This window comes from Ruegeria sp. HKCCD6604, from assembly GCF_013110635.1.
GTDB lineage: Bacteria > Pseudomonadota > Alphaproteobacteria > Rhodobacterales > Rhodobacteraceae > Ruegeria.
Window position 1 is genome coordinate 1,083,315 of the sequence record NZ_WVQW01000001.1, and the last position, 224,525, is coordinate 1,307,839.

Genomic DNA, 224,525 nt, shown 5'->3' on the forward strand with positions numbered 1-224,525 from the left:
AGTGAACGGCTGGCGGTCAGCGGTCGCATGAGGCGTCCTCCACCATCCAGGCGCAGAGCTGGCCGAATGTCATTCCAAGATGAGCGGCCTGTTCCGGGGCCAGAGAGGTTGGCGTCATGCCGGGCTGGGTATTGGTTTCCAGCAGGAACAACCCATCGGCACCCTTGCTGTCATCCCAGCGGTAATCCGTGCGGGACACACCCTTGCACCCCAGCACGTTATGCGCTCGCACGGCGTAGTCCATGCAGCGGTCGAAAATGTCCTGCGGGATGTCGGCGGGCAGGACATGCCACGAGCCGCCGGGCTTGTACTTGGCGTCATAGTCGTACCAGCCGCCATCTGTCATGATTTCAGTCACGGTCAGGGCGCGGTCGCCCATCACGGTCACGGTCAACTCGCGGCCTGCCACGTATTTCTCGACCATCACCAGATCGGGCATCGCCTCGTCCAGCTGCGGCGGGCCGTTGGCATTTTCGTGGACGATGTAAATCCCAACGCTGGAGCCTTCATTGTTCGGCTTGGCCACATAGGGCGGCTCCATCACGTGAACTTCGACCACCTCGACCTTGGGCACGATCACGCTCGGTACGACGGGCAGCCCTTCGGTTTGGTAAATCTCTTTGCTGCGCTGCTTGTCCATTGCCAGCGCCGAGGCCAGAACACCGGAATGGGTGTAAGGGATACGCATCCATTCCAGCAGGCCCTGCACACACCCATCTTCGCCCCAGCGGCCATGCAGGGCGTTGAAAACCACATCCGGTTTGATGTCCACAAGGCGCGCGCAGAGGTCGGGACCTGCGTCCAGTTCGACCACTTCAAAGCCTTCTCCCACAAGGGCGGCCGCGCATTCGCGCCCAGAGCTGAGAGACACCTCGCGTTCCGCCGAGGGTCCACCCATCAATACCGCCACTTTGGGGTTTGTCCTGCTCGACATACCCAATGTGCGCCTCAATGTCCCCGGACCTTATGCGGTGGTCCGTACTGCGTTTATGCCTTTGATCCGTCGCCTGAATTTGCCTGTTATGGTCTGACGGTTGGGGCTTTATTCTGTCAGCGGATCACCGACCCGCATGATTTCCCACTCTAGCGTGATGCCGCTTGTTTCGTAAACCTTTTTTCGCACCTCTTCGCCAAGACCTTCAAGGTCGGCAGCGGTGGCCGCGCCGGTATTGATCAGGAAATTCGAGTGCTTCGGGCTCATCTGCGCACCGCCAAGCGTCGCGCCGCGCATTCCGGCGTCGTCGATCACCTTCCACGCCTTGAGGTCATGCACGTCATCCGCCTGCCCGGTCGAAGAAAACCCGGCTGGATTGCGAAAGGTCGACCCCGCACTGCGATCTTTGGTCGGCTGGGTTTCGTCGCGCTTTTTCAACTGCGCCGCCATACGGGCATGGAGATCTTGGGGATTGCCTGCAGGGGCCTCGAACACAGCCGAAATCAGCACTGCGCCTTCCGGCAGGTCGGTCTGGCGATAGCGAAAGTTCAAGTCTTCGGGCGTCAGGTCCACAAGCGCGCCTTGCCGGGTGACAATCGTGGCCTTGCGCAGAACATCCGCCGTATAGCTGCCGTAACAGCCCGCGTTCATCCGCACCGCGCCGCCGATCGAGCCCGGAATGGTGCGCAGAAAGGTCAGGTCGACACCGGCATCTGCCGCCTTGCGCGCAACATGCGCATCCAGCGCCGCAGCCCCTGCCGTAACCGTGTTGCCGTCAACCGAGATCGCGTTGAACCCGCGCCCCAGCCGGATCACCACGGCCCGCAGCCCCCCATCCCGAACGATCAGGTTCGAACCAACACCCATCGGAAAGATCGGGGTTTGTGCGGGCAGTTCCCGCAGGAAGGCTTGCAGGTCTTCGATATCGGCAGGCTGGAACAGGTAATCGGCCGGGCCGCCGACGCGAAGCCATGTGAGCTCAGAGAGAGGCCGCGCCCGAGACAGGCGACCTTTCGGAACGGGAAACGTTGTCATGCGTCTGCACGCACCGCCAGGCTGCGTCCGCCCACACCGCCCATGATTGCAGCGAACAGAAAGGGAAGAACGCCGGCGGTCAGCCAGACCAGCGGGCCGAACGCCTGTTCTTCTTCGCCGGTGCCAATACCGGCCAGCACCACGATCAACGCCAGCCCGACGGCCGAGGCCAGACCGATCAGCCACAACAAGCCGCGCAGGCCCAGCCAACGGCCCGCCGTGAAACCGGCGGCGGCACCTAGCAGGAAAGAAAGAATTGGCAGATAGGCAAATGTGGCGACGGACGCCATGGCGGACCTCCTGAAACTGGCCGGTTATTCGTCAGCCGCCTTCATGCCCTGCATTTTCATCTTTGTCCAACGGGTCAGATAAATCACGGGCCAGCGCAGCACGGACATACCCATGGCCAGCACCAGCAAGCCGATCCACGGGCCGTTTTGATAGGTGACATACCCCAGAATCGGAATGCCCACGGCGATCAGGATATAGGCGCGTGTCCAGTGGTTGTCTTTGCTCGGGATCATTGCCAGCAGATTCGCGGAAACACCCCACAGACCGGCAAGGGCGATGGACCAGTTCATTCCATGACCTCCCCGCGCGCCCATTTTCGCCAGTAATACCGGATGGGGTTGCGGAACATCGAAACGAATCCGCCGAAGGCGAAAACCGACCAGAACCAACCGTGATCATAACCCAGCCAGACGATCAGAACCGGAGCGCAGATCAGCAGGGTCACGCCCGGTGGAAACTGCATTCGCATCGGCAAGAACGCCACGATCGTGGCGCAGATCACCCAAAGGGCGGCAAGGATCATCGAATAGTCCATCTGTCCCCTCCGAGGACATGCGGCGGCGGCGGGCAACTTTTTTCACTTTCAGGTTGTGCACCAAACAGAAGGGAAGTCAAACAGCTTGTTTTCGTTGCAATCTCTCGGGCAGACCATTGGCCCAGGCGCTGATCGTACCGGCCCCGAGACAGACGACGATATCGCCCGGGCGGGCCTGCTCGCGCACAAGCCGCTCAAGATCGTTTTCGTCAAACAGCGCGCGGGCGTGGCGGTGGCCGTGACGGATCAGGCCCTGCACCAGATCGTCGCGCGATGCGCCTTCGATCGGGTCCTCTCCGGCAGCGAAGATATCGGCGATGGCCACGACGTCGGCGTCATTGAAGCAGGTGCAGAAATCGTCAAACAGGTTGGACAGGCGCGAGTAGCGGTGCGGCTGGTGCACGGCGATCACGCGGCCTTCGGTCGCCTGTCGCGCGGCCTTCAGGACTGCGGTGATTTCAACGGGGTGGTGGCCATAGTCGTCGATGATGGTGACACCGTCGACTTCTCCGACCTTGGTAAACCTGCGATTGACGCCACCGAAATTGGCCAGCGCCTCACGGATTTCCGCGGCTTTCATGCCCAAATGGCGGGCAACAGCAACGGCGCTGAGCGCATTGGAGACATTGTGGTCGCCCGGCATCGGCAGCGTGCAACCTTCGATCACCGTGTCTTCGTATTGCAGGTGAATGTCGAAATGCGCGACGCCGCCTTTGTAGGTCAGGTTCTCGGCCCGCACGTCAGCCTGCGCGTTGAAGCCATAGGTGCGCACGCGGCGGTCGGTGATACGGCCCACGAGGGCCTGCACTTCGGCATGGTCGGTGCAGCAGACGGCCAGCCCGTAGAAGGGCAGGTTCGAGACGAATTCGTGGAACCCATCCCGCAGGGTGTCGAAATCGCCCCAATGCTCCATATGCTCGGGGTCGATATTGGTGACGATGGCGATCGTTGCAGGCAGTCGGTTGAACGAACCGTCGGACTCGTCCGCCTCGACAACCATCCATTCGCCCTGCCCCATCCGCGCGTTCGAGCCATAGGCGTGGATAATGCCGCCATTGATCACGGTCGGGTCGAAATCGCCGGCGACCATCAGCTCGGCCATCATCGTGGTCGTGGTGGTTTTGCCGTGGGTTCCGGCAATCGCGATGTTTGACCGCAGGCGCATCAGTTCGGCCAGCATATCCGCCCGGCGAACCACCGGCAGGCCCTGCGCACGCGCCTCATCCAGTTCCGGGTTGCCCGGTTTGATCGCGGTCGAAACCACCACAACCGCCGCCCCTTCGAGGTTTTCGGCCTTTTGCCCCACGAAAATCTCGGCCCCCAGCGATGCCAGCCGGTCGGTGATCTTCGACGCTTTCAGGTCCGACCCCTGCACCCGGTATCCAAGGTTCAACAGCACCTCGGCAATGCCCGACATCCCGATCCCGCCGATCCCGACGAAATGGATCGGCCCCACGTCCTGCGGCAGTTTGGTTGCTGGATTCATGTGGTCTCCTTCTGCGCCAGCTGCTCGACCAGGACGACCAAACGCTCGGTTGCGTCGGGTGCCCCGACCGACAAGGCGGCATGGGCCATCTTCTGTGCGGCTTCGGGGTTGGTCAGAACCGTCGTCATTTGCTCTGTCAGCGCGGCAACGTCAAGCGCATTTTCGGGGATCATGATTGCCCCGCCTGCTTGCACAAGCCCGCGTGCGTTGGCGGTCTGGTGGTCCCCTGCCGCGGCAGCAAAGGGGATCAGGATCGACGGCCGGCCGATGACCGAAATATCGGCAACACTTGACGCACCCGAGCGTGAGATGACCAGTTGCGCATCCGACATGCGACGCGGCACATCGTCGAAAAAGGGCTGAACGTCCGCGCGGATGCCGTGTTCGTTGTAGAAGGCTGTGACGCGCTCGCCGTCCTCGTCCCGGGCCTGATGTGCCACGCGGATGTGAGCGCGGATTTCTTCGGGCAGTGCGGCGATGGCACCGGGCACCACATCGCTGAGGATGCGCGCGCCTTGCGACCCGCCCATGACAAGGACCGACATCGGATAATCACCCGGCGGAATGTAACCGGCCGCAGCGCGGTCCAGAACGGCGGACCGGACCGGGTTGCCGGTGTGGATGCCATGTGCGCCCTCGGGCAGGTCCGTGGGCCACACACCGCAGGCCACCTGCGCGACGCGGGTGGCGAACAACTGGTTCACACGCCCCAGCACCCCGTTCTGTTCGTGGATCATGCGGGGGATTTTGAGCATGGTCGCAGCGCTCAGCGCCGGGATCGAGGGATACCCGCCGAAACCCACAACGACGTCGGGCTTGTCCCGCATCATCTGGAACACCATGGCAGCCACGCCACCGGCTATCTTGGGGCCGGCCATGGCCTTGGCCGCCAGACCGCCACGCGCGAATGTAGCCGATGATGCCTCGACAATCTCGGTCGAGTGCGGGAAACCACCGGTATAGCGGGCGCCGCGCGGGTCGGTAGACAGGCGCACGCGCCAGCCCTTGTTCAGCATCGCCTCGGCCAGCGCCTGAGCCGGGAACATGTGCCCCCCGGTCCCGCCAGCAGCAATCAACAGGTATGGAGTCCCCATTATCCTCGTCCGCGCAGAATTTCGCCAAGCTCGCCCTGTGGGCGGGTTCGGGTGAAGGCCAGCAGCATTCCGATCGCAATACCCCCTGCAATCAGGGATGAGCCGCCATAGCTGACAAAAGGCAGCGTCATGCCCTTCGCGGGCAACAGACGAACCGCAACACCCATGTTGATCATCGCCTGCACGCCGAACATGCAGGCCAGACCGGTGCCCGCCAGACGGATGAACATGTCGCGTTCCCGCATCAGGCGCAGCAACGAACGTACCACGACCAACGAATAAAGCGCGATGATGATCAGCACCAGGATCAGGCCGTATTCCTCGGCCGCGACCGCGATGATGAAATCGGTATGCGCGTCCGGCAGCGACCACTTGACCTGCCCCTCACCCACGCCGACGCCGAACAGCCCCCCTTCGCGGATGGCGTTGGTGGCATAGCCCAACTGGGTGGTCGGATCGACCTCTTGATTCAGAAAGCCATCGATACGGCGGGCAAAGTGTTCAGAATTGGAATAGGCGAACATACCGCCCAGAACAACAAACCCGGCCATTCCGACCAGCAGCAGCATCGGCGCCCCGGCGACAAAATACATCACCCCCCAGCCGAACAGGATCAGGCAGGCCTGGCCGAAATCAGGTTGCATCACCAGCATGCCGACAATCGCCATGCACAGGGCAAATGACCAGATCCGCCCGGGCGGGCCGTTGATCTCTTGTGAGGCCGCCAGCAGCCATGCAGCAACGACGATGAAGCCGGGCTTCAGAAACTCGGACGGCTGAAGCGAGGCGAACCCCAGCGAATACCAGCGCACCGCGCCCTTGCCGAAATCGGTCCCGAACACGGGCAGGAAAACCAGTGCCACGAAGGCCCCCAGGAAACCCAGCACCGCCAAACGGCGCACCAGCGTCGGCGACATCATCGAGGTCAGCAGCATCGCAATCAGCGCCAATCCGCCGAAGATGGCCTGACGTTCGACATAATGGAACGGATCGAACCCGTTTCGCCCGGCCAGCGGCGGCGAAGACGCCAGCCCCAGCAACAGACCGATGGCAAACAGGATCAGAACGCAGGACATCGTCCAGCGATCGATTGTGCGCCACCATTTCGGTAGAATCGGTTCTCCGCGCTGGTCCTGGACCGCGCCATACACCATCTCAGTCATGAGATACCGCCACTCTCTGCCTCGTCAACGCCCCGTTTTCGGGGTCTGGTTGAGACTCTACAGGGATTTTTGTGTTTGGGCTAGTAGGATGAAGCCACAAGGCATAAATCGACCTTCCAGGCCCAAAGCACCCCCGGCTGCACGTGGCGGCCTGTGGTTATTGCAGCTTTGGACACGCCGCTCAGCGGAGTGGCGCGCGTTGATCCACAAGGCGGGTTGCTATGCGTTATTCCTTGATCGCATATCGGTCGGGTTCCTCAAACACGTCAATGACACGAGACCCCGCCTTGATGGTCCCTCCGTGCGCGACTCCACTTGGGATCGAGTAGCTGTCGCCGGGGCGGTAGATGCGGGTCTGGCCACCGATCGTGAGTTCAATTTCACCCTCAACCACCGTCCCCCATTGGGCACCATGCGAATGCAGGGGAAGCTCCATGTCTTTGAGAAAAGTGAAGAAAGCGACCAGCCCTGCATCTGATCGAATGACGGCCGTCTGCACCACATCTTCAGGAAAAGGCACATCCAGTTTTGGAAATGACGAAATAAATTCGGGGAATTGCATTCAGAGTTCCTTTTGCCAGTTTGTCTTGTCAAAACATCTTTGCGGTATGGCCACAGAATGTCAGTGCGCTGAAACTCTGGCAATCGCCCTGTCAGCCGACCTGAGATTTGCGAGAACGCGGCGAGCGCGCGCCGCGCGACTTCGGCATGGGCTCTTGCCATCTTGTTTAATCCACGCCATCCCCCGCGCATGACCTACGACACGATCATCCTTGGGGCCGGGGCTGCCGGCATGATGTGTGCGGCCCATTGCGGGGGGCGCGTGCTGGTGATTGACCACGCCAAGGCACCCGGCGAGAAAATCCGCATCTCGGGCGGGGGGCGCTGCAATTTCACCAACATCCATGCCGGGCCGGGCAACTTCCTGTCGCGAAACCCGCATTTCTGCAAATCCGCCCTTGCACGGTACACGCAATGGGATTTCATCGATCTGGTCGGACGTCACAACATCGCCTGGCATGAAAAAACCCTGGGCCAGTTGTTCTGCGATGGCTCTTCGAAACAGATCATCCGGATGATGCTGGATGAAATGAGCGGTGCAGGAGCAGAGCTGTGGATACAAACCTCGTTGCGCGATCTGCGCAAGACCGAAAGCGGCTTTGCACTGGAGGTGGAGTGTGACGGGCAAAGGCAGCATCTGACCTGCACCAATCTGGTGCTGGCAACGGGCGGGAAATCGATTCCCAAGATGGGCGCAACCGGGCTGGCCTATGACATCGCGCGCCAATTTGGGTTGCGGATGACCGAGACGCGGGCGGCGCTGGTGCCGTTCACCTTTTCGGATGGGCGGTTCAGGGACCTGTCCGGCGTTTCACTGCCCGTGCGACTGTCGAATGATCGCGCCAGCTTCGACGAGGCGCTGCTGTTCACCCATCGCGGTCTCAGCGGGCCGTCGGTGTTGCAGCTGTCGTCATACTGGCGCGAAGGTGAGGCAATCCGGGTGAACCTGATCCCCGACCTTCCCCTGCTGGATCTGTTGCGCGCACAGCGGCAAAGCGCGGGTCGCAAGGCGCTGACCACTGAACTGGCGCGGCATCTGCCGGCCCGGCTGGTCGATTATCTGTGCCGGGTCATTCCGATGTCCGGGAAGCTGGCGGATCAGTCGGACGCGAAACTGGCCGAGCTGACCTCGGCCCTGTCTGCGTGGCAACTGGTGCCGTCGGGGACCGAAGGGTATCGCACCGCCGAAGTCACCTTGGGCGGGATCGACACGGATGACTTGTCCTCGAAAACGATGGAGGCCAAGGATGTCCCCGGCCTCTATGCAATTGGTGAAGCGGTGGATGTCACCGGCTGGTTGGGCGGCTACAACTTCCAGTGGGCATGGTCGTCAGGCCATGCCGCAGGTGTTGCAATTGCCGCCGGGCGTTAGCCTACGACGTTGTAGCCGCGCCCGCGCATGCAGTTGCGCACGATCACTTCTTTGTTCTGGTTTTTATTGATGACGTCTGCGCCAGCGCCAACCAAGGCACCTGCCACGGCCGCGCGACCAAGATTGTCGCTGCTGTCCTGAACGATCCCGGTAACGGCCGCGGCACCCGCTGCGCCAATTGCTGCATTCCCGGCGGTAGAGCCATCAACGCTGCTCTGCGATGCCGCCAGTTGTTGGCATTGCTGTAGGTCCACGTTGTAGTTCGGACCGACCGGGCCGTCCACGATGGGCTGATAGTTGGCGCCCGTGTTGGTACAGGCCCCCGCAACAAGAATGGCAGGCAGGATCAGAGAAAGTCTACGAAATGGCATAGTCATAACCTCGTGTTGAATCTGGAGGCAGGCAAAACCAATAGTGATGCCGCGTCAAGCTGATAGCATCCAAGCTTGGCCCAGCCGGCGGTGTATTGCAAATGGCTATTCTGCCAGCCTGCGCCTGACTTGCGTTGCAAAGTCATCGCCGCGCTGTTCGAAATTGTCATATTGGTCGAAACTGGCAGCAGCCGGGGCCAGCAGCACAGTGTCGCCTGCCTCCGCATCTTCCATGGCCTGCGCCACGGCGGCCTCCATCGTCGTACAGACCTGCGTATCAGCCTCGAGCTGCATCGCAAAACTCGCGGCTTCGCGTCCGATGACATATGCCTTGATGACCTCGCCCGTCGCCGTGTTCAGGGCTGATATGCCGCCCTCTTTCTCAAGACCGCCGCAAATCCATCGGATCTTTTTGAACGCCATAAGCGCTTTCAGGGCGCTGTCGACATTGGTCGCCTTGGAGTCGTTGACATAGGTAACCCCATCGGCCTCGGCGATGATCTGGCTGCGATGCGGCAGGCCCGGATAGGAATGCAGCGCATCTTCGATCACGCGCGGCGCAAGGCCCAGCGACCGGCAGGCCGCGTAGGCCGCGCAGGCATTCTGGTGGTTGTGTGCACCGGGCAAACCTTTGATCGCGCGCAGGTCGATAGACCCCGCCTGCCGCCCCTTGCGGTATTCCGACAGGAACCCTTTGCGCGCAAAGACCTGCCAGCCCGGCCCGGTCAGCTTCCGCGCCACCGAGATACGGATCACCCGGTCATCCGATGGCCCTTCGGCCAGTTGTCCGGCCAAAAACGCACCTTCGGTTTCGTCGACGCCAATGATCGCACGGTCAGGACCGCCTTCGGCAAAGAGGCGCCGCTTGGCCGCGAAATATCCCCCCATGCCGCCGTGGCGGTCCAGATGATCGGGCGACAGATTGGTGAACACCGCCACATCGGGGGTCAGAGCGCGGGCCAGCTCAGTCTGATAGCTGGAAAGCTCCAGCACCACGACCGAACCATCACCGCCCGGATCGATATCCAGAACACCGCGCCCGATATTGCCCGCCAACTGCGCCTCGCGACCGGCCTCGGTCAGGATATGATGGATCAAAGCGGCAGTCGTCGATTTGCCGTTCGAGCCTGTCACCGCAATCACGCGCGGAGGCGTGTCGTAGTTGTTCCATTCCGGTCCGGCAAAGGAGCGGAAGAACAGGCCGATGTCATTGTCCACCGGCACGCCTGCATCCAAGGCTGCCGCCACCACGGGGTTCGGTTCAGGATAGAGATGCGGAATGCCCGGTGAAACGATCAGCGAGGCAATGCCGTCAAATGCCCCATGCTTGCGCAGGTCGGCGCAGGTGAAGCCTTCTTCTTCGGCGGTTTCACGGGCTGCCGGATTGTCATCCCAGCACACCGTTTCCGCCCCGCCCGTACGCAGCGCACGTGCAGTGGCCAGACCGGACCGGCCCAGCCCCAGAACGGCCACTTTCTGTCCTGAAAAGCCTTTGACCGGGATCATCGCAGCACAACCGGTAAAACGACCGCCCCACACCAAAGTGCCACCCCAGCTAAAATCAGCATGCCGACGATAACCCCCAATCGTAGTGGGTCATTAACACCAGCTCTGCTATCGATTATTGAGACGGCATTCCTAATTATTGCTTTCTTCTCTTCGTCATTCGAAGTCAGAACCTGCCTGACTACAAAGAGTCGAGAAACGGCTACAACCTGTTTCAAAAAAAGGAAAAGCACGATTAATACCGTAACAACCAAAATGTATTTGGAGTAAAAACTAGGGCTGTTTGCTGCTTCATAAAGACGCCGAGCCAAATCGGCCAAAAGAGCGCAGAAAGCAAATGTCTCGACCGCCAACCATCCAAGAGAGATGGGTTTAACTTGGTTTTCCAAGGACGTGGCTTCTACAACCCAGTTTGATAACCGTTGCCCAAACACTACCAATTTCTTCATCGTTACCTTACTTTGAGCGTCGCCAGACCGATCATCGCCAGGATCAGCGAGATGATCCAGAAGCGGATCACGATGGTCGGCTCGGCCCAGCCTTTTTTCTCATAGTGGTGATGGATCGGGGCCATCAGGAAGATCCGTTTGCCGGTGCGCTTGAAGTAGAGGACCTGAATGATCACGCTCAGCGCCTCGACCACGAACAGGCCGCCGACCACGGCCAGAACCAGCTCGTGCTTGGTGGCCACGGCGATGGCACCCAGCGCGCCGCCCAGGGCCAGCGATCCGGTGTCACCCATGAACACTGCCGCCGGAGGAGCGTTGTACCAGAGAAACCCGAGGCCGGCCCCGAACAACGCGGAGGTGAAGATGAAGATCTCACCGGTGCCTGGCACGTAATGCACATCGAGATATTCGGTAAAGTCGACCCGACCCACCGCATAGGCGATCACGCCCAGGGTCGAGGCTGCGATCATCGCTGGCATGATGGCCAGCCCGTCCAGACCGTCGGTCAGGTTCACCGCATTGGCGGCCCCCACGATCACGACAATCGCAAAGGGGATATAGAAGATGCCCAGATTGACCAGCGTGTCCTTGAAGACGGGTACAGCCAGTTGGTTCTGCAAGGCTTCGGGATGGTGCAACGTCGCCCAAAGCGATGCCAGCACGGCGATGATCACGCCCAACGCCAGGCGCATCCGGCCCGAGACCCCTTGCGTATTCTGTTTTGAAACCTTGGCATAGTCGTCCGCAAATCCGATGGCCGCATAAGACAAGGTCACAAAAAGAACCATCCAGACATACGGGTTGTCCAGCCGCGCCCAGACAAGGGTTGACGTGACCAAAGCTCCGACAATCAGCAACCCGCCCATCGTCGGCGTGCCTGCCTTGGAAAAATGCCCTTCGGGGCCGTCGTCACGGATCGGCTGGCCTTTGCCCTGTTTCTTGCGCAGCACGTTGATCAGGGGTTTTCCGAAGATGAATCCAAAGATCAGCGCGGTCATGAAGGCGCCGCCTGCGCGGAAGGTGATATACCGGAAGAGGTTCCAGAAATCCCCTCCGTCCGACAGAGCGGTCAACCAGTACAGCATGACAATACCTTTCTCACACGAGGCGCGCGGGCAAGTTCACCCATCAAGCGCGCCCCCTTGCCCCATTTTGCGCAGACCGTCAACAATCGCGGCCAACGCCATGCTGAGTGAGCCCTTGGCGAGCACCGTGTCTCCATCCCGGATCAAGGCAGGCAGATGTTCCGCCATTTGCGCACTGGTTGCGAACCAGAGCCCACGTTTCTTCTCGGGCAGCGCGTGGTGCATCGCCTGCATCAACGGCCCGATGCAATGAACCTGATCCACCCGCGCCATCGCCTCGATATCCGCCATGGCGGCATGCATGGCCTCTTCCTGGGCGCCCAGTTCCTTCATGTCACCCAGAAACGCAATGCGGCGGGTGCCTTTGGAGGCGGCCAAGACATCCAGCGCAGCCTCCATCGAGGTCGGGTTGGCGTTGTAGCTGTCATCCAAAAGCTCGATCTGCCCACCCCCTGACAATGGCAAGCTTTCGCGTACCCCACGCCCCTTGACGGGTGACCACGCTGGCAGGCCCGCGATGGCCTGATCCAGATCGACCCCCAATTCGACGCAGGCCGCCAAAGCGCCAAGCGCGTTCATCGCGAAATGCGTGCCGGCGGAGTTCACCTCGAATTGAATCACCTGATCACCGACCAGTGCCCTGGCCTTCACTGCGTTGGACTCGGGTTGAACATCGGTCAACCGGTAATCCGCCGCGCTGCGCCCAAAATCAACAATCCCCGCCCCATGCGCCTGCGCTGTCTGGTGCAGGATGTCCGCGTGGTCGATATCTGCATTGACGATCGCAGCCCCGCCAGGTTCAAGCCCCTCAAAGATCGCCGCTTTTTCCCGGGCAATACCAGCCACCGACTCGAAAGCCTCCAGATGCACCGCCGCCACGGTCGTCACCAGCGCCACATGCGGGCGGGCCTGTTCGGCGAGCGGGGCAATTTCACAGGGATGATTCATGCCGATCTCGATCACCGCAAATTCCGTATCGCGAGGCATCCGCGCAAGGGTCAGGGGCACGCCCCAATGGTTGTTGTAACTGGCGACGCTGGCGTGTGTTTTCCCTTGGGTTTCCAGAATTGTCGCCAGCATTTCCTTGGTCGATGTTTTACCCACACTGCCTGTCACGCCGACCACGCGCGCATCCGTTCGGGCCCGTGCTGCTTTCCCCAGGGCCTCTAGCCCCGCCTGCACGTCTTTGACGATCAGCAGAGGAGCCGCGTCCGGTACATCGTCCGGAACACGGGAAACCAGTGCGGCGCCCGCTCCTTTTTCCAGCGCCTGTGCGACGAAATCATGCCCGTCCCGCGCCGCTTTCAGCGCCACGAACAGATCGCCGGGCCGAAGGGTGCGGGTGTCGATGGATACGCCATTTGCGGTCCAGTCGGTCGTCGCCTGACCGCCCGTCGCCGCGGCCGCTTCGGATGCAGTCCAGAGCGTCATGCGACCCTCCCGTCCAGCGCTGCAACGGAAATGCTGGCCTGTTCCACATCGTCGAAGGGCAGAACCTGATCCCCCACGATCTGACCGGTTTCATGCCCCTTTCCGGCGATCAGCAGCGCATCACCGGGTTGCAGCGCATCGATGCCGCGCAGGATGGCCTCGGCGCGGTCGCCGACTTCGGTCACGCTGGCGTCACCTGCTGCCTCTGACGCGCCTGCCATTACGGCCGCGCGGATGACTGCGGGATCTTCGCTGCGCGGGTTGTCATCGGTGACAAAGACCACGTCTGCATGGTTGGCTGCCGCCCTACCCATCAAGGGGCGTTTGCTGGCGTCGCGATCCCCGCCCGCACCGATAACGGCAATCAGACGGCCCATCACATGCGGGCGCAGCGCCTTGAGTGCCGTGGCAACAGCATCAGGCGTGTGGGCATAATCCACAAACACCGCCGCTCCATTGTCACGCGTGGCTGCCAGTTGCATCCGCCCGCGAACCGTCGTCAGATGGGGCAGAGTTTCGAACACGCTTTCAGGGCTGTCCCCGGCAGCAATCACCAGCCCACAGGCCAGCAGGATGTTTTCGGCCTGGAACCCGCCGATCAGGTTCAGGCGGGTCTGGAACGTTCGGCCCTGCCACGCAAAGCGCAGGTCTTGCCCCGTGGCGTCGAACCGTTGGTTGATCAGACACAGGTCGGCATCGCCCAGCCCCACCGACAGCACCGACTGGCCGCGCATCTCGGCGATCCGCCGGACCTGGGCTCCTTTCGGATCGCTCAGGTTGACGACGGCCGTTCCATCCTGCGGCAAAACCCGGTCGAACAGACCGGCCTTTGCGTTGAAATAGGCCTCGAAGGTTTCGTGGTAATCCAGATGGTCCTGCGTGAAGTTCGAGAAACCGGCGGCAGTCAGGTGAACGCCATCAAGGCGGCGCTGTTCAAGGCCGTGGGACGAAGCCTCCATAGCGGCATGGGTCACGCCGTTCTCGGCCGCCTCGGCCAGACAGCGGTGCAAGGTGATCGGCTCGGGCGTGGTATGGGCCAGTGGCGCTGTCCACGCACCTTCAACCCCGGTGGTGCCGAGGTTGACGGCGGCGTGACCAAGCGCGGACCAGATCTGCCGGACGAAGGTGGAAACAGATGTTTTGCCGTTCGTTCCCGTGACGGCCACGATGGTTTGCGGCTGCGCGCCGAACCACAGCGCCGCGGCACCGGCCAGCGCCTGACGCGGGTCTTCCACCACGGCCAGCGCTGCGTCCGAAGCTGCCAGTTCGGCCTCGGCGATCTCTGCCCCTTCGGCATCGGTCAGGATTGCAGCGGCCCCCATGCGCAGGGCAAACTGAATGAACTCTGCCCCATGAACGCGGGACCCGGGCAGCGCGGCAAACAGGAAGCCCTCTTTCACCTCGCGGCTGTCAACGGCCAGACCAGTGATATCCGGGTTTGCGCCCTCTCTTGCGGTCAGGGCCAGCTGGCTGAGTTTCTTCGTCCTTGTGCCCATGACCCACCTCTTGCCGGACAGCCTAGTTTGAGGTCAGCGTTATAGCAGCGCCCGCCTCAGGCTCAAGCCGGGGACGCAACCCCAACAACGGTGCGACGCGTCCGATCAGTTCGGCGGCAACAGGCACGGCGGTCCAACCGGCCGTGCGGCGTTTTTCACCGTAGGCCACGATCGAAGGTTCGTCCAACGTCACGATCAGAACGTATTGCGGATCGTAGGCCGGGAAGATCGTCGCGAAGGTGGCAATGACCTTGTCATCATAGTACCCGCCGCGCGGTTTGGGCTTGTCGGCCGTACCGGTCTTGCCCGCCACGTCATAGCCCTTGACCTCGGCGAAACTGGCGGTGCCGTCCGTTACCACTTTGCGCAGCATCTTTTGCGCCTGCCGTGCAGTGTTCTGCGACATGACACGAGGCCCGTATTGCGGGCCGTTCTGGCGCAGAATGGTCGGGCTGACGTAATGCCCGCCATTGGCAATCGCTGCGTATCCCGCGGCCAGATGCATCGGGCTGGTCGACAGGCCATGGCCATAAGAAATTGTCACGGTGCTGAGCTCGCCCCATTTCTTCGGTTTCAGCGGCACACCGCCCTTGGCCTCGACAATCTCGAATGGGGTCGGATCGAACATGCCAAGCGCGTCCAGAAACTCCTGCTGCCGTTTGGCCCCGATTTGCAAGGCCAGACGCCCCGTGCCTCGGTTCGAGCTGTGGACGATCACATCCGCCACGCTGATCTTGCCGTAATTCTTGCCGTTGAATTCGCCGATGGGAAAGCGGCCGATCTTCATCGGCCCGGACGTATCGATGATGGTGTTCGAATTCACCAACCCAAGTTCAACGGCCTGGGCAGCGGTGAAAATCTTGAAAACAGATCCCAGTTCATACACGCCTTGCACATAACGGTTGAACAGCGGGCTGTCCGAGGGGTCAAAGCCCGAGGTCGGCGGGCGCGGACGGTCATTCGGATCAAAAGAAGGCAGCGAAGCAGCGGAAATAACCTCGCCCGTATGCGCGTTCATCAGAACGGCCGAAGCCCCCTTGGCGTTCATGATCTTCATACCGCCGTAAAGAACCTGTTCAACTGCGGCTTGAATCGTCAGGTCCAGCGACAGTTGCAGCGGCTTGTTACCGTTGGCCGGATCGCGCAGATAATCGTCGAACTGCTTTTCCACACCAGCCACGCCGATCACTTCGGCGGCGCTGACGCCTTCACGACCAAAACCGGACCCGCCCAGGATATGAGCGGCCAGCCGCCCGTTGGGGTAAAGCCGCATTTCACGCGGACCGAACAGGATGCCGGGATCACCGATGTCGTGCACGGCCTGCTTCTGCTCGGGCGAAATGCGTTTCTTGATCCACAAAAATTTGCGGTTGCCGGTGAAGTCCTTGATCAGCCGCTCTTTTTCCAGATCAGGAAAAATCGCAACCAACTGCTCTGCAGCGGCAACGGGATCGATCATCAAAGGGGGCTGCGCGTAAACGGAATAGGTGTCCAGATTGGTGGCCAGTATGCGCCCTTCGCGATCGACGATGTTGGCGCGCTGCATGGCAATCGCTGCTCCCGGCGCGCTGGCCAGAGGCTCTTGTGCTTCCGAGGTCGCCAACATGCCCATGCGGAAGCCGACAATGGAAAAAGCGCAGAAGAAGAACAGGCCCAGTACCAGCAGACGCCCTTCGGCGCGGGCGCGGGCGCGATCTTTCATATCCTCGTGACGCTTGCGGATGTTCTCGCGCTCGATTGCCTTGGGGTTTTCGCCCCTGGCGCGGGCATCAAGGATTCGGGCCAGAGGGCGCAGAGGGGTGCGGGTCATGGAATTTGCACCTCGCCCAAAGCCTGAATGTCAGTGATGGCCTGCAATTCAATCGGATCAACGACGGGCAGGTCCGGGTCTTCGGCATAGGCGATCTGATCCGCGCGTCCGAACTGCTCGGCCCGCAACGGCAGCAGACCAAGGCGTTCAAAGTTCAGGTCGGCCAGTTCGCGCAGCCTGTCCGGGCGGTTCAGATAGGCCCATTCCGCGTTCAGAACGGCCAATCGCACCTGTGCCATTCCGATCTCGCGCTGCAAAGACTGGGTTTCCTTTACCACTTGCTGGGTCCGGTAGTTTTCCTGATAGGCCCACAACGCCAACCCGAACACGGACAGAGCAGTCAACACATACAAAACACTCTTCATCTTGCCCTTCCCCCCAGTTGCGGCATCCCGATGGCCCGCGCTTCAATTTCCCCTTCCGGAGCATCGGTTCGGATCGCCACGCGCAGTTTGGCCGAGCGCGCGCGCGGGTTTTCCTGCAATTCCTGTTCGTCAGGCCCCACCGCCTTGCGGGTCTTCAGTGTGAATTGCGGCTGTTCCTGTTCAATCTCGGGCGCATAGCGGTTCGCGCGCCCCGTCTTGCCCGCGCGGGACTGGAAAAACCGTTTCACCATTCGGTCTTCAATGGAGTGGAAAGTGACAACGGCCAGTTGCCCGCCGGGCTTCAAAGCACGTTCAGCGGCCATCAGCCCCTGAAACAGCTCTTCATATTCTGCATTCACGGCGATCCGCAGCCCTTGAAAGCTGCGCGTGGCCGGGTGGGATTGACCCGGTTTAGGACGCGGCAGGCAGGATTCGATGATCTCGGCCAGACGCAGGGTCGTGGTGATCGGCTCTTCCGCGCGCGCTTTGACGATCGCCCTGGCAATCCGGCGGCTGGCGCGCTCTTCACCATAGTGAAACAGAATGTCGGCCAGTTGCGCCTCGGTCGCGGTATTGACCAGATCGGCGGCGCTTTCGCCATCCTGGCTCATGCGCATGTCCAAAGGGCCATCCTTCATGAAGGAAAATCCACGGTCGGCCTGGTCCAGTTGCATCGAGGAAACGCCAAGGTCTAGAACAACGCCGTCCAGGTTCTGCGCATATTCATCCATACGAGAAAACACGCCGGGCTGCATCACCAGCCGGTTGCCGTAGGTACCCGCCCAGTCTGCCGCCATCTCAAAAGCCAGCGGGTCGCGATCCACGCCAATCACCTTGTCAGCGCCTGCCTCCAGCAATCCGCGGGTATACCCGCCTGCGCCGAAGGTGCCGTCCAGCCAGACGCCCGTGACCGGCGCCACCGCCGCCAAGAGCGGGCGCAGCAAGACAGGGATGTGAGGCGCGTCCGGTTTTGGGTGATCCGCGGCCGCCATGCCGTCACCCGCCCTCGACTTCATCGAGGAATTGCAAAGGATCAACATCGTCGCCAAGGCCGTCCAGCCATTCCTCGGTCGCCGCCAATTCTTCGGATTCGTAGGTCTCGGGCTTCCAGATCTGAAAAGTATCCCCGGCGGCGATAAAAAACGCCTCGCCCTCAAGGCCAATCTTCTTGCGCAGCTTTGCCGGCAGGACCAGCCGCCCGGTTTCGTCGACATTGGTCGGGAAGGACTGCCCGTGGAACAGGCGCTGCAACATCTTGCGCTTCATCGAACCGCGAGGCAGCGCGTCGATCTTGGCATCGACCTCGTCGATGGCCTGCATGGTATAGCATTCCAGGTATTTGCGGCGATGATCCCCGTAGACGATCACAAGCTCTGGATTGTCGCCGGGTTGCCAGTTGGGATCGGAGGATTCAAGCACGCGGCGAAACGAGGCCGGGATCGACACCCTGCCTTTCGCATCCACTTTATGGTGGCTTTCACCTCTAAACCTGCGCGCCAAGACGACTGTCCCTTTCGCTTGCGCCCCACTTGAAATTCGCGTTCCCCCCGGATGAAAAACGGCGGGTTGATCTGCTGCCACTGATCAACCCGCCGCATTGACCCGCTTTGCGGGATGTCCAGCTGCACGCGCCACCTGGGGGGATGTCTGCTCGCCCGCGCGCCGGATCTCTTGATTGATGAAAGCGAGATGCCTGTATGAAACCTGATTTTTTTTGGTCGGGGTCGTTTGGTGCCCCTGCTGCCTCGTCCTCATCGGATGTATTAGGGATGCCATGGGAATTCATGGAAATCAACAGGAATTTTGCGAACCGTGTTCCATGAATCACGCTTCAGGAACAATACTACCATGAAACTTGAACGCAATAACACCAACTATAGGCCAGAGCAACACAACACCCCCTAGATATAGATGACTTGAGGCTGAAATTTTTTTCCCACGATTTCCCAAAAAATGTAAAGAATTGCCGTTTTGATTGGAAAAACCCAGCATCCTTGGGCAGCGATCTCGCAGAATCATTCGCTTTTCGCGCGCAATTCCGACGGGACTTCGCCCCCGACAACCACATCGGCCCATGAAATCCCGTGGCGTTCAGGCAGTACGCCCTACGACCTGCGATACCGGTAAACTGGGCAACAGGGAATAGTTGAACCGCCGCGCTTTGCCTGGCGCTTCGGTCACACGCACGTCTAAAATCGTTTTATTGCGCACAAATTTCAGCCAACACCGCTCAATTAGAGGGCAAGCCGTGGGAAGGCCATGTTTCCGCTGTCACCCGTGACCCAAGGGAAGGCCCAATGTTTCAAGGCGCATTTCGAGTTGAAGGAAAAAACTGAACCAATCTATGCGCTTGCTGCATAGCAGCATTGACGACGCGACCTATTGTGCAATCGCAGCATTTGCCTATTTTCAACCTCAAGCAAGGGCCGAGCGTAATCGGCAAAGTAGATAAATACGGATGATGAGCATGGCAGTCGCAAGCACACATACAGCCTCGAAGAGCGCACCGGCGTTCGGAATCGCAACTTTGATCGAAAACGCAAAGGCGCGTTTTGCCCGCTATCGTATGTATCGCCAGACCGTCAATGAGCTGGCAGGACTGTCGGACCGTGAACTGGCCGATCTGGGCCTGCATCGGTCCATGATCCGTCGAGTGGCCATGCAGGCCGCCAATGATCACATTGCGCAATAAGCGCGCCACGAATACCGAGATCAGGCCCTTCCTCCTCCCTTAGGGTCTGTTATCAGCGGCAACGTCTCTCCTCCTCCCTGACGTTGCCGCACCAAATACCGGCCTCAACCCGCCGGATCCTGATACATCGAGGCTCTCCTCCTCCCTGCCTTGATGTTGAAAGCGCGCGGCGACGCCTTCCTCCTCCCTGACGTCGCCGCGTCTTCTCCATACCGGGCTCAAACCCGGGTTCGAATACATCGGGGCTCTCCTCCTCCCTGCTCTGATGTTGACAAGACGGCGGTTCCCCTTCCTCCTCCCTGGGAACCGCCGTTTTTTTGTTTTTCTGACATAGGTGTAAGATGGCCCTCTGATTTCTGATCCGGAGGAAACAATGGCCGCCTATTTCATCGCGCAGATCGACATCCACGACCCGGATGGGTATCAGGATTATCTGGCAGGTTTCATGCCGATCTTCGACCGTCACAAAGGCCGCCTGCTCACGGTCTCATCGAAACCGGTAGAACGGATCGAAGGCGATTGGCCGGAAGGTGGCATCGTGCTGATGGAGTTTCCGGACCTTGCCGCGGCGAAAGCCTGGAAAGACGACCCTGATTACATCGAGCTGGCGAAGATCCGGCAAGCCACCGCCTCGACCAATCTGGTTCTGGTCGAAGGGATATGACGCCTCAGAACGGGACGTCATCCTTGTTGGTCAGAAAACGTGAGACCACTTTCTTTGTGCCTGCCTTGTCGAACTCGACTTCGACCTTGTCGCCCTCGATCCCGACAACCGCGCCATAGCCGAATTTCTGGTGGAACACCCGTTCCCCCAGCGTGAAACTGGCCACTGCGGTCGCGTCGATCACCGTGTTGCGGGATTCGCGCGGCTGCGACATGCCGTATTGCCCCTGCCGCGCCTGCATCCGCCTCCAGCCCGGCGAGTTGTAGACATTCGCTTCGGCCGCACGGGTTTCAATGCCCGCAGCGGGCTGGCCGCCACCATAGAGACCCGGAGGCGTAAGGACCTCAACGTGATCTTCCGGCAATTCGTCGATGAACCGGGACGGCATGGAGTTCTGCCACTGCCCGAACACCCGCCGGTTGGCGGCAAAAGAAATGGTACACACTTCTTCGGCACGGGTGATGCCGACATAGGCCAGGCGCCGTTCTTCCTCGAGCCCCTTGAGCCCGGATTCGTCCATTGACCGCTGCGAGGGGAACAGCCCGTCTTCCCAGCCCGGCAGGAAGACGGCGGGAAACTCCAGCCCCTTGGCCGCGTGCAGGGTCATGATCGAAACCTTGGCGCCGTCGCTGTCCTGTTCGTTGTCCATGACCAGACTGACATGTTCCAGAAACCCTTGCAGGTTCTCGAAATTGTCCAGCTGGTTCACCAGTTCCTTGAGGTTTTCAAGGCGCCCCGGCGCTTCGGGTGTCTTGTCGTTCTGCCAGTGGGCGGTATAGCCGGATTCGTCGAGAATGATCTGCGCAAGTTCGATATGCGTATGCTCGGGTGCGCCGAACCGCATGAGCGAACCGTCATCGATCACCGAATCGTCGTCCACCTCGATCCGTGGCCCACGCGTCATCGCATTCCAACGCGCCAGACCGTCGATCAGTTCGCGCAGCGCCTTGCCTCCCTTGCCCTTGATCAGCACGTTGTCGACCGCAATCCGAGCCCCTTCGACCAGTGACACCCCATTTTCGCGCGCGGTCATCTGGATGGTTTGCTGCGCCTTGTCACCCAGGCCGCGTTTCGGCGTGTTTACGATTCTCTCAAACGCAAGATCATCCTCGGGGCTGACCACCAGCCGGAAATAGGCCATGGCATCGCGAATCTCCATCCGCTCATAAAAGCGCGGGCCGCCGATCACCTTGTAGGGCAGACCGATGGTCAGAAACCTGTCTTCGAAGGCGCGCATCTGGTGGCTGGCGCGCACGAGGATAGCGATCTCATCAAGGTTCATCGGGCGAATACCGCGCGTACCGCCCTGCATCGCGTCGATTTCCTCGCCGATCCAGCGGGCCTCTTCCTCGCCATCCCAATGGCCGATCAGATTGACCTTGTGGCCTTCCTCGGCTTCGGTCCACAGCTCTTTGCCCAGGCGGTTTTCATTGCCGCGAATGACGTTCGACGCAGCCGCCAGAATATGCGGGGTCGAGCGGTAGTTCTGTTCCAGCCGCACCACATACGCGCCGGGAAAGTCCTTTTCGAACCGCAGGATGTTGCCCACCTCGGCCCCGCGCCAGCCATAGATCGACTGATCGTCATCGCCGACGCAGCAGATGTTCTTGTGCCCGCCCGCCAGCAGCCGCAGCCACAGATATTGGGCGATGTTGGTGTCCTGATACTCGTCCACCAGGATATAGCGGAACCAGCGCTGGTATTGCTCCAGCACATCCTGATGGCCCTGGAAGATCGTAACCATGTGCAGAAGCAGATCGCCGAAATCCACCGCATTCAATTCGCGCAGGCGGGTCTGATATTGGGCATACAACTCAATGCCCTTGCTGTCATAAGCCCCGGCATCGGCGGCTGGCACCTTGTCGGGCGTCAGCGCACGGTTCTTCCAATCGTCGATGATTCCCAGCAACATCCGCGCAGGCCAGCGTTTGTCGTCGATATTTGCGGCCTGCACCAACTGCTTGAGCAGGCGCAACTGGTCGTCGGTATCCAGAATGGTGAAGTTCGATTTCAAATCGACCAGTTCCGCATGGCGGCGCAGCAGTTTGACGCAGATCGAATGAAAGGTACCCAGCCATGGCATCCCCTCAGCAGGCTGCCCCAACAGGCGGCCCACCCGTTCCTTCATCTCGCGCGCGGCCTTGTTGGTGAAGGTTACCGACAGAATCTCATTCGGACGTGCGCGCGCAGTGTTGAGAAGATGCGCGATCCGGGTGGTCAGAGCCTTGGTCTTGCCCGTCCCGGCACCTGCCAGCATCAGAACCGGTCCGTCCAGACGCTCGACCGCGTCCCGTTGCGCCGGGTTCAGCTCATCCAGATAGGGCGAAGGGCGCACGGCCATGGCCCGCGCCGACAGCGATGCGCCCTCGAAGGCGTCCATTTCGTCAAAACTGCTCATAGCCCCAAACTACGCCGGATAAGCGCGAAGGGAAAGGGTTTGTTCACGGCTTGTTCACAGACTTTTCGCACTTCTTTTTACATTCAATTCTCAACAAACACGCCACCGCCCCGCACCCCCGTTAACTCTCTGTCAAATCCTGACTGGGATGTTTGGCACAGTGTAGTGGGAGCGGACAAATGAAACAGGCGGAACTGACGGGTCAGTCCTCGAGGCTTAAGATGATGGGCGTGGCCCTGATGCTGCTCGCGCTGACGGCAGCAGCGGGCTGGGGAATCTACGCCGCCCCGGCGCCAGTGGTTGATCGCATGCTGGAAGCAGACCTGCGAAAGAACGCGATGCGGATGAGCCGCCAGGTCGAAAGCCATCTGAACGATCTTGAACAGGCATTCCGTTTTCACGCATTGACCGATCATGACCGGGAGTTTCTGGAGCTACTGCCCGAAACCACAGACATTTACCGCTTCAAGCTGTTTGATGCTTCGGGGCAGGTGTTCTGGTCGACCCGAGCCAGCGACGTCGGGTTCGTGAATACGAAACCCTATTTCCAGTCGATCGTCGCCGCCGGAGGGCTTTTTTACAAACACGAAGAGAAGCCGGTTACCGAAGTTGATTCCTTTGTTGTCGACAATTCCCGGGATACGGAACTGAGCAGCCGCCATGTGGCCGAGGTTTATACGCCGATCATCAAGGATGCGACGTTCATGGGCGCGATCGAGTTCTATTCCGACATAACCGACCTGCGGAACCTTTTCATCACGCGCGTTCGCCTGTCTCTGGCGCTGCTGAGCGGGGTCGCCCTGCTGGCGCTGACGACTGTCATCCTGATTGTCCATCGCACCAACCGTCGTCAGGTTCGCGACCTTCGCAAACGGGCCCAGAAAGAGAGGGAGCTGATGGACGAGCAGCTGCGCCTGGCCCGAGAGGTCCGCCTGCTGGGTGAATTGAACGAATGGCTGCAATCAAGCCGGTCGCTGGATGAACTGTTCGACATGGTGTCTCGCTTCATGACCCACATCCTGCCAGAGGCCGAAGGCAGCGTGTATGTCTATTCAAACTCACGCGATGTGCTGGATGGCTGCGCCAGCTGGAACGGTGGAACTCATAAATCCCACATTCACCCCGAAGGTTGCTGGGGCTTGCGGCGCGGCCGGACTTACGAGTTCGGCGCATCCGAGATTGATTTTGTATGCGAACACGCCGAACCGCATGACGGGCGGCCCTATTTCTGCTTTCCCATTCTGGCCCATGGCGAAACCGTTGGTCTTTTGCATCTGCGGGCACTGGAGGGGCGTGAAGACTGCTTCAACAAGAGCCGCAAGCTGGCCCAATTGTGCGCCGAACAGATCAGTATGGCGATCGCTAACGTCCGCATGCGGGATCAGCTTCACGACCAATCGGTACGAGACCCCCTGACCGGGCTGTTCAATCGCCGCCATATGACCGAGACGCTGCGCAAGTCCATCAGCCGCAGTCATCAGACGGGCGCCGCGCTAAGCCTGATCGCCGTGGACGTGGATCACTTCAAGAAGTTCAACGATACTCATGGGCATGATGCGGGCGACATGGTATTGCGCGCCGTCGGCGCCGCCCTGGAACAAGGGTGCGACCGGGACGAAGTCGCCTGCCGCATAGGGGGTGAAGAGTTCATGCTGATCCTGCCTGACAACAGCCCCGAAGATGCCGTGACCCGCGCCGAGCAACTGCGCCAGGCGGTTGAAGCCGTAACCGTACGATATGGCGAGAAGGCCTTGCCGCGCATTACGATATCGGTCGGGGCCGCACACTACCCGGCCCACGGCACCATGCCGCAGGATCTGATGCGCGCGGCTGACGATGCGCTTTATGTCGCCAAGGACAAGGGGCGCAACCAGGTGCATGTTGCAAGCGGCACCAGGAACCAGACCAAAAATGCGCCGCCTGAACACCGGCAACCACCTAAGGATGCAGCTTAAAACAACTTGCCGAATCGCATGGCAGGTCGGATCAATCTGCATGGACTTGCACAGCACTTATCCCGGCATACCGGATCTGAAACACCGTGCGCGCTGTCGTCTGCCGCATTTCGTGTGGGAGTATATCGACAGTGGAACCGGGATTGAAACGACACTGCGCCGGAACCGTCAGGCGCTGGATGAGGTGCGCCTCTGCCCCTCGATCCTGCATGGCGAGCTGGACTTTGATACGTCAAAGTCGTTTCTCGACGCTTCGTATCCGCTGCCGTTCGGAATCGCGCCGATCGGAATGTCCGGGCTGGTCTGGCCCCGCGCCGAGCAACTGCTTGCCAGCGCGGCCGCAGAGGCGGGTATTCCCTATACCCTGTCGACCGTAGCCAGCCAAAGCCCCGAAGACATGGCACCGCATCTTGGGGACAATGCCTGGTTCCAGCTTTACCCGCCCCGGGATCCGGATATTCGAAAAGACCTGCTGAACCGGGTCCGCAAAGCCGGGTTCAAAACCCTGGTACTCACCGCGGATGTTCCCTTCGCATCGCGCAGGGAAAGGCAGACACGATCGGGCCTGCGGCAACCGCCAAAGCTGACCCCGCGCATTCTGGCGCAGATCACCCAAAGACCCGCCTGGGCGATGGGCATGCTGCGCAACGGTGTGCCGCATATGCGAACGCTGGACAAATATATCGAAAACCCCGGGAATCTGCCGCCCACGGCTCATATCGGTTATCTGCTTCGAACCTCGCCGGATCTGGACTATGTCAAATGGCTGCGCGACCATTGGGACGGTCCGCTTGTCCTGAAGGGTGTCCTGCGACCTGAGGATACGAGCAGGCTGGAACAGGTCGGTGTCGATGCCTTGTGGGTGTCGAATCATGGCGGTCGGCAATTTGACGCGGCCCCGGCCAGCATCGAGGTTCTGCCCTCTGTCCGGGATGCAACCCGCCTGCCCCTGATCTTCGACAGTGGTGTCGAAGGCGGTCTGGATATTTTGCGGGCCATGTCGCTGGGCGCAGACTTCGTCATGCTCGGGCGGGCTTTTTTGTATGGTCTTGCGGCACTTGGCGCGCGGGGGCCTGCACATGTCATCGAGATTCTCAGGCAGGACCTGCATGCAAATATGGGCCAGATGGGCCTGGCAAGCCTGTGTCAGATTGAGAGTTAACGTTAAACATTTGATGCTGCGGCGCAGCAAAAGTATAAGGGCGCTGCGATCATAGGGCGTTTGCGAGCGATAACATGCCGGTTCTACCCAGAAGAACGGATATACCTGCGCGTATTCTCCGCCCAATAAGACGCCCATACACAAAAGACCGGGACCTATCATGACAGACTTCAACAAGATCCTGATCGCCAACCGCGGCGAGATTGCCATCCGCGTCATGCGCGCAGCAAACGAGATGGGAAAACGAACCGTCGCCGTCTACGCTGAAGAAGACAAACTGGGCCTGCACCGGTTCAAGGCGGACGAGGCGTATCAGATCGGTGAAGGCATGGGGCCGGTTGCCGCGTATCTTTCGATCGACGAGATCATCCGTGTTGCCAAGCAAAGTGGTGCCGACGCGATTCATCCGGGCTATGGCCTGTTGTCCGAGAACCCGGATTTCGTCGATGCCTGCGTCAAAAACGGCATCACCTTCATCGGCCCCAAGGCGGAAACCATGCGCGCGCTTGGCGACAAGGCAAGCGCGCGACGCGTAGCCATTGAAGCAGGTGTTCCGGTCATTCCTGCCACCGAAGTTCTGGGCGATGACATGGACGCGATCCGCAAGGAGGCCGCCGAAATCGGCTATCCGCTGATGCTCAAGGCATCTTGGGGCGGCGGCGGGCGCGGCATGCGCCCGATCCAGTCGGAAGAAGAGCTGGAAGAGAAAGTGCTGGAAGGCCGTCGCGAGGCCGAAGCCGCATTCGGCAATGGCGAGGGTTATCTGGAAAAGATGATCATTCGTGCGCGCCATGTCGAGGTGCAGATCCTGGGCGACAAGCATGGTGAAATCTATCACCTGTATGAACGCGACTGCTCGGTCCAGCGCCGGAACCAGAAAGTCGTGGAACGCGCCCCTGCCCCGTATCTGAGCGACGAACAGCGCGCCGAGATCTGCGAGCTTGGCCGCAGGATCTGTGCGCATGTCAATTACGAATGTGCCGGCACGGTCGAGTTCCTGATGGATATGGACACCGGCAAGTTCTATTTCATCGAAGTCAATCCGCGCGTACAGGTCGAACACACCGTGACCGAAGAAGTCACCGGTATCGACATCGTGCAGGCGCAGATCCTGATTGCCGAGGGCAAGACGCTGGCCGAGGCGACCGGCATGGCCAGCCAAAAGGATATCCAGCTCAACGGTCACGCGTTGCAGACACGGATCACCACCGAGGACCCACAGAACAACTTCATCCCCGACTATGGCCGGATCACCGCCTATCGCTCGGCCACCGGTATGGGCATCCGTCTGGATGGCGGCACGGCCTATGCGGGCGGGGTGATTACGCGCTATTACGACTCGCTGCTGACCAAGGTTACGGCCTGGGCCCCCACGCCCGAAAAGGCGATATCCCGGATGGACCGCGCCCTGCGCGAGTTCCGCATCCGCGGGGTTTCGACGAATATCGACTTCGTCATCAACCTGCTGAAGCATCCGACCTTCCTGTCGAATGAATACACCACCAAGTTCATCGACACGACGCCCGAACTGTTCACCTTCAAGAAGCGGCGCGACCGCGGCACCAAGGTTCTGACCTATATCGCGGACATCACCGTGAACGGGCATCCCGAAACCAAGGACCGCCCGCGACCGCGCGCCGACCTGAAAGAGGCCAAGCCTCCGGCGCTGAAGGCCGAACCGCAGATGGGCACCCGCAACCTGCTGGAGCAGAAGGGCCCGCAGGCGGTGGCCGACTGGATGAAGGCACAGCGCCAACTGCTGATCACCGACACCACCATGCGCGACGGGCACCAGTCTCTGCTGGCGACCCGGATGCGCTCGATCGACATGATCAAGGTGGCTCCCTCCTATGCGGCGAACTTGCCGCAGCTGTTCTCGGTCGAATGCTGGGGCGGCGCGACTTTCGACGTGGCGTATCGGTTCTTGCAGGAATGCCCGTGGCAGCGCCTGCGGGACCTGCGCGAGGCGATGCCGAACCTGATGACCCAGATGCTGCTGCGCGGCGCAAACGGCGTGGGCTATACGAACTATCCTGACAACGTGGTGCAGGAGTTCGTGCGTCAGGCGGCGACAGGAATTGACGTGTTCCGTGTCTTCGACTCGCTGAACTGGGTCGAAAACATGCGTGTAGCAATGGATGCGGTCGTCGATAGCGGCAAGATTTGCGAAGGTACCGTCTGTTACACTGGCGATATTCTTGACCCGGATCGCGCCAAGTATGACCTGAAATATTATGTCGGCATGGCGAAAGAGCTGCGCGACGCCGGCGCGCATATTCTGGGCCTTAAGGACATGGCGGGCCTGCTGAAACCGGCCGCGGCCAAGATCCTGATCCGTGCGCTGAAAGAAGAGGTCGGGCTGCCGATACACTTCCACACCCATGACACCGCCGGTATTGCCAGCGCCACCATTCTGGCCGCGTCCGAGGCGGGCGTGGACGCAGTTGACTGCGCGATGGACAGCTTCTCGGGCAATACCAGCCAGGCGACGCTGGGCACCGTGGTCGAGGCGCTGCGCCATACCGACCGCGACACCGGGCTGGACATCAAGGCCATTCGTGAAATCAGCGATTACTTCGAGGCTGTGCGTGGCCAGTATGCGGCCTTCGAATCCAGTCTTCAGGCCCCTGCGTCCGAGGTCTATCTGCACGAGATGCCGGGCGGTCAGTTCACCAACCTCAAGGCGCAGGCACGCAGCCTGGGTCTGGAAGAACGCTGGCACGAAGTGGCCCAGATGTATGCTGACGTGAACCAGATGTTCGGTGACATCGTGAAGGTCACGCCGTCTTCCAAGGTCGTTGGAGACATGGCGCTGATGATGGTCAGCCAGAACATGACACGTGAACAGGTCGAGGACCCGAATACCGACGTGGCCTTCCCCGATTCGGTCGTGGACATGATGCGCGGCAATCTGGGTCAGCCTCCGGGCGGTTTCCCCGAGACCATCATCAAGAAGGTGCTGAAAGACGAGGTTCCCAACACGCAGCGACCCGGCAAGGACGTGCCCCCGGTCGATCTTGAAGCCACCCGCGCCGAGCTGTCCAAGCAGCTGGAAGGCAAAGAGGTCGATGACGAGGATCTGAACGGATACCTGATGTATCCCAAGGTGTTCCTGGACTACATGGGTCGCCACCGGATCTACGGCCCGGTTCGTACCCTGCCAACGCGCACCTTCTTCTACGGCATGGAGCCGGGCGAAGAGATCACCGCGGAAATCGACCCCGGCAAGACGCTGGAAATCCGGTGTCAGGCCATCGGCGAAACGGATGAAAAGGGCGAGGTCAAAGTGTTCTTTGAACTCAACGGCCAACCGCGCGTGATCCGGGTTCCGAACCGGCTGGTCACCTCGACCACGCAGGCGCGGCCCAAGGCCGAGGTCGGCAACCCGGATCATGTCGGTGCGCCGATGCCCGGTGTTGTTGCCACCGTCGCCGTAACAGCGGGCCAGCAGGTCAAGGAAGGCGACATGTTGCTGACCATCGAGGCGATGAAGATGGAAACCGGCATCCACGCCGAGCGCGATGCGACCGTCAAGGCCGTTCATGTGCAGCCCGGTGGCCAGATTGACGCAAAGGACCTTCTGGTCGAGCTGGAATAACCTGCCGAACCGATTACAGTTCAAAGGGCCGCGCGGGAAACCGCGCGGCCCTTTTTCTATGCTGGAACGGAGACCCACCATGCTTGCTATCACCCCGATCTATGCGGCCCTGATCGCTATTCTTTACGTGGCACTCAGCGTCAAAGTGATCCTTCAGCGCCGCAGCGACAAAATCTCGGTCGGGGATGGGGGCAGCAAATTGATGATCAAGGCGATACGGACACATTCCAATTGCGCCGAATACGCCCCTATCGCCCTTTTGCTGATCGCCATGGTGGAATTACAGGGCGCCGGAGGGTTGCTTGTGCATATACTGGGTTTGATGTTGCTGGCCGGGCGTCTGCTGCACGCTTACGGATTCGGGCGCACGCCCCAGATCGTCATCCTGCGGCAGGCTGGCATGAGCCTGACGTTCCTAGCCATTCTGGTTGCGGCCATCGCCAACCTGATTCTGGCGCTGTAGCTCGGTTGGCGGGTGTTATCCCGTCAGATCCGTAATCATCACATGGGGCGCTTTCGACAAAACGGGCGTGATCTGACCGTGTTCGTGATCGTCCGATTTCGGCATCGCGGTGACCAGCAAGATCATTGCGGCCAGCGCCATTATCTTCATGTCTGCAACAGAAATCATGAAAGCCCCTCTGCCTGTGTCCTTTTTTGATCCGTGTTTGAGATTGAACGGGCCAGATGCCGGGTTCCGTCGAAATATTTTTCCTCTATTTTGTGTTTTTCCGCTTGCAGCCCCGCGTGGGAATTTATAAATCCCTCCTCACTCAACGGCGCGGGCGTAGCTCAGGGGTAGAGCATAACCTTGCCAAGGTTAGGGTCGGGCGTTCGAATCGCCTCGCCCGCTCCATTGAGAGGTCTTCGGACCACATATGTATCTGATGCGGGCGTAGCTCAGGGGTAGAGCATAACCTTGCCAAGGTTAGGGTCGGGCGTTCGAATCGCCTCGCCCGCTCCAGATACCAAACTCTCCATACATGCTGGCTCTTCACAAGACATTGCGTCATTCTGGTTGCATTGCCCAACGCAGGATTCACCCATGTCTGATTACGTCATCCGCCCTCTTACCGTTGACGAGGTCCAAAAGGCCGTTGATTGGGCCGGGCGCGAAGGGTGGAACCCGGGGCATCACGATGCTCGTTGCTTCCACGGCACGGATACTCGCGGGTTTCTCGGGGGATTCCTGGATGGCGAAATGATCGCTTCCATCTCGGTCGTTCAGTATGATGACGCATTTGCGTTCCTTGGCTTCTACATCGTCCTGCCCGAGTTTCGCGGATCGGGCCACGGGCTGAAAATCTGGCGGCATGCCTTGGAAAACTGCAATGCGGGCAACATCGGTCTGGATGGGGTCGTCGACCAGCAACACAACTACCGCAGTTCGGGATTTTCTTTCGCCTATAACAACTATCGTTTCACGGCGACTGTAGAGAAGTTGCAGCAGGCTCTGACCCCATCAACCGGCGTTGAGCCCCTGACGGCGGCGTCCGAGGCTTTGTTCGCCTACGACCGGCACCTTTTTCCGGCCCGCCGCGACGCGTTCTTGCAGGGCTGGATCAGCGCGCCTGGCCATATGTCCCGCGTGTATTCCGAGGATGGTCAGATCAAGGGGTATGCAACGTTGCGCCCCTGCCGGACAGGGTACAAGATCGGGCCGCTTTTTGCAGATCGCGAGAGCATCGCCGAAGCCCTGCTGGCCAGTTTGCTGGAAACCGTGCCAGCCCACCATTCACAGGATGCCGTTTTCATCGACATGCCTTTGCCCAACACGGCCGCGTTTGCGCTGGCCGCAAAGCTCGGGTTGGAAAAGGTGTTTGAAACGGCCCGGATGTATTCCGGCCGCGCGCCGGATATCGATCTGAGCCGTGTCTTTGGCGTCACCTCATTCGAACTGGGCTAAAACGCCTTGAACGTCATTGTGGTCAGCGAGCGTTCGATATTGGGAATCACCAGCAGGTGTTCGTTGATGAAATGGCCCACATCCTCGGTCTCGGGGATATAGAGCTTGAGCAGCAGATCATATTCACCGCTGGTGGAATACAGTTCAGAGTGGATTTCGCGCAGGGCGATTTCCTCGGCGACCTTGTAGGTGGTGCCGGGCTTGCAGCGGATCTGGATGAAAACGCAGGTGGACATGGTTTGACCCTATCGGTTCGTGTTGTTGGCAAGCTGACACGGGGCCAAGCCGGGTGCAATCCCCTGCAACAGTTTGCAGCGATCGCAACGCATGGTCTGGAAAACCCCGACCTACCCCGTCTATAAGCGCGCCTGTAGCAAAAGGAATTCGCCCATGCGCAGCGCAAAGATCAGCCGCCAGACTGCCGAAACGAAAATCTCGGTAGAGATCAATCTGGATGGCGCCGGTACATATGACAACCAGACCGGAGTTGGCTTCTTTGATCACATGCTGGATCAACTGGCGCGCCATTCCCTGATCGACATGACGATCCGCGCCAAGGGCGATTACCACATTGATGATCACCACACGGTCGAAGATACCGGCATCGCGCTGGGGCAGGCTTTGACGCAGGCTCTGGGCGACAAGAAAGGGATCCGGCGGTACGGAGAATGCCACCTGCCGATGGACGACGCCCAGATACGCTGTGCGCTGGACCTGTCGGGCCGCCCCTATTTGATCTGGAACGTGGACCTGCCGACGCAGAAAATCGGTGCGTTCGACACAGAACTTGTGCGCGAGTTCTTTCAGGCGCTCAGCACCCATGGCGGCATCACGCTGCATATCGACCAGTTGCACGGTTTCAACAGCCACCACATCGCCGAGGCCGCCTTCAAGGCCGTCGCGCGCGCGCTGCGCGACGCCGTTGAAACCGATCCGCGCAAGGCAGACGCGATTCCGTCGACCAAAGGCGCGTTGTAAATGCTGACCGCCATTATCGACTACGAAAGCGGCAACCTGCACTCGGCGGAAAAAGCGTTTCAGCGCATGGCGCAAGAGGTCGGCGCCGGTGAGGTTGTCGTCACCTCGGACGCGGATGTTGTGGCACGCGCGGATCGCTTGGTTCTGCCCGGCGACGGTGCGTTTCCGGCATGCGCTGCCGAATTGCGTGGGCACAAGGGCATCTATGACGCGATGGTCGAGGCGGTCGAGCAGAAAGGCCGCCCGTTTCTGGGCATTTGTGTGGGCATGCAATTGATGGCAACCAAAGGCCATGAATACAGCGAAACGGATGGTCTGGGCTGGATTGCCGGCGATGTCGTCAGGATCGAGCCGTCAGACACATCGCTGAAAGTGCCGCATATGGGCTGGAACGATCTTGTTCTGGACAGCGATCACCCGGTGTTCGACGGGGTGAAATCCGGCGATCACACCTATTTCGTCCACTCGTACCACTTCCGGGTGTCCGACCCGGCACAGCGATTGGCTTATGTGGACTACGGGCAGGAGGTCACGGCCGTCATTGGCCGTGACACGATGGTTGGAATGCAGTTTCACCCCGAGAAAAGCCAGGACGTCGGCCTGCGCATGCTGGGAAACTTCCTAACCTGGAAACCCTGAGGCTTACTGAACACGCGTCCAGGTTTGACCGCGACAGATAAGACCGCCCGCCACGCATCCCTTGACGGTCAGTTTGTTCTGGCCGTCCAGTGACATCTTCGAATTGTAGGTTTTGTCCCGGTCCGGTGCCCAGATCTTGCCGCTGTCATAGCTTCCGCCGCCATCGGGCACCATGTCCCAAATGATCTGTTTGCCCAGGTTTTCATATTCCAACTGCTCGTTGCCATCCGCATCAAAGGCGCTGTCGATGGTTCCGCAGATCGCACTGCCGCATCCGGAAATCGTCACGTGCAGATAGCCGCCGGTATCACCGGGTGCAGTCTTCCACAGACCGTCGACGGGATCCGCAGCCATCGCGCTGGTCGCAAGAAACATCAAACCCGCTGCAAACGTAAATTTCTTCATGATGGTCTCCCTGTTTTGATGGCAGTCTGACCCGGCAGCCAGCTGCGGGCAAGAATGACCCAGCGTCGCGTTGCATCCCCTGCCCCGCCTGTGCGATATCCCGCGCGTGCAACACAGATATAGGGCCGCCCGACATGATCCTCTACCCCGCCATCGACCTCAAAGACGGCAATGCCGTGCGCCTGCTGCGTGGTGAAATGGACAAGGCCACCGTGTTCAACGAAGACCCCGCCGCGCAGGCCCGCGCCTTTGTCGAGGCCGGGTGCGAGTGGCTGCATCTGGTCGATCTGAACGGCGCTTTTGCAGGTGAGCCGGTCAACGCCGCCCCGGTCGAGGCGATTCTGAAAGCCTGCGACGTGCCCGCGCAATTGGGTGGCGGCATCCGCGACATGGCCACCATCGAGACCTGGATCGACAAAGGTCTGGCCCGCGTGATTCTGGGCACGGTCGCGGTCGAGAACCCCGATCTGGTGCGCGAAGCGGCCAAAGCCTTTCCTGGCAAGGTCGCCGTGGGCATCGACGCGCGCAACGGTCTGGTTGCCACCAAGGGTTGGGCCGAAGAAACCGACGTTCAGGTAACCGATCTGGCCCGCAGCTTCGAAGACGCGGGCGTCGCCGCGATCATATACACCGACATCAACCGGGACGGCGCGATGCAGGGCCCCAATGTCGAGGCCACCGCAGAGCTTGCCAAATCGGTCGATATTCCGGTCATCGCGTCTGGCGGCGTGTCCTCGATCGCCGATCTGATCGCGCTGCGCGATTGTGGCGCAGCTTTGAACGGTGCCATTTCCGGCCGCGCGCTTTATGATGGAGCGATTGATCTGAAAGAGGCTCTGACCACGCTCAGAGGATAGCTTTATGTTTCATTCGCCGGTAAAGCGTTCCGAACTGTCCGCGCACAGCCTGCTGAACGAACGGTTCAAAACCGGCGACTTTCTGGACTGCTTCAGTGTTGAATCCAATCTTCCGCCGCGCCGGGCCGCGGAAATCATTACCGCGTTCCCCGGATGGGCGATGGCACTGGTTCGGCTGCGCGGCCTGCTGGTGACACCCTTTGGCCTCAGCACGACAGGCCCGGATGCTGGCGACAAGCTGGGGATCTTCCCGGTCGAACATGATGGCAGGACCGAGGTGATCGCAGGATTCAACGATCGCCACCTGGATTTCCGGGTTTCCGTCCTGTCGGAAAACGGCCGCATCTCGCTGGCCACGTGGGTCCGACGCCATAACCTTGGCGGGCGCCTGTACCTGGCTGCGATCCTGCCATTTCACATCCTGATCGCGCGAAACGCGCTTGCGCGTGTGAAAAGCGCAAGCACATGACCCAAAAGGTCTTAACCCGCGGCCGCAGCGGTCAACTTGGCGAGCGCACCGCGCATCTTCTCGATGACTGGTGACTTTTCGACGTCATCCAGCTCGTCCATCGTTTCCTTGGGGTCTTCATAGGCCAACCAGACCTGACCGTTCCCATCCTCATACGCCTGCACCTTGAGCGGCAGGAACAACCCTGCACGCGGATCGATCTGCATGGCCGGCGTGCCCAGCGCAGGATTGCCGAAAATTAGCACTTGATTGGCCGGGATGGGCGTACCGACCTTTTCCGCCCCGGCCGCGTGGTCGATACGGGCGAAGACAGTGGCCCCTGCGTTGCCAACCGCCGCTTCCAGCGCATCCAGCGCCTCGGCTACGGATTTGTTCGTTTGAACTTTGATGATGTCGTCAGCCATGGCGGCCAAAGCCCCTCCGAGCGAAAAAATTGAAGCAAGTATCAAGCTACGCATGTCGGTATTCCTTCTGCAATATTCACTCCAATTCTCACAGGTTTTGGAAATCTGACAATCACAAGTCTGGCATCAGCAAAGCTTTGCCAGAATTGAAGGCGCCCATTTTACCCTTGCTTTCGAGAACAATCCGACCAGAAGCCAAACATTTTACTGTGTTGAGCCATAATTCGGGCGGAATCCCCGCTTAACTCCTTCGTCAAACACAACAACCCGGGTGGCAAACGTGAGTATTTCCAACCTAGACGTTCCCAAGACGTCCAGATTCGGATCAGCAACCATTGCGATCTTCTGCGCGGCGATTTTCACGAGCGCCAGTCTGCTGTTCTTTGTCCAGCCGCTTTTTGCCAAACTGGTTCTTCCCAAGATCGGCGGTGCCCCGGCGGTCTGGACGACCGCAATGCTGTTTTTCCAAGTGGTGCTGATACTCGGGTATGTTTACGCGCACCTGTTGAACAAGTTTCTACCCTTGCGCTGGCAGATCATCACCCATTTCGCCTTTTGGGTGGCGGCGCTGACTTTCCTGCCGCTGTCCACCAGCGAAAGCTGGAGCTATGACGCCTCGACCTCGACCGCGCTGCAAACGCTTGGCCTGTTCGCCGTAGGTGTGGGTGTACCCTTTGCGGTATTGTCGGCAAATGCGCCCCTGTTGCAGGCCTGGTACGCCAGGTCGGGCGGGCCTTCGGCGGATGATCCGTATTTCCTTTACAGCGCCAGCAATGTCGGATCCTTGCTGGCATTGTTGGCCTTCCCCCTGGTTGCGGATCCATTTTTTGGCGCGGCCGAGATCAGCCGTGCCTGGCTGGTCGGCTTCGTGCTGTTCGGCGCGCTTTTGCTTGGCAGTGGCATGATCGCCTTGCGGGGATCACGGCACACGAAGCCGTCGGCCCAAACGGCGCTCAAGGCCAGTTTCCCGACCCTGCGGCAGATCGCTGTCTGGGTGTTCGTCGCCTTCATCCCCTCGTCCTTGATGCTGTCCTTCACAACGCGGGTCAGCACGGATCTGGGTGCTCTCCCGTTGATCTGGGTTGTTCCGCTGGCGGTCTATATCCTGTCCTTCATCGTCGCCTTTGCCAAATGGAAACACCTGACGCTTGACGCCTTGAACCTGCCCATGCTGGCGGCGCTGGCGGCGGGTGTCGTACTAGTGTCCAAGGTGGTCAGCGAGCATGACGCGCCGGTGGTTATTCTGCTCTATGTCCCGGTGCTTTTCATCATCGCCCTTTTTGCGCACCGCCTGCTGTACGAAATGCGCCCATCCGCCGAGCAATTGACCGTGTTCTACATCGCCCTTTCCGTGGGCGGAGCAATTGGCGGGCTGTTCAACTCGATCCTTGCGCCGATTGCCTTCACACGTGAGTTGGAGGCGCCAATCACCATGATCCTGGCCGGAGGATTGTTTCTTGTCCGCGCGCCGGGATTTGCCCCTCGCCATGTCATCATGGGCATCGCGGCAAGTGTTTTCATCCTCGTCATCGCAGGTGCGACACGCGGCGTCGCGGCGCTGAGCGCGGACATCCCGCGTGCAGGTGCCCTGTTCGCGCTGATATTCGCGGTGCTGTACCTGTTCCGGGCACAGGCCATGCGCATCCCTGTGGTTCTCACCGTCGTTCTGCTGCCCGCATTTGCGGTCAAGAACAATCCGGTGTTCGAAGATCGCAGCTTTTTCGGCGTGCATTCGGTGTATTCAAGCGAGGGCTACCGCGTCTACAAGAACGGCACCACGGTGCATGGCTGGCAACGCGAATCCGAATATGGCACTCGACCCACTCCGCTGTCCTATTATCACCCCGAAGGACCGATGGCGCAGGTCATCACGTCGGACTTCGGCAAGCAATCCGACAGCATCGGAATTGTCGGTCTGGGAACAGGTGCACTGGCCTGCTATCGGCAGCCTGCGCAAAACTGGGACTTCTTCGAGATCGACGCGACCGTTGACCAGATCGCACGCGACCCTTCGCTGTTCACCTATCTGTCGGAATGCACACCCGATTCCAAGACCCATCTGGGTGATGCCCGGATCGTTCTGAAGCAAAAGCCTTTTGTCTTCGATATCCTGGTTTTGGATGCGTACAGCTCGGACGCGATTCCGCTTCACCTGATCACACGCGAGGCGGTAGAGATGTATACCAGCCGCCTGACCGATGATGGGGTTTTGGTGTTCCACATCACAAACCGGTTCTACGATCTGGTCCTGCCTTTGGCCCGAATTGCCGACAGCCTGAACCTGACCGCTGCGCATCAGCGGCTGGCCGTGGGTGAAGAGCAGGTTGAAACCGGAGCCGCCACCAGCAGCGTTGTGATCCTGAGCCCCGACAAATCCCGAATTGATAGTTTTGCTCAGAATGGAAACTGGCAAATCGTCGAAACCGACGGAGCGCTGCCATGGACCGATGACAAGGCAAACCTGCTTTCGGCACTGAAACTGCTGAAGAACCGGGATCACTAAGCCCCCCGCTCCGCCCATGGCCCGTGCTACCAGGGCCATGGGCGGCAAAACGTCTGTGGCATCGGCGGCGCTTTGTCGGTAAAGGTCCGGCAACGAAGGACGATCAGATGCTGAAGACCCGGATCATTCCCTGCCTTGATGTTGCCGATGGCCGCGTGGTCAAAGGCGTGAATTTCGTCGGTCTGCGCGATGCGGGCGATCCCGTGGAATCGGCCAAGGCGTATGACGCCGCAGGCGCGGACGAAATCTGTTTTCTGGATATCCACGCAACCCACGAAAACCGCGGCACCATGTTCGACGTGGTACAGCGCACGGCCGAGCAGTGCTTTGTACCTCTGACCGTCGGCGGCGGGGTTCGCACCAAGGATGATGTCCGCGCCCTGTTGCTGGCGGGGGCAGACAAGGTCAGCTTCAACTCGGCAGCCGTTGCCAATCCCGACGTGATCGCGGAATCGGCAGATCAATTCGGCAGCCAGTGCATCGTCTGTGCCATCGACGCCAAGACGGTCAGCCCCGGAAAGTGGGAGATTTTCACGCATGGCGGCCGCAAGCCAACAGGCATTGATGCGGTCGCGTTCGCAAAAACCGTTGTCGCCAAAGGCGCCGGAGAAATCCTGCTGACCTCGATGGACCGCGACGGCACCAAGGCTGGTTTCAACCTGCCACTGACCCGTGCGATTTCCGATGCAGTGGACGTGCCCGTAATCGCAAGCGGCGGTGTCGGCAATCTGGATCATCTGGTCGAAGGCGTCACCCAAGGTGGCGCAAGTGCGGTGCTTGCAGCCTCGATCTTCCATTTCGGAGAATACACGATCCGCGAAGCCAAGGAACACATGGCCGCCGCAGGCATTCCGATGAGGCTGACATGAGCATTCTGCACGACCTTGCTGCCACGATTGAGGCGCGTAAAGGGGCTGACCCCGATTCAAGCTGGACAGCCAAGCTGCTTGCAAAGGGTCCCGAGAAATGCGCCGAGAAATTTGGTGAAGAAGCCATCGAAGCCATCATCGAAGCCACGAAGGGCGATCAGGCCAAGCTGACCGCCGAAGCCGCAGACGTGCTGTATCACCTGCTGGTCATGCTGGCCGCCCGAGACGTGGCGCTGGAGGATGTTCTGGCCGAACTTGCGCGCCGACAGGGCATCAGCGGCATAGCTGAAAAGGCCGCCCGCCCCAAAGGGTAACGGCCGGGTTCCGCGCCGCCGCAACGCCCGCTATACTCGGGCGTCAGAATGGCAGGCCGAGGGCGCGACATGATCCGAATTTTGATGCTTGTGGCAACGCTTGCCATCGTTGCGGCATGTGCGGCGCCTCCCCCCTCGACCGGGGATGAGGTACAACGCCTGACAGCCGAGATTCAGCGTCTTGGCCCGGATATCGATCCGGAAGAAGCCCGCCGGGCGGCGCAAGTCGCCTATTCCTATACCGCGCAGCTGGTGGAAGAATACCAGATCACCGACCCACCGCTGATCCACAATGCGAAGGTCAACAAGGGATTGCGCCCGCGTGGTCTGTGCTGGCATTGGGCCGAGGATATCGAGCGTCGTCTGAAACAGGAAAACTTCCAGACGCTGGAATTGCACCGCGCCATCGCCAACGCCGACAATCCGCTGAGGATCGACCACAGCACGGCGATTATCAGTCGCAAGGGTGAATCGCTGTATGAGGGCGTCGTGCTGGACCCGTGGCGCTATGGCGGGGTGTTGTTCTGGTCACCTCTGGTCAAGGATACCCGATATGACTGGGTCCCTCGGGACGTGGTGCTGGAAAAACGACGACAGGAACAGGTTGCCCGCCTGAAACCCTATCAGCCAGCAGCGCCCTAAAGCTTGGACGAGATGATCCCGGTGGAAAACCCACCCATGCGCAGCTCGCCAAACAGGCGCTGATACTCGATCTTCGGACAGCGGTTCATCACGACGTCCACACCGCGGGCCTTGGCCTTGGCTGCCGCTTCAGGGTGTTCAACCCCGATTTGCATCCAGATCGTTCCGAGGGACGGGAACGCCTCCAACGCTTCGTCCACAATGGGCGGCACGGATTCGGACCGTCGGAAGATGTCTACCATGTCCACGGGTTCGGATATCTCCGAAAGGCTGCCGCGTACCCTTTGGCCAAACAGGTCTTTCCCGGCATGGCCCGGATTGACCGGGATCACGTTGAACCCTTTCAACGACAGGTAGCGGGCGACGTAATAGCTGGGCCGCACCGGGTTCATGGACACCCCGACAACGGCAACGGACTTGGTGCGTTGCAGAATGGTTCTCAGGTGCTGATCGGAATAGTCTGGCATGCCCTATCCTTAGCAGGGTTCCAAAAAGAAAAAAGCGCCCAAGAAGCCTTGGGCGCCAGTTGTTGGAACGAGGGACAGTGAAATGACCCGCGGCAGTTCCATTCCGCGGTCATTGTGACATTTAGGCATATATTTGGTAAAAAAAAGAGGGGCAGCGCATTTTTGTGATGACTCTTCACAATTAGCTGATTCCCGCTCATTCCTGATAGAGGATTACCGGCCAGTTTTCTTCAGCCAACTCAATGTATTCTGTCTGATCCTGCTGCCAGATTTCCTCGATCTCGATCGAGTGCGTCAGGTACAGACGACCATCCACGACCTTCCAGGCCTTGGGGTCCGAGCTCTTCAGAACTCCCATCGCCATCGCATATGAACAATACCCGCCGAACTGCGGCGCGAAAGCACGGGGATTGCTTTCGAACAGCTCGCGGTTTTCCTGCGAGGTGAAATGCCACCTCGCCCCTTTCCATACTACGGAATTCTCGGGCATGCCCATGATCGGCGTAGAACCGTCGAAAAAGGACACGGCATCATACCCGGCCAACGCCACCCCTTCGGTGGTGTAGTAAACGGGCCTTTCCTGCGCATACGTGGCAGGCGCCAGAAAAAAAGCGCACAGCGCGCCAAGTGTGGAACGTCGGGTCAGCATTGCCATGTCAGAATCTGAAATCACTGGGGTATCAAGATGCAATTTTTTGCTGCATGCGGAACCCCTGTTGACGTGGATGTGAACGATCTTCACCCAAAAACGGTCAATCGAAAATGTCTTCGATCACATCCCAGGCTTCATCGAACACGCGCGAGAACATGCTCTTTTTCTTCTTTTTTCGCTTGGTCTTCCGTGGAGGGGCATGAGAAACCGCAGATCGCACTGTTTTGGCAGGCGCAGCCTTCCGCTTGGGCAGCATCTTCAGATCATGCAAAGGTGCGCCACAACTGGAACAGCTCAGCTCGTGCCGTTCTTTGCCCCTCAGGACCAGCGCAGCCCGGGTCCCGCAGTAGCAGCAGGTCGCAATTTTGGATGGACCGGAAATAACGCTCTCCTTTTTGTCAGGGCCGGGATGCATATAAGGCGATTGCCGCGGCATTTGAGACGTTCAGCGATCCGAATCCCCCGGCTGCGTCAATTTTCACCAATTGATCCACGGTTTCCTTCGTCTTTTGGCGCAATCCCGGGCCTTCCGCCCCCAGAACAAGTGCGACGGGGCGGTCCCGACCGTCGCTCAGCGCGCTTTCGATCGTTACCTCTGCTTCACCGTCCAGCCCAAGGACCAGAAATCCCATATTCTGTAGTTCTACAATTGTGTCGGCAAGGTTGCGCATCCGCAGATAGGGTTGACGCTCCAGCGCGCCGCTGGCGGTTTTTGCCAGGGCCCCAGTCTCGGGCGCGGAATGGTGGCGGGTGCCTATGACGGCACAGGCACCCAGAACTTCGGCCGAGCGCAGAATCGCCCCGACATTGTGCGGGTCCGTAACGCGGTCCAGAAGGATGACGCGTGGATTTTCACGACCGATGCAATTTTCGGCCAAACCGCCCCAATCCAGCGGCTTTACCTCCAGCGCAGCCCCCTGGTGCACCGAGCCTGCATCAATGGGTGCCGTAAACTTGCGCGGATCAGCCATCTCGGGCTCGATCCCAGAGAATTCAATCGCTTCCGCCAGCTTGTCCCGCGCATTGCGCGTTACGATCAGGCGCAGTTTCTGCCGATTTGGGTTCATCAAGGCGTCGCGAACCGCATGCAGACCGAACAGCCAAACGGTTTCAGCAGTCGCGGCCTTGCGTGCCTGTTCCTTTTCAACGACCCATTTGGGTTTCTTCATTTTTCAGGCCTCCGGGCCGGGAATTCGGTTTCCTGCGCCAAAGCGAAATTTTCCTGTTGACGCTCCTTTGGTGCGCTAGTAATCACGCCTCCACGTCAGGTGCAACGCCTGACAGTGGGCGACAGGCCGCAAGGTGTGGCAGGGGACTGTAACTCCCTCGCGGAGACGCACGCCTGGTTCGATTCCAGGGTCGCCCACCATCTTTCCCGTAGAATTCAAAGATGGCCAGAACGCATTGCCCGCGCGTGCTCACGTGCATGCTTTTGCGCAATAACGGCCGCAAAGACTCGTAAAAGTTGCGAAACCGGGCATCGCTCGCTAGTCTCTTCACTTAATTGAGAGGGATTTGTTATGAAACTGATTTTTGCGGCTCTTGCCGTTTGCATAGCTGGTGCGGCCAATGCGCTGACTATTACATTTGACAATAACTTTCCGAATGATCCGATCACAGCATCCGGCACTAGGCAAGGAATAAGCCAAGGTTTCACGTTCAATTATGCAGACGTCTACACCTTCGGAAACTATATTAATTTCCACGATGATAGTGGCGTACTGTCCACCACAATAAAGCCCGTGATCGGTGGCAAATTTACAGTTCAGACCGTTGATCTGCAAGGCTGGTCCCGAGCTTTCACAACTGGTTCCGGTCCAGCCCCCGCTTTCGGCACCGCTGCATACAATCAATGGTTAACCGCAGGGCCAGCGACCTTTCCGACGTTGACCTTTTCCGGGTTGCTGAATGGGTCAGTTGTGGCCAGCCAGACATTCGGTCCGATGGCTTTGACCACACTGACCTTTTCAAGCGCTTTCACGGCAATTGACGCGTTGATGGTGACATACAACAGCCCGTCTCCACTAAGGCATCAATTTTTCACCACCCCAAACACAGCATGGTGTATCGACTACTGCGGGGAAATGTGGGTAGACAATCTAGTCGTCGCACCGGTCCCCCTGCCCGCAAGCGGGCTGCTTTTGATCGGTGCCGTTCTGGGCCTGTTCGGGTACCGCAGGCTTAAGACAACCTAGTTGCACCCAACACTAAAAAAGCGGCGCTGATTTGTTTTTCAGCGCCGCTTTTTGTCTCTTAACCAAGAGTTTGGAAGTTTCTATTCCGCCGCCGGGCGCAGTTCCGAGACCTTGTTGAACCACGCCTCGATTGCATCCAGATCCGCCGGCAGGGCTTCCGCTGCACCATCCGCGAAGGTCTGGAATTTCTCTTCGTTCAAACCGTTCACGCCGACCAGAACCGGGATATCCATCGCCAGCGCTTCGCCGATCACGGGGCGGAATCCACGCCCATCGGATTCATGCTTGCCGAATTTGTTGATGATCAGCATTTGGGGCGCGCCCTCCAGCGAGGCAGTCACATATCCCACCGCCTGTTCCAGCGCTGCCGGGTCCAGACGGCAGCCACGCGACTGGGTGCCCAGCGACTGTGAAATGCGGATGGTTTCACCGTCGGGCAGCACGCGCAAGTCCATATCGCATTTGCTGCTGTCGGCACATTCCGTGTTTGTTTGCACGACACCGGCCAGTTTTGCTCCGGACGCCAGCAGGCGGTCCGCAACGGCGCTCAGCAGGCGGTCCGTCGCGCCGCGATCGGTGGTGGTGACATAGGCCAGATGCATCTTGGACCTCTTGTAATTCGTTTGTGACGTTTCAAATAGCACGCAAGGCACCGCCCGGCCACTCCCTCGTTCACGGAAGCGGGGACAGGCCAATCACAGGGGCGTGCAGGTGAAGCAGAACCGCATAGGCGGCAAGTGCGGCCAGCCACACCCCGGGACGCGGCCAGGGACGCGGTGCGCGCAGTGAGAACCGCGCCGTATTGCGGGACAAGCGGACCCATTCAATGCCCATTTCCCGCGACCTGCGCCGGTCGATAAGGGCCATGCCCATGGCTGCGAAACCGGCAAACAGGCCGAACAGAATCACATGTGACAGGCTGCCATTGGCAAGAAGATGTGCCACCGCCCACAGTATCAGCGCGGCAAGGATCGGGTGTCGGGTGGTGCGCAGGATACCGGGCCGTTCTGGGTCAAAGGGCCGATTGCCAAGCCCTCCGAACGAAAACGGGTTCTGAATGATCAGCCCCGCGACAGCCAGCCAGCAGACCACCGGCATGATCAGAACCGGCGCCCAGCGCAAAACCGCAAATGGCGGGATGACCTCGACATAAGGAGCGTTGGCAGCGGCGATGATCAACCACGCCAGGACGGCCAGCGACAGAACCGAATAGGCCGTGAAATACCCCCGGCGTCCGAGTGTATCGATCAGCCATCCGCGTATGGTGGGCCGCACCGGAATCGCGTGGCTGAGAAGGAATGTGACGAGCGCTGCAAGGAATAGGACCCAACCGGTCATGGTGATCTCCGCGTTATTGGGATCGGTCTAGATCAGGACGGCACGGGTATCTTTGTCCAAAATCAAGTGCGGCGCAGGGGCGATGCATCGCCCCTGCCCTGTTTACAACCCAAGCGCCGCGCGGCGTTCTTCGGCAAAGCCCTGCACGATGCGGTCGGCAATCAGCGCCAGAATCGCCATCGCGGCCCCGGCGGAAATGCCAAGCCCCACATCCGCCTGACCCAGCGCCAGATAGATCGACTGTCCCAGACCCGTGGTGCCGATCAATGCGGCGATCACCAGCATCGCAAAGGCATAGAGGATGGTCTGGTTCAACCCCAGCAGGATCGTGGGCGCGGCATAGGGCGCACGCACGTCGCGCATGATCTGCCACTCGGTCGCACCGCTTGAGATCGCGGCCTCCATCATCTCGTCCGGCGTGTTGACCAGCCCGTGCCGCGTGTAGCGGATCATGGGCACGATCGCATAGGCACAGATTGCCAGAAAGGCCGAGAACTCGCCGATCTGGAACACCATGAGGACCGGGATCAGGAACACGAACAGAGGGATTGTCTGCAACATGTCGCAGATCGGATGGACCACTTTCCACACCGGCTCCCAAATCGCGCTGGCAAGGCCGATCAGGCCGCCGACCACGGCACAGGAAAACACCGCCGCACCGCTCAGGTAAAGCGACAAGAGCGCTCTCTCCCACAGGCCCGAAACGAGGATGGTGCAAAGCAGCCCCACGCACAGCGCCGCCAGACGCCAGCCCCCCGCGACCCAGCCCAGAGCAGCGGCGCCGGTCAGAACGAAAGGCCATGGCAGGTTGGCAATGCCGGTTTCCAGCATCCCAATCAGGATCATGACGATCAGACCACCCGTCAGCCGCCCACGCCATGCCATCAACAGCGCGATCCCGGCACCTGCGGCAAACAGGCCAAAGCTCATGCCCGCCGTCCACTGGAAGCCCCAGGTGAAGGGCAGCACCGCCTGATCCAGACCGATCCGCAAAGGCAGCAGCACATAGAACAGTGAGTTGTTCTTGAGCGCATCCAACCACGGGCCATTGGCCTGAGTGAACGCGGTCAGGCCGCTGTCCACGGCCTCGGCCATCGGATCCAGCAGGGTCAGTTCGGATGGGTTCGGCAACCACGCCCAGAAGGCAGCGGTGAAGACCACGGCGAAACCCAACATCGCCCAGACAACCCGGCTGTCATAACGTTTGCGCTCGGTCGCCAAAGTGCCGCTCATACGATCTATGACGACGGCAAAGACCACGATGACCAGACCCGCCATCAGAGACTCCCCGAACTGCGCCTTGCGCATGGTCAGCAGAACCTCCCAGCCGATATCGTTGAACCCACCGATGACAGCGGCAATGATGACCATCGACAAGGCCGCCATCAGACACTGGTTCACACCGACCATGATCTGCGTCGTAGCGGCGGGAATTTCGACCTGAAACAATTGCTGAAACCGCGTGCCACCGGACATGATCGCGGCCTCTTTGATCTCGGGCTCGACCCGTTCCAGCCCCAGCATCACGTTGCGCGCCATGGGCGGCGCGGCATAGATGGCCGAGGCGATCAGACCGACGACGGGGCCAAAGCCAAAAAGCAGCAACAGCGGTGTCAGATATGCGAAGGTCGGCACGGTCTGCATGACGTCCAGAACCGCCTGGACGAAGGATTTCACCCGCGGCACCTCGTTGGCGAGGATGCCTATGCCACCACCCAAAATCAACGCCACCGGAACGGATACTGCGACCAAGGCCAGAGTGTTCATGCTCTCAGCCCAGTAACCCGACGCCAGGACAAAGCTGAGGCCCAGAAAGCCCAGCGCCGCCATGGGCAAACCGCCCAAGTACCAGCCCAGCGCGGTCACGATCCCGATCAGAATGGGCCATGGCGTATTGCCAAGAACGAAATTCGCCCAGTTCATCGGATAGGTCATCATATCCGAGAACAACCGCATCGCCGGTTTGATCAGGTTCAGAAACCAATCCAGAAACGCGCCCACCCATTGGGTTGCAGGCAGTTCCCACGCGGCGGGCCATTTGACCAGCCATGGGGCGATGCCCTCGAGTGCAAGGCAAACCGCACCGACGACAACCGTAATCAGGGCGGCCTTGGCGCCCGCCGTCAGCCGCGCGCCGTGCTGCGTCGGAACCTCAGTTACGGCGGTCATGTTTCGTCCACCTGAAGCGCGGCGGCCAGATCGGACGGGTGCACCGTGCCAACGACATTGCCATCGGCATCCCGCACCGGCACGGGTTCATATAGTTCCATGCAATGGGCCAGGGCTGCGTCCAGTGTCATCGACGTAGTCAGGCCGGGATCATCCGGGCCACACTCTGCCTCGTTTCGCATGACCGAGGCGACTTTGGCATGCTGCCCCTTGGCGACATCCTTCGAGAATTCGCGCACATAGTCATCGACGGGTCGCAGGACGATATCCGTGGGCGTGCCGATCTGCACGATCTTGCCATCCCGCATGATGGCGATGCGGTCTGCCAGCTTCAGCGCTTCCTGAATATCGTGCGTGATGAAGACGATGGATTTCTTCAACGTCGCTTGAATGCGCAGGAATTCATCCTGCAACTGGCGACGGATCAGTGGATCAAGCGCCGAGAACGGTTCGTCCAGAAACCAGATGTCAGGGTTTACGGCAAGACTGCGGGCGATACCCACCCGCTGCCGCTGCCCGCCGGAAAGCTGTCGCGGGAAGCTGTCTTCGCGCCCTTCCAGACCAACCAGCGAAATCACTTCCTGCGCGCGGTCCAGCCGTTCCTTTTTGCCAACGCCCTGAACGCGCAGAGGATATGCGACGTTTTCAGCTACGGTCATGTGGGGGAACAGGCCGAAATGCTGGAACACCATGCCCAGTTTTTTTCGGCGCAGCTCGGTCAGGGCCTTTTTCGAGGCGCCTATGACATTCTCACCATCCACCCGAATTTCACCACCGGTGCCGGGCAGCAGTTGCGAGATACAGCGGATCAGCGTGGATTTACCCGAGCCCGACAGGCCCATGATGACGAACAATTCGCCTTCCCTGACCTCGAAATTGGCATCTTGAACCGCCGGAATGAACCCGTTTTCCCGCAGGTCTGCGGCGGCCTTGTCAGCGTCATTCCCTGACCGAGACAGCGCGTCGGTCAGGGCTTTGTCAGCGCCCGGGCCAAAGACCTGCCAGAGATTCCGGCAGGCAATGGCTGGCATGGTCGTGTCAGTCACCTAAGTGGCTCACTTGGTCGCCGCGTCGACAACAGGACGCCATTTGTCTTCGTTCTCGGCCATCCATGCAGCGACAACTTCTTCGACCTGGCCGCCGTCGACATCAATCGCGCCCATCATCGGCTGCTGGTCTTCGACCGCCAGTTGATAGTTGGACAGGATTTCATAGGCGGCGGGCCACTTTTCTTCCAGGCCGCTCCAGCCGGCTTTGAAGATGCGAGATGGTGAAAAGTCGCAATCGTTTACCGCGTTCGGGTTCGGACCCCACGCCGGATCGTTAAAGCATGCCTCTTCACCTGCGGGCAGTTCAACGAACTGCACGTCATAGGCAGACATCGCCCAGTGCGGCTGCCAGAATGTGATCAGCAGCGGCGATTTACGCTCGGTCGATGCGCGAAGTTCAGCGATCAAGGCGCCTTCGGAACCGGCGGGGACAGCCTTGAACGGCAGCTCAAGGCCGGCCATGCGATCCGCACCAGGTGTGCCCCAGTCGGCCGGATAGTCGACCAGACGGCCACCGGGCAGAGTTTCCGCCGTGGCGAACACCTGCGCGCAGTCTTTCAGCGCTTCCCACGCAGGCAAGCCAGGGCACAGATCAGCGACATGCGCCGGGTATGCGATACCTTCCTTGGCATCCAGGCCAAGATCGCCGATTTCGACAACAGTGCCTTCCTCGATCTTCTTGGCATATTCATCCGAAACATTGGACGACCAGATTTCAAGCGTCGCGTCGATGTCTCCATCGGCCAGCGCCTGGAACTGGTTCATCATGCCGGCGGTCACATATTCTACGTTATAACCAGCGGCCTTGAGCATTTCACCCGCCACATGCGTGGTTACGTGCTGACCGGTCCATTCGTTGATCGCCAGTTTGATCGGCTCGTCCACGGCCCCCATATCCGCCGCATGCGTCGCACCGGCAACGGTTAGGGCCATAAGGCTTACACTCAGTTTTTTCATGGATTTTCTCCCTGTCTTATTTGTTTTGCCCACCCCGGCAGGGGTTTCCCGCCGGTATCTTTGTCTGATGACAATACCATGCCGCAACATGCACAAATTTGGTCGGAAAAGGAAAGTGATCAGTTTGTAACAGCGCGGCTTTCTTGCCGCTGATGCGTAGATTTTCCCCCGCAGGCGCCGCAAGGGCCCCTGCCCGACCCGTCAATATCCCCCGCCCCGGGGCACGGAATGTTGACTGACGAGTCAATCACAAACCGTTTTGAGCCCGTTTGTCGAGGATTTCTTTGACAGTTCAGTGTTTTTTCTTGTTCGGGCTGAATTTCGATTCCTGTCGGGTGGCTTTCGAACACCGAAAATTCCCATTGCAAAAGGAAGGTAAAACAAAACACTGTTGATATGACAGCTTTGAGGTTGGGTTCATGCGTTCATTTGACGAGATCTTTGATATTGCCGCCTCTCGCCACGGTGGGGTCGAAGCCTTTGAAGCACAGCTGACCAAGCCCAAAAGCCACGAAGAACTGGCGGCGATGCCCGACGACCGGTGGCTATCGATCATCACGAAATGCGTCTTTCAGGCCGGTTTCAACTGGAAGGTCATCGAAAACAAATGGGATGGATTCGAGGCCGCCTTTGACGGTTTCGATGTGGGCCGGTGTGCGTTCATGGATGATGAAAAGTTCGATTCCCTGCTGCAAGACACACGCATTGTCCGCAATGGAACCAAGATCGCAGCAGTGCGGGACAACGCGGCGTTCCTTTTGGAACTGCGCGACGAAGGCGGCGCGGGCCAGGTTCTGGGGGGCTGGCCCTCTGATGACTATGTCAGCCTTCTTGCCATGCTGGCCAAACGCGGGTCTCGTCTTGGCGGGGCTTCGGCGCAATATGCGATGCGTTTTGCGGGCCGCGACAGTTTCATTCTGTCGCGGGACGTCACCGCCCGTCTGATCGCCGAAGGTGTGATCGACAAACCCGCCACGTCGAAAAAAGCCATGGCGGCGGTGCAACGGGCCTTCAATTCCTGGATGGATCAATCCGGGCGGTCTTTGACGGAAATCAGCCGGGTTCTGGCCATGAGCCTGTGAAAACGGTTTGCGGATCGCAAGCAGAGGACTAGGATTCACCTCATGGTTCTGCGCGTATTCCTATGTGCTCTTTTATTGCTGTCCTCTTGCGGCCGTCCATTGACAAAGCAAGAGCGCAACTTTGCGGATGCCATTCAGGGCGAAACCCTGAATCTTGACAGCGTGCGATTGGTCCAAGGTGCGCCGGTTGCCAATGTGACGTATTTCCGCGAAGAGCGGCCACGTCTGGCCTGTCGCGAGCGCATCCTTCCTCCGGTAGAGCCCGGGCCCGTGACCGGCAGGCCCGCGGCCGTGGCCCTGTTCAACAAGGTCTATTTTGCGCGCGACTGGTATCTGGAAGACTACATGTCCGATTTTCCGGATCAGATGAACCTGGTGGCTGCGATGCTGCTGGCCCATGAACTGACGCATGTCTGGCAGTGGCAGAATCGCCGGACCACCGGTTACCACCCGTTGCGAGCAGCGGCGGAACATGGTGGGCGCAGCGACCCGTATCTTTTTGACCTCGAAACCTCGCCGGACTTCCTGTCCTACGGGTTTGAACAGCAGGGCGCCATCGTCGAGGAATACGTTTGCTGCCGTGCGCTGGACCCTCAGGCCACCCGAACCAAACGGCTGCACAGGATGCTGAGCGCGCATTTTGATCTGTCCCCGCTTCCGCAAAAAGGGCGAGAGCGCGCAATCTTGCTTCCTTGGAGCGAGGCCGAGATCGACGGGATTTGCAGCGGAACCTAATTCTGCTGCAAGGTCTCCAGATAGGCCACCAGATCCACGATGGGCTGGCTCGTCAGAATTGGCTGACCATGCGGCGTTTTCATGGATGTGTCCTGCCCGTCAAAATAAGGACCATAAACCGGCATTGGGCTACCATGGCTGACCAGCGGATCCCGACCATCAATGCGGGAGACAACGCGGGCAGTCGGGAACACGCCCTCTTCGTTGGACAAAGCGGTCAGATCGCTCGGTTGAACCACCAGCACGGCTGCCATCGGACCCTGACCCATCGCATCGATTCCGTGGCAGGTCGCGCAATGGTGCATATAGAGTTCCTCTCCGGTCTTCGCGTCCTGAGCCCAGGCGGCCTGCGAGGCAGCAGCCGAAACCCCAAGAACCATTACACTGATTGTTGCCTTGAACATCGTATCCTCCTGCCTGGATTGGCATTTGCAGGGTTGCCCGATGACCTTCTTGGCGCAATGATCCAGATCAACGAAAAAGGTACAGAGGTTTCGGGCAATGACACAATACGCCGCCATCATGCTGGCCGCCGGATTTGGAATTCCGATCCTGGCCGCGCTCAACGCGGCGCTGGGAAAAGTCATCGGGTCGCCAACTGCGGCAGCCGTTGTGCTGTTTGCGATCGCCTTCATCGCCTCGGCCTTGGTCATGGCGCTGTTTCCCGGATTTGCGGCCTTGTCCAAGATTGCCAATGCGCCGAAACACCTGTTGCTTGCAGGTGTCCTGATTGCGTTCTATGTCCTGTCGATCACCCATGTCGCACCACATTTCGGAGTGGGCAATGCCGTGTTCTTTGTGCTGCTCGGGCAATTGATCAGCGCTGCGGCCATCGACCATTTCGGCCTGTTCGGCGCACAGGTCGAACCGCTTACACTCATGCGGATGGGCGGGATCGCCGTCATGGCCATTGGCGTTGCGATCACTCAACTGGCCTGAGCACCCCGCCCTCAAGCCGAACCATCCGGTCCATGCGCGCCGCAAGGTCAAGATTGTGCGTTGCTATCAACGCCGACAACCCTTCGTCCCGCACCAGCTTCATCAGTGTATCAAAGACCTGATCCGAGGTTTCGGGGTCCAGATTACCCGTCGGCTCATCCGCCAACAAAACACGGGGCGCATTCGCCAAGGCCCGGCAAAACGCCACCCGCTGTTGTTCCCCACCTGAGAGTGCGGCGGGGCGATGGCTGGCGCGTGCGGCCACACCGACACGGTCCAACAGATCCAGCGCTCGGGCCTGTGCGGCCTTGTCCGGCACACCATTGGCCAGTTGCGGCAGGGTGATGTTTTCCAATGCCGTGAATTCCGGCAGCAAGTGGTGGAATTGATACACGAACCCGACATCCTGCCGACGCAGTGCGGTTCTGGTCCGGTCGCCCTTGCCCGATACGTTCTGCCCGCCAATTTCGACGGTTCCTTCGTCGGGCATGTCCAGCAGACCGGCGATATGCAGAAGCGTTGATTTACCTGCCCCAGAGGGCGCGACCATCGCTACGGCCTCACCCGCGCGCAGATCCAGATCAACTCCGCGCAAGACCTGCACCTCGCCCGGTTTGCCTTTCAGATAGGTCTTGGTCAGACCTTTCAGACGCAATGTGACATCATTCATAGCGCAACGCCTCGACCGGGTTCAGCCGCGCCGCTCGACGGGCAGGGAAATAGGTGACGACAAAGGACAGGCCAAGCGACAGGCCGATCGCCTTGAGCACATCGCTCAGGTGCAGCTCGGCGGGCAAGGCATAGATGCCCCGGATCGACGGATCCCAGACGCCACCGCCCATCACGTAATTCACGAAGGAAAAGATCGGATCGATATAGATCGCAAAAAGGCATCCCAGGATGACCCCCATTGCCGTACCGATCAGTCCGGTAAAAGCGCCGCAGATGAAAAACACACGCAGAACCGACCCTTCGCTCAGGCCAATGGTGCGCAGGATGCCGATATCGCGCCCCTTGTTCTTGACCAGCATGATCAGGCCCGAAACAATATTCATCGCGGCGATCAGAACGAGGATCGAAAGGATGATGAACATCACGTTGTCTTCAACTTCCAATGCCCGCAGGAACCCACCGGATGCATCCTGCCAGGTCCAGATCTGGCTGCGCTCGCCCGAGGCCTCGAGAATCGAAATCAGGATCGGGCCCAGGTCTTCGGGGTTGTCCACCATCACTTCGATTTCATCGGCCACACCTTCGCGATTGAAAAAGCCCTGCGCCTGCGAAAACGGCATGTAGACGCGGGTGCGGTCGATGTCATAGCGCCCGGCCGAGAACACATAGACAACGCGATAGGCATTCACGCGGGGCGACGTACCAAAGGCGGTTTTGACGCCGTTGGGCGACGTCAACTTGACGACATCCCCGACCGTTGCCCCGATGCTGCGCGCCACGCCTGAACCAATTGCAATGACATCCTCACCCGTCTGGAATTCAGACAAGTCCCCCACAGCCTGCTCTGCCTGGGCAATTCCGGGCAGATCACGCAGATCGTCGGGTCGGATTCCAAACACTTCAACCCCGCTGCTGCGGTCGCGGTTGGTGATCAGCACCTGCCCCTTCACCAAAGGAGCCGCGCGTTGAACTCCGGGCACTTGTGCTATCCGGGCCGCGCGCTCTTCGTAGTCGGCGATTGTGCGATCCACCCGCCCCTGCGCGTCAATCTCGCCTGACGAATAGACCGTTACATGCGCGTTTGCGCCCAGGATGGTGCCGACGAATTCGGAACGGAAGCCGGACCGGACCGCCAGTGTCGCGATCAGGGCAAACACTGCCAATGTGATCCCGATCAGAGAAATCCAGGTCATCACACTGACGCCGCCCTCGGCCCTGCGGGCCCGCAGATAACGCCATGCGATTTTCCATTCAAAAGGGGCAAAGGGCGGGGGTGTGTTGGCCATGCCTGCTCCGGGGTGTTCATGTTCGCGGGGACAGTTTCGGCATTTCACCCGATGGTCAAGCCGGTTGTCGCTTTGAACCCGTTCCTCAGCCTGAACGAGCCGAATCAATCCGGTTGCCCAGCACGGCGACTGGGCCAAACGGATGACTTGGAAGTCTGCTGCTACACCATGAGTTGTGAAGCGCATCACAGACAAACCGGTATTGTTTCATGTATGAAGTTAATCATCGCGCTTTGTGAGCTCCTGAATCGAAAAAGCAACAATGGGCGCGAAATTTTATTACTCTTTTTGATTATTTTCAGAAACTTTGTCACCCTGTATGTGGGGGAACACATTTAAGGAGCGGGGGTCGCTCAATGAATTTTCAAATTTCAACCAACGGTGCGGGGGTTATTCCGTCTCGCCAAGCATCAAAAGATCTGGATTGTGAAACAGCGGCGCTGCTGCGTGCGGCCATTCGGCCGATCTTTGCCAGCGCGGCAAGCTGGGGCAACTTGACGGATATCCTGAAAGACAAAGGGTACCGTCTGGTTTTCCGGCAAGGGCGTCTGTGTATCACGGATCGCACTACGGACGCGCGGGTTTGCGGATTGCGGTTTCTAGGTCTTGAGTTTCGCGACCTGGTCAACCGGCTGGGCCGTCCGATCGTGGTCGCACGCGGCGATGGCGCCAACGGAGATATCCTTGCGACGCGCCCGACGGCAGACCAAGACTGACGTCTCAACCGATCGAATTGGTCAGATCACATTTGGTGGCCAAGGCAATCGCATGGCCACCTTCGCGAAATGGATCTGTGTTGCGTGACAGCAAGACCCGTCACCGGTGACGGTGCTCAGGCAATCTGCTGGTAGATTTCAGCAACTTTGGTAACGGCCGCCTCGGGGCTCAGTTCCTCGCTTTCGCCGGTCCGGCGGCAAGTCAGTTCAACGACACCATTCTTCAGGCCACGCGGCCCGACCGTAATCCGCCAGGGCAGACCAATCAGATCCATGGTCGCAAACTTGCCCCCTGCCCGTTCATTACGGTCATCATAAAGCGGCTCCAGCCCCAAGGCTGTCAGAGCATTGTAGATTTTGTCACAGGCCGCATCCGCTTCTTCATCGCCCTGTTTCAGGTTCACGATGCCGCAATGGAACGGGGTCACGCCCTCGGGCCAGATAATGCCTTTGTCGTCATGGCTGGCCTCGATGATTGCGCCGACCAGACGGCTGACGCCGATCCCGTGGCTGCCCATATGCACCGGAACCGGTTTTCCATCCGGGCCCTGCACGGTGGCGCCCAGCGGCTCGGAATATTTCGTGCCAAAATAGAAGATCTGCCCAACTTCGATACCACGCGCCACGCGGCGGCGTTCTTCGGGGATCTGATTGAACAGCGCCTCGTCATGCGTTTCATCCGTGCGTGCGTATTTCGAGGTGAACTCTTCCAAGATCGCCTTACACTGTTCACGGCTGTCATAGTCAATCTCACGATCACCAAAGGTAAGATCGGTGACGGCGCTGTCATAGAAGACCTCGGATTCACCAGTGTCAGCCAGCACGAGGAACTCATGGGTGTCATCGCCGCCGATGGGCCCCGAATCCGCGCGCATCGGGATCGCCTGAAGGCCCATACGCTCGTAGGTACGCAGATAGCTGACAAGATGGCGATTATAGGCGTGCAGCGCATCTTCCTTGGTGAGGTCGAAGTTGTAGCCGTCCTTCATATAGAACTCGCGGCCCCGCATCACGCCGAAACGCGGGCGGATTTCGTCGCGGAATTTCCACTGGATCTGATAGAGGGTCAGCGGAAGGTCTTTGTAGCTGTTCACGTGGCCGCGGAAAATATCGGTCACCAGTTCTTCGGCCGTGGGCGTGAACAACATGTCCCGGTCATGCCGGTCCTTCATGCGCAGCATTTCCTGCCCGTAATCGTCATAGCGGCCGGATTCGCGCCACAAATCCGCCGATTGGATGATGGGCATCTGGATCGCGATGTGACCGGCCCGGGCCTGTTCTTCATGGACAATGTTTTCCAGCTTGCGCAGCACTTTGAAACCCAGCGGCAGCCAGGAATATATCCCGGCAGAAGCCTGCTTGATCATCCCGGCACGCAGCATCAGCCGGTGGCTAACGATCTGGGCCTCGGACGGGTTTTCCTTGAGAACGGGCAGAAAGTAACGGCTGAGGCGCATGAACGATCCTATTTGTCTAGCGAAAGCCCGAATGCTCTACGCGATCCACAAAGGCTAGGCAAGGCGGCGCATCATTCAGGCTTGCGCAGCAAATAGGTGTAATAGTTGCACGAACCAAAGAACGTGCCTTCCCGCGCGGCTGCTTTCTGACCTTCGGCCCATTTCAAGGCGGTCTCGACGTCGATTGCACCTGCCTGAATGCAGGGGCCGACATAGGCGTCGATCATATTTCCGAAAAACGAGGTCTGGCCAGCCTCGGCCAGCAATTCCGGGATGAAACCGGCAACTTCCAGCCCCGCCTGCCGGGCCAGGAACGGAAGATGCCGCAGAACGAACGGATTGCCGACAACCGTCTGCAAGATTGCGTCCACCGCCATCGCGTTGGCGTCAGGGTCGCCAGCACCGATCGTCAACGACGCATAGTCGCCATCGAAAATGGCGATCGTGCCGCCGGGCCGCGTCAGCCGCGCGGCTTCCTCTAGCATCGCCGTCGGGTCCGCCACATGGCTGATCACCGTATGTGCGATGACGATATCAAAACGGCCTTCGCCGGCGCCGGTGTTCCGGGAATCCGCAACCTCGTAGCGGATGCGGCCCGCCAACCCCGCATCGTCCGTCTTTTCCATTGCGACCTTGATCAGCTCTGCCGCCAGATCCGACCCGACAATCTCGCACTCCGGGCCGACCCGGTCGGCCAGCGCCCGCGTCACGACGCCCGTGCCACAGCCCAGATCGACGATGCGGTGGCACGAGGCCCAGTCGAGCCGGTCGAAATAGCGTTCGCGCATTTTCACGAAATCCGGCATTTCGCCGCGAAACTCCAGACGGTCCGCAACGACGCGAACCGTGTCTTCCCCCTGTTGATCCAGGCTCTGATAGATGTCGGGCATTGCTCCGTCCCCCAAGGCAGGGCGTCAGTATAGCACGTTTCGGCCCGGCACGTCGGCTCTCTGCGCTGGCGGACTGTGAACGCGACGCCCGGCAATGGCGCGTTTGCGACCCAAGGTCAGTCGGGTTTTTGATTGACCCGCCAATTGGGAGTTTCAATTGTGGCGGGAACACAAACACCAGGAGGCGCTGTTGCAGACAATTCAGGAACCCGCCCGGCAGATACCTGTCATCCACCAGACCGATATTCTGGTCGTGGGCTCTGGCCCGGCCGGGTTGGCAGCAGCGCTGGCAGCGGCCCGCGCAGGCGCAGACGTGTCGCTAGTTGACCGGTTCGGCTGTATGGGCGGCAACATCACTGCCGTCGGCGTCGAAGGATTCGCCTGGTACCGGCACGAGCAAACCGTCGAGGCCGGCGGCATCGGGACGGAGTTCGAAACCCGCGCCAAAGAGATGGGCGCGGCGGTGCCCGAAAGCCAGTCGCTCAGCTATGAACTGGACAGCGAAGGGTTCAAGCTGGTGGCGGACAAGCTGGTCGAAGAGGCGGGTGTTCATCCGATGCTGCACCGGCAATTCGTCGCCCCCATCATGGAAGGGGACCGGATCACTGGCATCATCACCGAGTCCAAGGCCGGGCGCGAGGCGATACTGGCCAAGTTCGTAATCGACGCCACCGGCGACGCCGATGTGGCCCATCGCGCGGGGGCCCCGACGCAAAAAACACCACGGGAGGACATGATGGCGGCCTCTGTTATGTTCCATCTGGCCGGAGTGGACAAGCGCGCCTTTATGGAAGGCGTCAAAGCCGATCCGCAGACCTACAAGGACTGGGGCGGCGGCGGTGAGTGGAACATCGAAACCAGCGGCAAAGAGGACGACATGTTTTCGCCCTTCGTGCACAAGCCCTTCCAGCAGGCCATCGATCAGGGGCTGATCCCGCCGCATCTGAATACCATTGCCGGCACCTGGGGCGCAATGCATGACACGGGCGAGCTGACCTACATGAACCTCATCCATCTGGCCGAGATTGATGGGACCGACCCCGACAGCCTGACACGTGGCGAGATCGAAGGCCGCCGTCAGACCATGCTGGCCATCGAGGCGCTGCGCCGGTTCATGCCGGGATGCGAGAACGCGCGGCTTCGGAATTTCGGGATGACCATCGGTATCCGCGACACCCGCAAGATCGATGCGGTCTACAACATGACCGAAAACGACGCCCGCCATCAGGGCCGGTTCGAGGACACGATCGGCATCTATCCCGAATTCATCGACGGCTATGGCATTCTGATCCTGCCGACCACGGGGCGGTACATGCAGGTCCCCTACCGCTCGATGCTGCCCAGGGGCGTCAAGGGCCTGCTGGTCGCTGGGCGGTCGCATGGTGCGGACCGGGTGGCCCATGCCGCCACGCGCAACATGGCCTGCTGCGCCGTCATGGGCCAGGGTGCGGGCATTGCGGCGGCCATGGCACTGAAAAGCAATCAGGGCCTGGACCAATTGAACCTGGCACCTGTTCACACGGAACTAGAGCGTCAGGGGGTCAGGATTCACTGATGGACAGGATTCCGACAATAGACATCTCGCCGCTGTCCGATCCCGGCAGCGCAGCCTTTGCCGCAACGGTACAAGGCATAATTGAGGCCTGCACAGGAATCGGGTTTCTGTCCATCACCGGGACAGGTGTGTCCCAGCAGACGGTGGATCAGGTCCGTCAGACCACACGAGAGATCTTTGCCATCAATGAAGCCCGCAAATGGGATCAGGCCATCACGCGCGAGAATTATCGCGGTTATATCCCGATGGGTTTTTTCACACCGAATGACGGATCCGGCAAAGCCGACAAATACGAGGGTTACAAGCTGCACCACGAGGTTGCCGCCACCGACCCCGTGCGCAGTGAATGTGCCCTGTACGGCCCAAATCTGTGGCCCGCCGAAGTTCCCCGCGCCAAAGAGGTCATCCTGGATTATTGGCGTCAATTGGATCAGGTCACTGATGTGTTGTTGGGCGCATTGGAATCCGGCCTGAACTTGACCTCTGGCATTTTGCGCGACGCGTTCCGCAACCCGATGACCAATATGACATTGCTGCACTATCCCCCGCAGGCCGCGGAAGAAGCGGGCTATGGCATCCATCCGCACAAGGATACGGACGCACTGACCATCATCGCGCCCGATCCGGTGGGCGGGCTCGAGGTGCAGACCCGCAGCGGCAAGTGGATTTCACCGGACTGCCCACTCGGTGGTTTCGTGGTGAATATCGGCGACATGCTGGAACTTTGGTCAGGCGGGCGATTGAAATCCACGCCACATCGGGTGGTCAACCGGTCGGGCAAGGAACGGTATTCTTTCCCTTATTTCGCCGTACCCCGCCATGACGTCATTGTTGAACCGTTGTTGCCCGCCCTGCCCGGTTTCGACCGCCCGGCGGTTCATTGTGGGCACTGGTCGGCAGAAATCTGGCGCACCAACTGGCCCGATGAAGCCGCAGAAGAAGACACCCCTGAACTGGGGACGTTGCACGATTGAAACGGGCAAAGCCCGTGCCCATGAAGCGCTTGCATCATGGGCTTTGATGCGCCAAGAACGCCTGCAAAGGCCTGAACAAGGGGATCACGATGGCTTTGCCGGTAAAGGATCAGCTGAGATACTGGGGCGTCGCCGCTGCGGTTTTTGTTTTGATCCTCTGGGCTTTGGGGGATGTCCTGCTGCCCTTCGTCATAGGCGGAGCAATTGCGTATTTCCTTGATCCCGTTGCGGATCGGCTGGAGCGGTTGGGCCTGTCGCGCATCGCAGCCACAGCCATCATCACCGTCATCGGGATTTTGGGGTTTATATTGGCGATCCTGATGGTCGTGCCCGCCCTGATTACTCAATTGCTGGATCTGATCGACGTTCTGCCTGACCTTTTCAAGCAATTGCGCGGGTTCATTGAAAAACAATTCCCGTCGCTGCTGGACCGGGAATCAAACACTCATCAGATGCTGGTGTCCTTCGGCGACATGCTGAAATCCAAGACCGGGGATGTTCTGCAAACGGTTCTTGCCTCACTCGGGTCCGCGATAAACATTGTTGTCCTTCTGGTAATCGTGCCCGTCGTGGCTGTTTACCTGCTGCTGGACTGGGATCGCATGGTCGCTCGCATCGGAGAGCTCCTGCCGCGTGACCACGCCCCCACCATCAGGCGGCTGGCCGGTGAGATTGACGCCGTGCTGGCCTCTTTCGTGCGCGGGATGGGAACGGTCTGCCTGATCCTAGGTACCTACTATGCCGTCGCGCTGATGCTTGCCGGTCTGCAATTCGGCCTGATCGTGGGATTCATCGCGGGGCTGGTCACGTTCATCCCCTATCTGGGCGCCCTGATCGGAGGCTCATTGGCCATCGGGCTGGCGCTGTTTCAGTTTTGGGGAGATTGGGCACATGTCGGACTGATCGCGGGGATCTTTGCCATCGGGCAGGTCACCGAGGGGAATTTCCTGACACCCAAACTAGTAGGCAGCTCTGTCGGGCTGCACCCGGTCTGGCTGCTGCTGGCACTGTCGGTCTTTGGGGCCTTGTTCGGCTTTGTCGGCATGCTGATCGCCGTGCCCGTGGCCGCAGCATTGGGCGTGCTGGCCCGATTTGCCACATCGCTGTACCTGGACAGCCGACTTTATACCGGTCTTGAACGTCAGGATCAGGAAACCGAGTAAATGGCCCGACAACTCAGCTTTGATCTGCCCGCCAAAACTGCGCTCGGGCGAGAGGACTTTTTTGTGTCGCCTGCCAATGCCTTGGCCGTGGCGATGATCTCGGCCACATCCTGGCCGGGAAACAAGCTTGTTCTGACCGGCCCGGCCGGTGCGGGCAAAACCCATCTGGCGCATGTCTGGGCCGCGGAAACCGGCGGGCGCATCATTCAGGCTGCGGATTTGCGGTATGACGACGTGCCGGATCTGGCACTCAGGCCGATTGCCGTAGAAGACGTGCCCATGATCGCCGACGATCCCGACCAGCAGAAAACGCTGTTTCACCTGCATAATCTGGTTCTGGCCGAGGGGAACGCCCTGCTGATGACTGGTCGGCTGGCCCCGAAATTCTGGGAATTGCCACTGGCCGACCTGCAAAGCCGGGTCGAAGGCGCTCATCACGTGGCGCTGGATCCGCCCGACGATGCGTTGCTGGGTGCGGTTCTGGCCAAACTGTTCGTAGATCGGCAGCTGAACCCCGGCCCCGAGGTAATCGCCTATCTGGTCAAACACATGGATCGTCGATTTGAAACTGCGGCCGACGTAGTGGAGCAACTGGATCAATTGGCCCTTATGGAAAAGCGCGACATCACCCGTTCCCTGGCCGTGCGGGTTCTGAACATGAGCCCGGACGAGATCGAGACGGGTGATTGACCCGCACCCGCCAATTTCGCATCCTCACACAGCATTATCTGGAAGACACATGGATCAGACCGCTGCAACCGACATCCCTGACTGGGGACCTTTCGGAAAGCCACTGTTCGACGAGCCTGGAACCCGGGCATTGTCGCGTGTCGGAGTTGTCGATGTCGGATCCAACTCGGTCCGGATGGTCATCTTTGACGGTGCGGCCCGATCGCCGGCCTATTTCTACAATGAAAAGGTCATGTGCGAATTGGGCGCGGGCCTGTCCGAGACCGGGCGACTGAACCCGCGTGGGCGCGAACGGGCACTGGCGGCGCTGCGGCGGTTTCAGAATCTGGCGGTTGATCTGGAATTGCCGGGCCTGCATGTCGTGGCCACGGCAGCTGTGCGCGAGGCCAAGGACGGGCCGGATTTCTGCGATCAGGTCAAGGCAGAGACCGGGCTGCACGTGGAAGTCATCGACGGGGAAGAAGAAGCCCGTTTATCAGCTCAGGGAGTGCTGCTGGGATGGCCCGGAGCCTATGGCCTGATCTGCGACATCGGCGGGTCGTCGATGGAACTGGCCGAGATCGGAGACGGTCAGGTCGGCCGCCGCCTGACTTCGGCCCTCGGGCCGCTGAAACTGCGCGATATCAAGGGCGGACGGCGCGCACGCAAGGCCCATATCAAAAGCACGATGGAACAGCTGCGCGATCAAATGGGTCCGCAGCGGGATCGTCTGTTTCTGGTTGGCGGCAGCTGGCGGGCCTTTGCCCGGCTGGACATGCTGCGGCGGGGCTATCCGCTGAACGTGCTGCATGAATACCGGATGACGACAAAACAGGTTCGTGAAACGATCAAGTTCATTGAAAAGAACGATCATGAAAAGCTGCGCAGCCAGGCCGGTGTATCCAGCTCGCGGATGTCGCTCATCCCCTACGCGATGGATGTTCTGGCCCGGCTGATCCGAACGTTCAAACCGAAGGACATCGCCATATCCAGCTATGGGATCCGTGAGGGATTGCTGTATGAACAGATGTCGCAGGAGTTGCGCGACCGGGACCCGTTGATCGAAGCCAGCCTTTTTTCCGAATCCAAGGATGCCCGCCTGCCCGGATTTGGCAGAAACCTCTATGATTTCGTGATGCCGCTGTTCAAATCAGCGCCCCCCAGCAGCGTTCGACTGATCAAGGCTGCATGCCTACTGCACGATGTCAGCTGGCGTGCTCATCCCGATTACCGGGCCGAAGTCTGTTTCGACAACGTCACCCGCGCCAATCTGGGTGGCTTGAAGCATTCAGAACGTGTCTTTATCGGGCTTGCCTTGCAGCACCGGTATCGCAACAAACGCGAGGGAAACCGCTTTGCGCCCCTGTATGATCTGCTGGACGAAAAAGGCCAGAAAGACGCCGAGATTCTGGGCAAGGCCATGCGCTTTGGCGCGATGCTGTGGATGCACAATGACGCCAATATGGGGCGTCTGAAATTCTATCCCAAAAAGCGGGAGTTGGAGCTGTACCTGCCCGAAGCAGCAGCCCCCCTGTTCAGCGAAGTTGCCGAAGCGCGCCTTAATTCACTGGCGAACGCCCTGAAATCCGATACGCGCGTGATCATCAAGGGCTGACCCTCGATCCGATCAGATATCAGTTGCCCCTTCGGGCAATTCTTCACCTTCATTTTCAGGCTCTGCCGGATCCTCGGCCTGTTTCCTGCGGATGATGATATCGCCATTGGGCAAGATCTCGGGCGCTTCATAAGCGCTCCAATCCTTGATCTCGGCCCCCAGCTCGGCCAGTGCGGGGCCCATTTCCCGCAAGAACGACTGCATTGCCGGGCCAAACTCATCCGCAAGGCCCAGCAGATCATCCAGTGCCGGTTCCATTTCCTTGCGCAGACCTTCGAAAAACAGCTCGGCCCCCTGCTCCATCAGGGATTTGCTGTTGTCTTCCTGCGAAAGGGCGGGCGCGGCGATGCCGGCAGTGATCATGCTGATCAGCAAAACGTGTTTCATACCTAGAATATAGCGCCCCAGCCGCAGGCGTGAAAGGTCACAGGTCGATGTCCAGTGTGACCGGGAAATGATCCGACGCCGTCAGCAGCGCCTGTCGCAGGTCCGGTGCGGACCAACAGGCCGCGTCGCGAAACGGATGCCAAATGCGCCAGGCCGAGCGGTATGCACGCAGATCCTGGGTTATCATTATGTAATCCAGAAGAGCCTCGAGAAACCTGCCTTCTTCCGGGCGGGCAAAGCGCGCCGTGGAGGGTATCGATCCGGGGCGAAAACCATGAGCCGTCACCGCGTGCGGGTCGAACAAACCTGCCTCCAGCAAAATCTCGACCGAAGAGCGGCCGAACAGATGCTCGAACTCATCCAGCCCGGGGCCGTCGTTCAGGTCTCCCAGCAGAATGACGGGTTCCTGGCTGGCAACGTGCATCTCGACCCGCCTGGCCAGCCAGACCGCCTGCGCCAGTTGCTTGCGGCGGTTGGCAATCGAGATCCGGATCGCCTCATCCCGCGACCCGGCCCCATGCGGAGCCTTGGATTTCAAATGAGCTCCGATCAGCCGGACGTCGTGTCCCGACTGCGTCGTCACCGCCAATTCCATCGGTGGTTTGGAAAACCGCACGACATCCTCGGTCGCATCAATATCCAGATCGATTCTGAACGCACCATCGAACCGGGGGGCCAAGGGTTCGTCGATGTCACCCTTGGGATCATGGCGCACGGTGAGAATGGTCCTGTCGTAGAGCAGCGCCAGCTCTTGATGGGTGTCGTTGGCAAATCCCATCACCGCGTCAGAGATGCGCAGATCGAACGCCTCGGCAAAGGTTTGCAGGGCCCGCACCGTGTTCTGGCGTTTGCCGGTGTTCGGAGCCTCGACAATCAATACCGCATCCGCGTCAATCGCGATCAGCACTTTTGCAATCGCCTCGACCTGCTGCGCCTTGGTGACATCATGCCGACCGGACCAGGTGTCATCGACGATCAGATTGTCGTTTTGATCAAAAAGATTAGCAAACCATTCGATATTGTAGGTCGCCAGCCGCATCCTGTCAGGCCCGCGCGCCGTTGATCTCATCCCAGGCGCGGTTGATGTCGATCATCTTTTTCTCGGCCAGTCTGATCGCCTCTTCCGGGACACCGCGCGCCATCATGGCGTCCGGATGCGTTTCGCGGACCAGCCTTCGCCAGACTTTGCGGATATCGGGCAAGGGCATGTCCTGCGGCACACCCAGAACCGTGTAAGGATCTTTTGGCGCATCCGGCACAAATCGCGCCCGCAATGCTTTGAATTGAGCGTCGGACTGCCCGAAGATCTTGCTCACTTCCTCCAAGAACGCGTTCTCATTGGGATGGTAGAACCCATCGGCCATGGCGATGTGAAACAGCCCCTCCATCAGGTCGCAAAGCGTGGTGCTGTCTTCGGCGAACATCCGGGCGATCTTGCGGGCATAATCCTGATACCCCGCCACATCCGTGCGCGCCATGTTGAAGACCCGCGCGGCATCTTCTTCGTCTTCGCGCGCGATCTGGAACACATCGCGGAAGGCAGTGACTTCATCTCGTGTCACCTGACCGTCTGCCTTGGCCATTTTGGCGCCCAGGGCAATCACCGCAATCGTGAACGCTACCGATCGTTCCGGCGGTGTTCGCAGCTTTTCAAAAACTGCGGCCAGGCTTTCGCCTTGGGCCAGCGCGCTGAGCGCATCGGATATGCGGGTCCAGATCGACATGGGCGTACACTAGCGTCACAATTCGGGACTGTCAGGTGCGACAGATCATTCAGGTGAAAGAATTTTCTGCATCAGCACAAGATCCAGCCATTGACCCCATTTGAACCCTACTTCGGGCATGCGACCAACCTGTGAAAAGCCCAGCGCCGCGTGAAACGCCACGGCGCCCGGATTGGCCGAGGAAATGCCTGCAACCAAAACATGCACACCGTCGGTTCGTGCGGCCGCCTCAAGCGCTTGCATCAAAGCACGCCCAACGCCTTTTCCGCGCGCATCCGGTGACAGCTGGATCGAGTGTTCGCGCGTCTGCGCGTATCCGGGGCCCGCACGAAACGGGGCATAGGTGGCAAAACCAACAACTTGCCCATCATGTTCGGCGACCAGGAAGCCGGTGCCCCGCGCCGTAATATCCTCGGTGATTTGCGTCGTGCTGCGCTCATCGGTCGTGAAGGTGATCAAGGACTCGCGGATGATCGCATTGGTGATCCTGGCGATTGCGGGCGCATCCGCCGCCATGGCCGGGCGAATGATCATTCCAGCACCCGGACCCCATGAGGTGTCTCGAACTCCGCCCTGAGCGCAGCCGGGCCGGTGTCGAACACCACCAGATCCAATGCACCAAGATGTCTGGCCAGCGTCAACGCATCCGGGTGGTACACAACCAAACGCTGCAGCCGACGGCCGCTGTTTTGCAGCATGTCGGCCGGGTGAAGGTCGCCCTGCCATTCGATGAGTGCGGGAAACAAATTGTCGAACGGCAAGCGCCCGGTTGGTGGAACCGCCATGCGCCACCGCAGCGCGCCCCGGGTCAGGTCGATCGGTTGCCCGACACCATCGGGAAACACCGCAAGCGAAGCTTCGATATCCTCGACCCGGCAAATCCAGTTGGTCAGACGCGGGCTGCCCTCGAAACGGTCCAGATCGAACCACCGCGTTCTGCCAGGTCTTTGCGCCTGCGGGTCGATCGCAATCGCCTCCAGATAGAGCCCGCCCCTGAGGCCCAGCAACTTGTTGTATGTCCCGAACGTCTCGTGCTTGCCGCCGGGTTGCAGCGCAACGCCAAGCGCTTGTTCGATATGGGCAGATGCGTCTTCCAACGTTTCACCCGCGACGGCCAGATGATCCAGTAACATGTGCCACCTCCTGCAAGTTTACGGCCAGACCCTTGCGGATCTGGCCGTATGTTTCCGCCAAAGAGGCGCGATCACAAGATAATTCGACGAAAACCCGACCTTCGTCAGCCGCGCGCTTCGCTGATCAGGCGCAGGATGTCCTGAGCGGCCTCGGGAATGTTGGTGCCCGGGCCAAAGATGGCCTTGACCCCATGATCAAAAAGGAACTGGTAATCCTGCTGCGGGATCACCCCGCCGCAGATCACAATGATGTCCTCGGCCCCGGCTTTTTTCAGCTCTTCCACCAGTTGCGGAGCCAATGTCTTGTGCCCTGCCGCCTGCGAGGAAATACCGACCACATGCACGTCATTGTCCACCGCGTCCTGCGCGGCCTCGGCCGGGGTCTGGAACAAGGGGCCAACGTCTACGTCAAACCCGATATCGGCGAACGCGGTGGCAATCACCTTGGCCCCACGGTCATGACCGTCCTGCCCCATCTTGACCACCAGCAGACGGGGGCGACGGCCTTCGGCCTCGGCGAATTCCTCGATGGATTTCTGGATCGCGGCAAAGCCTTCGTCGCCCTCATAGGCCGCGCCATAAACGCCGGCGAGGGTTTTCACTTCGGCGCGGTGGCGGCCGAATTCCTTTTCCATTGCCATGCTGATCTCTCCTACGGATGCGCGGGCGCGGGCGGCCTCGACCGCAGCAGCCAGCAGGTTTCCGCCCTCTTGGGCAGCCTTGGTCAAAGCGTCCAGCGCCTGTTGGCAAGCAGCCTCGTCACGGGTTGCACGGATACGTTCCAATCGCGCGACCTGAGCTTCGCGCACGGCCACATTGTCGACGTCCAGAATATCGATCGGATCTTCCTGTTCCTTGCGATATTTGTTGACCCCGACGATCACCTCTTCGCCGCGGTCGATCATGGCCTGGCGGCGCGCGGCGCTTTCCTCGATGCGCAGCTTGGGCATGCCGCTGGCCACGGCCTTGGTCATGCCGCCCATTTCCTCGACCTCTTCCATCAGGGCCCAGGCTTTTTCGATCAGCTCATTGGTCAGGCTTTCGATGTAATAAGACCCCGCCAGCGGGTCGACCACATCGGTCACGCCGGTCTCTTCCTGCAACACCAGCTGCGTGTTCCGGGCGATACGCGCCGAAAAGTCGGTGGGCAGCGCGATCGCTTCGTCCAGCGCATTTGTGTGCAACGATTGGGTCCCGCCCAGAACCGCGCTCATCGCCTCATAGGCGGTGCGGATCACGTTGTTGTAAGGGTCCTGTTCCTGCAACGAAACACCTGACGTCTGGCAGTGGGTGCGCAGCATTTTTGACCGTTCGGATTTCGCGCCGAACTCGGTCATGACCCGGTGCCACAGCGTGCGCGCGGCGCGCAGTTTGGCGATCTCCATGAAAAAGTTCATGCCGATGGCAAAGAAGAACGACAGCCGGCCTGCGAACTTGTCCACGTCCATCCCGGCCTGTGTCGCTGCACGGACATATTCGCGCCCGTCGGCCAGGGTATAGGCCAGTTCCTGCACCAGGTTCGCGCCGGCCTCTTGCATGTGATAGCCCGAGATCGAGATCGAGTTGAACTTGGGCATCTCGTTCGAGGTATACTCGATGATGTCCGAGATGATCCGCATCGAGGGCTCGGGCGGGTAGATATAGGTATTTCGCACCATGAATTCCTTCAGAATGTCGTTCTGAATGGTGCCGGACAGAACCGATTTGTCGTGCCCCTGTTCCTCTCCTGCCACGATGAAGTTCGCCAGAATCGGGATCACCGCGCCGTTCATGGTCATCGAGACCGAGACCTGATCCAACGGAATGCCGTCGAACAGGATTTTCATGTCCTCGACACTGTCGATGGCCACACCGGCCTTGCCCACGTCACCGACGACACGCGGGTGGTCGCTGTCATAGCCGCGGTGGGTGGCCAGATCGAAAGCGACCGAAACGCCCTGCTGGCCCGCCGCCAGGTTGCGGCGATAGAAGGCGTTGGATTCTTCGGCGGTCGAAAAGCCCGCATATTGACGGATCGTCCACGGACGGCCCGCATACATCGTGGCCTTCACACCGCGTGTAAACGGACCAAAGCCCGGCAGCGAACCCATATGCGGCAAACCGGCGGTGTCTTCCTGCGTATAGAGCGGTTTGACCGCAATGCCTTCCAGCGTCTCTTTGGTCAGGTCGTCCAGCGGACGTCCGCGCAGCTCTTTCTCGGCCAGCGCTTTCCAATCCTTGGTGTCGGTCATTTCGGTTTCCTCTTGTCAATTCGGATGGCGGCAGTCGAAAGCTTCCGCATTGAGGTCTTGCGCTTGGCCGTTTCATTCAGCCGCAAGCGCGACATTTTGAGTGTTTGGTACAAATCGTCGGTCGCAATCGGTGTCACAGAGGCTATATTCGAAGGGACAGGAGGCCACATGACACGCACGCTTGCCTTTGTTTTCTTGGCACTAATCCCGATGTCTGTCTGGGCGGCGGATGGCACGGCGACGACGGATGACAGTTTTGTCCGCCCGGTGGGTGACAGCGAACTCAGCGAGTTTCTTTGGGTCAACCGACCCATCGTAGTCTTTGCCGACACGCCGGCGGACCCGCGGTTCCAGCAACAGATCGACATGCTGCTCGAAGGCGAAGCCGCAATGCGTGAGCGTGACGTGGTGGTTCTGACCGATACCGACCCATCGGCGCGGTCTCCGATCCGGTCACAGCTGCGCCCGCGCGGGTTCCAGATGGTATTCGTCGACAAGGACGGCGTGGTCAAACTGCGCAAACCTTCTCCGTGGAGCGTGCGCGAGATTGGTCGGTCCATCGACAAGACCCCCCTGCGCGAACGCGAAATCCGCGATCGGCGCGAAGGCGGCTGACCGCTTTCGCCACCCCGAAAGACCCCGGCACAGAATGCCGGAGGCTTTGACGGGTATGGCAAAAGCGCGGTCATGATCACTCGAACTCGATGATCACTTCGTCCACGGCGAGACTGTCGCCGGGGCCTGCATTGATCTTGGCAACGATGCCCTTCTTCTCGGCGCGCAGGATGTTTTCCATCTTCATCGCCTCGATGGTGCACAGCGCCTGACCTTCCTGCACCTCTTGCCCAACTTCGACGTCGATCTTCACAACCAGGCCGGGCATCGGGCACAGCAGCATTTTCGAGGTGTCGGGCGGCAGTTTTTCAGGCATCAGCCGCGCCAGTTCCGCCTGACGCGGGGTACGTATCTGCACCTTGAGATCCGCGCCGCGGTTACGAATGCGGAACCCGCCCGAGATCTTGCCCACCTTCATGACCAGCGGCGCGTCATCAACCGTCATGACGGCAAGCTGATCGCCCGGGGTCCAATCACCCGTCACCCGCATTTCCTGACCGTCGTCAAACCTGATCGTGGCCCCATCCTGATCCGCGTTGACCTTGACAGGCCACTGGATTTCGCGCCCGAAGGAGACAACCCAATCGGTGCCGACCTTGCGTTCGTGATTGTCCATCCGACCCGACACGCGGGTCCGGCGAATTTCTGCGACGCGATGCATGGCCGCGCAGGACGCCGCAATCCGGCGCAGGTCTGCCTCGGCCAGTTCGACGCCCTCGAACCCGTCGGGGTATTCCTCGGCGATGAAGGCCGTGGTCATATCGCCGCTGATGAATTTCGGATGATCCATCACGGCGGACAGGAACGGCAGGTTGTGGCCAATGCCTTCAACCTCGAAACTGTCCAGCGCCACGCGCATCGCCTCGATCGCCTGATCACGGGTCGGAGCCCAGGTACACAATTTGGCAATCATCGGGTCGTAATACATGCTGATCTCACCGCCCTCATAGACGCCGGTGTCATTTCGAACAGCAACATCGCCTTCGGGCGCATCCCCCTGCCATTTGCCGTTGGCCAGCATCGGTCCGGCTGCCGTCTCCTGAGGCGGGCGATACCGGGTCAGACGGCCAATCGAGGGCAGGAAGCCGCGATACGGATCCTCGGCGTACAGGCGGTTTTCGATCGCCCATCCGGTCAGTGTCACGTCGTCCTGCGTGATCGACAGCTTTTCACCCGCTGCCACGCGGATCATCTGTTCGACCAGATCAACACCGGTGATCAGTTCGGTAACAGGGTGTTCCACCTGCAAACGCGTGTTCATTTCCAGGAAATAGAAGTTCTTTTCACCGTCGACGATGAACTCTACCGTTCCCGCGCTGGAATAGCCCACGGCCTTGGCCAGGGCCACGGCCTGTTCCCCCATGGCTTTGCGTGTTGCTTCGTCCAGAAACGGCGACGGCGCCTCTTCCACAACTTTCTGGTTCCGGCGCTGGATCGAGCATTCGCGCTCGCCCAGGTAGATGCCGTTTCCGTGACTGTCGCAAAGAACCTGAATTTCGATGTGACGCGGTTGGGTCACGAATTTCTCGATGAAGATCCGATCATCCCCGAACGAACTTGCGGCTTCGTTCTTTGACGATTGGAAGCCTTCGCGCGCCTCGTCGTCATTCCACGCGATCCGCATGCCCTTGCCGCCGCCGCCGGCGCTGGCCTTGATCATGACAGGATAGCCGATCTCGTTCGAGATTTTGACCGCCTCATCGGCGTCTTCGATCAGCCCCATATATCCGGGAACCGTCGACACATTCGCGTCCTGCGCGATTTTCTTCGAGGTGATCTTGTCGCCCATCGCCTCGATCGCGCCTTTCGGGGGGCCGACGAAAACCACGCCTTCGGCTTCCAGCGCCTCGGCAAACTTGGCGTTTTCGGACAGGAAACCATAACCGGGATGGACCGCCTGCGCGCCACTCTGGCGAATGGCGTCCATCACCCTGTCGATCACGATATAAGACTGGTTTGCAGGTGGCGGGCCGATATGGATGGCTTCGTCCGCCATCGACACATGCAGCGCGTTCTTGTCCGCGTCCGAGAAAATGGCGACGGTGCCGATACCCATCTTGCGGGCGGTCTTGATAACCCGGCAGGCGATCTCGCCCCGGTTGGCGATCAGGATCTTATTGAACATGGAACGTCCTTTGGCTTGGTGTTCTGGAAACGCAAAACGCCGCCGCAGGGAACAATCCCCACGACGGCGTGATGCGCGATGACGGGCGGGACGACATGCGCCCCGCAAAATATGCGTTAGTTACAGGTGTTCTGTGTCTTGCAGTACAGCACGTTGCCCGCCGCACCGACGGCTGCGCCAAACAACGGGTCCGCGTTGAGGACGGCCGCCCCCACTGCCCCGGCACCGCCGCCGAGGATTGCCTGTTCGCCCGTGGTGTCTCCGCAGGCGGCCAGACCCGCACAGGTCGTCGCAACAAGGATGAAGCGTGAGAATCGCATAGTATCTGCCCTTTTTGGTTTCTTGATCCTTTTCGGGTCAGATGCGCGAAACACGCCCTGTTATTCAATATCAACGGGTGCGCCGGCGATTTTTGTGCGGGATTTTGCCTCTTTCTGTCCGCTACAGGCAAAAAGAAAAACGCGGACAGGACTATGTGGGGAACACAAGCCTGCCCGCGCAAGGAAGGGGTACGGAATAGTAGGTGCATGTGCGGCGCAGGCAAAGTAGAGCCGCACGGCTCATCCAGTTTGCACAGCACAATATTGGCAGCAAACACAGTATTGTTTCCAATCGAGATTTCGGCTGGAATCTGCCCACACCCGGAAATGCCGCGCAACTTCGCGCCGATACCGGTTCGATACTGCTCGGGCGTTTGAGGCCGCTTTGCCGTCACAGTTTCGTGACAGATCAAGCCGCTTTCCGCGCGTTTCGCGGTTGCAGCATCACGACTCTCGGTCAGCGTTGGACATACAGAACCGCCTTGCGCCAATGCGTTATCCAGGCGGCTCAAGACGTCGTGTTTCAGCGCAGTGAAGAACACACATTTGCTTGAAAAATCAACATCTTCACTTCCCATTCTCGTGATTTCCCAAGGTTTGAACCTCGTGAAACGGTCCGTGTGCACACTCGCACTCAAAGGAACACCCACATGACGAAGACTAGAAAAAAGGCACTCCTGCTTGCTGCCTCTGCGCTCAGTGTGACCAGCACGCTTGCCTTTGCCCAGGATGCCAAAACTCAAGCCGAACTTGACGCCTTGCGCGCCCGGGTCGAGGCGCTGGAGTCCGCCAGTGCCAGCCCTGCCAACGGTGACTTCCGCATCGGCAACACCGTTCTGGACGTTTACTGATATGTAAAGGCCGACTTCTTCTACGATTTCGAGTTCGATCAGGGCGACACGGCGTTCGTGAATGTCATCGGGGAACCGTCGGCCGCGACCGATGGCACATTTGGTGCTACCGTCCGCCAATCGCGGATCGGTCTGCGCACCACCACCCCAAGCGGTATCGGCGATATCGGCGGACAACTGGAACTGGATCTGTTCGGTTCCGGCGGAACAGCCGAATTGCGTGTACGCCACGCCAATATCACCATCGGTGACAACTGGCTGATCGGACAGACCTGGACCAACTTCATGCCGCTGGACACCTACCCGACCTCGGTGGAATTCAACGGCCCCGTTGGTATCCCTTTCGCACGGGTTCCGCAGGTTCGCTATACCAACTCTTTCGGAACGAACACGTCCTTCGCCGTTTCGATCGAAGAGAATGTCGGCGGTTCGAATTCGGACGATCCGGTTTTGACCGCATCCGCCGAATACAATGACGGGACTTATGTCGCACGTTTGTCCGGCCTTTATGGCAAGGCGGAATCCCGCAATGTCGAAGTTGATCAGACCGGGTTCACGATATCCGGCTCGGTTCGCCCATGGCAGGGCGGCCTGTTCCAGGTCAACTATGTGAACGGCGAGGCACTCGGCCCGTACCTGATCGGCCTTGGTGATCCCATCGTGAACGGCCAGGCCAATGACGTGGATGGATACACCATCGAATTCCGGCAGGATCTGAGCCCGAAATGGAATGTTGGCATTGCATACGGCAAAGAAGACTATGACCTGCCGACCTCGACCGGAACCCTGTCGTTTACCGAACTGGAAACGATCCACGTCAACGCTTTTTACAAGGCAACCGAGGATCTGACACTTAGCGCCGAGTACATCTATGGCGAACGGAACGACGCGCCGACCGGCAGAACCTTTGACGGAAACCGCGTTCAGCTGGCCGCTCAGTTGAACTTCTGATGCCGCACACGGATCCTGCCCGGTTTCGGGCAGGGTCATCCCGGAACCGGTCTTGAAGGGCTGATATGCGGCGGCTTGGATCACGATTAGCCTGTCCCGTCGATTACGTCGGGAAAGGACGCACGGGCGGCGTCCACATCGATTACCAGCATTGCGTCATAGCTGGCCGGATCAAAAGGATCTTCCGCCGGGATGACTTCGCGCCCGAAAAGCCAGCTGAGACGTCCGGCATCCAGATTGCCCCGCTCGAACGGCTGATCGCCGAAATGCGCCCAAAGGGCCTCCATGAAGGCGACATCGGCGCGTTTGTCCGCTGGTTTGCGATCCCGGAACCGTTCCCGCCGTGTAAGCGGTGTGACGCCTTTGGGATTGGCGCGGCGAATAGTGAACTGAAAATCGGTGCCTGAAAGACGCCCCGGAAACCCGCGATGTTTCAGCATGGCGACACTCCACAGCTTTGTTTTGCAGACAAAAATAGTTCGAACCCGAACTTGGATGGGATCATGTTGCGCACCTCCAAAGCCGCACCGTTGGTCTGAGAAGCTTTGACGTCATGACAGCGTAAGTTCATGGTCAAAGCCCTTCCCAGATACACCGGGACTGCTCAAGCCGGTAGGCTTCAAAATACTGGGTCGCGTCCGGAGCGGTGTCGCCAAATTCCACCGGGCGATCAGACAGGGAAATGACAACTCTGGATGGCTGCAATTCGTGCAGAGCCACATAAGGAACGGCTAGAACCTGGCACAGATGCTCCATATCCTTGGACGCCACGTCATAGCCGATCCGTCCCACTGACGCGCCGATCTTCGGGGCGACAAATCGAAAGCGCACCCAAAGCTCACCGGGGTTGTTGTCCAGCAGGACATCGCTCAGATGCACCGGCTGACCGGACGGCACCGGCAATGAACTGTCTGTCTGGGCAAAAACAGGAACGCCGAGCGCACACAACACCAGACATATGGCACGATCCCGGACCCACCGAAGGCAGGCTCCTCCTTCCGGGATCGCGCGCGCAGTGCTTTTGGCCTGCGCGGTTCTATGTCTGACGGGTCGGATCATTCAACTATTTGTCGCTTTTTGTCAATTCCGCCGCAATTTTGAGCATTTTCGCTAAAAATCGGACTGCCAGTGCCAACAACCGGGGCGGACAACGCCGCCCCGAATGGGTCAAAGCGGAATATTGTCGTGCTTTTTCCAAGGGTTCTTCAGCTGTTTGCCGCGCAAACTGGCAAAGGCTCTGGACACGCGCCGGCGGGTCGAATGCGGCATGATCACCTCGTCGACGAAACCGCGTTCGGCGGCGACAAAGGGGTTCGCAAACCGATCTTCGTAATCGGCGACATGCTGTGCGGTCTTTTCCGCATCATGCAGATCTGCCCGATGAATAATCTCGGTTGCACCCTTGGCACCCATCACCGCGATTTCGGCTGTCGGCCAGGCATAGTTGAAATCGCCGCGCAGATGTTTGGACGCCATAACCACATAGGCACCGCCATACGCCTTGCGCGTGATCACCGTGACCTTAGGCACGGTCGCCTCGCCATATGCATAAAGCAGCTTTGCGCCGTGCTTGATCACGCCGCTATATTCCTGCTGTGTGCCCGGCAGAAAGCCCGGAACATCGACAAGCGTCAGGATCGGAATTTCGAAACAGTCGCAGAACCGCACGAACCGCGCCGCCTTGCGTGAACTGTCGATATCCAAACATCCCGCCAAAACCATCGGTTGGTTCGCCACGACACCAACGGTCTGACCTTCCAGCCGAATAAAGCCGGTGATGATGTTCTTGGCGAAATCTTCCTGAATTTCGTAGAAATCGCCTTCATCGGCTATTTTGGTGATGAGTTCCTTCATGTCGTAGGGCGTGTTCGGATTGTCCGGAACCAGAGTGTCCAGCGAATCCTCGATCCGGTGAGGGTCATCAAAGAACGGACGCACCGGAGGTTTCTCGCGGTTGTTGAGCGGCAGGAAGTCCACCAGACGGCGCACTTCTGCCAATGCTTCCACATCGTTTTCGAACGCCGCATCGGCGACCGAGGATTTCTTGGTGTGGGTCGAGGCGCCACCCAGTTCTTCGGCCGTTACAACCTCGTTGGTGACCGTTTTGACCACGTCGGGGCCCGTCACGAACATGTAAGACGTGTCCTTGACCATAAAAATGAAGTCCGTCATCGCGGGGCTGTAAACCGCTCCGCCGGCGCATGGGCCCATGATTACGCTGATCTGCGGAACCACGCCCGAGGCCGTGATGTTGCGCTGAAACACTTCGGCATACCCGGCCAGCGAAGCCACGCCTTCCTGGATTCGCGCACCGCCCGAGTCGTTGATACCGACAATCGGTGCTCCGTTTTGCACCGCCATATCCATGATCTTGCAGATTTTCTGGGCATGCGTCTCGGACAGCGACCCACCAAAAACCGTAAAGTCCTGGCTGAACACATAGATCATGCGGCCGTTGATGGTGCCCCAGCCGGTGACAACGCCATCACCCGCAGGTTTTTGTTTTTCCATTCCGAATTCGGTGCATCGATGACTGACGAACATGTCGAATTCTTCAAAGCTGCCCTCATCCAGCAGCAACTCGATCCGCTCTCGCGCCGTCAGCTTTCCGCGCGCATGCTGGGCATCAATCCGCCTCTGCCCGCCGCCCAGTCGTGCGTCGTTGCGGCGGTTTTCCAACTCGGAAAGGATGTCTTTCATGACGATTATCCCCTGTAAAATTTGCCGGGACCCTACCCTTTTGCGCCTCTCATCCAAAGCTCTTTTCGGCAAATTTGCAAATATTCAGCAACAACAATCTGGATAACTGTAAACTTGCAAAGTCTCACATTGGGACCACTGGATGGCTGGCAATCCAAAATTCCATGATTATACATGTGAACTATGCAGTTCAGCTCTCGCGCGGTTCGCCGCACACCACCCACATTGGCGACACTTGTATTGCTTGCGGGCTTGTCTGCGCTGAGCATGAACCTGTTTCTGCCGAGCCTGCCGAACATGGCCGCGTATTTTGGCGCCGATTACAAGGTCATGCAGCTATCGATCGCGCTGTATCTTCTGGTCAACGCCGTTCTGCAAATCCTGATCGGGCCGCTCGCGGACAAGGCAGGTCGCAGGCCAGTTCTGCTGTGGGGGATCGGTTTGTTCCTGCTGGCCACGCTTGGATGCATCTATGCCCCCAACGTTGAAGTCTTTCTGGCGTTCAGAATGTGCCAGGCGGTCGTGGTTGTCGGCATGGTTCTCAGCCGGGCTGCGGTCAGGGATATGTACGATCAGGATCAGGCGGCATCGATGATCGGTTACGTGACAATGGGTATGGCCGTGGTCCCGATGATCGGCCCGGCGATCGGCGGCCTGCTGGAGGAAAGCTTTGGCTGGAAAGCGAATTTCTGGCTGCCTTTCGGCCTGGGCGCCTTGACGCTTGCCTTGACCTTCGCGGATTTTGGCGAAACGTCAGCCAAAAGCGGCAAGACCCTTGTTCAGCAGTTCAAGGAATACCCTGAACTTCTGACCTCGCCACGGTTCTGGGGCTATTCACTGTCCTGCGCGTTGTCTTCGGGCACGTTCTTTGCCTATCTCGGTGGTGCGCCCTTTATTGGAACCGAGCTGTTCGGACTAAGCGCGGCACAGGTCGGCATTTATTTCGGTGCCCCCGCAGTGGGCTATTTTGTTGGCAACTTTCTGAGCGGTCGCTTTTCCGTACAGATTGGCATCAACCGGATGGTGCTGCGGGGCAGCCTGCTGAACGCCTTGGGCGTTGCGCTTTCGGCATCCTTGTTCCTCACAGGTCTGGGCACCGCACTCAGCTTTTTCAGCTTGATGACCTTTGTGGGCGTCGGAAACGGCATGGCCATTCCCAATGCCACCTCCGGCGCATTGTCCGTTCGTCCGCATCTGGCCGCAACCGCCTCAGGGCTGAGCGGCGCAATCATGCTGGGCGGCGGCGCGGGCCTGAGCGCGTTGGCAGGCACCCTGCTGACCCGGGAAACCGGCGCCATGCCCTTGCTCTGGCTGATGCTAACCTCTGCAGTTCTGGCGATTTTCGCAATTGGATCCGTCATTCGGCGAGAGCGTCAATTGGGGCTGTAACGACTTGCCCCGAAAACTTTGCAAAGTTAATCTTCCAAAACAGAAAACTTGCAAAGGCACCTCATGGCCACCCAAAAGCTCTATGCCGGCGCGAAGCTGCGTGAAATGCGCACGCGACTGGCCCTGACACAACGCGAATTCGCGGCGAAACTGGGTGTTTCACTCCCATATCTGAACCAGATGGAGAACAACAACCGGCCGATCTCGACTACGGTTGTGTTGGCTCTGGCACAAGAATTCGGCATGGATGTCACCGAGCTCAGCACCGGCGACAGTGAGCGACTGGTATCGGATATGCGCGAAGCTTTGGCCGACCCGGTTTTTGCGGATATTCTGCCGCCACTTGCCGATTTACGCCTGACGGCATCAAACGCCCCGGCATTGGCCCGCGCATTTATCGAGTTGCACAAAACCTACCGGCAAACGCATGAACGCCTCGCCTCACTGGACGAAGCCTTGGGGCGAGAAGACGCCCGAATGCAGGCCAGCCCCTGGGAAGAGGTGCGGGACTTCTTCCATTATTGCGACAACTACATCGACGCCGTGGACCGGGCGGCAGAGCTGTTCGCCAATCGCGCTGAAAACCCGGGCAGTATCCGGCAGGCGGCTTTGAACAGCCTGACTGAGCGTGGCATTCAAGTGATGTTCTCTGACATCGCCCCTTTGCGCACCTATGACGCCGAAAGCAAAATCCTGCGCCTTTCCTCCCGCTCGACCCCGCAAACGCAAGTGTTTCAACTGCTGTTGCAGGTCGCATTGATCAGTCAGGACAAACTGCTGGAAGCGACACTGGATTTTGCCAAGTTCCAAAGCGAAGAGGCGCGGTCCATCGCCAAGATCGGCCTTGCCAATTATTTCGCCGGCGCTTCCTTGATGCCCTATTCCGCATTCCTGACCGCCGCTCAGGAAGATCGCCACGATCTGGAGCTGCTCAGCAACCGGTTCGGCGCATCGATCGAGCAGGTTGCGCATAGACTGTCAACGCTGCAACGCCCGGGTGCAAAAGGTATCCCGTTCTTTTTTGTCCGCGTGGATCAGGCCGGAACGATCACGAAACGGCACTCGGCCACGCGTCTGCAATTTGCACGGTTCGGTGGCGCCTGCCCCCTTTGGAACGTACATCGGGCCTTTGAAACGCCGGGACACTTCCTTCGGCAACTGGCAGAAACGCCGGATGGTGTGCGTTACATCTCGCTGGCTCGGGATGTGTCGAAATCAGGTGGTTCATTCGGCGCACCGGTCAGGCGGTACGCAATTGCGCTGGGGTGCGAGGTGCGCCACGCCCCGGCGCTTGTCTATGCCGATAACCTCGACATAAACAACGCCAGCGCTTACGAGCCCATCGGCATTTCCTGCCGCATCTGCGAGCGGCAAAACTGCCATCAGCGTTCAGTCCCGCCGCTGGAACGCCGTCTCAGCATCGACACCCATACGCGCGGCACCCTGCCCTACGAAGTCACCTGATTTCGTATGGCCAGAAATTAACCGGGGGAGCCCGACCCGGGCCGGGACAGCGAGTGCCCCGGCACTGGTGTTCAGGCCTTGGACAAAATCGCCCAGATTTCGTCTTTCAGCGCTGCCCGTTTCTTGCGCAAATCAACTTCGGCCAGGTCTTCCATGGGTTCGACGTTGGTTTCGGCCCGATGCACAACGCGATTGACCTCGTGATACTCATCAGCCAGACGGGCAAAATGCGCGTCCGTTTGCTTGAGCTGGCTCATCAGCTCAACCTTGTCCGGAAACTCTTCGGCCAGTTCATGCGGGGTGTGGGACATGTCTGTTCGCTCCTTCATATGTCGTTGCATATCAGTGGTAGAAGCGTGACGCGCCGCCCACTTTGACGCGGATCAATTTCATACAGGAAAAATTCAGAATTCAGCGTCGCGCAGCACGCCAACCCGCTGCACGTGCTTCGGCAGCAGAGCAGAACCATCGCTCGCCCTTGGCTGCACTGATCCGGGTTTTGGCATAGTACCTCTGCCCCGGTTCTTGAAAGATCTTTTCGCCCTTTGACGAAACATTTCCTTTGATTAGGCATGTTTCAGAGGATTTCGGTTTCTTGCGTGCCCTGTGGACCCAAGGCGCCTGTATCTGTGTCTTGTGCAATCCCCTGTTTTCAATCCTCGCGACCTGTTCGGCACCTGCATACGTGTCCGAATATTTGCGGTACGCAAAGGCCAAGCCCTGCTCTACAATCCGGGCGGCGACGTCTTCGCGCTCCACGCTGCACCGAGCAACGATGCGACCGTAGCGATCCCGATCCAACGGGACACAAGTGGTCATCCGTCCCTGAAACTGCTTCTGAACCTTATGAGTGGCCCACGCCCCGCATGGCCAGCTTGATCCGTCGGAATCCTGACAGGTCTGATCCAGTTCGGGCGCATCGATACCGTGCAGCCGCACCCGTACACCACCGACATTCCAGGTGTCCGCATCGATTACGTGGACCCGACCTGCAAGTTGCTCTGCGGCATGGGTCAGACCTGGAAGCAGAAGAACAAAGGCTAAACAAATCCTTAACATGCCCCCGATATGCGCGGTATTTCACGCGCATTCAACCGGGGGCCGTTTGGAAAGGTTAACGTTGAGCGGTTGCCCAGTTTGGGTGAATCCACGGACGATCATTGGCCTTCGGCAACGGACCTTTGCCCAAAAGCGAATCCGACACTTTTTCACCCACCATGATAGACGGCGCATTCAGGTTGCCGTTGGTGATCTGCGGAAAGATTGAACTGTCCGCAACGCGCAACCCGTCCACGCCGATGACACGGCCTTGGGGGTCGACTACCGCATTCTTGTCATCCGCGCGCCCCATCCGGCACGTACCGCAGGGGTGGTAGGCGCTTTCCGCATGCTCCGCGATAAAGGCGTTCAGATCTTCATCCGTTTGGACAGCGGAACCGGGTTGAATTTCCTTGCCCGCAAAGGGCTTGAAGGCGGCTTGCCCAAAGATTTCGCGGGTCAGCCGGATACAGGTGCGGAAATCCTCCCAATCCTTTTCATGGCTCATGTAGTTGAACTTGATCACCGGCGCGTCTGCGGCTTGGGCAGAGCGCAATGTGACCGCCCCGCGTGACGGCGACCGCATCGGGCCGACATGCGCCTGGAACCCGTGCCCCTCGGCAGCGGCCTGCCCATCATAGCGCACCGCTATCGGCAGGAAGTGGTATTGAATGTCGGGGTATTCCACGCCCGGTTTCGACCGGATGAACGCCGCGCTTTCGAACTGGTTCGATGCGCCCAATCCCGTTTTGGTAAACAGCCATTGCGCCCCGATCAGGCCCTTGCTGAACAGGTTCCAGTGCTTGTAGAGCGTGATCGGTTGCAGCGACGCCTGTTGGATGTAAAGTTCAAGATGGTCCTGTAGGTTGGCACCAACCCCCGGGCGATCCGCCACGACGTCGATCCCATGCTCGGCCAGATGCGCCGCCGGGCCGATACCGGACAACATCAGCAGTTTGGGTGAATTGATCGACGATGCAGCAAGAACGACTTCGCGCCGGGCCTTGATGACCTCTTTCCTGCCGCCACGGATCAGTTCGACCCCTGTGGCGCGGCCGTTTTCCATGACAACCCGAGACGCAAGACCGCGCACGATATCGCAATTGTCGCGCTTGAGCGCGGGTTTCAGATAGGCATTCGCCGCAGACCAGCGCCGCCCTTTCCAGACGGTCTGTTCCATCGGGCCAAAGCCTTCCTGCTTTTCACCGTTGTAGTCACCCGTGACTTCGTAACCGGCCTGCTGACCGGCGTCCACAAAGGCCTGAAACAACGGGTTCTCGCGCGGGCCGCGCGACACGTGCAACGGACCGTCAGTGCCGCGCCATGCCGGATCTCCCCCATGGCCGCCGTCGTGCCAGGTTTCCATCCGTTTGTAATAAGGCAAAACATCCGCGTAAGACCAACCGTCAGCCCCCATCTCGGCCCAGGTATCGAAATCGCGCGCGTGGCCGCGAACATAGACCATGCCATTGATCGAGGACGACCCGCCGATCACCTTGCCGCGCGGACAGGCCAGGCGACGGTTGTTCAGGTGCGGCTCGGGCTCGGACTGATAGCCCCAGTCATAGCGCGACATGTTCATCGGATAGCTCAGCGCCGCCGGCATCTGAATGAACGGCCCCATGTCGGTGCCGCCGTGTTCGATCACCAGAACCGAGGCCCCGGCCTCGCTCAGACGATATGCCATTGCGCAGCCTGCGGACCCTGCGCCGACGATGACAAAATCTGCTTCCATTTCCACAACTCCTGCCCCGCCGAGAAGGTTGGATGCCTACGGCGGGAGTATTTTCGAAAAGATGAAGAGGTTATTCGCCGCGCGGGAACCGGGCGCTTTCCTCGACGATGTTCAGATCCATGTGATTGCGCATGTAGCGTTCCGACGCTTTTTGCAGCGGCTGATAATCCCACGGGTAGTATCCGCCCTGCCGCAGCGCTTCGTACACAACCCAACGCCGAGCCTGGCTGGCACGGACTTCGGCATCGAAACGATCCAGATCCCAACGGGCCTCGGATTTGGCACGCAGTGTTTGCAACGTGCCTGCGTGTTCGGGGCTGTCTGCCAGATTGTTCAGTTCGTGCGGGTCGGCCTCAAGATCAAACAACTGATCAGGGTCCAGCGCACAGCGGTTGTATTTCCACTTGCCATATCGCAGCGAGACCAGCGGCGCGTAGGATGCCTCGGCCGCGTATTCCATGGCTACCGGTGTGGTTCGTTCTTCGCCCAGTGCCAGCGGCACGAGGTTTTCGCCATCGGTCCAGGGGGCGATCTCGGCCATGTCTACGACGGCCAACGCCCCCAGGGTCGGCGTTACGTCTATTGTCGATACCGGAGCATCTATCCGACCGGCGGGCAGATCAGGCGAGGCGATCATAAGCGGCACACGCGCCGAGCCTTCGTAGAAATTCATCTTGAACCACAACCCGCGTTCGCCCAGCATGTCGCCGTGATCCGAAACGAACAGGATGATCGCCTCTTGCCGGGTGGTTTCCAGCACTTCGAGGATTTCGCCGATCTTGTCGTCCAGATAGGAGATATTGGCGAAATAGGCGCGACGCGACTTGCGGATATCTTCTTGGGTAATGTCGAAACTGCGCCAGTCATTGGCATCGAAGATGCGCTTGGCGTGGGGGTCCTGATTGTCATAACCCAGATCGGCGACCTCGGGCAGCAGATGTGCGCAATCTTCGTAAAGGTCCCAGTATTTGCGGCGGGCAACATACGGGTCATGAGGGTGCGTGAAGCTGACGGTCACGCACCACGGGCGGTCATCCTTGCCGCGTGCCAGATCATAAAGCTTGGCCTTGGCGTTATAGGCGACCTCGTCGTCATATTCCATCTGGTTGGAAATCTCGGCAACGCCCGCGCCAGTGACGGACCCCATGTTGTGATACCACCAGTCGATGCGTTCACCCGGCTTGCGGTAATCCGGGGTCCAGCCGAAATCGGCCGGGTATATGTCGGTGGTCAGGCGGTCTTCGAACCCGTGCAGCTGATCGGGACCGACGAAATGCATCTTGCCCGACAGGCAGGTATAATAGCCCGCGCGGCGCAGGTGATGCGCGTATGTGGGGATATCGCTGCGAAACTCGGCCGCGTTGTCATAGACGCCGGTGCGCGACGGCAACTGACCGGACATGAAGCTAGCCCGCCCGGGCGCGCACAAGGGCGACGCCGTGTAAGCGTTGGCAAATCGGGTTGACCGTTCCGCCAGTTTCTTCAGGTTCGGAGCGTGAAGCCAATCAGCGGGACCGTCTGGAAAGAGAGTCCCGTTGAGCTGATCCACCATCAGGATCAGAATGTTCGGTTTTGTCATTTTTCAGCCTCGAGCAGAGTGTTGAGCACACGCATCGCGTGGTTCACGGCCAGTTGCGGTTCTTCAGGGGCGCTGAGTGCGGCGCGGATGTACAGACCGTCAATCAGGGCAACCATGTTCTCGGCCGCCTCTTGCGGGTCAGCCAACTTGTGCCGCAGGGCGTGGGTCAAATTGGATTTGATGCGGGCCTGATAGATCTGCCACAGGCGCAGGGCGTCATCATTGGTCTGAGCCAGCACGTAGAAGGTCATCCAGGCCGCGATCACATCGGGTGTGAAACAAGAAGGCGCAAAACACGCCCTGACGATCGCCTGCGCCCTTTCGTCCGCCGCAGCCGCTTTCAACTCGCCCCTTGCTTCTTCGCCGAAGTCCGACAGGATCCGGCGCATGGCGGCCAGAAAGATCTGATCCTTGCCGCCGAAATAGTGGTGCGCCAGCGCGCTGGACATGCCGGCACGTTTGGCAATCTGACTGACTGTTACATCAAGGGATTTCTTCAAGCCCAGCTCAGCGATTGTTGCGCGTACAATCGCATCCCGGCGGATTGGCTCCATTCCGACTTTTGGCATCGTTCTCCCCTTGAGCAGGCGTCACGGGACCACGCTAGGGGGTTTTTATTGACTCGTCAATTAATGAAAAATCAGGGAGCGGTGTCGTTACAGCTTCGGCGCAATACTCGGAGGCGTCAAGTCCCGGCGGTTCAACACGAATTCGCGCCATGAGATAAAGCTCACGGCGGCAAGGATCAGCGTGCCGCCCGCGACAACCCAAACGTCAACGCTTTCATGGAAAACCGCGGCGCCCAGGATCGTGGCCCATATCAACTGAAGAAACGTCACCGGCTGCGTGACGGCCACCGGCGCCGCCTGAAGCGCCAGGGTCATGAAATAGTGCCCGGCGGTCGCAAAACTGGCCACCAGAAAAAGAACCCCGATATCCCGCAGGCTTGGCTGCGTCCAAACGGCGATCGCAAAGGGTATCAAGGCAATGGTCACCCAGATCGACAGATGTGCCACAACGACGGCGGGCGGTACGTCACGCACCAGAATTTTGGCCAATAAATACGACCCCCCGAGGGTCAGGGCCGTTCCCAGCATGGCCAGATGGCCTGATGACACTTCGCGAAACCCGGGCCGCAGGATGATCAGGACGCCAATCAGAGCGACCAGAATCGCAGCAATCCGGCGAAAGGCCAGCTTTTCGCCCAAAAACAGGGCCGCCCCCAGTGTGACGTAAACCGGTGTCATGTAATTCATGGCTGTAACTTCGGCCAGTGGGATCTGTGTCATCGCAAAGAACCAGAGCATGACCGCAACCGCATGCACGATGCCTCGCAGACCGAAAAGCGTCAGCAGGCGGGGGGTCAGATGCGTCGCCATGATCGACCGCATGGCCGGCAACAGAAACACCAACCCCAGCACATATCGCAGAAAGGCGGCCTGGATGGAATTCATCGATGTGCCCAGCGACTTCACCAGCGCGGTCATCACAACAAAGGACAAGCCGGCGGCGAACATCCAGAACATGCCGGCAAGCGGGCGGGACGATACGGTGGATGAAGTCATGTTCAAGGTTGAACACCGAAACCCGGCCGGGAACAACCCTTCACATGGTAACAAGTTTCAGCGCGATACCCAACATAACCACGCCAATCCCTGCGTCCAGCACCTGCCACGCCCTGGGGCGCGCAAAAACAGGCGACAGGATGCTTGCCCCATAGCCAAGCGAAAAGAAGAATACAAAGCTGGATGTCATCGCGCCGAGGGCGAAACCAAGCCGGTCGTCATATTGGGCCGAGATCGAACCGATCAGCACGACCGTATCCAGATATACATGCGGGTTCAGCCAGGTGAACGCAAAAACCGTCAGCAGCGCGGCCTTGAGGCTGGTTCGCTTGCCATTGCAGATTTCCATCACCGAACCACCCAGCCAGGACGACCGGAGACTGCGCAGGCCATACCAGGTCAGGAATGCCGCCCCACCGTATCGCATCACGGTTTCGAACCAAGGTGCGGCCTGTGCCAGAGTGCCAAAACCTGCCACGCCTGCTCCGATCAGGATGGCATCAGACACCGCGCAGGTCAGGCACAGAAAAAACACATGCTCGCGGCGCAAGCCCTGCCTCAGAATAAAGGCGTTCTGCGCCCCGATGGCGAGGATCAGGCTGAAACCCAGTGCGAAACCGGCGATCACGGATGTAGGCATGGTACCTCCTGCGTTGCCATTGCGTTGACTAATGGCCGCGATACGATCTATCAAATTAAAGATGTTGCCCTCAGTTAAGTTTTGCTAATGCTGCTGGACCCTCACCAATTGGCCGCTTTGTCAGCCATTCTGCGCCATGGCAGCTTTGATGCGGCGGCGGCGGAACTGGCTGTAACCCCTTCGGCGATATCCCAGCGGATAAAAGCGCTGGAGGATCGCGTGGGCGCCTCGCTCATCCATCGGGGAACCCCTTGCACCGGAACGCCAGCAGGGCAGCGCATCGCACGTTACGCCGAAGATGTCGGTCTGCTGGAGGCGCAGTTGGCTCGGGAATTGGCTCTGGTACAAGAACCCGGGTCCGCACGGGTTCGCGTTGCGGTACCCGCCGACATTCTGGCCACCTGGTTCATTGACGCGATGGCGCAGGTGCCCGACATGCTGTTCGATCTTGTGATCGACGATCAGGATCATTCTGCAGACTGGCTGAGGCGCGGCGAGGTCAGCGCCGCCGTCACCGTCGGCGGACAAACAGTGAGCGGTTGCGACGCGATTGAGTTGGGCGTGTTGAGATATCTGCCCACCGCCAGCCCGAAATTTGTCAACACCTGGTTCAAGAACGGCGTGACCGAGGAAACCCTCAGCAAAGCGCCTTGCCTTGTCTTCAACAGGAAGGACGGTCTGCAAAAAGCGTGGATCGCAAATCACACCGGCAAACATCTGTCACCGCCTTTCCACTTCCTGCCATCTTCGCAAGGGTTCGTTGATGCCGCAGTCGCCGGAATTGGCTGGGGCATGAACCCCGCAGCCCTTGTGCAAGACGCCATAGCACGTGGGCTGCTGAGCCCGATCGTGCCCGATGCGCCACTGGACATCGCGCTCAGCTGGCAGGTCGGGCGGGTTCTTGCCCCGGCGCTCAAACCCCTTACACAAGCGGTCCAGCATGCTGCGCAACGGGTTTTGCTACCGTCACAAGGCAAATAGTCAGACTCATTCGATTGGAGGAACCAATGTTCTCGCGCGACGCCCTCAGTTATGACCCCATTCCCCTGCCCGACCGATGCGAGATCAGTGATGCGAACATGCAGGACGCAGCTGTGGCTTTCTTTGAAAAGATGCGGCGGCGTCATACCGTTCGGGATTTCTCTACGCGCCCGGTGGCTCGTGATGTGATCGAAACCTGCCTGCGCACCGCGGGAACGGCACCGTCAGGTGCAAACCACCAACCCTGGCATTTTGCTGCCGTCTCGGACCCCAAGCTGAAACTACGCATCCGCGAGGAAGCCGAAGAAGAAGAGCGTCGCTTTTACGCGGGAGGGGCTGGCGATGAATGGATCAAGGCTCTGGAACCCATCGGGACAAACGCGGTCAAGGAACACCTGACCGTCGCCCCGTGGTTGATCGTGGTCTTTGCCCAACGCTGGGGGCAATTCGAAGACGGGACGCGGTACAAGAATTACTACGTGCCGGAAAGCGTGAACATTGCCACCGGCTTTCTGCTGGCGGCGTTGCATCACGCCGGTCTCAGCACGTTGACACATACCCCGAATCCGATGCGGTTTCTGACCGATGCGCTGGGTCGGCCCGCTTCAGAGAAACCAACAATGATCATCGCAGTTGGACACCCCTCGGAAACCGCGACCGTGCCCTCCGTTGCAAAGCTGAAAAAGCCCCTGGACGAGATTTCTTCCTTTTTCTGAGCGGAGACGCATCAGCCCTGTGTGCCAGAGGCGTCCTTTCGGTCCGGCGACATTGTCAGGTAGCATGTCACGCAGGCCACCAAGCTGGCCGCGACTATGAACCCGACGGCCAATGCAACCTCGTGCATATGGGCGACTGCGGCCAGGGCCGCCGAAAGCAGCACCGCCAGCAAACGGGTAAAAGACTTGATCGCGGCTGATCCCTGAACGCGCTGTTCCTTGGGCGCGACGTCCAGGAAATAAAGCTTGCGCGCGCTGCTGATCCCGGTCACCGCAACGGTGACCACAAACAGCGCGATCGCGTGCAGATGCACATCGTGATCGATACCCAAGTAGTGAAATGCCAGAAGAACACCGCCGGTTGCGGCCACCATCAGTGTCCCGACCACCATGACGGCACGATGAGACTTCATGTTCACAACCTGCCACAAAGGCCCGGACACAAGATAGCCCGAAGCAGATGAAACAATCATCGCGGTCAGTCCCTTGGCCGAGCTGTGATGCGCCTCGGCTGCGATCAGCGCAAAGAATGGGACAGAGAGCGAAACAGCCACCAACAACATTCGCATGACCATGTAACGACGAAACCACGAGTATTCGAACATGCCCAGAATACCCCGGGCATTGGCCTTGAACGACAGCTTTGCTCTGGGTCCGGTCTTGTTTGCCGGCTCCGCCGAGCGGGCATTCTCTGTCATGGCAAGCATCAAAAGCCCTGACAGCATGAAAAACGCAACCGATACACCGATCATGGTTGAGTGGCGCGAAAAAGGTGGGTTTTCCTTGGTGATCTGGTGCACCAACATGGCAAGACCGATGGCACACAAGCCTCCGCCCCCAAGTTGCAGGTAATGCAGGACCATGCGCGAACGCGAGTGGACATGATCGCCCAGCAGATCGGTGAACATCAGGTTCTGCACCTCGTCCACAAGACCGATCACGAAAAAGACCGCCACGAAAACCACTGCGATCAACGGAACGACCCCGGTCGCGGCGGCCACCATTGCCAGGACCAGACAGGATCCGATGATCGCTTCGGTCAGAGCGATTGCGCGTTTCTTTTGCGATTTCGCCGCGACGGATTGCGCCAGAAAGAAATCGGAAATCATGCTGCCAATCATTCGCACCGAAACCAGCGCGCCCGCCACGAACATCGGCAATTCGAATGACACGGCCAGAAACGGCAAAACCACCGATGGGCTGCCCAGAGTCCACGCAACCTGAGACACGATACTCTGCCCAGCAAGAACCGGCACGTTTCGCTTGGCCTTTTCAGCAGTCGCATCCATCGTGGATCTTTCGGTGGCGTTGTCTCGAAAATTCCGGGTTTTTCCAGCCTATGCGTTTCGAAGGGTTCAGCCAACAACTCTTCGAAACGCATAGGCTGGAAAAACCCGGCGGTTGAGCCGGGTTTCGCCGTCAAGATCCGCAACGGCTCAGAGCTGTGCCATCACCTCATCCGAGGCTTCGAAATTGGTCGTGACACGCTGTACGTCGTCATCGTCTTCCAGCGCATCCACCAGCTTCATCAGCTTTTGCATGTCTTCCAGACCCAGCTCGGTCGTGGTGGTCGGCTTCCAGACCAATTTGGTGGATTCCGATTCACCCAGCGCAGCTTCCAACGCGTTCGAAACGTCGTTCAGATCCGTATCCGCACACCAGATGATGTGGCCATCCTCTGAGCTTTCGACATCTTCCGCGCCGGCCTCGATGGCGGCTTCGAAAATGGTGTCTGCGTCACCCGCCGTTGCCGGGTAAATCACTTCGCCCTTGCGTTCAAACATAAACCCGACCGAGCCCGTCTCGCCCAGATTTCCGCCGTTCTTGGAAAAGGTCGAACGCACGGTCGACGCGGTGCGGTTGCGGTTGTCCGTCATGGTTTCAACAATCACGGCCACGCCGTTGGGGCCATAGCCCTCATAGCGGATTTCTTCGTAATCGTCGCCTTCACCGGCAGTAGACTTTTTGATCGCGCGGTCAATCACATCCTTGGGAACCGAGTTCGACTTGGCCTCTTTCACGGCCAGACGCAAGCGCGGGTTCTTGTCGGGATCGGGGTCACCCATCTTGGCGGCAACGGTGATCTCTTTCGACAGTTTGGAAAACAGTTTGGACCGCGCGGCGTCCTGACGCCCCTTGCGGTGCTGGATGTTGGCCCATTTTGAGTGGCCTGCCATAATGCGTCCTCGTCATCGTGATTGCGTGTTCGGCGCTCATATAGACGTTTGCAGGGGGCAGGATCAAGAGAGCGGCTTGCGACGGCTTCACTGGCTAGTATGGTGACGACATGACGACAGACCAGATCATTCTTTTTGCGCTTTTCATCACCGTCTTCGGAATGCTGCTGTGGGGCCGGTTTCGATACGACCTCGTGGCCTTTGCCGCGCTGATGATTGGCGTTGTGCTGGGCGTCGTGCCCGTGGATGGTGCCTTTGCCGGGTTCGGCCATCCCGCGACCATCATCGTGGCGCTGGTTTTGGTGGTTTCTGCCGGTTTAGTCCGATCAGGCGCAGTGTTCCTGATCACCCGCACGCTGGTTGATGCCTCGCGGGGCTTAGGTGCGCATATCGCCCTGATGGGTGGGATCGGCGCGGTTCTGTCGGCCTTTATGAACAACGTGGCGGCGCTGGCGCTGCTGATGCCCGTGGACATCCAGACCGCACGCAAGGCCGGACGATCGGTGGGCCTGTCGCTGATGCCGCTGAGCTTTGCCACCATTCTGGGGGGGATGGCGACGCTGATCGGGACCCCACCGAACATCATCATAGCGTCGATCCGGGCCGAAACACTGGGCGAGCCGTTTCACATGTTCGATTTTGCCCCGGTCGGTGGGCTGGCCGCAATCACCGGTCTTGCCTTTGTCGCAGTGGTGGGCTGGCGCCTGATCCCCAATCGCGGACCGCAGGCCGAGACATCGGAAACCTTGGCCGAATACATCGCCGAGCTGACCGTCCCCCCGGAATCCGCCCATATCGGCAAACGGGTCAGCGAGCTTTATGAGGTGGCCGAGAAATCGGACGTGGCCATCATCGGTTTGATCCGGGATGGCAAACGGCGCTATGGCCGGTCGGCGCACGCCGTCTTGCAGGAAGGTGACGCGCTGGTTCTGGAAGCCCGACCCGAGGCGCTGGACGAGTTTCGCGCAGCGCTCAATCTCGACTTTTCGGACACGCGCCGGCAGGAATTGCTGACGGCCGAGGGTGACGGGCTGGAAGTGATCGAAGTCGTCGTGCCGGAAAGCGCGCGCATCACAGGTCGCACGGCACAAGGGCTTGGGCTGGCCTGGCGGCAAAGCACCGTTTTGATGGGCATCTCACGCCAGGGGCGCAGGATCACCGAACAGGTCCGCAAGACCGAGGTGGAACCGGGCGATATCCTGCTGCTGCTCTGCCCTCGCGACCGCGCTGCGGATGTTACGGAATGGCTGGGTTGCCTGCCCCTTGCCGGACGCGGGCTGAACGTTACTGCAAACGACAAGGCATGGCTGGCCATCGGTCTGTTTGCCGCAGCTGTTTTGGCCGCAAGTGTTGGGTTGATCTATCTGCCCATTGCTTTGGGGCTGGTCGTGATTGCCTATGTGCTGACCAAGATCATGCCGATCACCGACATTTACAGTCACATCGAATGGCCGGTGGTCGTACTGCTGGGCTCGATGATCCCGCTGGGCAGTGCCTTGGAGACCTCGGGCGGCACCGAACTGATCGCAAACGCCCTGATCCAGCTGACCGATGGCCTGCCCGCTTGGGCCATTCTGACCGTATTGATGGTTGTCACGATGACTTTGTCGGACGTGTTGAACAACACCGCCACCGCCATTGTCGCCGCGCCGGTCGGGATACAAATGGCGCGCACGCTAGAGGTGTCACCCGACCCGTTCCTGATGACCGTGGCCGTTGCGGCCTCGGCTGCGTTCCTGACCCCTATCGGGCACAAGAACAACACGCTGGTTCTGGGGCCCGGAGGCTATCGATTCGGAGATTACTGGCGCATGGGATTGCCGCTGGAAGTGCTGATCATAGCCGTTTCTGTTCCCGCCATTCTTTTGTTCTGGCCGCTGTGACGGGTAAAGGCTGCGCATGAAACCGTTTTTGATCCTGCAACTGCGCCCCGAAACAGATGCGTCCGATGCCGAATATGCCTCGATCCTGAACCGGAGCGGGTTGTCTCCTGAACAGACGCATCGCATCCGTTTGGATTGCGACGACCTGCCAGAAGGGTTGGATGTCACGGACTATGCCGGTGTCATCGTAGGCGGCGGACCGGGATGCGTCAGTGACGACCCGGCGACCAAATCCCCGCTGGATGCCCGGATCGAGGCTGCGATCATGGGGTTGATGCCGCAGATCATCGCACAAGATCACCCGTTCATGGGCTGCTGCTATGGCCTTGGCATTCTGGCGGCGCATCTGGGTGGCGACGTCAGCAAGGCCCGATATGGCGAACCCGTCGGACCATCCACGTGCCACCTGACCCCGGAAGGCCAGCAGGACCCGTTGACCGCAGGGTTGGAACCCACCTTCGACGCATTCGTTGGTCACAAGGAAGCGGTTCAGGCGCTGCCCGAGGGTTGCGTTCACCTTGTCACGTCAGACCCCTGCCCGTTCCAGATGATCCGCTGGGGGCAGAACGTATATGCCACGCAGTTCCACCCCGAGGCCGATGCCAGGGATTTTGAACAGCGCATCAATATCTACAGGAACCACGGCTATTTCCCGCCTGAAGACGCGCAAAAACTGATCGACCGCTGCCATTCGGCCGATGTCACACAACCCGGCGAGATCCTGCGCCGGTTCGTCCGGCGATACGAGTGACCCAACGGCGCGGTTGCCTGCGCCTTGCCCCCTCGCTTAGGCTGATCTGACGCAACTTTGGGAGGAGTTGTCCTTGGATTTGCTTTTGAATGTCGGCTTGCCGGTGTCGCTTGCCATTATCATGTTGTCTCTTGGCATCGGGCTGGAGGTGGCAGACTTCCGTCGTGTCCTGAGCCGGCGACGCGCCTTTGTCATCGGGGCGGCAAGCCAGATTGTTCTCTTGCCAGTCGCGGCCTTCGTGACGGTCACAATCTTTGCATTGCCTCCCGAGATCGCGGTTGGTTTCATGCTGCTCAGTTTTTGCCCGGGCGGCGTAACCAGCAACATCCTCTCCAAGCTCGCCAAAGCCGATGTCGCGCTTTCGGTCAGCCTGACCGCAGTGATCAGCCTTTTGTCGATTGTGACCGTGCCAATACTGGCCGCGTGGTCGATCGCGCATTTCATGGGCGACGAAGCCCCCGAGGTTTCGATCACCGGGCTGGCTGTTGCATTGTTTCTGATAACAACGCTTCCCGTGGGCATCGGGGTCGGAGTTCGCAACTTTGCAACAGGGTTTGCAAACCGCGTAGAGCCGGGATTGTCGACGCTCGCGACCGTTTTGTTCGTTCTGATCGTTGCCGCGGCACTGGCCGGGAACTGGCAATTGTTCGTCGACAATCTTGGCATCATGGGCGCAGGCTTGATTTCTTTGAATATCGCCCTGCTGTTCATCGGGCTGGGGCTGGCGCGGATATCAAACCTGTCCTGGAATGAGTGCAAGACGATCTCGATCGAAACCGGAATTCAAAACTCCACGCTGGGCATTACACTGGCGGCGCTGATCACGAATACCGAAAGCGGGTTCAGCCCGCTGGCCCTGCCCTCGGCAGTTTATGGCATTACGATGTATGCCGTGGTTCTGCCGTTTCTTGTCTGGTTCCGCAGGCGCTGAAAGGACCGTTATGACAAACAACACTGCTGATGCGATCGTAATCGGTGCTGGTCTGGCCGGATTGGCCGCCGCAGCCGAACTGGGCGACCGAGGCAAAAAGGTAATAATACTCGATCAGGAACCAGAAGGTTTTCTGGGCGGTCAGGCCTTCTGGAGCCTGGGTGGCCTGTTCATGGTCGACACGCCTGAACAACGCCGCATGGGTATCCGCGACAGCCACGATCTGGCGTTGCGCGACTGGATGGGAAGCGCACAGTTTGACCGCAAAGAAGACACCTGGCCCCGCAAATGGGCCGAGGCCTATGTCGAGTTCGCCGCCGGTGAAATGCGCCCCTGGCTTCATGACATGGGCCTGCGCTGGTTTCCGGTCGTGGGCTGGGCTGAGCGTGGCGGGTCTTATGCAAACGGGCATGGCAATTCCGTCCCGCGCTTTCACATCACCTGGGGCACCGGACCCGGCGTGCTGGAGCACTTCATCCGCCGGGTCCGCGCCCATGTCAGCGCCGGTCTGATCCAGCTGAAGTTCCGCCATCAGGTCAGCCATATCATCATGCAGAACGGCGAGGCCAAGGGCGTCTCGGGCGAGGTTCTGGCCGATGACGCGGCCCCGCGCGGCGGCAAGACCAACCGTGACGAGGTGGGCGAGTTCGAGGTCTATGCACCATCCGTCATCGTCACCTCGGGCGGGATAGGTGGCAATTTCGAGATGGTGCGCCAGAACTGGCCCCGCGACCGCCTGGGCGAACCGCCCAAGGACATGGTGGCGGGTGTGCCCTTCCATGTGGATGGTCGGATGATCGCCATCAGCGAAAAGGCCGGTGGCCATGTCATCAACGGCGACCGTATGTGGCATTACACCGAAGGTGTGTGCAACTGGGATCCGATCTGGCCCGCCCATGGCATTCGCATTCTGCCCGGCCCCAGTTCAATGTGGTTCGACGCCAAGGGAAACCGTCTGGAACCGCCCTGCCTGCCGGGATTCGATACGCTGGGAACGTTGAAGGAAATCCTGAAAACTGGATACGAATACAGCTGGTTTGTTTTGACCCAAAAGGTCATCAAGAAGGAATTCGCTCTGTCCGGGTCCGAACAGAACCCCGATTTCACCTCGGGCAGCTGGAAAGAGGTGATCCGTCAGCGCATTCTGTCCGGTTCCAAGGCAACTGCACCGGTCGAGGCGTTCAAGGAACACGGCGAGGATTTCGTCGTGGCCAACACGCTGACCGAACTGGTGAGCGGCATGAACCATCTGGGCGGGGGTCTGATCGACGAGGCGCATCTGCGCGCCCAGATCGAAGCACGGGATTCACAGGTGGACAATCCGTTCTCAAAAGATGCGCAGATGATGGCGATCCTGGCGGCGCGCAACTATCGCGGCGACAAGCTGATCCGCACCGCCAAACCGCACAAGTTCCTGGACCCAAAGAACGGCCCGCTGATCGCAGTCAAGCTGCACGTGCTGACCCGCAAGACACTGGGCGGTTTGCAGACCAATCTGGACAGTCAGATGATCGGCGCCGACGGTCAGGTTGTGCCGGGCCTGTTCGCAGCCGGCGAAGTCGCCGGATTCGGTGGCGGTGGTTATCACGGTTACAACGCGCTTGAGGGAACCTTCCTGGGCGGCTGCATCTTTTCGGGTCGCAACGCCGGGCGATCGAGGGCCATCGCGTGACAGCCCTGCCCTATTACTTGCGCATCATTTTGATCACCGGCTCACCCTGAGCATCCAGCAAGGCCAGCGCGTTGCCTTGCATCGCGAAGGTCGTGACACTTTGCATCGCCTTGAGAAACTGCCGCTCGACCTCATCCAGCGGGGGTGGGCAAGCCATGAGCGTTGCAGCCATATTGTCCGGGAACGCAATCCGATTGTCAGAAATCTCGGCCTGGCCACTGAACCGGTTGCAACCGCCGCTGCCTGAAAATGCCCCGCCCTGCCCAAAAGCAAGTTCAGGACGTTTCTCTGTCTCGACAGCCGCACCATTGAGGCCCGAAGCGACCCATTCGGTGTTTTCCAGCATCGCGGCACCTTGGTGTTGCACCTGTATCATCAGCAGGTCAGCAGAATTCTCGGCCCCATGTGTCAGTACCGGATAAACGGTATCCGTGGTGAACAACAGCTTTTGCCCCTGCATGACCGAAGCACGCACGGCGTATCTGCGCCCGTCCTGAATCAATGCGTCATCATAGGTCAGTTCGAACTGCGCCGGCACACCGGTCAAGGCATATCTCTGCGCGGCAAGCGTTTCGGCCGGCGCATCCGCCAATGAGATATCCTGAAGCTCGACGAACAAGGTCGTGTCAGGCGGAAGCGCAATACGCTCTCGGTAGGTTGCAGTTCCTTCGACGGTTCCGGCAAGCGATGCGCCGCTCAAAACGGTGGCGAAAGCAACCGCAGGAAACATGGTGCGGCCGAATGTCAGCATGGCAGTACCCCTTAAAGTAATATTTCTACAAAAGATTGCTGTTCATCCGACATTTACAAGTACGCCGCGGATAAAGCGGCAAATCTGTGCCGATGTCATAACGGCCAGATCAACGGGATCAGCAGAGACGCCAACAATCCGACCGTCAGGTTCAGCGGCACACCGACCTTCATGAAGTCAGTGAACCTGTAGCCCCCGGGGCCATAGACCATCATGTTCGTCTGGTATCCGATCGGAGTAGCAAAAGATGCCGAAGCCGCCACCATGACCGCGACGACCAGTGGGCGCGGATCTATTCCGACCGCCTGAGCCAGACCGATGGCGATCGGGGTGACCACAACCGCCACGGCGTTGTTGGAAACCAGTTCGGTCAGCACCGAGGTCAGCAGGTAAATCGCCCAGATAATGAGGAATGGCGGCAAGACACTGAGCCCCGGCGCAACGGCCTCGACGATCAGAGAAACCGCGCCCGAGCTGTCAAGCGCGGCCCCTATGCCCAGCATCGCGAAGATCAATGCCAACAGGCGACCTTCCACAAAAGAAAATGCCTCATCCGCATCGATACAGCGGGTCAGCAGAACCACGGCGCAGGCCACAATCGACAACAACAGGATGGGCGCAATGCCCAGCGCGGCAAGGGCAACAATCCCTACAAGAGCCCCAATCGCAATCGGTGCATGGCTTCGACGGAAGGCACGAGCCGACGGCTGGGTGACGTCCACCATGTCCATTTCCGCCGCCAGCCGCTGGATATCCGCCGGGGCACCTTCCAAAAGCAGCGTATCCCCAACCCTAACCACCAAGTCATCCAGTTGACGGCCGATATTCTGGTTGCGACGGTGCACCGCCAGCACGTAAACGCCATAACGACGCCGAAGCCGCATCATCCCAAGGGTCCGCCCCACCAGACGGCATCCGGGCGTGATCAGCACCTCAACCGTCTTGGTTTCAACGGCAGACACCTGGTCCACGCGCTTGAGTTCCTTGTTGCTTTGCAAGCTCAACAACTCGGTCATCTCGGTTCGCAACACGACACGGTCGCCGACCCGCAGTTCGACGCCCTTGAGGTTTCGCCGCAGGGATTCATCCCCTCGGAGAACATCGATCAAGCGTACACCCGGCCGCTTGAACAGTTGAACTCCTGTCACTTCGCGCCCGATCAGGTTGCTGTCCGGCGGAATGACGGCCTCGGTAAAGAACTTCATCTTGGACCGATCACTGAGCAGCGACGCCATGCTGTCCCGCTCGGGCAACAGTTTGGGCGCGATGAACCGCAAATAGATCATGCCGTAGATCACCAGCGCGATCCCCAGCGGCGTGACTTCGAAAATCGTAAAGGGTTTCATCCCCTGCGCGCGGGCCACACCATCGACCAGCAGGTTGGTGGACGTGCCGATCAATGTAAGCGTGCCGCCCAGAATGGCTGCATAACTCAGCGGAATCAGCAATTTGGACGCGGGAACATTCAGGGTGCGGGCGATTTGCACAAAGACCGGTATCATCACCACGACCACTGGCGTATTCGAAACCACCGCCGAGGCCAGCACGACAAACCCCATGAGCAATGCGATGGCGATACGCGGATTCACCTGAGCCTGCTTTTGCGCGGTCGAGGTGAACGAGTCCAAGGCTCCGGTCCGCACCAAAGCACCCATGATGATGAACATCGCGGCAATCGTCCAGGGTGCCGGGTTGGACAGAACTGCAAGCGCGTTTTGATAGGGCAGAATGCCGGTTACAAGCATCAGTGAGACACCGCCAATGGCCACGACCTCGGTCGGATAAACCTCGCGCAGGAACATGATGAACATGCCCGCAACGATGACCAGCGCCAGAACCGCGCTTCCTGTGTCTGTCAGTGAAAGGAAATTCATTCGTGGTATTCTGTCCGAACCCGGGCCCAAGCGCCTGATGACATGCAGTTTCACGCATTGCGCCCGACAGAGCAAGCCTGACGATGATTACTCGGGCCCGGCTTGTTCCAGACGCCCTCCGACGCGCACCATACGCACGGTTTTGGCCTGTCCGTCACGATCATCGGTTTCCACGAACACGCCGCTTAGTGTGGCCTCGCCGTTTGCAGGAGTAAAGCGCGCCTTGGGCATACCGGTGATGAACCGTCGCATGGGCTCCTGCTTGTCCATGCCGATGACCGAATCGTAATCTCCGCACATGCCGGCATCGGTCAAATACGCGGTGCCGCCCGGCAGAATCTGGGAATCAGCCGTCGGGACATGAGTATGCGTTCCCACCACAAGGCTTGCACGTTTGTCGCAGTAGTGCCCCATCGCCATCTTCTCGGACGTGGCCTCGCAATGCATGTCCACGATGATCGCCTGCGCCTGCCCGCCTCTGGGATGGGATTTCAGGATCGGTTCGATAGCCGAGAATGGATCGTCGAACGGGCGTTTCATAAAGACCTGACCCAGCACCTGAACCACCAGAACCTTGCGCCCCCCCGGCGCCGTGAACAGCCGATGACCCCGCCCCGGCGCGCCTTTGGCGAAGTTCACGGGTCGTATGATGCGCTGTTCCTTCTCGATGAATTGCAGCATGTCTTTCTGGTCGAACGCATGATCGCCTAGCGTCAGGCAATCCGCTCCGGCGTCGAGCAACAGCCTGGCGTGATCTCCGGTCAGCCCCATGCCGTTCGACGCGTTTTCGCCATTGACCACGACAAAATCCAGCCGCCATTCGTCGCGCAGGCGCGGCAAATGCTGCTGAACGGCCGCGCGGCCCGCGCGCCCCATGACATCACCAAGAAACAGAATCCTCATGATCCGGGTCGTAGGGGCTGTACTGGGCAATAACAAGGCGGAAGCGTGAAATTAACGGCAGACTTGGGGGTTGAAATCAAATTCTGCCGTGGCAATGTTTCGATACGTCTTTTGAATACAGAAGGAATTCTTCGTGAAGTCGTCAATTGTTCTGACCGGCTGCCTTTTGGCGGCAACCGCTGCCGCGGCCGAAGGCACCAAGACATCCATGCCGAACCCCGCCGCGACCTTCTGCATTGAAAACGACGGGACCTACCAGCTTCGTAAAAACGAAGACGGCAGTGTCTATGGCATCTGCATCCTGACAGACGGCACCGAGGTGGATGCCTGGGATTACTTGCGCAGCCACTTCGAGCAATAGCAGCTAGAAGGTCAACACGCGGCTTTCCGTGACAACCATATCAAGCGGTTGGTCAGTCGGCTCGAGCGGCAGATCCGCAGTCTCTTGCGCGTCAAAAGCAAAGCCGATGGCAAGCGTCGGGCGTTTGGCGCGCAAGCCTTCCAGCGTTCGGTCATAAAACCCGCCACCATAACCCAGGCGGCCACCATTTGCATCGAAGGCGACCAGCGGCACGATCAGGATTTCGGGATCGAAATAGTCATCCACCTGGGGCACTTTTGCACCGAACGGGCCATCCTTGAGCAGACCGTCCGGCGTCCAGCGAGAGAATTTCAGCGGCTGACCGGCTGCCTGAATGACAGGCACCCCCACCGGGCCATAAGCCGATGCCTCGGCCATCGCAGGCACCGGGTCGATCTCGGTCCGGATCGGCATGTAACCTGACAGGGGAACGCCGCGATGACCTGCCAGAACCTCGGACAAGCGCCCGGCTGCGCCCGGCAAGCGGGCATCAAACGCGGTCTTGCGGCGGGCAAACGCCGCTTTGCGCGCTGCGGCTTTGATTTCGGTCAGATCGGTCACAGGAGCACCACGCTGGCAAGCCCAAGAAAGATGAAGAAACCCATGACGTCCGTCGTGGTTGTCACAAAGGTTCCCGACGCCAGCGCCGGGTCGATGCCCAAGCGGTCCAGCACGACTGGTACTACCGTACCTGCAAAGCCTGCGATGATCATGTTCACGACCAAGGCCGACCCAATCACGACACCCAGCAGCGGGGAATCGAACCACAGCATCCCCACGGTCCCCAGCACGATTGCAAAGCAGAGCCCATTCAGCATCCCCACCAGCAGTTCCCGGCGAATAACGCGCAGCACGTTTGCATTGGTCAGGTCGCGCGTCGCCAACGCGCGCACCGTAACGGTGAGCGACTGTGTTCCAGCATTGCCGCCCATCGACGCGACGATCGGCATCAGGATGGCCAGCGCGACCAGTTGATCAATCGCCGCCTCGAATTGCGAAATCACCAAAGAGGCACAGATCGCCGTGCACAGGTTCACCGCCAGCCAGGGTAACCTTCGCCGGCTGGTTGCCGCCACGCTGTCGGACAACGAGCTTTCGTCGCCGACACCGGCAAGACGCAGGATGTCTTCTTCATGCTCTTCATCCAGAACGACCATCGCGTCATCAATGGTGATGACACCGACCAAACGGCCATCCGCATCCACCACCGGGGCCGAGATCAGGTGATACTGGTTGAAGGCATAAGCCACGTCTTCCTCATCCTGATCGACAGGGATGATGTGAAACTCCTCCTCTGCCAGATCAAGCAGCGGCACGTCACGCCGCGCCGCCATCAGCTTGCCCAACGTCACCTGAGCAACCGGTTTCAGGCGCGGATCGACCAGAACGACGTGATAGAACTGCTCGGGCAAATCGTCATTGGCGCGCATGAAGTCGATGGCTTGCCCAACGCTCCAATGTTCGGGCGCCATGACGACTTCCCGCTGCATGAGACGACCGGCCGAGTTCTCGGGGTAGGACAGTGCCTGCTCGGCTGCGATCCTTTCGGAATCCTCCAATGCGTCCAGAATGGTTTCCTGCTGCGGTTCCTCAAGGTCTTCCAACAGGTCAACGACATCGTCGCTTTCCATCTCGCGCACGGCTTCGGCCAAAACATCCGGGTTCAGAACCGAGATCACCTCTTCACGAACCGATTCATCCAGTTCAGACAGGATGTCGCCGTCGAACTCTTTGTCGTACAGGCGGATCAGGCGCGCCCGGTCAAACGGATTGATCTGTTCAAGAAGGTCTGCAATGTCGGCCGAGTGCAGCGGCTCCATCAACTCAACCAGCTTGTCGCGGTCGTCTATATCCACCGCGTACAGGATCGCCGCAACTGCCTTGGGGTCCAACGCATAGGCGTCTTCATCCCGGGGCTGATCGTGTCCGGCTTCGTCTCTGCCTGTCGTCATGCTCTGCCCCTTTTTGCGATTGGCCCCTAAATAGAAGAAGCAGCTACCGGAAAACAATGACAATGCGCCGATTTACCCACTTCTTTCGTCCGCCTATGCTGGTGTGCGGTTCCAAACAGTTGGAGAACAGGGAAAATGGCGCAAAAGACGCTTTTGAAAGGGCGTGTTCTGAGTTTCACAGGATCACCGTTCGACGGAGAGCCGACCGAGGCAACCCGGCTGGACGAAGCGGTCGTGATCGAACACGGGCGAATTGCAGAGGTCGGCACCGCCGATGCGCTGAAAAAAGCCCATCCTGACGCAGTCACGAAGGATCACGGAACGCGCCTGATCATGGCTGGGTTCGTCGATCCGCATGTGCATTATCCACAGACGGCGATGATCGCCAGCTGGGGCAAACGGCTGATCGACTGGCTGAACACCTACACCTTCCCGGAAGAGATGAAGTTCGGCGATTTCGACTATGCGACCGAGATCGCCAACCGGTATCTGGACCTGACGACCGCCCACGGCACCACGACCATGTGCAGTTTTTGCACGATTCACCCTGAAAGCGTGGATGCCTTTTTCACCTCGGCGCAACAGCGTGGGCAGCGTGTCGTCGCCGGCAAGACCTGCATGGACCGGAACGCGCCCGAAGGGCTGCGCGACACTGCGCAGACGGCTTACGACCAATCCGCCGCCCTACTGGAAAAATGGCATCGCGTCGACCGCTTGTCCTATGCGATCACGCCGCGCTTTTCACCAACCTCGACCCCGGAACAGCTCGAGGCCATGGGCGCGCTTTGGGCCGAGCATCCCCATTGTCTCATGCAAACCCACCTGAGCGAGCAAACGGATGAAATCGAATGGGTCCGATCCCTGTTCCCTGAAGCAAGGGATTATCTGGATACCTACGAGAAATTCGGCCTGTTGGGCCAGAACGGCCTGTATGGCCATGTCATCCATCTGGAAGACCGGGAACGGGATCGGCTGCGCGAAGTCGATGCCTCTTTGATCCATTGCCCCACGTCGAACACCTTCATCGGATCGGGATTGTTTGACATGAACGGGCTGATCCATGATGGCCACCGGATCGGTCTGGCCACGGATACCGGCGGCGGGTCCAGCTTTTCGATGCTGCGCACCATGGCCGCCGCCTATGAGATCGGCCAATTGCGCGGCCGTCCCCTGCATCCGGCGCAATTGCTGTGGTTGGGCACGGTCGGATCGGCCCGAAGCCTGCGCATGGACGACTGCATCGGAAACATCGCTCAGGGAATGGAGGCGGATCTGGTGGTAATCGACCTCGCCTCGACCCCCGCCATCGCCCAGCGCGAGGCTCATGCAGAAGATGTTTGGGAAGCGATCTTCCCAACCATCATGATGGGCGATGATCGCGCCGTGGCAGAGGTCTGGATCGGCGGACAGCAGGCGGCTTAGGCCTGCAACGCCCGGGCAAGCGTGTTCTGGCGTTCGATCACGCGGGGCAGGTCGATGGTCGTTATGTGCCCGTCACGTACGATCTGGCGGCCTTCGACGAACAGGTGTTTCACCGACATCGGCCCCGCCAGAAGCAGAGCCGCCGGATCCCAACTGCCCGCGCTTTCGATGCCGCGGGTATCCCACACCGCAATATCGGCACGTTTTCCGGGCATCAGCCGTCCACAATCGGGACGTCCCAACACATCCGCGCCGCCGCGCGTCGCGATCTCGAGCGCTTCGCGGGCCGACATGGCATCTGCACCATTGGCGACCCGTTGCAGCAACATGGCCTGGCGCGCCTCAAGCATGAGGTTGCCATTGTCATTGCTGGCCGATCCATCCGCGCCGAGGCCGACCTTGACACCCACATCGCGCATCGCCCGCACCGGCGCGATACCCGATCCGAGGCGGCAATTTGAACAGGGGCAATGGGCCACGCCTGTTTCCGAGCGCGAGAACAGATCAATCTCGGCCCCGTCCAGCTTGACGCAATGGGCGTGCCAGACATCCGGGCCGGTCCAACCCAATTCCTCGGCATATTGCCCTGGGCGGCAGCCGAATTGCGCCTGCGAATAGGCAATATCCTCATCATTCTCGGCCAGATGGGTATGCAGCATCACGCCCTTGTCCCGCGCCAGCAACGCCGCATCGCGCATCAGGTCCCGGCTGACGGAAAACGGTGAACACGGGGCAAGGCCAACGCGGCACATCGACCCCTCCGACTGGTCGTGAAACGCATCCACGACACGTACCATGTCGTCCAGAATGGCGGCCTCCTTTTCCACCAGATGGTCCGGCGGCAGACCGCCATCGCTCTCGCCGATGCTCATCGCGCCGCGTGTCGGATGAAACCGCATCCCCAGCTCGGACGCGGCCGCGATCGTATCCTCAAGCCGCGCGCCGTTGGGATAGAGGTAAAGGTGATCGGAACTGAGCGTGCACCCCGACAGCGCCAGTTCGGCCAAACCGATCTGGGCCGAGGTGAACATTTCCTCCGGCCCGAAACGCGACCAGATCGGATAGAGCGTTTGCAGCCAACCAAACAGCAACGCATCCTGCCCGCCCGGCACCGCCCGTGTCAGGGTTTGATAAAGATGGTGGTGGGTATTCACCAGGCCGGGCGTCACCAGACAGCCCGAAACATCATGCTCCTCACCCTCTGATTCCAGTCCCTGCCCGATCTGGGCAATCTGCCCGTCGCGGACCAAAATATCGGCCTTGGACAATTCCTGCCGGGACTCGTCCATCGTCAGGATCAGATCAGCATTCTTGAGTAGGATTTCCGTCATTTCGCGCTCATGCATCTGCCCGTCTCATGCAAGAAGTGCGTCGGCCGGTGGAAAACGGGCGCAAGAACCGGCCATCCCCGGTGTAGTTGCCTTTGATGCGCCGGGCAACAGAATTCAGAATTGGCGGAGTATCTCAAGCGCCGCGGCGTGAAGGTCAGCGTTTGCCGCAGCCAGGGCCCGGCCGCCTTGATGTGCGGGGCCGCCCTGCCAATCGGTCACGATACCGCCGGCCGCCTGAATAACGGCAATCGGCGCTTGAATATCATAGGAATTCAAGCCCGCCTCGATCACCAAATCCGCCTGCCCGGCAGCCAGAAGCGCATAGGCATAGCAATCCATTCCATAGCGCGTCAGCTGAACCTGCTCGGACACCGCCTGAAACCCTGCGCGGTCCTTCGGGGTTCCAACTTCGGGGAACGTGGTAAACAAGGTCGCCTGATCCAGCGCCCTGGTATCGCGCGTTCGCATTCTTCTGGTGCCCTGCGGACCGGTCATGTGAGCACCGGAAGACGATCCGACAAAGCGCTCTCCGATATACGGCTGATCGATTACACCCATAAAAGGCCCGTCCTGATCACTCAGCGCAATCAGAACACCCCAGGTTGGCGTACCGCTGATAAACCCACGGGTCCCATCGATGGGATCCAGTACCCAGGTGCGGCCACTGGTGCCCGTATGCGCGCCGAACTCCTCGCCCAGCACACCGTCATCCGGGCGCCGCCGCGCCAGAACGTCCCGCATCGCCTGTTCAGCGGCCCGATCCGCCACTGTGACCGGGTCGAACCCATCGGCCAGCTTGTTCGTGGTTTCCAGATTTGTTTGACGAAAAAAGGGGAGTATGGCCTCACGCGCAGCTTCGGCCATTTCTTCGGCAATTTCGATATCGCTCTGTGTCGTCGGTTGCATGACCCTGAGGTGCGAGCAATCCGCGACAAAGTCAAGTCAGTCAGGCAACGTCGCTGAGAACCCGCGCCAGCTCGAACAGGCGGCGACGCTGGTTTTCCGGAATCGCATAGTAAGAGCGCACCAGATCCAAAGCCTCTTTGTCACCCATCAGGTCGGCAGGGACGGATTTCTTGTCCGCATCGCCTTTCTGGGCTTCTTCCAGACCTTCGAAGAAAAAGCTGACCGGAACATCCAGCGCCTCGGCGATGTCCCACAAGCGGGATGCGCTGATTCGGTTGGCACCAGTCTCATATTTCTGGATTTGCTGAAACTTGATACCAACTTGCTGCGCCAACTGCTGCTGGGTCATCCCAATCAGCCAGCGGCGATGCCGAACGCGCTTGCCCACATGGACATCGACGTGATGAGTCATTGGTATTCTCCTATACTACACAAACATCTGCACGGGATTTTGCGACGTCCGATATCGCAGTTTTAGAGAGCTCCCCTTAACCGCTCCCTAATACGGACTGTACCGCCCCCCGTTTACAGCACTGATTGTTTATAATGCCGGTTTTGAGATTTTTTTCAAGCTGGTTGAGTCGAATGCCCCTGACAGGGATTTGTGGTTGTATTACCCAAAGCCTTTACAGAACCGTATTCCTGCAACTGAATCCTCCTTCAAAATCGGGGGCCTTTTGCGCCCGCGCAGCAAACGGATTGACTTTTCTGACGGCACACGCGCCTATGTCGGAAACTCTTGAGGAACAATATGCGGGCCTATTGCATTCCATCCGACGGGGCGTCTGCCCAGCTTTGTGACGTGAAAATACCCGAGCCGGGCGAAGGCCAGGTGCGGGTCGCGATAAAAGCTTGCGGCCTGAACTTCGCCGATCTGCTGATGCAGACGGGGGCATATCAGGACACGCCACCTGCCCCATTCACCCTGGGCATGGAGATCGCCGGTATCGTGGATACAGTCGGGCCCGGCGTTTCAACGCTCAGCCCAGGCGACCGGATCGCAGTCTATTCCGGTCAGGGTGGGTTGGCCGAGTACGGTGTATTCGACGCGGATCGTGCGATCGTGCTGCCGGACGACACCGGATTCGAAGACGCCGCCGCCATCCAGATCGCTTATGCCACCAGCCACATGGCCCTTGATCACAGGGCACGCCTGCAACCGGGTGAAACCCTTCTGGTCACCGGCGCAGCGGGAGGTGTCGGCCTGACTGCCGTCGAAATCGGCAAACTCATGGGCGCCACGGTCATCGCGCAGGCGCGCGGCGAGAACAAGCTTGCCGTTGCCCGTGCCGCTGGTGCCGATCATCTGATCGATGCTTCCGAAGACCTGCGCGAGCGGGTCAAATCGCTGGGTGGCGCGGATGTCGTCTATGACGTCATCGGCGGGGATGTGTTCAAGGCCGCGTTCAGGGCCACCAATCCCGAAGGGCGTTTGCTGCCCATCGGATTCGCCGGGGGCGACATCCCGCAGATTCCGGCCAATCATCTGCTGGTCAAAAACCTAACCGTGATCGGGGTGTATATCGGCGGCTATCTGAAGTTCCGCCCCGAAGCTGTGCGCAACAGTTTTGACACCCTATTCAAGTGGCATTCAGAGGGCAGGATAAAACCGCACATCAGTCACGTCCTGCCCCTTGAAGATGTCGCGCATGCAATGCAGTTGCTGAAAGAGCGAAAATCCACGGGCAAGATCGTGATCACGCCTTGATCGCGATCATCCAACCACGGCCCGCAACTGGGTACCGCCCAGCAATCTGAAGTTCTGACGCACCAACTGTGCCAGAGCTTCGACAACCGCATCCCGGCCCTGCTCGCCACCGTAGAGGTTGATCATATGCGCAGGTAAATCCGGCAGAGCCCCACCCGAGTCGATCTGTTCAAGATGTGCGGCCTCGGTTCCGTCCAGCATTGCGTGAACCGCAAGATCGGCACTGACCGTGGCTTCTATGGTACGGTCGTTTTCGGTTTCCACGGACAGCTCCCACGGTATTCCGGCCGCATCCAGCGCCGATATAACCTGCGGTCTGAACAAGCAGCGCCGCCCCAGCGCCAGAGGCAACGGACGCTTGCGCCATGCGGACCCGCCCGGCGCGCCGATCCAGCGCAACGGCAGCTCTGCGATGGTCTCTGCACCAGTGGCCGAAGACGGTTCGGTCGTCAGGATCACATCACATTCGCCCCGCTTGTACATGTCTTTCAATTGCAGTGAATAGGACGACACCAACTGCACCCTGACGCGGGGAAAATCGGCGTTGAACCGTTGCAGGACCCGGGGAATCGCGGGGTAGACGATGTCATGGGGAACGCCCAGAACCACTTCGCCCTCAAAGGCCTGATCGGTGAGTTTTGAGATTACCTCGTCATTCAGGGCAATCATGCGGCGCGCGTAGGCCAGCAGCTGTTCACCGGATGCGGTCAGAGCAATTGTCCTGCCGCTTCGGTCCAGCAACTCCAGGCCCAGCAGTTCCTCCAGCCGCTTGAGCTGCATGGACACCGCAGACTGCGTCAGGTGCAGAAATCCGGCGGCGCGGGTCACACCGCCCTGATCCGCAACCGCCACAAAAGACCGCAGGGTTGTAATGTCCAGATTTCGCATCTTCACGATTCCTTATGCGTTCCATCAAAAATATTCGTTTTTAAAATGTGTCACACTCACCCATATCAATCAAGGAAATTGATAACAACCAGCAAAACCATCGAGAATACAGAAAGGACAAGTTATGACGCAACTCGCAATCCATAATCCTTGCAAACCGGCCAAACGTTCCATGGTGTCCCTGATCTCTCAAGCGTTCGAACTGTCCAGACAGCGGCGAAATCTGGCACAACTGGATGCTGCCGTGCTGGACGATATCGGAGTCACCCGCGAGGAAGCATCCGCAGAAGCAAAACGCTTTTTCTGGGATGCACCTCAATTCTGGAAAAGGTGACTATGACTCTCATATTTTTATGGCGATGGGCGACCTTGAGTCGCCTGTTGGCATTTTTGTTGCGTCTTTTATTCGGTTTTCGCCCGGAATCTCTTGAAACACAGCCCCTTGTTGCCGATATTTAGATGGAAAACCGCCCCGCTCTGCCGGGGCGCTCTAACTTGACGACTAGGGAGACCCTTTGATGGCACAATTCGACACGATCCGGACGGCATCCGGCGCGCGCGCCGCCGAGATTGATCAGGGCCTGCGCGCCCACATGAACAAAGTCTACGGCACCATGTCCGTCGGCATGCTGATCACGGCACTGGCGGCATGGGCTATTGCTGGTCTGGCAGTAACCAGCGATCCAAGCAACGCGGTTGCTCAGATCGGCGCTGACCGCTATCTGACGAGCTTGGGCGGCGCGCTGTTCCTGTCGCCGCTGAAATGGGTGGTAATGTTCGCTCCGCTGGCCTTCATCTTGTTTGGATGGGGTGCCCTGATGCGCCGTAGCTCAGCCGCGACAGTTCAGCTTGGCTTCTTCGTCTTTGCCGCCGTGATGGGCATCTCGATGAGCTCGATCTTTTTGGTCTTCACGCCCTACTCGATTACCCAGACCTTCCTGGTGACGTCGATCGCCTTTGCTGGCCTCAGCCTTTATGGCTACACCACAAAGCGGAACCTCAGCGGAATGGGCACGTTCCTGATGATGGGTGTGATCGGTCTGCTGGTTGCGATGATCATCAACCTGTTCCTGCAATCCGGCGTAATGATGCTGGCCATCTCGGCCATCGGCATCCTGATCTTTGCCGGTCTGACCGCGTTCTATACCCAGGACATCAAGAACACATACGTCGCCCACGCTGCACATGGCGATCAGGAATGGCTGGACAAAGCCGCCTTCGACGGCGCGCTGAGCCTGTATATCTCGTTCCTGAACATGTTCCAGTTCCTGCTGATGTTCATGGGTCAGCAAGAATAAGCCTTGCCGACAACCGAATTGGTTCAGGGCCGGTCATCGACCGGCCCTTTTCTTTTGCGCGACGGGTTTCTTTTGCCCGGAAATGAAAACCCCGCCGTCGAGGCGGGGCTTTGAGATACTGGAACGTAATCGGGATCAGCTACAGTTCAGCGGTATGGCAAAGCCGGAACTCTTCTCGGATGTTCCTTTACGGAATACACCGCCAGCTGGCAGACAGCCGGTAAAACGCTCTGTTTCTTCCGCAAAGCCTACACCGATCGAATTGTCGACCTTCACACTGTTCGAGCTCGTGCGCAGCACACCAAACAAGGTGCCGTTGACACTGACAGTGCTGAGGAACAGGTTTGTGTCGCTTCCTTGCAGTTGAACAGCCGTGTTTGGCGTCTGCCCGCCATTGTCTATTGCAACCGAAGCCACCTTGGACGGCTCAACCTCATCACTCAAAAGCGTGACTGTCCGCAGTTCCGCCAGCTCTGCCGGAACGTTGGTCGCGTCTGGCAGAAAGGCGACGGCACCGGGTACGTCCGAAATCGTGCGCGGTTCGCCATCGATTCCAGTAAACCCGACACCTTCGCGGTTAAACGGGTCTTCACAGGCCGCTAGGGTCAGAACGGCAATTGTGGATAACAAGATTTTTTTCATGGCGGTCAACATTTTGTGGCGGTTTGCTGAAGCGTACTTGCAGGTTCCCACAAAAAGCAAGCCGCAGGGGATGCGATTGTCCCAAACGCTGATGCGCCACTGCAACGGACTGCCGCAGCTTGCCATCCGCTGAAATCAGGAAACCGGAACTGAAAAAGGGCTCTGTGCAACAGAGCCCTTTTCCGGAATTTCCATATGGAATGGCAGATTACTTGATCTTGCCTTCCTTGTACTCGACATGCTTGCGAACGACCGGGTCGTATTTACGAATGGTCATTTTCTCAGTCATGGTGCGCGCGTTCTTCTTGGTCACATAGAAGTGGCCCGTGCCCGCGGTCGAGTTCAGACGGATCTTGATTGTCGTCGGCTTCGCCATGGTTATCTCCTGCGTCCGAAAAGGCAGGGGCCTTTCGGTTGAATTCCTATGAGCGTGCGCTTTTACGCGCTGCACCGCCTATGTCAAGGCCAATCGGATGATACAGGCACAGGAATCTGGTGCAGGTTCAACTAGGCAGGGTTGGCGCGCCCATATACGTGTGAATCTGGTCTCTTTCCGCGTCGGAAAGACCCAGAGCGGTGGACAATTGCCGCAGGTAAGATGCCTCGCGCACGTTGTCCAGACGGATCGCAGCCAGGGAAGTTGCATAGATCTGCGTCTTGAGCGGCGCACCAGAATCAGCCGCCAATCCCACGACGTCAATCGGTGCGTTCAGCTGCTCTTGCACGAATTCGCGCTCTTCCTCGCTGACATCATCGCCCAATTCACCCAGGATGATTTCCTTTTCCTGTTCGTCCAGTTCACCATCTGCCTTGGCAGCCTGAATCATTGCGCGCAGCATGAGTTTTGCCTGCTCTTCCATCGCTGCACCCGCGGGCGTGCCGCCGAACACGGTTTCCATCATGTCACCTGTGTGTTGATTGGCAGTTTTGGCGGCCCCTTGCATGGCGTTCAACAACCCACCCAAACCAGCGGCTCCGGCTGTGCTGCCGCCAACCCCCATCTTGCTCATCATGTCCTGCAAGCCTGACGCGCCACCGGGCAGGCCAAATTGTTCTGCCATTTTGCCCAGCTGATCCACGCCAAAACCACCGCCGGCACCCTGCATCATGTCTTGCAGTCCAGCCATGCCGCCCATCTTCTGATATTTTTCCATGCCCTTGGCCGCAGCAAAACCAATGGCCACGGACGCCAGCGTTTTCATAAAGCTCATAATCAACCTCCCATATCTTCAAATTGGTTCCGAAAGTCTAACAGCCGAACGCAATCCCGAATACCGTGCTCAACCTGAACGCGACCGACCCATAGCCCGGCACATGATAAAGCCCAAAGAAGGCATGTAATTTGCTGTCTTGTTTGTACATATCACGGATTCGTGATAGGTTCGCCCATCCAAGAAGCCGAATTCAGGCTCGAAGGCCGAGGCAGCGTGAATGGGGTCAACCCGCAACGAGCAGAGCTGTTTTATGCGACTTTTCTTGGGGGGCTATCATGACAGAATGGGCTATTCAGGCCGAAGAACTGGCCAATTGCAATTGCAACTTCGGTTGCCCGTGTCAGTTCAGCGTACTGCCGTCACACGGCAATTGCGAGGCGGTTGTCGTCTTTGACATTCAAAGCGGTCACTACGGTGACACTGATCTTGGCGGTCTTCGGGCGGCAGGGGTCTATCATTGGCCGGGACCAATTCATGAAGGTAACGGTCAGATGCAGCTGATCATTGATGAAAGCGCAACAGCTGAACAGCGTGCCGCGTTGCAAGCGATCATGACCGGTCAGGATACGGATGAAATGGCCACGTTCTGGTATGTCTTCAGCGCCATGGCGCCTTTGAAACATGAAACGCTGTTTGTTCCGATTGAACTGGACTGGAACCGTGACGAGCGCAGCGGATACGCCAAGGTTGCCGGAGTTTTCGATGTTGAGGTCAATCCGATCCCTCATATCGTATCGGGCGCACCTCACCGCGCGTCGATACAGTTGCCGAACGGCTTTGAATACCGCCATGCCGAAGCGGCATCAGGCAGTGCGACAACGACGGGTGGTCAGATCCGGCTGACCTTTGACGCAACCCATGCTCATCTGGCGCATCTGAACATCTCGGGCCATGGCGTCTTGGGCGCATAAGCAGAGAACACCCATGACCAAGCAGAACGCATCGCCCCGGGGCGGGACGGTTGAGTGGTTGCTGAGACAGGACAGCGCGATTGTTCTGGGAAGCGTTCTTCTGATCATCCTCGGTGCAACCTGGTACACGATAGCTGGCGTCGGGATGAACATGTCCGCGGTCGAGATGACCCGGATGGCCGGCCCTGTCGGAGATCCCATGCAAATGGGCCCGGCAGCAGCGTGGAGCGCAAGCTATGCCTTGCTGATTTTTCTGATGTGGTGGGTCATGATGATCGCCATGATGACCCCAAGCGCTGCGCCTGCCGTTCTTCTGTTCATCGCGGTCAAGCGGACAGGGCCTGAAAAGCACCGGACGGTTGCGTTCAGCCTGTGGTTTTTATCCGGCTATCTGGTGGCCTGGGGGGCGTTCAGCCTGATTGCAACCGCATTGCAATGGGGGTTGGAACAAATCGGGTTGTCCGACGGGCCGATGATGACGATCAGTTCGGGTGTCTTCGCAGGCAGCGTTCTGCTGGCGGCTGGCGCCTATCAGTTTTCAGCTTTGAAAAACGCATGCCTGCGCCACTGTCAGAGCCCCGCACGTTTCCTGGCCGATCACAACCGACCCGGAACATTCGGTGCTTTCCGCACCGGTATCCTGCACGGCACGTATTGTCTGGGATGCTGCTGGGCACTGATGCTGCTGCTTTTCGTCGGAGGGATCATGAACCTCTACTGGATTGTCGGAATTGCCGCCTATGTCGCGCTGGAAAAACTTTTGCCCGGGGCCCGGTGGCTTGTGCCGGTAACAGGTTTTGCGCTGATCGGCGCTGGCCTCTGGTTCATCACGGCACCGTTGTTTTCCGGCACCTGATTTTGAACGGCCCCGGGGTCGGCTGACTTGAAGACCCAAAAACGATTTGACGCAACAGGAGGTATCAATGCCCATTTTCATTACTTACGCATCTTACTCGCAAGCCGGTGTCAAAGGCATGTTGCAAAAGCCCGAGAACCGCACCGGTCCGGTGAAGGCTCTGCTGGAAAAAGTAGGCGGCAGGCTGCTGTCCTTCTACATGACAACCGGCAGCAACGACGTGGTTGTGATCAGCGAAGCCCCAGATGGGACAGACGCCGTGGCCGTTGGCATGGCTGTCGCCGCGTCGGGTGCAGTGACGAACATCGAAACCGTTCGCGCCTGGACCGCAGACGAGTTCACGTCGATAACCGAGAAAGCGGCGGCGCTGACCGGTTCCTACACGCCGCCCGGAGGATAGGCGAATACGCGCGGAGGGCCTGTAAGCCGGATCTTGTTCCGGGGTTGCCCCCTTCGATGACCATTCCTCTAGGCCGTGCATTGCTGCGCGGCTCAAGCTGCCAACCCGGTCCCTCTCGGCCAAGACGTGCCTAGCGGCGGTATCGGCTTGCGCCGACCGGCCCGCGCCGGGACCCTATTTGGCATTGCTCCCGGTGGGGCTTGCCGTGCCGCCCCTGTTGCCAGGGGCGCGGTGGGCTCTTACCCCACCGTTTCACCCTTACCCTGAACCAAAGTTCCGGGCGGTCTGATTTCTGTGGCGCTTTCCGTCGGGTTACCCCGCCCGGGCGTTACCCGGCACCGTTGTCTTGTGGAGTCCGGACTTTCCTCTCGGGCCTTGCGACCCCAGCGGCCATCCGGCCCTCCGCGCTTGGGCTGGTTAGGCTTTGCGCCCAGCGGCGTCAAGGGATGATGGTTCAAAGAAGGGGCCAGCCCCTTCTTGGCCTGCGGCCAATTCAACCCCGGGATTTTTTCGGCCAGATGAAGTGCGGATCAGGAGTGCCGGATCAACGGGGCGAGATCGGCTTGCTGCAATGGCCCCCTGCCCCATGGGCGGTATCGAAGGCGGACGGCACGTAACAGCGTTTCATCGTCTACATCAGCGCTGAAACCGGCGGCTTGAGCCAGATTTCGGAACTGGTCCTTTGATGCAGCTTGCGGGCCAAGGGCATATCCGCGTGGCGCAGCCAGCAAGTTGCGCTCCAGCCGCAACCAGTCAAATCGCGGACCGGGGTCAAATTTGCGCCCGGGCGCCATGTCCGAATGGCCGATAACGCCATTTGGTAAAATGGCCCAACGGTGCATTATCTGATGCAACAACTGTTCGAGCCTGTGCAATTGGGGTTCCGAGAACGGATGCTTGCCGGTGTTGTCCAACTCGATGCCAATGGAACGGGAGTTGATGTCGGTCTGACCGTGCCATTCTCCGGCACCCGCGTGCCAGGCCCGATCTTCTTCGCGCACCATTTGCCAAAGCGTGCCATCATTGCCGATCAGGTAATGGGCCGAGACCTCGGCCTTTGGGTCGCACAGACGATCCAAAGCCGCCTGCGCGCTGTCCATCGCCGTGTAGTGGATCACGATCAAAGACGGCGTCAGACCATCCCGGCGTTCGCCGAAATTTGGCGACGGATGCCAGATCGGGCTCAGGGCGTCAATTGCTGACGGCACTGCGGAACGGGCTTGGGTCCCAGCCACATGCATAGCCGTCCCCATCCGGGTCCAGACCTTTGCGATCACGCTGGGGGCCGCCATTGGACAGAAACTCGATCTGAGCCTGATCAGGGGATGGGAATTGCGCGCAGTTCCTCTGAGCCTTGGCCTGAAGGTTGAAACCGGACCGGCTGTAAAGTTGCACACCTACCGGATTGGACGTGCTCAGCGCGTATTGCACAATGTTTGTCTGGCCGCTCGCCGTGCGCTCGGGCACTGCCGTCGGGGCCACGAGTTCATACGTCTGGCGGTTCTGCTCGATCCGGGCGGCGTCGGATTCGATGCTGCGGCGTTCGGACACTGCAGAAAAATCCTGTTCATCCGAAATCGCGCCAGTGTTCGCCACGGGAACCGCCGTAGCCGCGGCTGGGTTTTGGCCAGATGTGATGGCCAATGCCGCCGCGGCTTGGTTGGCGATATCCGCGTTTTCACCCGTGGCAACAGTCGCCGCACCGGGAGCGCCCAGCGGTTGTTGTGACACATCGACCGGAGCCAGCAGAGGGTTGCCGGCCACGCCCTGACCTGCCAATTGAGCCTCGCGCTGCGCCTGGTATTCAGGCGTGTTGAAACCCGTGCTGGTCAACGGCGCGACATCCGTGCACGCAGCTGCCAGTGCAAGAGCGGGGACCAAAAGCAAAACGCGCATTGTTTGGCTCCGTGTCTAGTGCTTCAGTTGCCCGAGGCTTACCACCATTTCCCGGGCTTGGCCACAAAACCGGCCGCGTTTTCCAGCGCATAGGCGGTATTGAGCAGGTCGCCTTCTTCCCAGGGACGCCCGATCAGCTGCAATCCCAGCGGAAGACCTTGTGTGTCCAGCCCTGCGGGGACCGAGATACCGGGCAGTCCGGCCAGGTTCACGGTCACGGTGAAGACATCGTTCAAATACATCTGAACAGGATCTGCTTCGGTCATTTCGCCCAGACCGAAGGCCGCCGATGGGGTTGCCGGGGTCAGGATGGCGTCGACACCGGCCGCGAACACGTCTTCGAAGTCTTTCTTGATCAGTGTGCGCACCTTGCGGGCACGATTGTAATAGGCGTCGTAGAAACCAGCCGACAGAACATAGGTGCCGACCATGACCCGGCGCTGCACTTCGTGGCCAAAGCCCTCGGCGCGGGTCTTTTCGTACATCTCGGTGATGCCATCCCCCTGCGCCAACTGTGCACGATGCCCATAGCGGACACCGTCATAGCGGGCGAGGTTCGAGGACGCCTCGGCCGGGGCGATCACATAGTAGGCAGGCAGCGCATACTTGGTGTGGGGCAGCGAGATATCGACGATCTCGGCCCCCGCATCCTTCAGCATCGCGGCACCATCGGCCCAGAGCTTTTCGATCTCGGCGGGCATGCCGTCCATGCGGTATTCATTGGGGATACCGATCTTCTTGCCCTTGATGTCGCCAGTCAGCATCGCTTCGAAATTCGGAACGGCCAGATCCGCACTGGTCGAATCCTTGGCGTCATGGCCGCACATGGTTTCCAGCATGATCGCGGCGTCGCGAACATTCTTGGTCATCGGACCGGCCTGATCCAGCGAGGACGCAAACGCCACAATGCCCCAGCGCGAGCAACGACCATAGGTCGGCTTGATGCCGGTGATCCCGACAAAAGCCGCGGGCTGCCGGATGGAACCGCCGGTATCGGTACCCGTTGCTGCAAGGCACAGATCGGCAGCAACGGCGGCCGCAGATCCGCCCGACGAACCGCCCGGCGTCAGCTGCGCATCATCGTTGCCACGACGCCACGGGCTGACCGCGTTGCCATAGACCGATGTTTCGTTGGACGAGCCCATGGCGAATTCGTCCATGTTCAGCTTGCCCAGCATCACCGCGCCTGCGTCGGCCAGTTGCTGTGACACGGTGGATTCGTATTCCGGCTTGAAGCCTTCAAGAATGCCCGACGCGGCTTGCGACGGCACGCCCTTGGTGCAGAACAGGTCCTTGATGCCGATCGGCAGGCCACACATTGACGGAGCGTCCCCACCCTTGATCCGTTCATCCGCGGCCTTGGCGCGCTCCATCGCGATCTCGGGCGTCTTGTGGACGAATGCGTTCAGCGCATCTGCTTCATCAATGGCTTTCAAGCAGGCTTCTGTCAGCTCAACAGAGGTGACGTCGCCGGCTCGCAACGCGTCGCGGGCCTCGGCCAGGCCCAATTTGTTCAGATCGCTCATGTCTTACTCCACCACTTTGGGGACTGCGAAGAACCCTTCGCGGGCGTCGGGGGCGTTGGCCAGAATCTTGTCCTGCTGATTGCCATCGGTGACTTCGTCCTGACGACGCTTGAGGCGCATGGGTGTGACCGAAACCATCGGCTCGACACCTTCCACGTCCACTTCGTTCAGTTGTTCGATGAACCCAAGGATGGTGTTGAACTCGGATGCCAGCGCCGGCAGCGCGTCATCCTCGACCTTGATCCGGGCCAGTTTGGCCACTTTGGCGGCGGTGCTTTGGTCAATCGACATCGGCTTCCCTCATCTACGTTAGGGGGCGTTTACCCGTCTGTAGCGGCAGTCGCAAGACCGGGCTGCCTTGGGCAGGTCCCAGTTTGGAATTCCCCCCTCTTCTGAGGCCATTCAAAACTGAATGACTGGTATACAAAAAAGTAAACCGAATAGTTCATTGTCGGTCTTGAAAACTAAACTGTACTGTTCATTTTATTTATGCGACGTAACGCAAACCGGAGAAAAAACATGAAACCCCTGATAACAGCCGCAGTCTTGTCCGCCACGATTTTGGCCGCACCGGCCATGGCTTTGGGTATCGACACAAGCAACCTGACACGCACGTTGACCTTCCCGTCCCCTATCACGGAACCGGTCACGCAGGATCAGGTTAAACCTGCCAAATAACGCGCAGGTCCTGGCCGGGTCAGATATCCCCTCTCTGACCCGGCTGTTTTTCATTTTCGAGGATGCACATCCCAGAGCAAGCCGCTAGCATGACGTCGAATACAGAGTAGAACTGCGCCGAGGTTTCGTAGTTCAGGCAAGCCAGTGGAGCAGATGATGGGCGCGCAAAAACAAGCGGTTCTGGACGCAATCGACGCAGCCAATGCAAATGACCCCAACCAAGATGAGGGCCGCCCCGCGGCGCTGTTGTATGGCGAACGCATGAGTGCCGAGCTGGGCCGCCTGTTTCCGGACGCTTCCGACGCCCTTCAAATCGCCGCGCGCGGGCAGCATGTGGAACGTTGGAAACTTGCCCGCAGTGAATATCCCGAAGGCCGGGTTGGATACCTGTCATGGCGCAAGGCGCAGGGCGAACACCATGCCGACGTGGTCATGGGGTTGATGACCCGCGAAGGTTACGATTCACAACAGGTCGAGGCCGCAGGGCGCATGTTGCGCAAACAGGGCATCAAGCGGGACGCGGAAGTGCAGGCGTTGGAAGACGTGATCTGCTTTGTGTTTCTGAAATGGTATTTCCAGCCCTTTGCCGCAAAACACTCGGCCGAGAAAATCCAGAGCATCGTTGAAAAAACAGCCCGCAAGATGTCGCCCGAAGGCCGCGCTCGGGTGTTGAACGAATTTGATCTGCCCGACCATCTGGCCGCAGCCTTTCAGAACTAGGAGCGGACCAGGGCGGTTTCGTTGACCTACTCGTCACGAGGCTCGGAGGACACAAGCGATCCTCCCGCGCGTCAAGGCGCCGGGCCTTTACCGAAACGGCCCCTGACAAGAGCTGCGCGATACACCTCGATCATCCATCCCAGCATTATGGCATTCAGGATATGCCACATGAAATGCGTCCCCATTGGCCATTGCCCGCAAATAGGCAAATCCAGCGCCCGGAACGTGATCGACAGAATCAGGATCAGGGCCCCGATTGTCATCCCTTTGGCCAGGATCATGTCTTGGCCCCGCAGCAGGAACGCATAGATCAGGATCAACAAAGGGACCGGCGCGTAAACCGCCGACCCGCCAAGCCCCGGCACAAGCTGGAACAGGGGCGCAACGAGCGCCGCATAGGGAAGAAACAGAATCGTACCGCAGATCGCCATTCCGGACGACATGCGACAGATGTCGCGGTTCACCGCAAATATATAGACCAATATGAACAGCAGGATCGGCGCCACATCCGCCAAAGCAGCCCAAACCCGGGCATGGGTGTGAAACAGATAGCTTCCGACCCCGATCATGGCCAAAATCACGACCAGACCCTTGGCCAGCGGCATGTCCTGATCGCGCACGCGCCGCCACATGATCCATGCGGCAATCAGAAAAGCAGCGTTCGTGATCGCGTTGATCGGCTCGGCCCAATAATCCGGCGACACGCGTTCACAATAGCCATCGATTTCTCGAATCCAGTCCATGGAAATTTACATAGCCGATGCTAGGCTGGAGCCAAGACAAGACTTGAGAGGAATTCCGGAATGAACATTATCTGGCTGGGCCATGGCAGTTTTCGCATTGAAATTCAGGGGCAGGTTCTGTTGATCGACCCGTGGCTGACCGGCAACCCGGTCTTGCCCGAAGATCGGCATGATGCCGTGCTGGAAGGGGCGACCCACATTCTTTTGACCCACACGCATTTTGACCACGTGGTCGATGTACTTCCCCTGGCAAAGCACCTGAAAATCCCCGTTGTCGGACAATATGACCTGATGGGATACTGGAGCGAAGCGGAAGGCATTGAGACCATCGGTTTCAACAAAGGCGGCACCGTCGATCTGAACGGCGTCATGGTGACGATGGTACCGGCCTCTCACAGCTCGACTTTTTCAACACCGGACGGTCTGCGCACCGGCGGCAGTGAAGTCGGATTCATGATCGCGGCCGAGGGGCGTATGCTCTACGTCTCGGGCGATACCGACATCATGGCCGACATGGAATGGATGGGGGATTACTACAAGCCCGATATCGGCATCCTTTCGGCCGGCGGGCATTTCACCATGGATATGAAAGCCGCCGCCTATGCCGCGAAACGGTACTTCGACTTCAAGACGGTCATCCCATGTCACTACAAGACGTTCCCCATTCTGGAACAATCCGCACAGGCATTGATCGACGGGTTGCCCGGGGTCGACGTGATCGAACCTGAGGTTATGAAAGCCATCACCGTCTGACGACAGAGCAGCGCGTCAGCACGGCTTGTCCTGGCGGCGCGCTTCGAAGAAGGCCTTCAAAAGCGCGGCAGCCTCTTCGCCTGCAATCCCGTCATAGACTTCGGGCACGTGATGCGCTTGTGCATGCGAAAACACGCGCGCGCCATGCGCCACGCCCCCGGATTTGGAGTCTGCCGCACCGTAATAGATCCGCCGGATGCGCGCGGCCGCCAAGGCCGCGGCGCACATCGCGCAAGGCTCCAACGTGACGTAGAGATCATGATCCGGCAGCCGTTCAGAGCCCGCCTGCGCACAGGCTGCACGCAAGGCCATGATTTCCGCATGGGCCGTGGGGTCATTCAACTCGCGCGTCCGGTTTCCGGCCGCGGCCACGACCGTTCCGTCCGGACCAACGACAACAGCCCCCACGGGCACCTCCCCCCTGTCGGCTGCTGCTCGCGCCTCGGACAGGGCCTGTTGCATATGCGATTTGAATACCATGCCCCCTGACTGCCGCAGAAACCCGCCTTTCGCAAGCGCCCGGGATGCGGTATGGCCCTGACATGAACAAGACCCCACCCCCCGGCGATCGGATCGCCAAAGTCCTGGCCCGCGCTGGCGTAGCGTCCCGGCGCGAGGCTGAACGCATGATAGAAGCGGGCCGAGTGGCAGTGAATGGCAAGACCATCGACAGCCCCGCCCTGAACGTGACCGCGAAAGACAAGATCGCAGTCGACGGCAGGCCGGTCTCGGAACCGGAACCGTCGCGTCTGTGGCTGTATCACAAACCCGCCGGGTTGGTGACGACGACCCGCGACGAAAAAGGACGAGAGACAATATTCGACAAGCTGCCCGACGACATGCCACGGGTAATGAGCGTCGGTCGGTTGGATCTGAATTCCGAAGGATTGCTGCTGTTGACCAACGATGGCGGCATCAAGCGCAAGCTGGAACTGCCCTCGACCGGCTGGTTGCGGAAGTACCGCGTGCGGGTGAACGGTCGCCCGAAGGACGAAGATTTCGAACCGCTGCGCAAGGGGCTGGTGATCGAGGGAGAACGGTTCCAGCCAATGACCGTCTCATTGGATCGCCAGCAGGGCGCAAATGCCTGGCTGACGATCGGTTTGCGCGAAGGCAAGAACCGCGAAATCCGCCGCGCGATGGAAGATATCGGTTTTACCGTGAATCGTCTGTTGCGGGTGTCCTACGGCCCCTTCCAGCTTGGGACGTTGAAACAGGGCGAGGTCGAAGAAGTCCGTCGCAGGGTGATGCGGGACCAGCTGGGTCTGGACGCCGAAGACAAGCCCGGCAACCCGCCCAAACGCCCGTCACGGCCCAAAAGAAAACGGCCTCTGGTCGGCAAGAATCCCCGTAAGTGATGTGGGTTCGGCAACCTTCCCCCTAGCGCTAAGCCCGCGCATACCCTAAATTTTCAGTGAAAGCTGCTATTTGGGGGGCGTGATGTCCGGAAGCGGAGTGCAAAAACTGGCCTACGCTGTGCTGTTGGTGCTGTTGTTTGGCGTCTGCACTGGTTTGCTCGGAGGTCTGTAAGCCATGGCAAAGCGGTTTGGCGGCAAATACAGCCCACAGGGAGATGAATCGGAAAACACCCCACTGCCCAAGGGTCAGTTTGACGGCGCACGGGTCGAGCCCGCTGGCGCACGTGCGAATATTCTGTTTCTACCCGCCATTCCTTTGGTGTTTCTGTCCTTGAACGACGGCGCGATTGGTATGACGCTGGGGCTGGTCGCCGCTGGTTTTCTGACGGCGGCCGCATTCTTGCTGCGAGAAGGTCTGAGAGCTGAGGCCGCGTACAATGCCCGCAAAACCGCCCGACGCCCTGCTTTTCCGCGGAAGATATTTGCCAGTGTTCTCACCGGTCTTGGTGCTGGCCTTGCGTCTTACAGGTCCGAGTTTCTGGACGCTGAAGCGGCAGCGCAGGTCAGCCTGTTAGCCCCCGTGCTGTTTGGTGTCGCAGCGACCGCTCTGCATTCTGTCTCATTCGGGCTTGATCCGATGAAGAACAAGGGCATGGAGGGGGTCGACACCTTTCAGCAAGACCGAGTGGCGCGCGTGGTCGATGATGCCGAGAAACACTTGTCGGAAATGACGGATGCCATAAAACGCGCGGGCGATCGACGTGTCGAAGCCCGAGTCGAGCGATTTCAGGACACCGCACGTGACCTGTTCCGCACGGTCGAGGAAGACCCCCGCGATCTGGCCGGTGCCAGAAAATATCTGACTGTGTATCTACAGGGCGCGCGTGATGCGACTGTCAAATTTGCTGATGTCTATGCGCGCACCCGCGACGCGCAGGCACTGGCCGACTATTCCGCCCTTCTGGACGATCTGGAACAGAATTTTGCCGCGCGTACGCGGAAAATGCTATTGGATGACCGCAGTGATCTGACGGTCGAAATCGACGTGTTGCGTGAAAGATTGCAGCGTGAAGGCGTCCGGCTGGACTGACCGGCCATATTTGAGCGAGGAACATACCCATGTCCGATGAGATCAAGAACAAGGCAGTTCAGGCCGAGACTCTGGTACAGGAAGTCACCGCAGTTGCCCTACCCGAACCGCAAGCCGAAGTCGTGTCGTTGGAGGAAGCCGACGAACCCGTCAGCGCCGAAATTCGCAAGCGGATGAATGAAATCGACATGGACAACACCAATTCGATTGTCGCGTTTGGCTCGTCCGCTCAGGCCGAGCTGCAGGAAATCAGCCAGGCCATGCTTGCGGATGTGCGCAACAAGGATGTCGGCCCGGCCGGAGACAGCCTGCGCAATATCGTGACCACAATCCGCGGTTTCTCGGTCAGTGAACTTGACGTGCGGCGCGAGCGCAGCTGGTGGGAGAAACTGTTGGGCAGGGCTGCACCGTTTGCAAAATTCACAGCGCAATACGAAGAGGTTCAGGGCCAGATCGATCGCATTACCGACGATCTTCTGGGGCATGAGCATACGCTGCTCAAGGATATCAAATCTCTGGATCTGCTTTATGAGAAGACCTTGAGCTTTTATGACGAACTGGCGCTGTACATCGCTGCGGGCGAAGAGAAGCTGACTGAGCTGGACAGCCACGACATCCCTGAAAAGGAAGCCGAAGTTCAGACCGCTCCGGAAGACCAGCAAGTGATGAAGGCACAGGAACTGCGTGACATGCGCGCGGCGCGTGACGACCTAGAACGCCGGGTTCATGACCTGAAACTGACACGACAGGTCACGATGCAGTCGCTGCCGTCGATCCGTTTGGTTCAAGAAAACGACAAATCGCTGGTCACCAAGATCAACTCGACGCTGGTGAACACGGTACCGCTGTGGGAAACGCAGCTGGCCCAGGCCGTTACGATACAACGCAGCGCCGAAGCCGCCGCCGCAGTGCGGGATGCCAACGACCTGACGAACGAGCTTTTGACTTCGAATGCGGCCAACCTACGCGAATCGAACAAGATGATCCGCCAAGAGATGGAGCGCGGCGTGTTCGACATCGAAGCGGTCAAGCAGGCCAATGCCGACCTGATTGGCACCATCAACGAAAGCCTTGCCATTGCGGACGAAGGCAAGGCCAAACGCGCCGCAGCCGAAGCTGAGTTGCAGAAGATGGAAAAGGAACTGCGCGACACTTTGGCGGCCGCCAAGGCGCGCCGCGACGGAACCGGCGACACTGCCGGTACGGCGGTTCCCGGCTAAGGGCGGGATCGGCGTGCGGGCCTTCGGTTACTTGAAAGGGACCTTAGGGGTGGTATCGCTTTTGGCTCTGGCCAATTGCGACGAGACGCTGACGTCATCTGTTGTTCCGCAACCTCGCCCGACACCCGCACCCGTGGCAGCCAATGCCTATGTGCCACCGTCGGCCGCAAGTCAGGATCTGGCGCGTTTTTATCAGCGGGTTGAACGGGACTTGCTGGTGCGGGGGCTTTTGCGCACCGATGGGGGTGGCCCGGACACCCCCTATGATGCCGACGATCTGGCGCGAAATTTCGAAGCGATTGCGTTCTACAGCGAGTATCCGACGCAGAGCGTCTCGGTTGGCTCGCGTCAGACGGACGGGCAACTCAGCCGATGGTCCGGCTCTGTCCGGATACAGACCGAGTTCGGGCCCTCCGTGCTTCCCTCTGCACGGCAGAAAGATGCAGATCAGGTGCGGTCCTTTGCAACCCGACTGGCCAGATTGACCGATCATCCGGTTTCCGTTGTCTCCCGCAACGCCAATTTCCATGTCTTTTTTGCAGGCAAGGATGACAGCGCCTATGTCGTATCCCGCCTCAAACAGCTGATCCCGAATATCAGTCAGGACTCGCTGAATCTGGTGGCCAATCCACGTGCAAATTTCGACTGTCTGGTGTTTGCATCGGCAACGACCTCATCACCGCACAGATACGTACGTGCCGTTTCCCTCATTCGGGCGGAATTGACGGATTTGGGTCGCCAAAGCTGCATTCACGAAGAAATTGCTCAGGGTCTTGGTTTGTCCAATGACAGCCCGGCAGCGCGACCTTCGATTTTCAACGATGATGACGAATTTGCCTTACTGACCAGTCACGACGAAAAACTGCTGACGATGTTGTACGACCCACGCTTGCAGCCCGGCGTAGGCGTTGATGAAGCGCGACCCATTGTACGAATTATCGCACATGAATTGATGGGGCAGTCGCTCTGACCCCAAGGACAGGAGAACCCAAATGGGAATATTCGATTTTCTGACCGGAGAATTCATTGATGTCATTCATTGGGTGGACGACACCCGTGACACGATGGTCTGGCGGTTCGAGCGTGAAGGCCACGAGATCAAGTATGGCGCCAAGCTGACCGTGCGCGAGGGCCAGGCGGCCGTATTCGTGCACGAAGGCCAGCTGGCCGACGTTTTCACGCCGGGCCTCTATATGCTTGAAACCAACAACATGCCGATCATGACGACGCTGCAACATTGGGATCACGGGTTCCAGTCGCCGTTCAAGTCCGAGATCTATTTCGTCAACACGACCCGGTTCAACGATCTGAAATGGGGCACCAAGAACCCGATCATGCTGCGCGATCCCGAATTCGGCCCCACCCGGATCCGCGCCTATGGCACCTACACGATCCGGGTGAAGGACCCGGCCAAATTTCTGGTCGAGATCGTGGGCACCGACGGTGAATTCACGATGGACGAGATCAGCTTTCAAATCCGCAACATCATCGTGCAGGAATTCAGCCGGGTGATCGCGGGCTCGGGCATCCCGGTTCTGGACATGGCTGCAAACACCGCCGATCTGGGCAAGCTGATCGCGGCCGAGGTCTCGCCCGTGCTCGACGGTTATGGGCTGGAAATGCCGGAATTCTACATCGAAAACATCTCACTGCCGCCGGCGGTCGAGGCGGCGCTGGACAAGCGCACCTCGATGGGGCTGGCGGGGGATTTGGGCAAGTTCACCCAGTATTCCGCGGCCGAGGCGATGACGGCGGCAGCCAGCAACCCAAGCGGTGGCGGCGGCATGGGCGCTGGCCTTGGCATGGGAATGGGCATGGCGATGGCGAACCAGATGTCGAACATGGCAGCGGGTCAGTCGTCAGGCCCGTGGGGCGCGCCCGCTGCCCCGCAACCATCCACGCATGTGGCCCCGCCGCCTCCGCCGCCGGTGGAGCATGTGTGGCATATCGCGGTGGACGGACAGACCAGCGGCCCGTTCTCGAAGGCCAAGATGGGTCGCATGGCCAGTGAGGGCGAGATCACGCGCGACACCTACGTGTGGACGCCCGGTCAGGACGGCTGGAAGAAGGCGGGTGAGGTGCAGGAACTGGCGCAGCTGTTCACGATCCTGCCGCCGCCCCCGCCCGGCGCATGAGGGCACCGCATGGCCGGCCTTGGAAAGCGTTCGAAAAAGGGCAGGCGCAGAACGCGGCCCGAACCGCATTTCGTCTGCCCCTGCTGCGACTATGTCACCCTTTCGGAACGTGGAAAGTACCTGATCTGCCCGATATGTTTCTGGGAGGATGAGAACATCCGATATGACACGAACCTGCGCGAGCCTTCGGCGGCCAATCACGGCCTGACATTGGCTGAGGGGCGTAAAAACTTCAAGACGATCGGGGCCTGCGAGGCCGCGATGCTGCCGCATGTCCTGCCCGAGGAAGACCGCGCGGACTATCTCTACTTCCCTCTCAAAGACTGAGCGTATCATGACGGATACCCCTGCCCCATTGCCTGATTTCGCGGAACATCGTTTCCCGTGTGACCAGTGCGGCGCGGATTATCGATTCGACCCGCAATCCGGCACCCTGACCTGTGACCATTGCGGCCATTCCGAACCGATCGGTGCAGGCCCCTGGGGCAGCGCCAGCCTGCGCGAGCTGGATTTCGACGCTGCCATCGCCGACCGCCTGCCCGACAGCGAAATCGAAGAGACGCGGGTTCTGTCCTGCCCAAACTGTGCAGCGCAGGTTGAATTCGATCCCAATACCCACGCAGCGGAATGCCCGTTCTGCGCCACCCCGGTCGTGACGGACACCGGGATAAACCGGCATATCAAACCGAAGGGCGTTCTGCCCTTTGCGCTGGACGAGCGCGCCGCCCACAAAGCCATGAGCGACTGGCTGGGGCGGCTGTGGTTCGCGCCGAACGGGTTGAAGGATTATGCCCGCAAGGGTCGCAGGATGCAGGGCATCTATGTGCCCTACTGGACCTTCGACGCCGATACGAAGTCGGCCTATCGCGGAGAGCGCGGCATAGTCTACTATGAAACCCGCACCGTCATGCGGGATGGCAAACGGGTACAACAACAGGTGCCCAAGGTCCGCTGGACGCCCAAGTCCGGCCGGGTGGCGCGGTTTTTTGACGACGTGTTGGTGTTGGCCTCAAAGTCCCTGCCCAAGGCTTACACGGATGCTCTGGAGCCTTGGGATCTCCCGGCTCTGGAACCTTACCAGCCAGAGTACCTCGCCGGTTTTCGGGCCGAGGCCTATACGGTCGAGCTGAAAGATGGATATGCCGAAGCACGCGCATATATGGCCCGCGTGATCGAGCGGGACGTGCGTTTTGATATTGGGGGCGACAGGCAACGCATCCATGCAGTGGACACCGATGTGCGCGATGTCACGTTCAAACATATCCTGCTGCCGATCTGGTTGGCGGCGTACAAGTATCGCGGTCAGACGTATCGTTTCGTGGTGAACGGCCGGACCGGCCGGGTTCAGGGAGAACGCCCCTGGTCGGCAATCAAGATCACGATCGCCGTTGTGCTTGGCCTGCTGGTTGCCGCAGGCATCGGATACCTGATGGCGACCGGACAGCAATGACCTTCAGGGGCTCTAGCCGAAAACTCTGCGGCGGAACCCCTTGAACATCCCCGGCTTCTCACCCATCCTGCCGCCGGCTGCCCCGGAGGAGAAGACGACGTGACCCTGGCCGACCTGAACACGCTTCTGACCGCGCGCCATTCCTGCCGCGCCTTTCGGCCCGACCCGGTGCCACGTGGTGACATCGAACAGATCGTGGCCAGCGCGTCGCGGGTGCCAAGCTGGTGCAATGCGCAACCTTGGCAATTGGTCATTACCAGCAAAGACGAAACCGACAGGTTCCGCGACGCGATGTCAAACGAAGCCAGGAACGGCACGCCGGCCCCCGATCTTCCTTTTCCCGTTTCCTACTCCGGCGTGTATCAACACCGCCGCCGGACGTGCGGCTGGGCGCTCTACAACGCGGTTGGCGTAGAACGGGGGGACCGTAAAGGATCGGCGCAGCAAATGATGCAGAACTTCGCCCTTTTTGGCGCACCACATTGTGCCATCATCTCAAGCCCGGCAGAGCTGGGACCTTATGGTGCAATGGATTGCGGCGGCTTTGTCACGGCTTTTGCGCTCGCCGCTCAGGCATTGGGCGTGGCAACCATCCCGCAAGCGGCATTGGCGGCGTACAGCCCTTTTTTGCATCAGTATTTTCAGATCCCCGATGACCGGTTGATCCTGTGCGCAATTTCCTTTGGCTATTCGGATATGGATCATCCTGCAAACAGCTTCCGTACGGAACGCGCGGCATTGGGTGACTTTGTGGACTGGCGCGGCTAAACCGTCGCTCAGGCAGGGTCAACGTTTCGGGGGGAGGAACCAAGTGCGCGCATTGCTGCAAAGGGTGACACAGGCCAAAGTGTCGGTCGAAGGCACCGTCATCGGCAAAACTGGTCCCGGGCTCATGATTCTTGTCTGCGCCATGCAGGGCGACAGCAAGGCACAGGCAGAAAAACTGGCCGAAAAAACCGCGAAACTGCGGATTTTCAAGGATGACGCCGGCAAGATGAACCGCTCGCTTCTGGATGTTGAAGGCTCTGCTTTGGTGGTCAGCCAGTTCACACTGGCGGCGGACACCTCCAGCGGCAATCGCCCCGGATTTTCAAACGCAGCCCCGCCCGAGTTGGGAGAGCAATTGTACAAGGTCTTCGCAGAGCACCTTGCCGCGCAGGGCGTCGCGGTGGAAACCGGCCAGTTCGGCGCGGACATGGCGGTTGAGCTTGTAAATGACGGGCCAGTCACGATCTGGGTGGAGAATTGATGGATATTGAAAAGCAAGCTGTCAGGTTGTGGCAGGCCGGTGTTGATGCCGTCGGCGGGTATGAGGCCACCCTGGCCGCCTTGCCTGATGTCCCGAAACCAGACCGTATTCTGGCCGTGGGCAAACCCGCCGCAGCCATGGCGCGGGCTGCGCTGGAGCATTTCGGCGCCATCCCCACGCTTGTGGTCACCAAAGACGGGCATGGCCACGACCTGCCGGCCGGGGTCGAGGTGATCGAAGCGTCACACCCCGTTCCGGACGACCGCAGCCTGGCGGGCGGACGGGCACTGCGCCTGGCCATGGAACAGATGGGGCCCGGATCACATGTTCTGCTGCTGGTCTCGGGCGGCGCGTCATCCCTGGCCGAGGACCTGCTTCCCGGAACATCGCTGGCGGATCTCGAGGCGTTGAACCGCGAACTGTTGTCCAAAGGGCTGGATATCCGCGCAATGAATGCCGAGCGGCGCAAGCTGTCGCGCATCAAGGGCGGCGGTCTGCTGTCCCATTTCGCCGGAGACCGCGCCACTGTTCTGGCGATTTCGGATGTGCCCGGAGACGATCTGAACGTCATCGGTTCCGGGATCGGAGCATTGCCCGACAAGCATTCCTTTGCTGCCAGCACCCGGATCGTCGCTTCAAACGCGCATGCCCGCAATGCCGCTGCCAAAGCAGCGGAAACAATGGGGCTGAGGGTTTTGACCAATGATGAGGCCCTGCACGACGACTATTTGCAGGTCGCGGCTCGTCTTGGGCCCATGCTGCGTGGAATGGAAAAAGGCGTGATGATCTTTGGCGGAGAACCGACCGTGGTCTTGCCTGATCACCCGGGACGTGGCGGCAGAAATCAGGCCCTTGCGCTTGCATTGGCAAAAGAGATCGCGGGGCAGACGGATCTTGCGGTGATCGTGGGCGGCACCGACGGCACGGATGGCCCGACAAATGCGGCGGGTGGAATCATAACCGGAGCAACCTGGGGTGAGGGCGCCGAACGCGCCCTTCAAAACGCCGATAGCGGGTCTTTCCTGGAAAAAGTCCAAGGCCTGCTGACAACCGGGCCAACCGGCACCAATGTCATGGATCTGGTTGTCGCGATACGTGGATGAATTGACGCTTATCATGCCGCTTTGGCCCGCAATCGACCAGAAACTACCCGAAAATGCAGAATGTATCTGAACACCCATTCAGCGATTGCCGCACACCGGACAACAAAGCGAGGGCTTCGGCCTTCGGCATTTAGGAGAAATAACCTTGCCCGGTTCGCGGAAATAAGCCAACGTTGACTCATGCGTCAACAAAAAGCCCCCCAAGGGGCTAGAACCACTCAATAGGGAGACACTCAATGAATGAACAAATAACGCATATGGCCGGTCAGGTCACAGCCGGGAAGATGACTCGCCGCGAATTCATGGGGAAAGCCGCGGCCCTGGGTGTTTCGGCGGCGGTGGCCAGCACGATGTTCGCAGACGCAGCACGCGCGGCAGGCCCGAAAAAAGGCGGTGACCTGAAATTTGGCCTTCAGGGTGGCGAATCCACCAACTCGCTTGATCCAGCGACCTATGCCAGCTCGGTTCCGTTCCAGAACGGCAAACAGTTTGGCGACCAGCTTGTGGAAGTTGCACCCGATGGGTCCATCGAACCGCGTCTGGCGGAAAGTGTCGAAGGCAGCGCGGATGCCAAGGTTTGGACGTTCAAACTGCGTCAGGGTGTCGAATTCCACAACGGCAAAACCATGACCAGCGAGGACGTGCTGAAGACAATGCAGCGCCACTCGAACGAAGACTCCAAGTCTGGTGCCCTTGGTATCATGAAGGGCATCGAGTCGATGAAAGCCGATGGCGACAATTTCCAGGTCACTCTGTCCGAGCCAAACGCTGACCTTCCGTATCTGATGGCCGACTACCACCTGATCATTCAGCCCGATGGCGGCATGGACAATCCCGGAGCAGGTATCGGAACCGGACCATACAAGGTGGAAGTAGACGAACCCGGTGTGCGCCACTTGTTCACAAAATACGAGAACCACTGGAACTCTGATTTTGGTAACTTCGACAGTGTTGAAGTCGTGGTTATCAATGACGCAACAGCGCGTACCGCTGCATTGCAATCGGGTCAGGTCCACGCCATCAACCGTGTTGAACCAAAGGTCGCTGACCTGCTGGGGCGCGCACCCAATCTGACCGTGCACTCGACCGCTGGCCGCGGCCACTATGTCTTTATCATGCACTGCGATACCGCACCGTTCGACAACAACGAACTGCGCACGGCCCTGAAGTATGCCATCAACCGTGCGGATCTGGTGGACAAAGTACTCCGCGGCTATGGCTCGATCGGTAACGACATGCCGATTAACGCAGCCTATCCACTGTTTGACGAGACAATCGAACAGCGCGAGTTCAGCGTGGAAAAAGCCGCCGAGCACTACAAGAAGTCCGGTCATGACGGCTCGCCGATTGTTCTTCGTGTTGCAGACGGTGCCTTCCCGGGTGCCGTGGATGCCGCAGCCCTTTTCCAACAGACGGCGGCCCAGGCTGGAATTCCGCTGGAAATCAAGCGCGAGCCGAATGACGGCTACTGGTCCGAGGTTTGGAACGTACAGCCCTTCTGTGCCTCTTACTGGGGCGGTCGTCCGGTGCAGGACCAGATGTATTCGACCGCGTATCTGTCGACGGCTGACTGGAACGATACACGTTTCAAAGTTCAGGCATTTGACGACCTGCTGTTCGCGGCTCGTGCAGAACTGGATGTCGAGAAACGCAAGGGCATCTATAGCCAGATGGGCCGCATGGTCCGTGATGAAGGCGGTCTGATTTGCCCGATGTTCAACGATTTTGTCGAAGGTGTCAGCAACCAACTGGATGGTTGGGAAAGCGACCCGACACAGGAAATGATGAACGGCAACATGTCCCGCAAAATGTGGTTCGTCTGATACAGGCATCGGATAATGCATCCTATCATAAAACTGGTTTCCCAGCGCCTCGCGCTGGGAATTCTATTGCTGTTCGGCGCTTCGGCCTTGATTTTTGGCCTGACCGAAGCTCTTCCCGGAGACGCCGCGCAAGCCGTCCTGGGGCAGTCCGCAACCCCCGAGGCCTTGGCCAACCTTCGCGAAGAAATGGGCCTGAACCGCCCGGCCCTGACCCGTTATTTTGAATGGCTGGGCGGCATCGTTCAGGGCGACCTTGGCCAATCGCTGACCAACAAGCTTGATATTGCCGAGAGCATCGGAAAACGCCTCGGGAACACGTTGTTCCTGGCTTGTGTCGCGGCAATCGTATCCGTCCCGCTTGCGATTTTCCTGGGGCTACTGGCCGTCCGGTACCGCAATCGCTGGCCCGACAAACTGATTTCCGCCGTCACGCTGACAACGGTTTCTATCCCCGAGTTCCTGATCGGCTACGTCGTGATCTACTACATCTCGGTCAAACTGGGATGGTTTTCCTCGCTTGCGATGATCAACGACTCGATGTCGTTCTGGCAAAAGCTGAACGCGATTGCGCTGCCTGCCTTCGTTCTGACACTGGTGGTCCTGGCGCAGATGATGCGGATGACCCGCGCTGCAATTCTGAACCTCATGCAGTCAGCTTACATCGAAACCGCCGAACTCAAGGGCCTGAGCACATTTCAGGTCATCGCTCGGCATGCCTTTCCCAACGCAATTTCGCCCATCGTGAACGTTGTCATGCTGAACCTCGCCTACCTCGTTGTCGGCGTCGTCGTGGTCGAAGTCGTGTTCGTCTATCCCGGCATGGGGCAGTACCTTGTGGACGCAGTGACCAAGCGTGACGTGCCGGTTGTTCTGGCCTGCGGCGTGGTGTTCGCGGCTGTTTACATCGGCCTGAACATGGTCGCGGATATCGTCTCGATCCTCGCCAACCCAAGACTGAGGCATCCGAAATGAAAAACATCCCTATTTCGGCTCTGATTGGCCTCATATTCACCGGCGCCTATTTCTTCGTGGCCATTGCTGCCCCGTTGATCGCGCCTTACGGGATGGCGGAAGTGGTCGGCGATGTATGGGAACCGGCCAGCGCCGAGCACCTGCTGGGCACCGACAATATCGGCCGCGACCTGCTGACCCGCATGATCTATGGCGGGCGCACGACGATCTTCATTGCCGCCGCAGCGACATTGCTCAGCTTCTTGACCGGTACATCGCTTGGTCTTCTGGCCGCCGTTCTGGGCGGTTGGGCGGATCAGGCGCTCAGCCGGACGGTCGATTTGATCATGTCGATCCCTACCCTGATCCTTGCGCTGGTCATTCTGGCCATCGTTCCGGTCACTGTTCCGATCCTGATCCTTGTCATGGGGCTTTTGGATGCGACACGCCCTTATCGCCTTTCGCGCTCCGTCGCCGTGGATATCAACGTGATGGACTATGTCGAAGCCGCCAAATTGCGTGGTGAGGGGCGGACATGGATCATCTTCCGGGAAATCCTGCCGAACGCATTGTCACCGCTGGTGGCCGAGTTCGGCCTGCGGTTCATTTTCATGGTGCTGTTCATCTCTACCCTGTCCTTCCTGGGTCTCGGCGTTCAACCGCCGCTGGCCGACTGGGGTGGCATCGTGAAGGAAAACAAGGACGGCATCGTGTATGGCATTGGCGCGGCCCTGTACCCCGCGGTGGCCATCGCGACGCTCGCAATCTCGGTCAACCTTGTGGCTGACTGGATCCTCAACCGTACTACATCGCTGAAAGGAGGTCGGGGATGAGTGATACCCTTCTCAAGGTCCGTGACCTCAAGATCGGTGCGACCGTTTACCCACCGGGTGAGAAACCCCATGACATCGAAATCGTGCACGGGGTCAGCTTTGACCTCGAGCGCGGCAAGGTATTGGGTCTGATCGGTGAATCCGGCGCTGGGAAATCTACCATCGGTCTTGCCTCGATGGCCTATGGCCGGGGTGGCGTTGAAATCACCGGCGGCGAAGTCTGGGTCAACGGGCGCGACATCCTGAAATCATCGCATGGCGATATTCGGAATCTGCGCGGGGGCGAGGTTGCCTATGTCTCGCAATCTGCCGCCGCGTCGTTCAACCCGGCCAAGAAGATCATGGATCAGGTTGTCGAAGCGGCTGTCGAGCACAAGAAGTTTTCGCGCAAAGAGGCCGAGGCCCGCGCGCGTGAGCTGTTCGCAAAGCTGGGCTTGCCTGACCCTGACAACATCGGCAACCGTTATCCGCACCAGGTTTCGGGCGGTCAGTTGCAGCGTTGCATGACCGCATTGGCACTGTGTCCTGAACCCGATCTAGTGGTGTTCGACGAACCGACCACGGCGCTGGATGTTACCACCCAGATCGATGTTCTTATGGCGATCAAGGATGCCATACGCGATACCGGCGTTGCCGCTTTGTACATCACGCATGACCTGGCGGTTGTTGCGCAGGTCAGCGACGATATCATGGTTTTGCGGATGGGTGACACAGTCGAATACGGCAGCACCGATCAGATCATCAACAACCCGCAGGAAGAATATACTCAGGCTTTGGTCTCGGTGCGTTCGATCGAGCACGAAGAAAAGCAGCCCACACCTGAACCGCTGCTTACCGTTGACGGGATCACCGCGCGCTACAAGGGGCTGAACTTCGACGTGCTGCATAACGTCAATGTCGAGCTTCATCCGGGGCAGACGCTGGCGGTCGTGGGCGAATCCGGTTCGGGCAAATCCACGCTGGCCCGGGTGATCACCGGCCTGTTGCCGCCGCGCGATGGCGAGATCCGTTTTGCCGGTCGCACGCTGTCGCCGGACCTTGCGGGGCGTTCTCGCGAGGATCTGCGCGAGTTGCAGATGATCTATCAGATGGCGGACGTGGCAATGAACCCACGCCAGACCGTCGGCACCATCATCGGCCGCCCGTTGGAGTTCTATTTCAACATGCGTGGCGCTGAAAAGCGCAAGCGGATCATCGAGCTGTTGGATGAGATTGAGTTGGGCGAAAAGTTCATCGACCGCTATCCTGCGGAACTGTCCGGAGGTCAGAAACAGCGTGTCTGTATCGCCCGGTCACTGGCAGCCAAGCCCAAGATGATCATCTGTGACGAGGTCACTTCGGCTCTGGATCCGCTGGTGGCAGACGGGATCCTCAAGCTGCTGCTGGACCTGCAAAAGATCGAAGATGTGGCCTATCTGTTCATCACCCATGATCTGGCGACGGTCCGCGCGATCAGCGACAGCATCGCGGTGATGTATCAGGGTCGCGTGGCCCGTTATGGCTCGAAGAGCCAGGTGCTGAGCCCGCCCTTCGACGATTATACCGACCTGCTGCTCAGTTCGGTGCCTGAAATGCATCTGGGCTGGCTGGAAGAGGTTGTCGCCCATCGCAAGATGGAAAGCGCCGGCAACTGATCCGGTTCGTGACATTTCGATGAAGGTTTGAAATCCCGGCACCTTGTGTGAAGACAGGTGTCGGGATTTTGCTATTGGGGGCGCAAAGTGGCAGCCCGAGGACGTCAAATCTCTTAGGGTCGCCGGAACGCAATGTCTCTCAAAGGGCCTCGACATGGACCGCAAGCTACTTCTCATCATTCTGGACGGTGTCCCCTATCGCAACTTTCGTCGCCTGTTCGGCAATCTCGAAGGCTGGGTCGACAGCGGAGAAGCACGGCTTTGGAAACTGCGCGCGGTGCTGCCTTCGACATCGGCCAGTTGCTATGCGTCGATCCACACGGGCGTGACGCCGCAAGAGCATGGCTGTACCGGAAATGGAAATGTCTTCCGGCTGAGCCACAAGGACGTATTCAGCCAGGTGCGTGAAGCCGGTGGGGTGACCGGGGCGGTGACACACAGTTATTGGTCGCAGTTCTTCAACCGTCATCCCTTCGATTACGTCCGCGACATCGAATATGACGAACCCGAAAGCGCGACGATCAACCATGGCCGTTTTCACAGCATGACGGGCTATGGCAAAGCCAATCAGATGACGCCATCCGATGTCGACCTGTATGCCACTCTGACCAATCTGTGCCTTCGTTTCGGGCTGGACTATGGCATTCTGCACACCTGCACGCTGGACAGTATGGGCCACCGTTTCTTCCACGATTGTGAAGAAATGGATCACGCTTGCTTTGTCGCCGACGAGATGCTGGCCCCTTTCATCCCCCGCTGGCGCCAGTTGGGATATGAAGTGATCGTCACCGCGGATCACGGCCAGGACGAGCGTGGGCACCACGGCGGGCGCGGCCCGCTGCAACAGGAAACGGCGCTGTATTATTTCGGCGACGCCGAAGGGCCGGACCCCGAAACCGTCATAAGCCAGTTGCAATTGGCCCCGACCATCCTGAGCCGAATGGGCGCCCCCATTGCTGAGACAATGAAGGCCGAACCGTTTCTGCGGTAATGCGCACGCAGCTTCGGGGCCGCTTATGCGGCCTTCGCAGCTACCACTGTCGCAAACACCTGATATCCATAAAGAGACCCGTTTCGAGCACGTCTTTCGTGCTCGGCCACAAGCCCTTCTGCCAGTTCTTTTCCGATATCACCCCGCTCGTACATTTGCTTGGTGGTCAGGGCGACCCAAGGCAACATCTGCTCGGCTGTCGAGACAACTCTGCTCTGCACGTCAAAATGTTGCACGGAAAGTCCGGCATCGGAAATCATTGACCTGAGTTTTGCGACGATAAAAGGATCGGTCACAAACTCGCGCACAAACTCCTTTGCGCATATATCCAGTGGATCATTTGGAAAGGCACTGAAGGTCGCTTTTGAGAAATCAGCGTCACAGACGATCAAGATCCCATCGGGTTTCAGCACTCTGAAGGCCTCGGCAACCAACGATTTGGGGTCTTCTACATGCGTGAGCACCGTGTGCATGATAACCGCATCGACGGCATCATCCTCCAGCGGAAGCGCGGCACCGTCGGCAACCTTGAAAGTCAGGTTCGAATACTCCTTGGCCCGCGTGTTGGCTTCCGAGACAAATCCTTTCGAAGGTTCGAAACCTATGACCTTCGCCGGGTGGCAGTGTGATGCGATGCGACGTGTGACGGCGCCTGCACCGGCGCCGACCTCGACAACCGTCGATGCATCCGTGACGTTCAGATGACCCAGATACGCGGCCACGATCCGCTCCATCGTCGGGTCCGCTTGCCGCTGGTCCATCGAATCCGCAAACAGCTTGATGAATTCAGGCCCTGCGGCATCGACGTTCTGAAAGGGGTCGGCCATTAGGTAAGATCTCCTCGGAAAATTTGAGTGAGCTTACCACAGCCAGCCGGTTTTCGGCATACAGGCCCCAAAAGGACCAGAGCCTTCAATTCACTGCATCAGTCGTAGGACCAGATCCCCTGCCCCAGCGCTTCTATCGCAACCGAGATACGCTCAAAACTGTCGGCCGCACGTTTCACCGAAGTTCGTGCGCGCAGATATCCGTGCACAAGACCGAATTCATTGATCCAGTGGGCCTGCCCGCCCGCCGCATTGATCCGACTGCAATAAATTTGCCCGTCGTCACGCAGCGGATCGCAATCAGCCGTTACAACCACGGTCGGTGGCAGGTTTGAATAGTCACTGTCCTGCAATGGCGCATAGGTCGGATCGCCCTGGGGCGGATCGCCCGCGCATCGGACGGTTTCATAGAACCTGATTTCATCCAACGTCAGCAAGGGGGCCTGGGCATGTTCCTGGTAGGACCCCTGACTGCGGTCCCCTCCGAGGCCCGGATAGATCAGCACCTGCCCCAGGATCCCGTCCAAACGCCCGCGCGCGTAGTGGGATACGGCAGCAGCCAGATTTCCACCGGCGCTGTCGCCGGCCAAAATCAAAGGGTCTCCGAATTCGTTTGCGGCCCAGTTCGCAGCGCTCCAACAGTCGTCAAACTGTGCCGGGTGCACATGTTCAGGGCACAGCCGGTAATCGACGGCAACGACCCGGTACCCGGTTTGGGCGCATAATTCAGCGCAAACATCGTCGTGACTTTCCAGACCACCAACAACGAAACCGCCACCATGAAAATAGATGACGGTTCGGGTTGGTTGCCCGGCAGAGTAAATTCGAACCGGAACACCATCGGCCGCCCGGTCCTGAGTTTCCACGCCAGCCGGGCGTGGTTGGCGAAAGTCCTGACACATGGCGTCATAGACACGGCGCTGATCCTCGATCGACAGCTCGACCGCGTCATCGGGATAGCTTTCGGCCGTGCGACGTATGAACGCCCAGGTTTCTTCGTCGATCAGGCGTTCATAGTCCATTGTCCCTCCGGCTTATTCAGACCACTCCCATGGCCGGGTGTATACGCCCAGCACTTTTGCGACATCGTCTTCCGAAGATCCGTTCGCGTCAAGCTGCGCAACGAGGCCGCGTTTCTTGTCATCAATGACGGAAACCACCCGCGCCGCCAAACCGGCATCCTCGAGGGCGCCGTTGTAGATACGAGTGATGGCCTGTTTCCGAAGTTCAGGCTTGAACACCTTGCCAACGGCCGTTTTGGGCAGCTCATCCAGAATGGTCATGTGCTTGGGTTGCGCCGCGCGTTCGTGCACGTGAACCTTGCAGTAATCCATCAGCTCTTTTTCGGTGACAGACGCGCCTTCGACCAGTTCGACAAAGGCGCAGGGAACTTCACCGGAATGCGCATCCGGCTGGCCGATGGCACCGGCAAAAGCGACGGCCTCGTGACCCAGCAAAGCCTCTTCGATCTCGGCAGGGTCGATGTTGTGACCGCCACGAATGATCAGGTCCTTCGCGCGACCGGTGATCCATAGATACCCATCTTCGTCGAAGCGCCCCAGATCGCCCGTGCGCAGGTACTTGTCGAAGTGATAAAGGTTAACGTTCTTGTCGGCCTCGGTATAAGTATTGCCCGCATAGACACCCGGGTTCGAGATGCAGATCTCACCGATTTGATCAGTGTCGCACTCGGTCGGTCCGTCTGGCCCATCCTGCAAGATCTTGACGTCTGTATAGGGGAACGGAATACCGATCGATCCGATCTTTTTCTCACCATCCACCGGGTTGCACGAAACCAGACACGTGGCCTCTGTCAGACCGTACCCTTCGACAATGGTGACGCCAGTCGCTTCTTCAAAGCGGCGGAACAGTTCCACCGGCAGCGGGGCGGAGCCCGAGAAGGCCGTTTTTACGCTTGAGATATCGGCATCGACTGGGCGCTGCATCTTGGCTGAAATCGCGGTTGGCACGGTGATGATGAAGCTCACCTTCCAACGCTCGATCAGCTTCCAGAAATTGTCGAACACCCCGTCGCCGCGATATCCCTGTGGCGTCGGGAAAACCACATGGGCACCGGATGATACGGCCGCCATCACAATCACATGCACCGCAAAAACGTGGAACATGGGCAGCGGGCACATGATGACGTCGTTTTCGTCAAACAGAAGCGTGTTCCCCAACCAGCCGTTGTAGATCAGGCCGGAATACTTGTGCTGCGCCACCTTCGGCATACCCGTGGTACCGCCGGTATGGAAATAACAGGCGACACGATCTTCCTTGCTGTCTTCAAACGTCAGCGTCGTCGGTTGCTTGGCCAGTTCCGTGTGGAAGTTCTTGTAATCCGCATGGGCAAGCTTTTCCTTGTCGCCCATCTTGGGGCGCAGAAACGGCACCAGCCATGATTTGGGCGGGGTCAGATACCGGTTCAGATCGATTTCCAGAATGGTATTGACCTTGGGTGCGTGGCGCACCGCCTCTTCGACCTTCTGCGCGACATCTGTTTTCGGGAAAGATTTCAGCGTCACCACGACCTTGGCGCCGGTCTCGCGCAGGATCGCGGCGATCTGTTCCGGTTCAAGCAAGGGGTTGATCGGGTTCACGATCCCCGCAACCGCGCCGCCCATCATCGTGACCAGTGTTTCGTTGCAGTTGGGCAGCACATAAGCGACCACGTCCTTTTCACCCACACCCAGCGAGCGGAACAGGTTTGCTGCCTGGTTGACCTGAGCCAGAAGTTGCGACCAGGTCAGGGTCTCGGCCTTGTCCTTCGGGCCCGAGAACAGTTGGAAGCTCATGGCATTGTGGTTGGGGAACTTCCCTGCGGTGCGCGACAAAAGCTGATGGAAGGTGACGGGCAAATCCCGATCCTCCCACGGCATTTCCTGTTCCATGCGCTTCTTGTCTTCCAAACCCACAAAGGCCATGTGGTTCCTCCCGTATTATTCTCCCGCGTTTTGCGCGGGCTTGTTGTTCGCAACCAAGATGGAAGCAAAACGAACCTCGCGCAAGCGAGGCCTTAGCCTTCAGGGGGAGTAAAATGTAGAATGACGCTACGGCGAATTCGCAAGTGCCGGAGCGTCACTCTTATTCTGCGGCGACACCATCGGTGAACTGCAACCGGGCAAGGCGTGCATACAGCCCGTCCTGAGACACCAGATCCTCATGGCGGCCTTGTGCCACGATGCGGCCTTCCTCTAGCACGACGATGCGGTCGGCTTTCTTTACGGTCGCCAATCTGTGCGCGACGATCAGGGTCGTGCGGCCGGCACGCATCTTGTCCACCGCGCCCTGCACTGCGCGTTCGCTTTCCGCATCCAGCGCCGAAGTCGCCTCGTCCAGCAGCAGAACCGGCGCGTCGCGCAGGATTGCCCGGGCAATGGCAATACGCTGCTTCTGCCCGCCAGACAGCATGACACCGCGTTCGCCGACAAAGCTGTCATATCCTTGGGGCAAGGCCGCAATAAAATCATGCGCGGCAGCGGCCCGGGCGGCGGCCTCGACTTCAGCATCCGAGGCATCCAGACGGCCAAAGCGGATGTTTTCCCGCGCGGATGCAGCAAAGATCACAGGATCCTGAGGCACCAGAGCCATGTGGCGGCGGAAATCTGACCGATTGATGTCGCGCAGATCAAGACCGTCCAGCGTCACGCGGCCCGAGTTCGGATCATAGAACCGCTGGATCAGTTGGATCACGGTTGTTTTTCCCGCCCCCGATGGCCCGACGAATGCGACCGTCTCGCCGGGTTTCACCAGAAGTGACAGATGATCCAGTGCAACCGTATCGGGTCGCGCGGGATAGCGGAAGCTGACATCTTCAAACCGGATTTCGCCCTGAATGTTCTTGGGAAGCGCTTTGGGATTGGCAGGGTCGGTCACGGTATCTTCTGCATGCAGCAGCTCGACCAGACGTTCGGTGGCCCCCGCGGCACGCTGAAGTTCGCTCCAGATTTCGGACAGGGCCGCGACCGAACCCGCCATAATGATCGAATAGATGACGAACTGGATCAGAACGCCTTCGGTCATCACGCCATTTCGCACGTCATTGGCACCCATCCACAGAACGCCCACGATACCCGAGAAAACCAGGAAGATCACGATCACCGTCAGCACCGCGCGGGTCTGTATGCGGCGCAGCGAGACGCTGTAGGATGTCTCGGTCATCTCACTGAATTGCTGGCGGCTGGCCTGTTCATGGGAAAATGCCTGAACGGTCTGTACCGCACCCAATGCCTCACCCGCGTTGCCGGACGAGGCCGCGATCCAGTCCTGATTCTCGCGGCTGATCACGCGCAGACGGCGACCAAGTACAAGGATCGGCACGATGACCACCGGGATCAGCAACAATACCAGCCCGGTCAGCTTGGCGGATGTCAGCAGCATCAGAACCAGCCCACCGACGAACATCAGTATGTTTCGCAGGGCAATAGACACGGACGAGCCGAGAACAGATTGGATCAGCGTCGTGTCAGTGGTGATCCGGCTTAGCACCTCACCGGTCATGATTCGCTCATAGAATTCCGGGCTCATACCGATGACGCGATCAAACACCGCCTTGCGGATATCGGCTACTACCCGTTCGCCCAGACGGGTCACAAGCGCATACCGAATACCGGTACCCACGGCCAGAACGGCAGCGATGACCAGCGCGGCCAGAAAATACCAATCCAGAAGCTCTCCATCCTGAATTCGGAAATTGTCGACCACGCGCCGCACCGCCAATGGCAGCGTGAGGGTCATGCTGGCCGTCAGAATCAACGCCAGCGTCGCGCCTATCATCAGGAATTTGTAGGGTTTCATGAACGGCCAAAGCGAGGCCAGAACCCCAATCTTCTTTGAACGGGCGCGTTCCTCGGAGGCTCCGGGCGCGGCGGTATGCGTTGGCTTGCTGGCGGCTTGTCTTGCCATGTCTGGCCCTTGTATCCTGAACCGTACTGAGTGACCGCTTTCTTGGAGGTAGCGGCAGGTATGGTCAAGCATCACAACCGCAATCGGCAGGTCGAAAGGGCCATTTGACGCAGAATTTCAAGGAAGGCATGGAGCGGGTAGACGGAATCGAACCGACATAGCCTGCTTGGAAGGCAGGGGCTTTACCATTAAGCTATACCCGCAAATGGTTTGCGCTGGTTAAGTCATGCTTTCGGGATCGTCAAGCCGGAAGTGGCAAATTTAGTGGCGCAATTTTTCCGACACTGCTCGGCCCGTCAGTCCTGATTGCGAAATATCCGGGTCGAGGAAAAGAACCGCTCCAGTTCTTCGATCCGCTCCTTGCTTTCTTCCCAACGCGCCTCCTGCACTTCGGCAATCAGCGTTTCCGAGATCAACTGCAAGGCAATGGTCGAATCCCAACTGGATGGCGCCTCGACCAGTGCGTGGAAAGAATAATTTGCGGTCTTTCCGATCGGCGATCCCCATTGGTCCGTAAACAGAACAACAGTGACGCCGCGGCCCGAGGCAACCTGTGCCAGCTTCTCCAGATGCGCCTCGTAACGGCGGATGTCGAAGATCACCAGAACGGATGACTCATCCATATCCAGAAGGTATTGCGGCCAGACATTCGCCGAATTGCCCAGCATCGTCACATTGGGCCGGATGATCTGCATATGATTGAACAGATAATCCGCATTTGACCGCGTGATGCGACCACCAACGACGTATAGATGGCGCTCTGTCTCGGCCAAAAGACGCGCGACGGCATCGAACATCTCTTTGTCCAGACGTTCCAGCGTGTGGCGCATGTTGGTCCATACCGCCTGGGCAAAACGCGTTGTCGGATGTTCTGCCTCGTCATCCACAACCCAGGCGTCCCGTTTCGAGATCGGCTTTTTGATCTGCGCCGCAACCTCTTCGCGCAGCGCATCCTGCAAGTCGGGGAACCCGTCAAACCCAAGCTTGCGCGCCATGCGAATGACGGTCGGGGTCGAAACCTGCGCCGCAGCGGCCAGCTTGGTGATCGATTGCAAACCGGCCATCGGATAATCCTGCAACAGGACCGAGGCCAATTGACGTTCAGACCGTGTCAGATCGTCCAGCTCATCCTGAATCCTCTGTTTGACAAGTTTGGCAACGGTGGCCATCGGCGCCCTCGTTTCTTGAATTTGTTACAGAATATGTTCGTTTGAAATTTTGTCTACAGAAATTTTCTTGACAGGTGAGAAGTTGCTGTAACAAATGCTACCTATGCGTCACGAGACCGAGTCATCATTGCTTTTGCCGACCGAAGCCCCGGCAGCCCGCGTGCTCAATGCGCACGGTCGCGCGCCTGCCGTGCTGATATGCGAACATGCAAGCCGGTTTATTCCGGCCGCGCTGGATGGACTGGGGCTGGATGAGGCGGCGGCCAGCTCTCACGCGGCCTGGGACATCGGCGCGCTGGACCTGTCGGTGGAGCTGATGGGCGCTTTGGATGCGCCGCTGGTCCACTCGCGCGTCAGTCGCCTTGTTTATGACTGCAACCGCCCGCCCGAACGCGAAGATGCCATGCCGCAAGTCAGCGAAGTGTTTTCCATTCCCGGCAACATGAACCTGACAGATGCTCAGCGCGCCCAGCGGGTTCGCGACGTGTATGAGCCTTTCAAAACGCTGGTTTCATCCACTTTGGACGAACGGCCTGAACCTCCGGTTGTCATCACGATCCACAGTTTCACGCCCGTCTACAAGGGAGCCCCCCGAAAGGTAGAACTGGGGATTCTTCATGACGAAGACGACCGCGCCGCGCAGCTGATGCTGAGCCACGCGGAAAGCTCGAGATTGCGTGTGGCTTTGAACGAACCTTACTCGGCGACGGATGGCGTCACGCACACGTTGCGCGAACACGCGGTCCGGCGCGGGCTTCCAAATGTCATGATCGAAGTTCGAAACGATCTAATCGACACAGCAGACGGCGTGAACCGCATTGCGGGATTGCTGACGCCAATTCTGCAATCGGTCATCCAAGACTTATCGCACGCAGAGGCGAAACCATGAGAGCAGAGGTATCGGGATGAATTTCATGCGGGGATATGTGGCGGTCATTGACCGCACGAACCGCTGGATCGGACGCTTCGTCATGTACGGCATCTTCGTCATGATGGGCATCCTGCTCTGGTCCTCGATTTCAAAAACCTTTTTCCTGCCATCGCTGTGGACCCTGGAAATGGCCCAGTTCGCAATGGTCGCCTACTACATTCTGGGCGGACCCTATTCGATCCAGATGGGATCCAACGTCCGCATGGACCTTCTGTACGGCGAATGGTCCGACCGTCGTCGCGCGTGGACGGATGCGATCACCGTCCTTTTCCTGATCATCTACCTGGGCGTGATGATCTACGGCGGATACGACTCGCTTAGCTATTCGCTGCAGTATGGCGAACGCAGCCCGACCGCGTGGCGTCCATACCTGTGGCCAATCAAGGTCATCATGGTCGTGGGCCTGTTTCTGATGCTGCTTCAGGCGATCTCGGAACTGTTCAAAGATATTCTGCGCCTCAGGGGCGATGACATCCCGCGCGAGGTGATCTGATGTCGTACGAATTGATCGCCATCCTGATGTTTTCGACCATGATGCTGATGCTGCTGACCGGGCAGCGCGTTTTTGGCGCGATTGGTTTTGTCGCCGTGATGGCCGCCCTGTTTCTGTGGGGGGATCGCGGCGGCTATGACATTGGCTTTTCGGCCGCCATGAAGCTGATGAAATGGTATCCGCTGCTGACCCTGCCGATGTTCATCTTCATGGGCTATGTTCTGGCCGAATCCAAAATTGCAGACGATCTGTACAAGATGTTCCACGTCTGGATGGGGGGCCTGAACGGCGGGCTCGCAATAGGCACGATCGGTCTTATGGTGCTAATTTCGGCCATGAACGGGCTGAGTGTCGCAGGCATGGCCATCGGCGCGACCATTGCGCTGCCGGAACTTCTGAAACGCGGCTATGACAAGAAAATGGTGACCGGGGTGATACAAGCCGGATCGTCATTAGGTATTCTTGTGCCACCCTCCGTCGTGCTGGTTCTTTACGCGATGATCGCGCGCCAGCCAGTCGGGCAGCTCTGGCTTGCCGGGCTGCTTCCCGGGCTAATGATGGCCGCAATGTTCATCCTTTACATCGTGATCCGCTGCCGCATCAACCCGGCGTTAGGGCCCGCCCTGTCAGCCGAGGAACGCGACGTGCCCATGGCAGAGAAACTGCGCCTGTTGCGCGCAGGCCTTCTGCCCTTGGGTATTTTTGCCGCGATGATGGTGCCCTTCGTCAACGGCTGGACCTCGCTGGTCGAAAGCTCGGCCATCGGTGCGTTGACGGCGTTCGCCGCGGCCATCCTCAAGGGCCGCATGACACGTGAGGTTTTCGAGACATCCGTGCGGTCGACGCTGGGCATCACCTGTATGTTCATGTGGATCATCCTGGCTGCGCTTGCCTTTGGCGCTGTTTTCGACGGCTTGGGCGCCGTTCGGGCAATCGAGAACCTGTTTACCGAACGGCTGGGCCTCAACCCGTGGGTGATCCTGATCTTGATGCAGCTCAGCTTTATTCTGATGGGCACGTTTCTGGACGATACGGCCATGCTGGTGATCGTCGCGCCTTTGTACGTGCCGCTCGTGGGTGCATTGGGGTTCGACCTGATCTGGTATGGGGTTCTGTACACGATCACCACCCAGATCGCCTATATGACGCCGCCCTTCGGCTACAACCTGTTCCTGATGCGCGCGATGGCGCCACCAGAGATATCGCTGCGCGACATTTACGGTTCGATCCTGCCCTTCGTGATGGTGATGACGCTGGCGCTGGCGATCATCATGACGTTCCCGCAGATCGCACTGTGGCTGCCTGAATACATCTACAACAAATGATCCCGGATCAAACCGGGGCTTCGCGGGCAATCCCCGCACAATCGAAACTGACCAACGGAGAGAGAGAATGACGAACAGACGTACATTTCTGAAAGGTGCTGCGGCCGCTCCCGCCGCTGCTCTGGCGACGCCTGCACTGGCGCAATCGACCATCAGATGGCGGATGCAGACCTATGCCGGCCCGGCGCTGGCCGAACACGTGATCGACCCGGCCATCAAGATGTTCAACACGATCGCCGGAGACCGGATGCAGATCGAGCTGTTCTATGCCGACCAGCTGGTTCCGACGGGCGAGCTGTTCCGCGCCATGCAGCGCGGCACGATTGATGCCGTGCAGTCGGATGATGACTCGATGGCATCGCCCACCGAGGTCACCGTGTTCGGCGGCTATTTCCCCTTTGCCTCGCGCTACTCGCTGGACGTGCCGGTTCTGTTCAACCAGTACGGGCTGAACGAGATCTGGGACGAGGAATACTCGAAAGTCGGCGTCAAGCACATCTCGGCCGGCGCCTGGGACCCGTGCCACTTTGCAACGAAGGACCCGATCAACAGCCTGGCGGACCTTCAGGGCAAACGTGTGTTTACCTTCCCGACCGCGGGCCGCTTCCTGTCTCAGTTCGGCGTTGTGCCGGTCACCCTGCCCTGGGAAGACATCGAGGTCGCCGTGCAGACCGGCGAGCTGGACGGCATCGCCTGGTCCGGCATCACCGAAGACTACACTGTCGGCTGGGCGGATGTGACCAATTACTTCCTGACCAACAACATCTCGGGCGCCTGGGCCGGTTCGTTCTTTGCCAACATGGATCGCTGGAACGAGCTGCCCGAAGATTTGCAGACCCTGTTCCGCGTCTGCACCGATCAGTCACACTATTATCGTCAGTGGTGGTACTGGGGCGGCGAAGCCAGCCTGCGCGTCAACGGAGACAAGATGCAGCTGACGTCGATCCCGGACGAAGAATGGGCAACCGTCGAAGCCGCGGCCGTTGCCTTCTGGGATGAGATCGCAGCCGAATCCGAAACCAAGGCGAAGGTTGTTGAAATCTTCAAACAGTACAACGCCGACATGCTCAAGGCTGGACGGCCCTACCGCTACGGCTAAGACTTGGCCAAGCGACCCGCCCCTTGCATGGGGGCGGGTCTGACTGAACGAATGGCCGATGAAGGATTTCGGCAAAGACAAAGGTGGCACATGCTCACGTTCGAACATCTGAAAACGCAGGTATCCGAAGGTTCGGTTGATACGGTTCTGGTCTGCATGGTGGACATGCAGGGCCGGTTGATGGGCAAGCGTTTTCACGCGGGCCATTTCGTGGCAGGCGCATGGGAAGAGACCCATTGCTGCAACTACCTGTTGGCCACCGATCTGGAGATGGCGACACCCGATGGCTACGCCTCGACCAGTTGGGAACGGGGTTATGGCGATTACGTCATGAAACCGGACCTCAGCACCCTGCGCCCGGTGCCGTGGCTTGAAGGCACGGTGATGGTGATGTGTGACGTGCTGGATCATCACACGCACGAGGAAGTGCCGCACGCGCCGCGCTCAATCCTGAAAAAACAGGTCAGCCGTTTGAAAGCCATGGGCTATGACGCCATGACGGCGACCGAGCTTGAGTTTTTCCTGTTTGAGAAAAGCTTTGACCAGATCCGCAAGGAAGGTTTCCGGGATTTGGAGCCGATCTCGGGCTATAACGAAGACTATCATATCCTTCAGACCACCAAGGAAGAGCATGTGATGCGTCCGATCCGCAACCATCTGTGGGATGCGGGCATTCCGGTTGAGAACTCCAAAGGTGAGGCCGAGACCGGGCAGGAAGAGCTGAACATCAAATACGCACCCGCGATGGAAACAGCCGAGTATCATTCGATCGCCAAGAACGCTGTGAAAGAGATCGCGTGGCAACATGGTCACGCAGCGACGTTCCTGCCGAAATGGCACCACGAGAAAGTTGGTAGCTCGTCCCATGTGCACCAGTCACTATGGGCGAATGGACAGCCTGCCTTCTATGACGCCGGGGACGATCTGGGCATGTCGGCGCTGATGAAAAGCTATATGGCTGGGCTGCTGAAATATGCCCCTGATTACACCTATTTCATGGCGCCTTACATCAACAGTTACAAACGCTTCATGAAAGGCACCTTCGCGCCAACGCGGATCATATGGTCCGTGGACAACCGCACCGCCGGGTTCCGCCTGTGCGGTGACGGCACCAAGGCCGTACGCGTCGAGTGCCGAATTCCGGGCTCAGATATGAACCCCTATCTGGCGATGGCTGGCATGCTGGCGGCAGGGATCGCGGGCATCGAGGAAGGGCTGGATCTGCAACCGCCGACCAAAGGCGACGTTTACCAGGGTGAGACTGCGATGATCCCGGGCAACCTTCGCGCCGCGCGGGATGCGCTGCACGGATCGGTCATGTTGCGCGCGGCCATGGGAGATGACGTCGTCGACCACTATACCCGTGCCGCGGAGGTCGAGATCGAGGAGTTCGAACGCGTGGTCACGGATTGGGAAATCGCCCGCGGATTCGAGCGGGCGTGAGGTCGGGACGCGCTGGGGGCTCTGCCCCCAGACCCCCGGGATATTTTGGGCCAGATGAAGCAGGGATCCTGTTTCTTTCGGAAATGGAGTGAAAATGGGGCAGATGTTGAAATGTGTCTCGCCGATCGATGGATCGGTTTATGCCGAACGTGAAGTGTTGTCGCGAGAAGCCGCGTTCGGGGCCGCGGCGCGTGCTCGGGCTGCTCAGGCGGAATGGGCAGCTCGTCCGTTGCAGGAGCGGATCGATCTTGTGATGGCGGGTGTGGCCGCCGTTGGCGCCATGAACGATGAGATCGTGCCGGAACTGGCCCATATGATGGGTCGCCCAGTGCGTTATGGCGGCGAGTTCGGTGGATTCAACGAACGTGCCAGCCATATGGCGGAGATTGCCGACACGTCCCTGGTAGATATCGCCGTCGGCGAAGACGAAACGTTCAAACGCTACATCAAGCGCATTCCTCATGGGGTGGTCTTTGTGGTGGCGCCCTGGAACTATCCTTACATGACGGCGATCAACACGGTCGCACCGGCGCTTATCGCGGGCAACACGGTCGTCCTGAAACACGCGACACAGACGTTGCTGGTGGGCGAGCGCATGGCAAAGGCGTTCCAGTCGGCAGGTGTGCCCGAGGACGTATTCCAGAATGTGTTCCTGAGCCATGACGTGACCAACGACCTGATCGCGGGCAATGCATTTGATTTCGTGAACTTCACCGGATCAGTCGGCGGCGGTCAGGCGATGGAACGTGCCGCGGCGGGCACGTTTACCGGCGTCGGCACCGAGCTGGGCGGCAAGGATCCCGGCTATGTCATGGATGACGCCGACCTGGATGCCGCGGTCGACACGCTGATTGACGGTGCGATGTTCAATTCGGGCCAATGTTGTTGCGGAATCGAGCGGATCTATGTTCACGAGAGCCTTTATGACGACTTTGTCGCCAAGGCGGTGGACATCGTGAAGGGTTACAAGCTGGGCAACCCGCTGGATGCCGAGACAACGATTGGCCCGATGGCCAATGTGCGGTTTGCCGATGAGGTACGAGCGCAGATCGCCGAGGCGGTTGCAGCCGGTGCGGTTGCGCATATCGACACCTTCGCTGAAGACGACGGTGGCGCGTACCTGACACCGCAAATCCTGACCAATGTCACTCATGACATGCGCGTGATGCGGGACGAAAGCTTTGGGCCCGTGGTGGGCATCATGAAAGTGTCCTCGGACGAGGAGGCCATCGCATTGATGAATGACAGTGAGTTTGGCCTGACTGCCAGCCTGTGGACCCGCGATGTGGATCGTGCGGCGCGGGTGGGTGAACGGATCGAAACGGGGACCGTGTTCATGAACCGCGCCGATTATCTGGACCCCGGCCTGTGCTGGACGGGCTGCAAGAATACCGGGCGCGGCGGCGGTCTGTCCGTCATCGGATATCACAACCTGACACGTCCCAAATCCTACCACCTCAAAAAGGTAACGGGCTAAGGACGACGGCCTGCTTCGGACCCACCCCCTCGCCGAAGCAGGCCTTATTTTGCAAAGGAAACCTGACATGACACTTGTTGGAAACTGGTCCTATCCGACCGCCATCAAATTCGGAGCCGGGCGCATCAGGGAATTGCCCGAAGCCTGCGCCGCCGCCGGAATGAAGAAACCATTGCTGGTCACGGACAAGGGGCTGGCCGATCTGCCCATCACCGGCTCGACACTGGACATCATGGAAGCCGCCGGACTGGGACGCGGCCTGTTCAGCGATGTGGACCCCAACCCCAATGAGAAGAACCTTGAAGCCGGAGTTGCGGCCTATAACGCGGGTGGCCATGACGGGGTGATCGCCTTTGGCGGCGGCTCTGGGCTGGATCTGGGCAAGATGGTCGCCTTCATGGCCGGTCAGACGCGCCCCGTTTGGGATTTCGAGGATATCGGCGACTGGTGGACACGAGCCGATGCCGACGCGATCGCGCCAATCATTGCCGTTCCGACCACCGCAGGGACAGGATCGGAAGTGGGCCGCGCGAGCGTCATCACCAATTCCGAGACCCATGCCAAGAAGATCATCTTTCATCCCAAGGTTCTGCCGACCGTGGTGATTTGCGACCCGGAGCTGACCGTCGGGATGCCCAAGTTCATCACGGCAGGAACAGGCCTGGACGCCTTCGCGCATTGCGTCGAAGCCTTCTCGAGCCCGCATTATCACCCGATGAGCCAGGGCATCGCGCTGGAGGGTATGCGACTGGTGAAGGAGTATTTGCCCCGTGCCTATGCAGACGGCACCGATATCGAGGCCCGCGCCCAGATGATGAGCGCCGCTGCCATGGGCGCAACGGCTTTCCAGAAGGGCCTTGGCGCGATCCACGCGATGAGCCACCCAATTGGCGCGGTATTCAACACCCATCACGGCACCACGAACGCGGTCTGCATGCCCGCTGTGCTGGACTTCAACGCCCCGGCCATTGCAGATCGGTTCCGGCAAGCTGCGGCATATCTGGGCATCGACGGCGGCTTCGATGGTTTCCGCGCCTTCGTGCAGAATTTCAACGACAGCCTTGGCATCCCCCGCACATTGTCCGAATTGGGTGTGACCGAAGCTTCTATCCCAGAGCTTGTCGAAGGGGCGATCATCGATCCGTCATGCGGCGGCAACCCGATTGAGTTGACGAAAGACAACCTGACGCAGCTGTTCAAAGCAGCGCTTTAAGAAACCAAAGGGCCCGGCGAAACTTGCCGGGCCTTCGCGTTCAGATTGCCAAGGTCAGATCAATGCCCGGTCAAAACCAGAGTGTTCACCGGCATCAGGATCAAACGCAAGCGCAGACCCGCGGCATGTACCACGCCGATCGTGTCGACCACGTGCAGGAAGGCCGCCTCCCAAAAGCCAAGATCCTCGTGCTCCAACCGCTCGTGGTTGTCTGTGTAGACATTGGCCAGACAATTGCTGCCCGGCGGAATGTCATCGGCCATACCTTTGTACAGCGGCTCCATATAGACCAGAATCGAGCCCGGATTGTTGTTGGTCTGCACGTCCCGCAATTCGTCCGATGGGCGGATCTGGCCCGACGGGATGACATCCTGCACCTCGACCACCACGGTGGGGATCACGGTGAATGGCTTTGTCATGCAACCCAATTCACCAATCATGCCCGGCTTGATCACCTGGGCAGAGAGCTGGTTGAAAGCGGCCTGAAAACGATCATGCCCTGTGTGCGATGGCACAAGAATGCCCGCGGGGCGCAACAACGGGCTTACGTAGTCACCGACCTGAAGGCCGAACTGTTCGACCCGCCCTGTGACGCCCGCGGTGATCACCGTCTTGTCCAACTCGGTCTGCGCAGCATCCAGTTGCGCAATGGCACTGGCTAGCTGCGCGGGGATCAGTTCTTCGATCTGCTGCTCAACCGCGGCACGTTTGGATTCCGCTGCAAGAACCTGGGCCTCTCGCTCGGCGACAAGGTTTTCCAGCCTCTCAATCTCGGCCAGCCTTACGGCGCTTGAACCTTCGTCGCGCAAGGTCGTATTGCGCTCAAGATCCTCCAGAGACTGCGCAAGGGCTGCCTTGGCACCTGCAATTCCAGCTTCCGCCTCGGCCAAGTCGGTTTCCGCAACCTTAAGCGAGGCCTGCACCTGTGCAATCTGCGCATTTGCCGCCTGAACTTGGGCAGTCTGGCTGAAATCCTCGATCCGGAAAATCGGTTGACCCGCGGTTACCAGTTCGTTGTTCTTGACGAAAACCTCGGAAACACGGCCGCCCAATTGCGGCAGAATGGTTACTGTCCGGAAATAGGATGCTGCGGTTTTGCTGGCCGGATGAAAGTAAAACAGCGTGGTGATCACGGTCAGCGCCAGAATGGCACAGGTGGTCAAACCCCAGCGCAGTTCGTACCACATGGTGAACAAGGTAATCTCGTGACCGATCCGCTTGCCCTGTACAAAACGGCGGAACAGATAGTCGGGCAGCACCGTTATCAGGGCGCAGAGCATGGTCTCGATCATGTGGATTGCTCCTGCGCATCGCTGGGTCCAGGTTCTGGCGCAGCCGGCACCGTTGTTTCAGACACTGGTTCCGGAACAGGTGACCGACCCAGAGAACGAATGGCATCGGCAATGTTTCGAAGCGGGGTGGCAAAATCCGGGAACTGGAACCCTGCGACCAATATAGCAGCAACCCAGAAAAGCCCATTATGTGTAAACAGCGCCAGTAGTGCCAGAATGCCCACCAACTGAAATTGCGGGTGATTGTTTTCGTGGGCCATTTTTTCGGGAACCGAATGCAGCGTCAGGTATCCGACACCGATCAGCACCACCAGAACGACGAAAAAAACGACCATGGCGGAGAAAAGGTAATCGCTTCCGTCAGCTGCGACAACATATCCTGGAATATGCCCTGTGGCCATTGGATGAAGGTCTGCTGCGGTCACCTTACCCTCCTGTATAATTTGATACTTCTTTGACCGGGTTGAAGCACAATTTCAAGGCTGCTTATAGTCCGGAAACCCAAACGCGTGGCGAACGAGGAGCTTTGGCGCCAGCATGAAACTCAAGGAACCTGTAGCGTCTCTGCTCAGGATGGATCGCAATTCATGATTGATTTCCTGATAATCGGAGGCGGCATCGCCGGGCTGAGCGCCGGTGCGCGCCTGTCGCAGCACGGAACCGTGATGGTTCTGGAAGCGGAAGACGCCCTGGGCTATCACGCGTCGGGCCGGTCAGCGGCCTTGTTCGAAGAAAGCTATGGACCGCCTTCGGTCGTCGCACTGAACAAAGCGGGGGCTGCCTTTCTTCATACGCAGAATGGCGGTTACCTGACCCCGCGCGGATTGATGCTGGTCGGAGCAATTGACCAGCCCGACATGTTCGAAGCTGATTGCGCCGATCTGAACATGGTGAAAATACCGATGGATCAGGCGATATCGCGCGTTCCGATCCTGAATCCGGACAAGGTCGGGTTTGCAGCCATCAGCGAAGCGGCCTTTGACATCGATACGGATCGCCTGTTGCAGGATTTCGCCCGGACCGTCAGGCAAAACGGGGGAACGGTTTCGACGAAAAGCAAAGTCACCGGCATTCGAAAAGAAAAACACTGGGTGGTTGAGGCCGGTGAGATCATTGAAGCCCGCACTCTGATCAACGCAGCCGGGGCCTGGGTGGATGAGGTTGCACAGCTTGCAGGGCTGCCCGGTATCGGTATCACACCTCGCCGTCGGTCAATGGCGCGTCTTCCCGCCCCTGGAGGGCATGACGTTTCTGTCTGGCCGATGATGCTGGGCGCCGGCGAAACATGGTACGCCAAACCGGATGCGGGCAAGCTGCTGGTCTCACCATCCGAAGCCGATCCGGTTCCGCCACAGGATGCTTATGCCGATGATATGGTGCTGGCAGAGGGTCTGGCACGGTATGAGGAGTTGATGACCGAACCTGTCACAAGGGTTGAAACAAATTGGGCGGGCTTGCGCAGTTTTGCCCCGGACGGGACCTTGGTGATTGGGCGCGACCCGCTGGATCCTTCGTTTGTCTGGTGTGGCGGTCAGGGCGGGTATGGTTTTCAAACCTCACCGGCGGCCTCGCAACTGTTGTGCGACCTTGTTGTCGGAAACACACCCGAACTGGAACCTGACATAGTAGGCATGTTGACCCCTGACAGGCTGGAACGATGATCAAACGCAGCCTCCCCACTTCTGCAAGCGTCGCCAATGCGTCTGTAGATGGCAAGCTGGTGGCCCCGGCAGCATCCCGGAACACCGACGCCCTGTGTGCAGTGTTGCAAGAATGGGGGCCGTCCCAGGGCCAGGCATTGGAAATCGCAAGCGGGACTGGTCAGCATGTCAGGGCCTTTGCCGAAGTGCTTCCCGGGCTGACCTGGCAGCCTTCGGAAGTTGACCCTGAGCGGCGCGTGAGTATCGATGCCTATACCCGCGACCTGCCCAATGTCGCGCCGGTCGCAGAACTGGATGCAGCGACATCAGGCTGGCACAGGCGGTTTTACGGCCAGGATCTGATCGTTCTGATAAACTTGATTCACTTGATCAGTTGGCAGGAAACCAAAACCATCATTTCGGAAATCGCACAATCCCTGTCACCAAAGGGGCGGTTCATCTTGTACGGCCCGTTCAAACGTTCGGGCCAACTCATCAGTGACGGGGATGTCCGCTTTCATAAGGCTTTGATCCAGCAAGACCCCGAAATCGGCTACAAAAACGACGTGGACATTCTGAATTTGTTCGAAAACGTCGGCCTGCTCGCGCTGGCACCGGTCGAAATGCCTGCCAACAACCTTGCGTTCATTGCCGAACGCCCTGACGTCTGATCGAGATCAAAGTCAAACAGCCGCAACCCACTTCATATTCCAATTGCTAGATATGAAGAAGGGTACTCAGCAATGGCATGGCAAGAAAAACTCTCGGCAACACGTAAGAGTTTGCGAAACCTGAACGGATCCATTCCCGATACGACACGCGCATTCGGAGCGCTTGGCAAAGCCGTCAAAGAGGGCGGGACGCTCGACTACAAGACCAAGGAATTCATTGCGTTGGGCATGTCAGTCACCCTGCGATGCGAACCCTGCATCACCCTGCACACCGAAGCTTTGATCAAGGCCGGTGCGACACGGGAAGAAGTGTCCGACGTGTTGGCCATGGCGATCCAGATGGGCGGCGGCCCAGCCATGATGTACGCGGCCAAGGCGCTGGAATGTTTCGACGAACTGTCTGGATGACAAAAAGAAAAGGCCCCGAAGGTTTCCGGGGCCTTTCTTCGATCAACCGTCCTTGCGGATGGTTTCGTTTTTCGGGTCGTAGGGGCTGTCGCAGGTCACGACGGCATCCCACAGCTTGTCCTGCATCTTGACCTTCAGCTTTGTGCCTTCGACAGCCAGCTCGGGCTTCACATAGCCCATGCCGATGGATTTCTCGAACACTACGGAATACCCGCCCGAGGTCAATCGACCCACACGTTCACCTTCCGGTGTGTACAGTGCCTCGCGGCCCCATGGGTCGGCATCCTCCGGCCCGTCGATCAACAGGGTACAGCATTTCACGCGCACGCCGGTCTCTTCCAGCTTGGCCTTGCCGTAAAAGTCTTTCGACAAATCGACAAAGCGCGGCAGATCGGCCTCCAGCGGGGTCGCGTCGCGACCCAGTTCGGTGCCGAAAGCGCGATAGGATTTCTCCTGACGCAGCCAGTTCTGGGCGCGCGCGCCGACCAGCTTCATACCGTGCTTCTCACCGGCTTCTTCAAGCAGGTCGAACAGGTAGTTCTGCATCTCGATCGGGTGGTGCAGTTCCCAGCCCAGCTCACCGGTATAGGCCACGCGGATCGCGTTGACAGGGCACATGCCCAGTTCGATCTGACGCGCCGACAGCCACGGGAAGCGCTTGTTCGACAGGGCGGTTTCCGGATCGGCGTCCTTGATGACCTCTTTCAGAACGTCACGCGACTTGGGTCCGGCGATGGCGAAGACGCCCCATTGCGTGGTCACGTCCTGGATTTCGATATATCCGAACTCCTCCATCTTGTCCTCGGCCGCCTTGCGCAGATAGTCGGCGTCGTACTCGGTCCAGGCTCCGGCAGAGACGAGGTAATAGTTGTTCTCGCCATTGCGGACGATGGTGTATTCGGTGCGGGTGGTGCCGTGCGAGGTCAGCGCATAGGTCAGGTTGATACGACCAACCTTGGGCAGCTTGTTGCAGGTGAACCAATCCAGGAACTGGGTCGCACCGGGGCCTTTTACGACATGCTTGGTGAAGGCCGACGCATCGATCAGGCCAACGCCTTCTCGGATCGCTTTGGCTTCTTCGACGGCATACTGCCACCAACCACCGCGGCGGAAGCTGCGGCTTTCTTTGTCGAAGTTGTCAGGCGCATCCAGCGGGCCGAAATAGTTTGGACGCTCCCAACCGTTGACCCAACCAAACTGTGCACCACGCGCCTTCTGACGGTCGTATGCCGGAACAGTACGCAACGGACGGCAAGCTTCACGCTCTTCATCCGGGTGGTGCAGGATATAGACGTGTTCATAGCACTCTTCGTTTTTGCGGGCCGCGAACTCGGTGGTCATCCAGTTGCTGGAATAGCGTTTGGGGTCCAGCGAGGCCATATCGATCTCGGCTTCGCCATCGACCATCATCTGCGCCAGATAGTAGCCGGTGCCGCCTGCCGCGGTGATGCCAAAGCTGAAACCTTCGGCCAGCCACATGTTGCGCAGGCCCGGCGCAGGGCCGACCAGCGGATTGCCGTCAGGCGTATAACAGATCGGGCCGTTGAAATCGTCTTTCAGGCCGGACTCGGCACAGGACGGCACGCGCTCGGCCATAGCCATGTACTGATCCGCGATCCGATCCAGATCCAGCGGGAACAGATCCGCGCGGAAGCTGTCCGGCACACCGTGTTCAAACCGCGCGGGGGCGCCATGTTCATAGATACCCAGAATCCAGCCGCCGCGTTCTTCACGGGCGTAGGATTCGTTGTCGGCGTCGCGCACGACGGGGTGTTCCGGGTTGCCTGCTTCGCGCCATTTGACCAACTCTGGGTCCTTGTCCATGACGATGAAAGTGTGTTCGACCGGGATCGCCGGCATCTTGATGCCCAGCATCTTGGCGGTGCGCTGTGCGTGGTTGCCCGATGCAGTGACAACATGTTCGGCAGTGATCACAACCTTTTCGTCGCTTTCGACAAGGTTGCCGCCTTTTTCCACCATCTTGGTGCAGGTGACTTCCCAATGGGTGCCGTTCCAGTGGAAGGCATCCGCCTGCATCTTGCGCACGATCTCGACGCCACGCTGACGGGCCCCCTTGGCCATCGCCTGCGTCACATCTGCCGGGTTAATATACCCGTCTTCGGTGTGGTAGATCGCGCCCTTCAGATCCGATGTCTCGATCAGCGGCCAGCGTTCCTTGATCTGCTCGGGGGTCAGCCACTCATAGGCAACATCGCAGGTTTCGGCGGTGGAGGCGTAGAGCATGTACTCGTCCATGCGCTCCTGCGTCTGTGCCATGCGCAGGTTGCCGACGACGGCAAAGCCCGCGTTCAGCCCGGTTTCTTCTTCCAGCGCCTTGTAGAAGTCGACCGAGTACTTGTGGATGTGCGTTGTCGCATAGGACATGTTGAACAATGGCAGCAGACCAGCCGCGTGCCAGGTGGACCCGGACGTCAGCTCGTCCCGTTCGATCAACATCACATCGTCCCAGCCTGCTTTGGCCAGATGATAGGCAATCGAGGTCCCAACGGCGCCGCCGCCAACGACCAGTGCTTTGACTTGGGTTTTCATAACCGGGCGTCTCCCCTTGAAATCAGTTGACACCATATGGCGCACTTGAGGGGGATCGCGCGACATTCATCCGACCAGTGATATGAAAAAAACGACCCGATCATCGAATGCGGGCCGCAGATCGATCATGAAACCCGTGAGCTCAACCGCTGGAGCGACAGCGCTTGCTTGTCCCGATCGTGGTGCAGACGAGTTTCTTAGTCTCCTCTGCCGGTGTCTTCGCCGCAGGTTCCTCTGGCTGTACAGGTTGAGCCTTCGCATCAAGCCGACTGTCCGAAATCCCGACACGCGCGGATACCGAGGCAACATAACCTTTGAGGCCCAGCCCGGTCTCGGATGCCTTGGCCTGCTGATAATAATCCAGCCCAGCAACGACAACTCCACAGACTGCTGCAAACCCTGCCAGATATTTTGCACTCATGTCGACCACCTGTTCTCAATCGAGGATGTGAAACCAGAACATGTGGACGATTTGAAGGCGCAATGCGGGCCAGAACGCGAAAACCGCTAGGATTGGCCCGCCAAAACCTTGCCGGGATTCATGATATTTTCGGGGTCCAGAGCGGCCTTGATCGCCGCCATATACTGCGTGGCAGCACCCAGTTCCTTGATGAGGTAAGGCATTTTGCCCTGACCGATTCCGTGTTCACCTGTACAGGTGCCTTCCATTGAAATTGCCAGATCATTCAACCAGCCGACAAACTCTTCGGCTTTGGCAACTTCTTCGGTATTTTCCATGTCGATCAATAGAAGCGAGTGGAAGTTCCCATCCCCCACATGCCCGACCATTGGCGCGAGCAAACCAAGATCGGATGCCTTCTGTTGGGTGCTGGTCACACATTCCGCCAGACGCGAGATCGGCACGCAGACATCCGTTGAAATACCGCGCGCGCCGGGGCGCAGTTGCAGGCACGCCCAATACATATCATGGCGCGCCTGCCAAAGCTTGTTCCGTTCTTCGGTGGTCGAGGTCGCAGCAAAATCCGTGCCGCCGAACTCCTCGGCGATCTGACCAAAGGTTTCAGCCTGTTCTGCTGCACCGCTTTCAGAGCCATGGAATTCAAGCAGCAACAATGGCGTTTCCGGCAGGCGTAGCCCGGAATAGGCGTTTGCCGCCTGAACCGACATTTCATCCAGCAACTCTATTCGGGCGACCGGAATGCCATACTGAATGGTCATCATCACAGCCCGACACGCTGCATCGACCGATGGAAAAGAACACCTGGCCGAGCTGATCGCTTCGGGGATACCCTGCAACCGCAGAGTCAGCTCGGTGATGATCCCCAAGGTGCCTTCTGCCCCAATCAGAAGGCGTGCCAGATCATACCCGGCCGATGATTTCTTGGCCCTGTGACCGGTACGGATGATCTGGCCGTCCGGCATGACCGCCTCGAGGCTGAGAACGTTGTCCCGCATCGTTCCGTATCGCACCGCATTGGTGCCCGACGCGCGGGTCGCGGCCATACCGCCCAGCGAGGCATTCGCCCCCGGGTCAATCGGAAAGAACAACCCCTGATCCCGCAAATGGGTGTTCAGCGCCTCTCGCGTGACGCCGGGCTGCACGACGCAATCCAGATCTTCGGCGTGGACAGCCAGCACCTTGTCCATCTGCATCAGATCGACCGAGATCCCCCCCGCTGGCGCATTCACATGCCCTTCCAGCGACGTTCCAGTGCCGAATGGGATCACCGGCACCCTGTGCGCGGCACAGGTTTTGACGATTTCCGAAACCTCCTGCGATGTATGCGGGAAAACCACAGCATCCGGGCTCTGGTTTTCGATCCAGGTCGTGGTGTGCCCGTGCTGTTCCCGGATTGCGGCACCCGTTTGCAGCCTGTCGCCAAAGCGTTGTTTCAGAACGCCTGTGACGGTTGCGATACCTGTTTCATTCCGAGGCAAAGCGGTCGCCTGCACCATCGTCATCCTCCCTTGCCGCAGCACATCGCGGGCCTTTCAGTCTATGACTAAATGGCCCACCAAGTGCGGGCAATCCCCACAAATACCGAGGGTCTATTCGCCCAGCGCAATACCTTCGCGACGGGGGTCAGCGCCACCGCTCAGCCCTTCGCCGATTTCGATGGCGTGAAGGCCAGATGTCAGGTCACGCGGGTTTACCTCGAACCCAAACTGGGTCAGCCCGTCGGAAAAGCCTTCGGCAGAGGTCCCGGCTTCGACATCATACGTCCCGAAACGATTGACGAGATGCGGCAGCGACACGGCTTGTTGCACATCCATGCCCCAGTCGGCCCAGGCGATGATCGACTTGGCTACATAGCCGATGATCCGACTGCCACCCGGAGAACCAATGGCCAAAACCGGTGTGCCATCCTGCATCACGATGGTTGGGCTCATGGAGGAACGCGGGCGTTTTCCGGGCTCCAGCCGGTTGGCGATCGGCACGCCGTTAATGTGGGTCTTGAACGAAAAATCCGTCAGTTCGTTGTTCAGAAGGAACCCGTTTGTCATCAGGCGTGAACCAAAGCCGTTCTCGATGGTCGTGGTCATCGACAGCACGTTGCCATAGCCGTCGACGATCGAGATATGCGAGGTCGAGGGCAATTCCAGCGACACGTCATCCGCCCAGTTCAGCGCGTGATCGAATTCTGGTTGCCCCGGTCCGACCTCTGCCAGCGCGCCATCGGTATCCAGCAATTCAGCACGTTGCGACAGGTAGGCCGGATCAACCAGCCCCTTGGTCGGCATGGGTACGAAATCGCTGTCGGCCATGTAGCGGCCCCGGTCCGCAAAGGCGAGGCGCGAAGCGTCTCCGATTAGCCGCCAGGCCTCGGCGCTTTCCGAGCCCATGGCCGCCAGATCATAGCTGTTCAGCATCCCCAGAATTTGCCCCACGGTCAGCGCACCCGACGATGGCGGGCCCATGCCGCAGACTTCATAGGCGCGGTATTCCGCGCAAACCGGTTCGCGCTCGATCACCTGATACAGCGCAAGATCCGCACCGGACAGAACACCGGGATTGCCCGGAGCATTGCGAACCGTGCGCACGATGTCTGCCGCAATCTCACCGCCGTAGAATCCAGCCGCCCCGTCACTGGCCAACACACGCAGAGTTTCGGCATAAGCTGGGTTCATCAGGCGCTGCCCCTGTTGCAGCGGCGCGCCCCCCGGCAGGAAATATTCAGCGGTTTCCGGGAAGCGCGACAGGCGCTCGGCATCGTTTTCAACAAGGCTGGCCAGACGCGGGGACACCAGGAACCCTTCATCCGCCAACCGGATTCCATCGGCAAACAATCCGGGCCACGAGGAACGCCCCCAGCGGCGATGCGCCTCTTCCAGCAAGGCAGGTGTGCCCGGCGTCCCCACGGACAGCCCACCGACAACCGCATCGAAGAATTTCAGCGGCTCACCGTTTTCGTCCTGAAACAGGGTCGGTGTGGCCGCCAGCGGCGCCGTTTCTCGCCCGTCCAGAGTTGTCATCTGACCGGTCGCTGCATCGTACCAGACCAGAAACGCACCGCCGCCCAAGCCCGAGGATTGCGGTTCGACCAGGCCCAGCACGACCTGCACCGCCACCATGGCGTCTGCGGCAGACCCTCCTGCGCGCAATACTCTGGCGCCGGCCTCCACCGCCAGCGGGTTGGCCGCGGCAACCATCCAGTTCTGGGACGTGACCGGAACGCCATCCAGTTTGGCCTCGAGCGCCGCGATGACCTCGTCGGTCATGGCCTGTACCTGCCCTTCCGTCGCCGTTTCGGGTGCAACGGCATCGGCCGCTTCCTGAGCGAACCCCGGAGCTGCAAAACAAAATGCAGAAAACAGTAGAACTGAAACACGTCTCATCTGATCAAATCCTCCAATACATCCCTGACTATCAAAATTGCGCGCCGAACACGCTCTGAACAAGTCCAAGCTGCACGCCATCAACACATGGCCGACGTCCGCAGCACGCGTTAAGGCTTTGCGTCGCCTACCAATCGATCCTGATCATAGTGGGTCATACCGCGGAACTCGGGCAACCACGCTTCACGCCGGGTGACCCAGCTTTCATATGTTGGCGTCAACTGATCTGGCACATCAAGGCATCCAAGATGCACCTCCACTTCGGTTCCGCTGCGCGCAAAGACCGGAGAGCCGCAGACGGGGCAAAAGAACCTGTCAGCATAACCACGCGCTTCGCCGGAAACCTCTATTCTGTCTTCCGGGAAAACGGCCGCCGCATAGAACACTGCGCCATGATGCTTGCGGCAGTCCAGACAGTGACAGATTCCGACCCGCAGTGGACGACCCGAAGCCCTGATGCGCAGATTTCCACAACGGCATCCTCCTTCATAGACGTCCATTCCTGCTCCTTTCCAGAGCGCTAGAGCATTGCCGGTACAACCTGATCCGGCGGGCGGTGCCCGTCTTCGAAGGTCTTGATGTTGATGATGACCTTCTCGCCCATCTCCACCCGGCCCTCGAGCGTGGCCGATCCCATATGAGGCAACAGAACCACATTGGGCAGCTGCCGCAGGCGCGGGTTTACGTCAGTACCCTGTTCGTAGACATCCAGCCCCGCCCCCGCAATTTCACCTGCGCGGATCATCCGGGTCAGGGCGTTTTCGTCCACGACTTCACCGCGTGACGTGTTGACGATCACTGCCGAGGGTTTCATCAGTTTCAGACGACGTGCGTTCATCAGATGGAAGGTCGACGGCGTTGAGGGGCAATTGACCGAGATCACATCCATCCGCGCGACCATCTGATCCAGGCTTTCCCAATAGGTTGCCTCCAGCTCTTGCTCGGTCTCGGGGCGCAGCCTTCGGCGGTTGTGATAATGGACCTGCATTCCAAACGCGTTCGCACGGCGCGCCACCGCCTGCCCGATCCGGCCCATACCCAGAATGCCCAGACGACGACCTCCGATACGGCCTCCCAGAAAAGCGGTGGGCGCCCAGCCGGACCAATCTCCCTGCTGCATCACGGTCAGACCTTCGGGAATGCGTCGGGTGACGGCAAGAATTAGGGCCATGGTCATGTCGGCGGTGTCATCGGTCAGAACCCCAGGCGTGTTCGACACCAGAATCCCACGCTGGCGCGCGGTGGACACGTCAATATTGTCGACACCGGCACCGTAATTGGCGATGAGCTTAAGCCTTTCGCCCGCCTGACCCAGCAGACCGCCATCAATCGCATCGGTTACCGTAGGCACCAGGACATCAGCGTCCTGCACTGCGGCCACCAGTTCCTCGCGCGTCATCGGAGTGTCATCGTCGCGCAAGCGCACATCAAACAACTCGCTCAAACGTGTTTCGACCGCTTCGGGCAACCGTCGCGTAACGACAACACTCAAACGTTCTCTTGGCACCTCGGCCCTCCCACTGCTTTGCAAACGGACGCGCGCCATGGCATCGTGGCGCAGGATAAGGCGGGGCACAAGAACCCCTTTGGCATTGAGTCAACCTTTTTTCGGAACCGGATCAACAGGCATAAGAGCAGGCAGTCAGTGAGTGGTATTCGACCGGTAAATCGCCGCTGTCTGGCGGCACTATCCGTATTTCTGATCATGTTCGGCGCATGGGCTGCTCATGCCGACGTGAAACGAGGATCCGTCACCAACCTCCCCCTGCCCCGTTATGTCTCGATGAAAGCAGCAGAAGGTAACGTGCGACGCGGACCTTCTTTGACACATCGAATCGACTGGGTGTTCAAACGGCGCGGAATGCCGCTTCAAGTCACTGCCGAATACGGCAACTGGCGACGGGTTCAGGACCGCGACGGCGCTGGAGGCTGGGTTCACTACGCCCTGTTGTCGGGTGTTCGGACAGTACTGATTGAATCCGAAATGCTGCCTGTCTATGCCCGACCCGATCCGACCGCACCCGTGAATGCGCATTTCGAATCCGGGGTCGTGGCCCGACTGGGAACCTGTTCGCTGGACTGGTGCCGGATCACCGCCGCCGGGTATCGGGGTTGGACCTTGAAGTCGAACCTATGGGGGGTCGACCCGTCCGAGATTCGCGAATAACCACTGGGCCGACCTGCCCCCGCGTTGCGGACACGCGACAAGGTGTTTGAGTTTCCCGCCGTTATGCTGTGAAACTCGACCAAAACGGAGGCGATCATGCGCGCAGTTACATATTCCACCTTCGGAAACCCCGCCGATGTCCTGCGGATACAGGACCTCCCTCCGGTCCCGCCGGGTCCGGGCGAGGTCACGGTAGAGCTGTCCTTTTCCGGAGTGAACCCTTCCGACGTCAAAGCCCGCGCCGGGACCAGACCGGGCGTGACAGAACCCCCATTCCCCCTGATCATCCCGCACAGTGACGGCTCCGGTGTGATCTCGGCCGTTGGCGACGGAGTTTCCGCATCTCGGATCGGTCAACGCGTGTGGATCTGGAACGGGCAATGGCAACGCCCTTTCGGCACCGCCGCCAGCCACATCACCCTTCCCGATGCCCAGGCTGTGGCTCTGCCGGATGCAGTGTCGTTGCAGACCGGCGCGATTCTGGGCATTCCCGGTCTTACCGCCTGCCACGCGGTGTTTTCAGGCGGCCGTCCCGATGGGCAAACGATCTTGATACACGGTGGCGCTGGCACCGTCGGCTTTCTGGCCGTTCAGCTTGCCAAATGGGCAGGCGCGCGCGTGATCGCGACGGCCAGCCCTCGCAACTTTGACCGGGTCCGGGAAGCCGGCGCAGATATCGTGATTGATTACGCCAGCGAGGATCTTTCCACCGAAATTCTCGATGCAAATGAAGGAAAGACAATCGGCCGAATCATCGACGTCGAATTCGGCCGGAATATTCAAACAAACGCCACGGTCATTGCCGAGAACGGTCGCATCAACGCCTATGGCTCTGCCCAAGACATGACCCCCGTGTTTCCGTTCGGACCGATGATGTTCAAAGCCATGACGCTTGAGACCATTTTGGTTTATCTTCTTCCTCCGGATCTTCGTACCAATGCCGTGAAGACCCTTCACAAGGCCTTGACGGATGGCGCTTTGACCTGCCCTGTTCAAAAGGTCTTTGCACTTGAGGAATGCGCGTCTGCGCATGCAATGGTGCAGGATGGAAACCGGACCGGAGCCGTGTTGATCGACACCAAATGACCGCCCTGAAAAAAATCTGTTCAACGTGAATTTTTTTGACAAAACGCTCTTGATCCCTGCCAACAACAATCGTAGACAGCCGCTCACCGTTGGGGTGTAGCCAAGTGGTAAGGCAGCGGTTTTTGGTACCGTGTATCGTAGGTTCGAATCCTACCACCCCAGCCACTTTCCATGAAAAGTTCAATAAAATCAGTAGATCGATTTAAAATCGATGCTGGCACGATTGCCCGGCTGTCGCGTGATAGCCATACAGCTAATGTGAACCAGAGCCCCTTTGGGCAAACAAAAAAACAATCAAACCGGCTCTCAAACTCGTTTCTGTCCGAGCGATGCAAGACTCACGTCCCTCCCACACCTGCATTGGGGATCCCAGCTCCAGTGCCCGAGGAAGGAGACAAGAAAATTTTCATCGAGCCTACAACGCCTGCAACGCCGGAAAGCCTCCACGCCATTTCACGCGAGATTGTTCGAAGCCAATTCGAATTGTTACTCAGCAACTTCTCTGATCCAGCCTTCGATGCTGAAGCACAAATCTCGCACCTGCGCGCCGAGCTCGAGCACCTTCAAATTGAGGTGCGAGGCAGAGACTTATCGCGTCCTGTTCGGATCGCAAGGGAAGTCGCAGCAAAGATTGGAGAGCAGGCTGTGCATCCTATGGATGCCGGGGCAGCAAGGCAATTTGCGACAACCCTTAAGGCGACGTGGAAAGCAGAGCTTACTGTCCTGGAAGACTTTGAGGATCCGCTGACAGTCGCAACCGGGCTCTTCGAGCGGTTTCAGATTGTTCCGAAAGACGGGCGGATTCCGCCATTCGTATCAATCAGCAACGCCGTCGAGATTGCAAAGCAAGGAAAGACAGACGGAATGTGCGGCAAGCTGGATGCAACGGGCGGGCTACTGCTGGAGTTCTTCGGAAATGTCTCTCTTGATCAAGCTGCAAGACGTATCGTCGAGTTCTGTCGTTTTCTTCATCGCCTGCCGCGAGATCATGGCCAAAAACACGGCAAGAACCGCCACAAAAAAGAAGGGGCGTCCCCACCAAAGCGCGAGTTGATCGCTGCTGCGGATGCCCATGATGCAGAGTGCTATGAAAAAGTTCGAGCGATGCCAGGTGCCAGCGAGCGACAACAACTGGCTATGCTTCCTGAGCTACTTTCAATACGAATGACGCAAACAAACTTGGAACGCCACCTCGACAGAATCCATGACATCCTCCGTGCTGCGGCCACCAGCCTTGGCTACTCTGGCGATACCAGGGTGCTCACTTACTCTGCACTCGCACAAGAGATGGCGACCTTCAGTCAAGAGTTAAGAATGCAGGAACCGCTATTCCTTCGAATGACGCGCCCCAAAACGCGCTCCCGGTGGAGCGGGATCCGCCTCAAGAAACTGCTGACCTCACCGATCTATAGAGGGTGCTTTAGTCAGCATCGGCGCACCCGTTCCGGAAAGAAGATCATTCGCGACGCAATCTATTGGGTTCCTTTGATCATCATGACCATGGGCACGCGGCTCACGGAAGTCCTCCAGCTCAAAGCAGGTGATCTGATTTGGCATGACGATGGTGTATTCTGTTTGCGCTTCGCCTGGACCGTTGAACAAGACGGAAAGACGAAATCCAGCCGCCGGGTGGTTCCTATCCCCCAAGTCCTTTTGGAGTTGGGCCTGGTAGAGTGGATCAAACAGAAGGGCTTCGATGCAGACAACTTGCTGTTTCCAGAGATTTTCAAACGGAATCCTGTCCACTCGGATCAGACCTTTACCAAGCGTTTCTGGACCATTCGAAAGAACCTTGAGCTATTGGACCACAGTGAAGATTTCTATGCACTTCGCATGTCTCTCTCCTCCGCACTTTGGCGCGCTGGAGTGGCCGAATCTGACCGCCAGATAATCATTGGGCACACGTCAAAGACTACGATTGGTCAATCTTATACGTCAGCGGACATGGGGAAATTGAAAGAGATGCTCGACCTCGCTGATTTCAAGCTCAAAATCTTCAATTCCCGAGTCCATGGCTTCCCAGTCATTGGAGATTGCGGACTAATTTCTGGTGCACCTGCAAACGTTGAGGTGATCCTCGATGCCAAAGGCGCCGTGGGCGCGGTTCGGGTGACACGAGAGGGTGACAAGAAACAGCTGGCCGCTGCCTGTGTCTCGACTTCTGATGCTCTAAAGCTGCCCGGGTGGAAGAAACCTGATCGTGTTTCCAGAGAACGCGCAGCCCAAGCGGTTCATGACTTGACTTCGGAATTTGCCCTGATCCCTCCTGGCAACTCTGTGCAAGCAGAAGCGTTTGAGCAGTTCATGGCATTTGGAACGTCGCCCAGCGATTGAAGTGAACCAGACCCTTCACCTTTCTATGCCAGAGGTCGACCGTCTTACCCTTTGTTTTTTGACTGGAAACTGATGGAAACGCTTAGCTTCATCGTCGCGACGTCGAGTTTCATCCATACCCTGCTTTCGACGCAATGACAGACGGGCGCGAAGTGTGTCACGCAACATCATCAACTCAACAAAAAGCCTCCGCACGCGACGCCGCCGAGGAAGACGCCCAGGAAGGCCCAGGGGCAAGAACCCTGGGTGTTCTTGGGTGGCGCCAAGAAATTCTCCATTTCGCCCCTCAGGGCCTCCGAATGCACGCTTTGGCTTTCTATCGCCAGCTTCAGCTCCCTTATGCTGGAAGAATGCTGGCGCTGTGTCTGTAGCAGCTGCGCTACCGCTCCAACTGTCCGGTCGGCTTTGAGTGACGCTGCTTTTGCTGCCATCTCTGTGTTTTCCATAGCACTTTGCCAGTCCATTGATTGTCTCCAATTGCTCGTTGGTTTGATTGATTTCACGGATTAGGGCATTTGCTTCTACGCGGGTCTTCCCAGCGTCGACGTGCTCCCAATCGTTCTTAGATTCGAGGGAGCCGCCTTTTGCTCTAACTGCTCTACTCGCCGATCCCTCGTGGATTGTGGGAATGCGCTCGATGCCCCGCGCTTCAAAAGAGCGGTGGTCGATTTGTGAGTTTTGGTCAAACCCCCAATCCGTCATCATTTGGTTGTGTAGCTTCGACCAATCTCGGGCAGCATTCTCTACAGCGTGTTTGCGAGCCATGCCGATAACGCTTCGAGGTCTCCCCCGCCCGCCACTGCGTTCATATGTGTCGAAGAGAACGATGTGGGCATGTGGATTGCTTTGATCATTTCCATTGACGTCATGAATGGCGGCCACAAACCCGGCTTTTTGCTTTGTCATCTCTTCGCAGAATGCTCGCACTAAGGCCTCTCTCTGCTCGGATGTGGCTTCTATAGGAAGGGCGATGATAAAGCGTTCTGCGACCCTGCCTTTGCGTTTCATAGCCGCTTCCTCCGCGTCTTTTGCTGCGGCATTGAGTGAAGGAGATGACAACCTTTCCTGCATCACGACCCGGGCTGCTTCGGTCCTGGTGATGTAGCGCAGATGAGCCGCGGTCTGCCCAAGTTGGGCTTTGCGGTTGTGCCTCTCTACCTTCAAAGAAAATGTCTTTGTGCTGTGCCGAAACGAAAATAATGCCATGCCTTAGTTTTGGATTGGGGGACAAAATCTTTAGATTTTGTCCGTTGTGCGCCTTCAACTGGACATAGGACCCAAACCACATGACAGAAAATTTCTACAAATCGCTTGACCGTCTAATCATTCACCTTTCCGGACATTGCAGGAACCATCGCCTGGTGGACGTGAGGATTGAACGCCTGCCACCGTCCCAAAGACGCGAAGCAATCACCGCGACCTTGGACTATTTCGAGCAGGAAGTTGCGCACCTCGTCGCCCGCACAGAATCAAGCATGGACTCGGTGCCAGGCGACAACGCAGGCGAAGAACGCCTGCGCTCTCGGAACACCAAAGATCAGTCAATCTGGCGTTGACCTTGGTCGTTGTCCACCACCTTTGAACGAAGTCGAAATCGGCGCGTGTCTGCTTCAACTTTCCCTGCTTCGACGAGCGATCCCAAGGCCCGGTTAACAGCCACGCGCAGCGAATCTGCTTTGGCTCGTGACGAATTGAAGGGATCTCCGGCAAGGCGCTGCAGTAGCTTTACCTCATGCCAAGCATCAGGTTTTTCATTGTGCAGCTCTGTCAACACACGCAACATATCTTCTTGGCGTGCTTCTCCGGTTGACTTGGTGCGGGGAGCGCGGTTTGAGTTTGCGGGTGTTGGTGAAGCGCTTGCTTGATCAGCAAGCGGAACCGCCTTTGGAACGGTAACATCGTCGCCCTCAATATCTTGCCCGACTTTGAACGCATCGATCTCAAAAGAAATTGCTGACTGTAATTGAACGCCCTTTTGCTTGGTCGGTGTTAGCAGAACCGTCTTCTGCGCGTTGCCCTGATTAGGTCGCTGCAAAAGAAATATATCGTCGGCATTGGCACCGAAGGCAGACGATCCCCGGCCCCGCGAACTATCCGAATGAGCAGTGTGGTGAATGAACAAAACATAGCATCCGGCCTCGCGTGCGATACGATGTGCGTTTCTAATGACTCTCCCCATAGCTGAGGACGAATTCTCGTCTGCGTCCCCGATAGAGAGATTAGTAGTGTCCACGACGACCAAGGCGCTGGCGGTCTTCGCCTTAGCTTTCATGTTGGAGACATCCTCAATGATACCGTCGACATGCTGATCATTAAGAAAGTCAGGTGTCCTATCGACAACGTAGAAGTGCGTAGTTGCTGTTGGTGCGCCAATCAAAAAGGGGTACGCACGATCTTTGACCCCAATTGGGATTTCCGGAGCCAAGTAGTAGATCGCGGTCCGACAAACATTGCGACCTGCAAAGGAGTGGCCGAGTGCCAGGTTCGCGCACAGTGCGGCGACAATTGCGGTCTTGCCATGTGCTGGCGGCGCAGCGAGCATGCCGACATGCCCTGGCTGCAGCCAATGCTTGACGATGTAATTCTTGTCCAGCGCAGGCTTGTGCGCTGCAGCGTTTGACGCGCTGCCATCCGCGAAGCCGATTGCGGCCGGAGATTGCGTATTTGTTGGTGCCATGAAAGTCTCCAAAGTTCATCCGAGCGACCCCATGCCGCTCAGGTGAACTGGAGATTGTTTTGTTCGGAAATTTGAGAAACAAACCGCTGAACTTTTTTCAAATGGACGGACAGACCAGCCAAGCCCCCCTTTAGGGGGCGCTGGTCTGTCCGTCCATCCGTCTTGGCATCGGGTTACGTGCTCAGCGCGGCGAAAGGTCTCTCACCTTAAAATTGCAAAGTGTGTGACTTGCTATCAACCCAAGCATGGGTAGGTTCACGTTCGCAACCACGTTTGAGTTGTTATTCTTGATTGGCGCTGATGAAAAATGTTTAAGAAAATTTCCAAAATCCAAAACCTTGGTGTGTTTCACAACTTCTCTGGCGCAGCACTTCCTGAGTTCGCGCCATTTAACTTGATTTACGGGTGGAATTACTCCGGAAAGACAACTCTTTCACGTATGTTTCGATGCCTGGAAAACGGCCAACATCATCCCGATTACACCAACGCCAGCTTCAGTCTCGAAGAAATGGATGGTACAATCCATGATCAACGTTTTGCGCATCCCTGCATCGTCCGGGTTTTTAATGAGGATTTTCGGAAAGACAACTTGCTTTGGGATGAAGCCGATGGGTTCAATCCGATCTTCCTGTTGGGTAGTGAAAACATAGACCTAACCAATGACCTAAATGAAAAAGAATCGAAACACGCTGCATTGGTGATCGAAAGAGACGAGGCTGGACAGGAGGTCAAAAAGCGCGAAGCGGTTATATCTAAGGCAGAGACAGACTGCGCCACGCAAATCTCCAAAGAGCTACCGGTTGGTCGCTTCATAAAAACGAGTCTGAGGCCGATTTTTGCTGAATGGAATGGTGTTCTTCCACCTGAGTTGGACGTCGAAACTCTAAAAACTGCGCGCGCCAAGGTCTCAGCGGAGCAAAAACAGCCGATCAAGAATCTGTCGCTAAACCTCGAAGCCATTGATGAAATTTGGAAACGGGCAGTTGGTCACCTGACCGAAGAAATTGGCTCTTCAGAAACCATCTCCCGGCTGGTTGACCACCCAGAAATCGGTGTGTGGGTCGAGGAAGGGCACAGCCTTCATAAGGATAAAGATCACTGTGAGTTTTGTGAGGCTCCACTTTCTCCAGAACGTCTGAAAGCCCTGAATGAACATTTTTCTGACGAGTTCGGGCGTTTGAAATCCAAAGTAACAATCGCCGTTTCTGAGATAGAAAAGCGTATCGTGGATATTTCACCCGTCGACTATCCCCAATCGGCGTTTTACGTCGATTATCAGGACGAGCATTCTGGGATATGGAAAGAACTTGATCAAACTACCGCACATCTCAACAACTCGCTTCAAAAACTTATCGAGGCCCTCAACCAAAAAAAAAGCAACCCATTCGAGAAAATTCAATTTGACGTCGAAGCCCCAAACCTGGAACCAGTCAAGCTGGCATTGGAAAAAGCCCGATCTCTAATTCTCAAAAACAACGACCGCACCGAGCAATTCTCAAAAGAGCGAGATGCTGCGATTGAGACGTTGAAAAGGCACTATGCTTCTGAAGCAATGCGGAGAATTGATCGCTTCAAGCTATTGGCTGAAATCCAAGAGCATAAGGCTGTTCAGCAGTCGGCATCAAACAGTCTGACCGCTCTCGAAGCCGAGATTTTGTCTCTCCAGGCCCAACTGTCACAGGCAAACAAGGGCGCGGTAGCGATCAATGATACATTGGTGCGCTTTTTCGGAAAGGCTGACCTGCAAGTCAAAGTCACTCAAGACGATAAGTATGTTCTGATGAGAGGGTCCCAGCAAGCGCGAAATCTTAGTGAGGGTGAACGCACAGCCATCGCATTTTGCTATTTCGTCACAAAGCTCCAAGAGAACGGAAATGAGCTTGCTAATACCGTGGTTTACATCGACGACCCAATTTCCAGCCTCGACTCACACCATCTCCTTCACATCAATGCGTTCATTCGAGATACATTTTACAAGTTTGATCCAACGGCAAACCCTAAGCATACTTGCTTAGCTAAACAGCTCTTTGTGTCTACGCATAACTACGAATTTTTCCATCTCACGTGGGATTGGATGAGCAAGATGAAGAGAGAGCATAGCTCAGCCTTCCTGATCGAACGCACTGATGCGAACGGGCTGATCTGCTCGCACATAATCGAATGCCCGGATGCTATCAAACTCTACCGATCTGAATACTTATTTTTGTTTCACCAGTTGTCGGCCTACCAAGACGCCCCGTCAAGCGACCCTCAAGTGATATTCAATCTGGGAAACATGGCGCGGCGTTTCATTGAGGGGTATTTAGCCTTTAAGCTGTTTGAGCACGTCAATGTCGATAGCAAGTTGGACCAAATCATCACTGACCCAGTCAACTGCGAGCGGGCCCGGAAATTCATGCATTTTTACTCCCACACTCTAAATCGCGCAGGAGGGATGCGTCTGCCGGACATGAGTGAGGCGCAAGCAGTCGTTACACTACTGTTGGATGCTGTTCGAAATCATGACCCGATTCACTATGGAGCTATGGCAGCCACAAGGTGAACCCGATTACGGCGAGGCACGGGGCTGAGTTCCATCTTTCCGGACCAAACTCCCCCGTGTTTCAAACCTATTTTGCCAACTTGACAAACGAGCCCACTTCCTGTGGATTTGCTAAACAACTGAAACCAAGTGTAGAATCCTACCACCCCAGCCAATTTCCATGAAAAGTCGAGAAAATAAGAGCTTTTCCAAGCTCATCTTAGACAATGTGTCTCAGTCGCCCGAAACTGTGACAGAGGGTGTAACACAATCCGTTGCGCACTATGCGCGCAAGCGCTCCGGCTCGTCCCATCAGAAGCCAAAACACTGCGCCGGCCCTTACCTCATGCGAATGGGTCGGGCATTCCATTTCCGCAAACGCCTGCCCAGGGCGCTATCAAACTTACAATCAAACTCATCTCTGTACCTTTCCCTGCGTACCGACCTCCCGCTCGACGCCGTGAAACGAGCCGCCAAGCTTCTCACGATCTATGAGCGAATGGAGAAAGAAATCGTGTACGCCCACGCCTCTCAAGACCTGAGCCCTGCTGACTGAAGATCTCCCAGCGGAACTGGTAGGGGTCCTGGCAGAACAAAGCAGGATGGGCAGCTTTGAGCCTCCCCAACTGAACTGGTCCACCGTTATGTTTAGGAAACGGAGAACCACGAATGGCAAACAAGCGACCGAAGCCAGAACAGGTAGATTCGAAGTTGCGGCAGTTTGAACTTCTGATGGGGCAAGGCATGCCCCGTCTTGATGCGATCGGACAGATCAGAGTTGTTGAAAAATCCTACGACCGTTAGAGCAAGTGAAAAACACAAGGTGCGATGCGAGACGCCACTGCAGCGCTCACTGCAGATTTTTTGATGCCATGTAGAAAAACTGTGCAGGCATTCCGCTAAATGCGGAAATACGCTGAAATAATGGGCGAACCGGCAGCCTGGTGAACAGGTTTTTGGCCTTGGAATTGCGGTCAATGAATCTTGGGCTCAGTTGAGTCTCTATGAACCAACATCTGACTGTCGTTGTAGTCGAACAGAACCAAGAGCGTGCTTTTGCGATCGTAGATGCCCTAAAAGAGGCTGGAGACGTAGACGTTTCTGTAATCGGCAATGTCACCGGGCTGGCACGTAAAATTGCAACGCATAGCCCGGACATTGTCCTGATCGACATCGACAATCCATCGCGGGATATGCTGGAAGAGCTCACCGTTGCTTCAGGCCCATTGGAACGTCCCGTGGCGATGTTTGTCTCGAGCGCTGCGGGCGGGTTGGCCAAAGCCGCAGTTGAGGCCGGGGTATCGGCCTATGTCGTCGACGGTTTGCAAGCCGAGCGCATTAAACCTGTGATCGATACCGCTATTGCCCGGTTTCAGGTGTTACGTCAGATGCGGACCGAACTGGCCGAAACCCGCCGTGCGCTGGAAGAGCGCAAAGTGATTGACCGAGCTAAGGGCTTGTTAATGAAGGCCAAGGGCGTTTCGGAAGATGAAGCCTATGCCCTGCTCCGTAAAACCGCGATGAATCAGAATCGCCGGGTTGCCGAGGTGTCCGAAGCCTTGGTCACAGCATCAGGTTTGTTGTCATGAGAACGGTAACCCTGCCTGTCGCCTATATGCCTTTGGTTGATGCCGCTCCACTGATCGTGGCACGCGAGATGGGGTTTGACCACGCCGAAGGCATCTCGTTGGACCTGCGACCGGCTCCATCTTGGTCGTCTCTGCGTGATATGCTGGCCTTTGGGCACGTGGACGCGGCACATCTGCTGTCACCCGTCCCCGTTGCGATGGCTTTGGGTCTTGGAGGCATTGCGACACCGTTATCCGCCGTGTCTGTCCTGTCGCTCAATGGCAATGTCATAGGTGTTGGAACTCAATTGGCTGGGCGGTTGACCGACCAAGGCTACGGCTTCGATTTCTCCGATGCTGCTGAAGCTGGGGCTGCACTGGCACAGGCCGCCGGCGACGTTTTGGTGTTCGGTGTACCTTTTACGTTTTCGATGCATGTTGAATTGTTGCGCTATTGGGTCGCTGGAACCGAACTGGCCTCGAAACAGGTCGAAATCCGAACCGTCCCGCCTCCACTCATGGCGCAGGCGCTCGCAGGTGGCGAGATCGATGCCTTCTGTGTGGGTGAGCCCTGGGGCTCATTCGCTGTAGACGACAGTGTCGGTACACTGCTGTTGCCCGGCAAGGCGATCTGGTCCTGTGCACCTGAAAAGGTGCTGGCGGTCAGAAACGACTGGGCCGAAACCGAACCACATTTGCTGGGCAGCCTTATGCGGGCCGTTTGGCGCGCAGGACGCTGGCTTTCGAACACGGACAGCCGAACAACTGCATCCGAGATGCTATCGCGTAAAACCTATCTCAACGTCTCACCCGAGCTGATTGACCGAGCGCTGATGGGCGAATTCACTATATCGGCCCGCGGCGAGCAGCGCCATGTCGATGGGTTTGTCGAGTTTTTTGACGGCGCTGCCACCTTCCCATGGCGCAGTCAGGCGAAATGGGTTGCGCATCAATTGGCGAAACGAAACGGGCTGGACGCCGGAACTGCGGAACGACAATCCGCAAAGGTCTTTCGCAGTGATCTCTATCGTCGCGAATTGCAAGGGCTTGGTGTGGAAACACCCGGCGCGTCCGAGAAACTTGAAGGGGCGTTACCCGAGTCGACGGCGGTTGCCTCGACCAATGGCAGCCTGATTCTGTCTCGGAACGTCTTTTTCGACCGACGCATTTTCGAGCCAGCGGGGTAAGTCTGCACAAAATTTTTGCAGTGCAGCATCTGTTATTGCTGCGACGCAGAATTTTCGAGGTGAAAACGCTGAAAATTGATGACGCGCCGCTGCGTGACTGGCTAAATCGGAACATCGGAAGGCAACGACGCCCACCGACGGAATTCGCCCATAGTCCAGGGCACCTCACAAGAGCAAAGCCGCTCGACCATCCGCCACCTCCTCCCGGCGGACTGTGTCGGCGGCTTTTTTGTTTGCCCAACGGGTTGGGCTGAACCGAAAGGGAACGAGATGAAAAAGCTTCTTTTAGGCCTTGCTGCGACGACGGCGCTTGTGTCACCGGCACTGGCCGAACTGGAACTGGAAAAAGACGAGCTAACGTTTGGCTTTATCAAACTGACTGACATGGCGCCGCTGGCTGTCGCCTATGAGAATGGGTACTTTCTTGACGAAGGCCTGTTCGTGACGCTGGAAGCACAAGCCAACTGGAAAGTGCTGCTGGATGGCGTGATCGACGGGCAGCTGGATGGCGCGCACATGCTGGCCGGGCAGCCTTTGGCCGCGACCATCGGATACGGCACCGAGGCGCATATCATCACACCATTTTCGATGGACTTGAACGGCAACGGCATCACCGTCTCGAACGAGATTTGGGAAGAGATGAAGCCGAATATCCCGGTGATGGAGGATGGTCGTCCCCAACACCCTATCAGCTCCGAGGCGCTTGCTCCGGTCGTCGAGAAATACAAGTCCGAAGGCAAGCCCTTTAACATGGGCATGGTCTTCCCCGTTTCGACCCATAATTACGAACTGCGCTATTGGCTTGCCGCCGGTGGACTGCACCCCGGCTACTACAGCCCTGACAACGTAACCGGCCAGATCGGCGCAGATGTGTTCCTGTCAGTAACGCCACCGCCGCAGATGCCTGCCACGTTGGAGGCCGGCACGATATACGGCTACTGCGTGGGCGAGCCTTGGAACCAACAGGCTGTGTTCAAGGGTATCGGCGTGCCGGTCATCACGGACTATGAGCTGTGGAAGAACAACCCTGAGAAGGTCTTTGGCATCACTGCCGAGTTCGCAGAAGAGTATCCCAACACCACGCTGGCTGTGACCAAGGCCCTGATCCGCGCCGCGATGTGGCTGGATGAGAACGACAACGCCAACCGCCCCGAGGCGGTCGAGATCCTCAGCCGCGCGGAATATGTGGGCGCAGATTATGACGTGATCGCCAACTCGATGACCGGCACATTTGAATACGAAAAAGGCGACAAGCGCGAAGTTCCTGATTTCAACGTGTTCTTCCGCTACAACGCGACATACCCGTTCTATTCGGACGCGATCTGGTATCTGACACAGATGCGCCGCTGGGGTCAGATCCCTGAATCCAAGCCCGACAGCTGGTATGACGAGGTTGCCAAATCTGTCTACAAACCCGAGATCTATCTGGAAGCCGCGCGCCTTCTGGTCAATGAAGGCCTGGCGAATGAGGCCGACTTCCCCTGGGACAGTGATGGTTACAAAGCGCCCACCCCGGCCGAGGATATCATCGACGGCATCACCTATGACGGCCGCACCCCAAACGCCTATCTCGAAAGCCTGTCCATTGGTCTGAAGGGCGATCAGAAGATCGTCGGCTCGGACGTGCAAGGCTAATCCCATGCGTCGCGCCCGGTATCAGTCGGGCGCACACCCCAAAGTGCCCCGCCATCGCAAGGACACATCAGATGACAACGGTCGATCCCGAATTCAACGCAGACGCCGCCAAAGAGGCGCGTCGCACCCGCCTGTTCACCCGCATCAACGCCGCCGACAAATGGTTCCAGATTCTTGGCCTAAGCTGGGCCACCCCGGTCCTGAAAGCTGCCGCCGGAGACAACCCCCGCGCTCAGATGACCGAAATCTGGCGTCTTCTGGTCGTCCCCCTGCTGTCGATCTGCGCCTTCCTGCTGCTTTGGGGGACGCTCGCCCCGAAAGTGCAAACTTCCCTGGGCGCCGTACCAGGCCCAGCTCAGGTCTGGGCAGAAATGGTCAACCTCAACGAGGACGCACAGGCCAAGGCCGCCAAGCGCGCCAAGTTCGAGGCAATGGTTGAGAAACGGAACCAGAAGCTGATCGATACGGGCCGCGCGGACGAGGTCAAACAAGTCGCCTACACCGGCGCGCCGTCTTACTACCAGCAAATCTGGACCTCTATCAAAACCGTGTTCTTCGGGTTTCTGATCGCGACCGTTGTGGCCGTTCCCCTTGGGATCGCTGCCGGACTGTCGCCTACCGCCAATGCGGCGCTGAACCCGCTGATCCAGATCTTCAAACCGGTCTCGCCTCTGGCATGGCTGCCGATCGTGACCATGATCGTCTCGGCCGTCTACGTCACCAACGACGGTTGGTTCGCCAAGTCCTTCCTGATCTCGGCCATCACCGTGACCCTGTGTTCGCTTTGGCCGACTCTGATCAACACCGCGCTGGGTGTGGCGACCATCGACAAGGACTTGGTGAACGTCTCCAAGGTTCTGAAAATGAACACCTATACCAAAGTCACTAAGCTGGTGCTGCCTTCGGCGTTGCCGCTGATTTTCACAGGTTTGCGCCTGTCGCTGGGCGTCGGCTGGATGGTTTTGATCGCGGCTGAAATGCTGGCGCAGAACCCCGGTTTGGGTAAATTTGTCTGGGATGAGTTCCAGAACGGTTCGTCCAGCTCGCTTGCCAAGATCATGGTTGCGGTCTTCACCATCGGCATCATCGGTTTCCTGTTGGACCGGGTGATGTACGCACTGCAATCCCTCTTCACATTCACGAACAACCGGTGAGCGCGATGAGCATACTGAGCTTCAAAAACGTCACGAAATCCTTCGGTGAAGGCGCCGCGCGCACGGATGTGCTGAAAGGCATCGATCTGGACGTGCAGAAGGGCGAGTTTCTGGTGATCCTCGGCTTTTCCGGCACCGGAAAAACGACCCTGATTAACCTCATGGCCGGTCTGGATACTCCAACTAGCGGAGAGGTCACGTTCAAAGGAACTCCGATCAAGGGGCCGGGCCCGGAACGTGGCGTAGTATTTCAGAACTATTCACTGATGCCTTGGCTGACGGTCAGCGGCAATGTGGGGCTGGCGGTCGATACGGTCTTTCCGGGGCTCGGCAAGACTGAGAAGGCCGAGAAGGTCGCGCATTATGTGCGGATGGTGGGTCTCAGCCATGCTGCCACGCGCCGCCCGGCGGAACTGTCGGGTGGGATGCGTCAGCGGGTCAACGTGGCGCGTGCCTTGTCGATGAACCCCGAGGTTTTGTTGTTGGATGAGCCTCTGTCGGCGCTCGACGCGCTCACCCGTGCCAATCTGGCGGATGAGATCGAACATATCTGGGAGGCCGACAAAAAGACCTGCGTTCTGATCACCAATGACGTGGACGAGGCGATCATTCTGGCCGACCGGATCATCGCTCTGAACCCCGATGGTACGTTGGGCCAGGAATTCCGCGTATCGATCCCGCGCCCTCGCGAACGCGGTGCTATGAACAACGACGAGACGTTCAAGCGCCTACGCGCCGACGTCACCAAATACCTGATGGATGTGGGGATCGAAGCCAAGGTCGAAGGCTCGCGCATCCTGCCCGATGTTACACCGATCCATGGAGTGCCAACGGCGGTGGCCGAGGCACAAAAAGGGATGATCGAGAGCCGTTTCCTCGACTTTTCACAGCTTCATAAAGTCTACCCGACGCCCAAGGGCCCCCTGACCGTTGTTGAGGATTTCGATCTGAAGATCGATAAGGGCGAGTTCATCTCGCTGATCGGCCATTCAGGTTGCGGAAAATCTACGGTTCTGACCATGGCTGCGGGGCTGAACGATATATCGAAGGGCGCGATCAAGCTGGATGGTCGTCATGTCGAGGGGGCTGATCCAGAACGCGCCGTAGTGTTCCAATCCCCCAACCTGTTCCCATGGCTAACTGCCAAGGAAAACGTCGCGATCGGGGTCGACAAAGTCTATCCCAAGGCCAGCATCGCCGAGCGTCAGGATGTCGTTGAATACTATCTGGAACGCGTCGGTCTGGCCGATGCGATGGACAAATCCGCGAGCGACCTGTCGAACGGCATGAAACAACGCGTCGGCATCGCACGCGCCTTTGCCCTATCACCCAAGCTGCTGCTGTTGGATGAGCCCTTCGGGATGCTCGACAGTCTGACCCGCTGGGAATTGCAGGAAGTGTTGATGGAGGTCTGGTCCCGCACCAAGGTCACCGCAATCTGTGTGACCCATGACGTGGATGAGGCGATCCTGCTGGCCGATCGCGTGGTGATGATGACCAATGGCCCACAAGCGACCATAGGCAAGATCACCAAGGTCGACCTGCCGCGCCCGCGCACCCGCAAAGCGCTGCTGGAGCATCCGGACTACTACGCCTACCGGCAGGAGGTCCTCGATTTCCTCGAAGAATACGAACACGGCGCCAAGCCAAAAACACCCGCCCCCAAGGCGATTGCAGCGGAGTGAAACCATGAAACAAAGACTTGTTGTCATCGGCGCAGGCATGGCCTCGGGCCGGGTGCTAGAACACCTGACCGACGCCGCGCCGGATGCGTTCGACATCACCCTGTTCAACGCCGAGCCCCGCGGGAACTACAACCGCATCATGCTGAGCCCGGTTCTGTCGGGTGAGAAGACTTATGAAGAGATCGTCACACATGATGACGCCTGGTACGCCGAGCGGGGGATTGCTTGCCGGTTCGGCGAGAAAGTTGCAAAGATCGACCGCGAGATGAAAGTTGTCGAGGGCGAGCACGGACACCTTCCCTACGACAAGCTGGTGATCGCGACTGGGTCGAACCCGTTCATCATCCCCCTGCCCGGTCATGATCTGGACGGTGTCATCGCCTATCGCGACCTGGAAGACACCCAGCAGATGATGGGCATGGGCCCCGACAACAAGGTCGTCGTGATCGGTGGCGGCTTGCTGGGGCTTGAAGCTGCGGCGGGCATGGCCGCGCACGGCGTTGACGTCACCGTGGTGCACATCATGGGCCACCTGATGGAGCGTCAGTTGGATGAAGCCGCAGGCTACCTGCTGAAGAAGTCGCTGGAAGACAAAGGAATCAAGATCTGCCTACAGGCGAACTCCAAGGAAATCCTTGGGCAAGATGGCAAGGTCCGCGCACTTTTGCTGGACGACGGGACCGAGCTGCCCTGTGATCTGCTGGTCATGGCCGTTGGCATCCGTCCCAATACAGCGCTGGCGCAGGAGGCCGGTCTGGCCACCGGGCGTGGCATTCATGTGGATGACCAAATGTTGACCTCAGATCCGGATATTTACGCTGTGGGTGAGTGCGTCGAGCATAACGGAGAGGTCTTTGGTCTTGTCGCGCCGCTCTACGATCAGGCGAAAGTGGCGGCGCATGCCTTGTTGGATAAAGAGGCCGCGTTTGAGCAAAAAACTCTTTCAACGAAGTTAAAAGTCACCGGCTGCGATCTGTTCAGCGCTGGCGATTTCGCAGATGGACCGGGGCGTGAGGATATCGTGTTCCGCGACCCATCGCGGGGCGTCTACAAGCGTCTTGTGATCGAACAGGACCGTCTGATCGGCGCTGTCATGTACGGTGACACGGCCGACAGCGGCTGGTTTTTCGGCCTGATCCAGGATGGCACCAGCATCGAAGACATGCGTGAGACGCTGATCTTTGGCCCGGCCTACCAGGGGGGCGACACCGCGGACCCTCTCTCAGCCGTTGCAGCATTGCCGCCTGAGGCGGAGATTTGCGGCTGCAACGGCATATGCAAAGGCGACATTGTCGAGGCGATCCATTCAGGGGCTGGCGATCTGGGCGCGGTGCGGGCAAGTACCAAGGCCAGTGCGTCCTGCGGCACCTGTACTGGGCTGGTGGAACAGGTGTTGCAGGTCACATTGGGTGACGACTTCCAGATGCCAGCGGCGCAACCGATCTGCGGTTGCACCGACCTGACGCATGAGGATGTACGGCGTCTGATCAAGGGCCAAGAACTAAAAAGTCAGGCGGCTGTTTGGCAGGAACTCGGCTGGAATACGCCTAACGGCTGCCATGTCTGCCGCCCGGCGATCAACTATTACCTGCTGGCGGATTGGCCACTGGACTATCAGGATGATCCACAAAGCCGCTTCGTTAACGAACGCAAACACGCGAATATTCAGAAAGACGGTACGTTCAGCGTCGTGCCGCGCATGTGGGGCGGGATCACCACCCCCGAAGAACTGCGTGCCATTGCCGACGCCGCCGACAAGTACGACGTGCCAACCGTAAAGGTCACCGGCGGCCAACGCATCGATCTGCTGGGCGTGAAGGGTGAAGACCTGCCTGCGATCTGGTCGGATCTGAACAGGGCCGGTCTGGTCTCGGGTCACGCCTATTCCAAGGGCCTGCGGACGGTCAAAACCTGCGTCGGAACCGATCATTGCCGGTTCGGCACGCAGGACAGCACCGGCCTCGGCATCAAGCTTGAGAAAATCCTGTGGGGGTCTTGGACTCCGCATAAGCTGAAGCTGGCCGTGTCGGGCTGTCCTCGCAACTGCGCTGAGGCGACTTGCAAGGATATCGGCGTTGTCTGCGTGGACTCAGGCTATCAGATCAGTATCGGAGGGGCCGCCGGTATGGACGTGAAAGAGACCGAATTGCTGTGCCAGGTCCAGACCGAAGGCGAAGCGATTGAGGTGGTGATGGCCGTCACGCAAGCCTATCGCGAAGGCGGCAAATATCTGGATCGAATGTATAAATGGCTAGGCAAGGTCGGCATGGACTGGGTCAAAGCTCAGGTCGTGGACGACCTTGAAAACCGCACCGCCTTGGTCGCCAGGTTCGAGCTGTCGCAAAGCATCTACCGTAAAGACCCGTGGGCCGAACACGTCAAAGAAAAAGCGCAGACCTACGCGCCGATTGCAGATTTCACACTGGAGGCAGCGGAATGAGCTGGATCGACATCGGACATATCGACGAGGTTCCCTTACGCGGGGCGCGGTTGGTGAAAACCCATATCGGCTGCATCGCCGTATTCCGTACTGCTGAGGCTGAAGTGTACGCCGCAACCAATAGCTGCCCCCATAAGGGTGGCCCTTTGTCTGAAGGCATCGTCCACGGCCAGTCGGTCACCTGCCCGCTGCACAACTGGGTTTTCGACTTGAATACGGGCGAGGCTCAGGGCGCAGATGATGGTCGCATCACCACCTACCCCGTACGTTTGGAAGATGGGCGCATCCTGCTTGACGACAGCGCCGTCACCCGGCGGAGTGCGGCCTGATGGACGGAACTGGCCTGCCAGAGGTCCGGTCAACCTGTGCCTATTGCGGCGTCGGCTGCGGTGTTCTTTTGCGCCCCGATGGTGCCGGTGGTCTGACAGTGCGAGGCGACCCGGACCACCCGGCGAATTACGGGCGTCTATGCTCGAAAGGGTTGGCTTTGGACGAAACCGTGGGTCTAGACCACCGGTTGTTGGCCCCACGCGCGTTCGGCCAGGACACCAGTTGGGATAACGCACTGCAATTGGTTGCCGATCGCTTTTCGGCCACGATCAGAGAGTTCGGACCGGGCAGCGTAGCTTTTTACGTCTCGGGCCAATTGCTGACCGAGGATTACTATGTTGCCAACAAGTTGATGAAAGGCTTCATCGGCTCAGCCAATATCGACACCAACTCGCGGTTGTGTATGGCGTCAACTGTAGCCGGGCATAAACGCGCCTTCGGAACCGATACAGTGCCCGGAACTTATGAAGATCTGGATCACGCTGACTTAGTTGTGCTGGTTGGTTCAAACCTTGCCTGGTGTCATCCCGTTCTCTATCAGCGGGTCATGGCGGCGCGTCAGGCGCATGGCACGAAGATCGTGGTCATTGACCCGCGCCGCACAGCGAGTTGTGATCAGGCGGACCTTCATCTGCCGCTTAAGCCAGGCAGCGACGTAGCGCTTTTCAACCGATTGCTTTGCAGAATTCACCACACCGGCCATGTATCCGCCGAATTCCTGGAACGAAGCAATGGGTTCTCTGAAGCCCTCGAACTGGCGCAGCTTGACGATCCTGACGAGACGGGGCTCAGCCCATCTGAGATTGTGGCGTTTTGCGACTTGTGGATCGGTACTGAGCGGGTCGTTACGGTCTTTAGTCAGGGTGTAAACCAGTCTTCCAGCGGTACCGACAAGGTCAATGCGATCTTGAATTGCCATCTGGCCACCGGTCGAATTGGTCGCGAAGGGATGGGGCCGTTCTCGGTCACAGGTCAGCCTAACGCCATGGGCGGTCGAGAGGTGGGTGGTCTGGCCAATACGCTCGCTTGCCATCTGGACATAGAAAACGAGGACCATCGTCAGGCGGTTAAACAATTTTGGAATTCGCCCAACATCCCTCGGAGGCAAGGATTAAAAGCGGTCGATCTGTTCCGATCCATCGAAGACGGTCAGATCAAGGCGCTCTGGATCATCCACACCAACCCTGCGGCTACCATGCCGGACGCGGACAGAGTGAGCGCAGCTATCGAAAACTGCCCATTTACAGTTGTCAGCGACCTTACCGCGCGGACAGATACCGCGCGTATCGCAGACGTGCTGCTGCCAGCGGCGGGATGGGCAGAAAAATCGGGGACTGTAACCAATTCAGATCGCACGATAAGCAGACAACGTGCCGTTTTGAGCCCTCCGGGGCAAGCCCGCTCGGACTGGGATATCTTGGCCGAGGTCGGCCGTAGGATGGGTTGGGAAGAGGCATTTAACTACGAGTCTCCGGCGCAGATTTTCAGAGAATACGCGAGCATGACCTCACTTGCGGCGTCTTTTGGCAAGGACTTCAATATTACCGAGTTGTCCGACGTTGGGGATGAAGACTATGATGCGCTGAGCCCCACACAATGGCCAACGACACTTGGTGCGACCGACAAGCGGTTTTTTGGCGATGGACAGTTTTTTCATCCTGATGGCAAAGCGCGTATTGTTCCGGTTTCTCACAAGCCGCCCAAAGTGGAAACCTGTGCACAATTCCCGTTTCTTTTAAACACAGGGCGAAACCGGGATCAGTGGCATACCATGACACGGTCAGGTTTGTCGCCTCGTTTATCAGCCCACCTTTCCGAACCTTATGTTGACATGAATCCAACAGACGTTGATCGGTTGGGCCTTAGCGCCGCAGATTTGGTCCAACTCGACAGCTCAGTTGGAAGCGGTGTCTTTCGCCTGCGAATCTCGGAAGCTGTCGCACCCGGGCAAGTGTTCGCACCAATTCACTGGACGGGTGAAACGGCACCTTCAGCCCGTGTGGATGCGCTTGTTCCAAGTGTGACTGATCCGATATCTGGACAGCCTGAAAGCAAGGCGACGGCTGTTTCTGTGCGGCGTCTGAATGCTTCCTGGTACGGCTTCGCCATTTCCGTCGATGCGGCTTCGCCTACGGCAGAATACTGGGCAATGAGCAAAACGGGCAAAGGCTACAGGATGGAGTTGGCAGGGAAGCAGGACATCGACGATTGGGAACACAAAGCCCGCGAGTGGTTTGGACTACCTGATGCCATGGTGACTTCAATCGAAGACCCCAAGCGCGGCGCGCATAGGATCGCGCTGTCAGACGGACAGCGCCTCTTGGCAGCGCTTTTCGTCTCCCGCCAACCTATCATTCTGATGCGAGACTATTTGGCAAGTTTGCCTGAGGTTTCGCTCATTCAGATACTGTCTGGCCGGTCATCTGCTGCTTCTGAAGACTGTGGACCAATTGTCTGTTCGTGTTTCGGGGTCGGACTAAAAACCATCATCGACGCCATTCGCGACAAACGTTTAATCAATGTGGACGATATCGGAGATGCCCTTCAAGCTGGAACAAACTGCGGTTCATGCCGGCCAGAGTTGGCTGAATTGGTCGCGGAGCATTCGAAGTTGAACCGCAATACACCGAAGAGTTTCTCGCAAGAACAGTTAGGATAGACCCGGGTTTTGGAGCTGGACAGCGGTCGGTTTTGTTTGGTTATCAAGGTAGGAGCGGTTTCCGTCCACTCGAGACCCAAAACCTGGTTGAGCGTGATTCACCGGTTCGGGCAATCCGGTGGAAGGATGGCGTCGTCCTGCGCTCCAAGCGCCAATATATGCTTACTGAGCAATTTCGTGTCCTGCGACCTCAGATGAAACCAATACTCATCCAGTTGATCAGCCGCTCTTCTTGCTCTCGTCGCCGCTACGTTTGCCGAGTGAGTACGCAAAGAAAATGCGATCCGAGAAGAAGAGTAGTAGCGGCAAAGCTCCTTGGGGATGCGGCGGCTGAAGTAAAAAACACCCTCTTTCACGAAGGTGTACTTGGGCGAAATGGTCTCTGACATGGTCTACGGCTCCAACCTGCTGTTAAAAGCTGGAGTGAAACCAAGGGTTTACCTGAAGAAGTGGTGCCCGGGGGCGGAATCGAACCACCGACACGAGGATTTTCAATCCACTGCTCTACCCCTGAGCTACCCGGGCACGGGAACGACGTTCGTCGTTGGGTGGGGGCCTTCTATGACTTGCTACCAGCGGTGTCCAGAGGCTTTTTTACATTTTTTCAATGCGGTCGCTTTGGCGTGAAGTCCTGCGTGTCATCTTCGACTTCAAGGTCCTCTTCGCGCTGCGACGGAACCGAGTAGGACCCGTTCAGCCACTTGGCCAAATCAATGTCCGCACAGCGCCTGGAACAAAACGGACGAAACTTCTGCTCGGTCTCGGCACCGCAAATCGGGCAGCTCATTTCAGGATCTCCATCACGGGAACGCGACCACGCTTTCGCTGCAATTCAAAGTGGCCCAGCGGGGTCCAGCCTGCAAGAATCGTCTCGTCCGGGTCTGATCTGAACGCGGCACGCAAAGCGGATTCAAACCCGCGGCGATCCTTCTTTGGCATGGGCGCGAGGTCCAGCGTAATCTGACCAGCCAGCCCACGTACGCGCAAAGCACGGGGCAGCATCTTGGCGCAGGCGAAATTGGCCTTGGTGCCCGCCGCGAGCGAGGTGTCCGCTCCGGTGTTCACATCCACGGCGACCAATGCGCGTGTGGGTTCGATGTAAAGATACCCTCCGCCCGGTAAAGGCTCGGACGCTCCACGCATCGTATCCAGCGCATCCAGAACGCCGTGGGTTTCGAACCCGCCCGCCTGGGTCACGACTTCGGCCGGGTCGGTCCAGTCGCGCCAGGCAAGGATATGGGGGCTGTCACCCTCGCTGAGAAGTTCAGGCTCGGTCCCGTCGTCATTCATCACCTGCTCGGCCTGCGTTAACATGGCCGAGATGTCTTCCGAGATCTCTTCGGCATCCGCACCCGCGCAGCAGGAGCGCAGGATCAATCCATAGGCGCTGTCACCCATCTGCTCGTGCGCGATTTCAAGCAGTTGATCTCGTGTGTCCTCGTCCTTGATACTGCGCGAAATGTTCAGGCCCGGAGCGTCCGGCGTAACAATCGCATAGCGGCTTTTGAAGAGGATGCGATTGCTCACCGGTATGGCTTTGCCGGGCTCTGCAAAGCCGGTGACCTGTACCAACAACAGGGCGCCGGGACCCAAGCCTTTGACTTGTCGCAGGAACGCAGGGCCATCTGGCGTGGTCAGGAACATTCCGCCCTGCCCCTTGACCGGGCGGTCAGCGCGGGCGCGGTAGATCGTGCCGGGCGCGGGTGCGTCTGTGGCGATCAAGAAGTCATCCAACTTGCCGTCGACCATCAGCGCAGCCGCTTCGCGGCCTTGGATGTGGTCCAGAACAATGGTGCGACCTTTCATGATGCCTCTCGATACAGTGGATAGCCGATGCCTTGCAGCAAGGCTGCGGTCTCGGACAGGGGCAGGCCGACGATGCCGGTAAACGACCCCGAAATCCATGGAATAAAAGCCCCTGCGGCCCCCTGAATCGCATAGGCGCCTGCCTTGCCGCGCCAGTCTCCGGTCGCCAGATAGGCGTTGATCTCGACATCCGACAGACGTTTGACCTTGACCTGTGAGACGACATCACGCTGCAGCACACGGTCTCCGCGCCGGACCGCAACCGAGGTGATCACGCGGTGACGACGACCAGACAGGGAATGCAGAAACTCCGCCGCCTGCCCCGCATCCTCGGGCTTTCCCAGAATCCGACGCCCCAAGGCCACGGTGGTATCTGCACAGAGGGTAACGTCACCTCTATCCGCCTGAACAGCCTGCACTTTTTGGCGCGTGATGCGGTGGCAATACGGAACCGGAAGCTCGCCCTTCAAAGGCGTTTCGTCGATGTCAGGAGGGCAAATGGCATCGGGCCGCACGCCAAGCTGGTCCAGCAGGTCTAGCCGTCTTGGGCTGCCCGATCCGAGAATGAACGCCATTGCGGCAGGCGTTACTTGAAGCGATAGTTGATCCGACCCTTGGTCAGATCATATGGGGTCATCTCGACCTGAACCTTGTCGCCGGCCAGAACGCGGATGCGGTTCTTGCGCATCTTGCCTGCCGTATGTGCGATGATCTCATGGCCGTTTTCCAGCTCGACCCGAAACGTCGCATTAGGCAGGAGTTCCTTCACGACACCGGGAAATTCGAGCGTATCTTCCTTGGCCATGTTGTCTCCATCATTACGTTGCACCCGCAGAATCTGCGGGGGTGTGCGCTTAAATGAGCCTATTTCGGCCTTATTTCAAGGGCGGAATCACCTAAAGAGCGGATATTGTGACCGATTCGACTCGGGCGGCCTGTTCCTCCCAATGGGTTCGGTTCAGCACGTGACCGTCTGCGCGAACCTCAGCGATGGCTGACAGATCGACATCCGCATAGGTCCAGCCCGGCTGATTCAAAGTGCCTTCGGCCAGCACACCGGTGGCCGGAAACCCCTTGTCGGGCGGGCCAAAGACGCCTCCGGTCCCGGTGTTCATATCCACCGCCTCGGACCATTCGTTGTTCCCGACCAGCGAGGCCATGACTGTAACGCATTGATTTTCCAAAGCTCTTGACATTGCGCCAATCCGCACGCGCCAGTAACCCGAAAGCGCTTCGGTACAGGATGGCGCAAGGATTAGGTCTGCCTCGCTCAGTGCGCGGCCCAGCAACGGAAACTCGCTATCGTAACAGATCAACACACCGATCTTGCCCAGCGCGGTGTCGAACAGCTTGAGCGGACCGCCGGGGGCGATGTCCCAATCCTCGCGTTCGAACCGGGTCATAATCTGTTTGTCCTGATGGTCGAAACTGCCATCCGGCGCGTAGAAGGCGGCGCGGTTCACCGGACGCCCGGTTCCATCAACAACCGGCGCGGACGCACCCAGAATGTAGGTTTTGTACGTCTTGGCGAGGCGGATGTGCAGGTTTTGTACATCCTCCATCCGGTCGGACACGGCCCGGATCGACCGCTCCAGATCGCCGGCAACCTCGGCCCCGTCCAGGGTCGACAGCTCCATCGCGCCGTATTCGGGAAAGACCAACAATTCGGCCCCCTGCCTTGCGGCCTGGGACACCCACCCCTCAAGCTTGTCTTCGTATTGTGCCCAGCTATCCAACCAGTCGAGATTATAGGCGGCAGTTGCGACTTTCATGGCAGCGTCCCCGTGCGGTCAAATTCGCATGACCTTAGTCGCGGACGCAGACCGGAGTACAGCCCAATTACCCTGCGGTCGTCGGATCGATGATCGTGGTCACTTCGGTGATCGTGTTGGCCGGGAACCCGCTGAGTTCCGCATGCTTGTGGATCGCGTCCTCGCTCTCGGCCAGATAGATGCAAAAGGTCTTGTCACCAGCAACATAGGAATGCTCCCACTGCACGCCGGGTATTTGCGCCAGCGCTTCGTTCGACTTCGCAGACGCGCCGCACAGTTCGTCACCGGACATGGAACCGACACCCGGAAGATCGCGTTCGATAACATAGCGTTTCATGGCAATTCCCCCACAGAAAACCCAACACTACCATGATTCGGGAGTTTTTTCTGCGTTTGGCGTTCAGAGATCCCGGATCCAGAACTGAAGAGGTTTTTTCGATTCGCCTTCTTCGCCGATATCTTTCCACGAAAACTGTGCGATCGCACCGGGCAAAGGCGTGTATCCCCGCGCGCGCCAGAAGGCATCCAGCGGGCGGTAATTGTCGGGCCGCATCGGATGATCTGCCGGGCGTTGCACGCCGCAGAACGCGCATTTGGTGAAACCCAGGCTGCGGGCGTGTGCTTCGCGGGCGTCGAAGAACCTGTGGCCGACACCCTGCCCGCGATAGTCGGGCAACAGCACCGATTCGGCGCAATAGAAGATGTCATGCAGGTCAAGCCCGGTGCCCTCGAAGGCCGCCGCGAAATCTTCGGCGTGGTCGATCAGAGGGGCGCCGGTTGACGCGCCGATCAGACGGTCGTTGTCGAATGCGCCCACCACGATGGCCTTGTCGCTGTCGCGGTAGGATTGCAGGTATTTCCGTTCATATTCCAGGTCGCCATCGTAAAGATACGGCCAGGCGTGAAATACCTTGATCCGCAGCCGGGCAACGTCATCAAGGGCGGCTTCCAGTGCCGCTCCGGTCAGGGGGCGGACGCCGGTGACCTCAGCCATTCGAAACCTGCTTGGTCCAGTCCGCCAGGTTGTAGAAAGTGGTGACGCGGGTGATCTTGCCATCCTTCAGGTCGAAGAACGAACCGGCAGGCAGGCGGTACGTCTGGCCATGCGCATCCGCCAGGCCGTCATCGGTTTCCAGATAGGTTCCGTTGACGATGAATTCGGCTGCTGCGCGGGTGCCGCCTTCGGCTTCGAACACGACGATGTCGGTCAGGTTTTCTTTGTAGCAGCGATTCATGTGCGCGCAGAACGCGGCGAACTTGTCCTTGCCGATGCGGATCTGGCCTTCGTTCACGTGATGGGCCACGTCATCGGACAGGCAAGCCAGCATGGCATCCACGTCACCGGCATTGAAGGCTTCGAAATAGGTTTTGACGGTCTGGTTCATGGTCACTCCGTAGGTTCGCCCCAGCGGTCTTTCAGATGTTTGATGATCTGATCGCGGGTCTGTCGGTAGTGATGTAGCTTTTCTTCGCGGGTCTCGCCCAACCCGGTAGGGTCCATTATTGGCCAATAATCGACATCGAGGTGAAAAACCCGGGTCAGTTCCAGCGCCCGGCGCTGACTGGCGGGCGAAAGCGCCACCACCAGATCGAACGAGCTTAGATCGTCGCCCCATTCCTGCATCTCGTCAAAGGACCGCGAGCGGTGACGGGACAGTTCCACACCCACCTCGTGGCAAGCCGCGATGCAGAACCCGTCAATTTCCAGATCGTTGTGCACGCCTGCGGACTGCACATAGGTGCCCGTGCCGTAAAACTTCTTCATCAGCCCCTCGGCCATCGGAGATCGAACCGAGTTGTGGTCGCAACAGAACAGGACCGACTGCGGCAGAGGCTTCACCCGTCAGCCCCCGAAATGCAGCACGCAGATCAGCGTGAACAGGCGCCGGGCGGTATCGGTATCCACTTCTGCCTTTCCCTCCAGCCGTTCCTGTAGCACGCGGCTGCCTTCGTTGTGGATGCCGCGGCGGGCCATGTCTATGGTCTCGATCTGGCTGGGAGGCAGCGACTTGACCGCGTCGAAATAGCTTTCGCAGATCTGGAAGTAATCCTTGACCACCTGCCGGAACGGGCCAAGCGACAGGTGAAATTCGGCGGCTTTTTCATCCTCTTCCGTCGCGATATCAAAGACCAGCCGTTTGTCGCGGATCGACAGTTGCACGTGGTAAGGCCCATCAGGAATGACGCGGTCATCCCGATTGGGCAGCGAAAAGCTGTTGTCTTCCAGCAGATCATAGATGGCAACCTTGCGTTCCTGCTCGATCTCAGGGGTCGGCGGCGGCAGGTTTCGGTCATCCAGTTCGATATGCGAAATGCGGGTCATCGTTATGGCTACAATCCTTTTGTCAGCACAGACCTATATCAACGGAATCCAGTCGGCAACGCAGAGAAGAGCCATATGTGTCCGGTCTTTGCATCATTTCAGCCATTCAGGCGGTTCAGACGCGCTGTGACAGAAAGGCCGTGCGCCTCGAGGCTTTCTGATTGCGCCAGCTGTTCAGCGGCGGGCCCGATGGCGCGCAGGGCCTCGGGGGTCATCTGGCTGAGCGTGGTGCGTTTGAGAAAATCCATCACGCTGAGCCCGGACGAGAACCGCGCGGACCGGGCCGTTGGAAGCACGTGGTTGGGACCGCCGACATAGTCGCCGATGGCTTCGGGCGTGTACTGGCCCAGAAAGATGGCCCCGGCGTGGATGGTTTTTTCGCTCAGCGCCACCGGGTCTGCGACGCAAAGCTCCAGATGTTCCGGGGCGATACGGTTCGACAGGATTGCAGCCTGGTTCAGATCACGGACGGTGATGATGGCGCCGAAGTCGCGCCAGCTGGCCCCGGCGATGGCGCGGCGCTGCAAGGTTTCGAGGCGTTTTTCGACCGCCTTCGCGACGCTTTGGCCAAAAGCGGTATCATCCGTGATCAGAATCGACTGCGCGCTTTCGTCGTGTTCGGCCTGGCTGAGCAGGTCCAGCGCGATCCAGTCGGGGTCGTTGTCCTTGTCAGCGATGACCAGGATTTCCGATGGGCCCGCAATCATGTCGATGCCGACCTTGCCGAACACCCGCCGTTTGGCCGCCGCCACAAAGGCGTTTCCCGGCCCGGTGATCTTGTCGACCGGCGCGATAGTGTCGGTGCCATAGGCCAGCGCCGCCACGGCCTGCGCGCCGCCGATGCGATAGACCTCGTCCACGCCCGCCAGTTGCGCGGCCAGCAGAACCAGTGGATTCACCAGCCCGTCCGGCGTGGGCACAACGATGGCCAGCCGTTCGACCCCCGCCACCTTGGCCGGGATGGCGTTCATCAGAACCGAAGACGGGTATGAAGCCAGCCCGCCGGGCACATACAACCCGGCGGCTGAAACGGCTGACCAGCGCCAGCCCAGTGTGGCCCCGGCCTCATCCGTCCAGCTTTGGTCGCTGGGCATCTGACGTTCGTGATAGGCCCGGATGCGGGCGGCGGCCAGTTCCAGCGCCGCGCGGTCTTCGGCCCCGACTTGCGCCACCGCGTCTGCGATCTCCTGCGCGCTGAAGGCCAGCGTTTCGGGTGTCAGCTCCAGCCGGTCGAATTTCGCGGTCAGTTCAATAACCGCCGCGTCGCCCCGGTTGCGGACATCGTCGATGATCTGCGCCACAACCGCGTCCACATCCGGGCTGTCCTCGCGCTTGGCAGACAGCAGGGCCTGAAAGGCGGTTTCGAAGTCGGGTGATGTGGCGTCAAGGAAAACGGGCATGATCTGGCACTCCGGGCGTTGCGCCACGGGACATATCGCCCACGGGGCGCGGCCTCAACCCTCAGCCCTGGGGGTGCAGCGATTTGCGCATGGCAAAGCAGGACAAATCCTGACGGTCACTGCATTGACCAGTGGCCTTCCAGCCGTGGCGCAAATAGAATTCCCGTGCCGTCTTCGTGCCGTCCAGATGCACCTCGGTACAGCCGCACGCAGCCAGTTGCCGTTCCAGCCGGTTGAGCAACGCGGCCCCCACCCCGCTGCCAACGTGTTCCGGGTCAACATAGAGCAAGGTGATCTTGCCGGTTTCGAACAACCCACCGACCGCGGCCACCTGCCCTTCACGCTGGGCCAGCCAGATCTGTGATCCCGGCTTGAACCAGCCCCGGATGGTCGCCGGGTCTTTGTTCGCGGTCCATTGTTCCAGATGGTCGGGATCGTTGTTGTGATCGGCCACACAAAGCTGCGTGATCGACCGGATCAGCACGCGGCTGATGTCGAACACATCGAACACCGTCGCCGGACGCAGGGCAATACCCTCGGGCACATTTGAAAACGCCTGAGAAATGCCGCGCTTGTTCTGCATCTATTCGGGGTGCTGCGGCGCCCGGCCGGATGGGGCCCGATATGGGCGCGTGACGTCCTTGAGCGTGGCATCCAACGCCTCGACCTTCAGGCGGATCGCGCCGTCACCCGCCAGGGTCAGCAAGACCTGGCCCGCGCCATCCTCGCCGGGTTCGAATTCGACGGACAGCAGCGACATGACCATGTCCTTCTCACTGCGATCAATGCCCTGGCTGGCCACGGACAGAACGGAATCGAAGACCAGCACCGACTGCACCCGTTCAAACGGGCGGTCACGGCGGGCGGCGGCATCCTTGTCTTCCCAGCGAAAGCGGTTCAGCAACAGGCCAAAGCGGCGGTGCGACGGTTGCCATTTCATCTCGGTCACGGGAAAAACCGCATCCTGCACGAGGGTCGAGATCACCTTCAGATCTTCTGCATCCTCAGCCCCCAAATTCAGCGGGGCTTCGCGCCCGTCTTCAAAACTTGCGTCCGTCATTCGCCTTTGATCCGTTCGATTTTTGCGCCCACGCCTTCCAGCTTGCGAACCACATGTTCATATCCGCGGTCCAAATGATAGACCCGGCTTACCGTTGTCTCACCTTCTGCCGCCAATCCGGCAAGGATCAGCGACACCGAAGCCCGCAGATCCGTCGCCATCACCGGGGCGCCTTTCAGGGTTTCGACACCCGTGACGGTGGCGGTGCCGCCGTGCACCTCGATATTTGCACCCATGCGCACAAGTTCCGGGGCATGCATAAAGCGGTTTTCGAAGATACGCTCTTCCAAAACCGAGGTGCCTTCGGCGGTGCACATCAGCGCCATCATCTGCGCCTGAAGGTCGGTCGGGAAGCCCGGGAACGGTTCGGTCACCACGTCCACAGCCTGCACACGGCCGTTCTTGCGCGCCACTTTCAAGCCGTTTTGGGTTTCGGTGACACTGACCCCCGCCGCGTCAAGCTTGGCCGCAAAGGATTCAACCAGCGCCATGCGCCCGCCCAGCAGTTCGACCTCGCCGCCGCAAATCGCCGGGGCCAGCATATAGGTGCCCAGTTCGATCCGGTCGGTGACAACCTGATGGGTGGCACCGTGCAGCCGGTCGACGCCCTGAATTTCTATGGTCGAGCTGCCCTCGCCCGAAATCTGCGCACCCATCTTGCGCAGGCATTCGACCAGATCGACGATCTCGGGCTCGCGCGCGGCGTTCTTGAGCACCGTGGTGCCCTTGGCCAGCGTCGCCGCCATGACGATGTTTTCGGTGGCCCCGACCGAGGCAAAGCGCATCTCGTGCACCGCCCCTTTCAGGCCGCCCGGAGCCTTGGCATGCAGATAGCCGTCCTTCAGCTCGATCTCGGCGCCCAGCGCCTCGAGCCCTTCCACATGCAAGTCCATTGGACGGGCACCAATCGCGCAGCCACCGGGCAGAGAAACAACCGCCTGCCCGAACCGCGCCAGCAAGGGACCCAGCACCAGATTCGAGGCACGCATCTTGCGCACGATGTCATAATCCGCCGTTTGGCTGGTCAGACTGTGGCTCGACATCGCGATCACCTGACCATCTTGCAGCGACGACACCTCGGCCCCCAGCGATTGCAGCAAAGCGGTCATGGTCTTGATGTCGCTTAGGCGTGGTGCGTTGGTCAGCGTCAGCGGTTCTTCGCTCAGCAAGGTCGCAGGCATCAGCGTCAGACACGCGTTTTTGGCCCCCGCAATCGGTATCTGACCATTCAGCGGGCCGTTGCCCGTTACCAGAATCGAATCCATCTGCTCTTATCCCTTGTCCTTGTCGGCCTTGTCCCCAGAGGCCGCCCGCGCCTTGGCCTGCGCCTTGCGCCGGGCCATATTGGCCTTCAGCGCCGCTTTCAGCCGCTCTTCGCGTGCATCCCCGGATTTGCCTTGTTTTTTGGGTGAATTTTTATTCGTCATGATCTTTCTCTACAGGAGGTGAAAAAAACCGTCCAGACACCCTTGCGCCGCGTTTCGTTTGAGTCTAATCACCCGCCCACAGCGCTGCTGTAGCTCAGAGGTAGAGCACTCCCTTGGTAAGGGAGAGGTCGAGAGTTCAATTCTCTCCAGCAGCACCATGATTTCCTCATATTCATCAAAAACTTACGCCAAACCAACGGCTTGCACTTGCAGACTCCTACACAGGAGCCCTACACAGTGACCCTTGCCATGCCTACACCAGTCAAAGACAAAAAAAGCGGAATCTACTACGTGAGGGTGCGCGTTCCGGCGGACCTGAAAGGAATCGTTGGCCGTGCCGAGGTGTCAAAGTCACTACGCACCAGAGACCCATCAGAGGCCAAAGAGAGATTTGCGGCTGAATACAGGAAAATTCAAAAGCGATGGGCGTCCTTTAGGGCAAAGCCTGAACCTCTCCCTTTGAAAAAGATCGTTGCTCTGTCTGGTCGCGTGTATTTCCGCCTGATGGAAATGCTAGAAAATGAACCGGGTGAACCTGCGATATGGGAACAGGTTTTGCGCCTGAGCCAACAGGCGGAAGCTGTCGAAGGCGGTATGGAAAAATGGTACGGTGTGGTCGCTGACGAGATACTGGCGGAAGAAGGTATTGCTATAGACGAACCGACGCGTGCGCGATTGCTACGTGAAGTTCACCGGTCTTGGACGCAGGCGGCTAGCCAGCAGTTGAAGAGAGCGGAAGGCGATTTCACCCCAGACCCTCAGGCTACGCGCTTCCCTGAGTGGGAACCCACAGCCTCGCCAAAAGTGGCAATCGAAGGCCCTACACTCACCAGCCTTTTTGAACGGTGGAGGAAAGACCACTTGAGCAACGGAAAGGCACCTGCAACGGTCGATGACTTCGCCCAGAAGAAGCACGCTTCGGTCGCTTGTTTGCCATTCTCAGTCCTCCGTTTCCTAAACATAACGGTGGACCCGTTCAGTTGGGGAGGCTCAGTACCCGCGTGCGCGAAACTCTGCAGCGCATTGCCTATGAACGGTGGCAATCGGATGCAATGGTTTTCGGGCATGGCACAGTCAGACCCGGAGCGCATCTTGTTGAATACATGCCGATCGGCAGTCACCACACTTGGTACGGGCTGTTATTCGTCAAAGGGCTGTCCGGATTTACAGCGTTCCTTGTGCCTTTGTCAGTTCATTTCTGGGTCGTCACGCTGGACGCAATAAAGTGTGAACGTGGCAAGCTTCCGCTGGGACTACTACTTACCATTGTCCTCCTTACTTTTGGAGAAAACGTTGAGATTCAGACCTATTTGCTCTGGCCAGGCCTCCTAATGCTCGGATGCCATCTCAGAGAGGTCAAATCGGTAAATCGGGGAAACTGACATGTAGGCTGGTTTGTTGAAACGCAAGCGCGGTGTTTGCCGTTGCTTTTCAAAGGCGGATCCTTCGCCGCTTTTTTGGGGGCATTGTGACTCTGAACGGTGCGCGCTTCCGAACCCTGGAACCAGTGACCTGACCGTGCAACGCCCTTCACTCCGGCCTTGAGCGGCGCTAGTCTCTGCCCTGAACAACGCTGAAAGGAGCCACCCGATGTCCCTCTTCTCAAAACTCTTCGGCGGCGTTGAGAAGTCCAAGCCGGATCCGGTTACTTACAAAGGGTTCGAGATATTCCCCGACCTGATGGCCGAGGGCAGCAAATTTCGCCTGATGGCCCGTATCGAAAAGACCATCGACGGAGATCGAAAGACACATACGGTGATCAGGGCGGATGTCTTCGACACTCGGGATCAGGCCGAAAGCTTTAGTATAGCAAAGGCGAAACAGGTCATTGATGAGCAAGGCGACAGCATTTTCAGCTAGGGAAGTCGTAGCTTGAAGCCTGATCTACGAGCGGAATCGCTGAGCATGCTTATGCGTATAATTCTGAACGCATTCCATAGGTTATCATTTGTCAAACTTTGTTCGGCGAAGAAGTCTTTGTGCAGCAGTTTATCTGCCCTGTTGTTTTGTTAGCTGCCATCGCAAAGCGCATAAAGCAGGCAATTGCGTAAAACACTGGAATGCAGGTTTTCCCCAGAGCGGAAGATCGGTCATATTTGTCGGGCTTTAGCTTCGAACCCATAGCCGATGCGTTGGGTGTCACTTTCCAGGAAAAATCGCTTTACCGGAAATCCGCGCGGCACTTATTCGGGCAAGCCGGCCAAACGCAGAGACGCGCAGTCTTTCTCCAATCGTTCTGCATCAGAGAAAAGCTGAGTTTTTGCCCAGTCCGATATGGAAAACTGAGGGCGGTATTTCATCACATTCCGCGCCTCATCGCGAGCGCCCTCAACGTTACCCGTTTCCATATGTACGATAACGAGGTCGAGATGCCCAAAGCCTTCAACTCTTTGACCATATTCGGTGAATGCCTTCTTGGCTTCCTCGTATTGACCGTCGAGCCGAAGTGCCAAACCCAGAACGCCAGCATACCAGCCGGGATAGTGAGGGTTGAGAGTAATGGCTTGCCGCGCCACGCGGATCGCTTCTTTTGCCTGCCCATTGAATGCCAATGTAATCGACAGCCTTGCAGCCACATCAGCGTGGTTTGGATTTAGCTGCAGTGCCTTGTTGAACTTCCCGATAGCAGATTCCAGTTTACCGTCGATTGCATCCGCGAAACCCGCAATTGCGTGAGCCTCTGGGTTGTAGCTGTCTATCTCCAGAGCACGTCGTGCGCAGTCGCGGGCCTCTGCCAGCGCCGCATTTCGGTCTGCTACAAAACCGTGCCTTGCTTCGACAGTACAAATGAACCCCAAAGTGCAATATGGCGCGGAGTAGCCTGGATCCAGGGAAATTGCCTGTTGAGCAAACCGACGAGCGTCAGCCTGTGCTTCCTTAGTTATTCTGCGCGAGGCTTCCACAGCTTGCAGCTGAGCAGTCCAGGCATCCAGATGTTTAGTACCCGAACCTCTGAAACGGGCCATCTCGCCCGCCAGTAATTCGACTTGAAGTTCAGTCGCAATTCTCAGGGCAATTTCATCCTGAACCTCGAATACGTCTTCTATCAGGCGATCAAACCGGTCTGCCCAAATGTGCATTCCGGACTTCGCATCGATGAGCTGCGCGGTAATTCGCACACGACTACCGCTTTGGCGGACACTTCCCTCGAGAACAAGATCGACGCCCTGTTCCAGTCCAACTTGTTTTACGTCTACCGAGCGCCCCTTATAGACGAACGTAGAGTTGCGCGCGACGACCAGTAAGTTCGGGAGTTTTGACAGAGTGGTAATTATCTCTTCGGTAATGCCATCGGCAAAGAATTCCTGATCGGGGTCAGAAGAAAGACTGTCAAAGGGTAGAACGCCGATCAGCAATGACTTCGAGTGACTGGCTGGAGTCACTCGCGGTGGTGCGGAACCGGGTGGCGACCATTGGAATACTTCGACAGGTGACAGGGCATTCTTGAACTGCCGTTCGCCAGCGCGGTGAAATTGCTCGGCGAGCCTCTCATCAAGGCTGCGATGGACGACATCGGAAATCAACACAGCCTCTTCGTCGGAAGCCTCTTGTAGCCGCGAGGCTATATTGATCCCATCGCCGAAGATGTCATCTTCGTCAAATACGACATCTCCCAGATGAACGCCCACGCGCAGTTTCAGCGAGGACTGGGCTGACACTTGGCTTTGAAGATCGAGGGCGCACCGCACTGCGTCCGAGACCGCGCTGAACTCGACCAGCCATCCATCGCCCATTCTCTTTACGATATTGCCGCGATGATCGCTAACCAATGGATCGAACAACTCTCGACGCAGGACACGGAGTTCGCTGAGAGTCCTGTTCTCATCCGCCTTTATCTGGCCCGAGTAGTTTACTACATCGGCCGAGAGTACTGCGGAAAGTCTGCGGTTCCCGTTCATGTCTATTCGTAACGCACAACGCGTTGCTTGGAAAAGACATCTTATTTCTTAGAGACGCTGCGCAAACGCCGACCGGACACTTTTTGGGCAAACCTGTTCCAATCAAAAATTTTCCAAACGACCGTGGTTTGCAAGAGTCTGTCGTAGTTGACTGAGCCTACCCAACTGATCTGGTCCATGGGTGTATTGAGGAATCTGGGGAATGGCATGTCCCGTCTTGATGCAATCAGGCAGATAGTCGGCGCTTAACTGCCCCACCAACGCTGAATTAACAAGAACAGTGGAATGGGTGTTGATCAATAGAAGGAACCGGAGCCGCTTCAGAATGAAATCGAACGGCTGAAACGCGCAGTTTCAAATCAGACCTTGGACAAACTGATCCTGACGGTGGCGGCCATCTGTTGCTCGACGACCGAAGAGAGTGGCTCCTGCAAAAACAATGGGAAGGTTTGCGTCGACAAGATCGGGCGTGCCCTGCCAGGGGAACGAGGAAAAGAGTTGTCAAAGCCAACCTGCATCGATGGGTTCATCCGCGCCTGCAATCGAGAACGTCGCGAACTCAACGCATCTGGCAAGCCGGTCGGGAAGGAGTTTGAATTCGCAGCAGCAGAAGCCACCAAGCTGCTCAAGCGGCGTAGTGGAGGATTCAACAATCATTTTTTAGGTGTTTGAAGTAAATTCAAATCTGGAGTTAAACGGATTTTCGTTTCTCTGGCTCGAAAAACCGCAAACAGTTTGAAACCGCAGCAAAAGCCTGCCTCTAATGCCTGCTCCTTGGATCCGGATCGTACAGAAAATACCCCTGTCACGCTCCACGCGTTGTGCCTGCTACAAAAGCCTGTCTTTCGGGAAGTTTTCGTTTTGGCTATTTTTCATTGCGTTAAGCTTGCCAAACAAACGAATTATACCTGCAAGTACATTTCACGACCAACAAGATTCGTCTCTTTTTTGGTTTTCGTGCTAGAGTAATTTTCTGAACAAGTTCTACTCAACACTAACCTCCTCAGGTGGCCGCATGTCTGCGCATTGTCAAAGTATTCGGGATGAAATTGAGACGCTTGAGCAAAGTATTGAACTTCTCGATATTCAGATTCAAAACACTGTTGACCCAATACAAAAGTCTGCGCTTTTTCGATTTAGAAAGCAGTCGCTGTCACTGCTTCAGCGAAAAAGGGGGGCTCTTAAGGCGTGTGAAGAGAGCGGGCCCCCATTGCCGCAAGTTCCGGCGGATATGTCAGATTTCGGTTCTGAGGTGACTCAAGGTATCCCCGGTTACGAGCTTGTCGCCGGTAAAGATACTCTTGCAAGAATATTTGTTGGTCGCCGCCCACCCGTAGTTGTTATGGCATCAGAACTTTTGGATGACGCGGATTCTGACTATTCGTCTAAAGCCCTCGGATTTGATCTGAATTCCCTTCCAATCCATTCGTTGCCCTTCAATCCAGCCCGGATTGATTATGCCGAACTTGAGATTTCCGGCCCATCTGGGACAACAGTTATCCCAGGTGATATTGGTGATGGCGTATTCTCAAATGATACCAAGAGTTTCTCCGAAGACGACAATATCAACTTCTATATCCGCGGTCGGGAAATCTCAAAGCCTGGACGGCATCGTTTTACTGCGCGGCTTTATCGCAACGGTACTCTTGTCGGCGAAAAGTCTCTTGGGCAACCACAGTTTCATCCGACGAAGGATCTGCGAATTCTTGTTGTCGTTGAGATCTTTCCCTTTCCTGCAGAGAAATGGGAAATTCTATTTCAGGCTCTGGAGGACTTGTCTCGAATTTTTCCTATTCGATCAGGTTTGGCGCCTTTGGACGGAGATCAGGAAGCCGGGCTGCGCTACCGAATTGAGCCGATACCAATTGATTTCGCGTGGCCTGATCGGACTCCCGTTGCGCAGCGCCTCGCCGCATTTAACCTGGAGCAGTCTGCTGCTGGCAGGCCGGATCGGGCCGAGCATGTCCTGACAATACGCACTCAACAACCCGGAGAAATGCCGCTTGGCGGAAGTGCCCAATCTGGACCAAACGGGAGCATCGCGGGTGTTACTCTGAATGTGGACCCTCCAATGGACAATTCGTTCGGCACCTTAGTTTCCCACGAAATTGCGCACAACTTCTTGACTGTGCCTCACGTTGGTGACGAGGGCGTAGCGCTCAATGAACCAGCTGCATTCGATTTAGTCGCTCGCAAATCAGTAGGGAATCCCAGGGCGTTAATGTACCGGATTTACAATTTAACTCCCAACGGAACTGCGTTTCTTGTTCCAGACTCTTGGCGCACCATCCGAGAACGCCTGCTTACTAGGTCCAGCACAGGCAATGACGAGTGATTTGACTTCGGGTATTTGGCGACCGTGAGTTTGATGTGATTTCCTTGTGTGCTGGTGGTTTGCCAAAGGATGAACTGCGTAATTATGCTAATCAAAACTGGGGTCTTTCGCTTTGAACCGAAAACCGGCCAAGAGATTTGGAGACTGCTTAACCGAAATCGAGAAAATCTGGGTCACGCCGGAGGCATACCGGACTCAGAGAGTTTGGGCGATAGAGACCTTGGTGATTAATGGAGAGGGCCTAAGCGACAGGCTGGCTGTCTAAACAATTCAATACTTCAAGTTCACATCACGCCTGAAATAGACCCGCGCTGCAAGCAAGCTAGAGGGGACAAGAGCAACGCGGGCCCCCCGAAGGGTGGTAGTAAAAGGGATGTAGCGTTGTGGTCTGAACCGGCCCCGTGTCGTAGCGCCGCAGGCAAGAAAAAACCCGCGCTGCTGAGGGATAGGAGCAAGCGCGGGGCAAGTGTTCGGGGTGACAGGTGTACGCCGCTGCTGGCTGATCGGATCAATCTTGCAAACACTTTGCGCAGCACGACAGACCGGATCATTGGAATAGTACTTCCGTTTGCAAAGAATTGGAGCAACTTAGATGCAGGATTTACTTGATGTTTTTTGGGTGGCCGCGTTTGTTTGTCTGCTCGCATTCGCCTTCATCGCGGTTTTTTGTTCGGCTGCCCCTGAAACGCACAGGTTGCGAGCAATTGGTTGTGTTGGGTGTTGTTTGCCTATGCTGCTGCACCGGTTCTTTCGAAAAGACTAACGGAGCGGAACGGCTTGAGATTCATGGTTGAAACAGGTCGCAGTTGTTAACGTTGTTTGGTTCCACGGTAACGTTGATAGCGGCAGGTAGAGCGGCTTATTCGCTGTACACGCAGCGGCCCAAGCGACCGAAGACAACGCAGATAGATTAGTGTCGAACGATAAGGCGGACTGGAAAACCCTAGGAAGGCACAAAAGGACGTCCAGGAGTTTGCAACAGCGATGGATGGATTGCCTTGGTTGCAGTTGGCACCTTTCTTTAGGCTATCCCTACAGCGGTAGCGCTGCTTTAATAAGTTCATTATAAGGAGCAAAACATGATTGAGTTTAGCATTATTGCGTTGTCAGGACTTTGCCTTCTTTTTACGGCTCGTCAACTTGGTCTCGCAGAAGGCAAATGTGAAGCCGCACGCCGCCTTCGCTATACTTTAGTGGTCTTGATACTCTGGCCACCCGCGGCCACCCTGGCCCAATCACAGGAAGAAATCAGCGTAGCGAAAGCGACACTGTCTAGCCTACAGGGTATTTCTTTCAACAATGACACAGAGTATTGCGGCTACCTTGCATATGATCCGGCCGGGAAACTTGTTGCTACTCCTGCTCAACGTGGCGACAATAAAAGCTGCGTTTGGGATCAAGCAGAAAATGGTTTGGTGCTTGTCTTATCTTACCACACGCACGGGAGGTTCGACCCGGAATATAGTTCGGAAGTTCCAAGCGTTGCAGACATTGAGGCCGATGAAGACGAGGGCATCGACGGCTTTGTGTCAACTCCGGGTGGACGTTTGTGGTACGTCGATACGGAGCGAATGGAAGTGAGACAAATCTGCGATATCGGATGCTTGCCAAAAGACCCTGGTTTCGTTCCGGGTTTGGAAGGGGAAATCTCATCGGTTTACTCTTATGAAGATCTTCTCGAATACGAGAGTAACTAGTTGGGGCAAAGAACCCGCGAAACCGTTACCTTGCTACGATACTGAAGACTACAAGTAAGAGGATCCGAGGAAGAGAGCGGTTGACATTCGCGTGAACGGTTCTTTTCCCCTCGGGTTTTCCTGCGCTGACAACACTCGGTCTTCTTGCTCTTGCGAAGACTGAAGGCCAATCACCATCGTTGAGGAAACTGAAGCTATGTTGGCGTCCCACCCATCCGAAGTGCTGTGTGTAAGGCGGGATGGGTCACTAGCTGCCTTTGCGACATTTTCTTCGATCCTCGCGCAGCAAGTCGCAGACGGCGCAGTTCGGACGTTCAGTTCCGCTGGGTGAAAAGGGAAAACGCCGACAAAGTGAAATTTCGCAGCGGCTGGGTCAATCTCAGCAATGGTAATCTTCACAAAGTCTTGCCGCATGGATAATGGGCCGACAAAACTTGTGCTCATTCATAGATCGCCGCGAGTTATCCTTGGCTCTGTCCCGGCTCTTTCTTCTATCCGTTCTTCACTAGTTGTGGACGTTCACCAGTTGTCATTGTCCAATAGATTGCCAGATCGAGAGATCAGATCTGGTCGAGGAGCACGTCCGTGGATCTGTACAACGCTTTTTCTATACCGTCCGAGGCCTCTAAAGCTCGGAGGTGTACGTCTTGCAGCTTGCAGTTGTCGAGGAAAATCGCGTTGTCCAGCGCTACCGCCAAACCAGCAGCTTGATAATCCACACCGAGCACTATGCTACTGGATTCCTTAAGTGATCCATTTTGAATCATTTTTCCTTCCAATTGGTTTTGAAAACCCAAGTGGTGGTAATGATGGCAGGGCAACCTAAAGACAGAACATGAATTGCTTCTGAAATCAGATGTTGGACTTGAGAGATTTGGTAGCGGAGGAGGGACTTGAACCCCCGACACGCGGATTATGATTCCGCTGCTCTAACCAACTGAGCTACTCCGCCTTGAGTGAGAGGCGATTTAAGCGAGGGGCCCGGGAGGGTCAAGAGGGAAATCAACCAACCTCAAGATTTCTTTCACGCCTGCTCTGATGGCTTGTCCTGCAAGGAAGTCAGGGGGGATGTGGCCGCTTCGGTCATCCTGCGGATGAAGGCGGCGCAGATTTCGGGCTCTGTGATCGGAATCATGTGGCCGAACCCGTCCAGCTCTTCGTAACTCAGCCCGAATTCGGTCATTGTCGGCCCGTGCAGCGGCGGCGACAGTATCGCGTCCTGGCGGCCATACAAGATGCCCCCTGGGACGGTCAGATTCGGATAGCGCGCGACCTGCGCGTTGATACTGGCATCGACGCCGGCGACGTCCTGAGAGGCCGTGACAAAGGCGGAGGGCCGCAGGCCAAGCGCGCCACCTGCCCGGTCCAGAAAGTCATCAGGCGGGGTTTCCGGGTCAAACGCGGCACTTAACGTGTGCGGCGCGGTTTTGGACGCAAGGGGAACGGCGAGCGTGTTGCCGATCAGGCTGCGCATCCATTCGGAGCGGATCTCGAGCGGTTTGAAGATCGCCGGGGTTTCGGGCAGTTTATGCGTCAGCGGCGCCAGTAGCGCCAGACCGGCGACCCGGGCCGGGTGGTCCAGTGCCATCGCCAGTGAAACAGCGCCCCCCAGTGAATGGCCGACCAGAACGGCGCGGTCCACGCCTTTTTTGTCCAGAAACTCGGCAATCATGCCTGCCTGGTGGGGCAATTGCGCCAGCTCGGCCATATCGCGCGTTGAATACCCGCATCCCGGCCGGTCCAGCGCGATAACGTGGTAATCGTCGGCCAGAAGATCCACCAGCGCATAGGTAAAGTGCTGCAACTGCCCAGCCAGGCCGTGGATCATGACGATTGTCTGCGCCTCGGGGTTTCCCTTTTCCACATAGTGGATGCTGCCGCCATGAACGGGTGTGATCTGACCCAGCTGCGGCACGGTTTCAAGACCGCGGCGGGTAATCTTCCGTGTCCACAGGTTCATGACAAACAGGAAGGCGACAAAAACGGCGATTACGATCAGAACGGTTGTCATTCAGTTTTCTCCATTGCCAAGGGCGGCGGGTCTGTATTGCTCCAACCCTGATTGTGCCATGCGTTTCTGAAACTCGGCAACGGTGCCGGGCCACAAGGTCGTGTTTCGGCCTTCCGCATCCATATACCAGGATGTACAACCCCCGGCCTGCCAGACGCCGTCCGCGTGGCGGCTGTGCATTTCCCGCGTGAACGCCGCCTGTTTTGCGGCGTCAGGAGTGATTGCGGAAAACCCTTCGCGCTGCATCTCGCTCAGGACCCGGCCGATGTGGCCAACCTGGGCCTCGATCATCAGCACGACCGAGTTGTGCCCCAGCCCGGTATGCGGCCCCAGAAGCAGGAAGAAATTGGGAAAACCCGAAACTGCGGTACCCAGATGCGCGCACATGCCATTCGACCAGGCAGAGCGCAGCGTCAGCCCGTCCGTACCGGTAATGTCCAGACGCTCGACCACGTCGGTTACGTGAAACCCGGTGCCCCAGATCAAGACATCCGCCTTGGTCCGGGTGCCATCCGCCGCGATGACCGTGTCACCTTCGATTCGAGCGACGCCCTTCGGAACAACGCTGACATTGTCGCGGGCCAGGGTCGGGTACCAATCGTTCGAACTCAGGATACGTTTGCAGCCGATCCGGTAGTCGGGGGTCAGAATCCGCCGTTCGGCCGGATCGGTGATGACGCGCTCCAATGCCTTTCGCCACATTTTCAAGGCAAAATTCACCGCGCGTTCCTCACCACGAAATACGCGGTGGCGAAATTCGAAGATCATGAATATCAGCTTGCGCCGAATGCGGGGTAAAATGGGAAACCGGGCATAAAGGCTGCGCAACCAGGGCGAAATCGGACCGTCCGGGCGTGGCATCACGTAAGGTGCACTGCGCTGAAAGATCGTGACGTGGCCTGCAATCTTGGCGATCTCGGGTACAAACTGAACGGCGGATGCGCCTGTTCCAACGACCGCCACACGCTTGCCGGTCAGATCGACATCGTGATTCCATTCGGCAGAGTGGAAACTGGGGCCGGGAAAACCGTCGGCGCCGGGGATATCCGGGATGCTGGGATAATGAAGTGCCCCAATAGCCGAGACCAGAAACCGCGCCGACCAGTGCTGGCCATCCATCGTTTCCACTTGCCAGCGCGTTCCATCCCACCTGGCCGATTTCAGCTCCTGCCCGAAATGGCACAGGTCATACAACCCTTCCTGACGCGCGACATTTTGCAGATAAGCCTGAATTTCCGCGCCACCGGCATAGGCGCGGCTCCAATGCGGGTTGAGATGGGTCGCCATGGAATACAGATGCGACGGCACATCACAGGCGACACCGGGATAGGTATTTTCGCGCCATGTCCCCCCGATATCATCGGCCTTTTCCAAAATCGCGATATCCTTGATGCCGCGCTTGCGTGCCTCAAGCGCCATCGTCAGCCCGGCAAACCCGGCGCCGACGATCAGCATCTCTATTTTGTGGTGCATGAGTGAGTGCCTTCTGAAACAACCCTGCGTTTATTTGTTGCAGATGTATGCACTTGCCTGGCTGTGAAGTAGGTCACACAGGTAACAATGACCCGGCGTCTTTTCGTTACGCAGGGACAAAATTATTTGGAATGACCCGTGTCGCTTATTGCAAGCACATATCGCAATCAGAGAGGTGGTTGCGCCGCGAATCCGTCAGTTTGTTTCAAAATTGGAGGATTGCCCCTTGACCACTCGCACTGCCACGCGTTCCGGCGGACGTTCTGCCCGCCGAGCCCAACGCACCGCTCCAAATTTCGACATGCTGCCGGGCCTGACCCGAGGCATTCCCGTTTGCGAAGTCATGGACGCAACCCAGGTCGAACGCATCGACAATGCGGCGATGGACATTCTGGAAAACGTCGGCGTTCAGTTCCGCGACCCCATCGCGCTGGAAGACTGGAAAAAAGCCGGAGCCAAGGTTGACGGCGAACTGGTCTATCTGGACCGCAATATGGTGCGCGAGCTGATCTCGACCATTCCGGCGCAGTTCACCTATCATGCGCGCGATCCGAAAAAGAACCTTGCACTGGGCGGCAAGCACGCGATCTTCGTGCCGATGACCGGCGCGCCATTCCTGCGCGATCTGGACGATGTACGCCGAAACCCGACGCTGGATGATCTGGCGATGTTCCACAAGCTGTCGCACATGATGCCGGCGCTGCACAGCTCGGCCCATCACATTGTCGAGCCCTACGACCACCCGATCAGCCAGCGACACCTGCGCATCACCTATTCGTCGATGAAATACTCGGACAAGACCTTCATGGGCATGACCACCTCGCCTAGGAATGCCGAGGATGTGATGGATATGTGCGATATCCTGTTCGGCGAAGGTTTCATTGACGATCATCCGGTCACCACCGGCAACTGCAACGGCAACAGCCCACTGGTGTGGGACGAAACCATGCTGGGTGCGATGCGGGCCTTCTGCCGCCGCAATCAGCCGGTTCTGTGCTCGCCCTTTGTTCTGGGTGGCGCGAACACCCCGGCATCGGTGCCCGCGACCGTGGCGCAGCTGACCGCCGAGGCGCTTTCGGCGCTGGCCTATACGCAGGTGATCCGCAAGGGCTGTCCTGCGATCTGGGGGCATTACCTGTCGACCGTTTCGATGAAATCCGGCGCGCCGATGGCCGGCACGCCCGAGATCAGCCTTATGAACTTCATGATCGGCCAGATGGCGCGCTTTTACGACGTACCGTGGCGCACTTCGAACACTCTGGGTGGGGCCAAGACCTTTGATGCACAGGCCGGGTACGAATCCGCCACGACGCTCAGCGCGGTCATTCACGCCGGGGCCAACTATATCTGGCATTCGGCAGGCTGGAACGAGGCGGGCATGCATTGTTCGGTCGCCAAGTTCATCGTCGACGCCGAACAATGCGCGATGGCTTACCGGATGGCGGAAGGTCCAAAGTGGCACGATTTCGATCAGGCCCTGGCAGCGGTTCCGGATGTGGGGCCCGGCGGGCATTATCTGGGTCATCCGCACACGCAGGACAACTTTCAGACCGCGTTCTTCATGCCGGAGCTGTTCGACAACAACTCGATCGAACAATGGGTCGCCGAAGGCGAAGTTGAGATCACCGAACGCGCCCTGAAACATGCACAGAAACTATTGGCCGAATATGAAGAACCAAAGCTGGACGAGGCCAGGAACGAGGCCCTTCTGGACTATATCGCGCGTCGCGAAAGGGAAATCCCGGCGGCGGACGAGTTGAACCAAACATACTGATCCACACTCCCCGTACTTGCCCACCCGTCATCCGGGTGGGCCCTTTTTTCCGGTCAAGACACGTAAGCCAAGATGAAGATCGCCGAACTGCATATCTACAGCCACGACCTGCCGGTCAAAAACGGGCCCTATACCATGGCCAACGCTCGGGTCTGGGCGCTGGACACCACGCTGGTCAAAATCGTGTCGGACAACGGTCTGATCGGCTGGGGCGAGACCTGCCCGGTTGGCCCGACCTATGCCGAGGCGCACGCCGCCGGGGCGCGCGCCGCTCTGGTCGAAATGGCCCCGGGCCTGATCGGAACAGAGGTCCTGCCTCTGGCCTTGCATCGCCGGATGGATGGGCTGTTGAACGGTCATGGTTATGCCAAGGCCGCCATCGACATTGCGGTGCACGACCTGCTTGGCAAACATTTGGGCGTTCCGGTTTCCGATTTACTGGGCGGAGCGGTTTCGGACAAGGTGCCGTCCTATTTTGCCACGGGCGTCGGTGCACCCGACGACATCGCGAAACTGGCTGCCGAGAAAATGGCCGAAGGCTACCCGCGTCTGCAAATCAAGGTCGGAGGCCGCCCGGTCGAGATCGACATCGAAACCATTCGAAAGGTTTGGGACGTGGTCAAAGGATCGGGTATGCGTCTGGCCGTCGACGGCAACCGGGGCTGGACAACACGAGACGCCCTGCGGGTCAGCCGCGAATGCCCCGAAATCCCCTTCATCATGGAACAGCCCTGCAACACAATCGAAGATCTCAGGAAGATCCGGCCTCAGGTCACGCATGGTATCTATATGGATGAAAACAGCACCAGCCTGAACACCGTGATCTCGGCTGCGGGCACCGGTCTGGTCGACGGGTTCGGCATGAAGGTCACCCGCATCGGCGGCCTGCATCCGATGCGCGCCTTCCGCGACATCTGCGAGGCGAGCAACCTGCCCCATACCTGCGATGACAGCTGGGGCGGGGATATCATCGCCGCTGCATGTACCCATATCGGTGCAACCGTTCGGCCCGACCTGCTGGAAGGCGTCTGGCTGGCTGCGCCATATATCGAAGGCAACTACGATCCTGAAAACGGCATCCGGATCGAGGGCGGGCATATCGCGCTGCCAACCGGGCCGGGGCTGGGCGTGGTTCCTGATGAAAGCCTGCTCGGCACACCTGTCGCATCGTTCTGAAAAATGGATGACGTTATGAACCTGAAAGGAAAATCGGCTCTGGTCACTGGCGCGGCTGGCGGCATCGGGGCGTCAATCGTTCAACGCCTGCGCAACGCCGGGGCGCGGGTCGCCGTCGCCGACCGGGCTGTCGATGCCATCGAGGCCGAGGCATATCTGCCCGGTGATCTGCTTGTTCCCGAATATGCAGACCAGCTGCCCGGCGCAGCGGCGTCCGCATTGGGCGGGCTTGACATCGTGATCAACAATGCGGGCGTCATCACGCGCGGGTCGGTCACGGATACGACTGATGCGGATTGGTCTCTGTCATTGGGTGTCAATGTCGAAGCCCCGTTCCGCATTTGTCGTGCGGCAATTCCGATCATGGCGGACGCTGGCGGCGGGGCCATCGTCAACACCGCGTCCTGCTGGGGGCTGCGCCCCGGCCCCAATCATGCGGTCTATTGCATGACCAAGGCGGCCATCGCGTCCCTGACCCAGTGCATGGGCATGGATCACGCCCATCAGGGTATCCGCATCAACGCCGTTTGCCCGAACGAGGTGAATACCCCGATGCTGCGATCAGGCTTTGAAAAGCGCGGCTTTGACCCCGATACAGCCGTGGCCGAACTGGGCCGGACCGTGCCGCTGGGCCGGATCGCCGAGCCCGATGACATCGCCGATGTCATCATGTTCCTTGTCTCGGACGCGTCGCGTTATGTTTGCGGCACGCTCGTCGAGGTCAACGGAGGAAAACCGGTATCATGAAACGGTTCGACGGAAAGGTGGCACTGATCACTGGCGGGCGCAGCGGCATCGGCAAGGCGATTGCCCGGCGTTTGCACGACGAAGGCGCACGGGTCTTTACCGCCCAACGTGGTGAGGACACCGAATTTCACGGCATCGCTGCAGATTTCACCCTTCCCGACAGCCCGGCACAGGTGGTCGGCGAAGTGATCGCGAAAGCCGGGCGTCTGGACGTGCTGGTCAACAACGCCGGCATGATGCAGGAAGCCTCGGTCGAGGGAATGAGCCTTGAGGACTGGCATCTCAACCTGACGGTGAACCTGACCGCCCCGTTCCTGATGATCAAAGCCGCGCTGCCGCATCTGCGCGACACAAAGGGCGCAATCGTCAACACCGGATCCATCGAAGGCCTAGGCAGCAATCCCGGTCACGCCGCCTATTGCGCATCAAAGGCAGGGTTGCACGGCCTGACCCGCGCCGTAGCCGTGGATCACGGGGGCGAAGGTATCCGCTGCAACGCCGTAGCGCCCGGTTGGATCGATACCGAATTGAACGAGGATTTCATCGAGTCGATGCCCGACCCGTCCGCATTCCGTCGCGACATCGCCAAGATCCACCCGGTGGCCCGAACAGGGCGGTCTGAAGAAGTTGCCGCGCTCGTCGCGTTTCTGGCGTCCGGGGATGCGAGTTTCATCACCGGGCAGGTCTATACGGTGGACGGTGGGCGCATGGCCAAGCTGAGCTTGCCCTGACGCCCACACGTCATTCCTTGCCGGACCGCCATTCTTTCCAGATCAGATAGCTGTTCGCCCCAAGCGAGGCGAAAGGCTCGGGCGGCAAACGCGGAAGATCCGGCTGCGCCAGAAAGTGATCCGCGATCTCTGATCCGCCTTGCAGCGCCAGCTCTGCGATGCCCATGCCTTGCAGGGTGCCTCGGGCGATGCCCAGGCCGTTCTGGCAGCAGGCCGAGAACACGCCATCCTCCAATTCGCCGAACGCTGCGGATCCGTTGCGGCTGAGGCACAGCATCCCGGCCCAGCGATGCTCCATCCGCACATCCGACAGATGCGGAAAGCGTTCCCGGAACTTGCGGTCATGCACCCAGCCGGCATTGCGCAACCGCATCCGGCTGGTTTCGATCGTCGGGTGAAAGCTGGACCCGGTGCGGATCAGAATGCGATCCCCGTAGCTGCCCGAAATGCGCCGGACCGAGGTGCCCATCGGATCCGCCGGTGTCACCGACCAGCGCGGTTGCCCGCCCAGTGTCTTGATCTGCGCCTCGGTCAGCGGGGCCGTGATCGAGGCGTAGAGGCAGATATGCATCAATTGCCGTTGATAGAACCCGAAGCTTTCCAGATGGCCATTGTTGGCCAGGATGATCCGCCCGGTGCTGACTTTGGCCTTGGCGGTGTTGACCACCCAGCCTGTGCCCTGCTTTTCAAAGCTGACGACTGGCGAGTTCTCGAATACGTCAATCTGGCTTGCCAGTTGACCCGACAACGCCCGTACATAGGCCGCCGGCTGGATCATCACCGTCCCCGGCGCAAACAGCCCCGAAACATAATGCGGGCTGCCCGTGATCTCTTGCATCTGCTTTTGGTCGTAGAGAGTATGCGGCTCACCCAGTTTGGTCAGATGCCCGGCAAAGGCGCGGTTATGGGCGTCTCCTGCCCGTGTCGCGGCTGCATTGTATTTGCCGCAAGGGTCGAACACCTCTTGCGGAAGGTCGCAATCGGCGGCGATCTCGGTCGCGAAGGCGATGGCCTTGCGGTTCAGGGCAATGGCGGCGCGGTCCGCATCCAACCCATCGCCTGCGTAATTGTCCGAGGCCAGATCATGCGGCAGGTCGATCATGAACCCCGAGTTCCGCCCCGCCGAGCCATCGGCAAATCGGCCCGCTTCCAGCAGGCCGATCTTCAGCGAGGAGTCCAGCTGATGCAACCGCCGCGCCGCCGTTAGCCCTGCAAACCCACCGCCGACAATGGTGATGTCGGCGGTCAGGTCCTGTTCGAGCACCGGCAGAGGGTCCTGGGGCGGCAGGATGGCATTCCACCCTGCCGGACCGGTCTGCCGCGGCAGTCTTTTGGCCTCGTATCGTGTCAATCCACAGCCTCGTCGGCATCGTCTGAAAGATCGATCCAGATGGTTTTCAGCTGGGTGTACTGATCATGCGCATGGATCGAGTTGTCGCGCCCGCCAAAGCCCGATTGCTTGAACCCGCCAAACGGCGTGGTGATGTCGCCTTCGCCAAAGCTGTTGACGGTCACGGTGCCCGCCCGGATCGCCCGCGCGCCGCGAATGGCCCGTTTGGCGTTGGCGGTGAAGATCGAGGCACACAATCCATAGTCGGTGTCATTGGCGATCTTGATGGCCTCATCAAAGCCCGACACTTCGATCACCGACAGGACCGGGCCAAAGATCTCCTCGCGCGCCAATGTCGAGTCGTTGCCGGGCACTTCTACGACGGTGGCCTCGACAAAGCCTTTATCGGCCTTGCCGCCGATCACCACCTTTTCAGCCTGATCGAGATATCCGCAGACCTTGTTGTAATGCCCTTCGCTGACCAGCGCGCCCATGCGGGTTTCAGGATCCAGCGGGTCGCCGATGTTCCACTGTTTGGCGTGATGCGCGATGCGGTCCAGCAGTTCGGCTTTCACGTCTTTGTGCACGATCAGGCGCGACGAGGCCGAGCAGTTCTCGCCCATGTTCCAGAACGCACCATTCACCACATGCGCCGCCACCCGGTCGAGGTTTTCGGCGTCGTCCATCACGATGGCGGGGTTCTTGCCGCCCATCTCAAGCACCACTTCCTTGGCATTGCTTTCCGCCGAATAGGTCAGGAACCGCTTGCCGGTGACGGTCGAGCCGGTGAAGGACACCATGTCGATATCCATGTGCCGCCCGATGGGTTCGCCCACGTCGGCACCGCCACCCGGTACGATGTTCAGCACGCCGCGGGGAAGGCCAGCCTCCATCGCCAGTTCGGCCATACGCAGCGCGGTCAGCGAGGTTTCAGCCGCAGGTTTCACAACCACTGAACATCCCGCCGCCAAGGCAGGCCCGATCTTCCACGCCAGCATCAGCAGGGGGAAGTTCCACGGCAGCACCAGCCCCACGACGCCGATCGGCTCACGCAGGACCATGGCGATATGGTCGTCGCTAGCAGGTGAGACCTGATCGTAGATCTTGTCGATCGCCTCGGCATGCCATTTCATGCAGTGGATGGTTTCCGGCACGTCCACGGTTTCGCAGTCATAGATGGTCTTGCCACTGTCGAGGCTTTCCATCACAGCCAGTTCGCGGGCATTGCGGGTCATCAGCTTGGCCAGCCGGATCAGCACGTCCTTGCGCTCGGACGGGTGCAGTTTCGACCAGCGGCCATCGTCGAAGGCCTCACGCGCCTTTTCGACCGCAAAATCCACATCCGCTGCGCCGCAGGATGCGATATCGGCAAGCTTGTCGCCGGTGGCCGGATTCACGCTTGCAAACGTCTCACCCGAGATCGCCGGGCGGAATGCCCCGTCGATGAACGCCCCGGTCGGCAGGGTCAGGCCTGCGGCGATGGATTTGTATTCGTCCTGTGTCAGCAGATCCATGTCTCTTACCCTTCCGCCACGATGTCGGCGATTGTCTTTTTCAGCACGCGCGTGACCTGTTCCAGCGCGCGTTTGTCGTCCTTGTTCAGGCCCTTCAGCGGAGGCCGCATAGCGCCGGCATCAATTCCGTTCATGGTGACGCCATGCTTGATGGTCTGGATGAACTTGCCACCCTGTTCCAGCACCCGCATCAGCGGCATCATCGCGGACATGATCCGGCGGCCTTTGGTGAAATTCCCTTTGACCACGCAGGCCTGATACAGAGCCACGTGTTCGGCAGGCAGGAAGTTCGACCCGCCGCACACCCAGAACGGCGCACCCCAGGCGAAGAATTCGAGCGCCTGATCATCCATGCCGCAGCCAAGCTGGATATGCGGATAGTCGCGGGCCAGCAAGTGCACCCGGTTGATATCGCCCGAGCTTTCCTTGATGCCGCAGAAGTTGCGGCTGCGGCCCACACGGTCAAGGAACTCTTCGCCCATCATCGTACCGGTGCGGTGCGGGTAGTTGTACAGCACAACAGGCAGATCAGCGGCCTTGTCGATGGCCAGCGCATTCAGCGCGTTTTCCCGATCAGTCGGCACCGAATACGGCGGGCTGGCCAGCAGGATCGCATCGGCGCCGATTTCGCGCGCGCCGGCGGCAAGGGCAATCGAATCCGGCGTCAGCATCGCGCCTGTGCCAACCACCAATGGCAATCGGCCCTTCAACTGCTCATGCGTGAACCGGGCCAGTTCGACACGTTCGTGGACGGTCTGGGCATAGTTCTCGCCGGTCGAACCACCCGAGATCAGGCCATGCACGCCATTCTCGATCAGGTATTCGATCACGTCGGACAAGGCGTCCCAATTCACGCTGCCATCGTCGTGATAAGGCGTGACCACAGGGGTATAGATCCCCTCAAACTTGAAAATCGGGTTCATTCCGTCCTCATGCAGGTTTCGAAAGGGGCGGGATTCCCATCGGGACATCCAGCGCGTCAGGCATCACGAACATCTCGATCTGATCGCGTGACAGGTTCCAGTGATCTTCCGCCAGCCTGGCCGCCGTCGCCTCATCGCGCGCCTCGATGGCTGCGATGATCGCATCATGCTGTTGGCTGGCCAGCGACAGGTTTTCCGACATTTCACCGGTCTGTGGCCGATAAAACGTCATGCCGATCCGGGCGTGATCGATCAGCAACCGGTTGAACGACGGCAGCAGGTAGACATTGCCGGACATTTCGCCGGTCACGTCATGAAAGCGGTTGTTGGCCAAGGCTCGGTCCTCGCCGGACCCGGACCGAAGGGCCGCCTTGAACGCCTGCTGGGCCTCTTTCAAATCATTGATCTGGGCGTTCGACGCATTCAAAGCCGCCAAACGCAGGATCGCTCCGTATACCATGGGCGCGGCAAGGAAGAAGTCGCGCAAGGTGGTGTAGGACATCTCGGAAACCCGGGCGCTGCGGTTTGTCCGCAGATCCAGATAGCCTTCGCCAGCCAACTGTCGAAACACTTCGCGCAGCGGCGTGCGCGACAAGCCGAATTCCTCTGACAAATGCGCCTCGTCCAGATCGGCGCCCGGGCGCAGGCGCAGCGTAAGGATGGACACTCTCAGGTGCTCTCTCAGCGCGCTTTTACGAGACTTGGCTTCGTCTTTCATGCTTTGGCCTCATCCTTCTGTTCGGCGAACGCGGTCGAATCGCGTGCTGTCACGGTTTTGTATTCCATAAAAATACAACTTGTATACAATAAAAATTCGTGCAGCATAGGAGCCTGCGAAATAGACTCATGTTCTGGGCTTTGTCCCAACTTGCAAACGGTACTGCTCATGCCTCAGACGCGGCACATCACTTTCATCCTTGTCGAGGAGTTCTCGCACCTTGCGTTTTCATGCGCGGTCGAACCTTTGCGGATCGCCAATCTTGTGAGCGGCGAAGAACTGTACCGCTGGTCCTTTGTGTCCGAAGATGGCGAGCAGGCCGTGTGCTCGAACGGATCCATAACGCTGGTGCATTCCGGCCTTCAGGGCCTGGCCAAATGTGATCAGCTGTTTGTTCTGTCGGGCATTCACATGCGTGACCACGTCACCCGCCCCCTGCTTGCAACCCTGCGCCGCGAACGCGCGCGCGGCACGAAAATCGGCGCCCTGTGCTCGGGGGCATGGGTGCTGGCCGAGGCTGGCTTTCTCGACGGAATGCAAGCGGCAATCCACTGGGAATATCACGACGCGTTCATGGAGGCCTTTCCCGAGGTCAACCTGGTACGCAGCGTGTTCGTGGCCGATGAAAAACACATTACCGCATCTGGCGGAACGGCAACGGCGGATCTGATGCTGCACCTGATCGAACGCGATCACGGTGAAGAACTGGCCATCGATGTGGCGGATCAGATGGTCTACAACGCGGTACGCAATGCCACGGCCAAACAACGGGTTTCCCTGCAATCACGCAACGGAATGCGCAATGCGCACCTCGCCAAGGCGATCACCATCATGCAGGACAGTATCGAAACCCCGGTTTCCCCCTCGTTCATTGCAGAAGAGCTTGGCATTTCAACCCGGCAGCTTGAGCGGCTGTTTGGAAAATACCTCAACACGTCGCCCAAGAAATACTTCATGGAAATGCGGCTGGAACGCGCCCAGAAACTGTTGCTTCAGACCGAAGCGTCCGTCACCGAGATTGCCGTGGCCTGCGGCTTTGAAAACCCGGGCCATTTTTCGCGCGTCTACCGGTCAAGCTTTGGCGTCACCCCGCACGCGCAACGCAACAAGATCGACTGACAGTATCGGGTAGTGGACTTGTCGAAAACGATACGGCAGGGGATGCCGCGCCTTGTCGGCCCATGACGGGCCTGAACGGGCACCCCCCTAACCCTGCCGAGATACCCCCTCATTAAAACCGGACTAGTCAACAGATCGGCAGGATGATGTACCAATAGATTTGGATATTGGCATAAGTTTTGCGAGAACTTGTCATACATGCGATTCTTGTGCCCTTATTCGTTAATCTTTGCCTCAATTGAGACTTTTGATTCAGCGAAGTCCGGCAACCTCAAAGGTCATAACCACTTGTGAAAAAAATAATTTTTGGGTTTCGCTCATTGCTGCATTCAAGGATCGCACTGAGGAGCAGTTTGTCCGCCTTCAATTCAGCGTGTTCGTCTTCTGCGCAGCCCCAGGCATGGACGAGGCAATCTTGGCTCAACTGCTTCGGTTGCGCGCTTCAAAACGTCAAACGGGCGTTCAAGCACCATCTCTAACGGAATTGCGTCATATCGAGACTGGGCGCGGCGCGCGTGATTTCATGGGTGCTGGTCGCCGCGCCTGATCCGACGCGAACGTTCAGCTTCTCTGTCCCGCTGAACCGCTGGAAATACGCAAATTCCATCGTGGTCAGCGCATCCATATCCTGACATTGAACAACGTAGTCAGCCTGGAATTCCGAGTGTTCGCCCGGCACGGATGACGCGCCCCCCTCGCCCGCGTTGTCCTGCTGCCCCGGAATATCATGCGTCAGGATCACGTTTGCAGATGCGGTAAAGCACACGGCGTCAGGCGGGACGACAAACAGATCCAGTGGTTTGGACAGTTCGGAAATCGCGATGGCGACACGCGTGCGCTCGTCATCACTGGCTACCGGGGTCTCGAACCCGATGATGTCAATGCTTGGAACCCTGAGGGACAGCGAAAATCCCGTGTCCGTGAGCACGATTTCCAATTGACCGGACCCATGGTGATGGGTGGACGTGATCTGCGTCGCCTGAGCGGCAAGTGCTGCCGGAAAGAGAGACAAGGCCAGAACAGAGCACTTCATTAACAAACAACCGCCTTCAACAGAATCACATACGTGATTTTAGCGCGAATCACCTGCCACGCAATGCTATCCCTCGGATCGGAGCCCGCCAGATATGGGGAGGCTTGTTGGGTTCAACAGCCTCCCCTATATCTGACAATAAAACTCAGGTTGACATTGCCGACTAAATAACTCAGTTATTTCTTCGCGAAACCCGCGGGGCATTCCCGCACGATCCGACAGTTCTGACAGGAAAGCACCGAACTCCTATGACCAAATTATTCACCACTGCCAGCGCCCTGACGTTCTGCATGGCAACCGCCGCGATCTCGGGTGATGCCCCCACCAAGGCGGATGTACTGAACACCTATGCCAATATTGCGGAAGCCAAATTTGAGGACAGCCTGATTTCAGCCAGGAAATTGCAGGATGCGGTCAACGCACTGATCGCCGATCCGTCGGACGCAACGCTGAACGCGGCGCGCGCGGCCTGGGTTGCTGCCCGTGTTCCCTATCAGCAAACGGAAGTCTATCGCTTCGGCAATGCCATCGTTGATGACTGGGAAGGCAAGGTGAACGCCTGGCCTTTGGACGAAGGTCTGATCGACTATGTTGACGCGGCCTATGGCGGCGCGACGGACGAAAACGAGTTTGCCGTGCTGAACGTCATCGCCAACCCCAGCTTCCAACTGTCGGGCGAGACCATTGATGCCAGCGAAATCACCCCCGAACTGCTGAGCGACACCTTGCACGAAGCCGATGGTATCGAGGCGAACGTCGCAACCGGCTATCACGCCATCGAGTTCCTTCTGTGGGGTCAGGACATAAACGGGCATGGCGCCGGTGCCGGCAACCGACCAGCGACCGATTATGCGCAGGGCGAGGACTGTACCGGCGGCCATTGCGACCGTCGTGCGCAATACCTGAGCGCTGCGACCGAACTGCTGGTCAGCGACTTGGCCTGGATGGCGGATCAGTGGAAAGACGGCGGAGCGGCGCGCGCAGCCCTTGTGGAGAACGAAGCAGCTGGCATCAGCGCGATCCTGACCGGCATGGGCTCTCTCTCCTATGGTGAGCAAGCCGGTGAACGCATGCGCCTCGGCCTGATGCTGAACGATCCCGAAGAAGAACATGACTGCTTTTCGGACAACACCCACAACAGCCATTACTATGACGGGTTGGGCATTCAGAACGTCTATCTGGGCAGCTATACCCGCATAGATGGCACCCCGGTTTCGGGCGCATCTCTGGCCGATCTGGTCATCGCCACCGATCCGGCGCTGGATACCGAGATGAAAGCGAAACTGGCCGCCACCATGCAGGCCCTGGGCAAGATCAAGACAACAGCCGAGGCAGGATTTGCCTATGACCAGATGCTTGAGCGCGGCAACAAGGGCGGTGAGGCCCTGATCATGGGCGGCGTCAACGGTCTGATCGATCAGGCCAAGACCATCGAGCGCATCGTAACTGCGCTGGAACTGGACGGGGTTGCGTTTGAAGGGTCCGACAGCCTGGACAACCCGGACGCCGTCTTTCACTAAACCCAAGCGGGCCGGAGAGGGTTTCTTTCCGGCCCGTGCAACCCTTACTGATCGCCTGTAAGGGCGGCGAAACGAGCCAAGACCAATGATTGTCTGCCACTGCACCAACATATCCGATCACGAGATCCGTGCGGCCATCGACTGGATGCGCACGGCGGATCCGCGGACCATCATCACCCCCGGCAAGATCTACCATGCCCTTGGCAAATCGGCGGATTGTGGCGGGTGCATGCCGCTGTTCCTAGACACAATGCGGGCCAGCGGTAATCTGGGCGTACCGATGCAACTCCGCACATTGCGTGCCGGAGCAACACAGGAGAAAGCTGATGAAGGGCGATCCGAAGGTCATCGAATATCTGAACAAGTCTCTGCGGCATGAGCTGACGGCCGTCAGCCAATACTGGCTGCATTACCGCCTGCAAGAAGACTGGGGCCTTGGCCATATGGCCAAGAAAAGCCGCGAGGAAAGCATCGAAGAGATGGGCCACGCGGACAAGCTGATCGAACGGATCATCTTTTTGGAAGGCCACCCCAACCTTCAGAAACTGGACCCGTTGCGGATCGGTCAGACGCCGAAGGAAACGCTGGAATGCGACCTGGCGGCCGAGATCGACGCCAGGGCACTTTACAAGGAAGCGCGCGAATATTGTCGGGAGGCCGGCGACTTTGTCTCCATGTCGCTGTTCGAAGAGTTGATGTCCGATGAAGAGGGACACATCGACTTCCTCGAAACGCAGCTCGACCTGTATGAAAGGATCGGCGAAGCCAATTATGCGCAACTCAACGCATCGAAAATGGACGAAGGCGAATAGCCTTCTTGCCTTGTCGGTGGTCGCCTTGGCGGCCACCTCCTCCCTGTCAGCCGAGCTGCGGGACCTGCATCTGAAATTCACCCCCCGCACCGACGAGGAACGCGCCCGCATTGCGGCCGTGACCGCGCGCCCGCAGGATTATGGCGTGTCGCAGCCGTTCGAAGAACTCTCTGCCGGGGCGGCGACTGTCCGGGTCCGCAACGACGCGGATGCGTTTTCGCAACCCTCGGGCAATCTGAGCTTCGAGCAGGAGCTGGATTTCAAGGTCGGCAACGGGTTGTTCAAGAAAATCTGGGTGTCGTCACCATCATCCACATTGGCCTCTGACGGGTTGGGGCCGCTGTACAACGCGCGATCCTGCCAGCGTTGCCATATCAAGGATGGGCGGGGGCACACACCTAACGGCCCTGATGACAACGCGGTCTCGATGTTCCTTCGGGTCTCGATCCCCGGTGCGCCGGAAGACGGGTATGCCGGGATCGAAGACTACATCGCCACCCGACCCGAACCCAACTATGGCGGGCAGATGCAGGATTTCGCGCTTGCCGGACATCCGGCGGAATATCGGCTGGATATCTCTTACGAAGAAGTCCCCGTTGAACTTTCTGACGGCGAGGCCGCGTCGCTGCGCCGCCCGACTTACAGGGCCGCTGATCTGGGCTATGGCCCGCTGCACCCGGATGCAATGCTGAGCCCGCGGGTCGCACCGCAGATGATCGGGCTTGGCCTGCTGGAGGCGATCCCGGTCGAAGCCCTGCTGGCCCGGGCTGATCCCGATGACGTGGATGGGGATGGCATCTCGGGCCGTCCGAACATCGTCTGGTCGGTTGAATACGGCGCCCCGATGATGGGCCGGTTCGGGCACAAGGCAGGCATGCCGACGGTCATGGAGCAATCCGCCGCAGCCTTTGCCGGGGATATCGGTATTTCAAGCCCGCTTTACCCGGCACCTCAGGGGGACTGCACGGACTTGCAGGTGAACTGCGTCGACGCCCCGCATGGCGACATCGATACCCGCGCGTTCGAGATCGATCAGCAGGGTATGGACTTGGTGGATTTCTACAGCCGCAATCTGGGCGTGCCCGGCCGCCGTGATGTCGACGACCCCGAGGTGTTGCGCGGCAAAGAGGTGTTTCACACGATCGGCTGCGCATCCTGCCATACTCCAGCCCATGTCACCCACCGGCTGGAAGATCGGCCCGAGCACAGCTTTCAGCTGATCTGGCCTTATACCGACCTGCTGCTGCATGACATGGGCGAAGGTCTGGCGGATCACCGCCCCGAGGCCCGCGCGACGGGGCGCGAATGGCGGACGCCGCCTTTGTGGGGCATTGGTCTGACCGAACGCGTCTCGGGCCACACGCAGTTTCTGCATGACGGGCGGGCACGCAATCTGCTCGAGGCGATCCTGTGGCACGGCGGCGAAGCCCAGACCGCGCGCGATGAGGTTGTGTCGATGCCGAAAACTGACCGCGACGCCCTGATCCGTTTCCTGGAGAGCCTCTGACCCATGCGTATTCTTACCTTTGTTGCCGCGTTGATGATGCCGCTTGCCGCACAGGCGCAGGACCGCGCACCCATCCTGATGGACGTTGCCGAGACACATATCTTGCCCAGGTTCGACAAGCTGCCGGAAACGACCGGGGCTCTGGTCAGTGCTTCGCGGGTGGATTGCGATCCGACCTCACCTGCGTTGCGCGCGGCTTATGATGCGGCCTTCGACAGCTGGATTTCCGCCAGTCACCTGCGGTTCGGTCCGACCGAGGTTGATGATCGCGCGTTTGCCATGGCGTTCTGGCCCGACACGAAAGGGTTCACCACCAAAGCCCTGTCCCAGCATATCGCAACCGAGGATGACGCCGTGCAAGACCCGGAAGCCTATGCCGAGACATCCATAGCCGGGCGCGGGTTCTTTGCGCTCGAACGGATGTTGTTCGATCCCGCCTTTGCAGAGCAGGGCAATGCAGATTACCGCTGCGCGCTGATTCAGGCGATCGCGGCGGATATTGATGCCAACGCGCGGGCGATGGCCGATGACTGGCAAAGCTATGCCCCCGGCCTGACCCGGCCCGGTGAAAACGGCCGCTACCGAACGCAGGACGAAGCGATGCAGGAACTGTTCAAGGCTTTGTCCACGGGTCTTGAATTCACGGCCGACACTCGGCTTGGTCGCCCGTTGGGCACGTTCGACCGCCCGCGCCCGAACCGCGCCGAAGCGTGGCGGTCGAAGCGATCCTTGCGCCATGTCGAACTTTCACTGGTGGCCCTTCGTGATCTTGCATCGCGGTTGGCCTTTGATCATCCCGATATCGCCGCGGATCTAGATGCTGCCTTTGCGCGCGCCATCGAGAATGCCCAGGCCATTGACGACCCGGCGCTGGCGGGCGTTTCGGATCCGCAGGCCCGGTTCCGTATCGAGGCCCTGCAACAGTCCATCCACGATATTCGCGCCATTGCGTCGACTGAACTTGGCCCGACGCTGGGCATCAGCGCAGGCTTCAATTCTCTGGACGGGGACTGACCATGACATCGCGCCGCCGTTTTCTTGCAGGGCTTGCTGCAACCTCTCTGCCTCCGATCCATGGATGGGCCTCGGTGGGAAGGCCGGAGTTTCTGGCCGCAGGGCTGTTTCCGGATGGTTCGTATCGACTGGCCGGGCTGGATGCACAGGGAACGCTGCTGTTTTCCGTGCCCCTGCCCGCGCGCGGTCATGCGGCGGCGGCACATCCGGTCAAACCACAGGCCGTTGCCTTTGCGCGCCGTCCGGGCACCTTTGCCGTGGTGATTGATTGCGTGACGGGATCACCGATCGCGCGGCTGACGGCGCCGGAAGGTCGGCATTTCTATGGTCACGGTACTTTTTCAGCCGATGGCGCGATTTTCTTTGCCACCGAAAACGATTTCGAAGCTGGAGAAGGTATCATAGGCGTCTGGGACGCCGAAACCTTTGCGCGCTTGGGTGAATTCCCGTCCGGCGGCGTCGGGCCGCATGACATGCGGTTGATGCCGGGTGGGAAAACGCTTGTGATTGCCAATGGCGGGATCGAAACCCATCCCGAAACCGGGCGCACGAAGCTGAACCTGCCGACGATGAAGCCCAACCTGACCTACCTTTCCCTGTCGGGCCTGGTTCAGGAACAGGTGTCGCTGACGCCCGTGCTTCGCAAGAACTCGATCCGCCATCTGGCGGTCCGTCGCGACGGGCTGGTGGGCTTTGCGATGCAGTGGCAGGGCAGCAAAGCCGAACATCCGCCCTTGCTGGGCCTGCACCGTCAGGGGGAAAACCCGCACCTTCTGTCAGCGCTTGAGCAGGATCAGAGCACGCTGCAAGGCTATGCCGGCAGCATCGCGTTTTCGGCGGATGGTGCAACCGTTGCCATCACCTGTCCACGCGGCAATGCGCTGCATCGGTTCGACGTGGCCAGTGGCACATTCAGCGATGCGTTCGAGCTTGAGGATGTCTGCGGGCTTGGATCGGGCCCGAACGGTTTGGTTTTCACCACCGGAACCGGTGTGTTCGGCGCGTTGGCCACTGCGCACCCCGTGATCCGGACCCGCGCGAAGTGCCAGTGGGACAATCATCTGGTCCCGATCACCCCAGCGGCATGAAACTCGGATTTTTCCGTCACATAGTTTAGGCTTGGAAGAATCAAACAGCTGCCGTATTGGCGGGCGCGAAACTGGCACCCCTACGTTAAGGACCGACTTGATTGAAACAGACGCCCGACGCACCGCATTCCATCTACGGAGTTGAGAAATGGGGCAAAGGCCTCATCGAGGTGACGGAGCAGGGCGAAATCGGTCTGCGCAATCCATTGGCTCCCGAGGTTGGCGCGATCAGCCTGCCTGGTATTCTCAGCGATCTGGACGACCGAGGCATCAAGGCCCCGATGGTTCTGCGCGTCTCTTCCTATCTGGAACACGAGATCGCGCATCTGAACGAAAGCTTCCGCGAAGCTATCGCCCGCGTCGGTTACAGGGGCAGCTATCGCGGTGTGTTCCCGATCAAGGTGAACCAGCAGGCCCAGGTCGTCGACCGGATCGTCGAATTCGGCAAGAAGTACAACTATGGGCTCGAGGCCGGGTCCAAACCCGAACTGGTGATCGCGCTGGCACATCGGCTGGCAAGCGAAGCGCTGATCGTCTGCAACGGCGTCAAGGATGCCGAGTTCATCCAGCTGGCCATCCTGTCCCGCAAGATCGGGTTCAACACGGTGATCGTTCTTGAAAGCCCGAAAGAGGCTGACACGGTGATCGAGGTCTACAAAGAATTGGAGGTCGAACCGCTTATTGGTGTGCGGGTCAAACTGACCAACCAGATCAGCGGCAAATGGGAAGAAAGCTCGGGCGACCGCTCGGCTTTCGGTATGAACACCGATCAACTGGTGGCCACGGTGGACAAGCTGCGCGACGCGGGCCTTCTGCATTGCCTGAAGTTGCAGCACTCGCATCTGGGCTCTCAGGTGCAGGACGTCAACGACGTGCGCCGCGCGGTGGGCGAGGCCTGCCGCTATTACACCGAACTGACGCGCGAGGGCGTGCCGCTGACCCATCTGGACCTCGGCGGTGGTATGGGGGTGGACTACACGGGCGAGAAGAAGGCGGCCGAGAACTCGATCAACTACACTGTCGAGGAATACTGCGCCAACGTGGTGGAAACCGTGGCCTATGCCATGGACGAGGCCGAGGTGGACCAGCCGACGCTGGTCACCGAAAGCGGCCGCGCGGTGGTGGCGACGTCGTCGATGCTGGTGTTCAACGTGCTGGAAAGCACGCTCTATGATGCGCCCAACGGCCCCGAGGTTGAAGCCGACGATCACCACATGGTTTCAGACCTTGCCGCAGTGCACGGCTATCTCAGCAAAGACCGTCTTCAGGAATGCTGGAACGACGCCACCTTCTATCGCAACGAATTGCGCGCCCTGTTCCGCCGTGGATATGTAGACCTGCGCCAGATGGCCCGGGCCGAGCGGATCTACCTGTCGCTGATGGCCCGCCTCAAGGCGCTGGCGGCCAGTGACGATCTGGAGACCGACGTGGACGACCAGCTTGAGAAAGTGGCCGATATCTACCACTGCAACTTTTCTCTGTTCCAGTCCTTGCCAGACGTCTGGGCCATTGACCAACTGCATCCGATCGTGCCCTTGCAGGGCCTGAACCAGACACCCGACCGCCGCGCAGTCCTGTCCGACATCACCTGCGACAGCGACGGCAAGATCGACCGGTTCATCCTGGCCGACGGTGTTTCACCCAGTCTGCCGGTGCATACCCTGCCCGAAGATGATGAATATTTCATGGGCGTCTTTTTCGTCGGCGCCTATCAGGAAACGCTGGGCGATCTGCATAACCTGTTCGGCGACACCAACGTCGTCACCATCGACCTGCGCGCTGACGGAGGGTTCGACCTGCTGCACGAACAAGAGGGCGATACGATCAGCCAGGTGCTGTCCTATGTCGAATTCGACCCCACCGACTGCGTCGCCGCCTTCCGCAAAATGGTGGACGAGGCGATCTCGACCGGTACTCTGAAAGCCAAGGACCGCAAAACCCTGATGAGCGCCTATCGCGACTCGATCAACGGCTACACCTATTACGAATAGTGTTTTCGTCTAACGCTAAAGCACGCTAAGGCCCCCGGCGGCTACGCGAAAAGTCCATAAAAATAAGGGGCTTTACTTTTTCATCTGTCCGCGTTTTGTTTTCGACCTCGGAGCGAGCGGGTTAGCGGATTCCTAAATTTTCGGCCCTAGAACGGCCCTAAATGTGATAAAGGATATACAGATGAAACTGACAGAAGCGACGATAAAGAAGTCTTTGCCGGACTTGGGCCAAGGTGAATTACGGGATGACCAGATTAAGGGTCTGATCCTGCGCGGCAACAAGAACGCCGCCAGTTGGTCCTTGCGGTTTACCCATGAAGGCGAACGCCAGCGCCATACACTTGGCCGTTGGCCGGGGGTGAACCTAACGGACGCCCGGAAGGCTGCGCAACGCATCTACGGCCAGATTGCCGTGGGCCAAGCACCCGAGAAAGTTGCCCGCACACTTACGCTGGAAGAGGCACTGACCAAAGCCGAGAACGAAGGCTTTACGCATCTGAGCAATCCGCGCAATTACTTCGGAACCATGCGTAACCATCTTGGGCCGCTGCTGAAGCGTGACCTGCGCCGGATTACCAAGGCCGACATATTGGCCCAGTCCGACAAGCTGCGGAAAACCAAACAGCCGACCGCCGACCTGTTGCTGCGCGTGAGCAAGTCTGTGTTCCGGTGGTTGGCTGAACGTGGGTATTGCGAAAATATTCTGGAAGATCTGCGCGTGGCCCAAACCAACGTGCGTGACGAGTTCTTGTCGGTTGCCGAGGCCAAACAGGTTTTGGGTGTATGCCACCAGATCCCCTACCCGTTTGGTCCTGCGTTTGCTGTGCTGTTGCTTACGGCTGGTCGGCGGCAGGAAGTTTTGGCGATGCGGAAAAGCGAACTGGACCTTGAATCTGCGCTTTGGGAAATCCCTGGGTCTCGTACCAAGAACGGATTGGCGTGGCGCATCCCGCTTTCTGCCCCGGTTGTTGAACTGCTGACTGAGGCTCTGGAACTTGCGCCCGAAGGCGACTGGGTGTTTAGCACCACTGGTAAGCGGCCCTCTCTCGGCTTGGATAAGGCGCTCTCGACGTTGCGAACCCAAACCGGGCTGGCCGATCTTAAGCTACATGACTTCCGGCGCTCGTTCGCCACGGCAATGGCTGACCTTGGCTTTGAACCCGGTTCGGTTGACCGATATTTGAACCACGTCGCAGCCGCCACAAACTCGCGCCTGTCCCGCATTTACAACAAATCCGACATGCTGGTGCTGCGTCGGCGGATGGCGGACCAGTGGGCCGAAATACTTGCTGAACCGGAAAAAGCCTAGATACGCTGGGGGGAGTTTACGGACGCTAATTTAACCGCTACCGTTGGCGGTACACCGACGAAGCCCACGGCGGTGCATAAAGGATTACAGGGTTGGCGCTTAGACAGTACGCCAATCACCCCGCCCCCAGCGGATACTGGGGTGGCCTGTAAGACTGAAAAAATATGAAACCATCCGAATGGACTGAAACCGAACACCCAAAGTGGTGTGAATCGCGGCATGCTGTCGAGTTTGTGTCGGCCAGATACCGACCCGTCGGCGCTCGATATTTTGACAGGTATGAAGGGACCGTGAAGTTCCGTGGCAACCGCCGCATGTTCCTAGTCTCTGACCTGATTGACCATTTCGCCCGTGAAGAACTGGAAATGACAGACGTCGCCGCCGACCATGAAGCTTTGGTGCGCAATGGCCGCAAAGGTGGTCGGCCTGCCTCTGTCGCCCGGAGGCAGTCGGCATGAGCGAACCCCAGTTTGCCAACCCTCGCGACAAGCTCCGGTGGGTGATGGAACGCAACAGGCGCGAACGTGAAGGTTTGCCCCCGCCGACGGTGGAGGAAGTCGAAGTGGACGCGGAAACCAAACGCAGGCGCGACAAGGAATGGGCCGACCGCCCACGCCGACCCGGCGACAACGCTGTGTGGGACCCCGGTTTCTTTACGAAATCCGGAAACTGGATCCCCGGCAGATGGTTCCAGCAAGGGACGCGTTAGTGGAACTAGCTTTTCGCGCTATACACGTTAAAGTTGTAGGACCCCCGCTGGGTCAAGCAGGGGTCCAATAATCCGGGTGAGAGCGCCCGGTGAAGCCAACAAGGAATGTGAAACTTGATGACTCTCCGTAACATAGCCTCGAAAATCCTTACGAAAAAGGGTTTTCTAGCCTGTGGTAAGCAGGGATACAGGACTCAAAGGATTAAAGCCCCATACAGAAACGGGAGGCCCGATGCTCTCGGAACCTCCCATATGACCGATAACCAATCGGGGCATGTAATCAACTTTAGGTTTAGCGTATCCAGCTATCCAAGTAAAGCCCCGGACCCAGATTCAGGGGGGCGAAAATGCCGCAACCGAACAACCAGTACGAACAAATCGCGTGGCAAGCAGAGACCCGCGAAGTTCGTCCACTAGAAGATTTCCCACAGAACCTGCTGCCGCCCAGTCGGTTGCTCAGTGGCCTAAAGGTGGAG

At 58.7% G+C, this 224,525-nt stretch carries 227 protein-coding genes, 8 tRNA genes, 1 other RNA gene and 1 pseudogene (2 of these 237 cut by a window edge); 116 read left to right on the top strand and 121 right to left on the bottom strand.

The annotated features are described in order from the left end of the window. From GS614_RS05355 to GS614_RS05400, 10 genes are all read right to left on the bottom strand, one after another. A protein-coding gene (locus GS614_RS05355) for a cell division protein FtsQ/DivIB (RefSeq protein ID WP_171725670.1) crosses the window boundary here: on the bottom strand, window positions 1–29 show its start. Its footprint begins 979 nt before the window's first position; the window shows 29 of its 1,008 coding nt (coding positions 1–29); it begins with the start codon at window positions 27–29; the stop codon falls past the left edge of the window. Next, window positions 17–934 (bottom strand): D-alanine--D-alanine ligase, encoded by a 918-nt coding sequence (locus GS614_RS05360; protein ID WP_171725671.1) that lies wholly within the window; start codon window positions 932–934, stop codon window positions 17–19. The genes GS614_RS05355 and GS614_RS05360 overlap by 13 nt, the downstream gene beginning before the upstream one ends. A 108-nt stretch (window positions 935–1,042) precedes the next feature. Beyond that, window positions 1,043–1,969: a UDP-N-acetylmuramate dehydrogenase gene (murB, locus tag GS614_RS05365; RefSeq protein WP_171725672.1), complete on the bottom strand. Its 927-nt coding sequence runs from the start codon at window positions 1,967–1,969 to the stop codon at window positions 1,043–1,045. Beyond that, window positions 1,966–2,259, bottom strand: a complete 294-nt coding sequence (locus GS614_RS05370; RefSeq protein WP_152458656.1) for a hypothetical protein — start codon at window positions 2,257–2,259, stop codon at window positions 1,966–1,968. The genes murB and GS614_RS05370 overlap by 4 nt, the downstream gene beginning before the upstream one ends. Window positions 2,260–2,283: 24 nt before the next feature. After that, window positions 2,284–2,550, bottom strand: coding sequence for a DUF2484 family protein (locus GS614_RS05375; protein WP_171114920.1), 267 nt, complete (start codon window positions 2,548–2,550; stop codon window positions 2,284–2,286). Beyond that, window positions 2,547–2,795 (bottom strand): DUF2484 family protein, encoded by a 249-nt coding sequence (locus GS614_RS05380; RefSeq protein ID WP_171362492.1) that lies wholly within the window; start codon window positions 2,793–2,795, stop codon window positions 2,547–2,549. The genes GS614_RS05375 and GS614_RS05380 overlap by 4 nt, the downstream gene beginning before the upstream one ends. A 76-nt stretch (window positions 2,796–2,871) precedes the next feature. Then, on the bottom strand, window positions 2,872–4,281 hold the full coding sequence (gene murC / locus GS614_RS05385) for a UDP-N-acetylmuramate--L-alanine ligase (protein ID WP_171725673.1): 1,410 nt from the start codon (window positions 4,279–4,281) through the stop codon (window positions 2,872–2,874). After that, the gene (locus tag GS614_RS05390; RefSeq protein WP_171725674.1) at window positions 4,278–5,375 is read right to left on the bottom strand and encodes a UDP-N-acetylglucosamine--N-acetylmuramyl-(pentapeptide) pyrophosphoryl-undecaprenol N-acetylglucosamine transferase; all 1,098 of its coding nucleotides are present in this window, start codon (window positions 5,373–5,375) and stop codon (window positions 4,278–4,280) included. The genes murC and GS614_RS05390 overlap by 4 nt, the downstream gene beginning before the upstream one ends. Continuing rightward, a complete protein-coding gene (gene ftsW, locus GS614_RS05395) occupies window positions 5,375–6,538 on the bottom strand; it encodes a putative lipid II flippase FtsW (RefSeq protein WP_152458661.1) in 1,164 nt (387 codons plus the stop codon). The genes GS614_RS05390 and ftsW overlap by 1 nt, the downstream gene beginning before the upstream one ends. Before the next feature lie 226 nt (window positions 6,539–6,764). Then, on the bottom strand, window positions 6,765–7,100 hold the full coding sequence (locus GS614_RS05400; RefSeq protein ID WP_171231257.1) for a cupin domain-containing protein: 336 nt from the start codon (window positions 7,098–7,100) through the stop codon (window positions 6,765–6,767). Window positions 7,101–7,289: 189 nt separating this feature from the next. Between GS614_RS05400 and GS614_RS05405 the strand changes: the two genes are divergently transcribed. Then, window positions 7,290–8,471 (top strand): NAD(P)/FAD-dependent oxidoreductase, encoded by a 1,182-nt coding sequence (locus tag GS614_RS05405; RefSeq protein WP_171725675.1) that lies wholly within the window; start codon window positions 7,290–7,292, stop codon window positions 8,469–8,471. Here GS614_RS05405 and GS614_RS05410 read toward each other — a convergent pair. The 10 genes from GS614_RS05410 to mraZ form a co-directional block, all read right to left on the bottom strand. Continuing rightward, a complete protein-coding gene (locus tag GS614_RS05410) occupies window positions 8,468–8,842 on the bottom strand; it encodes a glycine zipper family protein (protein ID WP_245217959.1) in 375 nt (124 codons plus the stop codon). The genes GS614_RS05405 and GS614_RS05410 overlap by 4 nt on opposite strands. A gap of 105 nt (window positions 8,843–8,947) precedes the next feature. Continuing rightward, window positions 8,948–10,348: a UDP-N-acetylmuramoyl-L-alanine--D-glutamate ligase gene (murD, locus tag GS614_RS05415; protein WP_171725676.1), complete on the bottom strand. Its 1,401-nt coding sequence runs from the start codon at window positions 10,346–10,348 to the stop codon at window positions 8,948–8,950. Further along, entirely contained in the window at window positions 10,345–10,797 is a 453-nt protein-coding gene (locus GS614_RS05420) for a hypothetical protein (protein ID WP_171725677.1), read from the bottom strand. The genes murD and GS614_RS05420 overlap by 4 nt, the downstream gene beginning before the upstream one ends. 2 nt (window positions 10,798–10,799) lie before the next feature. Further along, window positions 10,800–11,882, bottom strand: a complete 1,083-nt coding sequence (gene mraY, locus GS614_RS05425) for a phospho-N-acetylmuramoyl-pentapeptide-transferase (protein ID WP_171725678.1) — start codon at window positions 11,880–11,882, stop codon at window positions 10,800–10,802. Between the two features lie 36 nt (window positions 11,883–11,918). Beyond that, window positions 11,919–13,313 (bottom strand): UDP-N-acetylmuramoyl-tripeptide--D-alanyl-D-alanine ligase, encoded by a 1,395-nt coding sequence (gene murF, locus GS614_RS05430; protein ID WP_171725679.1) that lies wholly within the window; start codon window positions 13,311–13,313, stop codon window positions 11,919–11,921. Then, window positions 13,310–14,809 carry a UDP-N-acetylmuramoyl-L-alanyl-D-glutamate--2,6-diaminopimelate ligase gene (locus GS614_RS05435; RefSeq protein ID WP_171227895.1) on the bottom strand — a complete coding sequence of 500 codons (1,500 nt, stop codon included), beginning with the start codon at window positions 14,807–14,809 and terminating at the stop codon, window positions 13,310–13,312. Before GS614_RS05435 ends, murF begins: the two co-directional genes overlap by 4 nt. A 22-nt stretch (window positions 14,810–14,831) precedes the next feature. Continuing rightward, entirely contained in the window at window positions 14,832–16,619 is a 1,788-nt protein-coding gene (locus GS614_RS05440; protein WP_171167208.1) for a penicillin-binding protein 2, read from the bottom strand. After that, window positions 16,616–16,984 carry a cell division protein FtsL gene (locus GS614_RS05445; RefSeq protein ID WP_152458671.1) on the bottom strand — a complete coding sequence of 123 codons (369 nt, stop codon included), beginning with the start codon at window positions 16,982–16,984 and terminating at the stop codon, window positions 16,616–16,618. The genes GS614_RS05440 and GS614_RS05445 overlap by 4 nt, the downstream gene beginning before the upstream one ends. Beyond that, entirely contained in the window at window positions 16,981–17,976 is a 996-nt protein-coding gene (gene rsmH, locus GS614_RS05450) for a 16S rRNA (cytosine(1402)-N(4))-methyltransferase RsmH (protein WP_171725942.1), read from the bottom strand. Before rsmH ends, GS614_RS05445 begins: the two co-directional genes overlap by 4 nt. Before the next feature lie 4 nt (window positions 17,977–17,980). Beyond that, window positions 17,981–18,484 carry a division/cell wall cluster transcriptional repressor MraZ gene (mraZ, locus tag GS614_RS05455; RefSeq protein WP_152458672.1) on the bottom strand — a complete coding sequence of 168 codons (504 nt, stop codon included), beginning with the start codon at window positions 18,482–18,484 and terminating at the stop codon, window positions 17,981–17,983. 967 nt (window positions 18,485–19,451) lie between these two features. On the opposite strand from mraZ, the gene GS614_RS05460 reads away from it, so the two are divergent. Both GS614_RS05460 and GS614_RS05465 read left to right on the top strand, forming a co-directional pair. Beyond that, window positions 19,452–19,676 carry a DUF1127 domain-containing protein gene (locus GS614_RS05460; protein ID WP_152458673.1) on the top strand — a complete coding sequence of 75 codons (225 nt, stop codon included), beginning with the start codon at window positions 19,452–19,454 and terminating at the stop codon, window positions 19,674–19,676. A gap of 373 nt (window positions 19,677–20,049) precedes the next feature. Next, window positions 20,050–20,340 (top strand): DUF1330 domain-containing protein, encoded by a 291-nt coding sequence (locus GS614_RS05465; RefSeq protein WP_171205412.1) that lies wholly within the window; start codon window positions 20,050–20,052, stop codon window positions 20,338–20,340. 4 nt (window positions 20,341–20,344) lie between these two features. On the opposite strand, the gene GS614_RS05470 is transcribed toward GS614_RS05465, so the two are convergent. Then, window positions 20,345–22,738, bottom strand: a complete 2,394-nt coding sequence (locus tag GS614_RS05470) for an ATP-dependent helicase (protein WP_171362483.1) — start codon at window positions 22,736–22,738, stop codon at window positions 20,345–20,347. A 179-nt stretch (window positions 22,739–22,917) separates the two neighbouring features. On the opposite strand from GS614_RS05470, the gene GS614_RS05475 reads away from it, so the two are divergent. The 4 genes from GS614_RS05475 to GS614_RS05490 all read left to right on the top strand — a co-directional run bounded on the left by GS614_RS05475 (window position 22,918) and on the right by GS614_RS05490 (window position 29,916). After that, entirely contained in the window at window positions 22,918–24,693 is a 1,776-nt protein-coding gene (locus tag GS614_RS05475) for a diguanylate cyclase (RefSeq protein WP_171725680.1), read from the top strand. Between the two features lie 40 nt (window positions 24,694–24,733). Next, window positions 24,734–25,855 (top strand): alpha-hydroxy acid oxidase, encoded by a 1,122-nt coding sequence (locus tag GS614_RS05480; protein ID WP_171725681.1) that lies wholly within the window; start codon window positions 24,734–24,736, stop codon window positions 25,853–25,855. 160 nt (window positions 25,856–26,015) lie between these two features. Further along, window positions 26,016–29,453: a pyruvate carboxylase gene (locus tag GS614_RS05485; protein ID WP_171725682.1), complete on the top strand. Its 3,438-nt coding sequence runs from the start codon at window positions 26,016–26,018 to the stop codon at window positions 29,451–29,453. 79 nt (window positions 29,454–29,532) lie between these two features. Beyond that, a complete protein-coding gene (locus GS614_RS05490) occupies window positions 29,533–29,916 on the top strand; it encodes an MAPEG family protein (protein ID WP_152458679.1) in 384 nt (127 codons plus the stop codon). Between the two features lie 15 nt (window positions 29,917–29,931). On the opposite strand, the gene GS614_RS05495 is transcribed toward GS614_RS05490, so the two are convergent. Continuing rightward, window positions 29,932–30,084 (bottom strand): hypothetical protein, encoded by a 153-nt coding sequence (locus tag GS614_RS05495; protein ID WP_171114892.1) that lies wholly within the window; start codon window positions 30,082–30,084, stop codon window positions 29,932–29,934. Window positions 30,085–30,234: 150 nt separating this feature from the next. On the opposite strand from GS614_RS05495, the gene GS614_RS05500 reads away from it, so the two are divergent. The 3 genes from GS614_RS05500 (at window position 30,235) to GS614_RS05510 (ending at window position 31,359) form a co-directional block, all read left to right on the top strand. After that, a tRNA-Gly gene (locus GS614_RS05500) sits at window positions 30,235–30,309 on the top strand. Between the two features lie 33 nt (window positions 30,310–30,342). After that, window positions 30,343–30,417 (top strand) — tRNA-Gly (locus GS614_RS05505). An 81-nt stretch (window positions 30,418–30,498) separates the two neighbouring features. After that, window positions 30,499–31,359: a GNAT family N-acetyltransferase gene (locus GS614_RS05510; protein ID WP_152458680.1), complete on the top strand. Its 861-nt coding sequence runs from the start codon at window positions 30,499–30,501 to the stop codon at window positions 31,357–31,359. On the opposite strand, the gene GS614_RS05515 is transcribed toward GS614_RS05510, so the two are convergent. Then, window positions 31,356–31,595 carry an Lrp/AsnC family transcriptional regulator gene (locus GS614_RS05515; protein WP_050602861.1) on the bottom strand — a complete coding sequence of 80 codons (240 nt, stop codon included), beginning with the start codon at window positions 31,593–31,595 and terminating at the stop codon, window positions 31,356–31,358. The genes GS614_RS05510 and GS614_RS05515 overlap by 4 nt on opposite strands. Window positions 31,596–31,749: 154 nt before the next feature. Here GS614_RS05515 and hisB point away from each other — a divergent pair, with 154 nt between their 5' ends. Next, on the top strand, window positions 31,750–32,337 hold the full coding sequence (gene hisB, locus GS614_RS05520; RefSeq protein WP_171725683.1) for an imidazoleglycerol-phosphate dehydratase HisB: 588 nt from the start codon (window positions 31,750–31,752) through the stop codon (window positions 32,335–32,337). Then, a complete protein-coding gene (gene hisH, locus GS614_RS05525) occupies window positions 32,338–32,976 on the top strand; it encodes an imidazole glycerol phosphate synthase subunit HisH (RefSeq protein ID WP_171329635.1) in 639 nt (212 codons plus the stop codon). It begins immediately after the preceding gene. A gap of 3 nt (window positions 32,977–32,979) precedes the next feature. Here the strand turns inward: hisH and GS614_RS05530 are convergent, their stop codons facing one another. Next, window positions 32,980–33,381, bottom strand: a complete 402-nt coding sequence (locus tag GS614_RS05530; protein ID WP_152458683.1) for a DUF2147 domain-containing protein — start codon at window positions 33,379–33,381, stop codon at window positions 32,980–32,982. 134 nt (window positions 33,382–33,515) lie between these two features. Between GS614_RS05530 and hisA the strand changes: the two genes are divergently transcribed. Beyond that, complete coding sequence (gene hisA, locus GS614_RS05535) at window positions 33,516–34,238, top strand: 1-(5-phosphoribosyl)-5-[(5-phosphoribosylamino)methylideneamino]imidazole-4-carboxamide isomerase (RefSeq protein WP_152458684.1); 723 nt, start codon at window positions 33,516–33,518, stop codon at window positions 34,236–34,238. A 4-nt stretch (window positions 34,239–34,242) separates the two neighbouring features. Beyond that, entirely contained in the window at window positions 34,243–34,707 is a 465-nt protein-coding gene (locus tag GS614_RS05540; protein ID WP_152458685.1) for a DUF2867 domain-containing protein, read from the top strand. 11 nt (window positions 34,708–34,718) lie between these two features. On the opposite strand, the gene GS614_RS05545 is transcribed toward GS614_RS05540, so the two are convergent. After that, on the bottom strand, window positions 34,719–35,111 hold the full coding sequence (locus tag GS614_RS05545; RefSeq protein WP_171116471.1) for a DUF302 domain-containing protein: 393 nt from the start codon (window positions 35,109–35,111) through the stop codon (window positions 34,719–34,721). A 280-nt stretch (window positions 35,112–35,391) separates the two neighbouring features. Here GS614_RS05545 and GS614_RS05550 point away from each other — a divergent pair, with 280 nt between their 5' ends. From GS614_RS05550 to GS614_RS05565, 4 genes are all read left to right on the top strand, one after another. Then, a complete protein-coding gene (locus GS614_RS05550) occupies window positions 35,392–37,614 on the top strand; it encodes a fused MFS/spermidine synthase (RefSeq protein ID WP_371809379.1) in 2,223 nt (740 codons plus the stop codon). A 107-nt stretch (window positions 37,615–37,721) separates the two neighbouring features. Next, a complete protein-coding gene (hisF, locus tag GS614_RS05555) occupies window positions 37,722–38,483 on the top strand; it encodes an imidazole glycerol phosphate synthase subunit HisF (protein WP_171114883.1) in 762 nt (253 codons plus the stop codon). Further along, window positions 38,480–38,797 (top strand): phosphoribosyl-ATP diphosphatase, encoded by a 318-nt coding sequence (locus GS614_RS05560; RefSeq protein WP_170343689.1) that lies wholly within the window; start codon window positions 38,480–38,482, stop codon window positions 38,795–38,797. Before hisF ends, GS614_RS05560 begins: the two co-directional genes overlap by 4 nt. A gap of 69 nt (window positions 38,798–38,866) precedes the next feature. Beyond that, on the top strand, window positions 38,867–39,439 hold the full coding sequence (locus GS614_RS05565; RefSeq protein WP_171725684.1) for a hypothetical protein: 573 nt from the start codon (window positions 38,867–38,869) through the stop codon (window positions 39,437–39,439). Here the strand turns inward: GS614_RS05565 and GS614_RS05570 are convergent. From GS614_RS05570 to rlmB, 4 genes are all read right to left on the bottom strand, one after another. Continuing rightward, entirely contained in the window at window positions 39,436–39,906 is a 471-nt protein-coding gene (locus tag GS614_RS05570; RefSeq protein ID WP_171227881.1) for a CoA-binding protein, read from the bottom strand. The genes GS614_RS05565 and GS614_RS05570 overlap by 4 nt on opposite strands. 196 nt (window positions 39,907–40,102) lie before the next feature. Further along, complete coding sequence (locus GS614_RS05575; protein WP_171114877.1) at window positions 40,103–40,561, bottom strand: YHS domain-containing (seleno)protein; 459 nt, start codon at window positions 40,559–40,561, stop codon at window positions 40,103–40,105. Between the two features lie 97 nt (window positions 40,562–40,658). Then, a complete protein-coding gene (locus tag GS614_RS22065) occupies window positions 40,659–40,973 on the bottom strand; it encodes a hypothetical protein (RefSeq protein ID WP_253283489.1) in 315 nt (104 codons plus the stop codon). After that, on the bottom strand, window positions 40,957–41,727 hold the full coding sequence (rlmB, locus tag GS614_RS05580; protein WP_171725685.1) for a 23S rRNA (guanosine(2251)-2'-O)-methyltransferase RlmB: 771 nt from the start codon (window positions 41,725–41,727) through the stop codon (window positions 40,957–40,959). The genes GS614_RS22065 and rlmB overlap by 17 nt, the downstream gene beginning before the upstream one ends. Before the next feature lie 116 nt (window positions 41,728–41,843). Between rlmB and GS614_RS05585 the strand changes: the two genes are divergently transcribed. Together GS614_RS05585 and GS614_RS05590 are read left to right on the top strand one after the other, a co-directional pair. Continuing rightward, a tRNA-Tyr gene (locus GS614_RS05585) sits at window positions 41,844–41,927 on the top strand. A 151-nt stretch (window positions 41,928–42,078) separates the two neighbouring features. Further along, entirely contained in the window at window positions 42,079–42,753 is a 675-nt protein-coding gene (locus GS614_RS05590; RefSeq protein WP_171725686.1) for a VPLPA-CTERM sorting domain-containing protein, read from the top strand. 80 nt (window positions 42,754–42,833) lie between these two features. On the opposite strand, the gene GS614_RS05595 is transcribed toward GS614_RS05590, so the two are convergent. From GS614_RS05595 to GS614_RS05615, 5 genes are all read right to left on the bottom strand, one after another. Then, entirely contained in the window at window positions 42,834–43,355 is a 522-nt protein-coding gene (locus tag GS614_RS05595) for a DUF2478 domain-containing protein (RefSeq protein ID WP_171725687.1), read from the bottom strand. A gap of 70 nt (window positions 43,356–43,425) precedes the next feature. Then, window positions 43,426–44,091 carry an NnrU family protein gene (locus tag GS614_RS05600; protein WP_171725688.1) on the bottom strand — a complete coding sequence of 222 codons (666 nt, stop codon included), beginning with the start codon at window positions 44,089–44,091 and terminating at the stop codon, window positions 43,426–43,428. A 102-nt stretch (window positions 44,092–44,193) separates the two neighbouring features. Next, a complete protein-coding gene (locus GS614_RS05605) occupies window positions 44,194–46,260 on the bottom strand; it encodes a proline/glycine betaine ABC transporter permease (protein WP_171725689.1) in 2,067 nt (688 codons plus the stop codon). Beyond that, complete coding sequence (locus tag GS614_RS05610) at window positions 46,257–47,306, bottom strand: glycine betaine/L-proline ABC transporter ATP-binding protein (RefSeq protein ID WP_171114865.1); 1,050 nt, start codon at window positions 47,304–47,306, stop codon at window positions 46,257–46,259. The genes GS614_RS05605 and GS614_RS05610 overlap by 4 nt, the downstream gene beginning before the upstream one ends. Before the next feature lie 9 nt (window positions 47,307–47,315). Further along, on the bottom strand, window positions 47,316–48,266 hold the full coding sequence (locus tag GS614_RS05615; RefSeq protein WP_171725690.1) for an ABC transporter substrate-binding protein: 951 nt from the start codon (window positions 48,264–48,266) through the stop codon (window positions 47,316–47,318). 419 nt (window positions 48,267–48,685) lie between these two features. Here GS614_RS05615 and GS614_RS05620 point away from each other — a divergent pair, with 419 nt between their 5' ends. Together GS614_RS05620 and GS614_RS05625 are read left to right on the top strand one after the other, a co-directional pair. After that, window positions 48,686–49,348, top strand: a complete 663-nt coding sequence (locus tag GS614_RS05620) for a DNA-3-methyladenine glycosylase I (RefSeq protein ID WP_171205396.1) — start codon at window positions 48,686–48,688, stop codon at window positions 49,346–49,348. 42 nt (window positions 49,349–49,390) lie between these two features. Further along, window positions 49,391–50,083, top strand: coding sequence for a hypothetical protein (locus GS614_RS05625; RefSeq protein WP_171205395.1), 693 nt, complete (start codon window positions 49,391–49,393; stop codon window positions 50,081–50,083). On the opposite strand, the gene GS614_RS05630 is transcribed toward GS614_RS05625, so the two are convergent. After that, a complete protein-coding gene (locus GS614_RS05630) occupies window positions 50,080–50,487 on the bottom strand; it encodes a cytochrome c (protein ID WP_171329615.1) in 408 nt (135 codons plus the stop codon). The two genes, GS614_RS05625 and GS614_RS05630, sit on opposite strands and share 4 nt — an antisense overlap. Window positions 50,488–50,584: 97 nt before the next feature. Between GS614_RS05630 and GS614_RS05635 the strand changes: the two genes are divergently transcribed. Further along, entirely contained in the window at window positions 50,585–51,022 is a 438-nt protein-coding gene (locus tag GS614_RS05635) for a DMT family transporter (RefSeq protein WP_171205394.1), read from the top strand. Here the strand turns inward: GS614_RS05635 and GS614_RS05640 are convergent. Continuing rightward, entirely contained in the window at window positions 51,006–51,692 is a 687-nt protein-coding gene (locus GS614_RS05640; RefSeq protein ID WP_152458702.1) for an ABC transporter ATP-binding protein, read from the bottom strand. The two genes, GS614_RS05635 and GS614_RS05640, sit on opposite strands and share 17 nt — an antisense overlap. After that, window positions 51,685–52,980, bottom strand: coding sequence for a lipoprotein-releasing ABC transporter permease subunit (locus GS614_RS05645; protein ID WP_171725691.1), 1,296 nt, complete (start codon window positions 52,978–52,980; stop codon window positions 51,685–51,687). The genes GS614_RS05640 and GS614_RS05645 overlap by 8 nt, the downstream gene beginning before the upstream one ends. Before the next feature lie 18 nt (window positions 52,981–52,998). On the opposite strand from GS614_RS05645, the gene GS614_RS05650 reads away from it, so the two are divergent. Together GS614_RS05650 and GS614_RS05655 are read left to right on the top strand one after the other, a co-directional pair. Beyond that, on the top strand, window positions 52,999–53,319 hold the full coding sequence (locus tag GS614_RS05650; protein ID WP_216601091.1) for a hypothetical protein: 321 nt from the start codon (window positions 52,999–53,001) through the stop codon (window positions 53,317–53,319). Between the two features lie 17 nt (window positions 53,320–53,336). Beyond that, a complete protein-coding gene (locus GS614_RS05655; RefSeq protein ID WP_171114847.1) occupies window positions 53,337–53,696 on the top strand; it encodes a hypothetical protein in 360 nt (119 codons plus the stop codon). A 116-nt stretch (window positions 53,697–53,812) separates the two neighbouring features. Here the strand turns inward: GS614_RS05655 and proS are convergent, their stop codons facing one another. Both proS and GS614_RS05665 read right to left on the bottom strand, forming a co-directional pair. Further along, window positions 53,813–55,153: a proline--tRNA ligase gene (gene proS, locus GS614_RS05660; protein ID WP_171167167.1), complete on the bottom strand. Its 1,341-nt coding sequence runs from the start codon at window positions 55,151–55,153 to the stop codon at window positions 53,813–53,815. A gap of 71 nt (window positions 55,154–55,224) precedes the next feature. Then, window positions 55,225–56,043 (bottom strand): methyltransferase domain-containing protein, encoded by an 819-nt coding sequence (locus tag GS614_RS05665; RefSeq protein WP_171725693.1) that lies wholly within the window; start codon window positions 56,041–56,043, stop codon window positions 55,225–55,227. A 190-nt stretch (window positions 56,044–56,233) separates the two neighbouring features. Between GS614_RS05665 and GS614_RS05670 the strand changes: the two genes are divergently transcribed. From GS614_RS05670 to GS614_RS05690, 5 genes are all read left to right on the top strand, one after another. Continuing rightward, the gene (locus GS614_RS05670) at window positions 56,234–57,598 is read left to right on the top strand and encodes an FAD-dependent oxidoreductase (protein WP_371809380.1); all 1,365 of its coding nucleotides are present in this window, start codon (window positions 56,234–56,236) and stop codon (window positions 57,596–57,598) included. Next, window positions 57,598–58,572, top strand: a complete 975-nt coding sequence (locus tag GS614_RS05675) for an isopenicillin N synthase family oxygenase (protein ID WP_171205389.1) — start codon at window positions 57,598–57,600, stop codon at window positions 58,570–58,572. The genes GS614_RS05670 and GS614_RS05675 overlap by 1 nt, the downstream gene beginning before the upstream one ends. A gap of 89 nt (window positions 58,573–58,661) precedes the next feature. Next, on the top strand, window positions 58,662–59,735 hold the full coding sequence (locus tag GS614_RS05680; RefSeq protein ID WP_152458709.1) for an AI-2E family transporter: 1,074 nt from the start codon (window positions 58,662–58,664) through the stop codon (window positions 59,733–59,735). After that, entirely contained in the window at window positions 59,736–60,425 is a 690-nt protein-coding gene (locus tag GS614_RS05685) for a DnaA ATPase domain-containing protein (RefSeq protein WP_171725694.1), read from the top strand. A gap of 49 nt (window positions 60,426–60,474) precedes the next feature. After that, a complete protein-coding gene (locus GS614_RS05690; protein ID WP_152458711.1) occupies window positions 60,475–62,019 on the top strand; it encodes a Ppx/GppA family phosphatase in 1,545 nt (514 codons plus the stop codon). A gap of 12 nt (window positions 62,020–62,031) precedes the next feature. On the opposite strand, the gene GS614_RS05695 is transcribed toward GS614_RS05690, so the two are convergent. The 6 genes from GS614_RS05695 to scpA all read right to left on the bottom strand — a co-directional run bounded on the left by GS614_RS05695 (window position 62,032) and on the right by scpA (window position 67,494). Then, entirely contained in the window at window positions 62,032–62,406 is a 375-nt protein-coding gene (locus tag GS614_RS05695; protein WP_171616046.1) for a hypothetical protein, read from the bottom strand. Between the two features lie 37 nt (window positions 62,407–62,443). Then, a complete protein-coding gene (locus tag GS614_RS05700; RefSeq protein WP_171725945.1) occupies window positions 62,444–63,445 on the bottom strand; it encodes an endonuclease/exonuclease/phosphatase family protein in 1,002 nt (333 codons plus the stop codon). A gap of 4 nt (window positions 63,446–63,449) precedes the next feature. Next, window positions 63,450–64,130: a molecular chaperone DjiA gene (locus tag GS614_RS05705; RefSeq protein WP_171114829.1), complete on the bottom strand. Its 681-nt coding sequence runs from the start codon at window positions 64,128–64,130 to the stop codon at window positions 63,450–63,452. A gap of 45 nt (window positions 64,131–64,175) precedes the next feature. Then, a complete protein-coding gene (locus GS614_RS05710) occupies window positions 64,176–64,664 on the bottom strand; it encodes a GNAT family N-acetyltransferase (protein ID WP_171639075.1) in 489 nt (162 codons plus the stop codon). Next, complete coding sequence (locus tag GS614_RS05715; protein WP_171725695.1) at window positions 64,661–65,263, bottom strand: VOC family protein; 603 nt, start codon at window positions 65,261–65,263, stop codon at window positions 64,661–64,663. The genes GS614_RS05710 and GS614_RS05715 overlap by 4 nt, the downstream gene beginning before the upstream one ends. Window positions 65,264–65,367: 104 nt before the next feature. Then, on the bottom strand, window positions 65,368–67,494 hold the full coding sequence (gene scpA, locus GS614_RS05720; RefSeq protein WP_171725696.1) for a methylmalonyl-CoA mutase: 2,127 nt from the start codon (window positions 67,492–67,494) through the stop codon (window positions 65,368–65,370). 168 nt (window positions 67,495–67,662) lie between these two features. Between scpA and GS614_RS05725 the strand changes: the two genes are divergently transcribed. Beyond that, window positions 67,663–68,109: a DUF4174 domain-containing protein gene (locus GS614_RS05725; protein WP_152458718.1), complete on the top strand. Its 447-nt coding sequence runs from the start codon at window positions 67,663–67,665 to the stop codon at window positions 68,107–68,109. 76 nt (window positions 68,110–68,185) lie between these two features. On the opposite strand, the gene GS614_RS05730 is transcribed toward GS614_RS05725, so the two are convergent. Continuing rightward, the gene (locus GS614_RS05730) at window positions 68,186–70,234 is read right to left on the bottom strand and encodes an acetyl/propionyl/methylcrotonyl-CoA carboxylase subunit alpha (protein ID WP_171167148.1); all 2,049 of its coding nucleotides are present in this window, start codon (window positions 70,232–70,234) and stop codon (window positions 68,186–68,188) included. A gap of 116 nt (window positions 70,235–70,350) precedes the next feature. Then, window positions 70,351–70,554: a hypothetical protein gene (locus GS614_RS05735; protein ID WP_152458720.1), complete on the bottom strand. Its 204-nt coding sequence runs from the start codon at window positions 70,552–70,554 to the stop codon at window positions 70,351–70,353. A 650-nt stretch (window positions 70,555–71,204) separates the two neighbouring features. On the opposite strand from GS614_RS05735, the gene GS614_RS22070 reads away from it, so the two are divergent. Both GS614_RS22070 and GS614_RS05740 read left to right on the top strand, forming a co-directional pair. Continuing rightward, a complete protein-coding gene (locus GS614_RS22070) occupies window positions 71,205–71,405 on the top strand; it encodes a hypothetical protein (protein WP_253285290.1) in 201 nt (66 codons plus the stop codon). 24 nt (window positions 71,406–71,429) lie between these two features. Continuing rightward, window positions 71,430–72,356 (top strand): annotated as a pseudogene (locus GS614_RS05740) (DcaP family trimeric outer membrane transporter); the annotation flags it as partial. Between the two features lie 86 nt (window positions 72,357–72,442). On the opposite strand, the gene GS614_RS05745 reads toward GS614_RS05740, so the two are convergent. The 3 genes from GS614_RS05745 to GS614_RS05755 form a co-directional block, all read right to left on the bottom strand. Next, window positions 72,443–72,796: a hypothetical protein gene (locus tag GS614_RS05745; protein ID WP_171639072.1), complete on the bottom strand. Its 354-nt coding sequence runs from the start codon at window positions 72,794–72,796 to the stop codon at window positions 72,443–72,445. A 133-nt stretch (window positions 72,797–72,929) separates the two neighbouring features. Continuing rightward, on the bottom strand, window positions 72,930–73,415 hold the full coding sequence (locus GS614_RS05750) for a DUF6497 family protein (RefSeq protein WP_171114817.1): 486 nt from the start codon (window positions 73,413–73,415) through the stop codon (window positions 72,930–72,932). A 108-nt stretch (window positions 73,416–73,523) separates the two neighbouring features. After that, complete coding sequence (locus GS614_RS05755) at window positions 73,524–75,056, bottom strand: acyl-CoA carboxylase subunit beta (protein ID WP_171725697.1); 1,533 nt, start codon at window positions 75,054–75,056, stop codon at window positions 73,524–73,526. A gap of 183 nt (window positions 75,057–75,239) precedes the next feature. Here GS614_RS05755 and GS614_RS05760 point away from each other — a divergent pair, with 183 nt between their 5' ends. Both GS614_RS05760 and GS614_RS05765 read left to right on the top strand, forming a co-directional pair. Next, window positions 75,240–76,445: a multidrug effflux MFS transporter gene (locus tag GS614_RS05760; protein ID WP_171725698.1), complete on the top strand. Its 1,206-nt coding sequence runs from the start codon at window positions 75,240–75,242 to the stop codon at window positions 76,443–76,445. A gap of 63 nt (window positions 76,446–76,508) precedes the next feature. Beyond that, a complete protein-coding gene (locus GS614_RS05765; protein WP_171114811.1) occupies window positions 76,509–77,909 on the top strand; it encodes a short-chain fatty acyl-CoA regulator family protein in 1,401 nt (466 codons plus the stop codon). 71 nt (window positions 77,910–77,980) lie between these two features. On the opposite strand, the gene GS614_RS05770 is transcribed toward GS614_RS05765, so the two are convergent. The 7 genes from GS614_RS05770 to GS614_RS05800 form a co-directional block, all read right to left on the bottom strand. After that, on the bottom strand, window positions 77,981–78,220 hold the full coding sequence (locus tag GS614_RS05770; RefSeq protein ID WP_152458727.1) for a YdcH family protein: 240 nt from the start codon (window positions 78,218–78,220) through the stop codon (window positions 77,981–77,983). Between the two features lie 100 nt (window positions 78,221–78,320). Continuing rightward, window positions 78,321–78,968: a thermonuclease family protein gene (locus tag GS614_RS05775; protein ID WP_171725699.1), complete on the bottom strand. Its 648-nt coding sequence runs from the start codon at window positions 78,966–78,968 to the stop codon at window positions 78,321–78,323. A gap of 55 nt (window positions 78,969–79,023) precedes the next feature. Then, window positions 79,024–80,682, bottom strand: a complete 1,659-nt coding sequence (betA, locus tag GS614_RS05780; protein ID WP_171114807.1) for a choline dehydrogenase — start codon at window positions 80,680–80,682, stop codon at window positions 79,024–79,026. 70 nt (window positions 80,683–80,752) lie between these two features. Then, window positions 80,753–82,261, bottom strand: coding sequence for a choline-sulfatase (betC, locus tag GS614_RS05785; RefSeq protein WP_171725700.1), 1,509 nt, complete (start codon window positions 82,259–82,261; stop codon window positions 80,753–80,755). Next, a complete protein-coding gene (betI, locus tag GS614_RS05790) occupies window positions 82,258–82,830 on the bottom strand; it encodes a transcriptional regulator BetI (RefSeq protein WP_171231213.1) in 573 nt (190 codons plus the stop codon). Before betI ends, betC begins: the two co-directional genes overlap by 4 nt. A gap of 87 nt (window positions 82,831–82,917) precedes the next feature. After that, window positions 82,918–83,826, bottom strand: a complete 909-nt coding sequence (locus GS614_RS05795; protein WP_171116467.1) for a DMT family transporter — start codon at window positions 83,824–83,826, stop codon at window positions 82,918–82,920. Window positions 83,827–83,866: 40 nt separating this feature from the next. After that, window positions 83,867–84,466, bottom strand: a complete 600-nt coding sequence (locus tag GS614_RS05800) for a LysE/ArgO family amino acid transporter (protein ID WP_171167127.1) — start codon at window positions 84,464–84,466, stop codon at window positions 83,867–83,869. Window positions 84,467–84,553: 87 nt separating this feature from the next. On the opposite strand from GS614_RS05800, the gene GS614_RS05805 reads away from it, so the two are divergent. Further along, entirely contained in the window at window positions 84,554–85,447 is an 894-nt protein-coding gene (locus tag GS614_RS05805; RefSeq protein ID WP_171725701.1) for a LysR family transcriptional regulator ArgP, read from the top strand. A 26-nt stretch (window positions 85,448–85,473) separates the two neighbouring features. Continuing rightward, on the top strand, window positions 85,474–86,163 hold the full coding sequence (locus GS614_RS05810; protein WP_171725702.1) for a nitroreductase family protein: 690 nt from the start codon (window positions 85,474–85,476) through the stop codon (window positions 86,161–86,163). A gap of 11 nt (window positions 86,164–86,174) precedes the next feature. Here the strand turns inward: GS614_RS05810 and GS614_RS05815 are convergent, their stop codons facing one another. Both GS614_RS05815 and GS614_RS05820 read right to left on the bottom strand, forming a co-directional pair. Next, window positions 86,175–87,452 carry a permease gene (locus GS614_RS05815; protein WP_171725703.1) on the bottom strand — a complete coding sequence of 426 codons (1,278 nt, stop codon included), beginning with the start codon at window positions 87,450–87,452 and terminating at the stop codon, window positions 86,175–86,177. Between the two features lie 147 nt (window positions 87,453–87,599). Beyond that, window positions 87,600–88,340: a YebC/PmpR family DNA-binding transcriptional regulator gene (locus tag GS614_RS05820; RefSeq protein ID WP_152458737.1), complete on the bottom strand. Its 741-nt coding sequence runs from the start codon at window positions 88,338–88,340 to the stop codon at window positions 87,600–87,602. A 110-nt stretch (window positions 88,341–88,450) separates the two neighbouring features. Here GS614_RS05820 and GS614_RS05825 point away from each other — a divergent pair, with 110 nt between their 5' ends. The 4 genes from GS614_RS05825 to GS614_RS05840 all read left to right on the top strand — a co-directional run bounded on the left by GS614_RS05825 (window position 88,451) and on the right by GS614_RS05840 (window position 93,577). Then, complete coding sequence (locus GS614_RS05825) at window positions 88,451–90,223, top strand: SLC13 family permease (RefSeq protein WP_171725704.1); 1,773 nt, start codon at window positions 88,451–88,453, stop codon at window positions 90,221–90,223. Window positions 90,224–90,239: 16 nt separating this feature from the next. After that, window positions 90,240–90,974 carry a glutamine amidotransferase gene (locus tag GS614_RS05830; protein ID WP_171205368.1) on the top strand — a complete coding sequence of 245 codons (735 nt, stop codon included), beginning with the start codon at window positions 90,240–90,242 and terminating at the stop codon, window positions 90,972–90,974. A gap of 73 nt (window positions 90,975–91,047) precedes the next feature. Continuing rightward, a complete protein-coding gene (locus GS614_RS05835) occupies window positions 91,048–91,905 on the top strand; it encodes a bile acid:sodium symporter family protein (RefSeq protein ID WP_171725705.1) in 858 nt (285 codons plus the stop codon). Between the two features lie 10 nt (window positions 91,906–91,915). Beyond that, window positions 91,916–93,577, top strand: coding sequence for an FAD-binding dehydrogenase (locus GS614_RS05840; RefSeq protein ID WP_171725706.1), 1,662 nt, complete (start codon window positions 91,916–91,918; stop codon window positions 93,575–93,577). A gap of 13 nt (window positions 93,578–93,590) precedes the next feature. On the opposite strand, the gene GS614_RS05845 is transcribed toward GS614_RS05840, so the two are convergent. The 3 genes from GS614_RS05845 to GS614_RS05855 form a co-directional block, all read right to left on the bottom strand. Further along, the gene (locus GS614_RS05845) at window positions 93,591–94,328 is read right to left on the bottom strand and encodes a YbaY family lipoprotein (protein ID WP_253283895.1); all 738 of its coding nucleotides are present in this window, start codon (window positions 94,326–94,328) and stop codon (window positions 93,591–93,593) included. Window positions 94,329–94,423: 95 nt separating this feature from the next. Next, window positions 94,424–96,202 (bottom strand): SLC13 family permease, encoded by a 1,779-nt coding sequence (locus GS614_RS05850; protein ID WP_171205366.1) that lies wholly within the window; start codon window positions 96,200–96,202, stop codon window positions 94,424–94,426. Window positions 96,203–96,289: 87 nt separating this feature from the next. Beyond that, on the bottom strand, window positions 96,290–97,105 hold the full coding sequence (locus GS614_RS05855) for a TIGR00282 family metallophosphoesterase (protein WP_171114781.1): 816 nt from the start codon (window positions 97,103–97,105) through the stop codon (window positions 96,290–96,292). Window positions 97,106–97,238: 133 nt separating this feature from the next. Between GS614_RS05855 and GS614_RS05860 the strand changes: the two genes are divergently transcribed. Further along, complete coding sequence (locus GS614_RS05860; RefSeq protein WP_371809381.1) at window positions 97,239–97,466, top strand: DUF333 domain-containing protein; 228 nt, start codon at window positions 97,239–97,241, stop codon at window positions 97,464–97,466. 3 nt (window positions 97,467–97,469) lie between these two features. Here GS614_RS05860 and GS614_RS05865 read toward each other — a convergent pair whose 3' ends face one another. Beyond that, a complete protein-coding gene (locus GS614_RS05865; RefSeq protein ID WP_171725707.1) occupies window positions 97,470–98,027 on the bottom strand; it encodes a 5-formyltetrahydrofolate cyclo-ligase in 558 nt (185 codons plus the stop codon). Next, window positions 98,024–99,418, bottom strand: coding sequence for a magnesium transporter (gene mgtE / locus GS614_RS05870; RefSeq protein ID WP_171725708.1), 1,395 nt, complete (start codon window positions 99,416–99,418; stop codon window positions 98,024–98,026). Before mgtE ends, GS614_RS05865 begins: the two co-directional genes overlap by 4 nt. 135 nt (window positions 99,419–99,553) lie before the next feature. Here mgtE and guaD point away from each other — a divergent pair, with 135 nt between their 5' ends. Continuing rightward, window positions 99,554–100,840, top strand: a complete 1,287-nt coding sequence (gene guaD / locus GS614_RS05875; RefSeq protein ID WP_171725709.1) for a guanine deaminase — start codon at window positions 99,554–99,556, stop codon at window positions 100,838–100,840. Here guaD and GS614_RS05880 read toward each other — a convergent pair. From GS614_RS05880 to GS614_RS05890, 3 genes are all read right to left on the bottom strand, one after another. Further along, window positions 100,837–102,171 carry an 8-oxoguanine deaminase gene (locus GS614_RS05880; RefSeq protein ID WP_171725710.1) on the bottom strand — a complete coding sequence of 445 codons (1,335 nt, stop codon included), beginning with the start codon at window positions 102,169–102,171 and terminating at the stop codon, window positions 100,837–100,839. The two genes, guaD and GS614_RS05880, sit on opposite strands and share 4 nt — an antisense overlap. Window positions 102,172–102,285: 114 nt before the next feature. Continuing rightward, window positions 102,286–103,077 carry a histidinol-phosphatase gene (hisN, locus tag GS614_RS05885; RefSeq protein ID WP_171725711.1) on the bottom strand — a complete coding sequence of 264 codons (792 nt, stop codon included), beginning with the start codon at window positions 103,075–103,077 and terminating at the stop codon, window positions 102,286–102,288. Window positions 103,078–103,117: 40 nt separating this feature from the next. Continuing rightward, window positions 103,118–103,489 carry a helix-turn-helix domain-containing protein gene (locus GS614_RS05890; protein ID WP_152458749.1) on the bottom strand — a complete coding sequence of 124 codons (372 nt, stop codon included), beginning with the start codon at window positions 103,487–103,489 and terminating at the stop codon, window positions 103,118–103,120. Window positions 103,490–103,828: 339 nt separating this feature from the next. On the opposite strand from GS614_RS05890, the gene GS614_RS05895 reads away from it, so the two are divergent. Next, window positions 103,829–104,785: an NADPH:quinone oxidoreductase family protein gene (locus GS614_RS05895; RefSeq protein ID WP_171725712.1), complete on the top strand. Its 957-nt coding sequence runs from the start codon at window positions 103,829–103,831 to the stop codon at window positions 104,783–104,785. Window positions 104,786–104,791: 6 nt separating this feature from the next. On the opposite strand, the gene GS614_RS05900 is transcribed toward GS614_RS05895, so the two are convergent. After that, window positions 104,792–105,673, bottom strand: a complete 882-nt coding sequence (locus tag GS614_RS05900; protein WP_171725713.1) for a LysR family transcriptional regulator — start codon at window positions 105,671–105,673, stop codon at window positions 104,792–104,794. 124 nt (window positions 105,674–105,797) lie between these two features. Between GS614_RS05900 and GS614_RS05905 the strand changes: the two genes are divergently transcribed. After that, window positions 105,798–106,007 carry a DUF1127 domain-containing protein gene (locus GS614_RS05905; protein ID WP_171725714.1) on the top strand — a complete coding sequence of 70 codons (210 nt, stop codon included), beginning with the start codon at window positions 105,798–105,800 and terminating at the stop codon, window positions 106,005–106,007. A 184-nt stretch (window positions 106,008–106,191) separates the two neighbouring features. Continuing rightward, the gene (locus tag GS614_RS05910; protein ID WP_171725715.1) at window positions 106,192–106,971 is read left to right on the top strand and encodes a Bax inhibitor-1/YccA family protein; all 780 of its coding nucleotides are present in this window, start codon (window positions 106,192–106,194) and stop codon (window positions 106,969–106,971) included. A 135-nt stretch (window positions 106,972–107,106) separates the two neighbouring features. On the opposite strand, the gene GS614_RS05915 is transcribed toward GS614_RS05910, so the two are convergent. Next, a complete protein-coding gene (locus GS614_RS05915) occupies window positions 107,107–107,613 on the bottom strand; it encodes a hypothetical protein (protein WP_171167102.1) in 507 nt (168 codons plus the stop codon). Between GS614_RS05915 and GS614_RS22345 the strand changes: the two genes are divergently transcribed. Beyond that, complete coding sequence (locus GS614_RS22345; protein WP_256367471.1) at window positions 107,612–107,746, top strand: hypothetical protein; 135 nt, start codon at window positions 107,612–107,614, stop codon at window positions 107,744–107,746. The two genes, GS614_RS05915 and GS614_RS22345, sit on opposite strands and share 2 nt — an antisense overlap. Window positions 107,747–107,821: 75 nt before the next feature. On the opposite strand, the gene rpmG is transcribed toward GS614_RS22345, so the two are convergent. Continuing rightward, on the bottom strand, window positions 107,822–107,989 hold the full coding sequence (gene rpmG / locus GS614_RS05920) for a 50S ribosomal protein L33 (protein WP_037309480.1): 168 nt from the start codon (window positions 107,987–107,989) through the stop codon (window positions 107,822–107,824). 127 nt (window positions 107,990–108,116) lie between these two features. Then, a complete protein-coding gene (locus GS614_RS05925) occupies window positions 108,117–108,824 on the bottom strand; it encodes a DUF533 domain-containing protein (protein ID WP_171725716.1) in 708 nt (235 codons plus the stop codon). 278 nt (window positions 108,825–109,102) lie between these two features. On the opposite strand from GS614_RS05925, the gene GS614_RS05930 reads away from it, so the two are divergent. The 3 genes from GS614_RS05930 (at window position 109,103) to GS614_RS05940 (ending at window position 110,994) form a co-directional block, all read left to right on the top strand. Beyond that, window positions 109,103–109,738 (top strand): DUF1326 domain-containing protein, encoded by a 636-nt coding sequence (locus tag GS614_RS05930; protein WP_171167099.1) that lies wholly within the window; start codon window positions 109,103–109,105, stop codon window positions 109,736–109,738. A 13-nt stretch (window positions 109,739–109,751) separates the two neighbouring features. Then, window positions 109,752–110,594 carry a DUF2182 domain-containing protein gene (locus GS614_RS05935; protein ID WP_171167097.1) on the top strand — a complete coding sequence of 281 codons (843 nt, stop codon included), beginning with the start codon at window positions 109,752–109,754 and terminating at the stop codon, window positions 110,592–110,594. Between the two features lie 67 nt (window positions 110,595–110,661). Next, on the top strand, window positions 110,662–110,994 hold the full coding sequence (locus GS614_RS05940; RefSeq protein WP_152458759.1) for a GYD domain-containing protein: 333 nt from the start codon (window positions 110,662–110,664) through the stop codon (window positions 110,992–110,994). 6 nt (window positions 110,995–111,000) lie between these two features. Here GS614_RS05940 and rnpB read toward each other — a convergent pair. The 5 genes from rnpB to gatC all read right to left on the bottom strand — a co-directional run bounded on the left by rnpB (window position 111,001) and on the right by gatC (window position 114,707). Beyond that, window positions 111,001–111,400, bottom strand: an RNA gene (rnpB, locus tag GS614_RS05945) — RNase P RNA component class A. A 124-nt stretch (window positions 111,401–111,524) separates the two neighbouring features. Then, window positions 111,525–112,235: an N-acetylmuramoyl-L-alanine amidase gene (locus tag GS614_RS05950; protein WP_253285291.1), complete on the bottom strand. Its 711-nt coding sequence runs from the start codon at window positions 112,233–112,235 to the stop codon at window positions 111,525–111,527. Beyond that, window positions 112,186–112,890: a hypothetical protein gene (locus tag GS614_RS05955; protein WP_171725717.1), complete on the bottom strand. Its 705-nt coding sequence runs from the start codon at window positions 112,888–112,890 to the stop codon at window positions 112,186–112,188. The genes GS614_RS05950 and GS614_RS05955 overlap by 50 nt, the downstream gene beginning before the upstream one ends. Before the next feature lie 38 nt (window positions 112,891–112,928). Beyond that, window positions 112,929–114,416 (bottom strand): Asp-tRNA(Asn)/Glu-tRNA(Gln) amidotransferase subunit GatA, encoded by a 1,488-nt coding sequence (gatA, locus tag GS614_RS05960; RefSeq protein ID WP_171725718.1) that lies wholly within the window; start codon window positions 114,414–114,416, stop codon window positions 112,929–112,931. 3 nt (window positions 114,417–114,419) lie between these two features. Next, window positions 114,420–114,707, bottom strand: a complete 288-nt coding sequence (gene gatC, locus GS614_RS05965) for an Asp-tRNA(Asn)/Glu-tRNA(Gln) amidotransferase subunit GatC (RefSeq protein ID WP_117868236.1) — start codon at window positions 114,705–114,707, stop codon at window positions 114,420–114,422. Window positions 114,708–114,935: 228 nt separating this feature from the next. Here gatC and GS614_RS05970 point away from each other — a divergent pair, with 228 nt between their 5' ends. Both GS614_RS05970 and GS614_RS05975 read left to right on the top strand, forming a co-directional pair. Continuing rightward, window positions 114,936–115,094, top strand: a complete 159-nt coding sequence (locus GS614_RS05970) for a hypothetical protein (RefSeq protein WP_171167089.1) — start codon at window positions 114,936–114,938, stop codon at window positions 115,092–115,094. A gap of 156 nt (window positions 115,095–115,250) precedes the next feature. Beyond that, window positions 115,251–115,814: a DUF4202 domain-containing protein gene (locus GS614_RS05975; RefSeq protein ID WP_171725719.1), complete on the top strand. Its 564-nt coding sequence runs from the start codon at window positions 115,251–115,253 to the stop codon at window positions 115,812–115,814. 71 nt (window positions 115,815–115,885) lie between these two features. Here GS614_RS05975 and GS614_RS05980 read toward each other — a convergent pair whose 3' ends face one another. Then, complete coding sequence (locus GS614_RS05980) at window positions 115,886–116,557, bottom strand: ceramidase domain-containing protein (RefSeq protein ID WP_171725720.1); 672 nt, start codon at window positions 116,555–116,557, stop codon at window positions 115,886–115,888. 60 nt (window positions 116,558–116,617) lie between these two features. On the opposite strand from GS614_RS05980, the gene GS614_RS05985 reads away from it, so the two are divergent. After that, complete coding sequence (locus GS614_RS05985; protein ID WP_171725721.1) at window positions 116,618–117,310, top strand: metal-dependent hydrolase; 693 nt, start codon at window positions 116,618–116,620, stop codon at window positions 117,308–117,310. Between the two features lie 15 nt (window positions 117,311–117,325). Here the strand turns inward: GS614_RS05985 and GS614_RS05990 are convergent, their stop codons facing one another. Then, the gene (locus GS614_RS05990) at window positions 117,326–117,790 is read right to left on the bottom strand and encodes a nucleoside deaminase (RefSeq protein WP_171725722.1); all 465 of its coding nucleotides are present in this window, start codon (window positions 117,788–117,790) and stop codon (window positions 117,326–117,328) included. A 62-nt stretch (window positions 117,791–117,852) separates the two neighbouring features. On the opposite strand from GS614_RS05990, the gene GS614_RS05995 reads away from it, so the two are divergent. The 15 genes from GS614_RS05995 (at window position 117,853) to GS614_RS06065 (ending at window position 133,147) form a co-directional block, all read left to right on the top strand. Continuing rightward, complete coding sequence (locus GS614_RS05995) at window positions 117,853–118,668, top strand: pseudouridine synthase (RefSeq protein ID WP_171362444.1); 816 nt, start codon at window positions 117,853–117,855, stop codon at window positions 118,666–118,668. Window positions 118,669–118,843: 175 nt separating this feature from the next. Beyond that, window positions 118,844–119,758 carry a 5-bromo-4-chloroindolyl phosphate hydrolysis family protein gene (locus tag GS614_RS06000; protein WP_171362443.1) on the top strand — a complete coding sequence of 305 codons (915 nt, stop codon included), beginning with the start codon at window positions 118,844–118,846 and terminating at the stop codon, window positions 119,756–119,758. Window positions 119,759–119,787: 29 nt separating this feature from the next. Then, entirely contained in the window at window positions 119,788–120,978 is a 1,191-nt protein-coding gene (locus GS614_RS06005; RefSeq protein WP_171725723.1) for a toxic anion resistance protein, read from the top strand. 49 nt (window positions 120,979–121,027) lie between these two features. Continuing rightward, the gene (locus GS614_RS06010) at window positions 121,028–121,948 is read left to right on the top strand and encodes a DUF2927 domain-containing protein (RefSeq protein WP_171167076.1); all 921 of its coding nucleotides are present in this window, start codon (window positions 121,028–121,030) and stop codon (window positions 121,946–121,948) included. A gap of 22 nt (window positions 121,949–121,970) precedes the next feature. Next, entirely contained in the window at window positions 121,971–123,113 is a 1,143-nt protein-coding gene (locus tag GS614_RS06015; RefSeq protein WP_171725724.1) for an SPFH domain-containing protein, read from the top strand. A 9-nt stretch (window positions 123,114–123,122) separates the two neighbouring features. Further along, window positions 123,123–123,440, top strand: coding sequence for a CPCC family cysteine-rich protein (locus GS614_RS06020; protein ID WP_171114730.1), 318 nt, complete (start codon window positions 123,123–123,125; stop codon window positions 123,438–123,440). Between the two features lie 7 nt (window positions 123,441–123,447). Continuing rightward, complete coding sequence (locus GS614_RS06025; RefSeq protein ID WP_171725725.1) at window positions 123,448–124,563, top strand: TFIIB-type zinc finger domain-containing protein; 1,116 nt, start codon at window positions 123,448–123,450, stop codon at window positions 124,561–124,563. 99 nt (window positions 124,564–124,662) lie between these two features. Further along, entirely contained in the window at window positions 124,663–125,331 is a 669-nt protein-coding gene (locus tag GS614_RS06030; protein ID WP_171114727.1) for a nitroreductase, read from the top strand. Window positions 125,332–125,374: 43 nt separating this feature from the next. Then, complete coding sequence (gene dtd / locus GS614_RS06035; protein ID WP_171639040.1) at window positions 125,375–125,812, top strand: D-aminoacyl-tRNA deacylase; 438 nt, start codon at window positions 125,375–125,377, stop codon at window positions 125,810–125,812. After that, window positions 125,812–126,915 carry a glycerate kinase gene (locus tag GS614_RS06040; protein ID WP_171725726.1) on the top strand — a complete coding sequence of 368 codons (1,104 nt, stop codon included), beginning with the start codon at window positions 125,812–125,814 and terminating at the stop codon, window positions 126,913–126,915. Before dtd ends, GS614_RS06040 begins: the two co-directional genes overlap by 1 nt. Window positions 126,916–127,151: 236 nt before the next feature. Then, window positions 127,152–128,738 carry an ABC transporter substrate-binding protein gene (locus GS614_RS06045; RefSeq protein WP_171167064.1) on the top strand — a complete coding sequence of 529 codons (1,587 nt, stop codon included), beginning with the start codon at window positions 127,152–127,154 and terminating at the stop codon, window positions 128,736–128,738. Between the two features lie 15 nt (window positions 128,739–128,753). Further along, window positions 128,754–129,710 carry an ABC transporter permease gene (locus GS614_RS06050; protein ID WP_171167062.1) on the top strand — a complete coding sequence of 319 codons (957 nt, stop codon included), beginning with the start codon at window positions 128,754–128,756 and terminating at the stop codon, window positions 129,708–129,710. After that, window positions 129,707–130,522: an ABC transporter permease gene (locus tag GS614_RS06055; protein ID WP_152458793.1), complete on the top strand. Its 816-nt coding sequence runs from the start codon at window positions 129,707–129,709 to the stop codon at window positions 130,520–130,522. The genes GS614_RS06050 and GS614_RS06055 overlap by 4 nt, the downstream gene beginning before the upstream one ends. Continuing rightward, window positions 130,519–132,156, top strand: a complete 1,638-nt coding sequence (locus tag GS614_RS06060; RefSeq protein WP_152458795.1) for an ABC transporter ATP-binding protein — start codon at window positions 130,519–130,521, stop codon at window positions 132,154–132,156. Before GS614_RS06055 ends, GS614_RS06060 begins: the two co-directional genes overlap by 4 nt. A 154-nt stretch (window positions 132,157–132,310) precedes the next feature. Beyond that, window positions 132,311–133,147: an alkaline phosphatase family protein gene (locus GS614_RS06065; protein ID WP_171725727.1), complete on the top strand. Its 837-nt coding sequence runs from the start codon at window positions 132,311–132,313 to the stop codon at window positions 133,145–133,147. Between the two features lie 23 nt (window positions 133,148–133,170). Here GS614_RS06065 and GS614_RS06070 read toward each other — a convergent pair whose 3' ends face one another. From GS614_RS06070 to GS614_RS06095, 6 genes are all read right to left on the bottom strand, one after another. Continuing rightward, window positions 133,171–133,974, bottom strand: coding sequence for a methyltransferase domain-containing protein (locus GS614_RS06070; protein WP_171362434.1), 804 nt, complete (start codon window positions 133,972–133,974; stop codon window positions 133,171–133,173). 98 nt (window positions 133,975–134,072) lie between these two features. Further along, on the bottom strand, window positions 134,073–134,996 hold the full coding sequence (locus tag GS614_RS06075) for an alpha/beta hydrolase (RefSeq protein WP_171725728.1): 924 nt from the start codon (window positions 134,994–134,996) through the stop codon (window positions 134,073–134,075). A gap of 12 nt (window positions 134,997–135,008) precedes the next feature. Next, window positions 135,009–136,898 (bottom strand): acyl-CoA synthetase, encoded by a 1,890-nt coding sequence (locus GS614_RS06080; protein WP_152458802.1) that lies wholly within the window; start codon window positions 136,896–136,898, stop codon window positions 135,009–135,011. A 160-nt stretch (window positions 136,899–137,058) separates the two neighbouring features. Then, window positions 137,059–138,879 (bottom strand): ABC transporter transmembrane domain-containing protein, encoded by a 1,821-nt coding sequence (locus GS614_RS06085; protein WP_171725729.1) that lies wholly within the window; start codon window positions 138,877–138,879, stop codon window positions 137,059–137,061. 129 nt (window positions 138,880–139,008) lie between these two features. Next, window positions 139,009–139,082: transfer RNA gene (locus GS614_RS06090), tRNA-Gly, on the bottom strand. Window positions 139,083–139,175: 93 nt separating this feature from the next. After that, the gene (locus tag GS614_RS06095) at window positions 139,176–140,048 is read right to left on the bottom strand and encodes a MurR/RpiR family transcriptional regulator (RefSeq protein WP_171114706.1); all 873 of its coding nucleotides are present in this window, start codon (window positions 140,046–140,048) and stop codon (window positions 139,176–139,178) included. A 103-nt stretch (window positions 140,049–140,151) separates the two neighbouring features. Here GS614_RS06095 and GS614_RS06100 point away from each other — a divergent pair, with 103 nt between their 5' ends. The 7 genes from GS614_RS06100 to GS614_RS06130 all read left to right on the top strand — a co-directional run bounded on the left by GS614_RS06100 (window position 140,152) and on the right by GS614_RS06130 (window position 148,029). Further along, window positions 140,152–140,937 (top strand): N-formylglutamate amidohydrolase, encoded by a 786-nt coding sequence (locus GS614_RS06100; RefSeq protein ID WP_253285292.1) that lies wholly within the window; start codon window positions 140,152–140,154, stop codon window positions 140,935–140,937. Window positions 140,938–140,953: 16 nt separating this feature from the next. After that, entirely contained in the window at window positions 140,954–141,472 is a 519-nt protein-coding gene (locus tag GS614_RS06105) for a TRAP transporter small permease subunit (protein WP_152458809.1), read from the top strand. Beyond that, window positions 141,472–142,797, top strand: coding sequence for a TRAP transporter large permease subunit (locus GS614_RS06110; RefSeq protein WP_171205339.1), 1,326 nt, complete (start codon window positions 141,472–141,474; stop codon window positions 142,795–142,797). Before GS614_RS06105 ends, GS614_RS06110 begins: the two co-directional genes overlap by 1 nt. Before the next feature lie 67 nt (window positions 142,798–142,864). Beyond that, window positions 142,865–143,896, top strand: coding sequence for a TRAP transporter substrate-binding protein (locus GS614_RS06115; protein ID WP_170343589.1), 1,032 nt, complete (start codon window positions 142,865–142,867; stop codon window positions 143,894–143,896). Window positions 143,897–143,986: 90 nt separating this feature from the next. Further along, window positions 143,987–145,339, top strand: coding sequence for a glutamine synthetase family protein (locus tag GS614_RS06120; RefSeq protein ID WP_171725731.1), 1,353 nt, complete (start codon window positions 143,987–143,989; stop codon window positions 145,337–145,339). Between the two features lie 94 nt (window positions 145,340–145,433). Then, complete coding sequence (locus tag GS614_RS06125; protein ID WP_171725732.1) at window positions 145,434–146,816, top strand: aldehyde dehydrogenase family protein; 1,383 nt, start codon at window positions 145,434–145,436, stop codon at window positions 146,814–146,816. A gap of 67 nt (window positions 146,817–146,883) precedes the next feature. Next, on the top strand, window positions 146,884–148,029 hold the full coding sequence (locus GS614_RS06130; RefSeq protein WP_171725733.1) for an iron-containing alcohol dehydrogenase: 1,146 nt from the start codon (window positions 146,884–146,886) through the stop codon (window positions 148,027–148,029). Window positions 148,030–148,088: 59 nt separating this feature from the next. On the opposite strand, the gene GS614_RS06135 is transcribed toward GS614_RS06130, so the two are convergent. Together GS614_RS06135 and GS614_RS06140 are read right to left on the bottom strand one after the other, a co-directional pair. Beyond that, complete coding sequence (locus GS614_RS06135) at window positions 148,089–149,321, bottom strand: HlyD family secretion protein (protein WP_171630763.1); 1,233 nt, start codon at window positions 149,319–149,321, stop codon at window positions 148,089–148,091. Beyond that, window positions 149,318–149,746, bottom strand: coding sequence for a hypothetical protein (locus GS614_RS06140; protein WP_371809382.1), 429 nt, complete (start codon window positions 149,744–149,746; stop codon window positions 149,318–149,320). The genes GS614_RS06135 and GS614_RS06140 overlap by 4 nt, the downstream gene beginning before the upstream one ends. A 162-nt stretch (window positions 149,747–149,908) precedes the next feature. Here GS614_RS06140 and GS614_RS06145 point away from each other — a divergent pair, with 162 nt between their 5' ends. The 3 genes from GS614_RS06145 to GS614_RS06155 all read left to right on the top strand — a co-directional run bounded on the left by GS614_RS06145 (window position 149,909) and on the right by GS614_RS06155 (window position 152,040). Beyond that, a complete protein-coding gene (locus GS614_RS06145) occupies window positions 149,909–150,982 on the top strand; it encodes an FAD-binding oxidoreductase (protein ID WP_171725734.1) in 1,074 nt (357 codons plus the stop codon). Further along, window positions 150,979–151,632 (top strand): DUF938 domain-containing protein, encoded by a 654-nt coding sequence (locus GS614_RS06150; RefSeq protein WP_171725735.1) that lies wholly within the window; start codon window positions 150,979–150,981, stop codon window positions 151,630–151,632. Before GS614_RS06145 ends, GS614_RS06150 begins: the two co-directional genes overlap by 4 nt. 72 nt (window positions 151,633–151,704) lie before the next feature. After that, on the top strand, window positions 151,705–152,040 hold the full coding sequence (locus GS614_RS06155) for a carboxymuconolactone decarboxylase family protein (protein ID WP_152458825.1): 336 nt from the start codon (window positions 151,705–151,707) through the stop codon (window positions 152,038–152,040). 42 nt (window positions 152,041–152,082) lie between these two features. Here the strand turns inward: GS614_RS06155 and GS614_RS06160 are convergent, their stop codons facing one another. From GS614_RS06160 to GS614_RS06185, 6 genes are all read right to left on the bottom strand, one after another. Then, window positions 152,083–154,590, bottom strand: a complete 2,508-nt coding sequence (locus GS614_RS06160) for an FAD-dependent oxidoreductase (protein WP_171725736.1) — start codon at window positions 154,588–154,590, stop codon at window positions 152,083–152,085. 142 nt (window positions 154,591–154,732) lie between these two features. Next, complete coding sequence (locus GS614_RS06165; protein ID WP_170343580.1) at window positions 154,733–155,011, bottom strand: hypothetical protein; 279 nt, start codon at window positions 155,009–155,011, stop codon at window positions 154,733–154,735. A gap of 86 nt (window positions 155,012–155,097) precedes the next feature. Continuing rightward, on the bottom strand, window positions 155,098–156,507 hold the full coding sequence (locus GS614_RS06170; protein ID WP_171725737.1) for an FAD-binding oxidoreductase: 1,410 nt from the start codon (window positions 156,505–156,507) through the stop codon (window positions 155,098–155,100). A 93-nt stretch (window positions 156,508–156,600) separates the two neighbouring features. After that, window positions 156,601–158,388: a gamma-glutamyltransferase gene (ggt, locus tag GS614_RS06175; protein WP_171725738.1), complete on the bottom strand. Its 1,788-nt coding sequence runs from the start codon at window positions 158,386–158,388 to the stop codon at window positions 156,601–156,603. 110 nt (window positions 158,389–158,498) lie between these two features. Then, window positions 158,499–158,888, bottom strand: coding sequence for a GFA family protein (locus GS614_RS06180; protein ID WP_171231164.1), 390 nt, complete (start codon window positions 158,886–158,888; stop codon window positions 158,499–158,501). A 20-nt stretch (window positions 158,889–158,908) separates the two neighbouring features. Further along, window positions 158,909–159,895: an NAD(P)-dependent oxidoreductase gene (locus GS614_RS06185; protein WP_171725949.1), complete on the bottom strand. Its 987-nt coding sequence runs from the start codon at window positions 159,893–159,895 to the stop codon at window positions 158,909–158,911. 198 nt (window positions 159,896–160,093) lie between these two features. Here GS614_RS06185 and GS614_RS06190 point away from each other — a divergent pair, with 198 nt between their 5' ends. From GS614_RS06190 to GS614_RS22405, 4 genes are all read left to right on the top strand, one after another. Next, window positions 160,094–160,555, top strand: coding sequence for an SH3 domain-containing protein (locus GS614_RS06190; RefSeq protein ID WP_171725950.1), 462 nt, complete (start codon window positions 160,094–160,096; stop codon window positions 160,553–160,555). A 96-nt stretch (window positions 160,556–160,651) separates the two neighbouring features. Beyond that, a complete protein-coding gene (locus GS614_RS06195; RefSeq protein WP_171725739.1) occupies window positions 160,652–161,641 on the top strand; it encodes an NADPH:quinone reductase in 990 nt (329 codons plus the stop codon). A gap of 90 nt (window positions 161,642–161,731) precedes the next feature. Continuing rightward, window positions 161,732–161,806, top strand: a tRNA-Gln gene (locus tag GS614_RS06200). Window positions 161,807–162,019: 213 nt separating this feature from the next. Further along, window positions 162,020–163,975 carry a tyrosine-type recombinase/integrase gene (locus GS614_RS22405; protein WP_216601092.1) on the top strand — a complete coding sequence of 652 codons (1,956 nt, stop codon included), beginning with the start codon at window positions 162,020–162,022 and terminating at the stop codon, window positions 163,973–163,975. Window positions 163,976–163,990: 15 nt separating this feature from the next. On the opposite strand, the gene GS614_RS06210 is transcribed toward GS614_RS22405, so the two are convergent. Then, on the bottom strand, window positions 163,991–165,181 hold the full coding sequence (locus tag GS614_RS06210; protein WP_171725741.1) for a MobA/MobL family protein: 1,191 nt from the start codon (window positions 165,179–165,181) through the stop codon (window positions 163,991–163,993). 80 nt (window positions 165,182–165,261) lie between these two features. On the opposite strand from GS614_RS06210, the gene GS614_RS06215 reads away from it, so the two are divergent. Then, on the top strand, window positions 165,262–165,531 hold the full coding sequence (locus tag GS614_RS06215) for a hypothetical protein (protein ID WP_171725742.1): 270 nt from the start codon (window positions 165,262–165,264) through the stop codon (window positions 165,529–165,531). Here GS614_RS06215 and GS614_RS06220 read toward each other — a convergent pair. Beyond that, the gene (locus tag GS614_RS06220; protein WP_171725743.1) at window positions 165,513–166,652 is read right to left on the bottom strand and encodes an AAA family ATPase; all 1,140 of its coding nucleotides are present in this window, start codon (window positions 166,650–166,652) and stop codon (window positions 165,513–165,515) included. The two genes, GS614_RS06215 and GS614_RS06220, sit on opposite strands and share 19 nt — an antisense overlap. Window positions 166,653–166,959: 307 nt before the next feature. Between GS614_RS06220 and GS614_RS06225 the strand changes: the two genes are divergently transcribed. The 11 genes from GS614_RS06225 to GS614_RS06265 all read left to right on the top strand — a co-directional run bounded on the left by GS614_RS06225 (window position 166,960) and on the right by GS614_RS06265 (window position 181,831). Then, window positions 166,960–169,194 carry an AAA family ATPase gene (locus tag GS614_RS06225; RefSeq protein WP_171725744.1) on the top strand — a complete coding sequence of 745 codons (2,235 nt, stop codon included), beginning with the start codon at window positions 166,960–166,962 and terminating at the stop codon, window positions 169,192–169,194. Window positions 169,195–169,525: 331 nt separating this feature from the next. Next, window positions 169,526–169,729 carry a hypothetical protein gene (locus tag GS614_RS22410; protein ID WP_371809387.1) on the top strand — a complete coding sequence of 68 codons (204 nt, stop codon included), beginning with the start codon at window positions 169,526–169,528 and terminating at the stop codon, window positions 169,727–169,729. A 113-nt stretch (window positions 169,730–169,842) separates the two neighbouring features. Then, window positions 169,843–169,977, top strand: coding sequence for a hypothetical protein (locus tag GS614_RS22350; RefSeq protein ID WP_256368875.1), 135 nt, complete (start codon window positions 169,843–169,845; stop codon window positions 169,975–169,977). A 200-nt stretch (window positions 169,978–170,177) separates the two neighbouring features. Next, window positions 170,178–170,762, top strand: a complete 585-nt coding sequence (locus GS614_RS06230; protein WP_171666916.1) for an ANTAR domain-containing response regulator — start codon at window positions 170,178–170,180, stop codon at window positions 170,760–170,762. After that, window positions 170,759–171,928 carry an ABC transporter substrate-binding protein gene (locus GS614_RS06235; protein WP_171725745.1) on the top strand — a complete coding sequence of 390 codons (1,170 nt, stop codon included), beginning with the start codon at window positions 170,759–170,761 and terminating at the stop codon, window positions 171,926–171,928. The genes GS614_RS06230 and GS614_RS06235 overlap by 4 nt, the downstream gene beginning before the upstream one ends. A 270-nt stretch (window positions 171,929–172,198) precedes the next feature. Continuing rightward, window positions 172,199–173,563 carry a CmpA/NrtA family ABC transporter substrate-binding protein gene (locus tag GS614_RS06240; protein WP_171363827.1) on the top strand — a complete coding sequence of 455 codons (1,365 nt, stop codon included), beginning with the start codon at window positions 172,199–172,201 and terminating at the stop codon, window positions 173,561–173,563. Window positions 173,564–173,634: 71 nt separating this feature from the next. Further along, window positions 173,635–174,717: an ABC transporter permease gene (locus GS614_RS06245; RefSeq protein WP_152458841.1), complete on the top strand. Its 1,083-nt coding sequence runs from the start codon at window positions 173,635–173,637 to the stop codon at window positions 174,715–174,717. A gap of 5 nt (window positions 174,718–174,722) precedes the next feature. Next, window positions 174,723–176,402, top strand: coding sequence for an ABC transporter ATP-binding protein (locus tag GS614_RS06250; RefSeq protein ID WP_171232773.1), 1,680 nt, complete (start codon window positions 174,723–174,725; stop codon window positions 176,400–176,402). Window positions 176,403–176,406: 4 nt separating this feature from the next. After that, complete coding sequence (gene nirB / locus GS614_RS06255) at window positions 176,407–178,842, top strand: nitrite reductase large subunit NirB (protein ID WP_171725746.1); 2,436 nt, start codon at window positions 176,407–176,409, stop codon at window positions 178,840–178,842. Continuing rightward, window positions 178,839–179,171, top strand: a complete 333-nt coding sequence (gene nirD, locus GS614_RS06260; protein WP_170713628.1) for a nitrite reductase small subunit NirD — start codon at window positions 178,839–178,841, stop codon at window positions 179,169–179,171. The genes nirB and nirD overlap by 4 nt, the downstream gene beginning before the upstream one ends. After that, the gene (locus tag GS614_RS06265) at window positions 179,171–181,831 is read left to right on the top strand and encodes a nitrate reductase (protein ID WP_171725747.1); all 2,661 of its coding nucleotides are present in this window, start codon (window positions 179,171–179,173) and stop codon (window positions 181,829–181,831) included. The genes nirD and GS614_RS06265 overlap by 1 nt, the downstream gene beginning before the upstream one ends. Window positions 181,832–181,929: 98 nt before the next feature. On the opposite strand, the gene GS614_RS06270 is transcribed toward GS614_RS06265, so the two are convergent. The 17 genes from GS614_RS06270 to GS614_RS06350 form a co-directional block, all read right to left on the bottom strand. Next, window positions 181,930–182,220 carry a DUF6538 domain-containing protein gene (locus GS614_RS06270; protein ID WP_216601093.1) on the bottom strand — a complete coding sequence of 97 codons (291 nt, stop codon included), beginning with the start codon at window positions 182,218–182,220 and terminating at the stop codon, window positions 181,930–181,932. A 61-nt stretch (window positions 182,221–182,281) separates the two neighbouring features. Then, a tRNA-Phe gene (locus GS614_RS06275) sits at window positions 182,282–182,356 on the bottom strand. A gap of 79 nt (window positions 182,357–182,435) precedes the next feature. Further along, a complete protein-coding gene (locus GS614_RS06280) occupies window positions 182,436–182,618 on the bottom strand; it encodes a DNA gyrase inhibitor YacG (RefSeq protein ID WP_152458850.1) in 183 nt (60 codons plus the stop codon). Further along, a complete protein-coding gene (locus GS614_RS06285) occupies window positions 182,615–183,637 on the bottom strand; it encodes a ribonuclease E/G (protein WP_171168744.1) in 1,023 nt (340 codons plus the stop codon). Before GS614_RS06285 ends, GS614_RS06280 begins: the two co-directional genes overlap by 4 nt. After that, entirely contained in the window at window positions 183,634–184,212 is a 579-nt protein-coding gene (locus GS614_RS06290) for a nucleoside triphosphate pyrophosphatase (RefSeq protein ID WP_171725748.1), read from the bottom strand. The genes GS614_RS06285 and GS614_RS06290 overlap by 4 nt, the downstream gene beginning before the upstream one ends. Window positions 184,213–184,223: 11 nt before the next feature. Next, window positions 184,224–184,442: a translation initiation factor IF-1 gene (gene infA / locus GS614_RS06295; RefSeq protein ID WP_005978431.1), complete on the bottom strand. Its 219-nt coding sequence runs from the start codon at window positions 184,440–184,442 to the stop codon at window positions 184,224–184,226. 91 nt (window positions 184,443–184,533) lie between these two features. Further along, complete coding sequence (locus GS614_RS06300; RefSeq protein WP_171725749.1) at window positions 184,534–185,409, bottom strand: carbon-nitrogen hydrolase family protein; 876 nt, start codon at window positions 185,407–185,409, stop codon at window positions 184,534–184,536. A 67-nt stretch (window positions 185,410–185,476) separates the two neighbouring features. Further along, on the bottom strand, window positions 185,477–185,746 hold the full coding sequence (locus GS614_RS06305) for a DUF4242 domain-containing protein (RefSeq protein ID WP_152458857.1): 270 nt from the start codon (window positions 185,744–185,746) through the stop codon (window positions 185,477–185,479). A 63-nt stretch (window positions 185,747–185,809) separates the two neighbouring features. After that, a complete protein-coding gene (locus tag GS614_RS06310; RefSeq protein ID WP_171206173.1) occupies window positions 185,810–186,403 on the bottom strand; it encodes a GNAT family N-acetyltransferase in 594 nt (197 codons plus the stop codon). Further along, on the bottom strand, window positions 186,396–186,794 hold the full coding sequence (locus GS614_RS06315; RefSeq protein ID WP_171168752.1) for a ketosteroid isomerase-related protein: 399 nt from the start codon (window positions 186,792–186,794) through the stop codon (window positions 186,396–186,398). Before GS614_RS06315 ends, GS614_RS06310 begins: the two co-directional genes overlap by 8 nt. A 2-nt stretch (window positions 186,795–186,796) precedes the next feature. Further along, complete coding sequence (locus GS614_RS06320; protein ID WP_171118521.1) at window positions 186,797–187,249, bottom strand: low molecular weight phosphatase family protein; 453 nt, start codon at window positions 187,247–187,249, stop codon at window positions 186,797–186,799. 3 nt (window positions 187,250–187,252) lie between these two features. After that, window positions 187,253–187,732 carry a UPF0262 family protein gene (locus GS614_RS06325; protein WP_171168754.1) on the bottom strand — a complete coding sequence of 160 codons (480 nt, stop codon included), beginning with the start codon at window positions 187,730–187,732 and terminating at the stop codon, window positions 187,253–187,255. A 98-nt stretch (window positions 187,733–187,830) separates the two neighbouring features. Further along, a complete protein-coding gene (gene hisD, locus GS614_RS06330; RefSeq protein ID WP_171168756.1) occupies window positions 187,831–189,132 on the bottom strand; it encodes a histidinol dehydrogenase in 1,302 nt (433 codons plus the stop codon). A gap of 61 nt (window positions 189,133–189,193) precedes the next feature. Further along, window positions 189,194–189,715 (bottom strand): GNAT family N-acetyltransferase, encoded by a 522-nt coding sequence (locus GS614_RS06335; protein WP_171168758.1) that lies wholly within the window; start codon window positions 189,713–189,715, stop codon window positions 189,194–189,196. After that, a complete protein-coding gene (locus GS614_RS06340; protein ID WP_152458869.1) occupies window positions 189,716–190,192 on the bottom strand; it encodes a DUF2948 family protein in 477 nt (158 codons plus the stop codon). It lies immediately after the preceding gene. Beyond that, window positions 190,189–191,457, bottom strand: coding sequence for a UDP-N-acetylglucosamine 1-carboxyvinyltransferase (gene murA / locus GS614_RS06345; protein WP_152458871.1), 1,269 nt, complete (start codon window positions 191,455–191,457; stop codon window positions 190,189–190,191). Before murA ends, GS614_RS06340 begins: the two co-directional genes overlap by 4 nt. 6 nt (window positions 191,458–191,463) lie before the next feature. Next, window positions 191,464–191,619, bottom strand: a complete 156-nt coding sequence (locus GS614_RS06350) for a hypothetical protein (protein WP_171206177.1) — start codon at window positions 191,617–191,619, stop codon at window positions 191,464–191,466. An 83-nt stretch (window positions 191,620–191,702) separates the two neighbouring features. Between GS614_RS06350 and GS614_RS06355 the strand changes: the two genes are divergently transcribed. The 3 genes from GS614_RS06355 (at window position 191,703) to GS614_RS06365 (ending at window position 193,479) form a co-directional block, all read left to right on the top strand. After that, window positions 191,703–191,777, top strand: a tRNA-Thr gene (locus tag GS614_RS06355). Window positions 191,778–191,856: 79 nt separating this feature from the next. After that, window positions 191,857–192,843 (top strand): DUF6538 domain-containing protein, encoded by a 987-nt coding sequence (locus GS614_RS22415; protein WP_171725750.1) that lies wholly within the window; start codon window positions 191,857–191,859, stop codon window positions 192,841–192,843. 366 nt (window positions 192,844–193,209) lie between these two features. Continuing rightward, entirely contained in the window at window positions 193,210–193,479 is a 270-nt protein-coding gene (locus tag GS614_RS06365; protein ID WP_171168764.1) for an HlyU family transcriptional regulator, read from the top strand. A 323-nt stretch (window positions 193,480–193,802) separates the two neighbouring features. On the opposite strand, the gene GS614_RS06370 is transcribed toward GS614_RS06365, so the two are convergent. Then, window positions 193,803–195,518, bottom strand: coding sequence for an adenylate/guanylate cyclase domain-containing protein (locus GS614_RS06370; RefSeq protein WP_253285293.1), 1,716 nt, complete (start codon window positions 195,516–195,518; stop codon window positions 193,803–193,805). Between the two features lie 366 nt (window positions 195,519–195,884). Here GS614_RS06370 and GS614_RS06375 point away from each other — a divergent pair, with 366 nt between their 5' ends. From GS614_RS06375 to GS614_RS06385, 3 genes are all read left to right on the top strand, one after another. Further along, entirely contained in the window at window positions 195,885–196,190 is a 306-nt protein-coding gene (locus tag GS614_RS06375) for a hypothetical protein (protein ID WP_171725751.1), read from the top strand. A gap of 343 nt (window positions 196,191–196,533) precedes the next feature. Next, the gene (locus tag GS614_RS06380) at window positions 196,534–197,853 is read left to right on the top strand and encodes a hypothetical protein (protein ID WP_171725752.1); all 1,320 of its coding nucleotides are present in this window, start codon (window positions 196,534–196,536) and stop codon (window positions 197,851–197,853) included. A gap of 1,079 nt (window positions 197,854–198,932) precedes the next feature. After that, window positions 198,933–199,550 carry a DUF4329 domain-containing protein gene (locus tag GS614_RS06385; RefSeq protein WP_171206184.1) on the top strand — a complete coding sequence of 206 codons (618 nt, stop codon included), beginning with the start codon at window positions 198,933–198,935 and terminating at the stop codon, window positions 199,548–199,550. Between the two features lie 560 nt (window positions 199,551–200,110). On the opposite strand, the gene GS614_RS06390 is transcribed toward GS614_RS06385, so the two are convergent. From GS614_RS06390 to GS614_RS06405, 4 genes are all read right to left on the bottom strand, one after another. Then, entirely contained in the window at window positions 200,111–200,317 is a 207-nt protein-coding gene (locus GS614_RS06390; protein ID WP_216601094.1) for a hypothetical protein, read from the bottom strand. A 108-nt stretch (window positions 200,318–200,425) separates the two neighbouring features. Further along, window positions 200,426–200,502, bottom strand: a tRNA-Met gene (locus GS614_RS06395). A gap of 72 nt (window positions 200,503–200,574) precedes the next feature. After that, the gene (locus tag GS614_RS06400) at window positions 200,575–201,561 is read right to left on the bottom strand and encodes an alpha/beta fold hydrolase (RefSeq protein ID WP_171118547.1); all 987 of its coding nucleotides are present in this window, start codon (window positions 201,559–201,561) and stop codon (window positions 200,575–200,577) included. After that, window positions 201,562–203,034 carry an NAD(P)/FAD-dependent oxidoreductase gene (locus GS614_RS06405; protein ID WP_171725754.1) on the bottom strand — a complete coding sequence of 491 codons (1,473 nt, stop codon included), beginning with the start codon at window positions 203,032–203,034 and terminating at the stop codon, window positions 201,562–201,564. 226 nt (window positions 203,035–203,260) lie between these two features. Here GS614_RS06405 and GS614_RS06410 point away from each other — a divergent pair, with 226 nt between their 5' ends. The 4 genes from GS614_RS06410 to GS614_RS06425 all read left to right on the top strand — a co-directional run bounded on the left by GS614_RS06410 (window position 203,261) and on the right by GS614_RS06425 (window position 207,462). Then, window positions 203,261–204,808 carry a trimethylamine methyltransferase family protein gene (locus tag GS614_RS06410; protein ID WP_171118551.1) on the top strand — a complete coding sequence of 516 codons (1,548 nt, stop codon included), beginning with the start codon at window positions 203,261–203,263 and terminating at the stop codon, window positions 204,806–204,808. A gap of 72 nt (window positions 204,809–204,880) precedes the next feature. Next, complete coding sequence (locus GS614_RS06415; protein WP_171363850.1) at window positions 204,881–205,984, top strand: mandelate racemase/muconate lactonizing enzyme family protein; 1,104 nt, start codon at window positions 204,881–204,883, stop codon at window positions 205,982–205,984. 15 nt (window positions 205,985–205,999) lie between these two features. Beyond that, complete coding sequence (locus tag GS614_RS06420; RefSeq protein ID WP_171169286.1) at window positions 206,000–206,731, top strand: SDR family NAD(P)-dependent oxidoreductase; 732 nt, start codon at window positions 206,000–206,002, stop codon at window positions 206,729–206,731. Then, entirely contained in the window at window positions 206,728–207,462 is a 735-nt protein-coding gene (locus tag GS614_RS06425) for an SDR family NAD(P)-dependent oxidoreductase (protein WP_171615647.1), read from the top strand. Before GS614_RS06420 ends, GS614_RS06425 begins: the two co-directional genes overlap by 4 nt. Before the next feature lie 10 nt (window positions 207,463–207,472). On the opposite strand, the gene GS614_RS06430 is transcribed toward GS614_RS06425, so the two are convergent. From GS614_RS06430 to GS614_RS06445, 4 genes are read right to left on the bottom strand one after another with little or no spacing between them, the layout of a single operon-like run. Next, the gene (locus GS614_RS06430) at window positions 207,473–208,813 is read right to left on the bottom strand and encodes an FAD-binding oxidoreductase (protein ID WP_171615646.1); all 1,341 of its coding nucleotides are present in this window, start codon (window positions 208,811–208,813) and stop codon (window positions 207,473–207,475) included. Further along, window positions 208,810–210,306 carry an aldehyde dehydrogenase gene (locus GS614_RS06435; protein WP_171725755.1) on the bottom strand — a complete coding sequence of 499 codons (1,497 nt, stop codon included), beginning with the start codon at window positions 210,304–210,306 and terminating at the stop codon, window positions 208,810–208,812. The genes GS614_RS06430 and GS614_RS06435 overlap by 4 nt, the downstream gene beginning before the upstream one ends. A gap of 5 nt (window positions 210,307–210,311) precedes the next feature. Beyond that, window positions 210,312–211,229, bottom strand: a complete 918-nt coding sequence (locus GS614_RS06440; protein WP_171725756.1) for a dihydrodipicolinate synthase family protein — start codon at window positions 211,227–211,229, stop codon at window positions 210,312–210,314. A gap of 7 nt (window positions 211,230–211,236) precedes the next feature. Further along, entirely contained in the window at window positions 211,237–211,947 is a 711-nt protein-coding gene (locus GS614_RS06445; protein WP_171118563.1) for a GntR family transcriptional regulator, read from the bottom strand. Window positions 211,948–212,115: 168 nt separating this feature from the next. On the opposite strand from GS614_RS06445, the gene GS614_RS06450 reads away from it, so the two are divergent. Then, window positions 212,116–213,066, top strand: a complete 951-nt coding sequence (locus GS614_RS06450) for a GlxA family transcriptional regulator (protein ID WP_171725757.1) — start codon at window positions 212,116–212,118, stop codon at window positions 213,064–213,066. A 475-nt stretch (window positions 213,067–213,541) separates the two neighbouring features. Here the strand turns inward: GS614_RS06450 and GS614_RS06455 are convergent, their stop codons facing one another. Then, window positions 213,542–214,099 (bottom strand): DUF2796 domain-containing protein, encoded by a 558-nt coding sequence (locus tag GS614_RS06455; RefSeq protein ID WP_171725758.1) that lies wholly within the window; start codon window positions 214,097–214,099, stop codon window positions 213,542–213,544. 248 nt (window positions 214,100–214,347) lie between these two features. Between GS614_RS06455 and GS614_RS06460 the strand changes: the two genes are divergently transcribed. From GS614_RS06460 to GS614_RS06510, 11 genes are all read left to right on the top strand, one after another. Further along, on the top strand, window positions 214,348–215,619 hold the full coding sequence (locus tag GS614_RS06460) for an imelysin family protein (RefSeq protein ID WP_171725759.1): 1,272 nt from the start codon (window positions 214,348–214,350) through the stop codon (window positions 215,617–215,619). Window positions 215,620–215,704: 85 nt separating this feature from the next. Next, window positions 215,705–215,998 (top strand): bacterioferritin-associated ferredoxin, encoded by a 294-nt coding sequence (locus GS614_RS06465; protein WP_171725760.1) that lies wholly within the window; start codon window positions 215,705–215,707, stop codon window positions 215,996–215,998. Continuing rightward, on the top strand, window positions 215,946–216,431 hold the full coding sequence (gene bfr, locus GS614_RS06470; protein WP_171725761.1) for a bacterioferritin: 486 nt from the start codon (window positions 215,946–215,948) through the stop codon (window positions 216,429–216,431). The genes GS614_RS06465 and bfr overlap by 53 nt, the downstream gene beginning before the upstream one ends. A gap of 16 nt (window positions 216,432–216,447) precedes the next feature. Further along, window positions 216,448–217,938: a di-heme oxidoredictase family protein gene (locus GS614_RS06475; protein ID WP_371809388.1), complete on the top strand. Its 1,491-nt coding sequence runs from the start codon at window positions 216,448–216,450 to the stop codon at window positions 217,936–217,938. Window positions 217,939–217,941: 3 nt separating this feature from the next. Continuing rightward, window positions 217,942–218,952 carry an imelysin family protein gene (locus GS614_RS06480; protein WP_171228923.1) on the top strand — a complete coding sequence of 337 codons (1,011 nt, stop codon included), beginning with the start codon at window positions 217,942–217,944 and terminating at the stop codon, window positions 218,950–218,952. Between the two features lie 2 nt (window positions 218,953–218,954). Further along, window positions 218,955–220,040: a DUF1513 domain-containing protein gene (locus tag GS614_RS06485; protein ID WP_171725763.1), complete on the top strand. Its 1,086-nt coding sequence runs from the start codon at window positions 218,955–218,957 to the stop codon at window positions 220,038–220,040. A gap of 101 nt (window positions 220,041–220,141) precedes the next feature. Then, window positions 220,142–222,031, top strand: coding sequence for a biosynthetic arginine decarboxylase (gene speA, locus GS614_RS06490; protein WP_171725764.1), 1,890 nt, complete (start codon window positions 220,142–220,144; stop codon window positions 222,029–222,031). 181 nt (window positions 222,032–222,212) lie between these two features. Then, complete coding sequence (locus GS614_RS06495) at window positions 222,213–223,340, top strand: site-specific integrase (protein WP_171725765.1); 1,128 nt, start codon at window positions 222,213–222,215, stop codon at window positions 223,338–223,340. Window positions 223,341–223,630: 290 nt separating this feature from the next. Then, the gene (locus tag GS614_RS06500; protein WP_216601095.1) at window positions 223,631–223,798 is read left to right on the top strand and encodes a hypothetical protein; all 168 of its coding nucleotides are present in this window, start codon (window positions 223,631–223,633) and stop codon (window positions 223,796–223,798) included. Then, window positions 223,795–224,049, top strand: coding sequence for a hypothetical protein (locus tag GS614_RS06505; RefSeq protein WP_171725767.1), 255 nt, complete (start codon window positions 223,795–223,797; stop codon window positions 224,047–224,049). Before GS614_RS06500 ends, GS614_RS06505 begins: the two co-directional genes overlap by 4 nt. A 347-nt stretch (window positions 224,050–224,396) precedes the next feature. Beyond that, a protein-coding gene (locus GS614_RS06510) for a DUF5906 domain-containing protein (RefSeq protein ID WP_171725768.1) crosses the window boundary here: on the top strand, window positions 224,397–224,525 show its start. Its footprint extends 2,376 nt past the window's final position; only the first 129 of its 2,505 coding nucleotides appear in the window; it begins with the start codon at window positions 224,397–224,399; its stop codon lies beyond the right edge, outside the window.

Excerpts from the sequence above, each read along its gene's own strand:
- GS614_RS05765 (WP_171114811.1), top strand. The coding sequence starts at position 76,509 with ATGGCCACCCAAAAGCTCTATGCCGGCGCGAAGCTGCGTGAAATGCGC.
- GS614_RS05950 (WP_253285291.1), bottom strand. The coding sequence starts at position 112,235 with ATGCATGTGGCTGGGACCCAAGCCCGTTCCGCAGTGCCGTCAGCAATT.
- GS614_RS05925 (WP_171725716.1), bottom strand. The coding sequence starts at position 108,824 with ATGAGCTTTATGAAAACGCTGGCGTCCGTGGCCATTGGTTTTGCTGCG.
- GS614_RS05985 (WP_171725721.1), top strand. The coding sequence starts at position 116,618 with ATGAACATTATCTGGCTGGGCCATGGCAGTTTTCGCATTGAAATTCAG.
- GS614_RS06225 (WP_171725744.1), top strand. The coding sequence starts at position 166,960 with ATGTTTAAGAAAATTTCCAAAATCCAAAACCTTGGTGTGTTTCACAAC.
- proS (WP_171167167.1), bottom strand. The coding sequence starts at position 55,153 with ATGCGCCTCAGCCGTTACTTTCTGCCCGTTCTCAAGGAAAACCCGTCC.
- GS614_RS05480 (WP_171725681.1), top strand. The coding sequence starts at position 24,734 with ATGGACTTGCACAGCACTTATCCCGGCATACCGGATCTGAAACACCGT.
- GS614_RS05755 (WP_171725697.1), bottom strand. The coding sequence starts at position 75,056 with ATGAAAGACATCCTTTCCGAGTTGGAAAACCGCCGCAACGACGCACGA.
- GS614_RS06235 (WP_171725745.1), top strand. The coding sequence starts at position 170,759 with ATGAGAACGGTAACCCTGCCTGTCGCCTATATGCCTTTGGTTGATGCC.
- GS614_RS05700 (WP_171725945.1), bottom strand. The coding sequence starts at position 63,445 with ATGCGGCTGGCGACCTACAATATCGAATGGTTTGCTAATCTTTTTGAT.
- GS614_RS05380 (WP_171362492.1), bottom strand. The coding sequence starts at position 2,795 with ATGGACTATTCGATGATCCTTGCCGCCCTTTGGGTGATCTGCGCCACG.
- GS614_RS22070 (WP_253285290.1), top strand. The coding sequence starts at position 71,205 with ATGACGAAGACTAGAAAAAAGGCACTCCTGCTTGCTGCCTCTGCGCTC.
- GS614_RS05635 (WP_171205394.1), top strand. The coding sequence starts at position 50,585 with ATGACACAATACGCCGCCATCATGCTGGCCGCCGGATTTGGAATTCCG.
- GS614_RS06110 (WP_171205339.1), top strand. The coding sequence starts at position 141,472 with ATGTCGTACGAATTGATCGCCATCCTGATGTTTTCGACCATGATGCTG.
- GS614_RS06440 (WP_171725756.1), bottom strand. The coding sequence starts at position 211,229 with ATGAACCCGATTTTCAAGTTTGAGGGGATCTATACCCCTGTGGTCACG.
- GS614_RS05435 (WP_171227895.1), bottom strand. The coding sequence starts at position 14,809 with ATGGGCACAAGGACGAAGAAACTCAGCCAGCTGGCCCTGACCGCAAGA.
- GS614_RS05695 (WP_171616046.1), bottom strand. The coding sequence starts at position 62,406 with ATGAAACACGTTTTGCTGATCAGCATGATCACTGCCGGCATCGCCGCG.
- GS614_RS06040 (WP_171725726.1), top strand. The coding sequence starts at position 125,812 with ATGGATATTGAAAAGCAAGCTGTCAGGTTGTGGCAGGCCGGTGTTGAT.
- GS614_RS05460 (WP_152458673.1), top strand. The coding sequence starts at position 19,452 with ATGGCAGTCGCAAGCACACATACAGCCTCGAAGAGCGCACCGGCGTTC.
- GS614_RS22345 (WP_256367471.1), top strand. The coding sequence starts at position 107,612 with ATGGCGGTCAACATTTTGTGGCGGTTTGCTGAAGCGTACTTGCAGGTT.
- hisN (WP_171725711.1), bottom strand. The coding sequence starts at position 103,077 with ATGCAACCGACGACACAGAGCGATATCGAAATTGCCGAAGAAATGGCC.
- betA (WP_171114807.1), bottom strand. The coding sequence starts at position 80,682 with ATGGAAGCAGATTTTGTCATCGTCGGCGCAGGGTCCGCAGGCTGCGCA.
- GS614_RS06025 (WP_171725725.1), top strand. The coding sequence starts at position 123,448 with ATGACGGATACCCCTGCCCCATTGCCTGATTTCGCGGAACATCGTTTC.
- GS614_RS05445 (WP_152458671.1), bottom strand. The coding sequence starts at position 16,984 with ATGAAGAGTGTTTTGTATGTGTTGACTGCTCTGTCCGTGTTCGGGTTG.
- GS614_RS05440 (WP_171167208.1), bottom strand. The coding sequence starts at position 16,619 with ATGACCCGCACCCCTCTGCGCCCTCTGGCCCGAATCCTTGATGCCCGC.
- GS614_RS05485 (WP_171725682.1), top strand. The coding sequence starts at position 26,016 with ATGACAGACTTCAACAAGATCCTGATCGCCAACCGCGGCGAGATTGCC.
- GS614_RS05515 (WP_050602861.1), bottom strand. The coding sequence starts at position 31,595 with ATGTCCACCTGCGTTTTCATCCAGATCCGCTGCAAGCCCGGCACCACC.
- GS614_RS05540 (WP_152458685.1), top strand. The coding sequence starts at position 34,243 with ATGTTTCATTCGCCGGTAAAGCGTTCCGAACTGTCCGCGCACAGCCTG.
- GS614_RS05470 (WP_171362483.1), bottom strand. The coding sequence starts at position 22,738 with ATGAGCAGTTTTGACGAAATGGACGCCTTCGAGGGCGCATCGCTGTCG.
- GS614_RS06265 (WP_171725747.1), top strand. The coding sequence starts at position 179,171 with ATGGACGGAACTGGCCTGCCAGAGGTCCGGTCAACCTGTGCCTATTGC.
- GS614_RS05375 (WP_171114920.1), bottom strand. The coding sequence starts at position 2,550 with ATGAACTGGTCCATCGCCCTTGCCGGTCTGTGGGGTGTTTCCGCGAAT.
- GS614_RS06165 (WP_170343580.1), bottom strand. The coding sequence starts at position 155,011 with ATGAGTGCAAAATATCTGGCAGGGTTTGCAGCAGTCTGTGGAGTTGTC.
- GS614_RS05545 (WP_171116471.1), bottom strand. The coding sequence starts at position 35,111 with ATGGCTGACGACATCATCAAAGTTCAAACGAACAAATCCGTAGCCGAG.
- GS614_RS05980 (WP_171725720.1), bottom strand. The coding sequence starts at position 116,557 with ATGGACTGGATTCGAGAAATCGATGGCTATTGTGAACGCGTGTCGCCG.
- GS614_RS05570 (WP_171227881.1), bottom strand. The coding sequence starts at position 39,906 with ATGCCAGACTATTCCGATCAGCACCTGAGAACCATTCTGCAACGCACC.
- scpA (WP_171725696.1), bottom strand. The coding sequence starts at position 67,494 with ATGACCGACACCAAGGATTGGAAAGCGCTGGCCGAGAAAGAGCTGCGC.
- ftsW (WP_152458661.1), bottom strand. The coding sequence starts at position 6,538 with ATGACTGAGATGGTGTATGGCGCGGTCCAGGACCAGCGCGGAGAACCG.
- GS614_RS05620 (WP_171205396.1), top strand. The coding sequence starts at position 48,686 with ATGCGTTCATTTGACGAGATCTTTGATATTGCCGCCTCTCGCCACGGT.
- GS614_RS06115 (WP_170343589.1), top strand. The coding sequence starts at position 142,865 with ATGACGAACAGACGTACATTTCTGAAAGGTGCTGCGGCCGCTCCCGCC.
- GS614_RS05400 (WP_171231257.1), bottom strand. The coding sequence starts at position 7,100 with ATGCAATTCCCCGAATTTATTTCGTCATTTCCAAAACTGGATGTGCCT.
- GS614_RS06350 (WP_171206177.1), bottom strand. The coding sequence starts at position 191,619 with ATGACGAATAAAAATTCACCCAAAAAACAAGGCAAATCCGGGGATGCA.
- GS614_RS05735 (WP_152458720.1), bottom strand. The coding sequence starts at position 70,554 with ATGCGATTCTCACGCTTCATCCTTGTTGCGACGACCTGTGCGGGTCTG.
- GS614_RS06305 (WP_152458857.1), bottom strand. The coding sequence starts at position 185,746 with ATGAAACGCTATGTTATCGAACGCGATCTTCCGGGTGTCGGTTCCATG.
- GS614_RS05955 (WP_171725717.1), bottom strand. The coding sequence starts at position 112,890 with ATGCGCGTTTTGCTTTTGGTCCCCGCTCTTGCACTGGCAGCTGCGTGC.
- GS614_RS06240 (WP_171363827.1), top strand. The coding sequence starts at position 172,199 with ATGAAAAAGCTTCTTTTAGGCCTTGCTGCGACGACGGCGCTTGTGTCA.
- GS614_RS05510 (WP_152458680.1), top strand. The coding sequence starts at position 30,499 with ATGTCTGATTACGTCATCCGCCCTCTTACCGTTGACGAGGTCCAAAAG.
- hisH (WP_171329635.1), top strand. The coding sequence starts at position 32,338 with ATGCTGACCGCCATTATCGACTACGAAAGCGGCAACCTGCACTCGGCG.
- rpmG (WP_037309480.1), bottom strand. The coding sequence starts at position 107,989 with ATGGCGAAGCCGACGACAATCAAGATCCGTCTGAACTCGACCGCGGGC.
- GS614_RS05970 (WP_171167089.1), top strand. The coding sequence starts at position 114,936 with ATGAAACCCCTGATAACAGCCGCAGTCTTGTCCGCCACGATTTTGGCC.
- GS614_RS06245 (WP_152458841.1), top strand. The coding sequence starts at position 173,635 with ATGACAACGGTCGATCCCGAATTCAACGCAGACGCCGCCAAAGAGGCG.
- GS614_RS06005 (WP_171725723.1), top strand. The coding sequence starts at position 119,788 with ATGTCCGATGAGATCAAGAACAAGGCAGTTCAGGCCGAGACTCTGGTA.
- GS614_RS05810 (WP_171725702.1), top strand. The coding sequence starts at position 85,474 with ATGTTCTCGCGCGACGCCCTCAGTTATGACCCCATTCCCCTGCCCGAC.
- GS614_RS06250 (WP_171232773.1), top strand. The coding sequence starts at position 174,723 with ATGAGCATACTGAGCTTCAAAAACGTCACGAAATCCTTCGGTGAAGGC.
- GS614_RS06215 (WP_171725742.1), top strand. The coding sequence starts at position 165,262 with ATGACAGAAAATTTCTACAAATCGCTTGACCGTCTAATCATTCACCTT.
- guaD (WP_171725709.1), top strand. The coding sequence starts at position 99,554 with ATGGCGCAAAAGACGCTTTTGAAAGGGCGTGTTCTGAGTTTCACAGGA.
- GS614_RS05850 (WP_171205366.1), bottom strand. The coding sequence starts at position 96,202 with ATGAATTTCCTTTCACTGACAGACACAGGAAGCGCGGTTCTGGCGCTG.
- GS614_RS06400 (WP_171118547.1), bottom strand. The coding sequence starts at position 201,561 with ATGACAACCGTTCTGATCGTAATCGCCGTTTTTGTCGCCTTCCTGTTT.
- GS614_RS05840 (WP_171725706.1), top strand. The coding sequence starts at position 91,916 with ATGACAAACAACACTGCTGATGCGATCGTAATCGGTGCTGGTCTGGCC.
- GS614_RS05710 (WP_171639075.1), bottom strand. The coding sequence starts at position 64,664 with ATGATCATTCGCCCGGCCATGGCGGCGGATGCGCCCGCAATCGCCAGG.
- GS614_RS05935 (WP_171167097.1), top strand. The coding sequence starts at position 109,752 with ATGACCAAGCAGAACGCATCGCCCCGGGGCGGGACGGTTGAGTGGTTG.
- GS614_RS05565 (WP_171725684.1), top strand. The coding sequence starts at position 38,867 with ATGATCCGAATTTTGATGCTTGTGGCAACGCTTGCCATCGTTGCGGCA.
- GS614_RS22065 (WP_253283489.1), bottom strand. The coding sequence starts at position 40,973 with ATGCATCCCGGCCCTGACAAAAAGGAGAGCGTTATTTCCGGTCCATCC.
- GS614_RS06365 (WP_171168764.1), top strand. The coding sequence starts at position 193,210 with ATGTCCCTCTTCTCAAAACTCTTCGGCGGCGTTGAGAAGTCCAAGCCG.
- GS614_RS05680 (WP_152458709.1), top strand. The coding sequence starts at position 58,662 with ATGGCTTTGCCGGTAAAGGATCAGCTGAGATACTGGGGCGTCGCCGCT.
- GS614_RS05990 (WP_171725722.1), bottom strand. The coding sequence starts at position 117,790 with ATGGTATTCAAATCGCATATGCAACAGGCCCTGTCCGAGGCGCGAGCA.
- GS614_RS06230 (WP_171666916.1), top strand. The coding sequence starts at position 170,178 with ATGAACCAACATCTGACTGTCGTTGTAGTCGAACAGAACCAAGAGCGT.
- GS614_RS05845 (WP_253283895.1), bottom strand. The coding sequence starts at position 94,328 with ATGCTGACATTCGGCCGCACCATGTTTCCTGCGGTTGCTTTCGCCACC.
- GS614_RS05915 (WP_171167102.1), bottom strand. The coding sequence starts at position 107,613 with ATGAAAAAAATCTTGTTATCCACAATTGCCGTTCTGACCCTAGCGGCC.
- infA (WP_005978431.1), bottom strand. The coding sequence starts at position 184,442 with ATGGCCAAGGAAGATACGCTCGAATTTCCCGGTGTCGTGAAGGAACTC.
- GS614_RS06170 (WP_171725737.1), bottom strand. The coding sequence starts at position 156,507 with ATGGTGCAGGCGACCGCTTTGCCTCGGAATGAAACAGGTATCGCAACC.
- GS614_RS06435 (WP_171725755.1), bottom strand. The coding sequence starts at position 210,306 with ATGGATCTGCTGACACAGGACGAATACAAATCCATCGCCGCAGGCCTG.
- GS614_RS06285 (WP_171168744.1), bottom strand. The coding sequence starts at position 183,637 with ATGAAAGGTCGCACCATTGTTCTGGACCACATCCAAGGCCGCGAAGCG.
- GS614_RS05655 (WP_171114847.1), top strand. The coding sequence starts at position 53,337 with ATGAATTTTCAAATTTCAACCAACGGTGCGGGGGTTATTCCGTCTCGC.
- GS614_RS05930 (WP_171167099.1), top strand. The coding sequence starts at position 109,103 with ATGACAGAATGGGCTATTCAGGCCGAAGAACTGGCCAATTGCAATTGC.
- GS614_RS06070 (WP_171362434.1), bottom strand. The coding sequence starts at position 133,974 with ATGGCCGACCCCTTTCAGAACGTCGATGCCGCAGGGCCTGAATTCATC.
- rsmH (WP_171725942.1), bottom strand. The coding sequence starts at position 17,976 with ATGGCGGCCGCGGATCACCCAAAACCGGACGCGCCTCACATCCCTGTC.
- GS614_RS05650 (WP_216601091.1), top strand. The coding sequence starts at position 52,999 with ATGTTCGCGGGGACAGTTTCGGCATTTCACCCGATGGTCAAGCCGGTT.
- GS614_RS05730 (WP_171167148.1), bottom strand. The coding sequence starts at position 70,234 with ATGTTCAATAAGATCCTGATCGCCAACCGGGGCGAGATCGCCTGCCGG.
- GS614_RS06315 (WP_171168752.1), bottom strand. The coding sequence starts at position 186,794 with ATGAACCAGACCGTCAAAACCTATTTCGAAGCCTTCAATGCCGGTGAC.
- GS614_RS06065 (WP_171725727.1), top strand. The coding sequence starts at position 132,311 with ATGGACCGCAAGCTACTTCTCATCATTCTGGACGGTGTCCCCTATCGC.
- GS614_RS22350 (WP_256368875.1), top strand. The coding sequence starts at position 169,843 with ATGGCAAACAAGCGACCGAAGCCAGAACAGGTAGATTCGAAGTTGCGG.
- GS614_RS06450 (WP_171725757.1), top strand. The coding sequence starts at position 212,116 with ATGCCTCAGACGCGGCACATCACTTTCATCCTTGTCGAGGAGTTCTCG.
- GS614_RS05360 (WP_171725671.1), bottom strand. The coding sequence starts at position 934 with ATGTCGAGCAGGACAAACCCCAAAGTGGCGGTATTGATGGGTGGACCC.
- GS614_RS06485 (WP_171725763.1), top strand. The coding sequence starts at position 218,955 with ATGACATCGCGCCGCCGTTTTCTTGCAGGGCTTGCTGCAACCTCTCTG.
- GS614_RS06370 (WP_253285293.1), bottom strand. The coding sequence starts at position 195,518 with ATGAACGGGAACCGCAGACTTTCCGCAGTACTCTCGGCCGATGTAGTA.
- GS614_RS05490 (WP_152458679.1), top strand. The coding sequence starts at position 29,533 with ATGCTTGCTATCACCCCGATCTATGCGGCCCTGATCGCTATTCTTTAC.
- nirB (WP_171725746.1), top strand. The coding sequence starts at position 176,407 with ATGAAACAAAGACTTGTTGTCATCGGCGCAGGCATGGCCTCGGGCCGG.
- GS614_RS05600 (WP_171725688.1), bottom strand. The coding sequence starts at position 44,091 with ATGACCGGTTGGGTCCTATTCCTTGCAGCGCTCGTCACATTCCTTCTC.
- GS614_RS05420 (WP_171725677.1), bottom strand. The coding sequence starts at position 10,797 with ATGAAGAAATTGGTAGTGTTTGGGCAACGGTTATCAAACTGGGTTGTA.
- GS614_RS05725 (WP_152458718.1), top strand. The coding sequence starts at position 67,663 with ATGACACGCACGCTTGCCTTTGTTTTCTTGGCACTAATCCCGATGTCT.
- GS614_RS06290 (WP_171725748.1), bottom strand. The coding sequence starts at position 184,212 with ATGGCGTTCATTCTCGGATCGGGCAGCCCAAGACGGCTAGACCTGCTG.
- GS614_RS06505 (WP_171725767.1), top strand. The coding sequence starts at position 223,795 with ATGAGCGAACCCCAGTTTGCCAACCCTCGCGACAAGCTCCGGTGGGTG.
- GS614_RS06270 (WP_216601093.1), bottom strand. The coding sequence starts at position 182,220 with ATGTCAGAGACCATTTCGCCCAAGTACACCTTCGTGAAAGAGGGTGTT.
- GS614_RS05775 (WP_171725699.1), bottom strand. The coding sequence starts at position 78,968 with ATGTTAAGGATTTGTTTAGCCTTTGTTCTTCTGCTTCCAGGTCTGACC.
- GS614_RS05890 (WP_152458749.1), bottom strand. The coding sequence starts at position 103,489 with ATGACTCATCACGTCGATGTCCATGTGGGCAAGCGCGTTCGGCATCGC.
- GS614_RS05495 (WP_171114892.1), bottom strand. The coding sequence starts at position 30,084 with ATGATTTCTGTTGCAGACATGAAGATAATGGCGCTGGCCGCAATGATC.
- GS614_RS22410 (WP_371809387.1), top strand. The coding sequence starts at position 169,526 with ATGGGTCGGGCATTCCATTTCCGCAAACGCCTGCCCAGGGCGCTATCA.
- GS614_RS06455 (WP_171725758.1), bottom strand. The coding sequence starts at position 214,099 with ATGAAGTGCTCTGTTCTGGCCTTGTCTCTCTTTCCGGCAGCACTTGCC.
- GS614_RS05640 (WP_152458702.1), bottom strand. The coding sequence starts at position 51,692 with ATGAATGATGTCACATTGCGTCTGAAAGGTCTGACCAAGACCTATCTG.
- GS614_RS06135 (WP_171630763.1), bottom strand. The coding sequence starts at position 149,321 with ATGATCGAGACCATGCTCTGCGCCCTGATAACGGTGCTGCCCGACTAT.
- GS614_RS05855 (WP_171114781.1), bottom strand. The coding sequence starts at position 97,105 with ATGAGGATTCTGTTTCTTGGTGATGTCATGGGGCGCGCGGGCCGCGCG.
- GS614_RS06105 (WP_152458809.1), top strand. The coding sequence starts at position 140,954 with ATGAATTTCATGCGGGGATATGTGGCGGTCATTGACCGCACGAACCGC.
- GS614_RS06220 (WP_171725743.1), bottom strand. The coding sequence starts at position 166,652 with ATGGCACCAACAAATACGCAATCTCCGGCCGCAATCGGCTTCGCGGAT.
- GS614_RS06380 (WP_171725752.1), top strand. The coding sequence starts at position 196,534 with ATGTCTGCGCATTGTCAAAGTATTCGGGATGAAATTGAGACGCTTGAG.
- GS614_RS05560 (WP_170343689.1), top strand. The coding sequence starts at position 38,480 with ATGAGCATTCTGCACGACCTTGCTGCCACGATTGAGGCGCGTAAAGGG.
- GS614_RS06280 (WP_152458850.1), bottom strand. The coding sequence starts at position 182,618 with ATGAGCTGCCCGATTTGCGGTGCCGAGACCGAGCAGAAGTTTCGTCCG.
- GS614_RS05410 (WP_245217959.1), bottom strand. The coding sequence starts at position 8,842 with ATGCCATTTCGTAGACTTTCTCTGATCCTGCCTGCCATTCTTGTTGCG.
- GS614_RS05370 (WP_152458656.1), bottom strand. The coding sequence starts at position 2,259 with ATGGCGTCCGTCGCCACATTTGCCTATCTGCCAATTCTTTCTTTCCTG.
- GS614_RS06015 (WP_171725724.1), top strand. The coding sequence starts at position 121,971 with ATGGGAATATTCGATTTTCTGACCGGAGAATTCATTGATGTCATTCAT.
- GS614_RS06445 (WP_171118563.1), bottom strand. The coding sequence starts at position 211,947 with ATGAAAGACGAAGCCAAGTCTCGTAAAAGCGCGCTGAGAGAGCACCTG.
- GS614_RS05895 (WP_171725712.1), top strand. The coding sequence starts at position 103,829 with ATGCGGGCCTATTGCATTCCATCCGACGGGGCGTCTGCCCAGCTTTGT.
- GS614_RS05760 (WP_171725698.1), top strand. The coding sequence starts at position 75,240 with ATGCAGTTCAGCTCTCGCGCGGTTCGCCGCACACCACCCACATTGGCG.
- betC (WP_171725700.1), bottom strand. The coding sequence starts at position 82,261 with ATGACAAAACCGAACATTCTGATCCTGATGGTGGATCAGCTCAACGGG.
- GS614_RS05800 (WP_171167127.1), bottom strand. The coding sequence starts at position 84,466 with ATGCCTACATCCGTGATCGCCGGTTTCGCACTGGGTTTCAGCCTGATC.
- GS614_RS05630 (WP_171329615.1), bottom strand. The coding sequence starts at position 50,487 with ATGTTCAAGGCAACAATCAGTGTAATGGTTCTTGGGGTTTCGGCTGCT.
- GS614_RS05825 (WP_171725704.1), top strand. The coding sequence starts at position 88,451 with ATGACGACAGACCAGATCATTCTTTTTGCGCTTTTCATCACCGTCTTC.
- GS614_RS05690 (WP_152458711.1), top strand. The coding sequence starts at position 60,475 with ATGGATCAGACCGCTGCAACCGACATCCCTGACTGGGGACCTTTCGGA.
- GS614_RS05910 (WP_171725715.1), top strand. The coding sequence starts at position 106,192 with ATGGCACAATTCGACACGATCCGGACGGCATCCGGCGCGCGCGCCGCC.
- GS614_RS05605 (WP_171725689.1), bottom strand. The coding sequence starts at position 46,260 with ATGACCGCCGTAACTGAGGTTCCGACGCAGCACGGCGCGCGGCTGACG.
- GS614_RS05685 (WP_171725694.1), top strand. The coding sequence starts at position 59,736 with ATGGCCCGACAACTCAGCTTTGATCTGCCCGCCAAAACTGCGCTCGGG.
- gatA (WP_171725718.1), bottom strand. The coding sequence starts at position 114,416 with ATGAGCGATCTGAACAAATTGGGCCTGGCCGAGGCCCGCGACGCGTTG.
- GS614_RS05590 (WP_171725686.1), top strand. The coding sequence starts at position 42,079 with ATGAAACTGATTTTTGCGGCTCTTGCCGTTTGCATAGCTGGTGCGGCC.
- GS614_RS05665 (WP_171725693.1), bottom strand. The coding sequence starts at position 56,043 with ATGCCCGACATCTATCAGAGCCTGGATCAACAGGGGGAAGACACGGTT.
- GS614_RS05625 (WP_171205395.1), top strand. The coding sequence starts at position 49,391 with ATGGTTCTGCGCGTATTCCTATGTGCTCTTTTATTGCTGTCCTCTTGC.
- GS614_RS05995 (WP_171362444.1), top strand. The coding sequence starts at position 117,853 with ATGAACAAGACCCCACCCCCCGGCGATCGGATCGCCAAAGTCCTGGCC.
- murD (WP_171725676.1), bottom strand. The coding sequence starts at position 10,348 with ATGATCCCGGTCAAAGGCTTTTCAGGACAGAAAGTGGCCGTTCTGGGG.
- GS614_RS05975 (WP_171725719.1), top strand. The coding sequence starts at position 115,251 with ATGGGCGCGCAAAAACAAGCGGTTCTGGACGCAATCGACGCAGCCAAT.
- GS614_RS06195 (WP_171725739.1), top strand. The coding sequence starts at position 160,652 with ATGCGCGCAGTTACATATTCCACCTTCGGAAACCCCGCCGATGTCCTG.
- GS614_RS05675 (WP_171205389.1), top strand. The coding sequence starts at position 57,598 with ATGGACAGGATTCCGACAATAGACATCTCGCCGCTGTCCGATCCCGGC.
- GS614_RS06155 (WP_152458825.1), top strand. The coding sequence starts at position 151,705 with ATGGCATGGCAAGAAAAACTCTCGGCAACACGTAAGAGTTTGCGAAAC.
- GS614_RS05750 (WP_171114817.1), bottom strand. The coding sequence starts at position 73,415 with ATGATCCGACCCGTCAGACATAGAACCGCGCAGGCCAAAAGCACTGCG.
- GS614_RS06465 (WP_171725760.1), top strand. The coding sequence starts at position 215,705 with ATGATTGTCTGCCACTGCACCAACATATCCGATCACGAGATCCGTGCG.
- GS614_RS05390 (WP_171725674.1), bottom strand. The coding sequence starts at position 5,375 with ATGGGGACTCCATACCTGTTGATTGCTGCTGGCGGGACCGGGGGGCAC.
- GS614_RS05805 (WP_171725701.1), top strand. The coding sequence starts at position 84,554 with ATGCTGCTGGACCCTCACCAATTGGCCGCTTTGTCAGCCATTCTGCGC.
- GS614_RS06075 (WP_171725728.1), bottom strand. The coding sequence starts at position 134,996 with ATGGACTATGAACGCCTGATCGACGAAGAAACCTGGGCGTTCATACGT.
- hisF (WP_171114883.1), top strand. The coding sequence starts at position 37,722 with ATGCTGAAGACCCGGATCATTCCCTGCCTTGATGTTGCCGATGGCCGC.
- murA (WP_152458871.1), bottom strand. The coding sequence starts at position 191,457 with ATGGATTCGATTCTGGTAACGGGCAACGGCCCGCTGAATGGTCAGATA.
- GS614_RS05595 (WP_171725687.1), bottom strand. The coding sequence starts at position 43,355 with ATGCATCTGGCCTATGTCACCACCACCGATCGCGGCGCGACGGACCGC.
- GS614_RS06405 (WP_171725754.1), bottom strand. The coding sequence starts at position 203,034 with ATGCACCACAAAATAGAGATGCTGATCGTCGGCGCCGGGTTTGCCGGG.
- GS614_RS06310 (WP_171206173.1), bottom strand. The coding sequence starts at position 186,403 with ATGGCTGAGGTCACCGGCGTCCGCCCCCTGACCGGAGCGGCACTGGAA.
- GS614_RS06095 (WP_171114706.1), bottom strand. The coding sequence starts at position 140,048 with ATGGCCACCGTTGCCAAACTTGTCAAACAGAGGATTCAGGATGAGCTG.
- GS614_RS06425 (WP_171615647.1), top strand. The coding sequence starts at position 206,728 with ATGAAACGGTTCGACGGAAAGGTGGCACTGATCACTGGCGGGCGCAGC.
- GS614_RS05880 (WP_171725710.1), bottom strand. The coding sequence starts at position 102,171 with ATGACGGAAATCCTACTCAAGAATGCTGATCTGATCCTGACGATGGAC.
- GS614_RS06480 (WP_171228923.1), top strand. The coding sequence starts at position 217,942 with ATGCGTATTCTTACCTTTGTTGCCGCGTTGATGATGCCGCTTGCCGCA.
- GS614_RS05405 (WP_171725675.1), top strand. The coding sequence starts at position 7,290 with ATGACCTACGACACGATCATCCTTGGGGCCGGGGCTGCCGGCATGATG.
- GS614_RS05830 (WP_171205368.1), top strand. The coding sequence starts at position 90,240 with ATGAAACCGTTTTTGATCCTGCAACTGCGCCCCGAAACAGATGCGTCC.
- GS614_RS05820 (WP_152458737.1), bottom strand. The coding sequence starts at position 88,340 with ATGGCAGGCCACTCAAAATGGGCCAACATCCAGCACCGCAAGGGGCGT.
- betI (WP_171231213.1), bottom strand. The coding sequence starts at position 82,830 with ATGCCAAAAGTCGGAATGGAGCCAATCCGCCGGGATGCGATTGTACGC.
- GS614_RS06385 (WP_171206184.1), top strand. The coding sequence starts at position 198,933 with ATGATTGAGTTTAGCATTATTGCGTTGTCAGGACTTTGCCTTCTTTTT.
- GS614_RS06160 (WP_171725736.1), bottom strand. The coding sequence starts at position 154,590 with ATGAAAACCCAAGTCAAAGCACTGGTCGTTGGCGGCGGCGCCGTTGGG.
- GS614_RS06460 (WP_171725759.1), top strand. The coding sequence starts at position 214,348 with ATGACCAAATTATTCACCACTGCCAGCGCCCTGACGTTCTGCATGGCA.
- hisB (WP_171725683.1), top strand. The coding sequence starts at position 31,750 with ATGCGCAGCGCAAAGATCAGCCGCCAGACTGCCGAAACGAAAATCTCG.
- bfr (WP_171725761.1), top strand. The coding sequence starts at position 215,946 with ATGAAGGGCGATCCGAAGGTCATCGAATATCTGAACAAGTCTCTGCGG.
- mraY (WP_171725678.1), bottom strand. The coding sequence starts at position 11,882 with ATGCTGTACTGGTTGACCGCTCTGTCGGACGGAGGGGATTTCTGGAAC.
- GS614_RS05645 (WP_171725691.1), bottom strand. The coding sequence starts at position 52,980 with ATGGCCAACACACCCCCGCCCTTTGCCCCTTTTGAATGGAAAATCGCA.
- murC (WP_171725673.1), bottom strand. The coding sequence starts at position 4,281 with ATGAATCCAGCAACCAAACTGCCGCAGGACGTGGGGCCGATCCATTTC.
- GS614_RS06050 (WP_171167062.1), top strand. The coding sequence starts at position 128,754 with ATGCATCCTATCATAAAACTGGTTTCCCAGCGCCTCGCGCTGGGAATT.
- GS614_RS06045 (WP_171167064.1), top strand. The coding sequence starts at position 127,152 with ATGAATGAACAAATAACGCATATGGCCGGTCAGGTCACAGCCGGGAAG.
- GS614_RS06085 (WP_171725729.1), bottom strand. The coding sequence starts at position 138,879 with ATGGCAAGACAAGCCGCCAGCAAGCCAACGCATACCGCCGCGCCCGGA.
- GS614_RS06100 (WP_253285292.1), top strand. The coding sequence starts at position 140,152 with ATGCGTCACGAGACCGAGTCATCATTGCTTTTGCCGACCGAAGCCCCG.
- GS614_RS06300 (WP_171725749.1), bottom strand. The coding sequence starts at position 185,409 with ATGAAAGTCGCAACTGCCGCCTATAATCTCGACTGGTTGGATAGCTGG.
- GS614_RS05715 (WP_171725695.1), bottom strand. The coding sequence starts at position 65,263 with ATGTTACTGGATCATCTGGCCGTCGCGGGTGAAACGTTGGAAGACGCA.
- GS614_RS06210 (WP_171725741.1), bottom strand. The coding sequence starts at position 165,181 with ATGGCATTATTTTCGTTTCGGCACAGCACAAAGACATTTTCTTTGAAG.
- GS614_RS05745 (WP_171639072.1), bottom strand. The coding sequence starts at position 72,796 with ATGCTGAAACATCGCGGGTTTCCGGGGCGTCTTTCAGGCACCGATTTT.
- hisD (WP_171168756.1), bottom strand. The coding sequence starts at position 189,132 with ATGCCCGTTTTCCTTGACGCCACATCACCCGACTTCGAAACCGCCTTT.
- GS614_RS06020 (WP_171114730.1), top strand. The coding sequence starts at position 123,123 with ATGGCCGGCCTTGGAAAGCGTTCGAAAAAGGGCAGGCGCAGAACGCGG.
- GS614_RS05900 (WP_171725713.1), bottom strand. The coding sequence starts at position 105,673 with ATGCGAAATCTGGACATTACAACCCTGCGGTCTTTTGTGGCGGTTGCG.
- GS614_RS05530 (WP_152458683.1), bottom strand. The coding sequence starts at position 33,381 with ATGAAGAAATTTACGTTTGCAGCGGGTTTGATGTTTCTTGCGACCAGC.
- GS614_RS06180 (WP_171231164.1), bottom strand. The coding sequence starts at position 158,888 with ATGGACGTCTATGAAGGAGGATGCCGTTGTGGAAATCTGCGCATCAGG.
- GS614_RS06120 (WP_171725731.1), top strand. The coding sequence starts at position 143,987 with ATGCTCACGTTCGAACATCTGAAAACGCAGGTATCCGAAGGTTCGGTT.
- GS614_RS05615 (WP_171725690.1), bottom strand. The coding sequence starts at position 48,266 with ATGAAAAAACTGAGTGTAAGCCTTATGGCCCTAACCGTTGCCGGTGCG.
- hisA (WP_152458684.1), top strand. The coding sequence starts at position 33,516 with ATGATCCTCTACCCCGCCATCGACCTCAAAGACGGCAATGCCGTGCGC.
- GS614_RS06125 (WP_171725732.1), top strand. The coding sequence starts at position 145,434 with ATGGGGCAGATGTTGAAATGTGTCTCGCCGATCGATGGATCGGTTTAT.
- GS614_RS06415 (WP_171363850.1), top strand. The coding sequence starts at position 204,881 with ATGAAGATCGCCGAACTGCATATCTACAGCCACGACCTGCCGGTCAAA.
- GS614_RS05815 (WP_171725703.1), bottom strand. The coding sequence starts at position 87,452 with ATGGATGCGACTGCTGAAAAGGCCAAGCGAAACGTGCCGGTTCTTGCT.
- GS614_RS06325 (WP_171168754.1), bottom strand. The coding sequence starts at position 187,732 with ATGACCCGCATTTCGCATATCGAACTGGATGACCGAAACCTGCCGCCG.
- GS614_RS06335 (WP_171168758.1), bottom strand. The coding sequence starts at position 189,715 with ATGCAGAACAAGCGCGGCATTTCTCAGGCGTTTTCAAATGTGCCCGAG.
- GS614_RS05905 (WP_171725714.1), top strand. The coding sequence starts at position 105,798 with ATGACGCAACTCGCAATCCATAATCCTTGCAAACCGGCCAAACGTTCC.
- GS614_RS05575 (WP_171114877.1), bottom strand. The coding sequence starts at position 40,561 with ATGGCAATGCTGACCCGACGTTCCACACTTGGCGCGCTGTGCGCTTTT.
- murB (WP_171725672.1), bottom strand. The coding sequence starts at position 1,969 with ATGACAACGTTTCCCGTTCCGAAAGGTCGCCTGTCTCGGGCGCGGCCT.
- GS614_RS06390 (WP_216601094.1), bottom strand. The coding sequence starts at position 200,317 with ATGATTCAAAATGGATCACTTAAGGAATCCAGTAGCATAGTGCTCGGT.
- GS614_RS05705 (WP_171114829.1), bottom strand. The coding sequence starts at position 64,130 with ATGTCGATCTGGACCCGCATATCCGATGCGCTCAGCGCGCTGGCCCAA.
- gatC (WP_117868236.1), bottom strand. The coding sequence starts at position 114,707 with ATGTCGATTGACCAAAGCACCGCCGCCAAAGTGGCCAAACTGGCCCGG.
- GS614_RS06340 (WP_152458869.1), bottom strand. The coding sequence starts at position 190,192 with ATGACGGACGCAAGTTTTGAAGACGGGCGCGAAGCCCCGCTGAATTTG.
- GS614_RS06150 (WP_171725735.1), top strand. The coding sequence starts at position 150,979 with ATGATCAAACGCAGCCTCCCCACTTCTGCAAGCGTCGCCAATGCGTCT.
- rlmB (WP_171725685.1), bottom strand. The coding sequence starts at position 41,727 with ATGAAGAAACCCAAATGGGTCGTTGAAAAGGAACAGGCACGCAAGGCC.
- ggt (WP_171725738.1), bottom strand. The coding sequence starts at position 158,388 with ATGAGACGTGTTTCAGTTCTACTGTTTTCTGCATTTTGTTTTGCAGCT.
- GS614_RS06420 (WP_171169286.1), top strand. The coding sequence starts at position 206,000 with ATGAACCTGAAAGGAAAATCGGCTCTGGTCACTGGCGCGGCTGGCGGC.
- murF (WP_171725679.1), bottom strand. The coding sequence starts at position 13,313 with ATGACGCTCTGGACTGCATCCGAAGCGGCCGCGGCGACGGGCGGTCAG.
- GS614_RS05465 (WP_171205412.1), top strand. The coding sequence starts at position 20,050 with ATGGCCGCCTATTTCATCGCGCAGATCGACATCCACGACCCGGATGGG.
- GS614_RS06060 (WP_152458795.1), top strand. The coding sequence starts at position 130,519 with ATGAGTGATACCCTTCTCAAGGTCCGTGACCTCAAGATCGGTGCGACC.
- mgtE (WP_171725708.1), bottom strand. The coding sequence starts at position 99,418 with ATGACGACAGGCAGAGACGAAGCCGGACACGATCAGCCCCGGGATGAA.
- GS614_RS06080 (WP_152458802.1), bottom strand. The coding sequence starts at position 136,898 with ATGGCCTTTGTGGGTTTGGAAGACAAGAAGCGCATGGAACAGGAAATG.
- GS614_RS05795 (WP_171116467.1), bottom strand. The coding sequence starts at position 83,826 with ATGACTTCATCCACCGTATCGTCCCGCCCGCTTGCCGGCATGTTCTGG.
- GS614_RS06145 (WP_171725734.1), top strand. The coding sequence starts at position 149,909 with ATGATTGATTTCCTGATAATCGGAGGCGGCATCGCCGGGCTGAGCGCC.
- GS614_RS05940 (WP_152458759.1), top strand. The coding sequence starts at position 110,662 with ATGCCCATTTTCATTACTTACGCATCTTACTCGCAAGCCGGTGTCAAA.
- GS614_RS05770 (WP_152458727.1), bottom strand. The coding sequence starts at position 78,220 with ATGTCCCACACCCCGCATGAACTGGCCGAAGAGTTTCCGGACAAGGTT.
- GS614_RS06130 (WP_171725733.1), top strand. The coding sequence starts at position 146,884 with ATGACACTTGTTGGAAACTGGTCCTATCCGACCGCCATCAAATTCGGA.
- GS614_RS06495 (WP_171725765.1), top strand. The coding sequence starts at position 222,213 with ATGAAACTGACAGAAGCGACGATAAAGAAGTCTTTGCCGGACTTGGGC.
- nirD (WP_170713628.1), top strand. The coding sequence starts at position 178,839 with ATGAGCTGGATCGACATCGGACATATCGACGAGGTTCCCTTACGCGGG.
- GS614_RS05475 (WP_171725680.1), top strand. The coding sequence starts at position 22,918 with ATGAAACAGGCGGAACTGACGGGTCAGTCCTCGAGGCTTAAGATGATG.
- GS614_RS06000 (WP_171362443.1), top strand. The coding sequence starts at position 118,844 with ATGGCAAAGCGGTTTGGCGGCAAATACAGCCCACAGGGAGATGAATCG.
- GS614_RS06190 (WP_171725950.1), top strand. The coding sequence starts at position 160,094 with ATGTTCGGCGCATGGGCTGCTCATGCCGACGTGAAACGAGGATCCGTC.
- GS614_RS06055 (WP_152458793.1), top strand. The coding sequence starts at position 129,707 with ATGAAAAACATCCCTATTTCGGCTCTGATTGGCCTCATATTCACCGGC.